Origin of the sequence: Halomonas tibetensis (genome assembly GCF_042643535.1) — a bacterium.
Classification (GTDB): domain Bacteria; phylum Pseudomonadota; class Gammaproteobacteria; order Pseudomonadales; family Halomonadaceae; genus Halomonas; species Halomonas tibetensis.
The window spans coordinates 1-193,534 of sequence record NZ_JBHRSQ010000020.1 but is presented as its reverse complement, the minus strand read 5'-3'; the positions used below and the strand labels follow the sequence as shown (position 1 = coordinate 193,534).

Genomic DNA, 193,534 nt, shown 5'->3' with positions numbered 1-193,534 from the left:
CACGCGGCCGCGCAAGACATTGGACTGGCGCACGCCGCTGGAAGTTTACGCCGAGGTGCTCAAGAAATCGGTTAGTGGCCCGAGCACCCTTCAATAGTGTTGCGCTTGGAACTTGAGACCGCCCTGCTTGATCTGCTGTTCTTTCTGAATGTAGGTGTTGAGAATTGACACGGTGCATCTCTCGTTGGTTGGTATTCGAAGTGATTATGATGACAATGCGCCAGTGATTCAATAAGTGGACTGATATGTTTCAATCAGTCTCGATGATTTCAATTTTCATGAGTAACCCTATTGCTGGGTGCTCGAGCCAATGATCGATTTCGTGACTACCTCGACTCAAACGTTATCCGCTCCGCCGGAACTCCTGGATCACCGTCAGGCCTACCAACTGAGCTGGTGCATTTTTATATCGTCGCGCCCTCTTGCCAAGCAGCTATTCATTCTTGGGACGCCAGCGGGTTAGGCGCAATCGTCCAGCTTCCTTGGCATCACCCTCGGTTTCCGCTGCGTTGGTGTTGTTGTTTGTCATCATGAGGCTCCTATTTCAGTGCGCGATCCTGAAACCGGCTCTGCCGCAATGCCTGGCGAAGTGGCCTGGCGATGGCATACCAGTTCTTGATGGCGTCATCCTGAGTTCTGCCGGCGACTCTGAGGCGAATCACGGCAGGATCAAGGGCAGGGACGCCGTAGCCAATCCGCCGCTCGACATGCTGGTAGAGGCAGCACAAGCGTTGGGCGTCCTCTCCCGCCTTGGCCTGGGGCGGGTTCTGTCCGCGGCGTAGCAGCGGCCAGTCGACCTCGTAGGGCTCCATTGGCACCACGTTCTCGGTAAGCAGCGTGTAAATCAGCAGGATCCCGTCATGGCGGCCCTCTGCCAGGGTGGCCATGATGCTAACCGCGTCGGGTCGTTCGAACTCGAGAAACAGCTCCCGATAAACGCAATGACCCTCTGACAGCCTGAAACGATTATGAAACCTGGACGGGAGCGGATGCCAGCGCTCGGGGGCGCCGGGCAGGAGCGTCTCCACGGTGGGTATCGAGAAGTCGAGCGACTCCAGGGTCGCCTGGATATCGTCAGCCGTGACCCAGAGCTGTTTCCGGCCCTTGCGGAACAGTTCGATCAGGCCATCGGTGATGGCCTGCAGGTTCTTCTCGGGGGGATTCGTCAGCCAGGCGACCAGGTGCTCGGGCCGTGGCCGTCCGATGGCATCATCGGTAGGCACGGCCCACAGCACCCAGAACCCGTGATCGGCGGACCAGCCGAGGAAAAAGTGGTACCTCATGCAGAGGTCGCGGATTTCTGGATTCAACCCCAGCGACAGGCTCGGCAGGACGTTCTGCAGGTCATCGGCCAGCCGCATGATCTCATCACGATCGTCGCCTTTTCTGATGATGTCGGCGTTCAGCATCGAAGGCTCCTTGGGCGAGTTTGTCCCGTCACTGAGTGTGGCGTGCCTGTCATCAGTCGCGGCGATGCTACCGCTCGGCTATCGCATCGGCGTGCCCGCTGCGTCCTGCAGCTGACGGATCCGCGGGGTTTTCTCCCATGGAAAGCTCATGTCCTCGCGTCCGAAGTGGCCGAAGGCGGCGGTATCGTAGTAATTCTGTATTTGCAGGTAGAGTTCGTTCAGGATGCCGGCCACCGAAAGATCGAAGGTCTTGCGCACGGCCTGTTCCAGTGTCTCGTCGGGCACCTTGCCGGTGCCGTGGGTGTCCACCAACAGCGAGACAGGGTCGGGGTGGCCGATGGCATAGGCCAGTTGCACCGTGGCGCGGCGGGCCAGCCCCGCCGCCACCACATGCTTGGCGACCCAGCGCGCGGCATAGGCGCCGGAGCGGTCGACCTTGGTGGCGTCCTTGCCGGAGAAGGCGCCGCCGCCGTGGGGACAGCGCCCGCCGTAGGTATCGACGATGATCTTGCGGCCAGTCAGACCGGCGTCGCCCAGTGGTCCGCCGATCTCGAAGCGGCCGGCTGGGTTGACCAGGTAGCGGATCTCATCGCTGCGCAGTGACTGGGGCACCACCGGCTCGATCAACTCGCGAATCACCGCCTGCACCACGGTGACGTTAGACACGGCCTCATCGTGCTGCGTCGAGAGAACGACGGTCTCGACTGCCACCGGCTCCTCATCCTGATAGCGCACCGTGACCTGAGCCTTGGCATCCGGCCGCAGCCAGGGCAGGGTACCCCTGTCGCGCAACTCGCGGTGGCGATTCATCAGACGATGAGCCAGTTGGATCGGCAGCGGCATCAACGCTGGGGTCTCGTCGCTGGCATAACCGAACATCAGGCCCTGATCGCCAGCCCCAAGCTCATGCTCGCCGCGTAGCACGCCGCCGGCAATCTGGGAGGACTGGTGGTGTAGACGTACCTGCACCTCGCAACTGCCGGGGTCGATGCCCGGGAAGTCATCACGGTAGCCGGTCTCGCTCAGCAACTCGCGCACGATGCCCTCCACGTCATCAAGTACCTTGCGGTGCAGCTCTGGCGAGGAGAGGCCGAGCTCTCCGGCGACCACCACCAGCTCTCGGGTCAGCAAGGTCTCGCAGGCCACTCGAGCCGATGAGTCGAGTGCGAGGCAATGGTCCAGCACGGCATCCGAGATGCGGTCGGCCAGCTTGTCCGGATGGCCGTCGGAGACGGATTCCGAGGTGAACAGGTAATCACGATGCTTCATGCCGTGCCCTCCCTGATGAAGCGGATCGACCATCCCTGTCTGGTAGCGATCTCATTGACTTCTTCAAGCGGCCGTCGCAGTTCGGCAGCAAAGTAGCTGCTACCCGGAAACTCCCCTTCGACGATCACGATTCCGAGTCGACGAAGCAGGTCGACATCCTCCCCGAGGAAGTACTGATAGGCAGCGCCCTGTGCGCTTGCCGATTCATAGAGCACATCACCCTCGAAGATCCAGTTCGGCTCGCTATCCAGCGCTTCATCCAGCTCGACATTCAGGGCTTCTCGCTCAGCCGGTGTACAGTTTCTCGCCCAGTCCATCCATTCCTCTTCAGCCTTGGCGTCGAGGTCGGTCTCATCGTCTTCTTCGTCCTCATCGTCTTCCTCGTCCTCCCAGTCACGCTGGATTGCCTTCATCTCCCGCTGCTCTTCTTCCCAGTCGCGCTGCTCCTCGAGCTTGCGCAGATAGTGCGACTTTGTCACTTCGGCCAGCGCGGGATTGTCCTCGATCTCGTCAATATCGAGAGTCTCGGCCTTGCCAAGGCCATAGGCGTCACGACGAGTGCGGGGTTCCTCAAAGTTGGCGGAGTACACAGTGCCGTGGTCGTCCACGACGAACAGACCCCAGATGTCCTGGAATTCCTCGAAGAGGACATCGATCTCAGCGTCGGAGGCGATGGCAAGGTCGATCGGCATCCTTGAGATGGCACCCACGGCCAGCAAGGACTTCAGAAATGTGCGGCGATCCATAGTCATCCTCCTTATTTTATCGGGCGGTAATTGATCACAAGGCGATGACCGATCCACAGCGCTGTCCATGCAGGGCTTCCAGCTCAGCGGTCCCGCCCTTCACTCGACAGTAGCCACAGCCGAACTCATTGGCGCTGCTGCTGACCATCAGCCGGTGGGATTTCCCGGGGCAGTCGGCGTACCAGGCGGACGGCGATTTACCGGCAGGCTCGGGGCGAAGGCCCAGTCTGCGAGCCATGACAATGATCGGCGCCTGGGACTGCGCCTCGGCCTCTTGACGGTTGCGCTCGATCTCGGCCTCGAGCTCACCCACGATGCGCTGATGGGCAGCCTTCGTGATCAATGGCCCTTCGCGGTAGCCGTCAGGCCACACGTGACCATGTCGGACGGCGGTGAGGGCCCGGAACAACACCTCGGCGCTCTCCGCGGGCGTGCCCTGGTTCGCCGACCAGGCGACCCGTCCCTGGTTATAAGCGCTGGCCAGCTGCTCCTCGCGAGACTTGCCAGGCGCCTTGTGGGTCAGACCGGCAGCCCATAGCTCGTCGCGACCCTCGTGGCGGCGGAAGAACAGCGCCTCAGGAATGACGTCCACTATTCCAAGCGAGATGTCATGCAGGCAGGCGGCTTCGGCATCCTCGGGCACCGGCGCGCGGTTCTCGAACTGCTTGAGCCAGACATCCAGCACGAGGCTGGCAGGATAGAAATCGATGGTAGGCATGTGAACTCCTTCTCCCCCTGGATCGGTCGGCAAGCGCCGACTCGGGGGAAAGGGAGTCACGGCGCCGCTTTAGCTGCACTTGTATCCCGCCCGCAAGTTGGTGCTTAAATCGGCGGTGGCCCGAAGGCCGGACAACAAAAAACCCGCTTTGCATGAGCTAAAGCGGGCCTCTGGGGTCGCTTTAGCTGTATTTGTAGAGCGCCCGCAAGCTGGTGTTCAAATCGGCGCTTAGTTCAAAGTTAAGGGTGTGTCGGTAGGTTGTCAATGAGGACAATGCCAAGGATCCGTTACCCATTGATCTCATTATTGAATTCGACTTCTTCGGCCGTAATTGCGCTATAATATAGGTTCAGCCATCCGAGAGGATCGCCTTATGCCCAATGTATCACTCCCACCTAAGCAGTCCCGTTTTGTCGAGGAGTACCTCCTTGACCTGAATGCCACCCAGGCCGCTATCCGTGCCGGCTACAGTACCAAGACCGCGTATCGCACTGGGGCTGACCTCCTCAAGAAACCTCAGGTCCTCCAGCTTTTAGATCAGCACAAGACGGAGCGTAGTCGCCGCGTACAGATGGATGCCGACCATGTTCTCCAACGACTGGGCGAGATCGACGAAATGGATGTTGTCGATATCCTCGACGACGATGGCCGTGTGCTGCCCATCAAACAGTGGCCCAAGGTCTGGCGGCAAACCATCTCGGGGATCGAGGTGACTGAGATGGCAGACGGGTCCGGAGAAGGCCGGCAGGCCGTTGGCTTGCTGAAAAAAATCCGGTGGCCCGACAAGCAGAAAAATCTGGAAATGGTCGGACGTCACGTTTACGTCCAGGCGTGGAAAGAAAGGCACGAGCTGTCCGGCGGCGTCACGCTCACTCACGAGGAAGCGCTGGAGCTATTGAGCTGAGGCCCTTGCCAGGATGTGCGATCGCCGACCTAAGTTCGTCTGCCGTAGCAACCCTGATCTTATCTCGGGATTGGCCTCGATGCCTTACAGAAGAGAGGGGTTCAGCTTAGTGCCAAGAGCACTGGGCTTGTCCTCGAGTTGCCGTCTTCTGTTCGCCCCCACCCGCGAGAAAGGGGTTCTGTCAGTAGTGTCAGTGACCCACCAGTGCGTTTGGGGATTCCACTTCTGCAGGTCTACCTGCGGTAGTGGGCCGCAAGCGCTAATTGGAACGCCTTCTGGAAAGGGAGAGCGGGTAGCCTGACGTTGCTGCCTGTTCTCGACGCATGGAACCTATTTGGAACCTAGAATCGAACGCAACAAAAAACCGCCACCCGGCATGATCCGTAAGTGGCGGTTTTTATTGATGTTTCTGGTCGGAGCGACAGGATTCGAACCTGCGACCTTTGCAACCCCATTGCAACGCGCTACCAAGCTGCGCCACGCTCCGACACTTTCTTCGAGCTCCTGACGGCTTGGTCAGTCCCCCTAAGACGAGGCGTATACTAGCGTGTTATCTGGCAAATGGAAAGCCCCTTTTGCACTTCGGTTTCAAGCGCTTGGCGTTCGGCTCGCTGGGGTGTGTGCAGGCAATGTTCTATCATGAGCGGCCCGGTGGGCGGCGCGGGTCGCTCACGCTAGGACATCGGTTTGGAGCGAACATGTACGGACAGGCGCATCGCGGGCTGCTCAAGGGAATGAACCCACGCGTTACCCTGGTAACCATCGTGGTGGTGGCGGTGGCATTGATTTACGGGGCCTTTTTCACGGAGCGTCTAGCCACGGGGCTTGCCACCGCCCGAGGGGTTCTCAACCCCTTCCTCGAGTGGTACTACGTGCTGCTGGTGGCCTTCCTGCTGCTGTTCATGGTGTGGCTGGGCACCGGACGCTACAAGAACGTTCGCCTGGGCGGTGACTTTGAGCAGCCAGAGTTCACCTTTTTTTCCTGGGTCTCGATGCTGTTTGCGGCGGGTACCGGAGTGGGCATCCTGTTCTGGGCTGTGGCTCAGCCGATCCTGCAGTTTCAGGGCAACCCCTTTATCGACGAGGGGTTGACGCCGGATGCTGCCAGCGTGGCCATGCGGCTGACGTTCTTTCACTGGGGGCTCAACGGCTGGGCCATCTTCTCCTTCGTGGCGCTGGTACTGGCCTATTTCAGCTATCGCTGGAAGCTACCGTTGACCATACGCTCGGCGCTCCAGCCGATTTATGGCAAGCGGGTAGAAGGGGGGCTTGGTGATGCGGTGGACGTGCTGGCGGTGTTCGGCACGGTATTTGGCATTGCGACCACCTTGGGGCTCGGCGTGCAGCAGATGAACGCCGGCCTCGGGGCACTGTTCGGTCTGGAAAATTCGGTATGGCTGCAGCTGACCGTCACTGCAGTGATCATGTCGGTGGCCACCGTCTCGGTGGTGTCCGGTGTCAAGCGCGGGGTGCGCCTGCTATCCGAGGCGAACTTCTGGCTGAGCATCGCGGTGGTGCTGTGCTTGCTGCTGTTTGGGCCGACCCAGTACCTGATCGCCATCACCATCGAGTCCACCGGCGACTATATCCAGAATCTGATGAGCATGACCTTCCACACCAATGCGACACGGGACGACAACTGGCAGTCGGAGTGGACGGTGTTTTTCTGGGGCTGGTGGCTCGCCTGGTCGCCCTTCGTGGGAATGTTCATCGCCAGGGTCTCCCGCGGTCGCACCTTCCGCGAGTTCGTGATGGGCGTGCTGCTGGTGCCGACGGTGATCACCGTGGTGTGGATAGGGGTGTTTGGCGGCACGGCGCTCTACCATGAGCTTTTCGGGATGGGCGGTATCGTGGAAGCCGTGGATCGGGACGTGGCCACGGCGCTATTCGCTACCGTCGAGGCGATGGGGTTGGGGATGGCAGGGCAGGTTCTGTCCCTGGCGCTGCTGGTGCTGATTGCCACCTATCTGATCACTTCGGCCAATGCGGGCACCCTGGTGATCAATACCATCCTGTCGGGGGGCGATCCCGAGCCGCCGACCTTCCACCGCATCCTCTGGGGAGCGGTGCTGGGTCTGTTGACCGCGGTGCTGCTGATAGCCGGCGGCCTGGAGACTCTGCAAGCGGCGGTGATCATGGCGGCACTGCCGTTCTCGGTGGTGATCATGCTGATGATTGCCGGGCTGCTGAAGGCGCTGCACCGTGAGCGCTATGCGGCGCGGACCGGTGATAGGGCCGAGTCGCCTCGGGAGCCCTGGGCCGATCTGAGCGATGCCGGTGTCCAGCCGGTGCCGGTATCTGATGATGAGTTCCATAAGCCCCACTGAACTACCATCACATGACAACGGGGGCGGCGGAGGTGCTACCTCACTGGATAGGAGATAGGGTGCAATGCCATTGATCATGGGGATGAGCGTGCTGCTGATCTGCCAGTTCCTGGGTGAACTGGTAGCCCGCGGATTGACGCTGCCGGTACCGGGTCCGGTATTCGGCATGGTGATTCTGCTGGTCGGGCTAATGGTGCGTGGCAAGGTGCCAGACAGCCTGCGCATGACCGGCGAAGGCCTGCTGCGCTACCTGACGCTGTTGTTCGTGCCGGCGGGGGTCGGCCTGATGGTTCACTTTCGGCTGATCGGTCAGGATCTGTGGCCCATCCTGATCACCTTGGTGCTCTCTACGGCGGTGACGCTGGGCGTGACCGCTTGGGTATTGGATCGGATGAATCGTCGGCGGGGGAGTCGCCCATGAACCTGGCCGAGTTTGACCAGCTATGGGTCTATCTGTCCGGCAGTCCGCTGCTCTCGCTGCTGGCGACTCTAATGGTGTTCACTCTGGCGGTTCGCATCAACAGTGCATTGGGCGGCACACCGCTGGTCCATCCGGTGACGCTCTCCATTGTGATCTTGATCGGGCTGCTGATGCTGGTCGACATGGACTATGCCACCTACTTCGAAGGCGCACAGTTCATCCACTTCCTGCTGGGTCCGGCCACGGTGGCGTTGGCCATCCCGCTTTACGATCACCGCGAGCGCGTGCGTCGCCTGCTGGTGCCGTTGCTGATCGCCTGCATGACGGGGATCGTCACCGCCGTGGCGTCCACCCTTGGGCTGGCCATGGCGATGGGAGCGCGGCCTGAGACCGTGCTCTCGCTGGCGCCGCGCTCGGTGACCTCGCCGATTGCCATGGGTATTGCCGAGCAGATCGGTGGGATCCCCTCGCTGGCTGCGGGCCTGGTGCTGCTGACGGGCTCCATTGGCTGCGCGCTGTCGCCTTGGGTCTTCCGGCTGATCAGGGTGACGGACCCGGCCGTACAGGGCTTTACACTGGGCCTCGCCGCCCACGGGTTTGGCACCGCCCAGGCCTTTGCTCGCATCGGTGCGGTTGCCGGTGCCTTTTCGGGGTTGGCCATGGGTCTTACCGGCCTGCTCACGGCGTTCCTGTTGCCACTGTTGACTCGGCTGTTTGGCCTTGGGGGGTAGGCAAGCAGGATGGAGGATTTCGCAGGAGCGGCTGTCGGCATGAAAGAAGCGGCGCCTTGTGGCGCCGCTTCTGGTGATGGGGGGCGGCCTTGTCAGATCTCTTCCCAAAGCCGCTTGCGGAAATCAAGGCTGAGCTCGGCAGCCTGTTCCATCCGCTTTTGTTGGGCATCGGTCATCTGCTGGACGAGTTTTTGGTAGCAGTCATGTAGCTCTTGGGGCGTGGTGGGCTCCTTTTTATTCAAGCAGTCCGTCATATGTTGGCCGCTCTCGGCGACTGTCTTCAGGAACTGCGCTTCGAATTTCATTGCCTCTGCCAGGCTCTCCATCCAGGCCGCCTGCATCTGCGCCATGGGATTGGCGCCCTTCATCCACTGCTGCTGCCACCACGTCAACATGGGGCTGGCATTCATCATGGCCGGATCCATGCCGAAGGGATTGTTCTTCATGTTCGCCTCCTGAACGGGCCCCTCTGGGGCGCGCTACGGGGAATAGGAAATCCACATCTAGAGTATAGTTGAGGTGGCCTGGGTCGTGCCTCAGGAGTCATTCTTTCATGATTCCAGACACGCTTAGCCCGGCCATTGGGACAAGCAGACAAGGAGTTGGCCATGTGGAGTGTGATCAAGTCGGTGCTGGCGGCATTCTTCGGTGTGCAGAAGGAGCAGCGTCGCCGCGAAGACTTCGAAGAGGGCAAGCCGTTGGCCTTCATCGTCGTGGGCATGGTGATGGGGCTGCTGTTCGTAGTCGGGGTGGCGGCACTGGCTATCGCCGTCGCGCGCTGAGGCCGGTCGCGTTGAATCTGGCGTTGGTACGCACGGCGACTGAGGCAGTTTGTCACGGCAGGTTCCTCTATACTGCTTCACAGACACAGCTAATGTTGCGTTAATCGCGATCACAACAATAAAGAGGAGGCGCCGATGCGCACGTTGTTCGTGTGGATGGCCGGCTGTCTGATCGGGCTCGCATCAGTGCCCGCAACGCTTGCCAGCGGTTGGAACATGCCGGTAGGGGTGACCGATCTCAGTCGCGAAATTCATTCCCTGCACATGATCATCTTCTGGATTTGCGTGATCATCGGCGTGATCGTATTCGGGGTGATGTTCTATTCCCTGTTCAAGTTTCGCCGCTCCCGCGGCGCCAAGGCGGCTAATTTCCACGAGAACACCACGGTCGAGGTGCTCTGGACAGCCATACCCCTGCTGATCCTGGTCGGGATGGCGGTACCGGCTACCGCGACCCTCAAGAAGATGTACGACGCTTCCGAGGCAGAGCTTGACGTGATGGTCATCGGCCAGCAGTGGCGTTGGCGCTACGAGTATCTGGGCGAAGATGTGGCGTTCAACTCCAGCATGAGCACGCCTCGCGCCCAGATCAGCGGTGACGAGCAGCGCGGAGAACACTATCTGCTAGAGGTAGATAACCCCCTGGTGCTGCCGATCAATCGCAAGGTGCGTTTTCTGATGACCTCCGATGATGTCATTCACTCTTGGTGGATGCCGGACTTCGCCGTCAAGCAGGACACTATTCCGGGTTTCGTCAACGAGAACTGGGTGCGCATCGAGGAGCCGGGTATCTACCGAGGTCAGTGCGCCGAACTGTGTGGTATGGATCACGGTTTCATGCCCATCGTCGTGCATGCCGTGGAGGAAGAGGAGTTCGACGTCTGGCTCACCGAGCGTAGAGAGGAAGCCGAGCAGGAAGCCATGGGCGTCGATCGCGAGTGGGCGCTGGATGAGCTGATGGAGCGGGGGGAGACGGTCTACGCCAGCATCTGTTCATCCTGTCACCAGGCCGAAGGCCAGGGCGCTCCGCCGGCTTTCCCCGCCTTGGCGGGCAACCAGCAGTTGATCGACGATCAGGAATGGCACCTGGATATCATCCTCAACGGCGTGTCGGGTGCGGCGATGCCTGCCTTCCGCAGCACCCTCAACCCGGTCGAGATCGCTGCCGTTGTCACCTGGACGCGAAACGCCTGGGGCAACGATACCGGGGACGCCGTCCAGCCCTCCGCGGTAGTTGAGACGTTGGCGAACCAATAACAGTACAACAACAACGGCACAATGAGAGATCAGGGAGATTCACGATGGCGCCCAAGCTGCCTCCGCATCACCCCGTCGAGCAGAGCACCTCGGCCACCGCAGGCGGTCAGGCATCCGCCCATCATGCGCCGCCGCGTGGCATCCTGCGCTGGCTGCTGACCACCAATCACAAGGAAATCGGCAGCCTATATCTGATTTTCTCGTTGATCATGTTCTTTGTCGGCGGGATCTTCGCCATGGTGGTGCGCGCCGAGCTGTTCCAGCCGGGGCTGCAACTGGTCAATCCTGAATTCTTCAATCAGATGACCACCATGCACGGCCTGATCATGGTCTTTGCGGCGGTCATGCCGGCCTTCACTGGTCTAGCCAACTGGATGATTCCGCTACAGATCGGTGCGCCGGACATGGCACTACCGCGGCTCAACAACTTCAGCTTCTGGCTGCTTCCCGTGGCTTTCCTGCTGTTGCTGTCCACCTTGCTGATGCCAGGTGGCGGTCCCAACTTCGGCTGGACCTTCTACGCGCCGCTCTCCACTACCTATGCACCGCCGTCCACCACCTTCTTCATTCTTTCGCTGCATATTGCCGGTATCAGTTCGATACTGGGCGCTATCAATATTGTTGCTACCATCATCAACATGCGCGCCCCGGGCATGCGTCTGATGGACATGCCGCTGTTCGTTTGGACCTGGCTGATTACCGCCTTCCTGCTGATCGCCGTCATGCCGGTGCTGGCAGGGGTGATTACCATGATGTTGATGGATATCAACTTCGGGACCCACTTCTTCAATGCGGCCGGTGGCGGTGATCCGGTGCTGTTCCAGCACCTGTTCTGGTTCTTCGGGCACCCCGAGGTGTACATCATGATCCTGCCGGCTTTCGGTATCGTCTCGGCGATCATCCCGACCTTTGCCCGCAAGCCACTTTTCGGCTATGCCTCCATGGTGTACGCCACCGCGTCCATCGCCATCCTCTCCTTCATGGTGTGGGCGCACCACATGTTCGTGGTGGGGCTGCCATTGGCCGCCGAGCTGTTCTTCATGTACACCACCATGATCATTGCGGTGCCTACCGGGGTGAAGGTGTTTAACTGGATTACCACCCTGTTCCGCGGTTCCATCACCTTCGAGCCGCCGATGCTGTTCGCTTTGGCCTTCGTGGTGCTGTTCACCATCGGCGGCTTTTCCGGACTGATGCTGGCCATTGCCCCGGCGGATTTCCAGTACCACGACACCTACTTCGTGGTGGCGCACTTCCACTACGTGCTGGTGCCGGGGGCGGTATTCGCGATCATGGCCGGGGTCTACTACTGGCTGCCCAAGTGGACCGGTCACTACCCCAACGTCAAGCTGGCCCAGTGGCACTTCTGGCTGTCGGTGGTCGGCGTCAACCTGACCTTCTTCCCCATGCACTTCGCGGGTCTGGCCGGAATGCCCAGACGCATTCCTGACTACGCCCTGCAGTTTGCCGATTTCAACCTGGTGTCGAGCTTGGGGGCCTTCATGTTCGGGGCCTCTCAGCTGGTCTTCGTGGCGGTCGTGATTATCTGCGTGCGCGGCGGTGAGAAGGCACCTGCCAAGGCTTGGGAAGGGGCCGAGGATCTCGAGTGGACCGTACCAAGCCCGGCCCCGCTGCATACCTTCGAGACACCGCCAACTTTTCAGCGCCAAGAGCACTGAGCGGAATGCGGCCCAGCGCCATAGGAGGTGATGCATGAATGAGTCCGAACGCCGCTCGGCCCAGGCGATTCCCGGCGTACGCCGCACGGTGGTTCGCTTGGTCGCCACTCTGGTGGGCATGTTCGCCTTCGCCTTTGCCCTGGTGCCGCTCTACGACGTGTTCTGCGAGGTCACTGGCATCAACGGCAAGACCAACAGCACGGCCCAGGCGCTCATCCATGAGGAAGTCGACGAGTCACGCTACGTGACGGTGCAGTTCATCACCCGTAACGGGTCAGGTCTGCCCTGGAACCTAGAGGTGGAGACCCGTCAGGTTCGGGTGCATCCAGGACAGAGCACAGAGGTAGGCTTCGCCTTCCAGAACGCCAGCAGCGAAGGCACCTGGGGGCGGGCGGTGCCTAGCGTGTCGCCCTCCAATGCCGCACCACACCTGCGGAAGATGACCTGCTTCTGCTTTGAGGAGCAGCATTTGAAGGCCGGCGAGCGCCTGGAGCTCCCCCTGGTGTTTCAACTGACCCGGGATCTGCCGCCCGATATCAATACCGTAACTCTGGTTTACACCCTGTATCCGGTCACCCGAGACGAGGCGCCGCTTCAGGCTCGGGCGACTGACGGCAAAGGAGATAAGGCATGAGCGGTGGCAGCTATTACGTTCCGGCAACCAGCAAGTGGCCAATTCTCGGCTCGCTATCGCTGGGCCTGATGATGATCGGCACCGGCCAGGTGCTGGTTCACGACCGCGGTACCTCGCTCATGGCGCTCGGTCTTCTTGCCGTGCTGGCGGTGATGGGCCTGTGGTTTCGCGACGTGATCAAGGAGTCTCATCAGGGGCTCTATGATGCCCAGATGGACCGTTCCTTCCGCCAGGGCATGGGCTGGTTCATTTTCTCCGAGGTGATGTTCTTCGCCGCCTTCTTCGGGGCGCTCTTTTACATCCGTACTTTTGCCCTGCCATGGCTCGACGGCGAGGGAGCCAAGGGCGTGGCGGCGCTGCTGTGGCCTGAGTTTACCGCCAGTTGGCCCTTGCTGGAGCCGCCGGGTGACGTGGCCGGCCCCCGCGATACCTTCAGCCCCTGGCAGTTACCGCTGGTTAATACACTGATCCTGGTGGCGTCGAGCATCACCCTGACGGTGGCGCACGAAGGGCTCAAGGAAGGACATCGCGAAACCACTCGTAACTGGCTGTTTGCCACTCTGCTGCTGGCGGTTACGTTTATCGTCATCCAGGGCGTCGAGTACTACGAAGCCTACTCTCACTACGGCATCACCCTGGAGGCGGGCATCTACGGCGCGACCTTCTTCCTGCTGACGGGGTTCCATGGCGCCCACGTGATCATCGGCGCCACGATCCTGGCGGTGATGCTGGTGCGCATACTGCGCGGCCATTTCTCGAGCGATAGCCACTTTGGGTTCGAGGCCGCCTGCTGGTACTGGCACTTCGTGGACGTGGTGTGGATCGGTCTGTTCCTGTTCGTCTATGTCTTCTAGGACGGCTCAGCCGCCCAGGCCTCCTGCGTAGAAGCCGTAGAAGAGCAGGCACAACAGGGTGGCGGTAAGCGCAACGCGCACCTTGAGTGACACCAGCAGCCGGCGCGAGCCGGCGCCATCGCGAAGCAGGAAGCCGGCACCGGCGGCGAGGCTTGCCAGCATGGCCAGGAACACCAGCGCGATCAGGACCTTTAGCAGCATGGAACACTCCTTTGATAACTCTCCCGCTCAGCATGCCCGTCGTGGGCCATGGCGGCAACGGCTGTGGTGGGCGCTGTGGATGCCGCTGGTGCTGCTTGGTCTGGGGCTGGGCCTTTGGCAGTGGGAACGAGCCGACGAGAAGCGCGACTACCTGACGGCGCTGGAAGCGGCGCCGCACCTGGAGGCACCGCGGCAACTCCCCCCGGATGGCAGCCACCTGACCCTCAGCGGGCACTACCTGCCGGACGAAACCCTGTTTCTCGACAATCGTGTTCTCGATGGCCGTCATGGCGTGGCGCCACTGACCCCGCTGCGCACCGATGATGGTCGAGTATGGCTCGTGCAGCGTGGCTTCCTGGCCAGCGGTGCTGGCCGCGAGACACCTGAGGTGGCAACCCCCGAAGGCCCCGTGACGCTGGTGGGACGCTGGCAGGTGGCGGGCAAGGGGACACCGCTGTTCGGTCCCAACCGTGAGGGTCAGCGCCTTCAGCGGATACAGCTTGATGCCTGGGAGATGCGCTTTGCCCATGATGGCTGGCTGCATCTCGAACAGGGTCCAGGGCGCCTGGCACCCTGGTGGACGCCGAGCGTGATGCCGCCCAGCCGGCATCTGGGCTATGCGGTGCAGTGGTGGGGACTGGCATTGGCTGCGCTTGTGGTGATGGTGATTGGTGGCCGGCGGCTAGGGCGCGATCGGCGGTCGACCGGGGCAAAATCGTACCGTAGAGACAAGCAGGAGAGCTTTTGATGAGTCAGACCTCCCGAGCACGCGCTTCCCGCCTCAAGGTGCTGGCGTTGATTTCGCTTTTCGCGCTGCCGCTGCTGGTGGCTTGGGTCATGCTGACCTGGCAGATCGGTATTCCCGAGGAGCGCACCGCCCACGGTAACCTGGCGCCGGACATCCCGGCACTCGCGTCGTGGCCCATGGATAGCGAGCACGCGCCGGCGTTGGCCGGTGTCTGGGTGCTGGCCTTCGACTGCAGCACCCGCTGTGAGGCTCTTTCCGACCAGTGGTGGCGCCTGCATCGGGCCCTGGGTCGCGAGGCTCCCCGTGTCGGTCGCCTGCGCGTGGGAGGAGAGGCGGAGGCGCTGCCCGGCGAGAGAGTGGCACAGTGGGTCGGGCGACCGGCGTGGCACGCCTCAGACCATCTCTGGGTGCTGGACCCGAGAGGAGTCCCGGTACTCGCCTATTCGCCCGAGGTATCGCCGCGGGATGTGCTCGATGATGTGAATCGTCTGCTGCGCATGAATCCCGAGGTGTTGCGTCGGGAAGAACCCAGCCTGGCAGGACGGTAGAGGCGACAGGGATGACGGCAATGATCAACGAAGAGTTTCGAGGTCGCCTGCGGTGGCTCATGACCCTTAGCCTGGCAGGGGTAATGTTTACCGTGGCGGTGATTCTGGTGGGGGTGTTCACGCGGCTGGTGGATGCGGGTCTGGGCTGCCCGGATTGGCCGGGTTGCTACGGGCAACTGGTGGTGCCGGATGCGTCGCGTGCCATGGCCCATACGCCGGAGGCGCCGCTGGAGACTTTCCAGGCGTGGGTCGAGATGGTGCACCGCTACGTGGCGTCGGCCCTGGGGCTGCTCGTGATCGCCCTGGTCGTGCTTGGGTCGCGCTTGAGGCGTCAGGCGGACTACCCCTGGGGAGTGAGCCTCGCGCTGCTGGCGGTGATCCTGCTGCAGGGTGCCTTCGGGGCTTTCACCGTGACCCTCAAGCTGTGGCCTCAGGTGGTGACCCTTCATCTGCTTGGCGGTCTGTCGGTAATGCTGCTGTTCCTGTGGCTGCATCTGAGGCTGCGGCGTTTTGCCAGTGGCCGGCTGACGTTCGGCGGGGTGGCGCCTCCACGTCGCCCACTGACGGTGCTATGGGGGTTGGCCATGCTGTTGCTGGCGGCACAGATAGCTCTGGGGGGTTGGGTCTCCAGCAACTATGCCGGCATCGCCTGCCAGGGCTTTCCGACGTGCAACGGGCAGTGGTGGCCGGATCTCGATTGGAGCGAGGGGTTTCACCTGACCCAGAGCGTGGGGCCCAACTATTTACACGGCCAGTTGCATGCCGAGGCGCGCACGGCGATTCAGATGGGCCATCGTCTGGGGGCTCTGGCGCTGGGGCTGGCGCTGCTGGTCCTGGCCATGCGTCACTGGCATGAGGCCCGGCTGCGTCCCTGGCTGGGCGCCCTGACGGGCCTCTTTGTCGTGCAGGTGGGGCTTGGCATCGCCAATGTGCTGCTTTGGCTGCCGCTTTGGCTGGCCCTACTGCATACGGCGGGGGCGGTGGCGCTGGTCATCGCCCTGGCCATGGCGGTCTGGGCGTGGCGGGAATCTGAAGCGACGTCAGTATTACAACAATCGACCAAGAAGGAGTGGGTCCATGTCTGAGGCCATGATGACGCAAGTTCCGGCGGCGGCGTCTGTGCCGCTGGAGTCGGCCCGCTGGGGCTGGCGGGATCTACTGACGCTTTGCAAGCCGCGGGTGGTGGTAGTGATGCTGGTATGTGCCCTGGTGGGCATGGCACTGGCGCGTCCCATGCTGCCATCGCTTGCCATCGTGTTTTTCGGGCTGGCGGGTATCGGGCTAGCTGCCGGTGGAGCGGCGGCCTTCAACCATGTGGTCGACCGCCGCCTGGACGCCATGATGCTGCGCACGTCGCGCCGCCCGCTGGCGGCACGCCGCATGCCCAGCGCCGTGGCGCTGACCTGGGCCACGCTGCTCTCGGTGGCAGGTGTCGGTTTGTTGGCCTGGCAGGTCAATGCGCTCACCGCCTGGCTGACCTTGGGCTCGCTGATCGGCTACGCGCTGGTCTACACCGCCTTTCTGAAACACGCGACACCCCAGAATATTGTAATCGGCGGGGTCGCCGGGGCGGCGCCTCCGCTGCTGGGTTGGACGGCGGTCACCGGTCAGCTTGGCCCCGAGCCGCTGCTGTTGATGTTGATCATCTTCGCCTGGACGCCGCCGCATTTTTGGGCGCTGGCGTTGCACAAGCGTGAGGAGTACGCCCGGGCTGGGGTGCCGATGCTGCCGGTGACCCACGGCGAAGCCTTTACTCGGCTGCAGGTGTGGCTCTATGGCTGGTTAACCGTCGCAGTCACCCTGATGCCCTTCGCCATCGGCATGAGCGGGGCCGTCTATCTGGTGGGCATGATGGCGCTCAATGCGCGCTTCATGTTCTGGAACTGGAAGGTGTGGCGCGGAGAGGATGCCAGCGCGCCCCTGGCGGCCTTCTGGTTTTCGATTCGCTACATCCTCGGCGTCTTTGGCGTGTTGCTGCTGGACCACTATGCCATGGCCTGGTCGCTGTGGGGATAACCCCGCGTCATAGACTCTGACGCCCGGTCGATCAGACCGGGCGTCGCTGTTTCAAGAGTCGCCATGGTCTACCAGCAGGTCACCAAGCTACCAGAAGGCCACTAACAGGAAATAAGCCATCAGGGTCACCAGCACGGTACTTATCAGATTGAGCGCGAAGCCGGCGCGGATCATCGACTGGATCTTCATGTGCCCCGTGGCAAAGACAATGGCATTGGGTGGCGTGGCCACTGGCATCATGAAGGCGCAGCTGGCGGCGATGGCGGCAGGCACGGTAATCAGCAGCGGCGAGATGTCCAGTGACAGGGCCAATGCTCCCAGAAGTGGCAGGAAGGCTGCGGCGGTGGCGGTGTTGGAGGTAACCTCGGTGAGAAAGATGATCACTAGAACTACCACGCCGATCATGGCCAGCAGAGGGAAGGTGCCGAAAATGGCAAGCTGTTCGGCGATCCAGTTGGCAAGCCCGGTGCGGGTGATGGTTCCTGCGAGGGCCAGGCCGCCGCCGAACAGCAGCAGGATGCCCCAGGGCACTTTCTGGGCCTCCTCCCAGATCATCAACCTACCACCGTCGCCCTGGCCGCTGGGCACCAGGAACAGCACGATGCCAGCGGCGATGGCGACGCCAGTATCGGAGAGCCATGGCAGACCAACGTCATTGAGCAGCGGGCGAAATATCCATGTCATTGCCGCCAGAGCGAAGATGATCGCCACGCGCTTTTCGGCAGGGCTCATTGGGCCGAGTCTCGACAGTTCGTTGCTTACCATGCCGGCGCTGTCTTCGCCGGCATCAAGGCGGAAACCTCCGCGGGTCAGCCACCACCAGGCCGCGGCCATCATGGCGATGCTGATGGGCAGGCCGATAACCATCCACTGTGCGAAGCCGATGTCGATGCCACGATCCTCGGCCAGGTAGCCGGCCAACAGGGCGTTGGGCGGTGTCCCGATCAGGGTGGCGACGCCACCGATGCTGGCGGAATAGGCGATGGCCAGCAGCAGGGCAGTAGCGTAGCGCTTTACCTCGTCGGAATCGCCGTCGCTTAGCAGGCTGATGACCGACAGTCCGATGGGCAGCATCATAATGGCGGTGGCGGTGTTAGAGACCCACATGCTCAGAAAGCCGGTGGCGATCATGAAGCCGCCTATCTGGCGACGGGGCTGGTGGCCCACCAACTTAAGCACCTGCAGTGCCAGGCGGCGGTGAAGATTCCAGCGTTGCATCGCGATACCTAGCAGGAAACCGCCCAGGAAGAGGTAGATGATCGGATTGGCGTAGCTGCTGGTTGCCTCGCTCATGGTGCCCAGCCCGAGGGCGGGAACCAGCACCATGGGCAGCAGCGAGGTGATGGGGATGGGCACGGCTTCGGTGGACCACCAGGTAGCCATCAGTAGCGCTAGCCCCACGCAGGCCCAGGCGGCCTCGCTCATGCCGGCCGGAGGCGGCAGAGCCAGAGTGGCCAACAGCAGGACGGGCCCTAGCCACAGGCCGATGCGGCCGGCGGTAGAGGAACCGTCCCCCTTTTTGTTAGCGTCGGGTCTCTTGTTCATGCATGACTCCATCAGCGTTTGGCACCGAGGGTGGTGCGAAGAGGGGGCAGATAACGCATAGCTTATTACATTAGTTATCGCCGGTTTTCAGGGGCCAGGTATCCGCCTTTTAGCTACTGCTGTGCCGGGGTATCTCGCCATGGCAGCCTGCAAGCGGCTATGTCAGTGTGGTCAACGAACGTATGCCCGCCAAGGAACTCCCCCAATGCCCAACGTCGTCCCATTGCCCGATCTCACCCAATTGATTGGCCTCTGCGAGCAGGCCGGCCGCGCCATCCTGACGGTTCGTGAGGCGGGCTTTCGCGTCGACGCGAAAGCCGATGCGTCGCCCGTGACGGCCGCGGATCTTGCCGCTAACGAAATTCTAGTAGCGGGCCTTGGAGCCTGCTCGACGTTGCCCATTCTCTCCGAAGAGGGGCCTGCGGTTTCCTGGAGGGAGCGTCGGCAATGGCGACGTTTCTGGCTGATCGATCCGCTGGACGGTACCCGCGAGTTTGTTGACGGCTTCAATGACTTTACCGTCAACGTGGCCCTGGTCGAGGAGGGCAGGCCTGCGCTTGGCGTGGTACATGCGCCGGCATCGGGTATCAGCTGGGCCGGAACGGTCGGGAAGGGGGCCTGGCGCTGGCAAGAAGGTGAGCCGCGGGCGATTCGTGTGGCACCGCGCTGGCCGCCAAGGTTACTGGCCAGCCGTGCCCATCTAGATGCTACTACCCGTGACTGGATATCGGCCATTCCTGGGACGCAGCTTGAGCGCTGTGGAAGCTCGGTAAAGTTCTGTCGTATCGCCGAAGGAAAAGCTGACCTCTATCCTCGCTTCTCGCCGACGTGCGAGTGGGATACTGCCGCCGGTCAGGCGGTACTCGAAGCGGCAGGAGGGGCGGTGCTTGCCGCCGAGACGCTTGAGCCGCTTCGCTGCCAACAGGGCGAGAGTCTGCTTAATGGTCACTTTATCGCCTGTGCATCAGGGGCCTGGAGAGATCGCCTGGCGGCCGTGGCACATCGCGCGGTTTGGAATGAACGAAAACCGTCGGTAGAATGAACTTCTACGTCAGTTATACAGACATATTTTAAGAGTTAAATTTTTTCACAATCGCGAGACCCCTGATGACGACAACGACAGCGCTAGTTTTGACCGGCATTGGCCTGGTGATCATCACCGGCCTCGCCGCCTATGCCTACACACTTCGCAAGGAGGTGCTTCGCCGGCAGGCCTTTCGTGAAGACGAGGAGCGTCGCGCCCGCGAAAACTGTCTCGACAACCTGGAGATGGTGGCCTCGTCACTTCTTCAGGAGCAGGTGGAGGTCACCGAGGCTGCCTGGCGCTGCAAGGTGCTGCTGGAGATTCTCGATCCGCGTTTGATGGAGCGGGAATCCTTCCGTCCCTTCGGCGAGGTTCACGAACGCACCCGCCATTTGAGTACCCACCAGGCACGCAGTGAGCTGACGCCCAAGGAACGCTTCAAAGAAGACCGCGAGCGTCTCGCCGTGGAAGAGGAATTGCGAGAGGCTGTCCGCAGCGCTGCCACCGCAGTACTGGAGTTCAGACGAAATTGGCCGGCCAGCCTTCATTAAATGAAAGATATTACTCGGACATTTTCGAACACTGTGCGTATACTGCACCGTTCTGCTAAGTTCATAACATGGCGATTGAAAGACCGGGCGAGCTGCCGCAAGCTGAACCCGTGTCGAGCATTGTCGATGCTGTTTATGTGGCGCGGCAAATCTGGCACGGTCGCAGCGGAGCTGACTCCGCGGCGCCCAATCGTCGGGATCATCTGGGAAGGTGTTGCACCTGCAGCCTGTCCTGGAATCAAGTAAGAAAAAAGCGAAGGAGTTACACAATGAAGAAATCCACGACTGGCTTGCTGCTCGGTTCTGCTTTGGTGGTCGGCCTGGCAGGCTGTGCTACCCCCAACACCAGCCCCTCTTCCGATCGCCCCTGGTACCAGCAGCCGGTAACGTGCGGTATTGCAGGCAGCCTGATCGGCGGCGGCATCGGCTTTGCCACCAGCGGCAGCTCAGATGAAGAAGAAGGTGCTGCTACCGGTGCCGTTGCCGGTGCCGCCATTGGTGCTCTGCTGTGTGCCGATCGCTCTCCGGCCCCGGTAGCCGAGCCCGAGCCGAGGCCTGCGCCCGCTCCTGAGCCCGTGCCTGAGTTCGAGCCGGTGACTCTCTCAAGCGAAGTCAACTTCGCGTTTGACTCATCCGAACTGCGTCCGCAGGCCGAGATGACGCTGGATGAAGTGGCCCGTCGCCTGCGCGAGCACACCGACGTGCGCATCCGCATCGAAGGTCATACCGACTCCAGGGGCTCCGACCAGTACAATCAGAACCTTTCCGAGCGTCGTGCCAACTCCGTGCGCAGCTACCTGGCCAGCCAGGGCGTCGCCGGTAACCGCATGATTGCTGTCGGCTACGGTGAGCAGCGCCCGGTTGCCAGCAACCAGACCGACGAGGGCCGTGCCCTGAACCGTCGTGTCGAGATCGACCGTCAGTAATCGATTGTCGTGAATCGGGCGAGCCATCGCCCTACCAGCAGGGGCGCCTTCGGGCGCCCCTGCTGCGTTGTGGCACGGGCGTTGGTGATGTTGCGCTGGGTGCAAGGCGCTGTGTGGTGGCGTGCCGCGCCTCGACTCTGGTATGGTAGTGCCCGCTTTTCTATCCCTGTTCACCGCGACATGTGGTCTTTCGTATTGGCCACCACTGCGCACAAGGATTCCTTGATGCCAATCGTGACCCTGCCTGACGGCAGTCAGAGAACCTTCGACAAACCGCTCACCGTGATGCAACTGGCTGAGGATATCGGTCCGGGACTTGCCAAGGCCTGCGTCGCCGGCAAGATAGACGGTGTGGCAGTAGATACCGCCGACTTCATCGAGCGTGACGCCGAGGTGGCCATACTCACTGCTCGTGACCCCGAGGGACTGGAGGTGATACGTCACTCCTGTGCTCACCTGGTCGGTCACGCCGTCAAGCAGCTTTATCCCGAGGCCAGGATGGCCATCGGTCCCGTCATTGACGATGGCTTCTACTACGATATCGATTTCGGTCGCTCGGTGACTCCCGAGGACCTCGAGGCCATCGATACCCGCATGCAGAAGTTGATCGAGCGGGACTACGATGTGGTACGCGAATATGTCGATCGCGATAAGGCGATGCTTGCCTTCTTGCATCGCGACGAGCCTTACAAGCAGGAGATCGTCCGCGAGATTCCTGAAGGCGAGGCCATTCGTCTCTATCATCACGAAGAATATGTCGACATGTGTCGGGGGCCCCATGTCCCCAATACACGGCACCTGAAAGCATTCAAGCTGACCAAGCTGGCTGGCGCCTATTGGCGCGGTGATGCCTCAAAGCCGATGCTCACCCGCATCTACGGTACCGCCTGGCCCGACAAGAAGCAGCTCAAGGCCTACCTCAAGCGACTCGAGGAGGCAGAGAAGCGCGATCATCGCAAGCTGGCGAAGAAGATGGACCTCTTCCACCTTCAGGAAGAGGCGCCAGGCATGGTGTTCTGGCACCCTAACGGCTGGACCATGTACCAGGCGCTGGAGCAGTACATGCGCCGCGTACAGATCGAGAACGGCTACCAGGAGATCAAGACGCCCCAGGTGGTCGATCTCTCGCTGTGGAAGAAGTCCGGCCACTGGGGACACTACAGCGACCTGATGTTCACCACGGAGTCCGAGAAGCGCGAGTACGCGGTAAAGCCGATGAACTGCCCCTGCCACGTGCAGGTCTTCAACCAGGGTCTGAAGAGCTATCGTGACCTGCCGCTGCGTCTGGCCGAGTTCGGCAGCTGCCATCGCAACGAACCTTCCGGTTCCCTGCACGGCCTGATGCGAGTGCGCTCCTTCACCCAGGACGATGCGCACATCTTCTGTACCGAGAAGCAGATCCAGACCGAGGCCGAGAATTTCATCGCGCTGACTCTCGAGGTCTACAAGGAATTGGGCTTCGATGACGTGGAGCTGAAGCTCTCGACCCGTCCCGATGATTTCCTCGGTGAGCCAGAGATGTGGGATCGCGCCGAGGCGGGCCTCGAGGCCGCACTCAATGTGACCGGTCTCGAGTGGGACCTGCAGCCAGGGGAGGGTGCTTTCTACGGCCCCAAGATCGAGTTCTCCCTGCGCGACTGCCTCAACCGTGTCTGGCAGTGCGGCACCCTGCAGTTGGACTTCAACCTGCCGGGCCGACTGGGGGCTCAGTTTGTCGACGAGGATGGATCACGAAAGACGCCGGTGATGCTACACCGCGCGATCCTGGGTTCCTTCGAACGCTTTCTCGGCATTCTTATCGAGCACTATGCCGGGGCCATGCCACTGTGGCTGGCGCCCCAGCAGGCGGTGATCCTCAATATCACCGATGCACAGCGTGATTTTGTGCTGAATCTCGAGCAGCGGCTGCAGAAAATTGGCCTTCGCGTCAAGGCGGACTTGAGGAACGAGAAGATCGGCTTTAAAATCCGCGAGCATACGTTGCAGAAGGTTCCCTATCTCCTCGTAGTGGGGGATAAGGAAGTCGAGGCCGACTCGGTGGCCGTGCGAACGCGCACCGGCGAGGATCTAGGCACCATGCGGGTCGATGACCTCATCGAGCGTCTGAACGCCGAAATCGGCTGACGACATCGTCAATCGTCTTAAGGAGACTGAGCGATCAAGCGAAGCAACCCAAGAGGGCGCGTCCAGGATAAGCGCCCCCCGATGAACGAGCGCATTACCGAGGATCAGGTTCGCCTGATCGATAGCGACGGCGAACAGCTGGGCGTCGTGCCCACCAGTGAAGCACTGGAGCGAGCCGAAGCCTCGGGAATGGATCTCGTACAGATATCCAATGCCGATCCAATCGTCTGCAAGATCATGGACTACGGCAAATTCGTCTTCGAGCAGAAGAAGCAGAAGTCCGCTCAGAAGAAGAAGACGAAGCAGATTCAGGTCAAGGAAGTTAAGTTCCGGCCTGGCACCGACGAGGGTGACTATCAGGTCAAGATGAAAAACCTGATTCGTTTCCTTGAAGGTGGCGACAAGGGCAAGGTCACGCTGCGTTTTCGCGGACGTGAGATGGCGCACCAGGACCTCGGCCGCAAGCTGATGGAACGGATCGCCGCCGATCTCGATGAGATCGGGACCGTGGAGGCCTTTCCTAAGATGGAAGGGCGCCAGATGATCATGATCATCGCCCCGAAGAAGAAGTAAGCGAAAAAGAAAGTAAGCGAAAGAGAAAAAGTGATCCGTGGGCCAGTTCAACGGGCAGTGGATGTTATCACCCACCGTCGGCCTCGGGTTTTCTGAAAAAACCTCGTAATGGAGTGTTCTTCCATGCCGAAGATCAAGACCAATCGCGGCGCAGCCAAGCGTTTCAAGAAGACGGCTAACGGCTTCAAGCACAAGCAGTCGTTTCGTAGCCATATTCTGACCAAGAAGTCCACCAAGCGTAAGCGTCAGTTGCGTGGTATGAAGCAGATCCATGACGCCGATAAGGCGCTCATCCAGCGGATGCTGCCTAACCTGTAACCCTTGGTAGACCCTTTTTTCGTCAGGAGTAAGCTATGACTCGTGTCAAACGTGGCGTTGTCGCCCGTCGTCGTCACAAGAAGATTCTCAAGCAGGCCAAGGGTTACTACGGTGCCCGTAGCCGAGTGTTCCGCGTTGCCAAGCAGGCCGTCATCAAGGCTGGCCAGTACGCGTATCGCGACCGCCGTAATCGCAAGCGTCAGTTCAGGGCTCTGTGGATTCAGCGAATCAACGCCGGTGCTCGTCAGCACGGTCTGTCCTACAGCCGCTTCGTGGGTTGTCTGAAGAAGGCGGGTATCGAGATTGACCGCAAGGTCCTTGCGGATCTGGCTGTCAACGAGAAGGCCGCCTTCGCTGCCATCGTCGAGAAGGCCAAGGCTGCCCAGTAAGTGATCGCGTCATATGCGGTGACTCGGCTCTGGCCGATCGACCGTTGACGTTGCAGGGGAAGAGCAGCCGCTCTTCCCCTTTTTCTTGACTACTGATATTCGAATTCGGAGCGCAACGGATGGACCACCTTCCCACTCTGGTCGCCGAGGCCCGGCAGGCGATCCAGGCCGCCGAGACCATTCCGGCCCTGGAAGAACTGCGCGTGCGCTATCTCGGCAAGAAGGGCGAGATCACCGCGCTGCTCAAGGGGCTCGGCAAGTTGTCTGCTGCCGAGCGTCCGGCCGCCGGTGAGCGCATCAACCAGGCCAAGCAGGCTCTTGCCGAGGAACTGGAGGGGCGCCGTGCGGCCCTGGAGAAGGCGGCCCTGGAGCAGCGGCTCTCTGCCGAACGCCTGGACGTGACCTTGCCCGGCCGCGGCCAGATCGACGGCGGCCTGCACCCGGTCACCCGAACCTTGGAGCGCATCGAGGGGCTGTTCACCCGCATTGGCTACGATGTCGCGGTGGGGCCGGAGATCGAGGATGACTATCATAATTTCGAGGCCCTCAACATTCCGGCCCACCACCCGGCCCGCGGCATGGCAGATACCTTCTACTTCGATGCCACTCGCCTGTTGCGCACCCACACCTCGCCGGTTCAGGTGCGCACCATGAAGGAGGGCAAGCTGCCGATTCGTATCGTCTGTCCGGGACGGGTCTATCGTAGCGACTCCGACCTGACCCACACTCCCATGTTTCACCAGGTGGAGGGGTTGCTGGTTGACGAGGATGTCAGCTTTGCCGACCTCAAGGGCACCATCGAGGACTTCCTGCACGCCTTTTTCGAGCGTGACGATCTGTCCGTGCGCTTCCGTCCCTCCTACTTCCCCTTTACCGAGCCCTCCGCCGAGGTCGATATCCAGTGCGTGATGTGCTCGGGCAAAGGGTGCCGGGTCTGCTCCCACAGCGGCTGGCTCGAGGTGATGGGCTGCGGCATGGTCCACCCCGAGGTGTTCCGCCATTCCGGCATCGATACGGATCGCTACACCGGCTTCGCCTTCGGCATGGGCGCCGAGCGCCTGGCCATGCTGCGCTATGGCGTAAACGATCTGCGCATGTTTTTCGACAACGACCTGCGCTTCCTGCGTCAGTTTGCCTGATCTCCCTCGCACCAGCAGAACACAGGATTTGTCATGAAATTTTCCGAACAGTGGCTGCGCGAGTGGGTGTCACCGCAGCTTGACACCCAGGCATTGGCCGATCAGATCACCATGGCAGGCCTCGAGGTGGATGCGGTGGACCCTGTGGCGGCGGCCTTCGATGGCGTGGTGGTGGCGGAGGTGCTGGAGAAGATTCAGCACCCCGATGCCGACAAGCTCAACGTCTGCCGTGTCGAAGACGGTTCCGGTGAGCCGGTTCAGGTGGTCTGCGGCGCCCCCAATGTGGCGGTGGGCCAGAAGGTGCCCTTCGCTCGGGTCGGTGCCGTGTTGCCGGGTGACTTCAAGATTCGCAAGGCAACACTGCGTGGCCAGGAGTCTCGAGGAATGATCTGCTCTGCGTCGGAGCTCGGTCTTGAGGAGGAAACCTCACCCGGGATCCTCGAACTGCCGGCGGACGCCCCAGTGGGTGAGGACTTCCGCGGCTGGATGGGCCTCAGCGATCACACCATCGAGGTGGACCTCACGCCGAACCGCGGGGATTGCCTGAGCCTCAAGGGCATGGCTCGCGAGGTGGGTGTGCTCAATCGCCTGACGGTGACCTGGCCCGACGTCCAGCCGGTGGCCGCGACCCATGACGAGATTTTTCCGGTGCGCGTCGAGGACGCCGAGCACTGTCCCCGCTATATCGGTCGTTTGATCAAGGGGGTGGACGTTACCGCCGAGACCCCGCTGTGGATGGTAGAGCGTCTTCGCCGCAGCGGTATACGCTCCATCGATCCGGTGGTGGATGTCACCAACTACGTGATGCTTGAGCTCGGTCAGCCGCTGCACGCCTTCGATCTTGCCAACCTTCACGGTGCGGTAGTCGTGCGTCTGGCTCGGGTGGGTGAGCAGCTGGTATTGCTGGACGGTCAGAAGGTGGCGCTGACCGATGGCACGCTGGTGATCGCCGACGAGCGTGGCCCCTTGGCTATCGCTGGGGTGATGGGCGGCGAGCACTCCGGTGTGGGCGCCGAGACTCGCGATATCTTTCTTGAGTCTGCTTTCTTCGCTCCCCTGGCGATAGCCGGTCAGGCGCGTGGGTACGGGCTGCACACCGACGCCTCTCACCGCTTCGAGCGCGGCGTGGACGCTGAGCTGGCTCGAGAGGCGGCCGAACGCGCCACGGGGCTGCTGTTGCAGATCACCGGCGGTGAGCCCGGTCCCCTGGTCGAGGTGGCAAGCCACGAATACCTGCCCGCTGAGCAGCGCGTTCATCTGCGTGCGACGCGTCTCGAGCAGGCGCTGGGTAAGGCGTTGCCGGCCGAGGAGGTCACCGAGATACTCCAGCGGCTGGGGATGGCGGTGGATGTCGATGATCAGGGATGGCGGGCCGTGGCGCCGAGTTGGCGTTTCGATATCGTCATCGAGGAGGACCTGATCGAGGAGGTGGCGCGTATCCATGGTTATAACCGTCTGCCGGTTCGTCGCCCCCAGGCTCGCCTTGAGCTGCGCCCGGACCATGAGGCTCATACTCCTCTAGGCCGCCTTCGTCGTCAGATGGTAGCTCGCGGTTTTTACGAGGCAGTGACCTACAGCTTCGTGGCTCCAGAATTACAGGGGGCGCTGCTGCCCGAAGCCGTTTCGCCGGTACTGGCCAATCCCATTTCCGCCGACTTGTCGGTGATGCGGGCAAGCCTCTTCCCCGGTCTGGTGCGGGCGCTTGAACATAACCTTAACCGTCAGCAAACCCGCGTACGCCTGTTCGAGACCGGCTTGGTCTTCCGCGGTGAGCTCGATGACCTGCAGCAGTTGCCCATGCTGGGAGCGCTCGTGTGTGGTTCCCGGGAGCCGGAGGGCTGGTCGGCGAATCGTGAAACGGTGGACTTCTTCGATCTCAAGGGCGACCTGGAGAGCTTGCTCGCCATGGGTGGCGAACCCGATGTCTGGCGCTTCGAACCCGCCGAGCATCCGGCACTGCATCCGGGCCAGTGCGCACGAATCCTGCACCGCGGAGAGGAGGCCGGCTGGATCGGCACTCTGCACCCGGCGGTCCGTGCTCGGCTGGGACTGAAGCTGGATGTCGTGCTGTTCGAGGTGCGTCTGGATACTCTGACCCACGGCCACGTGCCCGCCTTCACCCCGCTGTCTCGTTTCCCGGAAGTGCGTCGCGACCTGGCTTTCCTGGTTGATGAGCACCTGCCGGTGCAGGCGCTGTTGGATACCCTTCGCGGCCAGGCCGGTGAATGGCTTACTGAGAGCCACCTGTTCGATGTGTATCAGGGAAAGGGCGTGCCGGAAGGGCGCAAGAGCGTGGCACTGGGCTTGACCTGGCAGCATCCTTCGCGCACGCTGAATGACGAGGAAATCAATCAGTTGGTCGATGCCATCATCACTGAGTCCCGGCAGCACCTCGGTGCCGAACTTCGCGGATAAGCTTCGCGGATAAGCGGCAAGGATGATCCAGAGAGTCGGGCAGGGGAGTCGGCAACGGCCATGAGGCGGACGCCACACGAGGGAGTGAACATGGGTGCACTGACCAAGGCCGAAATGGCCGAGCATCTGCACGCCGAGCTGGGTCTCTCCAAGCGCGAGGCCAAGTCCATGGTAGAGGCCTTCTTCGAGGAGATCCGCGCCTGTCTGCGCGAGAATGAACAGGTCAAGCTGTCCGGTTTCGGAAATTTCGACCTGCGCGACAAGCGCGAGCGCCCTGGCCGTAATCCCAAAACCGGTGAGGAGATCCCGATCTCCGCTCGGCGCGTCGTGACCTTTCGGCCGGGGCAGAAGCTCAAGAGCCAGGTGGAGGACTACAGCGGCGTTATTCAATGATGGCAGCATGGCTGTCAAACGGCTGTCAAACGGCTGTCAAACGCAGAACGCCACCTCAAGAGGTGGCGTTCTGCGTTATGGCTTGGAGGCACTGTTCGATCATGAATCCGCCGGTCTGAGTTCACGCTTCTGGCATCATACCGAACCGCCGCTCTCCAGAAACCAAGTGATCACCACCTTGAAAATATAACCCATCATGCCGGCGCCCAGCACGATGAATAGCATCAGGGTGCCGAAGCGGCCGGCGTTAGACTTCTTCGCCAGGTCCCAGATGATGAATCCCATGAACAGAATCAAACCGCTGATCATGATCGGGGTGATCCAGGCCTCGAATATCTGCAGCATGTCGCCTCCGTGCAAGGAGTAGGAAAGCCCCAGTATCATACTAGGTCTCTCGGTAGACGGGCAGAATTCTACGTGCGACGAAATGCCCTGGTCATCCCTCGGTCATGCGTCGGTGATGATGCGGGCCGGCAATGAGGCGTGTTAAAATCCGAGTAGAATTCTCAGGTAAATCCAGGATATATCCATGCTCAAGATCTTTGTCGGTACCATGTATGGCGGCGCCTTGGACGTCGCTGAGCAGGTCAAGCCGCTGTTCGAGGAGGCCGGCTATTCTGTCGCCATCTACGACAACCCCACCCTGGAAAATCTCACCGGGTCGCCTACCGATCTGGCGCTGTTCTGTGTCTCCACGACCGGCAGCGGCGACTATCCAGGCAACTTCGTGCCCTTCGCCCGTTCCATCGCCGAGAAGAGCCCTGAACTTGGCTCACTACGCTACGGCCTGATTGCGCTGGGCGACAGTTCCTACGGCGATACTTTCTGTGGCGCCGGACGCCAGCTCGATGAGCTGCTGCAGGGGCAGGGGGCACGTCGCCTGGGTGAGCGGCTGGAGGTCGACGCCATGGAGACCTTCATGGCCGATGACGCTGCGCTGCCCTGGGTTCAGGAGTGGATCGAGTCACAAGCGCTCAAGGTGGCCTGAGATGGGGACAAAGCCTACCCCGGAGCGGATCAGCCTCATGTTGGGCATGGTGGTTCTGATGATGTCGACCATTCCTCGCTTCCTGGTGGGGGGGCATGACAACCGTTTCAATCTGATTCTGATCGCTCTGGTCGTGGTGGCCGGCGTGGCGGTGGCCAGCTGGCGACAGCTGGAAGCCGAGGCGCGCTTGCGGCTTCCGCGCCTGATGGGACGCCTGGGCATCTGCATGGCGGCCGGCCTTGCCGGCATGGGCCTGTTCCATACGTTTTCCACCGACTTCATCGGTTGGGAACTGCTGATCGCCCACGGAGCCACTCTGGGCTTGCTGCTGCATGCCCTGTCGCTCTGGTTGAGAGCGCCCGCCTGATCGAGATCCTAGCCGGAATGACATGGAACAAGACGCTACGACACGGGGGCAGCATGCCGACCTGGCATGCTGCCCCCTGATTACGTATCCCTTACGTCTTACCCCAGCGTGTAGCAGGGCACGTAGTTGTCAGAGAGTTTCATGCGTCCCTGGGCGACGAAGGAGTCGAGGAGCTTGTCGAGGCGAGACATCAGCTCCGCCTCGGCTTTCAAGTGAAAGGGCCCGCGGGCCTGGATGGCACGGATGCCCTGCTCCTTGACGTTGCCGGCGACGATGCCCGAGAAGGCGCGACGCAGATTGGCGGCAAGCTCATGAACCGGCTGGTCGCGGTGAAGTGCCAGCCTGGCCATGGCCTCATGGGTGGGGTCGAAGGTCTCCTGGAAGGGACGGTCGATGGTCAGGCGCCAGTTGTAATAGAAGGCGTCCTGGCGGCTTCGGCGGTATTCAGTGACCGAATCGATGCCCTTGCGCATGGCGCGCGCCACCTCGGTGGGGTCGTCGACGATGATGCGATAGCGCTCCCTTGCCGCCTCGCCCAAGGTGTAGGTCAGGAACTCGTCGATGCGTGCGAAGTAGTCCGCACTGTTGGCCGGCCCGGTGAAGATCACCGGCAGCTCCATGTCGACGTTGTCCGGATGGAGCAGAATGCCGAGCAGGTAGAGGATCTCCTCTGCGGTGCCCACCCCGCCGGGGAACACGATGATCCCGTGGCCCAGGCGCACGAAAGCCTCCAGACGCTTTTCGATATCCGGCATCACCACGAGTTCGTTAACAATGGGGTTGGGCGCCTCGGCGGCGATGATGCCCGGCTCCGAGACGCCTAGATAGCGTCCCTCTCGGCGGCGCTGCTTGGCGTGGGCCACGTTGGCGCCCTTCATGGGGCCCTTCATGGCGCCAGGGCCGCAGCCGGTGCAGATGTCCATCTCGCGCAGGCCCAGGTGATAGCCCACGTCCTTGCTGTACTCGTACTCCTCCCGCGAGATGGAGTGCCCCCCCCAGCACACCACCAGGCTGGGGTCGCGGCCCGGCTTGAGGGTGCCGGCCTTGCGCAGAATATGGAAAACCGCGTTGGTGGTGCCCTCGGCGGTCGTCAGGTCGAAACGCTGGTGGCCCTGTATCTCGTTGTAGACGTAGACGATATCGCGCAGTACCGAGGATAGGTGCTCGCGAATCCCGCGGATCATCTTGCCGTCGACGAAAGCTTCGGCCGGGGCATTGGTCAGTTTGAGCCGGATGCCGCGGTCCTGGGGTATCACTTCGATGTCGAAGTCGTGGTAGGTCTCCATCAGCGCCACGCTGTCATCGGTGGGAGAGCCGCAGTTGAGCACTGCCAGTGAGCAGCGTCTCAGCAGATCATGGAGCCCGGCCTTCGAGGTGTCGTGAAGGCGGCTGATCTCGTGCTGAGAGAGGATCTCGAGGCTTCCTTCCGGAGAGATGATGCTGGAGATGGTATCGGGCATTGAGGCGTCCTTGTCACGGATGTCGTCTCCGCCGATGCTATCACGGCTACTTGTCCGCCGGTGCTACAATGGGGCGTTAAACCGCCATCTGGCCTGTCATGTTCAACGCGCTCTACTTTCGCACCTTCATCACCCTGGTCGAGACCGGCAGCTTCACCCAGACGGCGCGGCGTCTGGAGATGACCCAGCCCGGCGTCAGCCAGCATGTGCGCAAGCTCGAGCAGTATCTGGAGAAGCCGCTCCTGGAGCGCCACGGTCGCAGCTTCACCCTTACCGAGGCGGGGCGGCGGGCTTATGACTATGCACTGAAGCTGTTCGCCGACCACGAGCAGTTCCGTCACTCTCTGGATGCCGATTCGCTGTTCTCGGGTGAGTGCCGCCTGGCCTCGCCGGGTAGCGTCGGGCTGGTGCTCTATCCTTTCCTGCTTGGGCAGCAGCAGATGTTCCCCGGCCTGACTGTCAGCTACAGCTTTGCCTTCAACCACGAGATCGTCCAGGACGTGCTGGCCGGACGCTTTGATCTGGGCATCGTCACTGAAACGTCGCGCCAACCGGACCTGAAGGTGATGCCCTGGCACCGTGAGCCCCTGTGTCTGGTGGTGCCAGCAGATTTCGCGGGCAGTGGACTTGCCGAGCTGATGGGAATCGGCTTCATCAACTACTTCGATGGCCTCAACCACGCCAGCGCGCTGCTGCGCAGCAACTTCCCGCAGGAGTTTCGTTCCATGAGCCACTTCCGGAAACAGGGTTTTACCAATGAGGTGGGGATGGTGCTGGATGCAGTGGCACGAGGGCTCGGGTTTACGGTGGTCTCGCGGCTGGTGCTGGAGACCTCCCCCTGGCAGCGTCAGGTCAAGGAGTTGGATCTGCCGGTGGCGGTTCACGAGACTCTGCACCTGATCACCCGTGCAGGAAGCGAGTTGCCAGCCCGCTATGTTCGCTTGCTAGAAGACTTTCGCGAGCAGCGCCGGCAGGTGCTGTCCGGCTTCGGGGAGCCACCGGCGACGCTCTGAAGGATATTGCTGAGACCAGCAGCCCCGCCATCTGGCGGGGCTGCTGGTCTTTTACTCCCTGTATTCGTCGATGCTCGGGCAGGAGCAGATCAGCTGGCGGTCGCCGAAGACATTGTCGACCCGGTTCACCGTTGGCCAGTACTTCGCGGCCTTGACGGCTGCGGTGGGGAAGGCGGCCAGCTCGCGAGAGTAGGGGCGCGACCAGTGTTCGTCCATCAGGTCGGCCTGGGTGTGCGGGGCGTTTGCCAGGGGGTTCGCGTTTGCTGGCCATTCGCCTACTTCGACCCGGCGGATCTCCTCACGAATGGCGATCATGGCGTCGCAGAAGCGATCTATCTCGTAACGCGACTCCGACTCGGTGGGCTCGATCATCAGGGTGCCTGGCACCGGGAATGACATGGTCGGGGCGTGAAATCCATAGTCCATCAGACGCTTGGCGATATCTTCCTCGCTGACCCCCGATGCCGCCTTGAGAGGGCGAATGTCGATGATGCACTCGTGTGCCACGCTGCCGTTCTCGCCGCGGTAGAGCACCGGATAATGCTCACCGAGCCGGGCCGCGATGTAGTTGGCATTGAGGATGGCGAATTCGGTGGCCTCGCGCAGGCCGCGGGCACCCATCATCTTGATGTAGGCCCAGGAGATTGGCAGGATCGACGCCGAGCCGAAGGCCGCCGCCGACACGGCGCCACAGTCGGCATGAACGCCTGCCAGAGGGGTAACCACGTGATTCGACACGTAGGGCGCCAGGTGGGCCTTGACGCCGATCGGGCCCATCCCGGGGCCGCCGCCGCCATGGGGAATGCAGAAAGTCTTGTGCAGGTTGAGGTGGCTGACATCGCCTCCGAAGTCGCCGGGCCGGGTCAGGCCCACCTGGGCGTTCATGTTGGCACCGTCCACGTAGACCTGACCGCCGTGCTCGTGGACGATTGTGCACACCTCACGCACATTGGCCTCGAACACCCCGTGGGTCGAGGGGTAGGTGATCATGATAGAAGACAGAGCGTCGCCATGCTGTTCGGCCTTGGTACTCAGGTCTCCAACGTCGATGTTGCCCTGGGCATCGCATTCCACGACCACCACCTTTAGGCCGACCATGGCCGCCGAGGCCGGGTTGGTGCCGTGGGCGGAGCTCGGGATCAGGCAGACGTTGCGGTGACCCTCGCCGACGGCTGCCTGGTAGCGGCGGATCGCTACCAGCCCGGCGTACTCGCCCTGTGCGCCGGAATTGGGCTGCATGGAGATATGATCGTAGCCGGTCACCTCCACCAGGAAAGCGGAGAGCTCATCGATCATCTGCTGGTAGCCGGCCACCTGGTCGCGGGGAACGAAGGGGTGCACGTTAGCGAACTCCGGCCAGCTGATCGGGATCATCTCGCTGGTGGCGTTGAGCTTCATGGTGCAGGAGCCCAGCGGAATCATGGCATGAGTCAGCGACAGGTCCTTGTTCTCCAGGCGCTTGAGATAGCGCAGCATCTCGGTCTCGCTGCGATAGCGATGGAAAGTCGGGTGAGTCAGGAAGTCACTCTCGCGCCGGCACGCCGTTGGAATGCCCTGGGCTTCTTCGGCGACGGCGCGCTCGTCCAGGGCGTTGACCGACAGCCCATGTTCCTCGCCCAGCAGCACGTCGAACAGCACCGTCAGGTCGTGGACGGTGGTGGTCTCGTCGAGCGTCACGCCAACGTCGCCGTCTTCGAAATAGCGAAGGTTGATCTCGCGGGTCAGGGCGCGGCCGTGGAGCTTGCTGGCATCCACCCCGGTCAGACGCAAGGTGTCGAACCAGCTGTCATGGCCAAGCGTCACGCCCTTGTCCTTGAGGCCCAGGGCCAGCAGGGTGGTCAGGCGGTGAATACGTGAGGCAATGGTCCGCAACCCCTCTGCGCCGTGGTAGACGGCATAGAAGCTGGCGATGTTGGCCAGCAGGGCCTGGGCGGTGCAGATGTTGGAGGTCGCTTTCTCACGGCGGATATGCTGCTCGCGGGTCTGCATGGCCATACGCAGTGCCTGGCCGCCACGGCTGTCTTGGGAAACGCCGATGATGCGCCCCGGGATCGAGCGCTTGAGCTTGTCGGTGGTGGCGAAGAAGGCAGCGTGGGGCCCGCCGAAGCCCATCGGCACTCCGAAGCGCTGGGTGGTGCCGATGACGATGTCGGCACCCAGCGCACCAGGCTCCTTGAGCACTACCAAGCCCATGATGTCGGCGGCCACGCAGGTCATGATGCCGCGCTCACGTGCGTTTGCCAGCAGCGGCGCCAGGTCATGGACTTGTCCACTCTCGCCCGGATACTGCAGCAGCGCCCCGAAGACCTCCACCTCTGCCAGCTGAGCCACTGGCGCCACGAGCAGTTCGAAGCCGAAGTAGGCCGCCCGAGTGCGTACCACGTCCAGGGTCTGGGGCAGCACGTCATCGGCAACGAAGAACACCTCGCTCTTGGCCTTCTTGTTGGCCCGGTGACACAGCGCCATAGCCTCTGCAGCCGCGGTCGCCTCGTCGAGCAGCGAGGCGTTGGCCAGTTCCATACCGGTAAGGTCCATCACCATCTGCTGGAAGTTGAGCAGCCCCTCGAGACGACCCTGGGAGATCTCCGGCTGGTAGGGGGTATAGGCCGTGTACCAGCCCGGATTTTCCAGCACGTTGCGCTGAATCACCGGCGGCAGGTGCGTGCCGTGATAGCCCTGTCCGATATAGCTCTTGAAGACCCGGTTCTGTCTTGCCAGACGCTGAAGGTAGTCCAACGCCTCTGACTCGCTGCGCGGGGGGTCCAGATTGAGCTCGCGACCCAGGCGAATATCCGCAGGCACCGTGCGTTCGATCAGCGCCGAGAGGCTCTCAACCCCGAGGGTGGCCAGCATGGCTGCCACATCCCCCTCGCGGAGACCGTTGTGGCGTTGCAGGAAGTCATCGTGGGCGGCCAGGTCGGCCAGGTCGGCCAGGCGGCGTGTATCTATCGGCATGGGGGCACCGTAGCAGGGTCTAGGCCGTCCGAGGGACGGACGCGGGGCGATGATATCGACGCCCCCCGACCAGGATGGCCGGGGCAGCAAGAGGTATCGTGGCGAAGTCAGTCGTCTGACTGGGCTACGGCGGCGTAGCCGTCGGCGTCGAGCAGGTCATCGAGCTGGGTGCTGTCGTTCAGACGCACCTTCATGATCCAGCCGCCTTCGTACGGGGTCTCGTTAACGGTCTCTGGGGCGTCCTCGAGGGCGTCGTTGACAGCAATAATCTCGCCGGCGACCGGGGCGTAGAGATCAGACGCGGCCTTCACCGACTCGATCACGCCGAACTCTTCCTTGCGGGTGAGGGTGCGGCCTACCTCGGGCAACTCCACGAACACCACATCGCCCAGCGCTTCCTGGGCATGGTCGCTGATGCCGATGGTCACTGTGCCGTCACCGTTGTCGAGCACCCATTCATGGCTGTCGGCGTAGCGGAGGTTGGCAGGAATTGAGCTCATGGGAATTTCCTATACGAAAAAGGTTTTCAGGATTCGCAAATGCTAACGCCATCCGCGGCATTTGGCGAGCCCCCGGGACCTCTCGCAGGGGCGCCCGACCTCAAGGGGGACGACGTTGGCGATCGCACCGTGAAAAGAACGACGCTGGCGACCAGTCAGACTATTTTGCGAGAGATGTGTATCGCGAACTCTCTGTCATCATTCGTGTTTCTTTCAGGAAACCTGCATTTATTGCATGAGCCAGAGTTGATGCGTTGGCACTCGTCAGGGTGGTGAAGAGGCGGCAAGATCCGCTATCTTAGGGCGGTTCGTTTCATCTTTCCTGTGCATGATGACCGCGAGGGCGGGATGATCGCCTGGTATCATGGGCTGTGAACGACAAATCAAAACAACAACCGCTATGGGAGATTCACGTGGAAACCTTGACCAGTATTTTCGGCTCAATCAACGGCGTGGTGTGGGGCCCGTTGATGCTTATCCTGCTATTGGGGGTAGGCCTCTACCTGCAGATTGGCCTAAAGCTGATGCCGATCCGCAAGCTTGGCATGGGGTTCAGGCTGTTGTGGCAGGGGCGGGATGCCAAGCCGGTGCCCGGGGAAAAGAAAAAAGACGACGACGGCGAGATCTCGCCTTTTAATGCTCTGATGACGGCCCTGTCCGCCACCATCGGCACCGGTAATATCGCTGGCGTGGCCACCGCCATCGCACTGGGTGGGCCAGGCGCGGTGTTCTGGATGTGGATCACGGCGCTGGTGGGTATGGCCACCAAGTTCGCCGAGGCGGTACTGGCGGTTCGCTATCGGGAGACCGACAGCACGGGCTTTCACGTGGGCGGCCCGATGTTCTACATCAAGAATGGCCTGGGGAAGAAATGGCTGTGGCTGGGCGGTGCCTTCGCCTTCTTCGGCGCGGTGGCGGCCTTCGGTATCGGCAACACCGTGCAGTCCAATTCGGTCGCCGATGCCCTGGATTCCACTTTCGGCATACCCCACGGGCTCACCGGCGTGGTGATCATGGTATTGGCCGGCGCAGTCATCCTCGGCGGTATCAAGCGAATCGCCAAGGTAGCCGGCAAGCTCGTGCCGATCATGGGCATCCTCTACGTCATCGCCGGGCTCTTGGTCTTGATCATCAATGCCGGCCAGGTCGGTGAGGCCTTCAGACTCATCTTCTACTACGCCTTCAACCCGATCGCGGCGGCCGGCGGTTTCGCCGGGGCAGCGGTGATGGCGGCCATCCGCTTCGGCGTGGCCCGCGGTATCTTCTCCAACGAAGCGGGCCTGGGCAGCGCGCCCATCGCCCATGCCGCGGCCAGGACGAAGAACCCGGTGCGCCAGGGCATGATCGCAATGCTCGGCACCTTCATCGATACCATCGTGATCTGTACCATCACCGCCCTGGTGATTCTTACCTCCACGGTGTGGGTCGAGGGCGAGGCGGGTGCCTCACTGACGGCGCTCTCCTTCGACGCGGCGCTCCCCGGGTTCGGTAACCAGATCGTCTCAGTGGCGCTGGCGGTCTTTGCCTTCACCACCATCCTGGGCTGGTCCTTCTACGGGGAAAAGTGCTTCCAATTCCTGTTCGGCACCCGGTCGATCATGCTCTACCGGGTGCTGTTTGTGCTGGCGATTCCACTGGGCGCCATGGCCAATCTTGGTTTTATCTGGCTAATGGCCGACACCTTCAACGCCCTGATGGCGATTCCCAACCTGATCGCCCTGGCGCTGCTGTCGCCGGTGGTGTTCAAGCTGACCCGAGACTATTTCGACGGCAAGGACATCCTGCCGGGCGAAGAACTTGATCACGACAAGGGCTGATACCGGCCCGATGACCGCGGGAGGTGCCCAGGGCACCTCCCGCGGTCATTTTGCGACCTATCCGTGAGGGAGAAGCAATGAGCGAACTCAAGCACACCCCGCTGCACACGCTGCATGGGGAACTGGGCGCGAAGCTGGTCCCCTTCGCCGGCTTCGATATGCCAGTGCAGTATCCACTGGGCGTCAAGAAGGAACATGAGCACACCCGCAGCGCCTGTGGCCTGTTCGATGTGTCCCATATGGGACAGCTGCTGCTGCGTGGGCCATCGCCGGCCGAGGCGCTGGAGACGCTGGTGCCGGCGGATATCCTGGGGCTCGAGAAGGGCTGGCAGCGCTATGCCCTGTTCACCAGCGAGGAGGGCGGCATACTTGACGACCTGATGGTGGTCAATGCCGGCGACCATCTCTACTTAGTGGTCAATGCCGCCTGTCGGGAGCAGGACATTGCTCATCTGCGCCGCGGCCTCTCCGAGGGCCACGAAATCGAGGTGCTTGACCGCGGACTGTTGGCGCTGCAGGGGCCCAGGGCCGCAGATGTCATGGCGCGGCTCTGCCCGACGGCCTGCGAGATGGTCTTTATGCAGCATGGACGGTTCAGCCTTAAAGGAATCGATGTCTGGATCAGCCGCAGCGGTTATACCGGCGAAGATGGCTTCGAGATCTCGGTCGCTGCCGAGCAGAGCGAGACCCTGGCCCGTCGCCTCCTCGAGGAGGCCGAGGTGGAGGCGATCGGCCTCGGCGCGCGGGATTCGCTGCGACTTGAGGCGGGGCTCTGCCTCTATGGCCACGACATCGACACAGAGACCACGCCGGTGGAAGCGGGCCTAATCTGGGCCATCGGCAAGCCGCGCCGCCAGGGCGGGGAGCGTCCCGCCGGATTCCCCGGGGCGGATGTGATTCTTCATCAGATAGAAGCAAAGGACCATCGGCGTAAGCGGGTCGGCCTGCTGGGCGAAGGGCGTGCCCCAGTCCGCGAGGGGGCAAAGTTGTTCGATGTCGACGGCAACAGTATCGGTGTCGTGACCTCAGGTGGCTTCGGGCCCAGCGTTGGCCAGCCGGTGGCCATGGGATATGTCACCCTGGCACAGTCGGAGCCCGACACTCAGGTGTTTGCCGACGTTCGCGGCAAGCGTTTGCCGATGACGGTGAGCCGGATGCCCTTCGTGACGCCGGGCTACTATCGCGGGTGAGGGGTGTTGATGCCTCACGTTGGCAAGCGGCCACCTTCGGGTGGCCGCTCTGTTTTGGTATCTGCGACATGTCTTCTTTTTATACCGTTATCTTAGCAAATAACACTTCGCATGCACTTCTTTATATGCCACCGCCACTAGCGTTGACTTAACGCTGGCTTGGCGCCTAGCGTAACCGTGGTGTAATCGTGTATTTTGACAAATATAATTAAAATATAGAACTTGATACCTATAATCTATTTGCTGAATAGGCCTACAGGGTGACTTGCTCTGCGGCCTTCAGTGTTTTACGGAGAACATTCATGAAAAGATCGCTTTCATCCGCTGCACTTTCCGCCTCGCTGCTGGTTCCGGGTCTCGCTTTTGCCGACTGCGGCGATGTCACTATTACCGAAATGGGCTGGGCGTCCAATGAAGTCGTGACAGGCGTGGCAAAGTTTCTCATGGAGCAGGGCTACGGCTGTGAGGTTTCCGTGGTGCCCTCCGATACGGTTCCTGCCGTGACCTCGGTGGCCGAAAATGGCGAACCCGACGTGGTAACCGAGCTCTGGTTGAACTCCGCCGGCGAGGCCTACCTGCGTCTTGAGGAAGAGGGGCGGGTCGAACGCCTGGGCAGAGTGCTCGATCCGGGCGGCGTAGAGGGCTGGTGGATTCCCAGCTACCTGGCCGAGGAGCATCCCGAGCTGACCACCATCGAGGGGATCATGGCGAACCCTGAACTCGTCGATGCGCGTTTCAACAACTGCCCGGATGGCTGGGGTTGTCGGGTAGTCAGTGACAATCTGATTCGCGCGCTGGATCTCGAGGAAGCCGACATCGAGATCTTCAACCACGGATCAGGCGAAACCCTGGCTTCCTCGATGGCATCGGCCGTGCAGAGCAATGAACCTTGGTTCGGCTACTACTGGGGCCCGACCGTGCCGCTGGGAAAATATGAGATGACCCGCGTGGAAATCGGCGATTACGATGCCGCCATCCATACTCGCAACCAGACACAAGATGCCGATAACCCGGGAGTGTCCGATTTTCCGGCCGCGACCGTGCTGACCTCGGTCACAACAGATTTCAAGGAGCGTGAGCCCGAGGTCGCCGAAATGCTGAGCCGGATGACGTTTCGCACATCGGACATGAGCGCCATTCTCGCCTGGATGGACGATAACAACGCATCGGGTCAAGAAGCTACGGTCTACTTTCTGACGGAGTATCCCGACGACTGGTCTGGCTGGGTCAATGACGCCGCTCGTGAGCGGCTGGTGAACCTTCTCAACTGAACCCGTTGATGCCGGTGCCGGCCAGGTTGGTCGGCACATTTAACCCGTTCGTTGATGTCTTTCCGATCCGGGATGACCGTCAAGAGACACTCTCATGACAAGCTATCAAACTCTCTTTTCCACGCTCGGCCTGGAAGAGTGGTGCGCATCTGGCCAGAGTGAAGGCCCCATGTCCATGTCGGATCTTCTTTCCAGGACCAGCGGTGCCCAGGCCAGCGATGCCGCCTGGTGGGAGTTGCCGTTTCCCTCACTGAATGCGCTCCATGAGGCCTGCGGTGCGATCCCGCGCTCCCGCGACCTGACTTTGGGGCTTGAGCAGGGCTTTTTGGCAGTCAAGGATTCGCTCAGCCTGGTGCTTGACCCGTTGACCCAGCCCCTCAGCTGGCTCCTGGACGGTGCGCTTTATGCGATGACAAGCAGCCCCTGGTGGTTGACCATTCTGCTGTTGCTGCTGGTGGTCTTTGCGGTCACCCGTTCACTCAAGCTGGTGGCGCTGGTAGGGCTCAGCGTGTGCCTGCTGGCCTTTATTGACCACTACGAACATGCCATGCAGACGCTGGCGATCATTCTTGTCTGTGCCTTTATCTGTGTGCTTCTGGGTGTTCCCATCGGCATTGCCATGTCCCGCAGCAACACCATGCAGCGCTACACCACGCCGGTGCTGGACATGCTGCAGACGTTGCCGCCCTTCGTTTACCTGATTCCGTTGATCTTCCTGTTCAGCGTGACGGAGTCGAAGCTCTACGGCATCGCCATCATTCTCTATGCCATCGTGCCGGTCATTCGTCTCACCAACCTGGGTATACGGCTTGTCGATCCCGATGTCATCGAGGCGGCCAACGCTTTCGGCATGACGCCTCGCCAGAAGCTTCTCAAGGTCCAGATTCCGCTGGCGCTCCCCAACATCATGGCCGGCGTTAATCAGACCATCATGATGAGCCTCGCCATGGTGGTGATCGCCTCTCTGGTGTCGGCGCCGGGGCTTGGTGTACTGGTGCTCCGAGGCATCCGAAACCTCGAGTTGGGTGTCGGTCTGGTATCCGGGCTGGGCATCGTGATTCTCGCGGTGATTCTCGATCGAGTCACCAAGGCGTCCTTGGCGCGCATCAATTCCGCCGAACGGCAGTAAGGACTGAACGTGACGACTCAGGTCAAGATCACCATCCGGGATCTCTACAAGATTTTTGGCCCGACGCCGCTGGCAGCTCTGGAGCATGTGCGTGCGGGAATGGGCAAGGCCGAACTCCTCGAGCACCACGGCCACGTGCTGGGCCTGCAGGACATCAATGTCGACATTCGCGACGGGGAGATCACCGTCATCATGGGGCTGTCGGGATCGGGAAAGTCGACGCTGATCCGACATATCAATCGTCTGATCGAACCCACGGCTGGCGATATCCTCATTGATGACGACAACATTCTGTCGTACTCGCTGGATCAGATGAGAGAGCTGCGCCGCGAGCGGCTGTCGATGGTCTTCCAGAAGTTTGCGCTGCTGCCGCACCGAACCGTACTCGAGAATGCCGGTATGGCGCTCGACGTGCGCGGCTTCAACGTCTCCGACTATGAGCAGGAAGCCACGCAGTGGCTCAAGCGTGTCGGTCTTGAAGGCAACGAGTCCCAATATCCCCACCAGCTGTCCGGCGGCATGCAGCAGCGTGTGGGCATCGCCCGTGCGCTGGTATCCAACGCACCGATCATGCTGATGGACGAGGCATTCTCGGCACTGGATCCTCTGATTCGCTCCGACATGCAAGATCTGCTGCTGGAACTGCAGCGCGAGCTGCGCAAGACCATCGTCTTCATCACCCACGACCTCGACGAATCGCTGAAGTTGGCCGACCATCTGGTGATTCTCAAGGACGGGCTGGTCGTTCAGCAGGGCGACCCCCAGGAGATCCTGCTAAATCCGGGGGATCCCTACATTGTCGACTTCATCAGCGATATCAATCGAGCGCGGGTGCTGCGAGTCCGTTCGGTGATGGCGCCGCTGAACGGTACCGATCACAAGTGGACGGGGGATATCGACGAGCAATCGAATCTGGAAAACGTGCTGTCCCGCTCCGGAGGCGAAGCCAACGCTATCTTTCGCGTCATGCGCGAGGGTCGGCCGGTGGGTGTGCTGTCCATGCAGGACGTCATGCGCGCGCTGGTCCCCCTTGAGGCCGCTTCTGAGCCACGCATGCGCGGATAGCGGCGTTCCTCGGTCTGACGCCATGTCGTCATCGCAGGTTAGCCCGATGGTCGAGTGTCACGAAACGTCAGGCTGATGCGCAGGCCAGGCAGCCGTCGCGGCAACAGGGCATGTTGCAGGACGCGCTGCGTGCCGGGCCCCATCACCAGCAGGCTGTCGTGGGGTAGCCAGACGTTGAAAGCCTCAGCGCGACGGTCCTTCCAGCGAAAACGCAGCGGGCGCTCACAACCCAGCGATACCGCGGCGATCAGAGGGGCGACGCCAAGCTCCGGCTCGTCATCGCTGTGCCATCCCATCTTTTCGTCGCCATTGGCATAGCGGTTGAGCAGCACGCTGTTGAAGCGTCCCGGGACGCCGGCGGTGGGCAGGGCGTCCACCACCCGATCCCTTAGGTCTGCCACGGCGGGATGCCAGGGCTCTGGGTAAAAGTCACGGCCCGAATAGCGATAGCTGGCTTCGGGGTCGCCCATCCATACCTGGCAGCGTGGAATGGCGTGTTCCCGGCCGTAGAGACGCAGAGTGGGGCGCTGCCAGGGAAGCTCGGCATCGAGGGTAGCGAGCAGCCTGGCGGCATCGGGCTCTCCCATCAGGGGAGCCGCAAGCCACAACGGCGGGTCGGGTAATAGCATTTCGATGTCGATCGGCATCGCTCAAGGATGCCACGCTGGCGCTTATACGACGAGCCTCTCGGGGGCGTCAGCCGATAAAGGCAAGGCTCACCCCGGCAAACAGCAGGCCGAGCAGGGCTCCGGCGAGCACGTCGCTCAGGTAGTGGAGCCCGAGGCCGACACGCGAGAGGGCGATCAGGCCGACCAGCGGTAACAGCCATGGCGCTAGCCACGGCACATGGTTTGCGGTCAGCACCAGGAACATCACGGCATGCATGGTGTGCCCGCTGGGAAAACTGTAGCGATCCCGCGCCGGCTCGTTGCAGTGCACATTGCCTACGAAGGTAATGAAGGGCCGCTCACGACACAGACGAGTCTTTATCAGGCGGTAGACGCCGATAGCGGCCAGCGCCGTGAGCAGATACTGAGCCAGATGCTGCCAGCCACCGGTCTCGTGTAGGAACGGCTGGGCGATTATCAGGGCCACCCAGACGGGCCAATCGCCGAGTTTACTGGCCAGGCGCAGCAGGGATAGCCAGGGTCGATAAAGATTGAGGCGTCCGATGCGTTGACAGAGCCGCCACTCCAGCAGATCGAGGCGGTCAAGCAGGACGGGGGCGCGAGGCTGCATGAGGTGTCTCCCGGGCATGGGCGAGGGTGTCGAGGAAGGTGTCGGTAATCGCCGGCCAGCTGTAGGCCAGGGCGCGCTGGCGGGCACTGCGACCCAGACGGGCGCGCCGTGCCGGCTGCTGACAGAGGGTGACGGCGGCCTCACGAAAGCCGTCGGCGTCATCCACTGCCAGTGCCAGCCCGTTATGGTCGTGATCGATGAGCTCGTCGCCGGCGGCATGGCAGAAGGCCACGGCGGCCAGGCCGCTGGCCATGGCTTCAAGCAGCACATTGCCCCATGTCTCGGAAAGCGACGGAAATAGGAAGAGATCGGCGCTGGCGTAGTGGCGGGCCAGTTCGTCGGCGGGGATGAATCCGGTGAAGTGGGCATTGGGAAGCGCCGCTTCCAGGGCGCGCCGTCCCGGGCCGTCTCCAACGATCACGACGCAGGCGTCAGGGCTGGCGTCGCTGAGGGCCATGCAGCTTTCGCGCAGCAGAGCCAGGTTCTTCTCCGGGGCCAAACGTCCGACGTGGAGAATCACTGGCGTGTGCTCGCCGGCGCCCCACTGCGCGCGCAGCTCGGGGTCGCGGTGAGATGGCGAGAAACGCTCGCCGTCGATGCCGCGAGCCATGACGCGCACCCCCATGAAGCCATCTGCCGTCAGGTCGTCGGCCTGACGGTGCGTCGGCACCAGGGTGGCCTGGCTGCGGTTGTGGAAGGTGCGTAGCCGGCGCCGCACGGGCCCGCTGAGCCAGGGGAGGCCGTAGTCATGGCAGTAGTGGTCGAAGTTGGTATGCCAGCCGGCAACGCTGGGGATGTCCAGGCGCCTGGCGATGCTCTGTGCCGACCAGCCCAGCGGCCCCTGAGTGGCCAGATAGACCACGTCGGGGCGCTGTTTCTGCCAGAACTGCCTGAGGCTTCGCGGGGCGGGCAGACCCAGGCGCACCTCTCGATAGCCGGGTAGCGAGACGCCACGCACCCTCAATTCAGCCTCCACGCCGTTGCTGCAAAGCGGCGCAGGGTCAGTCGGAGTGGGACGCACGAGCTGTAATCGATGGCCCAGGGCGAGGGCCTCTCGGCTCAGGTGGCCAAGGGTGTGGGCGACGCCGTTGATCTCCGGCGCCCAGGTCTCGCTGACCATACAGATACGCATGTGCATCCCCGCTGCGTGGCGGACCCGTCTTGGGCCCTGTCACGAAACAACAATGGACAAACGCGATGACACCCCGGCGACGCCGGAGTGACGATTGCATGACGCGAATCAGCGCAGGACGCGACGGGGGTCGACGGGCTTGCCGCCGTGGCGCAGGTCAAACAGTAGGTCATAGCGCTCGCTTGCGCTGCTGAAGCCGACTTCGCACACCGGGGTGCCGCGGTTGACTCGGTCACCGTTGGCGACCAGTGGCGTCTCGCAGAGCGCGTAGACACTCTGGAGGTTGTCGGCGTGATGGACGATGACCACCTGGCCAAGCTGACGCATGCTGTCGGCGAAGCGTACTTCGCCATCGGCCACGGCGCGTGCCTGAGCCCCGCGATTGGTGGCCAGCAGCATCGGCTGCAGGGTGCCGCGGGCGTCGGTGCCGAAGGCGCGCACGATGCGGTAGTCTTCCAGCGGCCAGGGCCAGTTGCGAGCTGAGCGGGGCAGGTCGCCAGGGTCGGGAAGGCGGGTTCGGGCTGGCGGCGATGTGCTGCTCGCACTCCCGTTGGTTGCGCGACTGGCGATGGCCGCGCCGCCCGCGAGCGGCACCTGAAGCATCTGGCCGACCCTCAGGTCGGTGGGGATGACACCGGGATTGGCGGACTGGATGCGCGAGGCGCGAGTGCCGAAGCGCCGAGCGATGTTCGTAAAGGTGTCGCCGGGGCGCACCTGGTAACGATAGGGCCCGCCGGAAGGGGCGCGCTCTTGCTGGGTTGGCATGAGTAGCCGCTGGCCAACGGCGAGACGCTTCGAGTCAGCATCGGGGTTGAAGCGCTGCAGGCGTTCCAGGGGAACGCCACCGCGTCGGGCGATCTCCCCCAGGGTATCGCCGCGCTGAACCACTACCCAGCCGCCGCTGTCAGCACCGCTGGTGGTTCGAGCACTGGGAGGAGCGTCGGGCTGTGAGGCACAGCCGGCAAGCACCATCAGCGTCACCACCAGCGCGAGAGTGAGTCGTCCTTTTCCTGCCACAGGGCGTTGAGCCATGAATGGAAGCGTTCCTTGTAGTCCGGATCGTCGTAATTGCCCTCGAGCATCCACGCGGGAATCTCGATGCGCCTGGCCACCAGGACGATGCCCTGCTCCTGGCCGCAGAGGAAACCCCAGAAGGTGGGGTCTGGATTCTCGTAATGCAGCGTTACGTCGAGAATACCACCGAGCCGGTCACCGAGCAGGTTCAGTACCTGGGCGATCCCGCCAGCCCTGGGGCGCAACAGGTGTGTGTAGGGAGAACGTTGGGCGGCATGCTTGGCCGGCGTGAAGCGGGTGCCCTCGACAAAGTTGTAGATGGCGATGGGCCGCTCTCGGGCATGGCGGCACATGCGCTCGGTGGCCTCTCGGTCTCGGCGAGCCAGGTGGGGGTGACGCTCCCGCTGCTGGGCGTTGAGGCGGCGCAGCATCGGAAACTCCATGGCCCAGAACGCCAGGCCGACGATGGGGACCCAGATCAGCTGGCGCTTGACGAAGAAGTGCGGCATGGGAATGCGCCGATGCAGGCCAAAGAAGAGGATAAAGATATCGGTCCAGCTGCGATGGTTGGAAAGCACCAGCCACCACTGGTCCTGGGAGAGGCCCTCAGGAAGGTGCATCTTCAGTTGGGGTTGCAGCCAGTGACGCATCCACCAGACATTGCTGCCTGCCCAGTTGAGCGCCACCCGATTGAGTCCCTTGAGCACACGGCGGCGCAGGTTCCGACTGGGAGTGACCAGCTTGAGCAGGGTCAGCAGGATCAGCGGAATGCCCCAGAGAACAGTGGTCAGGAAAAGCAGCAGGATGCTGACGAGCCCCTTGAAGATCGGCATGCGACTCTCCCTATTGCATGGTCTGGGGTGGCGCTGTCACCAGGTGGCGGCAGCAATGCTAAAGGATCGTTGCGCGCCTGCCCAGCGCTTCAGTTCACGCTGGCAGACTCCCCTCGGGTGTCTCGTTGGTCTCTATCAGCACCTGGCGCAGGGCCAGGGCGGCGGCCGACAGCCCCCCGTAGGAGAGCATGCCGACGGCGTGCTCAATGGCCGGGTCATCCAGCGGCAGGCAGCGGGCGCCGAGCTCTTCCATCTGCTTGGCGCACAGCGATGGTACCGCGCTGACCCCCAGACCACTGGCTACCATGCGTCCCACGGTGGCCAGCTGGTGACTCTCAAAGGCGGCTGTCAGGTGAATGCCACGTTTGCCGATCTGTTGCTCGAGTAGCCTGCGCACCATGGAGGGGCGCTGCAGGGCAATGAAGTCATGCGTCAGCAGGATTTCCCAGCTGAGCCTGTCGTGGCGGGCTAGCAGCGAATTGGGCGGCACCACGGCCACGAAGCGGTCGATGAACAGCGCCGTAAAGGTGAGGCTGCCCGACGCCTCTGGCTCGAAGGCGATGCCCAGTTCTACCTGCCGATCGCGTACCATGTCGATGACCTGCTCGTTGATCACGTCGTGAACCGTGACGTTGATCCGTGGATGACGGTTGCGGAAAGCCATCAGCGCCGCGGGCAGCAGGTTGCTGGCAAACGACGGCATGGCGGCAATCGACAGGCGGCCCAGCTGAAGCGTAAAGCGCTGGCGCATCAACTCCTCGGTGTTGTCCCACTCCGCCAACAGGCGCTTAGCGAGGGGCACGAAGGATTCACCCTCCGGGGTGAGGCGAACGCTGCGGGTGGTGCGGATCAGCAGGCGTCCGCCGAGGCTCTCCTCGAGTCCCTTGATGGCCAGGCTCAGTGCCGGCTGGGAGAGATGCAGCCGCTCGCAGGCCTGAGTGAAACTCAGGGTCTGGGCCACGGCGAGAAAGGCGCGGAGCTGCTTGACGGTCATTCCATGCTGCCAAAGTCTAATTTATGAGTGATTTAAATCAATCGATAAAAAAAACAAAATTAACAAATATATAGCCAGGGTCAACACTATTGTTAGTGAGGTCTTGAGAACGTTGACTCTTCACCGCATGGTAGATGCACAGGATTCGCCGTTCATCGACGGCAAAGCTTCACCACCGCAACGTTTTCCCCATCTGTTCACAACAACATGAGGCGCCACCTATTATGGCCGGATTCGACAAGCGCGTTAATTCCTATGAAGAGGCGATGGCAGGCATCGAGAGCGGCATGACCGTTGTTGCCGGTGGCTTTGGCCTGTGCGGCATTCCCGAGAACCTGATCGGCGAGATCAAGCGTCTCGGCGTCAAGGACCTCACCGTCATCTCCAACAACTGCGGTGTGGACGGATTCGGCCTTGGCCTGCTGCTGGAGGACAAGCAGATCTCGCGCTTCTTCGCCTCCTACGTGGGCGAGAATGCCCTGTTCGAGCAACAGATGCTCAATGATGAGATCGAGGTGATCCTGACGCCCCAGGGCACTCTGGCCGAGAAGATGCGCGCCGGCGGCGCGGGCATCCCCGCCTTCTATACGGCCACCGGCTACGGCACACCGATCGGTGACGGCAAGGAAGTCCGCGAGTTCAACGGTCGCCACTATATTCTCGAAGAGGCGTTTCACGCGGACTTCGCCATCGTCAAGGGCTGGAAGGCTGACCGTTACGGCAACGTGGTCTACCGCGATACCGCCCAAAATTTCAATCCGTTGGCCGCCACCTGCGGCAAGATCACCGTGGTGGAAGTGGAGGAGATCGTTGAGCCCGGCGAGTTGAGCCCCGATCAGATCCACACCCCGGGCATCTATGTCGATCGTATCATTCAGGGCAGCTTCGAGAAGCGCATCGAGAAGCGCACCGTCCGCGAGGCCTGAGGTCGCCGCGATTCGATGATTGCCGGCCCGGCCGGCGCTTAACCCTGAGCTTCTCCCCCGAAGCTGTTATATCGAACAATGAGGCAACAAGATGGCACTTACTCGCGAACAGATGGCAATGCGCGTGGCGCGCGAACTCGAGGACGGCTTCTACGTCAACCTGGGCATCGGCATCCCGACCCTGGTGGCGAACTACGTGCCGGACGGCATCGACGTGATGCTGCAGTCAGAGAATGGCCTCCTCGGCATGGGGCGTTTCCCCACCGAGGAGGAAGTCGACGCCGACATGATCAACGCCGGCAAGCAGACGGTCACCGCGCGTCCCGGCGCGGCAATCTTCGACTCCTCGGAGTCCTTCGCCATGATTCGCGGTGGCCATGTGGATTTGACCGTGCTGGGCGCCTTCGAGGTTGATCAAAACGGCAACATCGCCTCCTGGATGGTTCCCGGCAAGCTGATCAAGGGCATGGGCGGCGCCATGGATTTGGTGGCCGGTGCCGAGAACATCATCTGCACCATGACCCACGCTTCCAAGCACGGCGAATCCAAGCTGCTCGAGAGCTGTAACCTGCCGCTGACCGGCGCCGGCTGTATCAACCGGGTGCTCACCGACCTGGCCTACCTGGAGATCAAGGACGGCGCCTTCCATCTCAAGGAACGTGCCCCGGGTGTGTCCGTCGAGGAGATTGTCGAGAAGACGGCCGGCAAGCTGGTCGTGCCCGATCACGTTCCGGAAATGACCTTCGACTGATCACACCTCATGAGAGTCTGACCCAATATGTGAGTCTGACCCAATGTGATCCTCCCCGGCCCGGACGTTCTGCGTCCGGGCCGGCGTCGTTTACAAGGACGGTCAGGCGATCTCGCAACGGGTGTGGTGAGGCAGTAGCAGCTCCACGGCGCGATCCTGGTTGGCGCTTACCGATTTCTGAACCAGCGCCAGTCCCCCGCTGTCGATGCGGTGCTCATCGCCATCGGCAAAGGGTAGGCGCTGGGAGCAGGCAGGATAGAAGCGGTAATCGATCAGTCCTGATACCGGAAAGAGGCCGTGGTGTCGGTCGCTGGTGCCGTCGAACCCGCGCTCAGACAGTCGCAAGTCAAAATGCTCGAGGGAGTCGCCGAGGCGTTGGCAGTCGAAGCCGGCATGGTGCAGGCGCGGGCCATTGACAGCAAGCAGGCCGGCGAGAGGATGAGCTGAATGGAGCAGTTGGTAGGTAGACCAGTCCGGCATCGGCCAGGGTCGACCGCGGCACAGCAGATTCTGGCCGCGGCGGTCGGCCTCAGGGGCCAGGGCCATCAGCGATTCCAGGCGTTGGCGGGGTAGTCGGGACAGAGTGCCAAGCTGCAGCTCGGCCAGCACCAGCCAAGGACCGCCGTCGGGAGGGAAGAGAAGTGTCACCAGCAGGCCGCGGTCGGCCATGGCATGGCGGTTCCCCGTCCGATAGCCAAGGCGAGACAGACTGGGCAGCAGGGCGTCCATGCACCATGGGCCATGATTGAGTGTCAACAGCGCTAGGTACTCCGCCTGGGCGTCGATCGGCCAGAGACGGAGAGCACCCACATCCGGGTGCTGGTGGATATAGTCCAGCCACAGCTGCTGGACAAACTCTTCCCTCTGCATCGTTGGCTTCCCTTGTCATGGATGCTGTCGGGAAGTATAGGCAGATGACCTCTCAGGCCTTTCAACGCGGGATGACGTTTTCACCCGTTCGACCGCGTTGGGGAAGCTGGTGAAATTCTTAAAGAGTCAAATGCTGCGGGCGGGCTCCAGCAGGCCATGCTTTCGCACGTACTGTTCAAATTCGGTGTAGCCACCGATGGGAGTCTCATCGATGAAGACTTGCGGCACGGTATGCACCGGCTTGCCAATGGTTTTTTGAAGGTCGGCCTTGGTGATGCCCTCTGCCTGAATATCTACATAGCGAAACCCTTCGATGGCGCCGGCTCCCTGCAACCGGGTGGCGAGCTCGTTGGCGAACACACAGTAGGGGCAGCCGGGGCGGCCGAAGATGGCAACGAACATACGAGCTCCTGATGAAATAATTGATTAACAAAAAACATTGTGACGGATCGTCGACAGGCTCGCCAATAGCCGAGATCAGAGGGCGTCATTGGTTGACCCTATGAGCGGTTGGCAGGGCCTATACCCGCTCACCGGCATCGGCGCGGCGAAGCAGATCGCCTAGTTCACGGTAGATGCCAGGGCTGGTGACCAGCAGGTTCTCGCCGTAGAGGTCCTCGGGATAGCCCGTTGGGGGTGGGTAGAGATGACCGGTGCGAGCGCCGGCCTCCCGGGCGATCAACCAGCCGGCGGCGAAATCCCAGGGGGAGACGCTCTCGTAGTAGGCATCCAGTCTTCCGCAGGCCACGTCACAGAGATCCAGCGCCGCCGAGCCGTTGCGCCTCACGTCTTGGCAGCGCTGGAGAATGGCCGTCAGACGGCGCATGAGAGGTGGGCGGCTGTCGCGTCGGTAGGGAAAGCCAGTGCCTACCAGGCAGCGCTCGAGGTTGCCGGTGCGGCTGGACCGAATCGATTTCTCGTTGCAGTAGGCGCCCTGACCCGTTATGGCAGTGAAGGTCTCTCCGAGGAAGGGTGCATGGACCACGCCGATGCGCACGCGTCCGGCCACCGCCCAGGCGATGGAGACAGCCACATGGTGCAGGCCATGGGCGAAGTTGACCGTGCCATCGACGGGATCTATTACCCACAGCGGTGCATCGTCGGTCAGCACCTCGCGCTCCGGGGCCAGTTCCTCGCTGAGTCGCGCTTCGCCGGGGAAACTAGCCTCGAGCCGTGCGTTGATGTGGTTGTCTACGGCGACATCCACGTCGGTGACCAACTCCTGGCCTTGCTTGTAGCGGTGGCCAAACGTCTGCTGTTCCCTCGCCTCGCGAATCATCTCGCCGGCCTCCCTGGCGATCTCGACGGCCTGAGCCAGGCGTTCGGCATCGGTCATAAGAAGCTCCATAGGTTGCTGATAAGAGATGTCCAGCATAGCAGGCCGTGCTGTAGTGCAGGGAGAGCGGCGCTATACTTCGGCCCATTTGCCGAGGAGCCGCCCATGCATGCCCTGACCCCTGAGCAGTACGCCCGACTCCGTCGGCTGGCACAGGCCTGGACACGTGCCCATCTGCGCGACGCCAAGGCCTCGCTTTCCTTCAACCCGCGTCTGGCCGCCGATGCCCTTTGTTTTCAGCGATACGATGACTCCGTGCTGGGTGAGCAACTGGTCGGTGCCCTGGTGACGCCGGTGTCACTGTGGCTGGTGATGGTGTCCGCCGACGAGCCCGATTCGCCACAGGAGGCAGGCGCTCGGCACCAGCTGAGGCTGCCATCGGGCGATTACTCCCTGGAGACGGTTCTGCTGGGGGAGGAAGAGTGGTGCAGACGGCTGGTTCTGCTAGAGGATCTCTCTGATATCGCTAACCGTCAGGCGGCCAGTCGACTCGCCCAGCAGCTGATGCAGCGGGTAATGGTCGCCGATGAGGGCGGCGAAGGTGGCGCCTGACGCGGCCCCGCCTTATGCTGATTGCGCTGCATCATTACGAGCCCGAGTTTCCACTACAAGGAGCCCTTTATGTCAGGATCTGCCACTTTTATTCCCCGCGTCGCGCTAGTGACCGGCACCACCAGCGGCATCGGTGAGGCTGTGGTTCGTCATTTCTGCGAGTTGGGCCATCAGGTGTTAGCCGTGGACTTCAATCCGGCAGGCGCCGAGGTGGCCGAGCGCGTCGGCGCGTCCTTCTTCGAGGCAGACCTCACCGACGGCGAGGCCTGCAAGGCCGCAGTGGCGGAGGCCATTCGCCGCTTCGGCCGAGTGGACATCCTGGTCAACAACGCCGGCATTCAGCACGTCGCGCCCATCGAGGAGTTTCCCGAGGCGAAGTGGCGCCAGATCATCGACCTGATGCTCACCGCGCCCTTCCTGCTTACCCAGGCCGCTTGGCCTTCCATGCGTGAGAACGGCTGGGGCAGGGTGATCAACATCGCCTCGGTGCACGCCCAGGTGGCCTCCCCCGGCAAGTCCGCCTACATCAGCGCCAAGCACGGCATGATCGGCCTGACCAAGACCGCGGCCCTCGAGGGCGGATCCCAGGGGATTACCGCCAACGCTATCTGCCCGGCCTACGTGAAAACTCCGCTGGTGGATAACCAGATTGCCGACCAGGCGAAGTTGCACGGGATGGAGGAGCAGGAGGTAATCGAGCAGATCATGCTCAAGAACGCCGCCGTAAAGCGTCTGATCGAACCGGTCGAAGTGGCCGAACTGGTCGCCTATCTGGCGTCAAATTCTGCCGGCGCCGTCACCGGGTCGAGCTGGAACATCGACCTGGGCTGGACAGCGCAGTAACTCCTGCAGTCACTCCCCGAGGGTGACCTTGGGCGGTCAGCGCCGCACCGGCCGCTTCTGCAGCTTGCGCTGCAGGGTGCGCCGGTGCATCCCTAGGGCTCGGGCAGTGGCGGAGATGTTACCGTCATGCTCATGGAGGACCTTCTGGATGTGCTCCCAGGCGATACGATTGATCGACGGTGGTTGCTCGGCCACTCCTGTCTCAGGGTCACCGGCTTCCTTGTCGAAGGCCGCCAGGACTTCATCGGCGTCCGCCGGCTTGCACATGTAGTTCACCGCCCCCAGCTTGATCGCTTCCACGGCGGTGGCGATGCTGGAGTAGCCGGTCAGCACCACGACACGGCATTCCGGCACCACCTCCAGCAGATCCGGCAGCAGCTTGAGGCCTGAGTCATGCTCAAGCTTCAGGTCCAGAGTGGCCAGCGTCGGTTTTTGCTGGTGCGCCAAGGCCAGCGCCTGCTCGGCATCATGGGCCACCAGCACCTCGAAGCCGCGGCGGCGCATGGCGCGGTCCAGCACGTGGCAGAACATCTCGTCATCGTCGATGATCAGCAGCCGTTCGGCTTTGGCATGATCTTGCATGGCGTCCTCTTGTTTCCGGGTGACGGCTCAGCTGGCCGGATCACTTCGCGGCAGCACCACTTCGGTCAGGGTGCCTCCCTCAGGATGATTGTACAGGCTGACGCCGCCGCCGAGTCGGTTGATGGTGGCGTGCGTCAGGAATAGACCAATTCCCAGCCCCTTGCTCTTGGTAGAGACGAAAGTTTCGCCGAGCTGGTCGGCGATGGAAAGAGCGACGCCGGGGCCGTGATCACGAATGTCGACGACCACCTCTTCGGTGTTCCAGTCGAGGCCGATCAGGATGTTGTCGGGGTTGGCGTCCGCCGCGTTGTTGAGCAGGTTGGTCAGCGCCTGTTCCAGGGTGGTATCCACCGAGATCCAGGGTCGTCCTCGCCGCTCGGCCACCTCCATCAGGTGGCTGACGTCGGGGCGCAGCACCAGCCAGCGCTGTACCACGCCGGCCAGCCACATTTCGGCGTCGCGCACCTGGGGCTCTCCCATGCGCCGACGATCGGCGTTCTCGACCAGTTGGCGCAGCCGCGACTTGCAGGTATCCACCTGCTGGCGCAGCAGCTCGATATCCTTGACCAGCATGGGGTTGTCCCTGGCCTCGTCGCGCATCTCGGTCAACAACACAGCCATGGTGGAGAGCGGTGTGCCCAGTTCGTGGGCGGTGCCCGCCGCCTGGGTGGCCACCGCCAACACTTGCTCGTTGCGCAGGGCGGCTTCCCGGGTGCGTGACAGCGCTACCTCTCTGCTGCGCAGCGCATGGGCCATCTTGTAGATGAAGAAGGTCACCAGCCCAGCCGACAGGGCGAAGTTGAGCCACATGCCCAGTACGTGAAGGCTGATGCCCTGTTCGGCATGCCCTCCATGGGCGAGCTGAGGCACCGGGTGGAAATTCACCATCAGCAGCGAGTAGGCCAACAGCGCCGATGTGGCGATGATCCAGGCGTAACGCCAGGGCAGGGTGGCGGCGGCGATGGTGACCGGCACCAGGTAATAGGTGATGAAGGGGTTGCTGGAGCCGCCGGTGAAGTAGAACAGCAGTGTGAGCCCCGCTACGTCGACCAGCAGGTGGGCCAGGTATTCGACGTGGGAGACAACGCGATGACCCCCGAGCCGCCACCAGGTGGCCAGGTTGACCAGCGCCATGGCCAGCACCACCCCGATCACCGCCTTTACCCGCAGATCGAAGCCGAGCAGTTCCACGCCGACGATGACGCCGACCAGGAAACCGGTCCAGGTGATCCCCCTCACGATGGTCAGGCGCACCAGGTTGCGGCTGGGCGTGGAGAGAGGCAGTGGTTGGGTGGTGGTCATGGCGACTCCTTGCTGGCAGATCATCATCATACCCCCTGCGGGGACGGCCTACATTTCATAGGCTGACCGGCGTAGAATGCCGCTATTGCCCAAGCGGTAACCATTCACGCACCCACACGGTGCCACGACGACGAATTCACCATCGATGCCAGACGCTACTTTGGCCCGTGAAGTCGGGCTGCGACGTACCTTCGCAATCATCAGTCACCCCGACGCGGGCAAGACCACTATCACCGAGAAGATGCTGCTGTTCGGAAACGCCATCCAGATGGCGGGATCCGTGAAGAGCAAGCGTGCCGATCGCCACGCTACATCCGACTGGATGAAGATGGAGCAGGAGCGGGGCATCTCGGTGACCACCTCGGTGATGCAGTTCCCCTACGGCGGGCGCATCGTCAACCTGCTCGATACCCCCGGCCACGAGGATTTCTCCGAGGATACCTACCGCACCCTGACCGCGGTGGATTCGGCGCTGATGGTGATCGACGGCGCCAAGGGCGTCGAGGCCCGTACCGTCAAGCTGATGGAAGTCTGTCGCCTGCGCACCACGCCGATACTCACCTTCGTCAACAAGATGGACCGCGACATCCGCGAGCCCATCGAGGTGATGGACGAGGTCGAGGAGGTGCTCAACATCCAGTGCGCGCCGATGACCTGGCCGATCGGCATGGGTCGCCACTTCAAGGGCGTCTACCACCTGTATAACGACGTGTTGCATCTCTACACCCAGGGTCAGGGCAGCCGTATCCCCGACGACAGGCGCATCGAGGGGCTCGACAACCCCGAGGTGGAAGCCGTCCTCGGTGAGGACCTGGCCGAGGAGCTGCGAATGGAGGTAGAGCTGGTTCGCGGTGCCTCCCATGAGTTCGATCACGCGGCCTACCTGCGCGGCGAGCTCACGCCGGTCTACTTCGGTACCGCCATGGGGAACTTCGGCGTGCGCGAGATGATGGACGGCTTCGTGGAGTATGCGCCACCGCCCCAGCCCCGGGAGACAGATACCCGCGTCGTCGAGGCCGAGGATGAACGCTTCACCGGCTTCGTTTTCAAGATCCAGGCCAACATGGACCCCAATCACCGGGATCGCATCGCCTTCCTGCGGGTCTGCTCAGGCAAGTATGAGAAGAACATGAAGATGCGCCACGTGCGCATCGGCAAGGACGTCAAGATTGCCGATGCCTTGACCTTCATGGCCGCGGATCGCACCCAGGTGGAAGAGGCCTGGCCGGGCGACATCATCGGCCTGCATAACCACGGGACCATCCAGATCGGTGACACCTTCACCCTGAACGAGGAGATGCGTTTCACCGGTATCCCGCACTTTGCCCCGGAGCTCTTCAAACGCGTGCGCCTGAAGGACCCGCTGAAGATGAAGGCGCTGCAGAAGGGTCTGCAGCAGCTCTCCGAGGAGGGCGCCACCCAGGTGTTCATGCCGGTGGACAACAACGACCTGATCCTGGGAGCCGTGGGTACCCTGCAGTTCGACGTGGTCGCCCATCGCCTCAAGGAGGAGTACAAGGTGGAGGCGGTCTACGAGGGGGTGAACGTCAATACCGCCCGCTGGATCTACTGCGAGGATGTCAAGAAGCTCGAGGAGTTCAAGCGCAAGGCCAGCGCCAACCTGGCCATCGACGGCGGCGGCTACCTGACCTATATCGCGCCGACCCGGGTCAATCTTCAGATGACCCAGGAGCGCTGGCCGGAGATCCGCTTCCAGCCGACCCGGGAACACTGATCTTAGCGATGTTGATCGACGCCCACTGCCATCTGGATTTCCCCGATTTCGACGCCGACCGCGAGGCGGTAGTCGAACGGGCCACGGCGTTAGGCGCCGCGCATTTTGTGGTGCCGGGAACCACTCGTGAACGCTGGCCTGGGGTGCTGGCGCTGGGCCAGCGGGACGACGTCAGTGTCTGCCTGGGGCTGCATCCCTATTTCGTGGATCAGCACCGCGAGGGAGATCTCGAGGCGCTGGGGCAGGCCCTGGCGAAGCATGCCGAAGAAGCGGGGCCCAGGATCGTCGCCGTAGGCGAGTGCGGTATCGATGCCCGTTTCCCCGAGACTCTCGAGGCCCAGTGGGAGCTCTTCGATGCCCAACTCAGGCTGGCGAAGGAACATGAGCTGCCGGTGGTGATCCACTGTGTGCGCGCCAACGATCAGGTGGCCAAACGGCTGAGCCAGCTGGCGCTTCCCTGCGGCGGTCTGATCCATGCCTTCGCCGGTTCGCCGGAGCAGGCGCAACGGTTCATTGATCTGGGCTTGGTGGTGGGTCTGGGGGGCGCCGTGACCCATGAACGGGCAAAGCGGTTACGGCGTGCAGTGGCCGCGCTGCCCGATGACGGCTACGTGCTGGAGACGGACAGCCCCGATATGCCGCTGGCCGGCCACCGGGGCGAGCGCAACGAGCCGGCACGGGTAGAGGAGGTGTGCCGGATCGTCGCCGAACTTCGCGGCCAGTCGATCGAGCAGGTGGCGGATAACAGTACCTCTACCGCGCAGCGGCTGTTCCGTCTGTGACGTCGGTGTCGCTGGTCATTTACGTTTTGGCGGCCAGACTCTCGGGATCCAGGCGTTCGATGGGGTAGGGGAGCTTCAACTGTTTGAACGCCTGGCCGGCCACGCGCAGGGGGCCCAGTTCCTCCTTGGTGGTCAGCACCGCCAGGATCTCCACCTGTTCATCGGCGTCCAACTCGGCGGCCAGCACCTCACCTACCGACTTGCCGTCGACTGTTTCCACCGGGCTGCCCAGTGGCGGCAGCTCGCTGCCTTCCAGCTGGGCGCGCACCAGGCGGCGCTTTACCTGACCGCGGAAATGGGCGCGGGCCACGACTTCCTGACCGGTATAGCAGCCCTTCTTGAAGCTGATGCCGCCCAGCGCCTCCCAGTTGATCATCTGGGGCAGCAGGGCATCGCGATGGGTTGGCGTCAGCCAGGCCAGGCCGGCCTGGATATCATGCAGGCACCAAACCGCATTGCCCACCGGTGTCGCCTGCTCGGCGAGCCGTGCCCATAGCGGTGAGGCACGCTCGGTGGCCAGACAGATCAGCAGGCGAGGGCGCGGCCCGGGATGGGCCAGCAGCTGGACGTCGGCATCTCCGGCCTGATGCCATATCGCCGGCGGAAGCAGATCCAGCCTGACCTCTGCCAGTGCGGGGGCCTCGCGGCCTATCAGTCCAATCAGCGCGAGGTCGTCGCGCACCTCGAGCCGCGCCTTGTAGAAGGCGGCAAATTTGCCGAGGTGCTCTGCCAGCGGCTGAACCAGGTCGCGCTGCATCAGCAGCCGATAGTGCCCTTCGTCTACGCGGAGCAGTTGGGCATTGGCCAGCATGCGTCCCTTGGGGGTGCAAAACACGGTCAGGGGGGCGAGATCGCCGTCGGCCAGGCCAACCTGAGCGCTGGTCTGGCCCTGCAGGAATCTCTCGGCATCGGGTCCGAACACATCAAGCACGCCCAGGTGGACCAGCGGCGCCACCACGGTGCCATCCAGGGCCCGGCGAGCGGTTGCCAGGGTATCGAAGGCAATCCGGTCCTCGGTATCCTGCCGTCCGCTTGGGGCGGTGATCCAGTCGTGCATGGGGAGCTCCTTTCGTTTGCTGGGTGGCTGGCTCCTCTTATGCGGGTAGCCGTGCGACTTTGCAACCGCTGTGGTCGCCCCGACGCCATGCTAGAATCGCCCGCGTATGCCGTTCAGGGCAGCCTCGATAGCCTCTCTCGACGCACCCTTGCCACAACATCGGAGCCGATATATGGCGCATCAATCGCTGAGCTTCAAGGGCGTCGATAACGCCGACCAGATCAACCGTATCACCACCGCACTGATGATGCTCGACGGCGTTGACAGCGCCGAAGTGGGCCGCCACGGTGCCGAAGTAGAAGGGCGTGCCCGCCGCGAGATGCTGATCAAGGCCATCGAGGCCCTCAAGCTCCCCATCCAGGTCAACTGAACAGGAGGTTCCATGAAGAAGACCATTGAAGTCATCAGCGAACGCAACCATGTCTTCCGTCAGCGAGTCGAACTGAACGGGTTCGAGGATCTCTTCGTCGACGTGCCGGTGGCCTACGGCGGTGAGGGCAGCGCTCCTGATCCCCATGACTATTTTGATCTCTCCCTGGGCGCCTGCAAGGCGATCACCTCGATGATGTACGCCAATCGCAAGAAGTGGCCCCTCGAGGGCATCAGCGTGAAGGTGCACCGGGACGACAGCGAGGAGCGCCACGGTACCTATCGTCTCGACGTGGAGATGACCTTCCATGGCATCGAGGATCCAGAGCAGCGTGTGCGACTGGAGGAGATCAGTCACAAGTGCCCCATCCACCGTCTGATGACCAGCTCCACCGTGGAGGTCACCACCCGGACCAGCGTCGAGGCCTGATACACCCGACGACCCAAAACACGGAGACTCAATGAGCAAGCCCTTCCGCCTCGCTTCAAAGTTCCATCCCGCCGGCGATCAGCCCCGGGCCATTGATAACCTGGTCAAGGGACTGGATTCAGGGCTTGCCCACCAGACGCTGCTGGGGGTCACCGGGTCGGGTAAGACCTTCACCATGGCCAACGTGGTCGAGCGGCTGCAGCGTCCGACCATCGTCATGGCACCTAACAAGACCCTGGCGGCCCAGCTCTACGGTGAGTTCAAGGCGTTTTTCCCCGATAACGCCATCGAATACTTCGTCTCCTATTACGATTACTATCAGCCCGAAGCCTATGTGCCGTCGTCGGACACCTTCATCGAGAAGGATGCCTCCATCAACGAGCATATCGAGCAGATGCGCCTGTCGGCCACCAAGGCGCTGCTTGAGCGCCGCGATGCGCTCATCGTGGTCTCGGTATCGGCCATTTACGGCCTGGGCGACCCCGAGCAGTATCTGAAGATGCGCCTGCACTTCACCCGGGGCGAGCTGATTGATCAGCGCTCCTTTCTGCGCCGACTGGCGGAGCTGCAGTACACCCGTAACGACATGGATTTCAAACGCGGCACCTATCGGGTGCGCGGCGACGTGATCGATATCTTCCCGGCCGATGCCGAGGACGAGGCGGTGCGCGTTGAGCTGTTTGATGACGAGATCGACACCATCAGCCTATTCGATCCGCTTACCGGCGAGGTGCGAGGCAAGATGCCGCGCATGACCATCTATCCCAAGTCTCACTACGTGACGCCCCGGGAGACCATTCTCGGCGCCATTGACGCGATCAAGGCCGAACTGGTGGAGCGCCTCGACTGGCTGCGCAAGCATGACAAGCTGGTGGAAGCACAGCGCCTTGAGCAGCGCACCCTCTACGACATCGAAATGATGCTGGAACTGGGCTACTGCAACGGCATCGAGAACTACTCCCGCTATCTTTCCGGACGCAACCCGGGCGAGCCGCCGCCCACCTTTTTCGACTACCTGCCGACCGACGCCCTACTTTTTATCGACGAGTCTCACGTCAGCGTTCCCCAGGTGGGTGGAATGTACAAGGGCGACCGCTCCCGCAAGGAGACCCTGGTGGAGTACGGGTTCCGGCTGCCCTCTGCGCTGGACAACCGCCCGATGAAATTCGAGGAGTGGGAAGCGATAAGCCCCCAGACGATTTTCGTCTCCGCTACGCCGGGACCCTACGAGGCATCCCATGCCGGCCAGGTGGTGGAACAGGTCGTGCGGCCCACCGGGCTACTCGATCCGGAGATTGAAGTTCGTCCTGCCAGCACTCAGGTGGACGACCTGCTCTCGGAGATTCGCCTGCGCACCGACGTCGGCGAGCGGGTGCTGGTCACGACGCTGACCAAGCGCATGTCCGAGGACCTCACCGAGTACCTGGATGAGCATGGCGTGCGCGTGCGCTACCTGCACTCCGACATCGACACCGTAGAACGGGTGGAGATCATTCGCGACCTGCGTCTGGGCAAGTTCGATGTGCTGGTGGGTATCAATCTGCTGCGGGAGGGGCTCGACATTCCCGAGGTCTCCCTCGTTGCGATCCTCGATGCCGACAAGGAGGGCTTCCTTCGTAATGAGCGTTCGCTGATCCAGACCATGGGCCGCGCCGCGCGTAACGTCCACGGCAAGGCGATCCTCTACGGCGACCGTGTTACCGACTCCATGCGCCGCGCCATGGAGGAAACGGATCGGCGCCGCGCCAAGCAGGTCGCCCACAACGAAGAGCATGGCATCACCCCGACCACCGTGACGCGCTCGGTGGCGGACATTCTGGAGGCTGCCCAGGCTCCGGGTCGCAAGGGAAAGGGCCGGCGTGGCGAGCGCAAGGTGGCGGAGCGGGAGGCGATCTACGACCCTGCCGAGCTGTCGCCGTCGGAGCTGGTGCGGGAGTCGACCCGAGTCGAGGACGCCATGTTCGAGGCGGCCCAAAATCTGCAGTTCGAGGAAGCCGCGCGGCTGCGTGACCAGCTGCACAAACTCAAGGAGCGCCAGCTGGTGCTGGGGACGGTGTAATGCCGGAAGGCCCCGAGATTCGCCGCGCCGCCGACAGAGTGCACAAGCAGCTTGCCGGTCGCAGGCTGGAACATGTCTGGTTCTACTTTCCCGACCTGGCCAAGGAGGCGGCTTCACTGATCGGGCGTGAGGTCTCCGCCGTGGATAGCTGGGGGAAGGCACTGCTGACTCGCTTCGAGGGTGGGCGGGTGCTCTACTCCCACAATCAACTCTATGGCGTCTGGAAGCTGCATGACGCCGAGCGCGAGCCCGATACCGGGCGTTCGCTGCGCGTGCGACTGGTGGCGGAGGGCAGGGCGGCGAGCCTCTATAGCGCCTCGGACGTCTCGCTGTGGGAAGAAAGCAGGCTCGGTGAACATCCCTTCTTGTCACGTCTCGGCCCCGACCTGCTGACTCACGGCGTCACGGTAGAGCAGGCCATATCGCGGCTTCAGACTGCACGTTTCCGCCGGCGCGGCCTCGGTGGCCTGTTGCTTGACCAGGCGTTGTTTGCCGGCATCGGCAACTACCTGCGCTCGGAGATCCTGTTCTTTGCGGGTCTGCACTACAAGACCAAGCCAGGTGATCTGGAGGAGGTTGTCCTGGCGCGGTTGGCTCGAGCGATTCTCGAGGTGACGCGGCAGGCCTACGATCAGGCGGGAGTGACCAATAGGCCGGATTGGGCCGCAGCGGACCGGCGTCTCGGAGCGCCCCGTCGGCGTTGGCGGTTCGCCGTTTTCGAACGCGATGGCCTGCCATGCCATGTCTGTGGGACGCCGATCGAACGGACGTCGGTCGCCTCCCGAAGACTCTACTATTGCTCCCGCTGCCAGCTGCAACCGGGTAGCACACCTTCCACCTAGTTTTATACCGTTATCTTAAATTACCTTTAAAATTTGCTACCTTTGGCGACCTCCATGTCAGCAGGATAGGGGGTGGGGTATAATATTCCTTATTCGACCCCGCTAAATCGGACGCGCGCCCATCCGATAGCGAGCATGCCGACAACGCCAAGGAGCTCCTTGCCCATGACCGTGATCCGCCAGGACGATCTGATCCAGAGCGTCGCCGATGCCCTGCAGTACATCTCTTACTACCATCCCAAGGATTTCATCGATGCCATGGCCCAGGCTTATGAGCGCGAAGAAAACCCGGCGGCCAAAGATGCCATCGCACAGATTCTGATCAACTCGCGGATGTGCGCCATGGGTCACCGTCCCATCTGCCAGGATACCGGTATCGTGACCGTCTTCCTGCATGTCGGCATGAACGTGCGCTGGGACGCCGAGATGAGCCTGGATGATATGGTCAACGAGGGCGTTCGTCGCGCCTATGCGCTGCCCGACAACGTGCTGCGAGCCTCGGTGCTGGCCGACCCGGACGGTGCCCGCAAGAACACCGGTGATAACACTCCCGCGATCATCCACCACAAGATCGTTCCCGGTGACAGTCTCGAGGTTTACGTGGCTGCCAAGGGCGGCGGCAGCGAGGCGAAGTCCAAGTTCGCCATGCTCAATCCCTCCGACAACGTTGTCGACTGGGTGATGGAACAGTTACCCAAGATGGGCGCCGGCTGGTGCCCGCCCGGCATGCTGGGCATCGGTATCGGTGGCACAGCCGAAAAGGCCATGGAGATTGCCAAGGAGGCGCTGCTCGATCCCATCGACATCCAGGAACTTCAGGCCCGCGGTGCCTCAAATCGCGCCGAAGAACTGCGCCTGGAACTGTTCGACAAGGTCAACAGGAGCGGCATCGGTGCCCAAGGTCTGGGCGGCCTGACCACCGTGCTCGACATCAAGGTCAGGGACTTCCCGACCCATGCGGCCAACAAGCCGGTGGCGATCATTCCCAACTGTGCTGCCACCCGCCATGCCCACTTCACCCTGGATGGCTCCGGCCCCGCTGCGCTGCCGGCGCCAAAGCTCGAGGATTGGCCTGAGATCACCCGTGAAGCGGGCGATAACGTCAAGCGCGTGAACCTCGACACCGTGACACCGGCAGAGGTGCTGACCTGGCAGCCTGGCGATACCCTGCTGCTCAACGGGAAGCTGCTCACCGGCCGCGACGCCGCCCACAAGCGCATGGTGGACATGATCGCCAAGGGTGAACCGCTGCCCGTCGACATGAAGGGACGCTTCATCTATTACGTGGGCCCGGTGGACCCGGTGGGCGACGAGGTGGTCGGCCCGGCCGGCCCCACCACGGCCACCCGAATGGACAAGTTCACCCGCACGATGCTGGAAGAAACAGGGCTGCTGGGCATGGTCGGCAAGGCCGAGCGAGGGCCGGCCGCCATCGAGGCGATTCGCGACAACAAGGCGGTCTATCTGATGGCTGTGGGCGGCTCTGCCTATCTGGTGGCCCAGGCGATCAAGAAGTCTCGCGTGGTCGGCTTCGAGGACCTGGGCATGGAGGCTATCTACGAGTTCGAGGTGGAGGACATGCCGGTAACAGTGGCCGTCGACAGCCAGGGCACCTCGGTGCACCAGACCGGCCCTGCCAAGTGGAAGGAAATCATCGCGGAGCGCGTCTGATTCCCGCTGCACAAAAGCGACCCCGCCAGTGGCGGGGTCACTTGCGTTTGGATATCTGTAGACCATTGTGGTTCAGGGAGAACACATGACTGCATGGCTGTTCGGCTGGGCCATCTTCCTTTTCTACGTGCTCGGGATCGTCTCGGCGCTGCTGGCCCTGTTGTCGAGTCGTACCTCCCAGGGGGCCATCGCCTGGATCCTCTCCCTGATCACGCTTCCCTATCTTGCGGTGCCGGCCTACTGGATCTTCGGTCGACCACGCTTCTACGGCTACGTTTCGGCCCGCGGTGAGCGCGATACTGTGCTGCGTCGCGTACTGGCCCGCTATCGCGATCAGGTCGAGCCCTTCCAGGCCGATGCCCGAGACCCCGACGTACGCGCCGTGGAACAACTTGCCCAGATGCCCCTGACCAGGGGTAATCGTGCCGAACTGCTGATCGACGGGGAAGCCACCTTCGAGAGTCTCTTCGATGGCATCGAGCGAGCCGAGGAATACGTTCTGATCCAGTTTTTCATTGTGCGCAACGATACACTGGGCATCGAACTTCAGCGTCGTCTACAACGAGTGGCTGAGCGCGGGGTGCGGGTCTACTTCCTCTATGACGAGATGGGCAGCCACAAACTCAACGAAGGCTACCTGCGCGACCTCGCCAGCAGCGGAGTGGAGGTGAGTGCCTTTCGTTCGTCGCGAGGCTTTCGCCACCGATTCCAGCTCAACTTCCGCAATCATCGCAAGGTGCTGGTGGTGGACGGCCGCGAGGGGTGGGTCGGCGGCTTCAACGTGGGCGTTGAGTATCTGGGGCAGGGGCGTCATGGGCCCTGGCGCGATACCCACCTCAAGCTCACCGGGCCGAGCGCCCTGGGGCTGCAGGAAGCCTTCTGGGAAGACTGGCACTGGGCTACCGGTGAAGTGATCAACCTGACGTGGACTCCCCAGATGACTTGCGAGGAGAATCAACAGGTGGTGATTGTTCCCTCAGGCCCGGCCGACCACCAGGATACCGCCAGCCTCCTGGTGCAGCATGCCATCCACAGTGCCCGGAAGCGGCTGTGGGTGACCAGTCCCTATTTTGTTCCCGATCAGGGCGTTCAGGATGCCTTGCGTTTGGCTTCCATGCGTGGCGTCGACGTCCGCATCATGATCCCGGAGCGTCCCGACCACCTGCTGGTGTTTCTCTCTGCCTTCTCCTTCCTGCCCGATATGCTTCGGGCCGGTGTAAAGGTCTACCGTTACCAGCCGGGCTTTCTGCACCAGAAGGTGATGCTTATCGACGACGCTGCGGCCAGCGTGGGCACGGTGAATCTCGACAACCGTTCCTTTCGGCTCAACTTCGAGATCACTGCCTTCCTACCGGATCGCCATTTTGCTGCCCAGGTACGGCTGATGCTCGAGCAGGACTTCGCGAACTGCCGGTCGATCAGTCTCGACGAGATCACCTCACGGCCGCTTTGGCGCAAGCTGCTCTCGCGGGCCGCCTACCTTCTGGCGCCTATCCAGTGATATATTATGGAATGACGATGGCCGCCAATTCGGCTCCTCTGCCATCCGCGGACCGGGAGTCACGGTGAACCTCGAAACCAAGTGGCTGGAAGATTTCGTCGCTCTGGCTAACACCCGCAGCTTTTCCGCTTCGGCGAGACAGCGCCATGTTACCCAGCCCGCCTTCAGTCGTCGTATTCGCGCACTGGAACAGGCCGTGGGAGCGACGCTGGTGGATCGCTCCACCACTCCCGTTGATCTGACTTCCCAAGGACAGCTGTTCCTGGTCACCGCTCGTAACCTGGTCGAGCAGCTCAACGAAAGTCTGGGGCACCTGCGTGGGCTCGCCATCGCCAACGAGGCGCTGGATATCGTTGCCGCTCACTCGCTGGCACTCAGCTTCTTTCCTCCCTGGATCTCGCGACTCCAGCAGGGGATAGGCGAGCTGCCCACCCGACTGGTCGCCATGAACGTGGGGGAAGCGATCCATGTGCTGCGAGAAGGCAAGTGCGACCTGATGCTGGCCTACTATGACCCCTACGCCAGCATGCAGCTCGATTCGGAAGTGTTTCCCTCGTTCTCGATCGGTCAGGTGACAATGCTCCCCGTCAGCCTGCCCAACGAGGATGGCAAGCCGCGATTCCCGCTGGAGGGTAGCGAGTCGATTCCCTATCTCGCTTACACCCAGGGGGCCTTCCTGGGAAGCAGCGTGCGCATGCTACTCAAGAACGATGCTCTCCGCCTGCGTCTGCGCACCGTCTACGAGACCGCCATGGCTGAAGGCCTGAAGGGGATGGTGGTTCAGGGGTTGGGGCTGGCCTGGATTCCCGATTTCTGTATCCGTGAGGAGCTCAAGAGCGGTCGGCTGGTCCGGGCAGGGGGAAAGGAGTGGGATGTTCCCCTGGAGATTCGCCTCTACCGCTGCTCACTGGTGCACAAGCCCGGCGTGGAGAAACTTTGGCGGCAGATGCAGAAGTTGCCACGAGATTTTCTACAGGCCTGATCGACAGACCTGATCGACTTGCGTGACCTAAAGGCGCAAGGCTTTACGACTAATTCCCACCAAAGTCGGCCGGTAGGCCGAGAAAATTCTGGATAATGAAAAAGTGATCCTCGAAGAGAGCTTCCGGGTCCAGGTCGGCTAGCGCCACCCAGCGGGCGTGATCGCCACCCTTCACTGGCTTGAGCCTGGGTAATTGCTGATCGGGAGTCAGCGCGAAGTAGAAGGCCTCGGCCAGAGTGCGTCCCCGCCAACTGCGATGGGGTTCGTCAAACAGCCGCTGGCCTCGCAGTGATCCCTTGAGCACGGGCTCGGGTACCTTGAGACGGATTCGCTCACGCAACTCCCTGAGGCAGGCATCCAGCAGTCGTTCGTGGGAGTTGATGAAGCCACCGGGCAGGGCGAGCAGCCCCTTGCCGGGCGCCGCGGTGCGGCGCACCAGCAACACATGCCCTGACTGCACCACCACGGCATTAACCGTCACAAAGATGGGCGGGTAGGGCGCCTGGGCCCAGGCGCTGCGGTACTGATCCAGCAGTTTCTGCTCCTCGCTCAGCTGCCGATAGTGTTCACCAATGCAAAAGGTGCGAACGGCACTGACGACGCCCGGCGGCAGGTCGTGGGAGGCTCCGGTTGTGAGGTAATCGTCAGCAGAAGAGGCGGAGCGGAACAGCCGCTCGCGAATCTGGCTTGCCGAAATGCCCTCCACCAGCGGCACACTAACGGACTCCCACTGCGGAAAAAGAGACAGGTAGTAGCTTGATTGGCCACGGCTTGCGCCGATCAGGCCGATGCGTGGCAGTCTGGCCCCCAGTGGGCTGGCGATATCTCGCACCTTGCGCTGTACGTCGCGCACCCAAACATCATTGTTGTAGAGGGCATCGAGTAGCGGTACCACGGCCAGCCGGGCGTTTTCCTCATCGTCGAAGGCGCTGCGCAGCATGTCGCGTCGCTCTTTGAAGTGCCAGGGGTTACGCATGGAGCGCGCCTGCCAGGAGGAGCCCATCAGTACAATGACTTGTCGAGCGCGCTTGAGCGCCTCGTGAATCACCGCCAGGTGGCCCAGGTGGGGCGGTTGGAAGCGTCCGATGAATACCAGGCAGTCAAAGTCGTAGGCGTCGCGGTCGATATCCGGGCAGGCTGACATGTCGGATCCTGAAAAGAGAATGGGCAACAACGATCATCATTATGGTCGGCGCGTTCGGGGCTTGGCAATGCGCTGAGGGGCGGCAGTTGTAGGCCACTTCGCGTATCCTATTTGGCGACACAGGGACGCGGGGAGCCTCATGATCAACCTTCAAACACTGATGCCATCTGCCCTTGGCGCTACGCTGCGCTTCTGGTGGAACGTCACCCATAACGCGATTCGTCTTTGGCTGGAACGCAACGCCTTCAGCTATGCGGGATCGCTGGCTTTCTACACGCTCTTCTCGCTGGCGCCCACGATGATTATCGCGGTCACGGTGATCGGCCTGGTGCTGGGGGAGGATGCCGCTCAGGGGCAGATTGTCGCCCAGCTACAGAACACCATGGGCCATGACGCCGCCGCAGCCATCGAGCAGGCTGTCGCTCAGTCGCGCATCGAGGAATCGGGGCTGCTTCCGACCCTGCTTGGCTTCGGCGCACTGATGGTGGGCGCTACGACGGTATTCGCGCAGATGCAGTTCTCGCTGAACACGATCTGGGGGGTGACCGCTCGACCCAGTGCCAACAGCGCGTTGGTATTCATCAAGAACCGCCTGATGTCGTTGACCGTGGTGCTATCCATCGGCTTTATCCTGCTGGTATCACTGGTGCTGGGGGTGGCGGTTCGCGCCATGCTCCAGGCCGCCGACGACCTGCTGCCCTTCGTGGGGTTTCTGACCACAGGCGTTGAATTCCTCGTTTCGCTGGCGGTGATCGCGGCGCTCTTTGCCACCATCTTCAAGGTCCTGCCGGATGTGGTGTTACGCTGGAGGGACGTCCTGGTGGGAGCCATGGTCACGGCGGTGCTGTTTGCGGTGGGACGCTCCGGCATTGCCATTTATCTCTCCCACACCGCCACTGCCTCCACCTACGGCGCTGCCGGGTCGGTGGTGATGATCCTGCTGTGGGTCTACTACAGTTCGCTGATCCTGCTATTTGGCGCTGCCTTTACCCGCTGCCATCTGGCCGAGCGGGGGCGTGCGGTGGTGCCGCGCAATACCGCGGTGGTGGTCAGACGAGAGTTGATGGACGGCAAACAGGGCTGAGGCCCGGACTGGAATTATCGCGCTATGAGATAGGGAGGCAACCATGGAGACATGCTGCGTCAAGGCCCTGGTGACGGGCAAGGTGCAGGGCGTCTGGTATCGCCGGGCGACCCAGGAACGGGCCCTGCAGTACGGGGTCACCGGCCATGCCAGAAATTTGCCCGATGGTCGGGTCGAGGTGCTGCTGTGCGGCGGGCCCGATGCCGTGAAGGCGGTCAGCGAATGGCTCTGGAAAGGGCCGGAGAAGGCCCGGGTCACCCATGTGGAACTCGAGGTGATCGAAATGCATAACCCGGATGATTTCCGCACGCTTTAACGCAGCGTCACGACAGGGCGTCGGCAATCCAATCGCTGACGGCGTTGCCGTTCACTCCGAGACAGACATCCACCGGTGGCGTCCGCGACCAGCGAGTCGCGATAAACGCGCGCCCCTCCGGTGCAAGAATTGTCTGCCCCTCGGCGTCGCCATCGGTGATGACCGTCAGATGGCCACGGGCGGTGGTAAACAGCTCAGGTTTCAGCAGCCAAGCCAGTGCACAGCTGTCGTGGGGGCAGCAGCCATCAATCCCAAGAAAACTCTGATAGAAATCGCGATAGAAGGCATAGCTGCCGGCCAATACGCGCTCCAGTTCACCCTGGCTAGCATCGACGCGGGCCATGTGTGCCGGCGTCAGCACGCAGCGATGGGTGACGTCGAGTCCCACCAGGGTTAGCGGCCAGCCAGCGGTCAGCACCCGGCTGGCTGCATGGGGGTCGTTGAACATGTTGGCCTCGGCGACCGGGGTGACGTTGCCCCCCTCGCGAATCGAGCCTCCCATGATCACCACCTGCTTGACCCGCTCGATGAGGGTGGGGTCGAGCTGCAGGGCCGCCGCCAGGTTGCCCAGCGGACCCACCGCCACTAGAGTCACCTCGCCGGGGCGGGCGTTCACCGTATCGACGATAAACTGCGCCGCGCTCCTGGGGTCTGCCGTGCCCTGTACCTCGGGCAGCACAATATCGCCGAGACCATTGGTGCCGTGGATATGGGCGGGCGGTGGGAAACGTGTCTTGACCAGTGGCGAGGCGGCTCCCTGGGCGACCGGGACGTCGTCTCGGCCGGCCAGCTGGGCCAGCAGCAAAGCGTTGCGGGTTGCCACTTCCACATCCACGTTGCCATAGGTGGTGGTCAGGCCCAACAGTTCCAGCTCGGGATGACGAAGGGCGATGGCGATGGCCTGGGCGTCGTCCACGCCGGGGTCGGTATCGAAGATGATTGGGTGTTTCATGAAGACTCTCCTTTGATTGCGCGCTCGACCTCATCGCAGTTAGGGATGCTCTCGGCGGCGCCGGGGCGCTGGACGGCGAGAGCGGCGGCAATGGAAGCTCGCTTCAGACACGCGTCGATCGGCAACTGCGCCTGCAGCGCGGCCATGTAATAGCCGATGAAGGTGTCGCCGGCCCCTGTCGTGTCAACTGCCTTGACCGACAGTGCCGGCTGATGAAGCCGACGGTTGCCTTGTTGGTACCAGGCGCCTTCGCCACCCAGGGTCAGCACGACCTCGGTGGCGGGCAGCCGAGTGACAAGAGCATCGAGCAGCGCCTCGCCGCCGGCGTCCGGCGTCAGGCCGGTGATCCCGGCCGCCTCGGTGCGGTTGACGAACACTAGCTGGCAGCGCGTCAGCGGCAGCTTGAGCACGTCCTCGGTCATGGGGGCCGGATTGAAGGCGATCTTCAACCCATGGTCGCCGGCCAGGGGGAACAGCTTGTCGAGCCCGAGACACTCGTTCTGGGTCAGCAGCCAGTCGCCGGGCTGGGTGGCGGCGACCAGCTCGTTCAGGTCGGCGCGACGAAAGCCGTGGTTAGCGCCGGGGAAAAGGATGATAGCGTTCTCGGCCCGATCATCCACCTGGATAATCGCGTGGCCGCTCGGCGCATCCACCAGCGCCACATGGGAGACATCAACGCCGGCTCGGGAGAGAATATCTCGGGCCCAGGCATCCTGGCGGCCAAGCCGACCCCAATGGCAGACGTGGCCGCCTGCCTTTGCCATGGCCAGCGACTGGTTGGCCCCCTTGCCTCCCAGACCGACCCGGTAGTCATGACTGGCCAGGGTCTCGCCGGGCCTGACGAGATGGGGAACACGATAGACGTGGTCGAGATTGATGGAGCCGAAATTGTGCAGCATGAGCCTGTTCCTTTCTCACTCGGCCTGCCAGTCGCGCAGGTTGTCGGCGGTTAGCGCCACGATCTTCTGTCGCGCCTCCGGCGTGATCCAGGCGTTGTGAGGCGTAACGACAAGGTTCAGCGGTTCGGCCAGGGCATCGATCAGCGGATGACCGTCACGGGGCGGCTCCTCCGGCAGCACGTCAACGCCGAGCCCGCCCAGGCCACCACTGCGCAGGGCGGCCAGGGCGGCATTCTCATCGATGATGCCGCCCCGGGCACAGTTGATCAGCAGAGCGCCAGGCCTGAGGCTGGCCAGCAGGTCGGCATTGATCAGATGGCGGGTGGCGTCGCTCAACGGGCAGTGCAGGCTGATGATGTGGGCAACCGGGGCGAGCTCGGCCAGGCTTGGGCGGCTGTCATCGGCCTCGTTGCCCGGACGGGCGGCGAAGGTCACCCGCATGCCGAAAGCCTCGGCCAGCTGAGCGACTCGGCTGCCCAGCACACCCTGGCCGACGATGACCAGGTGCTTGCCCTCCAACTGCAATGTGCCGTGGTTCATCAAGCAAAAGAAGTCACTCTGCCCCCAGCGTCCCTCGGCCACATCCCGCTGGTAGAGTGGCAAGCGATTGGCCAGGGTAAGCATCAGCATCAGGGTGTGCTGGGCCACGCTAGGGGTGCCATAGGCGCTGACGTTCTTCACCACGATGCCGAGGCGCTCAGCAGCGACCATGTCGATGTTGTTGGTCCCCGTCGCGAGCACGCAGATCAGCTTCAGGTCGGGCAGGGCCTCCAGGGTCGGTGCATCGAGCACCACCTTGTTGACGATGGCGACCCGGGCGCCCTGGAGCCTTTCCCCGGCCTCGGGGGTGCTGCTCTGCTGATGCACTGCCAGGGAATCGACCCGTTCGCGGATCGGGGCAAGGTCGATATCGGGGCCAAGGCTGGCGGCGTCGAGGATAACGGCGTTCATCGTGTTGGCTTCCTTGTAGTGCCTCGGGCAGCGCGCCTTGCCCACAAGGGTGCCTGGCACGCTATAATGTTGCGCTTTGGCAGGCTTGGTTTCGCTTCGGGCCGGCCGCATCGTCAATGTCGCCGGACATGTCCGGCTGCGTCCTGATCCAGATAACGTGATTTTCCGGAGTGATCAAACCATGCCCATCTACGAATACGAGTGCAAGGCTTGCGGTCAGCGCCTGGAAAAGCTGCAAAAGCTCAGCGCCGCGCCGCTGACCGATTGCCCGGCCTGCGCCGCCTCTGAGCTTGTACGTCTCGTCTCGGCGGCTGGTTTCCGCCTGGCCGGCGGCGGCTGGTACGAGACCGACTTCAAGTCGGGGGGTAAGAAGAACCTGGCCGGCGATTCGGCCGCCTCCGGTGACGCCCCGTCGTCGAACAAGACATCGTCTACCCCGACATCGCCAGACACGGCATCGCCCAAGAAGAAGGATGCGGCGGCCTGAGTGGCGCCGATCTCGAGACCTCCCATTACACGCTATAAAACAGGATACGACATGCGCAGCCATTATTGCGGCCAGCTAAACGAGACCCTGGTGGACCAGACGGTCACCCTGTGCGGCTGGGTCCATCGCCGCCGTGACCACGGGGGGGTGATCTTCCTCGACATGCGCGATCGCGACGGCATCGCTCAGGTTGTGGTCGACCCCGACACCGTCGAGGCCTTCGCCAACGCAGACCGCGCTCGCAGCGAATATGTGCTGCGCATTCAGGGCCGCGTGCGACTGCGCCCGGAAGGCACCCAGAATCCTGGCATGCCCACCGGCTTGATCGAGGTGCTGGCCAAGGAGGTGGAGGTACTCAACACCGCTGCCACGCCGCCCTTCCAGCTCGACGAGCACGGCAAGGTGGGCGAGGAGGTGCGTCTCAAGCACCGCTATATCGACCTGCGCCGTCCTGAAATGATCGAAAAATTGCGCCTGCGCTCGCGAATTTCTCACACCGTGCGCGCCTTCCTCGAGGGGCAGGGCTTCCTCGATATCGAGACGCCGATCCTGACCCGCGCTACCCCAGAAGGCGCCCGCGACTACCTGGTACCGAGCCGCACCCACCCTGGCAGTTTCTTCGCGCTGCCGCAGTCGCCGCAGCTCTTCAAGCAGCTGCTGATGGTGGCCGGCTTCGACCGCTACTATCAGATCGCCAAGTGCTTCCGCGATGAGGATCTGCGCGCAGACCGCCAGCCGGAGTTCACTCAGATCGACCTCGAGGCCTCCTTCGTCTCCGAGGACGACATCATGGGCATCACCGAGGCGATGATCCGCCAGCTCTTTCAAGAGGTGCTGGCCGTCGAACTGCCCGATTTCCCGCGTATGACCTGGACCGAGGCGATGAACCGCTTCGGGTCCGACAAGCCGGACCTACGCATTCCCCTGGAGCTCACCGACGTCGACGACCTGATGCAGGAGGTGGACTTCAAGGTCTTCTCCGGTCCGGCAAGCGCCGAGGATGGTCGCGTTGCCGCCCTGCGTGTCCCGGGCGGGGCCAAGCTCTCTCGCAAGGAGATCGATGAGTACACCAAGTTCGTCGGCATCTACGGCGCCAAGGGCCTGGCCTGGATCAAGGTCAACGAGCGGGCCAAGGGCATTGAGGGCCTGCAGTCGCCCATCGTGAAGTTTATGGAGAACGTGGTCGAAGCGCTGCTCGACCGTGTTGGCGCCGAGGACGGCGACATCATCTTCTTCGGCGCCGACAAGGCAAACATCGTCAATGAGGCCATCGGCGCACTGCGCGTCAAGCTAGGCGAGACTCTCGACCTCTATACTCACGCCTGGGCGCCGCTGTGGGTGGTGGACTTCCCGATGTTCGAAGCCGACGATGACGGCCGACTTAGCCCCCTTCACCACCCCTTTACTTCTCCCTCGTGCAGCCCTGAGGAGTTCAAGGCCAATCCAGCCGCAGCGCTGTCGCGGGCCTACGACATGGTGCTCAACGGCACAGAGCTGGGCGGCGGATCCATCCGTATTCACGACCAGGCTATGCAGAGCACCGTGTTCGAGATTCTCGGCATCGGAGAGGAAGAGGCCCGCGAGAAGTTTGGTTTTCTGCTCGACGCCTTGCAGTTCGGTGCACCGCCACACGGCGGCCTGGCCTTCGGCCTCGACCGCCTGGTCATGCTGATGGCCGGCGCCCGCACCATCCGCGAGGTGATCGCCTTCCCGAAAACCCAGAGCGCCGGCTGCCTGATGACCGACGCCCCGGGTGAAGTGAGTGGCGATCAGTTGCGCGAGCTCAGCATCCGGCTGCGTCAGAAGGCTAAGCCCGAAGATCAGCAAATCACGCCGGAAGGGCAGGAGTGATCACGATCCTGTTGTGAATCAGTAAGAGTGAAACAGCAAGTGTAAAGCTGCAAGACGCCGGCGCCCCAGGGGCGCCGGTATCGTATGATGGCCACTCGCCATGCCAAGGAGGCCACCCATGTCGATATCGCACCGGCTTGCCACAGGCATACGACCATGCTGATCCTCGGCATCGACCCGGGCTCGCGTATCACCGGCTACGGCGTGCTCGATGTCTCGACCTCGACACCGCGCTATGTGGCCAGCGGCTGCATCCGCATCCAGGCCGATGACCTGGCACAGAAGCTGGCCCAGGTCTATGCGGGCGTCAGCGAGCTGATCGCCGTCCATCGTCCGACAGAGTTCGCCATTGAGCAGGTGTTCATGGCAAAAAATGCCGACTCGGCGCTAAAGCTCGGCCAGGCCCGTGGCACCGCCATCGTTTGTGCCGCCAACCATGGCCTGCCCGTGAGCGAATACGGCCCCCGCCAGATCAAGCAGGCGGTGACCGGTACCGGAAGCGCCGATAAGGCCCAGGTGCAGCATATGGTGACGGCGGTGCTGGGGCTTTCCGCCACGCCCCAGGCCGATGCCGCCGACGCCCTGGCTATCGCCCTGACCCATGCCCATGCGCGCCTCGGCCTGCTGCAGGCGGGCAGCTTCGGCGGCCACAAGAGCCGCAAGAAGGGCGGCTCCTGGCGCGCCTTTAAGCCCTGAGAGCGTCGTCTTTCGACAAGATGTCAAGGCGACTGGCCGGGTTGTCGAACGCTGTTTCAGCACAGGCTGGCCAGCCATGCGGGCGACCAGTATAGTGGCGTCATTGGCGGCGCCTGCCGCCTTGCCTGACGTGAAGGACACGGATTTCCCCATGATTGGACGCCTGCGTGGCACCCTGCTCGAGAAACAGCCCCCCTGGTTGGTGGTCGATGTGGCCGGGGTCGGCTATGAGCTCGAGGCTTCCATGACGACCCTGGTCGCCCTGCCGGTTACCGGCGAGGTCATTTCCCTGCATACCCATCTGATCGTGCGAGACGACGCCCACCTGCTCTACGGCTTCGCCAGGGAGCAGGAAAGAGCGCTGTTCCGTGCGCTGATCAAGGTTAATGGTGTCGGTCCACGCTTGGCCCTGGCGATCCTCTCGGGCATGGACGAGGCGGCCTTCCAGCGGTGCGTACTCGACGATGACGTGAAGTCGCTGATGCGTCTGCCCGGCGTGGGAAAGAAGACCGCCGAGCGGTTGATTATCGAAATGCGCGACCGCTTTCCTCATTGGGAGCCGGTCGACGACGCCCTGGCAGGCCTGGCCGCCACTTCGACACCGGCGCGCCACGATCCGCTGGTCGATGCCGAAGCGGCCCTGGTCAGTCTAGGCTACAAACCCGTCGAAGCCGCCAGGATGCTGGCCGGCCTGGAGGGTGAAGGCAGCACCGCAGCAATGATCAAGGCGGCCCTGAGTCGCCGGATGGCGGGGTAGCGCAATGCTTGAGAACGATCGTCTGATCGCCGCCGACGCCCGGGAGGGCGAAGAGCCCATCGATCGCGCTATCCGCCCCAAGCGGCTGACAGACTATATCGGCCAGCCGCGGGTCCGCGAGCAGCTGGAGATTTTCATCGGCGCCGCCAGGGGACGTGACGAAAGCCTTGACCATACCCTGGTGTTCGGCCCTCCGGGACTCGGCAAGACGACTCTGGCGCACATCATCGCCGCTGAGATGGGCGTGGGGCTCAAGTCCACCTCCGGCCCGGTGCTGGAGCGGGCAGGCGACCTCGCCGCCATGCTGACCAATCTTGACGCAGGCGATGTACTGTTCATCGACGAGATCCACCGCCTCTCGCCGGTGGTGGAGGAAATTCTCTATCCTGCCATGGAGGACTTTCAACTCGACATCATGATCGGTGAGGGACCTGCAGCGCGCTCCATCAAGCTCGACCTGCCGCCCTTTACCCTGGTCGGCGCGACCACCCGGGCGGGACTGCTTACCTCGCCGTTACGGGATCGTTTCGGGATCGTCCAGCGCCTGGAGTTCTACGCCATCGCTGAACTCACCGAGATTGTCACCCGATCGGCACGTCTGATGAGAGTCGAGACCGACATCGAGGGCGCCTTGGAAGTGGCCCGTCGCTCTCGGGGAACGCCGCGCATCGCCAACCGCCTGTTGCGGCGCGTGCGTGACTACGCCGAGGTGCGTGGGAGCGGCCGCATCGATGCTGAGATCGCCGATCGAGCGTTGGATATGCTGCACGTCGACCACCATGGCCTCGACCATATGGATCGCCGCCTGTTGTTGGCGATGATCGAGAAGTTCGACGGCGGCCCCGTGGGCGTCGACTCCCTGGCCGCCGCCATCGGCGAGGAGCGCGACACCATCGAGGATGTCATCGAGCCTTTCCTGATCCAGCAGGGTCTGATGATGCGCACCGCACGGGGCAGGGTGGTGACTCGTCAGGCCTGGCTGCACTTCGGCCTGGCCCCGGATGAGACCGCCGCGGATGCCGCGGGAGAGACAAGGCCATGAGCGACTTACCCCCGATGGTGGAAGTCGACATCGCCTGCATCGAGGCGACGAGCCTCAAGCCCATTGCGTGGCCGCCGGCCCTGGCCGAGTGGCTGTCACAACCCTCTGCCCAACCGCAAGCCTGACGAGGATGCCCGTGAACGACTCCATGTCCATACCCCATCTGATCATGAGCGCCAGTACCGTGGTGCAGCTGGTCATGCTGCTGCTCACGGTGGGCTCGATCCTCTCCTGGATCGTGATCTTCCAGCGCACCTTCGTGATGCGCCGTGCCCGCAAGACCCATCAGGCCTTCGAAGAGCGCTTCTGGTCCGGTATCGATCTCAATGAACTCTATCGAGAAACGCCGTCAGAGCAGGAGACCCAGGGCGCCGAGCATGTTTTCCGCTCCGGCTTTCGCGAATTCAACCGCCTGCTGCCCAAGACTCGCAGCCCCCAGGCGATTCTGGACGGCGTGCAACGCAGCATGCGGGTGGCCTGGTCTCGGGAAGAGGAACGCCTCAGCCTGCACCTTGTGTTTCTGGCCACCGTGGCGTCGGCCAGCCCTTATATCGGGCTGTTTGGAACCGTGTGGGGCATCATGGGCTCCTTTCAGTCCATCTCCATGACCCAGCAGGCGACGCTTGCCACGGTGGCCCCGTGGATCGCCGAGGCGCTGATCGCTACCGCCATGGGGCTTTTCGCCGCGATCCCCGCGGTGATTTTCTACAATCGGCTCTCGGCCGAGTCGAACCGGCTGCTGGGGAAGTACGAGGATTTTGCCGAGGAGTTCCACTCCATTCTGCATCGCAACCTGCAGGGGCGGGCCGATTCCGGCCCCGCGTGAAGGAGTCTGGCCATGCAAGGACCTTTCAATCGCGGCAGTGGGCGCAAGCCCATGGGCGAGATCAATGTCGTGCCCTTCATCGACGTCATGCTGGTACTGCTGGTGATCTTCATGATCACGGCCCCCATGCTGACCCAGGGCGTGCAGGTGGATCTTCCCCAGGTCACCTCCGAACCCATCGAGAAGTCAGACGATAGAGATCCGATCAACGTCTCGGTAGAACGCGACGGCCGGTATTCCATCTGGATGGGGGATGACGAACCTCGCGAGGTTGACCTCGATGAGATCGCCAACCGAGTGATTATTCTGCTGGAACGCAGCCCTGGCACACCGGTCATGGTGCACGGTGATCGCAATGTCCCCTACGGTCAGGTGGTCACCTTGATGAGCACTCTGCAGGTCGCTGGCGTCGCCAACGTCGGTCTGATCTCCGAACCACCCGGCGGGGAAGGCTGAGGAGTCAAGATGCCCAGAAACGACCCACGGGTGGGGTACGGCTTGCCGGTGATCCTGGCGGTGGCATTGCACGTGGCGGTGGTGCTGTTCAGCGTGATCAGCTTGCCGACCAATCAGCCGGAGTCGACCTCTTCCTCTATCGTTCAGGCGACGTTGGTCAGTACCGAGACGGTGACCGACCAGGCCCAACGCGCCGAGGCGGCCAGGGAACGCGCCTTGTCGCAACAAGCGAACGAGCAGCGCGAAGCCGATGAGGCCGCACGCCAGGCCGAGCAAGCCGCCGCTGCCGAACAGTCAGCCCAGGAGGCAGAACGCGAGGCTCAGCGCCAGGTAGAACAGCAGATGAAGGAGGAAGCCTTCCGCGCCGCCGAGGCGGCCGAAGCCGACGCAAGACGCCGTGCCGAGGAGGCCGAGCGCCAGGCCCAGCGTCGCGAAGAGCAACGTGAACAACAGCAGGAAGCCGAACGTCAGCGTGAGGCCGAACAGGAAGCCGAACGCCAGCGCCAGGCCGAAGCCGAGGCCCGTCGCCAGCGCGAGGCCGAACAGGAAGCCGAGCGTCAGCGTCAGGCTGAACAGGAAGCCGAGCGTCAGCGTCAGGCCGAACAGGAAGCCGAGCGCCAGCGTCAGGCCGAACAGGAAGCCGAGCGTCAGCGTCAGGCCGAACAGGAAGCCGAGCGTCAGCGTCAGGCTGAACAGGAAGCCGAACGCCAGCGTGAGGCCGAACAGGAAGCCGAACGTCAGCGCCAGGCCGAAGCCGAGGCGCGTCGCCAGCGTGAAGCCGATGAGGCCGCTCGCCGTGCCGCCCAGGAAGCCGAGGCGGCGCTGCAGCGGGCCATTGAGGGCGAGCGCGAGGCCGCGGCCAATGCTCGCCAAGGGCAGGAGGCGGCCAACAGCTTCATTAACCTGGTACGCCGAGCGGTAGAGCAGGCCTGGGTGATACCGCCCAACATGCCGGGTGGCGCAACCGCCGAAGTGGCGGTGCGCCTGGGACCCTCCGGTGAGCTGTTCGGCGCCTCAATTACCCGTAGCAGTGGCGACAGCGCTTTCGATCGCTCAGCCATCCAGGCGGTGGAGGCCGCAGCACCATTCGCCGAACTGCGACAGTTGCCAGGTAACCTGCAACGGGACTACCGTCAATTCAATCTACGTTTCACACCGGGAGACGTGCGCTGATGAAAGCTCTGATCATTTCCTGGCTGACCGCCATGCTGCTGATGCTCAGCGGCCTGGCCCAGGCCAACCTCACCATCGAGATCACCCGCGGCAGCGACCGGGCTACACCGGTCGCGGTGGTGCCCTTCGCCGGCGGCGATGGCTTCCCCGAAGACGTCGCCCAAGTGATCCACGACAACCTGGAGCGCAGCGGCTACTTCGATCCGCTGCCGCGCCGCCAGATGCTCGATCGCCCCAGCGATAGCGGAGAGGTACGTTACGGCAACTGGCGCAGCCTGGATGTTCGCTATCTGTTAGTGGGGCGCGCCAGCCGCGAGGGCAACGGCTACCGTCTGCGCTTTGAACTGATGGACGTGAGCGGCGAACGCCGCATGCTGGGCGAGGTGGTCACCGCCGATCAGAACGAGCTGCGCGGCGCTGCCCACTACATCAGCGACCAGATCTTCGAGGCAATCACCGGGATCCGCGGGGCCTTCGCCACCCGCATCGCCTACGTGACGGCACAGGGGGTGGGCGACAACATGCAGTTCACCCTCTTTGTTGCTGATGCCGATGGCCGTAACAGCCAGCAGGTGCTGAGCTCACAAGAGCCCATCCTGTCCCCGGCCTGGTCGCCGGACGGACGCCGATTGGCCTATGTCTCCTTCGAGACCGAACGGCCCGCCATCTACATCCAGGATCTGGCCTCGGGCCAACGAGTGCGAGCGACCTCCTTCCAGGGCATCAATGGCGCCCCGGCCTGGTCCCCGGACGGCCGCCGTCTTGCCATGTCGCTCTCCAAGGATGGCCAGCCAGAAATTTACGTCATGGATATCGCCTCGCGCAGCTTTGATCGCATTACCAACAGTTCCGGTATCGACACGGAGCCAGACTGGGCGCCGGACGGTCGCAGCCTTGTGTTCACCTCGGATCGCAGCGGCGGACCGCAGCTCTACCGCCATGACTTTGCCAACGGCCAGCAGCAGCGACTTACCTTTACCGGCAACTACAATGCCCGCGGACGCTTTTCGCCTGACGGTGAGGCGATCTTCCTGATCCACCGCTCCAGCAATGGCTATCAGGTGGCGCGTCAGGACCTGGACAGTGGTCGACTGGTCACACTGAGCGACTCGCGCAGAGATGAATCGCCCAGTGTTTCGCCCAACGGTACCATGGTAATCTTCGCCACCCAGCAGGGTAATAGTGGGATACTGAGTGCAGTTACCGCCGATGGACGCGCGTCCTTCCGGCTACCTTCCGCTTCGGGGGACGTGCGTGAACCCGCATGGTCGCCCTTCCTCAACTGACCACAGTGATGTGGGTGCCCTTCGATCCAGCAAGGAGTAACACGATGCAACTCAAGCCCTACGCCAGGAACCTGGCAGTCGCACTGTCCCTGGCCCTCCTGGCCGGTTGTTCCAGCGGTGGCGGGACACAGGACGGTTCCATGGACGGTACCCGCGGTGGCGCCGGCAGCGGCGTTGCCGGTAGTGGTGTCTCCGGCAGTGGCGTCTCCGGTAGCCAGGTAGGGGGAACTGGCTTTGGCAGCGGCACAGCGGGCCAGCAGGCCGACGGTCGCATCCCCCAGCAGCGCACCATCTATTTTGAATTCGATAGCGATCGCATTCGCAGCGAGTTCGAACCGGTGCTTGCCTCCCACGGCCGCTATCTGCGTGAGAACGGCAATGCGCGCGTTGTCTTGCAGGGCCATACCGACGAGCGTGGTACCCGTGAGTACAATATGGCGCTGGGCGAGCGTCGTGCCCGCTCCGTCGAGCGCTTCCTCTCCGTGCAGGGCGTGTCGCCTTCTCAGGTCGAAGTAGTCAGTTATGGTGAAGAGCGGCCGGCTGTCCGCGGACAAAACGAGGAAACTTTTGCCCAGAATCGTCGGGTTGTCTTCGCCTACTGAGTCGTCCCTGACCTGGCGAATATCGCCCGGCCGAGCGTTAACCGCGTCGATGGAGACACCCATGAAACACGGTCTGAAACGACTGTGCGGTGCGGGAGCCCTGGTGCTCCCGCTGGCCGTATGGCTTCCGGCAGTCGCGCAGCAACCCGTAGTCGAAGACCTCACTGCCCAGCCGCGTTCCTTCTATCAGCAGACGGAAACCCGAGAAGCGGCTGGCGGCACCCTGGTGATCTTCAACCAGGTGCAGCAGCATGAGGAGGAGCTTCGTCAGCTGCGTGGACAGGTCGAGGAGCTGCGCCACCAGCTCGAGCAGCTGCGTCGCCAGACTCGCGACCAGTACCTGGACCTCGAGGATCGCCTCGCTTCGGCGTCGGTCGGAGTGGTAGGAACTGCCGTCGAAGAGGTCGACGAAGATGCCGCACGCCAGGTGGCACAGGCGCCTTCGCCCAGCGGTGCCAGCCCTGAGGCCCAGCAGGCTTATCAGCAGGCGTTTGCCAGGGTCCAGGCCAGGGAGTTCGACGAGGCGATCAGCGCCTTCGAGAGTTTCGTGGTTCAGCATCCTGACAACAGCCTGACGGCCAACGCCTACTACTGGCTAGGTGAGCTGCACGCCGCCGAGGGCAACCTCGATGACGCCGAGCGCGAGTTCCGCGCCGTGCTCAACGACTTCCCGCAAAGCAACAAGGTGCCGGACTCTCTCTACAAGCTGGGCCTGCTCAAGGCACGTCAGGGCGACCCCGAGGCCAGCCGCGAGCTGCTCGAGCGGGTGCGCGACGACTACCCCGAGAGCACCGCGGCCGGCCTGGCCAATGATTTCCTGCGCCAATCAGGCAACTGATGACCAAGGAGACTCGATGACGACCTGCATGATCGACTATCAGGTGCCCGCCAATCTGCTTCAGGGGCGTATTCTCCTGGTGACCGGCGCCGGTGATGGAATCGGTCGGGCCGCGGCTCTGACCTTTGCCCGTCACGGTGCCACTGTGATTCTTCTGGGCCGCACCATCGCCAAACTGGAGAAGGTCTACGACGAGATCGAGTCAGCGGGAGGGCCTCAGCCGGCGATCTTCCCGCTCAACTTCGAGGGCGCCACCCTCAAGGACTACCACGACATGGCCGAGACCCTGGAAAAAGAGTTTGGCCGGCTCGATGGCATCCTCCACAACGCCGGGCTGCTCGGGCGCATCACGCCCTTCGAGCAGTACAACCCGGCGCTGTGGGAGCAGGTGATGCAGGTCAACATCAATGGCCCGATCTGGATGACACAGGCGCTTCTGCCGCTGCTGAAGGCTTCCGAAGACGCTTCATTGGTATTCACTTCCTCGAGCGTTGGACGCCGCGGACGTGCCTACTGGGGGGCCTATGCGGTTTCCAAGTTCGCCACCGAGGGGGTTATGGAAGTGCTGGCTGACGAACTTGATCACCTGGGCAACGTGCGCGCCAATAGTTTGAATCCCGGCGCCACCCGTACCCAGATGCGCAAGCAGGCCTACCCGGGTGAACTACCGGAAAGCCTGCGCACGCCAGAGGAGATCATGCCGACCTATCTGTGGCTGATGGGCCCGGACAGCAAGGGACACAATGGCGAGCAGTTCGACGCTCAGCCGCCGAAGGGCTGAACGTCGGGACACTGCAACCCCCTCTGCTCGTGGCGTCCCCACTGCCGCTCTCGCGACGACAACAGCCACATCTACTTTAGGGCGGCAACCAGCGCCTCGCCGGTCTCGAACCAGAGATCGGCGGGCCAGAGGAGATAGTCGTCGCCGTCCTCCACATACCCCCAGCCCACCGCCACCGCTGCCATACCGGCGGCGCGAGCGGCTTGCATGTCCCGCAGGTGATCGCCCAGGTACCAGCAAGCGTCTGGCGCTACACCCAGACGGCGGGCCGCCTCGAGCAGCGGTGCCGGGTCGGGCTTCTTCACCGGCAGGTCATCGGCGCAGAGCAGCGCCCCTGGCGCGAGGGCCAGGGCCGCCACCAGCGGCTCGGCGTAGGCTCGCGGCTTGTTGGTGACAATGCCCCAGGGCCGATCGTCGGCCTCCCAGGCGTGCAACAACGGCGACAGAGGAGGGAAGACCCGGCTCTCGTTAGCTACTGCCTCCCCATAGGCGGCCAGCAGAAACGTACGTGCCAGGTCGTGACCCTCCGCCTCCTTGGCCAGGCCGAGTGCCAGGGTCACCAGGGCGCTACCGCCATTGGAAACCTGGGCGCGAATCAGCGCATAGGGCAGGGGAGCAAGCCCGTGGTGGGCGCGCAGGGCATTGGTGGCTCGTGCCAGATCCGGCGCGGTATCGACCAGGGTGCCATCCAGGTCGAAAAGCAGAGCCGCGGGCCGCGAGGTGCTGCTCACTCGACCTCCCGCCGGCAATGCATCAGATAGTTCACCGACACGTCCGTGGGATGAAGCCGGTAGCGACGCGTCAGCGGATTGTAGACCAGGCCACTCTGCTCCTGAACCTCCAGGCCGTTAGCGCGGCACCAGCTGGCCAGCTCCGCCGGACGAATGAATTTTTCATAGTCGTGGGTCCCGCGTGGCAGCAGGCCCAGCACGTATTCGGCGCCGAGGATTGCCAGGAGATAAGCCTTGGGATTGCGGTTGAGGGTGGAGAAGAACAGCTGGCCGCCAGGCTTGACCAGGGCGGCGCAGGCGCGCACCACCGAGGCGGGATCCGGTACGTGCTCGATCATCTCCAGGCAGGTCACCACGTCGAATTCGTCGGGCATCTCCTCGGCCAGCGCCTCCACGCTGACACAGCGATAGTCGACCTCGACGCCACTCTCTTCGGCGTGCAGCCTGGCCACCGCCAGGGGCGCCTCGCCCAGATCGATGCCGGTGACCCGGGCACCGCGATGCGCCATGGCCTCGGCAAGCAGGCCGCCGCCGCAGCCTACGTCCACTACCCGCTTGCCGGCCAGGCCGGCACGGGCATCGATAAAGTCCAGGCGCAGCGGGTTGATCTCATGGAGCGGCTTGAACTCGCTCTCCGGATCCCACCAGCGGCTGGCCAGGACCTCGAACTTGGCGATCTCGCCAGGATCCACATTGCCGGCCTGCGTTTGCGTTGCACCCATCTGAGCCTCCTTTCGGCATGGGGTTCGAAGACGGACGCCACCTTGTCGGCACGCCAGGATGGCAGGCCACGGCACGTCCGGTATCATGAGATCATTCTACCCGTTCCCAAGGCAGCATTCCCATGCTCAGCCATTGGATCAACGCTACCGAGACGCACCTGACAAGGACTGCTCCATGATCAAGAAGGCCGTGCTTCCCGTCGCCGGCTTCGGCACCCGCTGCCTGCCGGCCTCCAAGGCGATTCCCAAGGAGATGATCACCATCGTTGATCGCCCGGTGATTCAGTACGTGGTAGCCGAGGCGGTGGCCGCCGGTATCCGCGACATTGTGCTGGTCACCCATGGCAGCAAGTCGGCTATCGAGAACCACTTCGACAAGCATTTCGAGCTGGAAGCGAGCCTGGAAGCCAAGGGCAAACACGAGTTGCTGGCGGAGCTGCGCAGCATCGTACCGGAGGACGTCAATATCATCAGCGTGCGCCAGCCCGAGCCGCTGGGGCTCGGCCACGCTGTGCTCTGCGCCCGGCCGGTGGTCGGTGACAACGAGCCCTTTGCGGTGCTGCTTCCCGACGTACTGGTGGACGCCGAGGGTCTCCAGCGCAACGATCTGGGCTGTATGCTCGACGCCTTCCATGCCAGTGGTCGCGCCCAGCTGATGGTGGAGGAGGTTCCCCGGGAGCTGACCTACAAATACGGCATCGTCGATACAGGCGGTAAGATACCCGCCCCCGGCGAGTCCCGACCGCTGGATGGCCTTGTAGAGAAGCCGCCGGTGGAAGCCGCGCCCTCTCGCCTGGCGGTGATCGGTCGTTACGCGCTGCCAGGCAGCATCTTTGATCTGCTGGCAGAGACGCCCCCCGGTGCCGGTGGTGAGATCCAGCTCACCGATGCCATCGAGACCCTCAGGCAGCGCGAGGGAGTGGATGCCTTCCGCATGCGCGGCAAGACCTACGACTGTGGTCATCAGCTCGGCTACCTGGAGGCGATCCTGGCCTACGGGCGGCGCCATGCCCGCTACGGCGAGGGCTTCCGTGAGCTGCTCACCCGCTACGCCGACAAGGTCTGACGTTATGCGTGTACTGATTCACGGTAGTGAACTGGCCGCGGCCGCCGCTGCCGCGGCGCTCTCCTCGGTGGGTCACCGTGTCACCTGGCTGCCGCATTCCGATACGCCCTGGGGCCAGCTTGAGCATGCCGATTGGCTAAGACGCGAACCACGCCTGCTGTCTCAGCTTGCCGAGGCGCGTGACAGCGGTAGCCTGCGGCTCGTCGATGACCTTGACGCAGCATGTCCCGGTGATCAGGAGGTGGTCTGGTTGGCGGTCTCACCGGGGCAGCGCAGCGACCTGGGACAGCTCCTCGAAGCGCTTTCCGCCAATCCGGGGGAGCTGCTGGTGGTTAACAACTCCACGTTTCCCGTGGGCGAAACCGAGCGCCTGGAGGCCCAGCTAGGCGGTCGGGGCCGAACCGTCTCACTGCCGGACCTGCTGGAAGAGGGGCGTGCCTGGGACACCTTTACCCGGCCGGCGCGCTGGCTTCTCGGCTGTGACGACGTCGCCGCCGAAGCGCGGATGCGTGAGCTGCTGCGGGCTTTCAATCGCCGTAGCGAGGTCATCCAGCGCATGCCGCGTCGCGCCGCCGAACTCACCAAGCTGGCCATCAATGGCATGCTGGCCACCCGCATCAGCTACATGAACGAGATGGCCGGCCTGGCCGACAGCCTGGGGGTCGACGTGGAGTATGTTCGCCAAGGCATGGGCGCCGATTCTCGCATCGGCTACGAATATCTTTACCCGGGCTGCGGTTTCGGCGGTCCGAACTTCTCTCGCGATCTGATGCGCCTGGCCGACGTCCAGTCCGCCAGCGGGCGCCGCTCGGCGCTGCTCGAGCAGGTTCTCGACATCAATGAGCACAAGAAGGAGACGCTGTTCCGCAAGCTATGGGCCCACTTCCATGGACGCCTTGAGGGGAGGACGGTAGCCGTCTGGGGTGCGGCCTTCAAGCCGGGCACTGCGCGTATCGATCATGCCCCCGTGCTGCGCCTGCTGCGTGCCCTCTGGGCCGAGGGAGTGACGGTGCGCCTTCACGATCCCGCGGCGATTCCGGCACTGCTGGACGAGGTCGGCGAGCACCCGCTGCTGGAGGTATTCGATGGCGACCCCCACCTCGCCTGCGAGGGAGCCTGCGCACTGATGCTCGTGACCGAGTGGAAGGTCTACTGGAACCCTGACTGGGAACGGCTGGCCGCCCTGCTGAGCGAAGGCCTGCTACTGGATGGCCGCAACATTTTCGACCCGGACTGGGTCGCCTGTCAGGGGCTGCATTACCGGGGCATCGGGCGCCGCGCAGATCCTTGACGGCACCTGCAATCAGTCGGCGAAGTTCTGGGCGACAAAATCCCAGTTCAGCACGTTCCATACGCTGTTCAGATACTTGAGTCGCTCGTTGCGGTAGTCGATGTAGTAGGCGTGCTCCCATACGTCGATGGTCATCAGCGTTATCTGGTCGTGGGCGATTGGGGTGTCGGCGTTGCGGGTGTTGACGATATCGACGCCTCCGTCCTCGGTCTTGATCAGCCAGGTCCAGCCGGAACCGACGTTGGCCGCGGCATGAGCATTGAATGCCTCCTTGAACGTGTCGAAGGAGCCGAATTTGGCGTTGATGGCATCGGCCAGGGGGCCGGTGGGCTCACCGCCGCCGTTGGGCGCCAGGCAATGCCAGTAGAAGGTGTGGTTCCACACCTGAGCCGCCTGATTGAACAGCGTCCCGGAGGAAGACTTGATGATCTCTTCCAACGACTTGCTGGCATCGACCGTGCCGTCAATCAGCTCGTTGAGCTTATTCACATAGCCCTGATGATGCCTGCCGTAGTGGTATTCGAGGGTCTTGGCGGAAATGTGAGGTTCGAGAGCGCTCGTGCCGTACGGCAAGGCGGGCAGTTCAAATGCCATTCAGGTTCTCCTCGGTCTTGCGATGATTCACAAGGATCGTCCATGGTGAATCTCTTTCCCGGCCGCGAAACGGCCGCTCCGTTTACCGGACTCCGTGCGCCCTGGGCCAAAAAACCCTTACACTACGGCGACGCTGTACAGGATGTTGCGGCATCATAGCATCCGTCGCAGGGAGCTCCAATTTCGCCCCGCGCCCACTGCCAGAGAAGGAGTTGACCATGGCTGAACGCCATGATGACCGCCGCCATGCCGCTGCCATCGTGCCCGACCCCGAGGCCAGCCTGGCGTCCCAGCGTCGGCGTGGGCCGCCCCCCCCACGGGTGTGGCCACTGTGGCTGTTGTTGCTCGGCCTGGTGGCTGCGGGAGGAGGCGCTGGCTACCTGGCCTGGGAGGAGCGCCAGCGGTTCGACGCTGAACTGGCCAGACTCTCGGGGGAACTTTCCAACGTTCACGCGCGCTTCGATACTGCTCTTGGCGAAGGCGACGCGCTTGCCGACATCGAGGATCGCCTCTCGGCACAAGCGCGACGCGATGAAGCCCACGATGGACTGCTGGCGGTACTCGAAGAGGATCTTGCGGCGGGACTGAACGCCCAAGAGGTACGCCAGGATGCCTTGCAGCAGCGTCTGGTGCGAATCGCCGAGGCCGCCGCAACCCGAGAGGCGACGCTGGCTGCGTTCCAGCTATCTCTGGATTCTCTGGAACTTGCCGGTACCGAGGGGCGTGCGGCGCTGGACGATGCCCTGGAAGCACAGCGGGACAGGCTGGACAATCTGCTCGAGTCGCAGGCGAGAGATAGCCGCCACCTCGCGGAGCTCGATGAGCGCCTCGCCGCCTTGGCTGCCGAGACACATCAGGACGAGGCAATGGCGCGTCTCGTGGAAGATCAAGCGGCCCTGGCCGAACGCCTCGCCGAATCCAGGGATGTCGCCGAGCGTGAACGTCGAGTCCTGGAAGAGCGCTTGGCGGCCCAGGGGAGAGAGGTTGAAGCCCTGGCCGAGTCAAGGGATGATGAGCCCGCGGATGACGATGCCATGGCCGCGCGCCTTGCCTCGCTGGAGATGGAGATCGGCGAGCTGCGGCGCGCACAGCTTGCACTCAGCGCGCGCCTTGAGGCACTGCGTCCTTGAGTCAGGTAATTCGGCGGGATATGAAGACGAGTCGCATGGAACGAAGGCGTCAAGAGAGGGAGAGTTGTGTGGGAATACGCCTGGGAACCGCGACGCTGTTGGCCGCTCTTGCCCTGATGCCGGGGTGGGCTCACGCTCTGGATGTTCGCATTGACGGCATCGACGGCATGGATAGCGACGTGGCCGATAACATTCGCCACTACCTGGATGGGCTGGACCCTGAACAACTCAGTCGTGAGCGCGTGGAGAGTGAAACCCAACGCCTTGCTCGAGAGGCGATGCGGGTTTATGGCTACTACGGAACCGACATTCAGCTTCGCCTGGATGACCAGGATCCACCGCGCCACATTGATCTGACGATAGATCCGGGTCCCCGCGTCACCATTGAACGCCTGTCCTTTCTCCTGAACGGAGATGCTCGCGATGATCCGCCTTTTCAGGACGCCATCGATGATTTTCCTCTCGACGTGGGCGACCCTCTGGTCCATGCCCCCTATGATCGGCTTCGGGCGCGGCTAGCCAACCTGGCGCTTGAACGGGGCTACTTCGACTGGCGCTTCACGGACCGTCGTCTCGAGGTGCGCCCCTTCGCCGAGAGTGCAAGGCTCTATCTCGCCCTGGACAGCGGCCCTCGCTATCGTTTTGGCGACGTTACCCTCAGCGGCAGCCATATTGAGCATCAGCGGCTACTTAACATGTTGACCTTCACCCCAGGCGAGCCCTACCTGTCCGGTGAGCTGGCCCGCTACAATCAGCGGCTGGGACAGACAGGCTGGTTCGGTTCTATCAGCGTGCGCCCGCGGCTGATCGAGAGAGAACCGCTGTTCCTCGATGCCGTCCCTGCAGGCGATGCCGATGGCTGGTGGGGGGAACTGGAGGCTATGTCTGTCCAACCCGACACGCCGACTCTACAGATGGCCGCGGTCGAGGCCGCCGCCGCGGTGGTAAGTCGCGGTCTTTCCGAGGTGCCCATCGATGTCGCCCTCACGCCGGCCGATCGCCACCAGTTTGAGGTGGGGGTGGGCTTCGCCACCGATGTGGGTCCGCGACTGCGCTTCTCCTGGGAGCAGCCGTGGATCAATCGCTTTGGCCACAGCCTCGATCACGACGTTTATCTTTCTGCTCCGGAGCAGCGCTTCAGCGGTGTCTATTCACTTCCGCTCGATGACCCGCTGCGGGATATGTATCGCTTCCAGTATGGCCTTCGTCACCTTGACACCCAGGACACGCGCTCCCTGGAAGCCACTCTTGAAGGCGCACGGCGCTGGGAGTTCGAGAATCGCTGGGTACAGGTTCTCTACGTTCGCAGCACCCTGGTGGATTTCACCCAGGCAGGGGAATCCGAGAAAGTGCTGCTGCTTTATCCCGGCATTCGTTGGTCGCGTACCCGCACCCGAAACCCGACATTCCCGAACTGGGGAGACCGTCAGCGCATCGCCTTCGAGGTCTCCGACGGCCTGTGGGGCTCCGAGGCCGATTTTCTGCGCATGACCGGCGAAACCCAGTGGATTCGCATGTTCGGCGATGACATTCGGCTGGTGGCCGGCATGGGCATTGGTGCCATGGAAACCGATGACTTCGACAAGATCCCGCCGTCGCTGCGCTTCTTCGCGGGCGGCGACCGAAGCGTAAGGGGCTACTCCTACGAGAGCCTCTCGCCACGCAACGAGGAAGGAAAGCTGACCGGGGGCCAGCAGTTGTTCACCGCCAGTGCCGAACTGCAGCGCCGCGTGACCGGCGACTGGTGGGGCGCTGCCTTCATCGACACCGGCGATGCCTTCGACGCCTGGGGGCCCGATGACCTCAATACCGGTGCGGGTCTCGGCGTGCGCTGGATCTCCCCGGTAGGTCCTATCCGTTTCGACATCGCCCACCCCTTCGACGACGAGGACAATGCGTGGCGCATCCACTTCGCCATCGGTCCAGAGTTCTGAGCCTGCTCTGGTCCCTGTTTCGACTGCTGGTCGTGCTCCCGCTCACGCTGATGGGGCTTGTGATTCTGGCCCTGGGCTTGGCTCTTTCCCCCTGGGGCACAGGGCTTCTGCTCGACGCCGGTGTCCGGCAGGGCATGTATACCCTGGAGGCCTATGAGGGGGCACCATTGGATCGTCTGGTGCTGCACAACCTGGCGCTGGAGGCGGGCCCGGCCAAGGTGGTACTGAACCGCCTCGAGATCGCCTGGGGCGACGACTGCCTGCTGAAGGGGCGTCTATGTCTCGATAGCCTGGCCGTGGAAGGCGCTCGGGTCAGGATTGGCAACGCAGAGGAGAGCGACGACGAACCCGACGCTCCGGGCGTGGCACCGGAAGAGATTCGCCTGCCGTTCCCCATCGAGCTGCGCGCCCTGGTGCTAAACGACGTGGAGGTGGTGCTGGCCGACGGCACCCGTCTGCGCTGGGACAGCTTCACCAGCGGGGCGCTGGCCGAAGAAGACAGCGTCACCCTGCTGCCCACACGGCTTACCGGCACCCGGCTGCTGCTGCCCCTCTCGGCAGGGGCCCAGCTCGCTCTGAGTGAGACCGAGCATGATGGCCCGAGGATGGCCTCCGCGGCCATCGATGCCGCCATCGCCGTGCAGTCAGCGCTGCCCGCCGAGGTGGCCGCCGAGCTTGAGGGGCTAGCCGCCGCGCCATTGACCGATCAGCCTCGCCGTCTGCTCCCCGAGATCCGCCTGCCGCTGCGCCTGTCGGTACCGGAACTGCTGGTCGAGGACACGGCCCTGGAGGGCGCCGTGGAGTACGGCATCGAGCGCCTGGCGCTGACTCTCTCTGCCCAAGGCCATGACGTGGAAATCCATCCTCTGGAGGTGATCAGCCGCGATGCCGACGCCCGACTTCAGGCACGGGTATCGTTGCGCGACGACTATCCGCTGCAGGCGCGGCTACAGACCGCCCTTTGGCTACCGGACCAGTTTCCCGAACTCGCTGGCCAGCGTGTCGACCTGGCGCTGGATGGCAGCCTGGCCGAACTGCTGGTCAGGCTTGAGCTCGACGGACCGATCAACGCCGCCCTCGACGCCCGTCTGGATGCCCTCGAGCCCACACTGCCCTTCAACGCCACCCTGACCAGCGACCTGCTGCAGTGGCCGCTGCCGGGCGCCATACCCGACGAGGAAGCGACGCCGCCCGACCCCTGGCTGGTGGAAGAGCTTACCCTGCGCGCCGAGGGTCGCTTGACTGACTATCGGCTGGCCGTGTCGCTGATGGTGGAGGGGCCCGAGGTGCCCTTCACCCGCTTGGCGCTGGCCGGCAGCGGCGATCTTGAGCACTTCGCCTGGACGCCTCTCTCGGTGAGCCTGGCCGGCGGCTCCCTGGTCACCCGCGGTCGCGTGGACTGGGCCGAGGCCCTATCGGTGGAGGCGGTAGCCCGTCTGGACCGGTTCGAGCCCGGGCGCTTCGTCGAGGGCCTCGACGGACGACTGGACGGCGATATCGAGGCCAGCTTCACCCAGACGGATGAAGGTTGGAATCTGGCCATACCGACCCTGGCCATCGCTGGTGTCCTGCAGGACCTGCCGCTCTCCCTGAACGCCCGCCTTACCGGCAACAGCGAGATGCGCTGGGAGATCGAGACCCTGGATTTCCGCCAGGGAGATAATCGTCTGAACGCCGCGGGGCGGGTCAGCGAGGCCATCATTGATCTCGCCGGTGAGCTGGAGATGCCGGCTCTGGCAAGCCTTCACGACGAGCTCAGCGGCACGCTGTCTGGACGCTTCGCCGCCGGCGGCAGTCTGGGTGCGCCGCAGCTCGACCTGACGCTTAGCGGCGAGGACTTGACCTTCGCTGAAAACCGGGTGGCATCGCTGCGACTGAACGCTGACATCAGCGGCATCGAGGACCCGGCCCTTGACGTGAGCCTCGAGCTAGAGCGCCTCAGCGCCGCTGGCCAGCGCTTCAGCGAGATCACCCTGGGACTCGACGGCTTGCTCTCGGACCACCGCCTGACTCTCTCGGCCCAGGCCGGCAGCGGTATGCCGCTCTCGCGGGCGGCACTGACCCTGAAAGGGGGCCTGGATGGCGCACGCGAACGCTACCGCGGTGAGCTGTTGCCGCTGGAGGTCGACACTGAGTTCGGCGATATCCGACTGGCCCAGGCGCTGATCTTCGAGGCCAACCTGCCCGCCGGCAGCGCCGCCGTGCAGCCCTTCTGTCTGCGCCGCGAGCAGGGTGGCGCGCTGTGCTTGAGCGAGCCGCTTCAGGCTTCCGCCGACCGCGGTCGTGCTGCACTGACCCTTCGCGAGCTACCCATGTCGCTTCTCGAGGAGTGGGTGCCGGAAGCGTGGGCCCTAGAGGGCGAAAACGAGCTCGACCTGGTGGCCGACTGGCGCCAGGGCGGTAGCGACTGGCAGGCCGACCTGCGCCTGGTCAGCGACCTGGCCCTGCAGGGGCTCGACGCCTACGGTCAGCCCTGGTCGCTGCCGGCCTCTCGCCTATCCGCCCAAGTTTCCGCCACCCCGGCCCGAGCCGAGGTCGACCTCGATCTGACTCTGGCGGAGGCGGGACGCATCGGTCTGGTGCTGTCTATTGATGACCCGGTGGGCGTTGGCCGTCTTGAGGGTCGATTGAACCTGGACGGCTTGCGCCTGGACAACTATCGCACCCTGGTCGCGGGCATGGAGACCATGGAGGGCCGCCTCGACGGCCAGGTCGCGATTACCGGCACTACTCAGATGCCCGCGCTGGATGGCCGCATCGGTCTGGCAGGATTGCGCCTGCGCGGCGCGAATATTCCCGTCGAGATCCGCGACGGTGAGATAGGCATCGAGCTTGCCGGCGACCGCGGTAGCATCGACGGTTTCATTGCCGCCGAGGAGGGACGCCTGGCCATTCGCGGCGATGCCGCCTGGCCGAGCGCCGACGACTGGCGGATCAACATCGCGCTTGATGGCCGCGAACAGCCGCTGCTGGCGGTGCTTCCTGGCTTCGGTCGCTTGCGCCTGGCGCCAGACATGGATGTGCTGGTAACGCCGACGCTGCTGCAGGTACGCGGTGAGGTTCAGGTGCCTTGGGCGCGGCTGGAGGTAGGCGAATTGCCACCTTCCGCGGTGGGGCCAAGCCCGGACGAGGTCATCATTACGCGCCGCGATGATGAGCGCGCCCAGCGCCGGGTCGAGCGTGGCGCCGATGTGGCCGATGGCGAAGCCGGCGAGGATGCCGCCCAAGCCCTGGCCAAGGCCGGCATGGCGGTGGATGTGCAGATGGAGCTGCGTCTGGGGCCCGATATGCAACTGGCGGCCTACGGCCTGGAATCAGGTCTGTCCGGCACGGTGGAGGTGCGCCAACGAAGCGGTCCGGTTCAGCTTTTCGGCGATGTCAGCCTGATGGACGGACGCTTTCGAGCCTACGGCCAGGATCTGCTGATTCGCGAGGGCCAATTGCTGTTCAGCGGCCCGCCGGATCAGCCGCTGTTGAACTTCGAGGCCGTGCGCAATCCCAACGTCACCCAGGACGGCGTGATCGCCGGCCTGCGCGTCACCGGCTCCGCTGCGGATCCCCAGCTGCGCGTCTTCTCCGAGCCGGCCATGAATGAGGCGCGGGCGCTTTCCTATCTGCTACGGGGCCGCGCGCCGGGCGATAGCGATAGCAGCGGTGCCCTTACCCAGGCGCTGATCGGCCTGACGCTGGGACAGACAGGTGGGGCCGTGGGGGCCATCGGGGAAGCGTTTGGGGTCTCCGACCTGGCCCTGGAGACCGCAGGTGCCGGTGAGGAGAGCCAGGTCGTGGTGAGTGGTCAGCTCACCGATGACCTGCGCATCAGCTATGGCGTCGGCGTCTTCTCACCGATTGCCGAGCTGACGCTGCGCTATACCCTGTGGCGCAACCTCTATCTGCAGGCCGTCTCCGGGGCGGCCCAGGCAGTGGATCTGGTCTACGCCTTCAGTCTTCCCGGCAAGCCGCCCAAGATGACCGAGTGAGCGAGCTTAACAATGAACATCCATCGACAATCCTTGGAGGGAACACAATATGGCAACGGAAACCTGTGTGCTGGGCGGCGGATGCTTCTGGTGCCTGGACGCCAGCTACCGCCTGGTAGCTGGCGTGGAGCAGGTGGTGTGCGGTTACGCGGGGGGACATGATCCGGCACCCCGCTACGAGGCGGTGTGCCGCGGCACTACTGGCCATGCCGAGGTGGTCGAGCTGACCTACGATCCTTCAGTGGTCGGGTTTCGGGACCTGCTGACGATCTTCTTTGCCCTGCACGACCCCACCACGCTCAACCGCCAGGGCAACGACGTAGGTACCCAGTATCGCTCGGTCATCTTCACCCTGAATGAGGCCCAGGCTGAGCAGGCGCAGGAAATGATCGCTCAAATGGAGGGCGACTATTCGGCACCCATTGTTACCGAGGTGACGCCTCTGGAGGCGTTCCATCCCGCCGAGGAGTACCACCAGGACTACTTCACGAAAAATCCCGGCAACGCCTACTGCCAGTTCCTGATTCCCCCCAAGCGTCACAAGCTGGCCCAGCGCTTCGCCGACCGGCTGAAGGAGTGAACTCGCGGTGCCAGCTTCCCGCCAATAGCTGAGCCTCTCACCGCCGTCAGCGGAACGGCGGTTCGCTCTCGGCAGGCAGACGACGAGGCCGGCCAGATAATGTCGGTGTCCAGTCTTCGAGCTGGCGAGTCACTCGGCGCGCCAACCACGAGCGCCATCGCCCGTCGCGCCATTCCATGAACCCTACATGGCCCCCGCAACGGGCCAGTTCGACCCGTACCGATTCGCCCGGAGCCGGTAGTCGGTCGAACAGATCCGGCGGCATAAAAGGGTCATCCTCGGCGTGAAGGACCAGGGTGGGCAGTTCCAACTGACCCAGCCAGCGGCCCGCGGAGGCGCGGCGGTAGTAGTCTGCGGCATCGCGAAAACCGTGAAGCGGGGCGGTGACGACATCGTCGTAGTCGCGCAGGGTGCGCAGCCCCCTGAGCCGCTCGGTGCTGAGATCCAGCGGGAGGTCTGCTAGCCGACGGGCCGTCTTGGCCTTCAGCGAGGCAAGCAGATGGCGCTGGTAGACTCGGGAGAAGCCCTGCTGCAGGCAGTCGGCGCTGGCCGACAGATCCAGCGGGGCGCTGATGGCGATGGCACCGGCCAGGTCCAGGCCGTCGCCTCCCTGTTCGGCCACCAGCTTGACCAGCATGTTGGCGCCCAGGGATACCCCCGCGGCAACCTTGAGTGCGCGCGGGTAGCGATGGGCCAGTTGGCCAATCAGCCAGTAGGCGTCGGCGGTATCGCCGCTGTGGTAGGCACGGGGCAGACGGTTGGGCAGGCGCCCGCAGCCGCGGAAGTGCATCAGCACTGCCCGCCATCCCAAGGCGTCGGCCGCGGCCAGCAGTTCCCGGGCATAGGGGGAATCGAAGGAGCCCTCGAGGCCGTGGAAGAGAATGAACAGCGGCGCGGCGGTATCCTCGGGGCCTGGCGTCACCCAGGTAAGCTCCACGATGTCGCCGTCTGGCAGCGTCAGCGTTTCCCAGCGATGGGGCAAGCGACGGCGTGGCAGCAATCGAGGCAGCAGTGTCTGGACGTGGCGGTTGGCCAGCCCGGCGGGGGGCACAAAGTCGGCACGATGCAGCTGACCGATCATGGCGGGCTCATGGCTCCTGGGGAGTGAGATTGTCGGGGCCGGCTGCGGTCACCAGGACGTTGTCCTCGATGCGGATGCCGCCATGGTCGGCCAGTTGGTCCACTCGGTCCCAGTTAACCTCGGGACGATGGCGATGTGTCTCAAGCAGCATGGGGATGATATAAAGCCCCGGCTCCACGGTAACTACCATGCCGACCTCCAGTTCCCGGGTCAGGCGCAGCGCCGGGTGCTCGGCAGGAGGCGGCCGCCGCTGGCCGGTGGCGTCGACGAGGCCGGCCACATCGTGGACCTGCGCGCCGAGCAGGTGGCCGAGCCCGTGGGGGCAAAAGGCCTGGGTGAGGCCGCTTTCCAGCACCGACTCGATGGAAGCGTTCACCAGTCGCTGTTCCACCAACAGCGCGGCGAGCCCCTCATGCATGCGCCGGTGCAGATCCACATAGCTGACCCCGGGGGCGAGCTGGGCGATCAGGTCGTGCTGAAGCGAGGTGACGCCATCGATCAGCGGCGTGAACTCGGCGACTGAGTCATGTCCCGGCCAGGTGCGAGTGATATCGGCGCAGTATCCCCGATAGCGGACGCCGGCATCCAGCAGAAGGCTACGTCGTTTCTCGGGGGCCACCGTGTCGTAATGCTGGTAGTGAAGCACGCCGCCGTGGGCGTTGAGCCCAACGATATTCGGGTAGGGCAACTCGCTCTCGCGTTGGCGAACGCCGCCCAGATAGGCCAGTTGGATGTCGAACTCCGCACCGCCAGCATCAAACGCCTCCCGTGCGGACAGGTGGCCCGCCATGGCCTGGTGGTTAGCATTGCGCAAACAGCTTACCTCGTAGGCGCTCTTGCGCACCCTCAGCTCGTTCAGGGCTGCGACCAGGCCGGAAGGATTGGCCTCGGCGCCCATGACCTGCGCCATACCATCGGAGATCTCGCCGAGAACGGCGAAGCGCCCCGGTGGCAGGGCAGGGGGCTCATGAGTCTTGCGCGGCTCGACCCGGAACCGCTCGACCCAGGGCTCCTCTGGCAGGTAGGCAGGAAGGTGCCAGATGTCTGCCGGAGAATGCAGGTAGAGCGTCGATGGCTCGCCGAGGCGCACCATCACCCAGCTGTGAGCCAGATGTGCCTGGCCGGTCAAGTGCACGAAATGGCCGTAGGCGGTGAAGGTGGCGTGTTGGTCATCGCCAAAATGGCGAGCGGGCTGGCCGCTGAAGACCAGTACGCCATCGAACTTATGGACCGCCAATGCCTCATGGTAGGCCTGCAGCAGGGCATCCAGATGAGCATGCTGCTGGCGTTCACATTCGGTCATAGCATCGAACTCCATGCGCGTTGGGTGCCGAGACATTCGCCTGATGCATTGTAGCCTTCCTTTCACTGGCCGGGCAGGGCAGACAGGGCTCGGTTCGACTGGCATGATGCGCAGCGACGATTCACAGAAGAGGATTTCATATTGATGATGCGGACATCGCTGATTGCTGTCTTTGCCCTGGGGCTGGCCGGCCCGCTGCAGGCCGAGACACCCGATGACGAGGGCCCGCAATTCGACGATCCTCGCCATGCCGTGAGCTGGCGGCGCGAAGAGCTCAAGGGCATAGAGCGGCTGGTTCGACAGCTGCGTTTTGATCTGGTCAACAACCGTGACGCCCGGGGTGCCGAGCCCCGACTGGACGAACTGGCCAAGCTTGCCACCGGTAAGCATCTGCTGCCCGCCTTCATAGAAGGTAGCCATGGGCAGGGGTCAGAGGCGCGTGCACGCATCTGGGAAGAGTGGGAGGAGTTCGAGGCAGGTTTCTCGGCCCTGGAGGAGCGGGTCGCTGCCTTGCGCGAGGCCGCCGAGGCAGAGGATTACCGCCTGGCGACCCGCGAGCTTTCCGATCTCAGCCTGACATGCCGCAGCTGCCACCGGCGTTACCGCTACTAGCCTATCCGGCCGGAGAGAGGCCCTCAATGAGATAGAGGGCCTCGATCTGGTCAAGCCCCGAGATGCTGCAGTTCAGGTCCTTGACCCGGCCATCCGCCAGTCCATAGACCCAACCGTGCACCGACACCTCTTGGCCGCGCTGCCAGGCATGCTGAACGATCTTGGTCCGAGACAGGTTCATCACCTGGGCCTCGACGTTGAGCTCGCAGATGCGATTTATCTGCTCACTGAGGGGAAGAGATTTGATCGAGGCGCGATGACGGCTGTAGAGCTCGCGCACCGAATGCAGCCAGATGTCCACCATGCCATTGTCGCCTCCGACAACTGCGGCCCGAACTCCCCCGCAGCCGTAATGCCCCACCACCATGATGTGGCGCACGCCTAGTACCTCGATGGCATACTGAAGCACCGAGAGAGCATTCAGATCGTTGTGGTGGACCAGATTGGCCACATTGCGGTGCACGAAGACCTCGCCTGGCGGCAGCGAGATGATCTGGTTGGCCGGCACGCGACTATCGGAACAGCCGATCCACAGATAGTCAGGGTTCTGCTGCCGAGAGAGGCGTTCGAAGAACTCCGGGTCGTCGCGGCAGACCTTCTCGGCCCAGACGCGGTTGTTTTCCAGCAGGCCTTCGATGTCCTTCTTCATTTTGTGACGCTCGTATCAGGGGTGGGGCGCGGGTTCTGCGATCACTGGCGAAGCTTTTTACCCGGTTAATACACGCCGGGTCAAATCGCCACCTGCCGAGGAACAGAGGCGACTGCTATCATGGCGCTAAGGCTCATCATGCCTCTGGCCTCAGCAACAGGAGAATTTCGTGTCCGACAATACTGGCTCCCACTATGATTGGGATCTCTTCGTGATCGGCGCCGGCTCCGGCGGCGTACGCGCGGCTCGCACCGCGGCGGCGATGGGCGCACGGGTTGCCGTGGCCGAGGACCGCTACCTCGGCGGCACCTGTGTGAATGTGGGTTGCGTGCCCAAGAAGCTTTACTCCTATGCCGCTCATTTCCATGACGCCTTCGAAGACGCCGGCGGCTTCGGCTGGCAGCTGTCCGAGGAGCCAACGTTCGACTGGGCAACCCTGCGCGACAACAAGGTGGGGGAGATCAAGCGCCTTAACGGCATATATGGTCGCCTGCTGGAGGGCGCCGGGGTGCGCCTGATTCAGGGCCGAGCCCGCGTCCTCGACCCTCACACCGTCGAGGTGGCCGGTGAGACATATAGCGCTGAGCGAATCCTGGTGGCCGTGGGCGGCTGGCCCTGGGTGCCCGAATTCCCAGGCAGTGAGCTGACCCTGACCTCCAACGAGGTGTTTGACCTGGACACCTTCCCTGAGCGTTTCCTGGTGCTGGGCGGTGGTTACATCGCCGTGGAGTTTGCCAGCATCTTCAATGGACTGGGTAGCCAGGCCCACCTGATCTATCGCGGTGAACTCTTCCTGCGCGGTTTCGACCAGCAGGTACGCGAGTTTACCCGAGACCAGATGGCCGCCAAGGGCGTCAACCTGCATTTCGATACCAACATTGAGCGCATCGATCAGCGTGAGAGCGGGTTGGCGGTCACTCTGACCAGCGGTGAGGTGCTTGAGGTGGATGCGGTGTTGGCCGCCACGGGGCGCCGGCCGCATCTGGAGAGTCTCGGTCTTGACGCTCTGGGGATCGCGCTCGCCGACAGCGGCCACGTGAAGGTCAACGATCGCTTCGAGACCTCGCTGCCCTCGATTCTGGCGCTGGGCGATGTGACCGGTGGCCCCGAACTGACACCGGTAGCCCTGGCCGAGGCAATGCACCTGGTGGCTCATCACTTTGGCGACACCCCGCCGGCTGCACCTCTGGACTACCGCAATATTGCCACCGCGGTGTTCTGCCACCCCAACATCGGCACCGTGGGACTTTCAGAGGAGGAGGCCCGCTCGCAATGTGGTGACATCCGTGTGTATGTCACCGATTTCCGTCCCATGAAGCATACTCTGTCGGGAAGCCAGGAGCGCTGCCTGATGAAGCTGGTCGTGGACGATGCCAGCGACGTGGTGGTGGGTGCCCACATGGTGGGCGAGGAGGCAGGGGAGGTGATCCAGGGCATCGCCATCGCCGTTCGTGCGGGTCTTACCAAGGCCGATTTCGACGCTACCGTGGGCATTCATCCCACCGGGGCCGAGGAGTTTGTCACCCTGCGCACGCCGTCGCGGCGTTAAGCTGACTCTTTCATGCTGCACATAATATTTTATTATGGATGACGCCTTGGAAAATAACGCCAAATTTGAAAAAAAGCTCATCGTTGGTATGATATTTCACAAATTCGCACAGCGAACCTGACCATGACGACAACTTCCGAGCCCTTTACTCCGTCCTCCGACCTTGCCCGCCCTAGCGTGGCAGACGCCGTCGTCGGTGCTGACAGTTCTTCGCTGTTCATTCGCAAGCCCAACCCGGACGACGGTTGGGGTATCTATGAGTTGGTCAAGTCCTGCCCCCCGCTGGACGTTAACTCGGCCTATGCCTACCTGCTGTTGGCGACCCAGTTCCGCGACAGCTGTGCGGTGGCGACCAATGAAGAGGGTGAGATTGTTGGCTTCGTTTCCGGCTATGTGAAGAGCAATGCACCGGACACTTATTTTCTCTGGCAGGTAGCAGTAGGAGAGAAGGCCCGAGGCACCGGCCTGGCCCGGCGCCTGGTTGAGGCCGTCATGTCGCGACCCGAGATGGTCGAGGTGCATCACCTCGAGACCACCATCACCCCCGATAATCAGGCCTCTTGGGGGCTGTTTCGTCGCTTGGCCGGCCGCTGGCAGGCGCCGCTCAACAGTCGTGAGTACTTCTCCACCGACCAGCTGGGGGGAGAACACGACCCGGAGAACCTGGTACGCATTGGTCCATTCCAGACCGACCGAATCTGAGCCCTCTGGAGATCTGCCGTTACCTTTTCCGTAACGCTAACCATCAGAGCCTGGACATTCGGGAAGAGAGCGCCAGGCAGGTGCTTAAGTGATAATCTGAACCGACTGCCCTTGCGGGCTGTGCCATGGGCGGGTCTGGCGACCCCCCGTTACGACTACAACTACCGGAGTTGATCCATGATCGTTCGCAATCTCGAGGAGTGCCGTACTACAGACCGTCTGGTCAAGGCCGAAAACGGCAACTGGGATAGCACCCGCTTGAGCCTGGCCGATGACGGCGGCAACTGTTCTTTCCATATCACGCGGATCTATGAAGGCACGGAGACCCATATCCACTACAAGCACCACTTCGAGGCGGTATTCTGCATCGAAGGGGAAGGGGAAGTGGAGACCCTGGCCGACGGCAAGATCTGGCCTATCAAGCCGGGCGACATCTACATTCTCGACCAGCATGATGAGCATTTGCTGCGTGCCAGCAAGACCATGCATCTGGCCTGTGTCTTCACGCCGGGCCTGACCGGTAAAGAAGTCCACCGTGAGGATGGGTCCTACGCACCCTCCGACGAAGGCTGAGCCTGATAGGCTGATCCGAAGAGTGACACGAAAGCGCCCCCGACACCTCAGGTGTCGGGGGCGCCTGCATTCAGGAACTTAATTAATCGCCGTCGTCTGAACGGGTGCCGAGTCGTTCGAAGACAATCGTGATCTCAGCCAGGGTCAAGCCAAACTTCTTCATTGATGTGCGGTTGATCAGTCGTCCGTCAGGCTGGAGATACATCCAGTCGTCCATGGTAAAGGTGATCTCACGTCCTGAGACCTCCACGGGAAGCCGGTAGGTCATGTTGAAGGCATGTCCGGCCTGGCGGGCTTGCACGGGCCCCTCGACGTCGTTGGCGCTACCCATCCAGAGGCCATCATCCTGGCGCTGAAAGGTCCAGACGCGGCGATCGGTCTCGCCATCGTCATAGACGAAATGCTCATCGAGCACCAGAGTGGTGCCGTCGTGTTCGCCGTCGATGTCGACCACGAAGCGGCGCTGCACTTCTCCGCGGTAGTCCTGGACCATGCCCCAGGCGCGAGTTTTGCCCTCGAAGTACTCGCCAATATCAAGCACCGGCGTGGTGTCCGCGTAGCGGTCAACGTCGACGCTGCTGCAACCGGTCAAGAGTAGGGCAAGCAAAGTGACCAGCAGAGGGTATAGCCGCAATTTTCGATACATTGATCGTTCCTCGTAAAGGATGTGTGAAAATTTCTCCCATCCTAGCCTTGGATAAGGCCAAGAACCAGAGGAAACCTCCAGGCAAGATGTGGGCATCCTTGAGTTCGCATAATGTATATTATGTTAAATTGACGTGATGGCGACGCGTTACCTGCCGTGCACCATTGTGGTTTTTCCGCGATTTCCTCTGCGCCGGTTGGACAAGCCAACCAAGGACTCCTTATGATCACGCGATACGCGACCGACCCCAAGGAACCTCCCTGCCCCATGTCACGACGTTTGCTCTCCATCGGTGCTGTCTTACTCGGTCTGCTGCTGATCTCCGGTTGCGCCATGCCCATCGAGCCAAGCGAGCCAGAACCCGTCCTGGGTCCGGACGAATTCGCGATGCGCATCGATCGTCTGGAATCTGATCTGGCGGCCCGCTGTGACCTGCCGCTGTCGAGTCTCGCCGAGAATGCCCGTCTTCAACAGACCCTGGTGGCCGACGTGCGCGAGGTCGGGAGCCTGCTGCGCCACCTGCGTGCCGACGTCGAGCGGCTGGAACTCGCCGAGACCGCGCCGCCAGTGATCACCCAGGAGTGCACCGCCGACGACCTGGGCCTGGCCAACAAGGCCGTGGTTGGCCGCAGCGAATGGATCGGGCTGCAGGACGTGGGCACCTACCTCAAAGCGCGCATCGACTCCGGCGCTAACACCTCATCGCTGTCGGCTAGCGAGATCACCCGCTTCGAGCGCGATGGCGCTAACTGGGTCCGCTTCAAGCTGGGCGTCACCGCAGATGACGTGATAGTCGAAGACGTTCGCGACGAATGGATTGAGGCGCCGGTAGAACGTCGGGTGCGCATCGTTCAGGCCGTTGGCGAAGCGTCCCGCCCGGTGGTTAGCCTGATGATGACCCTGGGGCCAATCCGTGAACTCGTTGAATTCACCCTGAACGACCGTACCCATCTCAACTACCCCGTCCTGCTCGGACGACGTTTCCTGATGGATATCGCGGTGATCGATGTAGCCGAGATCTATCTCCATGAGCGGCCCGAGTTCCCAGGCGGACGCCCGGCCGACGAGGCCGAAGTCGACGAGAATGATCGCGACGACGAAGAACGCTAAGAAGCCCCTGCGCTAGCGTTCTGTCTGCTGCTTTCCCAAGGAAGCCCCATGTCACGACTGCCCTTCTATCTGCTTGTCGGCCTGCTGATGGTGGCCGGCATTGGCCTCAGCGTGCATCGTCACATCACCCTCGAGGTGCCCTGGACGCCGGGCGAACAGCGCGAGGTATGGGAGATCGAGGCGCTGATCAACTTCACTGCTCAGGATGGCCCGGTGCTGGTCAACATGGCGCTGCCTACCCGTCAGCAGTCCTTCCGGCTGCTGACCGAGCATACCGCCTCGCCGGGCTATGGCCTGGCCTTTCTGGAAGAGGCTGGCGGTCGCCGCGCTCAGTGGTCCATTCGCGAGGCTTCCGGCAGCCAGCAGCTCTACTACACCACTCAGATGCTGGTGACCCCGGACGCCAGCCCTCCCCAGATCGAACCACCGGAACTGCGCAACGACATCATCTGGGAACGCCCTTACGACACCGCGGCGGCCCAGATGATCGAACGCGCCTGGAACCGCAGCGCCGACGGCGCCACCTTCGCCCGCGAGTTGATCCGCGACTTCGGCGACGAACGCCAGGGCGAAAATTCTCGCCTGCTGCTGACCCAGTTCGAACGCGGCCCGCTGCTGGTCCGCTTGCTCAATCAGGCCGGTGTGCCGGCCCGAGAGGTCAGCGGACTGGTGTTGGAAGACGCCCGCCGGCGACAGACCCTCAGCCAGTGGGTGCAGGTATTCGACGGCGAACGCTGGGCCCTGTTCGATCCGGCCACTGGCGAACAGGGGCATCCCGACAATCTGCTGCTCTGGGAAGCGTCCGGCCAGGCGGTGCTCGAAGTCCAGGGAGGAACCAACTCACGAGTCACCTTCTCGATGCTTAGCCGCAACCAGCCAGCGGCCGCCGCGGTGCGCAGCCAGCTGGCCGAGGAAACCCTGCTCACCTTCTCCATTCATAGCCTGCCCCTCGAGGAGCAAGCGCTGTTCCAGACGATCCTGCTGATCCCCATTGGCGCCCTGGTCGTGGTGCTGCTGCGGATTCTGGTGGGTATCAGCACTTCCGGCACCTTCATGCCGGTGCTGATTGCACTGGCCTTTATTCAGACCACCTTGGTCACCGGCCTGGTCGGCTTCCTGCTGGTGGTGGCGGTAGGCCTGGTGATCCGAAACTACCTTTCCTATCTCAACCTGCTGTTGGTGGCGAGAGTGTCGGCGGTGATCATCACGGTGATCGCCATTATCTCGCTGTTCTCTGTGCTCTCCTTCCGCTTCGGTCTCAATGCGGGGCTGACGATTACCTTCTTCCCGATGATCATCCTCGCCTGGACCATCGAGCGTATGTCGATCCTCTGGGAGGAAGAAGGCCCCAGGGAAGTCCTGATCCAGGGCGGCGGTAGTCTTCTCACTGCAGTGATCGCCTTTCTGGCCATGACCAATCCCTGGGTGCGCCATATCACCTTCAACTTCCTGGGCGTGCAGATGATTCTGATGGCGCTGATCCTGCTACTCGGCAACTATACCGGCTACCGGCTGCTCGAGCTGCGCCGCTTCAAACCGGTCACCGAGGATTGAACGCCATGTGGCACTGGACGATGCGAACCTGGACGTCACCGGCGAAGCTGCGCGCCAAGGGCATCATCGGCATGAACCGTCGCAATATCCGCTATATCGGTCGCTACAATAAGCGACGTCTCTATCCGCTGGTGGACGACAAGCTCAAGACCAAACTGCTGGCTCAGCAGTACGGCATCACCACGCCGGCTCTGATCGGCACCGTAGCTACCCAGTTTGGCGTCAAGCAACTGCGCGAGATGCTGAGCGGCCACGATGGGTTCGTGATCAAGCCGGCCAAGGGCAGCGGCGGCAAGGGAATCCTCGTGATTGAACACGTCGAGGAAGGCGTCTTCGTCAAGCCCAGTGGTGCCCGGCTGACTCTCCAGGATGTCGAGCGCCACGCCTCCAATATTCTTTCGGGCCTTTACTCCCTGGGGGGCTCCCCCGATGTGGCGGTGGTCGAGGCGCTCATCAACTTCGACGAGAGACTGGCGGAGTACACCTATGAGGGTGTGCCCGATATCCGCGTCATCATCTTCCTCGGCTACCCGGTGATGGCGATGATGCGTCTCTCCACCGCGGCCTCGGACGGCAAGGCCAACCTGCATCAGGGTGCCGTGGGGGTAGGGCTGGATATCGCTACCGGCACCGCCATCCGCGGCGTACAGTTCGACCGCACCCGACTTGACCACCCGGACACCGGCCACGAACTGGCCAGCCTGCATATCCCCGACTGGCAGACCCTGCTGCTGCTGGCCGCCGGCTGCTATGAAATGACCGGGCTGGGCTACCTGGGCACCGATGTGGTGCTGGACCGCGACCACGGTCCCATGCTGCTGGAGCTCAATGCGCGTCCTGGCCTGGCCATCCAGATGGCCAACGGCGAAGGGCTGCGCCGACGGCTGGATTTGATCGAGCAGCAGCCGCGCGGAGTGCCCCCCGAGGAGCGTGTGGCTTTCGCCCAGCACCACTTCGCCCGCCGCAGCGAACTCGAAGGCAGCCCCGGCTCGACCGCCGAGGCCTGCTGACACCCGCTGGCCCGGTTGGGGTCCGGCGCGTAGAATAGCCACTTCATTTCGTCAGTTGATGGTCGTCATGCCAGACTCCCGTGCCCTGCTGGACCAGGCAGCGCAGCAGTGCCAGCAGCGCGGCGCGCGCTTCACACCGATTCGGCGGCGCGTGCTGGAGATGATCGCCGAGACGCCAGGCAGCCTGAAGGCCTATGATCTGCTGGACCGCCTGGCCGAGGAGCATGCCGCGGCCCGGCCGCCCACCGTCTATCGTGCACTGGAGTTCCTGATCGACCAGGGCCTGGTGCACCGCATTGAGTCCCTCAATGCCTACGTGGCGTGTCCCTGCCCGGAGCATGTGCATGGGTTTCAGCTGCTGATCTGCCGCCACTGTGGCCGGGTCGAGGAGCTGCATCTGGATGAAATCAACGACCACCTGGCGCGCCGCGCCAGAGAGCTGGGCTTCGAGATCCAGCGTCAGACCATAGAGCTGCTGGGCCAGTGTGACGCCTGCCGACAGGCCTCCGAGCGCCCTGCCGCCCCTGCGGAGCTTCCATGATCGATACCTTCAAGACCCTGGAACGGGCCGACTTCGATAGCCGCCATCCCCTGACCCAGGTGCTCGACGCCGCACGCTTCAATGCCGACGGCCTGATGCCCGCTATCGCCCAGCAACATGACACGGGGGAGGTGCTGATGATGGCCTGGATGAATCGCGAAGCGCTGATGGAAACCCTGCGCACCGGCCGAGTCTGCTACTGGTCTCGTTCGCGGGGCAAGCTGTGGCGCAAGGGGGAAAGCTCCGGCCAACAGCAGCACCTCCGGGCCGCCGCGCTGGACTGCGACGGCGACACCCTGCTGCTGCAGGTGGATCAAACCGGTCCCGCCTGTCATTCCGGTCGGCGTAGCTGTTTTTATGTGGCCCTGGAGGGCAACGAGGCAAGGATTGCCTCGGCCCCGCTGATCGACCCCGACACCCTTTACGGCAAGGCCTGAGATGCCCTGTCTCGCCGCCTGGCTGGCCCGGCTATTGCGTGCCCTGCGCTACGGCGTTGGCTGGATGATGATTGGCCTGGTCAAGGTCTACCAGATGACGCTGAGCCCGCTGCTCGGGCCTCGTTGCCGCTACTGGCCGAGCTGCTCGCACTATACGGTGGAGGCGATTCAGGTGCATGGCCCGCTCAGGGGCGGGCTGATGGCCGCGCGGCGCATTGCCGTCTGCCATCCCGGCTGCGAGGGAGGCATCGACCCGGTGCCCGGCGGGCCCAGCGAGCAGCTTTGCCGCGAGGACCCGGAGCTGGACGAGAACTTTCGCCCGCGTGAACGCGAATGTGAGCGAGATAACGCCTAGGGATCAGGCGGCTTCCTGCTCGGCTACCTCGTAGATGCGCTTGAGCATGGCCTCCAGGCCATTGCTGCGCGTCGGCGAGAGATGCTTGTCGAGTCCCAGATCCGCCAGAAAATGCGGGCTGGTGCCTCGAATCTCGTCGGCGGTCCGGTCGCTATAGATGCGCATCAGCACGGCGATCAGCCCGGATACGATGGCCGCGTCGGACACGGCATCGAAGTGAATTCGATCGCCCTCGCAGCGGTGGTTCATCCAGACATTGGACTGGCAGCCCTGGATCTTGAACTCATGGCTTTTCCACTCTTCGGGGAAGTCCGGCAGCGCCTTGCCCATGTCGATGATGTACTGATAGCGGTCCATCCAGTTGTCGAACATCTCGAACTCGTCGCGTAGCGCCTGCTGCGCCTGCTCGGCAGTGGCTTCGGTCGTCATGGGATCTCCTTCCTGGTCGGTGCTGTGATTATACCGGCTCGCTGCGGTGCGCGTCCGCTACGGGTGCCAGACGATGTATCGACTGCTGGCGATGCCAGGCCTCATCCTCGGCATGCAGGTATCGGGAGGTAGTGTCCAGGCGCGAATGGCGGGCAGTGGCGGCCAGGTAGCGCAGTTCCACGCCGGCCTGAGCCTGGTGGGTCAGCGCCGTATGTCGTAGCCAGTGGGGCGTAGCGGCCCGCAGGCGCGTGGCCCAAAGATAGCCACCCTCCCCTTGTTCCGCCTCCAGCGCATCGGCGGCCTCACGAAAAGTATCTCGGATCAGCCGATAGAGGCGGTTATCGCCCAGGCCGCGCCGGCCATCCAGGGCGCGCAATAGAGGTGTGGCGTCGTCCGGCAGCGGCTCGGTGGCAAGCCCCAGGGCCAGACGCCACTCCGTCAGCAGCGCAACCATATCCGGCGGCACCGGAATCACCGCCAGCTTGTCGCCCTTCCCGGTCACCCGCCACCACCAGCGCCCCTCGCGGCGATGGAAATCCCCCATGCGCGCCTCAGTCATCTCGCCGATGCGCGGAGCCAGCAGGTAGGCGAAGCCAAACGCCAGCCGACGGCGATGCTGCTCGAAGCACTGGCGCGGCGACGCTTTCTCTTCCCTCGGCCGGTCGAGCCCGCGGTTCAGCCAGGACCAGAACCACTCCCAGAGTGGACGCTCCAGGTAGCGCTCGATGCCGCCCTGGCGGTTGTCCAGGCGCCGCCGTTTGTCGCGCATCAGCCTGAACGGGTTGTGCGCGACCCACCCTGCCTCGACCAGCCACGCGAACATGCCCTGCAGGATGACCAGGCTCTGGCGACGGCTAGCGGGTGCGAGCGGCCCGCGAAAGGGCCGCCAGTCGGCGGCGTGACGAGGCTTGGGCGGTCCGATCCAGCGCTCCCGAGGCTGCGGGTTGGCCAGGAAAGCCTCGAAGGCGTCGAGATGGTCGCGCCTCACCTCGCCCAGGCTCAGGTCCTGCTCTGCCAGCCAGAGCAGCAGGCGCTCGGCCTCGCGTCGGTAGGCACGCTGGGTCTGGAAGCTTGCCCGGTACTCGGCGAGCCACTGCCCTACCGCCTCCACGTCGCTGCTGGCAGGGATATGGCTGCCCTGCCCTGCCTTGTTGGCCTGCGGCGGCTCTCCTGACAGCGGTTCTACTGACAGCCTCTCTACAGGCAGCCCCTCTACGGGAAAAGGCTCCAGCGCCTGGTGCGTCACGTGCTTCTGCGGCTTATCCATGATGTCTCTGGTTTATCTCTCTGCAGGTCTCCTGACGAGGAGTATCGCGCTGCGCGTTCTATAAAATCAAGATAAGCCGGGTAATCTTGATTTTATAGGCATCATCATAGTGTAAATTACATATTACGTAATATGTAATAATCTTTCTTTTCGCCTTCTGTCGCGCTATGCTGCGCGTCTCAGGGCAGCGACGTGGGGCTCAGCCTCTCGTGAGCCTGTATCGACAAGGAGAGGTGTGATGGCGCGCAGCGGTGTGCAGTTCGAGGACGTGCAGCGAGCGATCGATGACCTGATGGCGCGCGGCGAGTCGCCCAGCGTGCAGAAGGTGCGGGAAGTGCTGGGCACCGGCAGCTTCACCACCATCAGCGACCACCTTCGGGAATGGCGCACCCGGCGCGAGGAGAACCGTGATGTGCCCCCGCCACGCGGCATGCCAGGCGTTCTTCAGGAGTTGGCCGAGGGGCTGTGGCACAAGGCCCAGGAGAGTGCCAACGAGACGCTGGCCCATTATCGCGAGGAAGCCGATCGCCGCGTTGAAGAGGCCGAGGCGCGAGTCGCCGAGGCGCGACGCCTAGCCGAGGACGCCCAGCAACGGGAGTCCGCCCTGGCGACTCACCTGGCGTCAACCGAACAGCGTCTGGAAGCGCGTGGCACGGCCCTGGCCCGCGCCGAGACGCAGCGAGAGCAGCTCGACGAGACGTTCCGCCGTTTGGAGACTCGATACGCCGAACAGGAGGGACTGCTGGCACGCATCCGCGGCGAGATGGCCCAACAGGCCGTCGACCATCAGCAAGCCGTTGACGTCATGGAGGCGCGCCAACGAGAACGTCTTGTCAGGGAAGAGCAGCGCCATGAGAGCGCCGAGGCCCGGCTGATGGGGCTACTGGACGAGGCTAGACAAGAGCGTCAGGCTGCTGAAAAATCCGCTGCGGAACGGGAGAAGCAATCCGGCGTGCGTCTGGAACGCCTGGAGCGGCAATTCATTGAGGCGCGAGGGAAGCTGGCCGAAGAAGAGAAGCGCCACCGTGAGGTCGACTGGGCGCGTCGCCAGGCGGAAACCCTGGCCGACACCCGTCAGCACGAGCAGGCCCTGCTTCAGGCGCGCATCGACGAGCAGAAGCACCTGCTGGAGGAACAGGCCCGCCGCCTGCGAGATCTGGAGCAGCAGCTCCACCGCTGCCTGTGGCAGACCCCGCCCGCGCGTGAAAAAGCGGAAGAAAAAGGCGGTGACGTCGATGACGACAACCAAAAAGGCCCCGCCGCAGCGGAGCCTTCAGAAACATCGTGATATCGACTTATCGGTAGAACTTATCGGTAGTAGGCGTTGGTGGTATCCGTATGGTCGGTGACATCGCGGATGCCGGCCAGCTCTGGAATGCGCTCCATCAGCGTTTTCTCGACGCCGTCCTTAAGCGTCAGGTCCACCGCCGCACAGCCCTGGCAGCCGCCTCCGAAGGCCAGTACTGCGACCTGCTCCTCGGTAAGCTGCACCAGCTTGATCTCTCCACCGTGAGCGGCAAGGCCGGGATTGATCTCGCTGTAGAGGATGTAGTTGATGCGGTCCTCCATGGGGCTGTCGGCGTTCACCTTGGGCATCTTGGCGTTGGGCGCCTTGATGGTCAGCTGACCCCCCATGCGATCCTTGTTGAAGTCGACCACCGCCTCATCGAGAAACGGCAAGCTGTTCTTGTCCAGGTGGACCGAGAGCTTGGGCAGCTCGAGATGCTCGTCGGTAGGCTCCTCTTCACCCGGCCGGCAGTAGGCCAGGCAGGTCTCGGCATAGGGCGTGCCGGGCTGGGTGATAAAGATGCGCACGGCAATACCCTCGACGTTCTGCTTCTCAAGCAGCTCGGCGAGGTAGTCCTGGGCGCTGTCGGTGATCTGAATGGGTTGGCTCATGGCGTTCTCGCTGGTCGGGCTGCGGCCTGGGAAACTCCTCCGACAGGCCGCGCGTCAGGGATTGTCTACCCACCATGGTAAGGCAGCGAGCCAGAACTGACAATCCCGAGTGAATTGGTTGGTCTTTGTGCCACGACCTGCCCCTGGACAGCGCCTTTTGGTAACATGACCGCATTTATGGTCGCCCACTGATTGCAGGAACCGCTGCAACAGACAGAAAACGCCTTGAGGCGTTCGTGCGGCTCTGCCCCTGGATGCGAATTTCGCTGGAGACAAGACCTGCCCATGGCCGCCCTTCCCACCGCCCAGACCGCTACCCTGATCGACAGTCTCAATGAACGGATTCTCATGCTTGATGGGGGCATGGGCACCATGCTTCAGAATGCCGGGCTGTCGGAAGCTGATTTCCGCGGCGACCGCTTTGTCGACTGGCCCTCGGACCTCAAGGGTAATAACGACCTGCTGGTGCTTACCTGCCCCGATCTGGTCGCGCGCATTCACCGCGAGTATCTCGAGGCCGGCGCCGATATCGTCGAGACCAATACCTTCAACAGCACCCGCCTTTCCCAGGCCGACTACGGCATGGAAGCGCTGGTGATCGAGCTCAACCGCGAGGCTACACGCCTGGCCCGCCAGGTGTGTGACGCCGTCGCCGCGGAAACCGGCGTCCCGCGCTACGTGGCCGGGGTGCTGGGTCCTACCTCGCGCACCGCTTCGCTATCACCGGATGTCAACGACCCGTCAAAACGCAACGTTACCTTCGATGCGCTGCGCGAGAACTACTTTGAGGCCGCCGAAGCGCTGATCGAGGGTGGCAGCGACCTGATCCTGATCGAGACCATCTTCGATACCCTCAACGCCAAGGCGGCGATCTATGCCCTGGAGGAGCTGTTCGAGGACCGGGGTGAAAGGCTCCCGGTGATGATCTCCGGCACCATTACCGACGCCTCCGGCCGCACCCTTTCCGGTCAGACCACCGAGGCGTTCTGGAATTCGGTCCGTCATGCCCGTCCTCTCAGCGTCGGCCTCAACTGTGCCCTGGGGGCCGAGGAGCTACGACCCTACGTGGTGGAGCTGTCCACCAAAGCGGACACCTTTGTTTCCGCCCACCCCAACGCCGGCCTGCCCAACGAGTTCGGCGAATACGACCAGACCCCCGAAGAGATGGCGGCCATCGTCGGCGAGTTCGCCGAGAGCGGCCTGGTCAACATCATCGGCGGATGCTGCGGCAGCACACCGGAACACATCGCAGCCATCCACGGAGCGATTCAGGGATTGGCGCCGCGCCGGGTCCCGGAGATTTCGAGAGCCTGTCGCCTGTCGGGCCTGGAGCCCTTCAACATGGGGGTCGACTCGCTGTTCGTCAACGTTGGCGAGCGCACCAACGTTACCGGCTCGGCCCGCTTCAAGCGCCTGATCGTGGAGGAGGATTACACCACTGCCCTTGAAGTGGCGCTTGAGCAGGTGGAGAACGGCGCTCAGGTCATCGACATCAACATGGATGAAGGCATGCTGGAGTCCCAGGAGGCCATGGTGCGCTTCCTGAACCTGATCGCCGGCGAGCCTGATATCGCCCGGGTGCCGATCATGATCGACTCCTCCAAATGGGAGATCATCGAGGCGGGGCTGAAGTGCGTACAGGGCAAGGCGGTGGTCAACTCGATCTCAATGAAGGAGGGAGAAGAGGCCTTCCGCGAGCAGGCGACTATCTGCCGTCGCCACGGCGCCGCCGTGGTGGTCATGGCCTTCGACGAGGCTGGCCAGGCCGACACCTTCGCGCGCAAGACCGAGATCTGCCAGAGAGCCTACCGGCTGCTGGTGGACGAGATCGGCTTTCCGGCGGAAGACATCATCTTCGATCCCAATATCTTCGCCATTGCCACCGGCATCGAGGAGCACGACAACTACGCGGTGGATTTCATCGATGCCACACGCTGGATCCGTGAGCATCTTCCCTACGCACTGGTCTCGGGGGGCGTGTCCAACGTCTCCTTTTCCTTCCGCGGCAACAACCCGGTGCGCGAAGCGATCCATTCGGTATTTCTCTACCACGCGATCCGCGCGGGCCTGAGCATGGGCATCGTCAACGCCGGCCAGCTGGCGGTCTACGACGACCTGCCGGAGGAGCTGCGAGAGGCGGTCGAGGATGTGGTGCTCAATCGCCGCAGCGACAGTACCGAGCGGCTGGTGGACCTCGCCGACAAGTACAAGGGCGATGGCTCGGGGCCGGCCAAGAAGGAGGACCTCGAATGGCGCTCCTGGCCGGTCAACAAGCGCATCCAGCATGCCCTGGTCAAGGGGGTGACGGTCTATATCGAGGAGGACACCGAGGCGGCGCGCGCCGCTGCGACCCGTCCCATCGAGGTGATCGAAGGACCGCTGATGGACGGCATGAACGTAGTGGGCGATCTGTTCGGCGCCGGCAAGATGTTCCTGCCTCAGGTGGTCAAGTCGGCCCGGGTCATGAAGCAGGCAGTGGCCTACCTGATTCCCTATATCGAAGCGGAGAAGAGCGAGCTCGCGTCAGAAGATCAGCAGGCCAAGGGCAAGATCGTCATGGCCACGGTGAAGGGCGACGTTCACGATATCGGCAAGAACATCGTCGGGGTGGTCCTGCAGTGCAACAACTACGAGGTGATCGATCTCGGCGTGATGGTACCGGCCGAGAAGATTCTGCAGACCGCCCGCGAGGTCAACGCCGACATCATCGGCCTCTCCGGCCTGATCACCCCGTCACTTGACGAAATGGTTCACGTGGCCAAGGAGATGCAGCGTCAGGGCTTTCATCTGCCGCTGCTGATCGGCGGTGCCACCACCTCCAAGGCGCATACCGCGGTAAAGATCGAGCCCGGTTACGAACATCCGGTGATCTATGTCACCGATGCGTCCCGTGCCGTGGGCGTGGCCGGCAAACTGCTCTCACCCGGTCTCAAGGAGGCCTATGTGGCGGAGATTCGCGGCGAGTACGAGCAGGTCAGAGAGCGTAACGCCAAGCGTCGCCCCAAGGCCGCCGATCTCACTTATGCCGAGGCCCGCGCGCGCAAGTTCGTCATCGATTGGACGAGTTATACCCCGCCGCGGCCGGCCTTTACCGGCCTCCAGGTGTTCGAGGACTACGACCTCGCCGAGCTGGTGGAGCGTATCGACTGGACACCCTTCTTCATGAGCTGGCAGCTGGCGGGCAAGTATCCGAAGATCCTCGATGACAAAGTGGTCGGCGAAGCGGCACGCCACCTGTTCGATGATGCCCAGGCGATGCTGCGCAAGCTGATCGTCGAGAAGCGGGTGCAGGCGCGCGGTGTGATCGGCCTGTGGCCGGCCAACAGCGTCGACGACGACGTCATCGAGGTCTATGCCGACGAATCACGACAGGAAGTGGTTGAACGACTGCACCACATTCGTCAGCAGTCGACGAAGAATCGCGACGGGGTCTGCTACAGCCTGGCCGATTTCATCGCGCCCAAGGAGAGCGGCAAGCCCGACTGGATCGGCGGCTTTGCGGTCACCGCGGGCCACGGCGTCGAGGAACTGGCCGAGCACTACAAGGCCGCCGGCGACGACTATAACGCTATTCTCGTTCAGGCCCTGACCGATCGCCTCGCCGAGGCCTTCGCCGAACGCATGCACGAGCGGATACGCAAGGAGTCCTGGGGCTATGTGCCAGAGGAATCGCTGGACAATGACGCGCTGATCGCCGAGAAATATCAGGGCATCCGGCCTGCTCCCGGCTACCCGGCCTGCCCGGACCATACCGAGAAGGCCACCCTGTTCCGCCTGCTAGACGCCGAAGCCAACAGCGGCCTGACCCTCACCGAGAGCTTCGCCATGTGGCCGGCGGCGGCGGTGGCCGGATGGTACTTCTCGCATCCGCAGTCGAAGTACTTCTCCACCGGCAAGATCACCCGGGATCAGGTCGAAGCGCTGGCAGAGCGCAAGGGCATGACGCTGAAGGAGATGGAGCGCTGGCTCTCGCCGGTGCTCTCCTACGACCCGGCCTGATCGGCCTCGCCAGCCGCTAGAGGGCCCGCCAGGCGGGCCCCGACCCGACGGAACCTCATGCTGTTGCCCGAGCCCACTCGACGCCAGACGATCCTGCGTCTCGCCCTGCCGATCATCGCCGGCATGCTCTCCCAGAGCCTGATCAATCTGATCGATGCCGCCATGGTGGGGTCGCTGGGCGAGGTGCCGCTGGCCGGCGTCGGCATCGGCGGCTATGCGATGTTCCTGATCACCTCTCTGGTGTTCGGGCTCTCTTCCGGGGTGCAAGCCCAGACCGCCCGTCGCCACGGCGAGGAAGCCTGGGAAAGTCGCGCCATACCACTGAATGCGGGCCTGGTGATCGCCGTCATCTTGTCACTTCCTATCACGGTGCTTTGCCTGTGGCAGGCGCCGCGTCTGCTGGCGCTGATCAACCAGGATCCCGCGGTGAACACGGTAGCCGTGGAGTACTTCCGCTGGCGGGTGCTGTCCCTCGTTGCCGTAGCGATGATCTTCTGTTTCCGGGGCTTCTGGAACGGCATCCAGCAGACTGGTATCTACCTGCGCATCATCCTGATGATGCACGTCATCAACGTGGCAACCAGCCTGGCGCTGATCTTCGGCTACCTGGGTTTGCCCACCATGGGAGCGGCCGGTGCCGGCGCCGGCACCAGCCTGTCGCTATTTGCCGGCCTTGTTATCTGGGTGGTGCTGAGCGCTCGTCATGCCGCTGGCAGCGGCTTTCTCGGCAGCTTCCCGGGGCGACTTACTTTCGCGACCACCCTTCGTCTGGCAGCGCCTCACTCCTTCCAGCAGCTGTGGTTCGCCGCCGGCTACGCCGTGCTGTTCTGGATCCTGGGCCAGATCGACACCTCGAGCGTCGCCGTGGGCCACGTACTGGTCAACCTCTCGCTGCTGCTGATTCTGCCGGGCGTGGGGCTGGGCATGGCCGCCATGAGCCTGGTGGGTCAGGCGCTGGGCCGTGAGGCCCACGGCGATGCCCACCGCTGGGGCTGGGAAGTGGTTCACCTGGCCTGGCTTTGCCTGACCAGTTTGGCGCTGCCCATTGTGCTCTTTCCCGAGGCGGTGCTCGGGCTGTTCCTTCACGACCCCGCGCTGATCAACCTGGGCCGGGTGCCACTGCAGCTCACCGCGCTGATGATCGTGATGGATGCCGCCGCCCTGGTGCTGGCCCAGGCACTGCTCGGCGCAGGCGCCAATCGCATCGTGATGACCACGACCCTGAGCCTGCAGTGGCTGGTGTTCCTGCCGCTGGCCTGGTGGATCGGGGTGAGCCTGGAGCAAGGCCTGCTCGGGATCTGGTGGGCGCAGCTTGGTTATCGCTGTCTCAACTCCGCCTGGTTCGCCATTATCTGGCAGCGACGCCGTTGGCTGCGTATCCAGGTATGACTCGCCGCCTCCATCAGATGGGTAATTACTTTTTACATAAAAACTATAAGTATTTATTCTTTCCAAGAATAAAGCCGGCCGCGTATGGTGCCCCTACAGGCACTGCCACCCTTCACTGCAGCAGGAACGGCTGAATGTACCGCTACGATAGCTACGACCAGACGCTTGTGGATGAGCGCGTCGCCCAGTTCCGCGATCAGATGGATCGCTATCAGGACGGCCGACTCGGAGAGGAAGAATTCCGTCCGCTGCGTCTGCAGAATGGTCTCTATATCCAGAAATATGCGCCCATGCTGCGCATCGCCATTCCCTACGGCATGCTATCAAGCACTCAGCTCAGACGCCTGGCGTCGATCACCCGCCGCTATGACCGCGGTTACGGCCACTTCACCACGCGCCAGAACCTGCAGCTCAACTGGCCGGCACTGGAGGACGTTCCCGATATCCTCGGAGAACTCGCCGAGGTGCAGATGCATGCCATCCAGACCAGTGGCAACTGCATCCGCAACACCACCAGCGACCAGTTCGCGGGCATCGCCGCCGACGAGGTGGAAGACCCGCGTCCCTGGTGTGAACTGATCCGTCAGTGGTCGACCCTGCATCCTGAATTTGCCTTCCTGCCGCGCAAGTTCAAGATCGCCGTGACCGGAGCCGCCGCCGACCGCGCCGCCATTCAGGTCCACGACATCGGGCTACGCCTGTGGCACGACGCCAGTGGCGACGTGCGGGTCAAGGTTCTGGCCGGCGGCGGTCTGGGCCGCACGCCGATGATTGGGGAAGTCGTCCGCGGGGACCTGCCCTGGCAGCACCTCCTCACCTACCTCGAAGCGATAGTCCGGGTCTATAATCAGTTCGGCCGCCGCGACAACAAGTTCAAGGCGCGCATCAAGATCTTGGTCAAGGCGCTGGGTGTGGAGGAGTTTGCCCGCCGCGTCGAGGAAGAGTGGGTCCACCTCAAGGATGGGCCTCAGACCCTCACCCGGGCCACCGTGGAGGCCGCCGGAGCCCACTTCGAGGAGCCGCAGCGCCGACCGGTGAGCGAGGCCGCCATCGCCGAGTTCGAGCGCCTGCGCGGCGATAATCGGGCCTTCGCACGCTTTGTCACCAACAACGTCACCGATCACAAGGTGCCGGGCTACAAGGCCGTGACCCTGTCGCTCAAGCGCCGCGAGCACGCTCCGGGCGACGTCACCGCCGATCAGCTTGACGCCGTCGCCGATCTGGCCGAACGGTACAGCTTCGGCGAGACCCGGGTGACCCACGAACAGAATCTGGTGCTCTCCGACGTGGCGGTAGATGAGTTGGAGGACCTGTGGAAGGCGCTCGATGAACATGGCATGGCCAACCCCACCGTAGGTACCCTCAACGACATCATCTGTTGCCCCGGGGGAGACTTCTGCGGCCTGGCCAATGCTGTGTCGATCCCCATTGCCCAGGCACTTCAGGAGCGTTTCGAGGATCTCGACTTCCTCTACGACCTGGGGCCTCTGGATCTCAATATTTCTGGCTGCATGAACGCCTGCGGCCACCACCATGTGGGCCACATCGGCATCCTCGGCGTCGACAAGAAGGGCGAGGAGTACTATCAGATCTCGCTGGGCGGCAACGCCACCGACGATGCCTCCCTGGGCAAGATCCTCGGTCCCTCCTTCTTCCGCGAAGATGTTCCCGAGGTGATCGACAAGATCCTAAAGGTGTATGTCGAGCAGCGTCATGACGATGAACACTTCCTCGACACCTATCGCCGAATCGGCCACAAGTCCTTCAAGGAGCGGGTCTATGCCTGATCGCCATCTGGAACCGACACGCACCCTGATCAAGCTGGGCCAGCCGGAACAGGACGAGTGGGCGCTGTCGCGCGTGGAAGAGGGACTGCCGAGTCGCCGCCCCGTGATCGTGCCCCTGGCGCTGTGGCGCGAGCATGGCGAAGAGCCCGGCCTCGCCCCCTGGCTGACCAGCGACACCGAAATCGACGCCCCCCTGGCCGCTGAACTGTCACGGGCACCGCTGGTGGCTATCGACTTTCCGGCCTTCACCGATGGTCGTGGCTATACCCTCGCTCGCTTGCTGCGCGAACGGCACGCCTACCGCGGTGAGATTCGGGCGATCGGCGACGTTCTGGTCGACCAGCTCTACTACATGACCCGCTGCGGCTTCGATGCCCTGGCGCTGCGCGAGGACCAGCACCTGGAGGATGCCCTGCGGGCGCTGGGCGCATTCAGCGTCAGCTATCAACCGGCGGTGGACCAGTCGGAGGCACTCTTCGAGCGCCGCCTGCGCGAGAACGACCAGGCCTGAAGCCGACCGGCGTATCCTCTGGGCGGCCCCGACAATCTTCGGGGCCGCTGAAGGACGCCTGCGCCTGCGTGACTGAGCGATTTCCGCTCCTCTTTCCAGGCCCCCTATCCCCGCCGTTTCTGCTGCCTCTCACGGTTGGCGGACTTCGCCCGTTCGCTCTTGCGCAGCATCACCCAGGTGGCGCCGAGGCCGCCATCGGAGGGTTGGGCCGAAACGAAGGCCTGCACCTCGGGAAACTGGGTCAGCCACTTGGCCAGGTAGGAGCGCAGCACATTGGGCGGACGATCGATGGCCTGGCCGCGACCGTGGATGATCAGCACAGAGCGCAGGTCGTGAGCGAAGGCTTCATGGATGAAGGGCGGCAGCGCCCGACGACACTCCTCCAGCGGGCGGCGCAGCAGGTGAAGCCGCGCCTGATCCGCATAGCCGCCGTGGCGCAGACGGTCCACCACCGCCTGTTGGATACCGTCTCGACGAAACTCTAGGGGATCAAAGGGCGGCACCAGGTCAACGAAGTCGTCGGAAAGAAAACCGTGGCCTTCTAGTTGCGCGGCGGCACTCTCGCGGCGGGCCAGCTGCGCCTCGCTGGGTGAACGCCGGCTGTGGCCGGGATCGGCTCGATTGCCGGTCCGGGGGAGCGGACGCACATCCCCCATGAGAGCCTGGAAATCGAGGTCGTAGCACGCCTGCCGGGTCATGGGGCACCTCACGATCGTCGGGTGAATGCTTATCCTAGCAGAGGGTTCGCCCTGGCTTAAGTCGTCGAACGCCGAGGCCGGACAAGGGCCCCCTGGCGTGGCAGGATGGGACTCCCCCATGCCGGAAGGAGCCCCATGCGACGCCTTCACCTGTTGTTCGCCGCCCTGCTGGGCCTGCCGCTTGCCGTGGCCGGTTGGCTGTGGCTTACCATGCTCAGCCCTTTCACCTATGATCGACCCGACCATCTGGCACCTATCGAAGCAGGGCCTCACGAGGTCTTTGTCTACGGTACCCTGCGCTCGGGGCTGGTGCGCTGGGTGGTCACCGGCCGCGCCGGCGAATCTCGTGCGGCAACGCTGGAAGACTTTCGACGAACCGCTCTCGACCTGGAGGATGCCCCGGGCGAACGCGTGATCGGCGAGGTAATCACCGTCAGCGCCGAGGAACTGGCCCGGCTCGATCGCTACGAACGGCTGGGCATTCGCTATGAAAGGGTACGCCTCACGCTTGCCGACGGCAGCGCGGCCTGGGTCTATCGGCGCCTGCCGGAGGAAGCCCTCGAGGGAGCTCGGTTGTGAGCGGACCGCGCGCCCTTCTACAATAGCCCCCACAAGCCGACAGTTCGGTCTGAAGCCAACCGCCGTTGAACAGGAGTGCTGATGAGCGCCATCAATGTTTATCGCCGTTTGCGCCTCTTCGTGTCCGGTCGGGTTCTTGCCCTGTTCGAATACCCTCTTTCCACTCCTCCCTGCCCCAGGAGCCCCAATGAGCGCTTCTCTGCCCTACGTGCTAATCCTCTACTACTCACGCCAGGGCGCCACCCGCGCCATGGCTGAACGGCTTGCGGCCGGCGTTGAATCCCTGCGTGGCATCGAGGCGCGCCTGCGAACCGTTCCCCCCGTCTCTCCCACCTGCGAGGCGGTGGATCCTGAGATTCCCGACGAGGGCGCCATTTACGCCTCCCTGGACGACCTGCGCCACTGTGCAGGGTTGGCCATCGGCAGCCCCACTCGCTTCGGCAACATGGCCGCACCGCTCAAGCACTTCCTGGACGGCACCAGTGAACTGTGGCTCGGCGGGGCGCTGATCGACAAGCCCGCCACGGCCTTCACGTCCACCTCCAGCCTGCACGGCGGGCAGGAGAGCACCCTGCTGACCATGTTGGTGCCCCTGCTGCACCACGGCATGGTCTATGCGGGTCTGCCCTACAGCGAAATCGAACTGATGGAGACCTCAAGCGGTGGTACTCCCTACGGGGCCACCCACCTGGCCGGCAAGCGCAGCGACCGCCCGCTTGATGAGCATGAACGCCTCCTCACTCAGGCCCAGGGCCGTCGGTTGGCCAGACTCGCCCTGGCGCTCTCGGCGATGCCCCGGGGAGATCGCTCATGAGACGCTGGCTCGAATCCCTGGAGGCCGAAAAAGGGGTGGATCACCTGACCACACGGTCGCGGCGATGGGTGTTGGTCAGCTACGGCATTTTGATCCTGGCCCTGGCAACCTGGGGTCTGCTGTTGGCCCGAGATGGCGGTAACCTGCGGCCAATGCTCGCCTTTTTGCTGCCACTGTTGCTGTTTCTCCCGTCGCTGCTGGGAAAACGACCGAGAGGGCACGCCTGGCTGGCCTTTGTCAGCCTGCTCTACTTCATGATTGGGGTGAACGTGGCGATCCTGCCCGGCCTCGGCTGGCTGGGCTGGCTGATTGCCCTGACGGCATTGGCCCTGTTCGGCGGCTGTACCTTCTACTCTCGTTTTCGTAGCCGCCAACTTCACGCCCAGGCCAACGGCAGCTGACCGGATGGCGTGCTAGGCTTGAGATGGCTTGAGCTATCCCTGCATCAAGTCTTGCGATCAATAAGCTAACGAAAGGAGTTCGTGATGACCGTGACCCTGCGTTCCCTGCTGACACTAGGGCTGTCCGCCGCGTTGATCCTTCCCCTCACGGCCCAGGCCGTCGATCCCGAAGATGCCATCGAGTATCGCCAGTCGGCCCTTCGCATACTGGCCTGGCAGCTGGGGCCCATGGGCGACATGGCCCAGGGTGACATTGACTACGATGAAGAGCACTTTGCCACTCGAGCCGCCAATCTAGCCGCAGCCGCCAACCTGCCCTGGGAAGGGTTCATGGAAGGCACCCTTCAGGGCGACGACCATGTTACTGAGACCGATGCTCTGGCAAAGATCGGCGATGAATGGGATGGTTTCAGGGAGAGTCAGGAGACCTTCCAGCAGGAAGCCGCCACGCTGGCGCAGATGGTGAACGACGGCGAAAAGTTCAACGTTCTGCGTCGCCAGGTCGGCGCCGTGGCCAACAGCTGCAAGGGGTGCCACGACGACTACCGCGCTGACTAAGGCAACGCCGGTCGGCGCCGAAAAGGAACGCGGCCACTCGGCCGCCTTCCTGTTGTTGGTTGGCGCCGTTCACGCGTTCCATAGCCACAGCACGGGCAGCGCCGCAACAACGATCACCAGCACTGCAAGCCAGGTACTCGCAATGCGTCGGACCTGGCCTTCAGTGATCGGTTCGTCTTCGGGCTCCCCAGCCAGCGCCTTGCGGCCGGTAACCATGGCGCCGACCAAACGTTCGCCTTTCAGTCGATGCACCACCAGAGCCAGCAGGTGTCCGGCGATCAGCAGCACCAGGAAGTTGGCATTAAGGTGGTGCAGCCCAGCCAGGGTGCTGGCCGTACTTCGATCCACCAGGTCATGCAGGGGAGCACTGAAGAAGATGTCGTCGGTCAAGAAGAGACCGCTGACGGCCTGAAAGGTGAGCGACAGCAGCATCACTACCACCATGATACCGCCCAGCGGATTGTGGCCAGCAAAAACGGGGGGGTGACCGCGCAGCATCCGCCTGGCGTAGTCGAACATGCTGGCCGGCGAATAGAGAAAACTTCTGAAGCGGGCGTGTTGGCTGCCTACCAGGCCCCACAACCACCGAAACAGCAGCAGACCCAGCAGCACGTAGCCGGTCCTTGCGTGGATATCGACAGGGAAAATGAAGGGCGCACCGTCGGTCTTCATGGTGTAGAAAGACAGTCCAACCGCCCCAACCAGGCCCCAGTGAAAGAGCCGAACCGGGATATCCCAGACGTTGCGTCGTCTCATCTCGCCTCCTTGCATGTTGCAGTTGTATCATCGTCTTCATAGGGGCCGTCGCGTCGGATGACTTGGCCCCGGTTAATTCTTCAGGCGGCATCCCTCGGCAACTGCCCATGGCCTCTGGCGAACGCCTGTGGAGTGTACCTCTTGTCATCGTCCAACGCCTTTCTCTCCACGATTGGCGCCATCGCTGCCTTCATCGCCATGGTGTCGATGAGGAAGTCGCCGCGAAAGTCAACCGACAACTGCTTAAGGTCACAAATCCCGCTGGTACTGATAAAGGAGTGTTGAGCTGCCGGCGCGGAGAGGCGACCATGCTATAAACTTCGAGGAGATTTCCATGACACGCAACATCGCCGATATCCGCCGCGACTACGAGGGTGGGCAACTCGACGAGTCTCAGTCCACCGACAACCCCATGGAGCTGTTCGATGAGTGGTTGACCCTGGCCCTGGAGAGCGAGGGAGATGATGGTAACGCCATGACCCTGGCTACCGTGGACAGTCAGGGGCTGCCTCATGCGCGCGTCGTCCTGCTGAAAGGGGTCGACGAACAGGGCCTGGTTTTCTACACCAACTATCACAGCCACAAGGGCAGTGAGCTGACCAATGTTCCCTATGCCGCCCTGGTCTTCTGGTGGCCGTCACTGGCGCGTCAGGTGCGCATCGAAGGAAGCGTCGAGCAGGTCAGTACTGACGAGTCCAACGCTTACTTTGCCAGCCGTCCGCGAGCCAGCCAACTGGGGGCCTGGATCGCTACCCAGAGCGTCGTAATTCCCGGCCGTGACTGGATAGAGGAGCGTCAGAGCCGTTTCGAACAGGCCTACGAGGGTCAGGAGATTCCCCGACCGGTGCACTGGGGCGGCTACCGTGTCGTTCCCACCATGATCGAGTTCTGGCAGGGACAGCCCAGCCGTCTCCACGACCGGATCCGTTACGAATCTCGCGACGGCCAGTGGCAGCACTTCCGCATGGCGCCTTGATCGGCATGGTCGCCTGACCCGAGTCAGCGCTCTGACACGTCTGACCCCCGCTGCGGCGGGGGTCAGACGTTGAAGGGGCGCTATGGCACTTGCAATCTGCTCAGTCCGGCATGCTCTCCAGACGATGCCGCTGCCACTCGCTCTCGGGCTCATTGAGCCGGAGTACAGCATCCACCACCTGCTCCTCCATGTTGTAGCGCTGCTTGAAGCCGAGATGCTTCATCAAGGCACGCATCGGATGGTTGTCGATCATGATCTTTCCGATCATCTCCAGGGTGCCGACGCTGCGGCAGTAGTCGATCAACTTGTGCATCAGCATGCTTCCGAGACCAAGCCCCGTGAGATCATCGCGAATGATCACCGAGAACTCCGTTCGGATATTGTCAGGATCGTTCCAGACTCGAGCAACGCCAAGCATTTCCTTGGTGCCGTCGTCGTGAAGGTGTTCGGCGATGAAGGCCATCTGGCGGTCGTAGTTGATCTGCGACAGCGTCGACAGGTCCCGTTGAGTCAGATCGGCCTTGTTGTGGAAGTAGCGAAAGCGAATGCTCTCCTCGGACAGTTGACGGTGGAAATTGGTCAGCAGCGGTGCATCCTCGGCCCGAATCGGACGCACTTCCACCTCCCAGCCGTTTTTCAGGGTCACCCACTCACGCAGCTCTTCCGGGTAAGGCATGATGGCGAAGCGTGCCGGCGTGCCAAGGTCCATGGCAAAATCCACCGCCACCATGTCGTCGCGGTTGAGCAGCAGCGGATTGATCTCTATACCGCGTAGCTCAAGCAGATCGCTGGCCATCTGCGACAGCTTCACCAGCAGCTGGCAGAGCCGTTCGATGTCACGATCGGGGTCGCTGGAGTGCTCATGAATCAATCGCGCCACATGGGTGCGGTCCACCATGTCCTCGGCCAGCGTCATGTTGAGCGGCGGCAGTGCCACCTGGCGGTCAGCCAGGATATTGACCTTGTAGCCGCCGATGCCAAACACGATCACCGGGCCGAACACCGGATCTCGAGTGATCCCGGCACACGTCTGCAGCGAATGCTTTCCGCGCTGCATGGGCTGCAGGCAGTACTCACGGACCTTGAAGGCGGGATACTTTTCGCTCACCTGTTCACCGAGCAGTGTGACCCCTTCTGCCACCTGGTCGGGCGTCTTGAGATCCTGCAGGAGTCCCGCCGAGACTCGATGGGGATGCTTTCGATAGCGGAACGGACGGCAATTTCCCTCATGCACCACCTTCAGCGCGATAGCGCCATCGAACGCTGCCGCCGCGGCGGCGCCCTCCTCGGGGGTTGTCACATAGCGGCTCTCTGCCACTGGAATACCGTAGGCCTGAAGCACCTGGGCGGTCTCCGAGTGGGATAGCGATTCGCGGCCCTCGGCCTTGGCCTCCTTGATCAGGGTGCGGCAGCGAGCACGGATATCCGGCGTTGTCGTGAACGGCAAGCTCGGTGGGGTTTCCTGAAGCAGCGCCTGTACCCGCTGGTAGTCGACCATGTGCATAAAGGCGTTGATGGCTTTCTCGGGTGACACATAGGTGGGTATCGCCGCCAGGCTGCATTCGTGACGAGCAGAAAGCGCCTCCTCCAGCCCCATGAAACTGGTCAACAAATTGCGGCGGAAGCGCTTGCGGTTGGCCACCACCGCCTGGGCGGTGGTCTTGGAGGGCGCCATGCGAGTCGGCGCGTGCACCACGAGCACGGCGTCGACGCCGGGATCGGCGGCGATGATCTCGATGACCTCCACGAATTTTTCCGGAGTGGCATTGCCGCCCATGTCTACCGGGTTCTCCCCGGGTTTGCTCATGTCGAAGTCGCCGCGATGGAGCGCCTTCCGCGTCTCCTCGGTGAACTCGGCCAGCTTGCCGCCGGCATGGATCAGCTTGTCGATGGCCAGCATGGCCGGCCCCAAGCCGTTGGAGACAATGGCCAGGCGGTCTCCCCGCAGCGGTTTCATGAGCGACAGAGTCATCAGCGCATCGAACAGATCATCGGAGTCGTGGACCCGCACCACCCCCGCCCGTGAAAATGCCGCGTCGAAGATCTGGTCGCGGTTGGCAATTCCCGGCGTTGGCGGCAGGCCCGTAAGATCCGACTGGGGCGTTCGCCCACTCTTGATGGCCAGCACCAGGCGGTTGCGCGAAGCGTCGCGCAGCGCGGTCATGAAGTGCTGGGCGTCGAAGATCTTTTCCAGGTGGAGCAGGATCGCCTGGGTGGGCGAAAACTGATTGATATAGTCAAGCAGGTCGGGAAGCATAACGTCGACGCTGTCGCCGAGCGTGATCAGGTGCGAGAAGCCCACCCCGCGCCCCGCCGCCCAGTCGATCATCGCCGTGCCGAGCATGCCGGACTGGCCCAGATAGGCGACTTTGCCGGCCTTGATCGGCCGATTGGCGTAGGAGGCGTTGAGCTTGCGCCCTGGCACGATGAGACCCATGCATTCCGGCCCCAGCACGCGAATTCCCGACTGGCGGGCGGCATCGAGCATGCGTTGGCGGATCGAGGCCTTGCCGTCGCGAGCTTCGTCCAGGTGAGAGCCGCCGGAGAGGACCAGGGCGGCACGCACTCCGATGCTGCCCAGCCTCGCGATGCGTCCGGGCACCGTGGCTACCGGTGAACAGATGACCGCCAGGTCGGGCGCCTCGGGGAGCTGACCAATGCGCGAGAAGGCAGGCTGACCGAAGACGCTATCGTACCCCTTGGGATTGACGGCCCAGAGGGTGCCCGGAAAACCGGCCTCCTGCAGATTGCGGATCACAAGCCCGCCCAGAGAATCGGATTTCTCCGAAGCGCCGATGACGGCGATGGTCTTGGGTTCGAAGAAGTGACGCAGAAAACGGGTACTCAAGAGGCTCTCCCGACAGCTGATGGCTGAAATGGCTGTCTACTGTGTACGACCTATTGACACTGTCTGGCAAGGGATTAGGCAAAGTAAAGTGACCTCAGTCAGCCTGGAGGCACCCATGATCACCGGTTACATCACCCATCCCCATTGCATGCTCCATCACATGGGTCCTGAGCACCCCGAGAGCCCGCTGCGGCTGGAGGCGATTCGTGCCCGGCTCTCTCTTTCGGGGCTGCTGCAACAGACCATGCAGTCCGAGGCCCGCGAAGCCACCGAGGAGCAACTGGCCCGGGTGCACCCTCTGCGTCATCTGCGCGCCCTGGACAAGTGCATCCCCAGCGAAGGGATTGTCACTCTGGACAGTGACACCATGATGAATCCGGATAGCCTCAGTGCTGCCCGGGTGGCCGCGGGGGCCGTCATTCGAGGCGTCGATCAGGTCTTTCGTCACCAGGCCGATAACGTGTTCTGTGCCGTGCGTCCGCCCGGACACCACGCCGAGGCCACCGACGCCATGGGCTTCTGCTTCTATAACAATGTAGCAGTCGGCGCCGCCCACGCCCGGGCGAAGTATGGCGCAAGGCGCATCGCGATCCTCGATTTCGACGTCCACCAGTGCAACGGCACCATCGATATCTTCAAGGATGACCCCGATGTGCTGGTGTGCACCAGCTTCCAGTATCCCTTTTATCCCTGGCGCTACCTGCGCAGCGAGTGGCAGAACGTGGTCAACACGCCGCTGGAAGCGGGAACCGACAGCGCCGCCTTCCGCCGCGCCATCGAGGACGACTGGCTCCCCGCCTTGCACCGCTTCAAGCCGGAACTGGTGCTGCTCTCCTCGGGGTTCGATGCCCACCGCGAAGACGATATGGCCGAGCTCAGTCTGGAGGAAGAGGACTTCTACTGGATCACCCACATGGCCCTGGAGATCGCCGCTCTTTACGCAGACAATCGCCTGGTCTCGGTACTGGAAGGAGGTTACCACCTCGAGTCTCTTGGCCGCTGCGTCGAGGCCCACCTCAAGGCGCTGCTGGGCCAACCCTTCAGCGACGCCCCCGCCCCTTCGGCCTAGAAGGCTTTGGCCAGGGAGCTGTTGCCCAGGCATCTCTTAGAGCCGCTGCGTCTCGACCAGGGTGACAGCAGCTACTTCGACAGCATCTACTTCGACAGCGACATGGGCCATGCTCTAATCTCGATGCGCCAAGAAGGCGCTGTGGTGCTGTCGGTCTGCACTCGGGTCGAGGCCGCCTGACTCAGCGCCGGCCACCGGCGGTGCGATCGCCGGGACGGCGCGGCGGTACCGCGTCCAGCGTCAGTCGCTGGGCAGCATTGATCGCCTGAAAATGGCGTCCCTTGGCTCTCGCAATCAGCATCACGCCGAAACGGCTGGCCAGCTCGACACCCTTCTGGGTTACCCCGGAGCGCGACACCAGCACCCCGATACCCATCTGCGCCACCTTGAGCACCATCTCCGATGTCAGGCGCCCGGTGGTGTAGAAGATATCGGCATGCCCCGACTCCGCCTCCGCCAGCCACTGGCGTCCCGCCAAGGTATCCACGGCGTTGTGGCGCCCCACATCCTCGACGAAGTCCAGCACCCTGGCTTGGTGGCACAGCGCACAGCCGTGCACCGCCCCGGCGCTGCGATAGGTCTCGTTATGCTCGCCCAGATTCTCCAGCATCCCGTAGAGTACTGACTGGCGCAACGGTGTCTCGGGCAGGGTCTGGCGTGGAATGGCGTCCAACAGCCGCCCGAACACCGTGCCCTGACCGCAGCCGGTGGTCACCGTACGATGCCCGAGCCGCTCCTCCAGATCATCTGGCTCGTGACGCGTTATTACGGCCGCCGCCTCCACGTCCCAGTCCACGTGCACCGCCAACAGGTCGTCCCGCACGGCGATCAGCCCCTGGTTGCGCAAGTACCCCACCACCAGCGACTCGGGGTCCGCGCCCAGGGTCATCAGGGTGACGATCTCGCGCTTGTTGAGATAAAGGGTAAGAGCGCGCTCTGCGGCGATGGCCTGAAGGCGCGCCTCGCCGAACTCGTCGAAGACCTCGATCTCCAGGGTGGCAGGCAAGCGGGCCTGGCTCAGGCTGATGTCGTGCATCGACGGCTCCTCGTCAAAGCGTTGATAGTGATGATGGCATCCCTCGGCCTCAGTGTCTTTAATGGATAAGAACAGACGATAACAACTCCTCTCCGAGCACGCCGCCCATGCCCGCGCCCAGCCGTCAGACCACCCTGAGCCTCGACCTCGAGGGCACATCACGACACGTCAAGGGGTTCACCTCAACCCAGTGGCGCATCATCGACCTGACGCCCGGTGATACCGGCCCTTGGGTACTCACTCTTCAGCTCTTCCTGACCGAACGCGCCGCTTATCGATTCAACCTCGAGGCAGGGACACCGCGTCTGTTCGTCCACTGTGGTGAGAGCAGCGCTACCCCCGATCCATTGGCGATCACCGCCAGCCAGGATGTCGCCGCCGCCTGGCTTGACGGCGAGCAGCAGGTGCTCGAGGTGGAGATGCCGCTCGCCGTACAGGCCTGGATCGAAGCCTATCTCGTTCGTCACGGAGAGGCTCCCGATGAGGGCCGCAAGAAGAAGCGCCAGGGAGCCGGCCGGGCTCGGGAGCACTCCGCATGAGCCGATTGAGCCGCTGGTCACGCCGCAAGCTCGGCGTTGACGCCAATGAAGAGGTGCTGGAAGAGCCGCCAGTCGCCCGCCATGACCAGGTCGATCAGGCGTCCGCTCCAGCACCCGAGCCGGGCAGTCTTGATGCCACGCTTCCCGATCCCGATACCCTCCCTTCTGGCAGCGACTTCAAGGCGTTCCTGCAAGAGGGCGTCAGCGATGCCCTGCGTCGTCGTGCCCTGCGCCGGATGTTCTCGGGCGACCATTACGGGATACGCGACGGCCTGGACGACTACGACGACGATTATCGGCAGCAGCTCAAGCCGCTGGCCAACGAAATGGCCCAGCGCCTCAGGCAGTGGACCCACCGAGTCGAGGAGGGCGAGCCCGAGGTGCAAGCCGGTGAATCGATTGAGCCTTCGGTCGTGGACACGGCCGAGGAAACCGATATCACGGCACCGGAAGCCGAGGACGAGAGCATTGCCCGCCAGGAAACGCCCGCCTCGAGGACGACCTAGACCCAGGGTGAGCTGGCAGGATCCAGAAATTCGACCAAACTAAGAAATTAGCATCACATTAGAATAACGATATATCACTGACCGTGAGGTGGCATGAATCAGCATATCAACACGATTGCCGTGGACGACAACGGCAACCGTCAGGCCAGACAGGCGGCGTATCAGCGTGCCTCCTGGCCACTCAACCTCACCCCGGCAAGCGTCGGGTATATCAGCCAGGGCCATGGCCTGATACTCGGCAACGAACGTGATGTGCGTCTCGCCGCCCAAACGCTGCTGAAGCAGGGAATGGCGTCACTGACACTTCTCTTCAACGAACCCATCTCCCCCTCGGCCATCGCCGAGAATGATCTCGATGATGAGACGTTGATGAGCGAGACGTCCGGGCTGGCGCATCATCGTCTGTCACGCGAGCAGGCCGCGAGCCTTCGCCTGGAAGGCTACCTGGGGCGTTTTCGCGTCACCCTCCACCGCGAAGAGGGTCCGCTCGACCTGGCCCGCGCCCTTGCCGACCGTGACCACTTCGACCAGATCCTCGACCTGGGTGAGACCCCGTCACTGGCGTTGGAACTGCCCCCCCCTGGGTATGTTGCTACCCGTTGGATCGACCCGGAGACTCCCTCAAGACTCGAGGGTTTTGCTGCGCTGGTCGGCGAGTTCGATAAGCCCCGCTACTTCCAGATCCATCAGGCACTATGCGCACATTCGGCCAGCGGCAACGTCGGCTGCACCCGATGTCTGGACGTCTGTCCTGCCGATGCGATTCAGAGTCAGCGAAGCCGGGTCGAGTCGCGTATCGAGATCGATCCCTACCGCTGTCACGGCGTGGGCAGTTGCAGCAGCGCCTGCCCCACCGGCGCCATCGAGTTCCGGATGCCCGAGTCCCATCGTCAGCAGGAGACCCTGCTGGCCTGGCTGGCGGCCTATCGCGAAGCGGGCGGCGGCCAGCCGGTGGTGCGCTTCGTGGCGAGCGAACACGTGCCGTCCGATGAATCCCCGGCCGGCCACGTCCTTGATGTGCCTCTCGAGGAACTCGGTGCAGCCGGTCATGACCAGTGGCTGACGGCACTGGCGGGGGGCGCCGCCGAAGTTCGCCTGCAGCATCACCCTGACATGCCGGAGCGTCTGGTCGCCTTCCTCGACGATCAGCTCATCCAGACACGGACCTTGCTTCACGCGCTAGGGCATCCAGCCGAGCGTATTTCGGTGCTTGGTGTCGACGACGCGACAGCCAGGGATGCCCTGCCCGGCCACCCGCCACTCCCCGTGGACGATTTCATACTCGATGTCACAGGCAAGCGGGACCGGCTCAACCTTGTGCTTGACCGCCTTGCCGAGCAGGGTCGGCCGGACGGTGCGCGACACTTCATTCCCCATAATGCCGCCTATGGCGGACTCGTCGTTGATACCCAGCGCTGCACACTCTGCATGGCCTGTGTCGCCAGCTGTCCTACGCCCGCACTGGCAGCCGGTGAAGAGAGCCCGGAGCTCAGCTTCCGAGAAGCCGACTGCGTACAGTGTGGCCTCTGCGCAGACGCCTGCCCCGAGGATGCCATCGCCCTCCTCCCTGGCTTTCTGGCCGATCCCGCGCGCAACCAGCGGCATGTCTGTCATGCGGAGGCAGCCTTCGACTGTGTTCGCTGCGGCAAGCCCTTCGCCACGGCCAGCACCATCGCCACCATCAAGGCGAAGCTGATCGATCATCCCTATTTCGCCGGCGAAGCGATCTCCCGGATCGAGATGTGCGAGGACTGCCGGGTGCGCGATGTTTGGCGGGACATGGCACGGGACCCCGAATCGCAACTGAAGGTATGAACCGATGAGCGAAAAGGTATGAAACGATGAGCGAAAGTGTCATGCATCAGGCGGCGCCCGACCTGGACGAGCTCCAGGCTCTCAGAGCCGACGTCTACCGTTTGCTGGCGCGCCTGCTCCGCGAGCCGCCGGACGAAGATCTACTGGCATGGCTGGCCGATCTCGAGGTAGAGGATGACGCCAGCCCGCTGGCAGCTCCCTGGCGCCAACTGGTCGAAGCGGCGCGACACTCCCGTCCTCAGACGCTCGCCAAGGAGCATTTCCGCCACCTCGTTGGCGTCATCCAGGGCGACGTGACCCCTTACGCCTCCTGGTATCGTAACGGCGAGCTGATGGACCAGGCCCTGGTGGCGTTGCGCCATGACCTGAAAGCGCTGGGCATTGAACGCGATGAACGGGTGAGAGACCCCGAGGACCATCTCGCGGCGCTGTGCGAGACGATGGCCCTGCTCATCGAATCCGGCTCTCCCGCCGAGGCTCGCTTCTTCATGACCCATCTGAGTCCCTGGGCCGCCATCTGCCTGGCCGACCTTACCAGGGTAGAAAGTGTTTTTTATTCCGGGCTCGGCCGACTCGGCCGAGCCTTTATCGACAGGGAAGAGGCGCTGCTCGCCGGCGAGGCAGCGCAGGATCCGATCAGGCTCGTGGAGCCCTGACACGCCAGCTCACGGCCACGGTATTAACGAGGAAAACTCCATGAACAAGACCAATAATCCGCACCGCCGCCGCTTCCTCAAGACCCTGGGGGTCGGCACCGCCGCCGCCGGGGCGGCAGTCGCCGTCGGCAACGTCACCCTGGTGCAGGCCGAAACGCCCCGCGCCGAGTCCCTGGCCGACAAGGCCCAGGGCTACCGGGAGACCGACCATATCCGCACCTTCTACGCCACCCTGCGGGACTGACGGCTCGACAGCCAGGAGATCACACCATGCGTCTGACTCGTAAAAGCGATGCCCCCAAGGGCCCAGGGCTGGGCATTTCCCGCCGTCAGTTCCTTCAGCGCAGCGGTGCCGCCACGGGCGGCCTCGCCGCGGCCGGCTTCATGGGCGCCCCGATGATGCGTCGCAGCGACGCCTCGGAGAAGACCCCGGTTCTCGACTCGCCGGTGGAGACCAAGCGAACGGTCTGTTCCCACTGCTCGGTGGGCTGTGGCGTCTATGCCGAGGTGCAGGAAGGTATCTGGACCCGGCAGGAGCCCGCTTTCGACCATCCCATCAACCGCGGCGCCCACTGTGCCAAGGGTGCCTCGCTGCGTCAGCACGGCCATTCCAGCCGGCGCCTCAAGTACCCCATGAAGCTGGTCGGCGGCGAGTGGCAGCGTCTCAGCTGGGAGGACGCCATCGAGGAGATCGGTGAGAAGGTGCTTCAGCTCACCGAGGCGCATGGTCCAGACAGTATCTACTGGCTGGGGTCGGCCAAGTTCAACAACGAACAGGCCTATCTGATGCGCAAGTTTGCCGCCCTGGCCGGCACCAACAATACCGATCATCAGGCGCGCATCTGTCACTCCACCACCGTGGCCGGGGTGGCCAACACCTGGGGCTACGGAGCGATGACCAACTCGCTCAACGACATGCAGAACAGCAAGTCGATCATGTTCATCGGCTCCAACCCGAGCGAAGCACACCCGGTGGCCATGCAGCATATCCTGCTGGCCAAGGAGCGCAGCAACGCCCAGATCATCGTCGTCGATCCGCGTTTCACTCGCACCGCCGCCAAGGCGGACAGCTTCGTGCGCATCCGCCCCGGCTCGGACGTGGCCTTTATCTGGGGCCTGCTGTGGCACATCTTCGAAAACGGCTGGGAAGACCGGGAGTACATCAACCAGCGTGTCTATGCCATGGACGAGGTGCGCGCGGAGGTTGCCAACTTCCCACCCAGTGAGGTGGAACGGGTCAGCGGCGTCCCGGAAGCGCAGATGTATGACACGGCCCGTCGATTGTCGGAGAACCGTCCCGGCTGCATCGTCTGGTGTATGGGCGGCACCCAGCACACCACAGGCAACAACAATACCCGCGCTTACTGCATCCTCGAGCTCGCGCTGGGCAATATCGGCAAGTCCGGCGGTGGCGCCAATATCTTCCGCGGCCACGATAACGTCCAGGGGGCGACGGATCTGGGGCTGATGTCTCACTCCCTCCCCGGCTACTACGGTCTCGCCGAAGGCGCCTGGGCCCACTGGGCGAGGGTCTGGGACCTCGATCTCGACTGGCTGAAGAGCCGCTTCGACCAGACCGAGTACGCCGACGGGAAGCCCATGTACAGCAACGGCATTACGGTGTCGCGCTGGGTCGACGGTGTGCTTGAGGAAGAAGATGCGATCTCCCAGCGCAGCCAGCTAAAGGCGATGTTCTACTGGGGCCATGCGGTTAACTCCCAGACCCGCGGCCCCGAGATGCAGAAGGCGATGCAGCAGCTCGAGATGATGGTCATCGTCGACCCCTATCCCACCGTTGCCGGCGTCATGCACGGCCGCCAGGACGGCGTGTACCTGCTGCCGGCGGCGACCCAGTTCGAGACCACTGGCAGCGTCACCGCCACCAACCGCTCTATCCAATGGCGCGACAAGGTGATCGAGCCGCTGTTCGAGGCCAAGCCCGACCACGAGATCATGTATCTGCTGGCCAGAAAGCTGGGCTTCGGCGACGAACTCGTCAAGAACTTCCAGATGAATGGCAACGAGCCGCTGATCGAAGACATCACTCGCGAGTTCAACGCCGGCATGTGGACGGTCGGCTACACCGGCCAGAGCCCTGAACGGCTAAAGGCTCACCAGAAAAACTGGCACACCTTCAGCTTTCGCACCCTGCAGGCCGAAGGTGGTCCCGCCGACGGCGACTACTACGGTCTGCCCTGGCCCTGCTGGGGCACCGCCGAGATGGGCCATCCCGGCACCCCGATCCTCTACGACACCAGCAAGCGAGTCTCCGAGGGCGGCCTGACCTTCCGGGCGCGCTTCGGTATCGAGCGCAACGGCGAGAATATTCTGGCCGACGGCGTCTTCAGCGAGGGCTCCGAACTCGACGACGGCTATCCCGAATTCACCGATGCCATGCTCAAGGACCTGGGCTGGTGGGACGACCTCACTCCGGCAGAGCAGGCCGAGGCGGAGGGCAAGAACTGGAAGACCGACCTGTCGGGCGGCATCCAGCGGGTCGCCATCGCCCACGAGTGTGCCCCCTTCGGCAATGCCAAGGCGCGCTGCAACGTCTGGACCTTTCCCGACCCGATTCCCAAGCATCGCGAACCGCTCTACACCAGCCGCCGCGATCTGGTGGCCGATTACCCGACCTGGGACGACGTGGCGTCACACTATCGTCTGCCCACGCTCTACAAGACCATTCAGGACAATGACAATTCGGACCGCTATCCGATCATCCTCACCTCCGGGCGTCTGGTGGAGTACGAGGGCGGCGGCGAGGAGACTCGCTCCATGTCCTGGCTGGCGGAGCTGCAGCAGCAGATGTTCGTCGAGATCAACCCGGCGCTGGCCAACGACCTGGCCGTGGCCGACGGCGACATGGTCTGGGTCGAGGGGGCCGAGGGCGGGCGTGTCCGTGTTCAGGCCCTGGTAACACCTCGCGTGTCGCGTGACGTGGTGTTCATGCCGTTCCATTTCGGCGGCATGTTCCAGGGCGAGAGCCTGCATGACGTCTACCCGGAAGGGTCGGCACCCTACGTACTCGGCGAGGCGGCCAACACCGCCACGACCTACGGCTACGACAGCGTGACGCAGATGCAGGAAACCAAGTGCACCCTGTGTCGCATCGAGAAAGCCAGCTGATTGCGCTCGCCTACCAGGAGATTCCCATGGCCCAGATGAAATTCATGTGCGACGCGGAACGCTGCATCGAGTGCAACGGATGCGTCACTGCCTGCAAGAACGCCAACGACGTCGAGTGGGGTATCCAGCGCCGCCGCGTGGTGACCCTCGACGACGGTGAACCCAGCGAGGTGTCGATCTCGGTGGCCTGCATGCACTGCGACGATGCGCCCTGCATGGCGGTCTGCCCTACCGACTGCTTCTACAAGACCGACGACGGTATCGTGCTCCACGACAAGGACCTGTGCATCGGCTGCGGCTACTGCCTCTACGCCTGCCCCTTCGGCGCCCCGCAGTTCCCGAAGCAGAACGCCTTTGGCGAGCGCGGCAAGATGGACAAGTGCACCTTCTGTGCCGGCGGTCCGGCGGAGAGCAAGGAGGAAGAATACGAGAAGTATGGCGCCAATCGTATTGCCGAAGGCAAGCTGCCGCTATGTGCCGAAATGTGCTCTACCAAAGCGCTGCTTGCCGGCGATGCCCAGACGGTAGCGGACATCTTCCGTCAGCGCGTGGTGCAGCGCGGCCATGCAGACGGCGGCTGGTCGGGCAACCAGCGCCGCGAGCGGGAACGCACCCGCGCCGGCGCCGACCTCAACCAGGCTGATTCACTGGCCTATGACGCGACCCGCCAGGGCTAGGAGGTGATCTCATGAGCCTGTGTCGAAATGGGCCCAACGTCGGGGCGAGCATTGCGCTTGCGCTGTTGCTCCTCCTGACCGCTCTGTTCGCTTCCCCTGCCCTGGCCCAAGCGGAGGTCGAAAGGGAGGCCGCTGCGGCCGTAGGAGCCGTCACGCCGGACACCTGGCGCCAGGTACGCAGTGGCGAGGTCGGCCCCAACTTCCGCGACACCCGAGCCGACTCCACCTACAACCTGATCAACGCCAGCGGTGAGAGCTGGCGTCAGCTGCGCAACCGCTGGGTCTCGCCCTTCGGCCTGATCGCCGTCGGCGGCATGGCCGGTGTCATCCTGCTTTTCTACCTGATTATCGGTCGCAAGGACCTCAGCGAACCTCGCACCGGCCGCAAGCTATTGCGCTGGCCGCTGGTAGTCCGCTCGATCCACTGGACCGTGGCCTCGCTGTTCATCGTCCTCGCGCTCACCGGGCTTAACCTGCTCTATGGCAAGTTCGTGTTCCGTTCGCTGTTCGGCGATGCGTTCTGGGCATCGATGATCTCGGGCTCCAAGCTACTGCACAACTACCTGGGGCCGCTGTTCGGCATCCTGCTTGTGGTGCTGCTGGTGCGGGTGCTGAAGCACAACTGGCTGGATCGCACGGATCTGGCCTGGTTCAAACAGGGGGGCGGCCTGGTGGGCAAGGGCCACCCCGATGCCGGCTTCGCCAATGGCGGTGAGAAACTGTGGTTCTGGCTTCTTGCCACTGCAGGACTGTTGGTGGTGGCGAGCGGTCTGGTGATGGACTTCCCCAACTACGGCCAGAGTCGCGACACCATGCAGTGGGCCAACATCATTCACGCTGTGGGTGCCCTGGGTCTGACGGCAGTGGCACTGGGCCACATCTACATCGGCACCATCGGGTCGGAGGGCTCGCTGGAAGGAATGACCACCGGCTATGTGGATGAGACCTGGGCGAAGGAGCACCACAACCTCTGGTACGAGGAGGTCAAGGACCAGGCTGTGCCCGAGGACCAACTCACCGGCGACAAGACCGTCCCTGGCGACAGCAGCGAAACGGCGTCTCGCCCCGGGTAAGTCTCGTTGTTTCCTCCATACGACACCGCCTTCGGGCGGTGTCTTTTGTTATCCTGATATAAAGCTTCACATTCACGCATGACCCACGCCTTACCCACGCGAAAGAGAGAAAGCCTGCCATGCAGCACCTGGATGACGCCACCCGAACCGAATTGGAAGCCGCCGCCTTCCGCCGCCTCGTCAAGCATCTCGACGAGCACAAGGAGGTCCAGAACATCGATCTGATGATACTGGCCGATTTCTGCCGCAACTGTCTCTCCAAGTGGCTGGTCAGTGCCGCCGATGAGCGGGGTGACGAGCTCGATTATGAGGCCGCCCGCGAGTACGTCTATGGCATGCCCTACGCCGAGTGGAAGAAAAACCATCAGCAGGACGCCACGCCCGAGCAGCTGGCTGCCTTCGAGGCCCGCCAGGCGCAGAAGCAGGAGAAAGCGTGATGAGCGAGCCGATGCTGCCTCTCGCCATTGCCGTGCTGACCATCTCCGATACCCGTACCGAGGCCACCGATCGCAGCGGCCAGTCCCTGGTGGAACGCCTTACCGCCGCCGGTCACCGCCTGGCGGACAGGAAGATCGTCCCGGATGACATCTACCGCATTCGCGCCGTGGTGTCGGGCTGGATCGCCGACCCCGACATCCAGGTGGTGCTGACTACCGGAGGCACGGGCTTTACCGGCCGTGATTCCACCCCCGAGGCGGTGAAGGTGCTGCTGGATAAGGAGATCGAGGGGTTCGGTGAGCTGTTCCGCCACCTCAGCTGGCAGGAGATCGCCAGCTCCACGGTGCAAAGCCGCTGTCTGGGGGGGCTGGCCAACGCTACCGTGGTGTTCTGCCTGCCCGGTTCCACCGGTGCCTGCCGAACAGGCTGGGACGGCATACTCGCCGAGCAGCTCGATAGCCGGCATAAACCCTGTAATTTCGCTAATCTCGTCATTCCCGAGCGAGGCCAGCATGGTTAACGTCATGAATCTTCATCATAAACCCTGCTGCTCTTTATACATTCAGGCCAACCTCGTCATTCCCGAGCGAGGCCAGCATGGCTGAACTGCAAAGCGTCGAGCAGGCGCTGGCGGCTCTGCTTGAAGGGGTTGAGCCCCTATCCACCGAACGCTTGCCCTGCGAGCTTGCTGCGGGTCGTATCCTTGCCGAAGCGGTGTCGGCTCGCCTGGATGTTCCCCCCTTCGATAACAGCGCCATGGACGGCTACGCACTGCATCATGACGATGCCGGGGGCTGGCTCGAAGTGAGCCAGCGAATCGCTGCCGGTGCCGCCGGAGAGCCCCTTGCGCGCGGCACCTGCGCCCGTATCTTCACCGGTGGTGCTATCCCAGAAGGTGCAGATTGCGTGGTCATGCAGGAGCGCTGCGACGTTGAAGTCCAAGGCGTCACGCTCCCCCGTGAGATCCCGCCCGGGGACAATATCCGCCGCCGCGGTCGCGACGTCAGCGCCGGTGATGAGCTGTTATCGGCCGGCGTACCGCTTGAGGCAGCGGCGCTCGGCCACCTGGCCGGCCAGGGCATCACCGAGGTAACGGTGCGTCGCAGACCCCGGGTCGCCCTGCTCAGCACGGGTGACGAGATCGTCGACCCCGGCAAGCCGCTGGGCCCGGGGCAGATCTACAACTCCAACCGCCCCATGTTGAAGCGGCTACTGGAACATTTCGGCGCCGACGTCGTGAGAATCGCGTCGATTCCCGACGATGCCGTGGGAACACGACAAGCACTGTCCACCGCAGCCTGGGAAGCCGATGTCGTCGTCACGACCGGTGGCGTCAGCGTAGGCGAGGAAGATCATGTAAAAGCCTCGGTGGAAGCGCTGGGGCAGCTGGATCTATGGCGCCTGGCCATCCGGCCCGGCAAACCGTTGGCACTGGGGCGACTTGCTGCGGGGACCAAAGAGGTCCGATTCGTAGGCCTTCCCGGCAATCCCGTCTCGAGTTTCGTGGGAGCCTGGCTGTTTTTGCGGCCGCTGATGGGCGCCCTGCTTGGCGCTCCATGTCTGGCGACACTGCCACGGCTCGTCGCACGGGCCGACTTCACTACGACGACCGGCCCGCGCCAACATTATATGCGAGTCGCACTGACATTCACGCATGAGGGGATCATCGCAAGGGCTTTTCGCGATCAGAATTCCGGCGTACTCAGCTCATGCATCAGCGCCGACGCCCTCGCGGTAATCGCGCCAGAGTCCCGCATCGAGGTGGGCGACACCATCGATTGCCTCTGGCTCAACGGCGTTTAAGGCCGTTACGCCATGCTAGCCCTTACCGCGTTCGCTATCGCGCCTCTCCGTGCGATCCTCTCACCTCCAACGCTTGGCGCACCTCCGGCCACAGGCGCAGGAAGTCGTCTGCAAGTCGCGGACGCTCCTTCTCGAGCCAGGGCACCAGTTCGGCAAGGTGGTTGTGACCGGCAAGACGCTGCCCGATACCGGCAATGGCACGGCAGGTGAAGCCGAAATCGACATAGCGATGCAGCCAGTCCTGCTCGACGAGCACCGGCATCAGCGTCGCCAGACGTGCGGGAGCCGGCTGGGCCTTGAGTAGCCGATAGGTGCGTGCGATCAGCGGCGAGCGTTGCGCCTGCAAGTCCAACTCACGCGCCACAAAGTGATCCCACACCAGATCCAGAGCGATGCCGGCATATCGGCGCTGGCGGCTCGGTGCTCGACGGCGTATCTCGGCGACCACGTCATGGGCATCCACGAAGGCATCAACCCGGCGGTGGTGGCGAATTCCCTCCGCCACCGCAGTAGGCCAGGCCGACAGATCACTTCCCTTGACCCCATCGGCGATCAGGTTGCCCCACAGGAATTCATCGCTGCCGCCACGGGCGAGCCAAGCATGGGCCAGGAAGTTCATCGGGCGCTCATAGGCAATGGGTAGGCTTGGGCAGCCCGGCAATACGTGCAGCGAGCTTGGCGGGGCTGCCGGGGAACAGGCGCATCAGATGGATAGAACGCCCCTTTTCTTCGCCCAGCGCCTTGCCAACGGCCTTGACCAGCGGCCGCATTGCCGGTGCCTGTTCGAAACGACAGTAGAAGTCGCGTAGAACGTTGATGACCTCCCAGTGTTCAGCGGTGAGTTCGATGCTTTCCTCTGTGGCTATCGCTTCAGCCACTTCTGCTGACCAATTCTCGAGCTCAACAAGGTAGCCTTCGGGGTCCAATGCCACCTGTGCTTTAGACAGATGAAGACAACGGTATATTTTTGTCGATGCCATCAGAACCAGCTCACGGTTTTGTGAGCCTCCTCGGTAAGGGTAACGAACCCTTCGACGTCGATCCGCACCACCGCAGGTGCGCAGAGCGGCGCCAGGCCGCGAGCGACAAGATCCTCTTCCTGGGCATAGAGACGCCCCTCGATTCCAGCGAAGCGGTCGAACAGCGCACCTACGGCGCCTTGAACGCCGTCTTCGATCAGCAGCAGTCTATCGTCCGGTCCCATGGCCGAAAGCGCCTGCCGATAGACTTCGCTGGTAGCCGGCGAGCGGTTGAGAATATGCAGCAGCATCGTCGTGTCTCCGTGCGGTATCGCCGCCCTCAGAAGGTCAGTACCAGTGAATGGGTGGTGGCCAACACGGAAAGCTCCGAGGCCTCCACTGCCGTGGCCGAAAGCATGAGGTCCTCGGCTTGGAGTCCAAACCTGGCCAGTGCATCAGCCTCAACCAGCAGGGTATCGATATCATACATCTCGAGCATCTCTAGCGTGGGCGAGGTGCCCTTCTGCCCCAAGGGCCCGCTCTTCTGGCCCGGCACCAGGGCTGTCACCCCCTCCCCCATGAACAACAGCGTCACCCTGCGCCCGAAGGCCGCGGCGACAAGAGCCGCATCCAGGCCCTCGCGTAGCCAGCTGGTGCCGTGGGGCCCGTGCCGCAGGACCACCAGCAGGTCACCCTTGACACCTTGTCCCTTCGCATTTGCCATGACGCCTCCTCAGGGTCCGAAAGTCACCAGCCGATCACAGCGCAGACCGAGATCCACCAGCTGGCCAAGCCCGGTCAACTCGAAGGGAGGCTCGACGCTACAGCCCTGCTTGCCATGGCGGGCCGCCTCGCGCTCATCTAGCAGGCCGCGGCGCAACGCAGCGGCAATACACACCTGAAGCGGCACGCCATGGTCACCGGCCAATGCCGCCCAGCCGTCCACAAGGTGAGGTTCGTCCTGGGGCGGTGCCGCAAGACGCGCGGCATTGTGAACGCCATCATGGTAGAAGAACACTCCCTCAAGGCGGTGTCCTCTTACCGCCACCGCCCTGGCAAAGCGCAGCGCGGAATGGGCGGCCTGGCTGCTGTAGGGCGCCCCCATCAGTAGAATCGCATAGCGCATCATGGAAATCGTCACTCCACAAACGGACTGGCCCCGCCGAAGCGGGGCCAGTCAAGGGCTTCGTGACCGGCAAGGGTCAGTCGCTGCTCATGATGCCGAGCAGGGAAAGCAGGCTGATAAAGAGATTGTAGATCGACACGTAGAGCGTGATGGTGGCGATAATGTAGTTGGTCTCACCGGCCCGGTGAATGATCTCACTGGTCTGATAAAGGATCGCCGCCGAGGCAAACAGCACGAAACCGGCGGAAACCATCAGCATCAGGGTTGGAATCTGGAAGACCAGACCCGCCACCATGGCCAGGATCAGCACAATGGCGCCTGCCATCAGGAAATTACCCAGGAAGCTGAAATCCTTTTTGGATATCAGCGCCACGGCGGAGAGACCGACAAAGGTGAGGCCGGTCATGGCCAAAGCGTTCATGACCAGAGCGGCACCATTGGGCAGCGCCAGATAGGCGTTGAGAATCGGCCCGAGGGTGAAGCCCATGAAGCCGGTAAAGGCGAAGGTTGCCAACAGGCCGGCAGCCGAGTTGGCGGTCTTATGAACCAGAAACATCAAGCCGTAGGCACCGATGAAGAACACGAAGATGTTCATGCGCTCGACGCCCATCGACATGGCCGCGCCGGCCGTGACCGCCGAGAACAGCAGCGTCATGGCGAGCAGCCCATAGGTATTGCGAAGCACCTTGTTGGTGCCGATCGCCTGACTCTGCGGGCGAGTTACCTGCGTATCTTGGTATGCCATGGATTCAAGGCTCCTGTTTATGGGTGTAACGTTGTAATAGACCTAGAATGCCGACTCGAGGTTCCCTGCGCAAGCCCTTGACCGGGCTTGGCTCAACGCTGATTCCCTGCACCGAGAAGATGCATTGCCACCTTCGCCGTCGTGACGCAGACATCTCCGGCGGCGTCCGCAATAGCTTCGAGGTCCATCCAGCAGGCGTGTGATGCATCATCGCCGGCAACTGGTTCACCGGCTTTCCATTCCATGCGCATGACGACGACCACGTAGTGGAAGCGCAGCCCACCTGCCTCGTCACGCTCAATGATATCAACGGCAGTGAACGGTTCGCGTGCCTTGGCTATGACGCCAGTCTCCTCGCGTAGTTCGCGTTCCGCAGCATCGGCAAGGCACTCGGCATGCTCTATCTTGCCCCCCGGCAGGGCGAGCCGTCCGGCATTGGGCGGGTTCAGCCGCCGGATCATCAGCAGTTGCCCCTCCCTCACTACTGCACAGGAGACGGCGGCTGTCGGCAACGAAGGCGCACGGTTCATCTGGATCATGGAAGGCTCCTGCATCTCAGAGTCCAGTGTGCCACCTGGTCGGGGACCTAGCTAACGCCTTGATCCGATAGCCCTCGCCCCGACGTGCCTCTTGACCCAGCTCGGAAAGCTGGTAGTATTCATCGCCGTAAGCAGGAGGGGTGGCAGAGTGGTCGATTGCACCGGTCTTGAAAACCGGCGAGGGGTCAAACCCTCCCAGGGTTCGAATCCCTGCCCCTCCGCCAATAATTACAGATAAGCCGCTGATTCCAGCGGCTTTTTTTATTTTTAAAATGCTTTGGCCCATACTCCAGCCCATACTTTGTTTCTGGCTTTTAACGGTTCAGGCTGGAAGGACTTGGACAGTCTCCGGACTTTTCTCTTCATCGCCATTACCTCTAGAAGTATCGATACAACCCTGCCCCCTCCCCTTTCGGATCAAGGCGGACGCCAATTTGGTGAGGACCTTGGCCCAATGTGCAGTCGATGATTCAAGCATCGTACTCAGGTTCTGCAGGTGGCTCGGTATCGACGACCCGACAGCAGTACCGCTCGAATGCCTGCCATGCCCCCATGTCCTGCCCAAGCACTTCAGTCTGCCCGCAGGGACAGGTCATGATCCGGGTGCCATTTCAGGCCGGCATCATCTCGATCTCGCCAAAGATCATACTTTTGCCACCTCATGCCAGTTGAGCGAGCTGTAGCGGAACCGAATGGGCTAATACCGCGTCGTGCCGGCATCAGGGATGCGGGTCTCAGCCTCTTGGTGGTGCGAACAGGACACCTCAGCCAGGTCTATTGCTGTCGCTTTCTGTGGCACCCTCGGGACCAGGTCTACCTCCTCCCTCATAGGCCCACTCGAGGAGCGTATGTTGTTTCGAAGGTCGGTCAGGGTCTGGCTCCGCTTCGGACTATTCAGTTTTCTGGGCACGTTGCTGGGCGTCCTGAAGCTGCTTCTGCAGTTCCTCCTTGGCCAGTTCGAGGGCCCTGGGCAAGGATTCGTCATGGAGCGGCGACTGGCACCACCGCCAGCAGCACCAGAGCGTACGACGCCGTAGCGAGACCGATTATTCAACTTCTGCCGATAAGCTAACCCGGTCCCAGGAATCCCCGCATGTCTATGCACGCCGCTCGGCCCCACGCTGAGGCTCGCACCGCGCGGACCGACCGAGAGACCGAGGCCTCGCTTGCTGAGGTTGAGCCGAATGCCCGGAGCGTGGATGATACGACGTTGGAAGCGAAAGCCCACGGCGACCTCTCTTGTCGGTAGATGCAGACAGCCCAGCAGTGTAGCCGCTCAGGCGGCGTTCCCCGAGTTTCTCTCGGACCGCAGCCTCACGTCGTCGGAGGTGCGATTCATAGAGACGATAATCGATCAGTTGACGTCCGGCGGAGTAATGGACGCCCGGGCACTATATGGGCCACCATTCAGCCACCTGCATGCTGGCGGACCCGATGCGCTGTTCGCGGGGAAGAAAACGTCATTGATAGGATCTTTGGGGCGCTGGAGGCAAAGCAGCCTAAGATCTAAAAAACAGGATAATAAGAGTACTACCGATATGGACTGGATAAATCCCAATATTGCTGTCGGAAACTTCCATGATGCGCGAAACGCCACCAAAGAGGAATTGGATGCCGTTCTCTGTCTGGCAACTGATTGCTGTTCGGAGGACAATGATGAGTTGAATATCCTCTGCGTTCCATTGGTGGATGGTGCGGGGAACGAACAGCGATTTATCGAAGATGCCATCGATTTCATTCACGATATAGTCTCGAATGGCGAGCGAATCCTTGTTCACTGCCATGCAGGCCGGTCTCGGAGTGTGTGCATGGTTGCTCGCTATTTCATGATAAAGCAAGGAAACACCAGCCATCAGGCATTGGCGCGCATAAGTGCAAAGCGAAATATATTCTTGTCGCCAGGCATCGAAGAGCTTCTAAAAATATAATAGAGAAGTCTAGTTTCCATCTATCTGATTAGAATTTTTAACCAGCATGGATTTTTTGTTGATTATTTAATATTATTGTTCCGAGTATTCGAGCTCACCCGCACCAAGCCGTTCACCTACCGCATGGCCAGCAATCAGGAATGCTTCTACCACCAGAGCGACGGCGTCATCCTCTCTCTGCGCACCTGTCGGCCGCCTGAGACGGCGTGTCACTGTCTCAGAGATTGTCTCCTGATCAAAGAAACGAACAGCCATTACTGTGGCGCGGGCCGTTGTAAGTACATATTTCAGAGCGTCGTCTGACAATGCGCCCGAAGCGCCGAACTCTTGGAGTATCCGCGCTTGAGCGGAATTATCGACTGTTTGCGTATCCACCGAATGATCGAAAACGATCTTGATGTCATGGTAAGCATTGATCGGCACCTCAGGTACGATACTCAAATTTTCATAGGATCCGAGAGCGTCCGCAAGCTTGTAGCGTAGCTCAGGTGCCTCTGTACCCAGACCATTTCCTGGCTCTTCAAGTGCCACAACCAATGGGTGATCAATATCAGCTCCGGTACAAATTTCCGCTCGAACAACGACATCGATAAACCCATCCTCGTCGGAATCAATGGAAATTTCCTCCGAGAGCATCTCCCAGGCAACCACGCGTCCGTCGCTGCGTAGAACGAGGTGTTCCTGAGTCTCGCGCTCGAGACTGGATCTAGTGGAGGTGGTCGATGTCTGCGTGCTGCGGGCAATATTGGCTCCTGAGACATTCTGTAAAGCATCAATGAGAGCAAGGCGAATGGCGTCCTGACGTGCAGGCTCCAGCCCCTGAAGAGTCACGAAACTCGCACGTCTCTGCATTTCGACGGCCATACTGTCATCACAAGCCGGCTTATTGGTCTGCGCTGGCCAATTTTTTTGTTCGGCGCTGATACCTGTTTCCGCTTCATCGGCTACGCTGGTGGCTGATAAAAGGAAGCCGACAAACGTTATGCTCAAACAAGCTAGGCGGTGTTGTGATGACAGCCAGGCTTTCATTTTTTCCATCGGATGCTCCATGAAACACGCGCAGACGTGAAGCTCGGTCTTTCTAAGATCAAATAACCACACCGCGCGCCGTTTCTTTTGATTCGCTCGTAACGGCAAGGGCAATGACCGATCATGTCATTGCCCATACCAGATCAGAGAATGCTCGGATCGACTGGCTTGCTTTCAAAAGTCATTGACGATTTATCCTCAGCATTTTCATCATTTTGGTCACCCTGCGTCTGCGTGCCCGCCTCAGGCCCTGCGGCGCGCGCAGCATCAATTGCCTCGCCCATACGCCTCCCCATGGCTTGTCCGCTCGGCGACCAAACCACCGCGACAACAGCAATATCCTGTTGTGTCTCAGGATGCTCTACGACTTGACGCCAAATCGTGTTTGCACCAGAGATATTTACACGACCTGTCGCAGATCGGATGGTCTGAACTTGCTCGGTGTCGATCTCTACGCCACGCTGCACCAGATCTGCATAAACCTGGGTGAGTTGACGAGCTGAGACAGAGCTCTCCATAGCAACATTCTCGCCAACGAACGCTGCTATTTGGCCAAGAGCAAGATCTTCTGCCACTGAAAGTGCCGCCCGACGAGCCATATCCCGGTCGTTGGGATTTACCTGCGCAGGTTCAGCCTGTGCGTAGGAGATGATAGCGCGATCACCGTTGTCGTCTATAAACATCCGTGTTCCCATTGCAGTGACTGCATCTCCCACTGCTTTTGGAACCATGTCCTCGGCCGAGGTACGCGTACCGTCAGCCTTCACAGAGGTGCGGCCATCTTGTATTGCGGCGGCCAGGCCAGAAAGCCTTGGCGACCATACCATTCCCACTAGTATTTCATGATTCGAACCGTCGGAGGTCTGCCCCTCAATGACATGGAATGTTTTGGCACCTGAAATCACACGCGCCGCACTACGATAGGCACTCTGTTCAAAGAGGTTTTCCAAGACAACCTGGCGTTCCGGCATGCTCATGGTTTCATATTTCGATTGATCATAATTTGGATCAATATCACGCAATGCCGCATCAAGGGTTGCCTCGGTCAACTCTCCAACCTTATCAATGATCCGAGCCGTGCGATCTACCGTTTCTATCTCTTGGATCTGACCCTGTCCGAAGCTGGCATTTGTAGTGAACTGGGCAGTGCCTGACTGCTGGATCTTTTGGCCGATGGTGCTAACAAGCTCAGCTTTCGCGCGAGCCATGGCAACGTCATACGCAATGCGACGTGATTCGATCCATCCCGGCACCCCTTTTTCCATGGCGACGGTCGCGATACCGGAAGAAATAAAGATGTTTCTCTCGTTCTCTCCCTCGTGGAGGCCACTGTCAGCTAGAATTGTTCTCCAACGCTGTTCCACGTCGGAGCCGTACTCGCCATCTAATGGCTGGAGCGCACGCGCTTCAGCATCTGACAGCTCATCACTATCTTCATCCTGACCATCTCCATCCTGAACTTCGACGGAGGATTCATCAGCAGTAACTTCCTGAGAAAATGCTAATTGAGAGAAACCTACAGAAAATACCAGACTTAGAATCATCAAAAGACCATACTTGCAACGTAACTTATTGATTAATCTTTGCATTTTTTTCTCCTGAACGTTTTTTCATTCCCTATACCCATACTGCTTAATCGGGCACCGAAAACTTGCACTACCCTTTTTCTCGACCCATATTACTTAACGTAGTCAAAAAAAATGACATATACACGCTGAATCGGGAGGGTGGGATGTACCACACGCTACGAGGCATGGCTGTTCTAATGACTCTGTCCATGGCGCTACCAGGGGCCGCCCAAGCACAGTCAGGGATAGAGGGCGGCATCGATGATCTTGCACGTCAGATCGTGGCGCGCTCCAGTTCATCTGACCAGACGACCATCGCTATTTCGTCATTCCCGCATGTTGATGATACCTGCAGCGAGTTGAGCAATTTCCTTGTCGACGAGCTAGTGCTCAGCCTGTTCAGTGTGCCGGATGGAAATCTGCACATCATCGAGCGTTCGCAGCTTAGCAGGATTTTTGCCGAGCTTGAGCTGTCGATGTCTGGAGCCGTGGATGCCAATACCACCCAGGAGCTAGGGAGGCTCCACGGTGTTGATACCCTGCTCGTTGGCTCCCTGACTACTCTTGGTGACGACCTCCGTGTGAACTCTCGGCTGATCAACACTGAGACCGGTCAGGTGTTCTCCGCCGCCGCGGTCAACATCCCCAAGACATCGACGATTGAAACTCTGATGCAGCGCCCATCCGCGAGCGGATGCACCATGACACCGCGAGCAGCCCAGAGTGGTGGTAGCGGTGGCAATCAGGCACAGGCATCGGGTGGCACGAGTGTGTCACTCAGTGCGGGCACGCTTGAAAGCTTCGACCAACTACTCGGGGAATGGTACGGAATGCTGGAATGTGAAGGAAAAACGCAACAGATATGGTTTCTAGCCAATCGTACTCTTTCTAACGGAGTGTCGGGAGCCTTTCGTCTTTCCCATTTCCGCGGCTGGCAGAATAATGACAAACTTCAGCGTCGTGGTAACACCGACGGACCGGGTTCGGCAAGCTTGACATTGCAGCCTACGAACGAGGACGGCGAAGTTAAATTTAATCTGTCGGCACAACACAATCCAAACCGTAATCAAAATTACAGCGATACGTACGAGTTAGCTCTGGCTGGTCCTAATTCACTCTACGGAACGGCGCGTTCAGAAAATTGCGAAGCGGTAAATCTCGGTCAAGTACAACCGAGCGACTCCGAATAAAGGTGTAGAGCACGAATTACATAACCGACTTAATAGACCAACTGAGATAGTTATGATACGAGCCCCCATGCCGTATACGACTTGGTAATTTGATCTCTTCGAGGTGAGATCGTATAACTTATAATGAATCCGCACAGTAAGTATCTCCCGGCTTTTCCGGGAGATACTTACTTATCCCAGCAAATACGATTCGATGTCCACCGGAACGCCAACCAGGCCCCCATCGTAGTGCTGTTGCAAATAGTCATCGACCAACGGCTGGGATTCCTGTCGATACTCGTCTGAATTGGTGAAGCCAAGCACCATATTACCAGGATCAATCTCTCCTGAACCCAAGGCATCTAGCCAGTAGTCGTAGCCATTATCGTCAGGCTCTCGGTCGAGCACATTGCGATACAGTTTATCAATTAAAACTTCTGGCGTGACTGACTGTTCACCATCGAGAAATTCTGCACTGTTGATAAAACTATTAGACAGTGTGTCAAGCTCGCTAGGCTCATTCGTCCGCGCTAACCAGTAGTCGAACCCTTCGATATCAGGCTCTCGGTCAAGCACGCCGGTGTAGAGACGCACCAGCGATTCAGCGACATGCTGCTCCTCGGCAAAGGCTAGCATATCAAAACCCAGAGCCTCGGGTGACAGTTCTTCCATGTTAACTCCCCACAGCAGTATCTTGGCGCCTTGAACAAGGGAATAGGAGGTATCAATATATTCGGCGGAGTTGGTAAACGAAAGTGCTATATCGGCTAAGTCTACGCGTCCACTATTCCACTCATTAATCCAGTAGGTCCGTCCTTCCTCGTCAGCGTTTCGTCCGAGCACGTTCTGGTAAAGTGCTTCTATGCTACCCTCAATACCACCACCCATTTGGTTGATCAGGCCAGTAAACTCTTCGGATTGTAGGAAACCGTTAGCCAAGTCACGCAGACTCTTACCAGCGTTGATTTGCGTAACCCAGTACTCTGCACCATCTTTATCGGGTGCTCGTCCCAGCATGCCGGTGTAGAGCCGAATCACCGGATCAAGGACACTATCAAGATCGGGGTAATTAAGAAATGGCTCGGTAGACTTCAAGCTATCGTCAAGCTCACCCGGCCATGACCATCCTGCTGCGTCCAGCACTGCTGTGAATTCATCGATCACCGTAGGTTCAGAAACCGTCTCATTGGCTTGCACTGAAATTTCTACCTTAGCAGTACCGGAACCGCCCTGGCCGTCGGTAACTATGTAGACGAATTCCTCGAGTCCCTCGAAATTTGTGTCTGGAATATAGGTAAACCTTCCGTCGGCGAGAACAGTAAGCGTCCCGTCGCCGGCGTAGCTAAAGGAGACGACCCTCAGCTCGGCATCGTCCGGATCAAAGTCGTTTGTCAGCACATTGCCAGTGACCTCGACACCCGGCCGCGTTGTGAAGGCGTCGTCGACCACAACAGGCGGACTATTTGGAACCAAATCGTCATTCAAGCCGAAGTCGCCTGGGACTGTGAGGTCGATGTAAACATCTGGCATGTGTTCGAATGTCAACAGCTCAACTTGCGCTGAATCGGGGCTGGCGAACTGCCCGGATATCAGAATGGTGTCACTTTCATTTATGCTCGATATCAATAGATTTGCATCACTATCTATTTCGAATTCGAGATCGTCAGGATCTACTCCTTCCCGGAAGATTATCTTGTCGATATCGGCCATTGAGTGGGTTATCCCATCTCTTTCAATAATAATGTCATAGCCCCATCCGGCATCGAAGTAGTAATGCGTTGGACCAAAAAATCCGATCAGGACATCATCCCCGGATCCGCCATCTAGAATATTCAAACCTGCGGAACGCGCCTCGAGAACATCATTACCCGGACCTCCTCGCATGACATTACTTCCGGAGGTGACTATTAGGTGATTGTTGCCGTCACCTCCTACGAGGGTGTCATTCCCCGTGCCGCCGAAAATTACATCATCCCCCCCACCTCCCAAAAGAACATTATTTCCACCGACGCCGCGGATGATATCCGGACCATCTGTTCCAATGATCTCTTCATCGGCGTTACTGCCCATCAGAACGCTGTCTCCCATGGGCAGGGGGTCGCCATAGCTGATACGCAATCCGATGTCCGTCATCTCGAACTGCAGAAGGCTCAGGTCATGATCGCCTTGAATGGTAATGCGTGAGTCAATCTCGCCACTGTTGTCCTCATCAACATAAATGACCAGAGACCCCTCCACAGCGCCGACGCCTACATCCCGAACTCCGCCAATGTAGATGCTCTGACCTGACTCTATATCGTCCAACTCCACGTCCCTGGAAAAAACATCCTGCTCACTCATTGCGGAAGGCTCAATTGTGGTGATTTCGCCATAAGATACAGAGGGAATACTGAAATTTGAGTTTAAGGGCCGAGTAGCATCCCCAACAGCATTTGAAAGGTAAAGGGAGGATGATAAGACACCGATGCCGTAATCCAGCGACCCCCTGAGTGGAACATTGGAATAATAGGCACTCATGACAAGGAAATCAGGAGTTGGGCTGTCGGGATTATCCAGTAGCGGAAGAGAGCTGTTACCTTTGAGAAGCGCATCCTCAATATCACGGAAGCTGTCAGACCCGTCTGCGCCAAACTTTGAAATATACCTCTCCATGGAAGGTATATATTTCTCGTCCATGCTATGATTCGCTGTTGAGAGACTCAGCGGATTCGCTGTTGTGACAAGATTTACAGTCACTCCATCTCGGTTCCAGAGAATGTTATCTGTCCGGGGTACAGGGTCATCTACGCGGACGAAGTTGATCAGATTATCTGAATGATCGCCAGTGACTTCCGCTTCGGATCCGGGAGATGCAAATGTCACAAAATACGCGTCATCAGGAATCCCTTCAATGTCCAGGGATGCAGCGGTTGCCTCTGTCAAAATCCCGCCCAAGCTGTGGCCGGTTACCAGCAACTGATAATCGCTCTCTTGGGCGAAGTTCGCTACAGCTCGAATAAAAGGTTCATGTGCGTCGAAATAATTTTTCCACCGGCCTGCCTGAGAAAATAGTTCAGCCGCCCCGAGAAAATTAGAAGATTCGTGTGTGCCGGAAAACGCAAGAACTATGGTCGGCCTTCCTTCCACTTCCCCCACATATGCGTGGGCACGTGTCGTAAACAGTAAAGAATCTGTTACATGGATATGCTGAACGCCGTTGCCATCGAAGCCCGGTATAACTTCCGTTACTCCCACTTGTTGAAGCATTTCGGTTGTCAGCGGAGTCCAGTCACCGACGCCTGCGGATTGCTGGTAGGCAGCGTCAGCGATGTAAGCCAACTCTAATAGAATATTCCCCGTGATCCGTGGCAAGACGAAAGTATCGCTGGGCTCCTCTAACAAGGAGGCAGGTATTTTTGTCGCTCCAGCGAGCTCCATAAAACCGAGATCCGCAATATCAGTAACTTGGGTTACCACGTCTGGTTCGAAGGAAAATCGATATATTTTTGAACCTGCGAAGCCGTAAAAATCTTCTCCAGTTCCAGCAGGCGCAAGCGCCCAGAGATCTGCAACGCCATGGCTAGTTGTGTCGGCACGAAGATACTCGATATCTTCACCTACCACTTCATAAACGTAACGTACGAACTCATAACTTTTGCCCAGTAGCCCACCCCCTGTCTCAGCCGAAACAACCCATTCAGCGGTACCATCACCACGTTCGTACCAAAAGATATCTCCAGAGGCGGAATATCCATCTGGAAGGCTGCCTTCAGTCAAGATTTCTCCGTTATCCACTCTAATGCTGTGAAACATCCCATCGGTCCCAGCCACTACAGCATATGGGTTTTCATAGGTTGCATGTAAACGCGGACTGAAACCGAAGCTATTGGCAAATTGAGTTGGGAGCTCCATTTTGAATTCGAGAATTTCAGAGTTGATATCAACGCTGTACATCGTAGAAAAATCGATCGCCAACAAACCGTGAGCGTCAGCGTAAGTTATATCCGTCAAGAGGAGACCGAAGTCGCCTAGGACTTCGATATCTCCATTGTTCGGGTCGAACACACCATAGCGACCGTCAAGGTCATGGAAAAGGATGAGATCGTTATAAGCGTTCAAAATTGCCATGCCACCTCCTGTTTTTCCCTCACAAATATATTGGTATCCGAGGCTTCATACCCATTATCAGCAATATTTTGCAGTATCAGCCGTGGGCGAAAGTCGGCCCAAGGTCTGTTCACAAAGCATCACTTACGCCTTGCTCTGACGAGCGGCATGGGCGAAGAAAATCTGATTTGTTATAGCTTACATCACAGGTTAGTCCGCTTTCACAGAATTTCCACGCTCTTCGGAAACGCTGCTTAAATCCCGCCACAGCTGCCTTGCAGCCATCGGCGGGGTAGAATAACGCCATACTGCCACCGTCAGTCAGAGCACACCGATGAAGCAGATCTCGTTCGCCCAGGCCGAGCACCAGAACAAGAAGAAGGTTACACGCCGGGAGCGATTCCTGGCCCAGATGAATGTCCTGGTGCCATGGCCACGATTGATCGATGCACTGTCGCCGTCCTACTTTCCCAACGCTGCGGGCAAGCGAGGTAGGCCGCCCATTGGCCTGGAGCGCATGCTGCGGATCTACTGCCTGCAACAGTGGTACGCCCTCGCCGATGGGGCGTTGGAGGATGCCATCTACGACAGCCAGGCCATGCGCGACTTCATCGGTATCAACCTGGCCATCGAGGGCGTACCGGACGCCACGACACTGCTGCGTTTCCGCCATCTGCTGGAGAAGTATGCCCTGACCCAATGGATCTTCGAGGAGATCAACTCCAGCCTGTCCGAGCAGGGCCTGTTCATGCGCGAGGGCACCATCGTGGCGGCCACGCCCTCTACCAAGAACAAGGCCAAGCAACGCGACCCTGAAATGAAACAGACCAAGAAGGGCAACCAGTGGTATTTCGGCCTGAAGGCTCATATCGGCGTCGATGCCGTGACGGGGCTGACCCACCGTGTCGTCGCCACCTCGGCCAACGTCGCCGATGTCACCATGGCAGATCATCTGGTCCGGCAGGATGACAAGCGGGTATACGGCGATGCGGGCTACCTCAGTGTGTGGAAGTACCTGGACGATGTGAAAGACGACCCGGATTCCCGATGCTGTATTGCAGCGAAGCGCGGCGCCATCAAGAAGCTGGAAGACAGCCCCATGAAAACGCTACTGCTGGCACTCGAGAAGACCAAGGCCAGCATCCGTGCCAAGGTCGAGCATACGCTTCATGTCATCAAGAACCTCTTCGGCTACCGGAAGGTGCGCTACAAGGGGCTGGCCAAGAATCAGGCGCAACTCTTCAGCCTGTTCGGGCTTGCCAACCTGGTGCTGGCGATACGATGCAAGGGCCGAGTTAACGAGGCCAGTGCGCCTTGAATCTTGCCTGGCAGCCGGTTACCCCGGCTGCCAGGGAAAACAGACCACCTGAGGTGGTCTGAAAATGATCGCTGACGTGGTGGCTGTGCCTCTCTGAGGCTTCAGCCGCTCAGTGACGAATTGATCAGCGTTTCCCTAAGGGGAATCCCCCCAAATTATTTTCTCAGTCCCGTCACCGATCTCATGAGCAAATTACGGAGCACGTTGCCATGAGACTGATCAAGCTGGGAGAGGTACTGGAGAGCACCGGTCTGGGTCGTTCGACAGTATACAAGTACATTTCCGAGGGAACATTTCCGAGGCCGGTGTCGCTGGGGAAACGAAATAGGGCCTGCGTGGAGAGCGAGGTGCAGGACTGGATTCTGGACAAGATTACTCGAAGGGATGAAGGAGATGAGTGAGAAATCGAGGTCCGGGACCACCGGCAGACTGCCATCCTCGAGCCGGTTTCGGGTCGGTTGCTGAAAAAAAGAAACGCCAGCTCTGCCTGCCACCACAGCGCCCTCGCGGGAAGCGCCGTGGTGGCTATTATGCCGTTAGCTTACAGATAGCCGCGTTCAGCGAAGGACACGCAGCCTTCGCTGCCGACGACGATGTGATCGATCACCCGGATCTCCACCAGGCCTAGCGCTTCCTTCAAGCGCTGGGTGATGCGCCGGTCGGCGTCGCTGGGCTCGGGATCTCCGCCGGGGTGGTTGTGGACCAGTATGACAGCGGCGCTGTTATAGGCTAACGCCTTCTTCACCACCTCGCGGGGGTAGACGCTGGCCGAGTCGATGGTGCCGCGGAACAGATCCTCGAAGTGGATCAGCCGGTGCTGGGTGTCAAGGAACAGGGCACTGAAGACCTCGTGCTCGTAGCCCTGGAAGAGTACCTGCAGGTACTCGAAGACCAGCGCTGGCTGGGTGAGCTTGCGCCCCCGGGCCAGCTTGCGTCGGGCAAAGGCCTGGGCGATGCCCAGCAGTTCGGCTTCGGTCACCGGGGCGGTGATGTGGTAAGTGCCGGCGACTTCGCCGGCGGTCAGTTTGCGATGGTTCATGGTCTATTTCCTCAGGCGGCCATGACGTGCGCCATGCGGCGCTCCAGTTCTGCGTAGAAGGCCTCTACCCGCTCGGCGATGGTGCGGATCATCTCCTCGTCCCGGTAGGCTCGCTTGACGAACAGCGGCATCCCCGGCCAGTAGCTGACGAAGTCGATCCACTCCCGCCCGCTGACCCACAGGCCACCCTGGCACTGGGCCAGATGCTCCTGGGGGATCTCGCCGTCCAACAGCACCTCGATCTGGTACTTGGGCAGCTTGGTCTTGATCTCCACCAGGCCGCGGCTGTCCACCAGGCAGTCGGGTGAATAGCCCACGCCGTGGTTGAGCAGGATGCCGACCTGCTCCAGACGGGGCAGACCGGTGGCCTCCTGGTAGAGCTCGCGGGCCACGGGTTCCAGTTCATGGCCGCGCTGGGTATGGCCATTGCCCGTGAAGGCATCCGAGGGTTCGCCGGTGATGCGCTCACCGATCAGTTGGTGCATGTAACTCAGGGCACCGGCACCGAAGCCGGCGGGTCCCTTGCCCTTGACCAGCAGGGCCTTGAGCTCGGACATGGTGACGATGCCCAGACGCGCGGCATGCCACTCGGGCGTGCCCTGTTCCAGGGTCAGGATCTGCATGACGCTCTCCTTGGTGATGGGGAATCGTGCTCTTGTGGTTGCGGACTAATGCGGTAGAGGTAGTGCGGTCGGGGGAATGCGACATAAGCGGCGAGGGCTCTCCCCTCGCCTGCCGGTCGCTGTGGTTTCAGCGGTTCAGTGGGGTGATGGATCCGTGGCGATCCACGGGATCAGTGGGATTGATGGTCGGGCTGGGCCCGCTTGTGCAGCGAGGCACGCAGCCGGTCGAAATCGCTGCGCGGGACCTGCTCGGCCTCGCCGTACTTACCGACGAACCATTCCTGGGTGGCCGCGGGACAGGCGGCGATCAGCTGTCGGATCTGGCCCGCCTGGAAGGGCGTGACGAGCTTCACCGGGGCGGCAGCCTGGCCATTGTCGTCCTGGCCGCGAGTGGTGATGTTGAGCAAGGCGCACAGCACGTAGCGCTTGCCGTAGCTGGTAGAGGAGCCAAACGCCTGCACGGCGTTCTTGTTGCCGCTGGTATCCGCCGGCAGCAGCATGCTGGTCTCCTCGCGGTGGCCCTCCTGGTGCATCAGTACGCCGGTGATCTGAATGCCACGTTCCTGGGTCTGGATACGGAAACTCACCGCGAAGCCGTGCTTCTGCATGATCGGGCGCACGGTGTCGACGATGTCCTCCAGGGTGGCGTAGGCCCCGTTATTGCCCTGGCCACGCTCGGCAATGCTCGGCAGCTCCGTCTGCATGGCCGCCATGGCGGCGCTGTAGGCCATCAGCGCCTGGCGGTCGAGGACGCGCTCCTGCATCTGCAGCAGGCGCTCCATCTTGTCGATGTCGACCTCGGGGTTGAGGGCGGCACGCTCGATCACCTGGATGATCGCCGTGCTTTCCTGCAGCGGCTGGGCCGCCGGTTGAAGGGAACGCTGGCCATTGGCCTGGGACTGGGAGGGTTGAGGTTGAATACGGCTTGCCATGGGGATTTCTCCTTACCGATAGCGGTTGATGATGTCCTGCAGTTGGTCGACAGGGACCGGCTCCAGGGACACGTCCACGCGGTAGACGCGGCCCTGGGCCAGCACGTGGGTCCCGGCGTGTTGCTCGCCGGCCACCAGCAGCTCGCGAGCCAACTGGGTGAGGGCGCGGCAGATCTCGAAGGTCATGTGGGATTGCATGGAGTCCTCCAGAAACGACAACGCCCGGCCGTGGTGGGCCGGGCGCTATGCCGTGATGAGGGCATCAGGATGCCCAGCGTGTAGAACGCAAATAAAGAAATACAGAAAAGTTGAACGACGTGAATGCAGTACGGAGCGCAGCGAACCGCGGCGGCCGGTCGTCGGACTGTCCATCAGCGTGTCTCTGCAACAGCAAGGTGGCTTCCTTGCCACCCTGAAGACACCGCCAGACTGGACACGGTCTCAGGCCACCAGGGCCATTGCCGACACCAGCGCCTTGTCCTTGAGACCGGCCCCCTGGCCGAACCAGGCGGAGTCCATGCGGTAGTCGTTGCTGCGGGCACGCTTCTCGTGGTCCACGTACTCGGTGACAGCATTGAGCAATCCCCAGGCGGTACCTTGGGCAGTACACAGCTGCGAGCCCCGCCCTTCCCCGTGATAGAGCTTCTGCACCCGGTTGAGCGCCCGCACGTTGGGGAGTCGGGAGGGATCCTCCAGGGGTTCCTCGGCATTGCAGATCACCGACTGGAAGTAGCGCTTGGCTTCCGACTGGCTGACCTTGCGCTCGGCCAGCGCCTTCATGCGCTGCATGAAGTCGTCCCACTGGGCAACCGAGATACCCAGCTGCTGCTTGACCCGCTGCGCGTCGAACTCGGTGCTGTGGGGCACCTTCACCCCCTGGCTCATGCCATCCACGGCGATGGTCAGGGTGTTGTTGCAGACCACCCGTACCGAGGTGGGCGTGGCCACGGTGGCCAGTGACCCGTCACAGGACGTGGCCAGCAGCAGGTAGGCGTTGACCTGGTCCTGGCCTTTCAAAGCGGTACCCAGACCGCTGCGGGCCAGGGCCCAGAACTTGCGGCCGCCCTTGAGCACCCCGGCGGTCTCGAGCTCATAGCCCGCGTACTCGGTGAGGTCGCGGTAGAACTCCAGCACCTCCTCGGGCTGGACCACCTTGTAGCGTTGCGAGACCACTGACAAAGGGGATCGGGTATCGGAGCGGTAGAGCACCTTCTGCTCGGGGAAGGAATGGATGCTGCCCAGGTGGCCGGCACCGTCGGCGATGAAGCGCACCGGCGCCTCCTCGATGTGCCAGTCCATGCCGGCCTGTTGCCGCCAGACCTCCAGCGGTTGATGACGGGACAGCTGCTGCCCCAGGCCATGCCAGGGGGTATCGCCGACGTACGCCATCTGTTCGATGAGATGTGCCATGAGAATGTCTCCTTTGGAAAAGGCCCACCACGGCATAACCGCCCGCGCCAAAAGGCAGCGGGCAGCACCGTGAGGGAGGGTCAGATAGTGGGGTTGCGTGATTGAACGGTTGCGAAGTATCGGGTGAAGCAGAATCAGCGGGGTGAAACGGGGGAATGCTGCCAGGCTCGGTCAGTCTTGCGGCGGGTAGCTCGGGTAGTCGGGCATGGGCAGACGGAAGGTGTGGCCGCAGGCCCGGCACTCGAGGTTGTCGAGCACCTTGGTATCGAGTTCGTTGCCCAGATGGCCACCGGCGACGCCACCGGCAGTACCTCCGACCAGGGCACCGAACAGCGCCCCGGCCAGACTGCCAATGGAGGCACCCACCGGGCCGGCGACGAAACCAACCGTGGCACCCGCCTTGGCACCGCTGAGCGCACCCGCGGCACCGCTGGCACTTCCAGCAAGGATGCCGGTAGCGCAGCCAACATGACGGCCCACCTGGCGAGGGATCAGCTGCGTCGAGCTGCAGCGGGGACAACAGGGGTATGTCGACATACAGACGCTCCTGAGGGAGATGAGGGAAGCTCACACGAAACCCTTCTCCAGGGCTTCACTCAGGTAATACGGGGCTGAAATCGACTTGAATTGAGTCGCTAAGGTCGCCAGACTCAGCTCACTCTCTGTCGAAACCCTACCGCCTACGATTCGTCCAAAAAGCGAGGACACAGTTTGTTACAAAAAAAATCCTGATGTCCAGATTCGTCTATATACAGATTAACAAATCCTAATCCGTCCAGAGAATAAGAGTTGTGCTCAGAGACCGCGCTTGCGGACAGAGCCTGATGTAGTACGCTTCATCACACAGCGCCTACCTACAAGTCCAAGCGCTGAACTGAGCAGGTACTTACACTCACTGAAGTTTCAGGAGGAAGAACGATGGACAACGACGAAGAACTCGCCGAAGCAGTATATGCCGAAGAACAGGATTTTCAAGATCGAGAAGAGTCAGCGTGGAAGGACTTAGAGTATGATGAAGATTGGGTTCGTATATTTGGCTCTCCCCCTGATGAATCCATGCGCCAAGAGCGTCACGAAGCAGACGTTGAAGCCGGACTTGTAGATCCTCCGTCCGACCCATTGACTTCAATGGTACAAGAAGTGATGGAGCGATACGATGCGGCAGAACTCGAGGACACGACGAAGAAGCCGGACTAGCCTCGGCAACCTACGTTAGGTGATTGCCAGCAAGGCGCCGGCAGCAATGCCGGCGCCTTCTGCTGTAGTCTTGGTGACTCCACCCATATTTCGTCCGCATGACACGTAAGATATTCCGACTCTCGGCGCTATGGTCTCTCTTAGCGTGGAGAACTGACCGGAAACTGCGGCTTTGCCGAGTCCTTGGAGAGCGACTCCGTTGCTGACGTATAATTTTATAGTGGGAAGAGTGATGCCATGACGACCTTGGCCTTGGCATTCCTCGGTACAGGACTGACCATTCGTGAACCCATTGGACAGTTAAAATGTGTGTTAACACATCACGCTTACTCTTTCGAAAATCCCATTTCCAAGGGAAAAGCAGGACAGGGAATTCCATTGCAAGGGTGAGATTCAGAGCATGCGACTTTCCTGTTTTTAGTAATATGTCTGTCGTCTCAATTCTCTCTTTCCATAAATAACCACACTGACCAGCCACTCGACTTCCCATCCAATCCACCCATCAACAGAGTCTGAACGCTGCTCTTGCGAGGCCTTGGCGATGCACGTCATTTCCCGAGTAATCGCGTCTTCCTTTTCTTCCCAACGCGTCTACTCGATAGTCTCTTTCCTGACCCTGCGCCTCTTTAAAGGCGCAATGGGTCATGTGCTTTGAGAGGATGCCCCCCCATTGACTGGAGTCTTTCTCATGGTGATCCCTGAAAGTAACCAGCCGCCTGCCGAGCAAAGGCGGCTGCGTAAACGTAATGCTCGACAGCCCTCTCAAAGGAACTACTGGGACCCGGTGTATCGAGGGTATGAGATTTACCAGGACATCGATAAAGCGGCCCAGGTACTCGACAACCTGGATCGTACCTTCGAGTTCCTTCGCTCCCTGCAGCATCGTCACAGTCAGGTCTTCGCCTTTCGCGTCGACCTGCGCTTCCCGATCGACTTCGAGACCCCGGAGCGCTATGCGGATAACCAGACAGTCATAGACTTCCAGACATACCTGCGCTCAGACATCAAGGCGCTGACCGGTAAGGCTGAGCCCGAGGTCTACGTACTCTGGGCACGCGAGCTCAATGACCAGTCTCTACGCCGTAACGCCACCGACGCCGACCTGCGGGACGGCGAGGCGGACCTGACCCGTCCCCACTACCACCTGCTGGTCGTCGTGAACCGCGATGACTTTCGCAAGCTAGGGGCACTGGAGCGCTCGGAGGATGGCCATTACAGCGATCTAACGCTGGCTCACATGGTGATTCGTTCCTGGCAGAGGGTACTGCAGCGGCCGAGCCACCGTATGAGAGGAATAGCCCACTTCGCCGAGCACCCCAAGAGCGATACGATCCGAACCTTCACTATCCGCCGTCTCGACGGCCCGGAAGGGCTCATCGACGTCCTTAAGGCAGCGAGCTACCTGTGCAAGGCCTACTCCAAGGATACCGGCAAGCGGCTGCGGACCTTCCAGGCGGGGCGAATCCCTGCTGGTATCCGGGAGGCGATCTGGCGACAAGAGCGTCATCGACAAGAACCGGTACGCGCGGCCGAGTGCTATCGGGTGGAGAATGCCGGCTGTACGACCCGGTTTGCGCTGGAAGACGTGGACGTGGTGCGTTACTGGCTGCTGCAGCCCGCGTTGCAGTACCTGACGAGTGACATGGCTCAATGGCAGCGCTTCCCGACGGAGGAGCTCTTCGACCTTCATCACACCTGGGAGGCCGAGTGCCAGGTCAAGCGCATCGTGCGTTGCGAAAGTGCCGCCGCGCTGGAGCGCCACCTGGTCAGGGGCGTTCAGCGAGGGACACCGACCGGCCAGGCGGCCTTGCTTCTGAAGCTCCTCGAGCCGGCGCGACGCTTTCTGGAGGTCAGCTCGCGCGAGACCGCCCTTCACCAGCAAGACGGTACCCGGCGGGTCTATGACCGCAGCGTGACCCACTATCGGCAAGCCTTCGAGGCCCTGGCCCGTCAGTTGCAGGAACGCTATGAGCTGTCCCTCGGTGCCCTGAAGCACAGAACCGACCTGCCAGAGCTCTACGAGGACGTGATCGACCGCTTCTATCGTCTGCGCGGGGAACTGGCGCGTACCGATGTCCGCGAACTGGCGGGACGGGAGCGGCGTGCCTTCGAGGCCTTGGCGGCCCACTACACTACCGAGATCGAGCGGCTGCTGACTGACGTCGAGGGCGTGCAGGTCGTCATGCTGCAGCTAGGCCATGACCCCCGACAGTTTCCTCTCCTGGGAGATCTGTCGCTGGCCGATAGCCAGCAAGCGTTCTCGGCACTCCTGGAGGACCATGAGGACTCGCCTCTATTCACGGACCTCGAGGGTCTGGTCTGGAAGCGGGACCATACCCTGGTCCGCCAGCACGGCATCCACCTCATCGCCCTGTATGGTAACCAGGACCTCAGCGTCGACCAGCGTCGCGACGGCATTGCAGGCCACTGGCTGCGCATCACCCGCGGTCAAGGCGCGGCCTATCGTGTCTTCCCCAATACCCACAACACCGAACACCTGCTGACGCCGGATCTCGGCTGGATCACCGGCAACGACACGGCCCTACGCCAGGCGCTGGCTCGTCAGCTGCGGGGACTCTTCGGGATGGATCAACTGACTGCACTGCAACTCCCACCGGAAACCGCGGGACATGGGTGCCTGCGACTCCACCCCCAGGCTGAGCACTCCTCAGGGCGATAAGCTCTGCAGTGCCCGCCTCCTGCGGACAAGGCCTGGTCTCCCCTACTACCTGCACCTCCCTCTTACCGAGGCGAGTGGCAGTGCTGCGTACGGCAACGCCCCAGTTCACGGCACACTCCATTACCGCCCGTCTATCGACAAGGAGCCCTTGATGATGCACTCCCCCGACAACGCCGGCTTCTTGGCACAGCTGCTCGCTGATTATCCCGGGCAAGCCGAGACTATTCAGCAGTTTGCCAGCCTCCACGGGCTGCCGATCACCCCCGAGGGTCCGCCAACTTCCCGTCCAGGGCCCGGGATCACTCCGCCTAGTTCACGTCCAGCAGACCCACCTTCACCACACTCTCCGCCCAATCAGTGTCCAGCGAGGTCAACCTCGTCCGTTACGCCGCCAACTTCTCGTCCTTGTCAGGCCTGGAGTCAGGCTGCTCTCCCCACACTGCAGGGCGAAAGCGTCGAACACCGGATCCAGGGCTCTCCCCGGGTGACCACACCCGGCAGTGCCCCGACCCACACGACTCCCCCGTCGGAAGCTCTCAGCGGAGCAGCACTGGTGGCGAAGGTCGTCTCGCTGCGCCACCAGAGAGGGCTGACCCAGGCCGCCCTGGCGGCAAGGCTGGGGATCAGCCTGCGGACTTGGCAGGAATGGGAGCAGGGAAGGCGCTGCCCGAGCGGTCCTGCAGAAGCGGCCCTGAGGGGCTGGTTGCTCGGTATTTACCATCTTCCCCCCGCGTACTAAGCACTTCAACGGCACCAAAATCTCGGCAACTGAGGGTTTATTGTAAGTTTGTGTAATCTTTTGTATTTATTTTAGATATCTGATTTTAATGAGATATCCAAAGATCTGTCCGGTGATGCGCGTCGCAACCTTGTCCGGCATGAATCCGAGATTTTGGGTCGCTGCCGGAGGATCCTGATGGCTCGGTGTAGCGCCGTCCGCCCCTTCACCACCTCCAAAGCAGATCGAATGTTCTCAGTTGCCCTGCTCCATCCCGTTACACGTAGCAATGTAGCGAGGGTTTCAGGAGTCAGATCAGAAAAACCCTTACATTGTTAGCCCACCCACATTTTTGTAAGCCTGTCAAAAAAAATCATCTGGAAAAAAATCTCGGCTCACAGCCTGATGGTATTTCAGCCGAGATTTAAGCACGTGCAAATCGCCTTGCGAGGAACGAAATTGAGGCCACTCCGCATGTCGCGGAGCGGCCCTCCACGAGGTCCGTGGAGGCAAGCCATTACCAACCGGTAGGTGAACAATATGGTTGCAGGAAACGACAGGGTCATCCTGAGGATGAAGCAGCTTGTGGTATTTATCGGGCTCTCCAGATCCAAGATCTACGAGATGCTCAATGAGCGGTCTAAGAGGTACGACCCGCACTTCCCCAAGCCGATCCCACTGAGCGCTGGTGCAGTGGGCTGGTATCAGCACGAAGTACTCGAGTGGCTTGAGTTCCGAAGGGAATAATAAGTTTAGGTTAGGTAAGTCCGCGGTTCTCACCGCGCACGCTCTTTAACAATGAATCCTTGCAAGTAGGCGTTTCGCTGGGACGTAGCCTAAAACGGCTGCGCCCCAGCGGCGCCCCTACCGCACGGGCGTCACTCGCCTAGTGCGGTGCATGCTTGTGTCTCATTGTTACCTTACACGTTCCGAAGAGGGTAACATCATGTACAACACGCTAAACGTGCTCCCACCTATTGGGGTCAGCATTCCGTACCTCGGCAACACAGGAGTTCTGCAAGAGAGGATCTCCCAGGTAATCGAAGCCACCAAGGCACCGGTCCCCATGATCGTGCAGGGAGGGCTTGCGGCGATGTCGTTTTTGCTGCAAGACCTGGTCGATGTGGAAAAACCCAACGGGCAGGTGGTACCACCGAGCCAGTTCTTCGTGATCGTCGCTAAGTCAGGTGAAAGAAAGACGACGGTCGACGGTTTGTTTTTCGGATACTTGAACGATCTGGAGACGGAGTACGAAGCACAATACGATAAGGAGATGGCCGAACACGAACTTAAAATGTCTTTATGGGTCATGATGAAGAAGAAGCTTCTGAAAGACATCACTTATAATGGTGAGGAGGATATTCACGCACTCTACGAGCACGAGAAAAATAAGCCAGTTCACCCTGCACGAGCAGGCATCAGAACACTGACGGATACCACGACAGAGGCAGCACTCGACTTATTTTACCGTGAGTCCGTCAGGTCAGCCATTCTACACTCAAATGAAGGAGAGGAGGTGTTATCCGGGCCTGCCGCCCGCAAATTGTCAATGTGGAATTCGTTGTGGAGTGCGGAGCCAATCAGGGTTGATCGCAAAACATCTAATAGCTTCGTAGTGAATCCGCGAATGACACTCTATATTCAGGCGCAGCCAAGTGTCATGCAGCGCTTCGTTACTAAAGGAGGAGGAAACGCACGCGGGATAGGCTTCTGTTCGAGGACGCAGATATCCTATCCCCTTACTACCCAAGGAACACGCATAGTAGAGCCGATCGAAAAAATCCCTCATGCGGGCTACGACCAGTTGATCAAGGAGTTATTCGACCGCAACATCCAAGCCAGCAGAGATCCTGATTTCCAGCGGACTAAAATCAGCTTCTCCTTGCTGGCTCAAGAACGTTGGTTTGTCATCGCCAACGCCATCGAGTGGGAAATCTGTCAGAATGGCCGCTTCGCAGACTTCGGCGATCATGCCTCGAAACTAGCGGATAATATTGCGCGAGTGGCAGTACTGCTTCACTGTGCCGGAAACGGAATCCAGGGCGAAGTATCGCTGGAAACGTTAGAAGATGCCATCCAGCTCTGCTTCTGGTTCTCCAATGAGTTTCTGCGCCTGTTTCAGTCGCCGTCTGAAGAGTTGCGAGATTACTATTCGCTCTTAAATTGGTTAAACCAAAAACGTCAGGAGGGGTTTCGATATTTGAAAAAGAACCATGTGCGAAAGTACTGCCCCAATTCGCTGCGTGATTCGGGCAAGCTCAACATTATTCTGAACATCCTGCTGAATAATGGGGAGATCAGGATGGGGGTCATTGACAAGAAGTCCATCATCGATCTCTATCCAAACTATCTGGATGATATGCCTTTATTGGCATCTGTACTGCAGTCATAACCCCTTTCGCCCGAGCCTGGATAGGCTCGGGCTTTTGCAGTTAAGGCCAAAGTGAAATTCTCTGGTTTTTAATTCAGGCAGTGAGTGAAATTTTCGGGGTATTATTTTTCCCCTGAGAAGATAGTTAGAGTCCCTAGCGAACTTGTAATCCATCAGTGAAAGTCCGACCATAGCGCTCTTTCAATCTATCACCATGAGCAGTCCGTCAATGTCTCCACCCTCCCCCGCCTTCCACTATCACTCCGACCTCATCGGCGGCTCGCTGATGGTGCGCGAGAGCCGCATCGTGTCGGAGCTGCTGCTGGCCGATGTGGACGACGCGACCTGGAAGGCGGCCATCCTCGACGAGAACCGCCTCCAAAAGGCACGGCCGGCCACGGCCAAGCGCATGGCCCAGGCGATCCGCAAGCGCCTTGAGCGGCTGCCGCCGCCGTTCTGGAAGGCGCTGCGCGATGGCGACGACCAGCTGGCTACCCAGGTGGCGTTCTGTGCGGCCCTGGCGCGCAACCTCCTGCTGGTGGAGTTTCTGGAAACGGTGGTGGGCGATGCTTTCGTCACCCACGCGGAAACGCTGGAGCCCTACCAGTGGGATGACTTCCTTGCCGACCGTGCTCATCGTGACCCGGCCATTACCGGCTGGACTGCCTCGTCTAGACGAAAGATGGGCCAGGTAGTCTTTCGCATGCTATGCGAAGTAGGCTTAATGACGGATAGCCGTAAACGAATATTACGGCCGCTGATGCTTCGGCCGGAGGTGGATGAGCTGCTGGACCGCCACCACCTGATCCGGCTGCGGGAGTGCCTTAACGCTCTGCGCCTGCGGTAAGCCGCATGGGTCGCGGTGTGGCGGTAGCGTGCATGAACGCCCCATATCGCCCCCACAGGCCGCGGCACGTAGTATGGTCATAACGAGAAGAACGACACCGGACGCAAGGATGAGAGCCGTATGTCACCGCTCACGCAGGGGCCTTCCCACCGCGAAGATCCTCATTTGAAGGATCGCCTCAACCAGGTAGCCGAGAAGATCACCAGCCCGGCCTTCCTCTCCGGCCAGGGGCTGGGCAACGAGATCGGCTTCTGGATCTTCGACTATCCCCCCGAGCACGAGCTGCAGGTACGCGAGTACCTCACCTTCCTGAAAGGCGTCCTGTCGCGTCAGCACAGCGAGCTGACGGTCGACCACGTCAACCTGCTGCTCGTGATGCGCAACTATCTCCAAGAGCGTGGCTTTCTCGACAAGGCCATCGCCCTGCAGCAGACCAAGGGCGACGCGGCGCTACTCAAGGCGCTGCGCGGCCCGCTGCATATGGACAAGTTCGCGCCCTTCCTGATCCGACACGCCCTGTCGGACGACCCCGATATCGTGCTGCTGTCAGGCGTGGGTAGCGTCTGGCCGGTGATGCGTGCCCACAGTCTGCTCAATGCGCTGCACGGCCGGCTCGGCCACAAGCCGCTGGTGCTCTTCTATCCCGGCCGCTACGACGGCCAGAGCCTGACGCTGTTCAACCGGATCGCCGGCAATCACTACTATCGCGCCTTCTCACTCGTGCCTTGAGAGCCTTCCATGAAAATCCAGGACCTCTTCCAGAAACCCCTGCACCGCTCAATCAACGGGGTGGTGAAGGCCGACCAGAAGGACCGTGAGACGGTCTACCAGGAGCTCGACGAGTACGTGGTGACCAATGAGTTGGAGACGCACTTCCGCGCCTTCTTCGAGTCCTACGCCACACCGCTCAGTGACCCCTCCATCGCCAACCGGGTCGGGGTGTGGGTCTCGGGCTTCTTCGGCTCGGGCAAGTCGCACTTCCTCAAGGCGCTCTCGTACCTGCTGGCCAACATCGAGGCCAAGGACGCCGCCGGCAACGCCCACCGCGCCGCCGAGTTCTTCGATGCGCAGAAGCTTCGCGATCCGACGATCCGCGCCGATATCGCCAAGGCGGTACAGGAGCCGGCGGACGTCATCCTGTTCAACATCGACAGCAAGGCCAGCTCCAACGACGGCGGCAACCCGATCCTCAACGTCTTCCTGCGCGTGTTCAATGAATACCAGGGTTTCAGTGGGGACCACCCGCATATCGCCCACATGGAACGCCACCTGGCGCAGCGCGGTGTCTATGACCGCTTTCGCGAGGCCTTCCACGCCGCCAGCGGCATGGCGTGGGAAGAGGAGCGCGACGGCTTCCAGTTCTATCAGGACGATATCGAGCAGGCGATCAGCCAGGTGCTGGACCTCTCGCCGGATGCCGCCCATAAGTGGTTCGAGGAGTCCGAGGAGACCTTCAGCGTCTCGGTGGAGAACTTCTGCCACTGGGTGAAGGAGTACCTGGACGCGAAGTCCCCCACCCAGCGCATCGTCTTCATGGTCGATGAAGTCGGCCAGTTCATCGGCAGCGATACACGATTGATGCTGACCCTGCAGACGCTGACCGAGAACCTCGGCACTATCTGCGGTGGCCGCGCCTGGATCGTGGTGACCTCCCAGGCCGACATGGACGCCGTACTCGGCGAGATGACGGCCGCCAAGGCCAACGACTTCTCCAAGATCGCCGGGCGCTTCAAGACCCGCCTGTCGCTCTCCAGCTCCAACTCAGACGAGGTGATCCGCAAGCGCCTGCTGGCCAAGACCCCGGAGGCCAGTGACGAGTTGGCCGGCGTGTTCGAGGCCAAGGGCTCGATCCTGCGCAACCAGCTCACCTTCGACCGCTCCGGCCCCACGCTCAGGAACGTCGACGGTGCGGAGAGCTTTGTCGCCAACTACCCCTTCGTGCCGTACCACTTCCAGCTGGTCCAGAAGGTCTTCGAAGAGATCCGCAAGGTCGGCGCCACCGGGGCCCACCTGGCCTACGGCGAGCGCTCCATGCTCGACGCCTTCCAGATGGCCGCCATGGCGGTGGCCGAGCAGGAGGTCGGCGCCCTGGTGCCGATGCACAGCTTCTACCGCGCCGTGGAGGGCTTTCTCGATACCGCGGTGAAACGCACCATCGACCAGGCCGGCGAGAACGTGGCCCTGGACACCTTCGACGTCGAGATCCTGCGCACCTTGTTCATGATTCGCTACGTCGATCTGGTCAAGGGCACCCTCGATAACCTGGTGACGCTCGCCATCACCCGCATCGACGATGACCGCCTGGCGATCCGCGAGCGCCTGGAGGGCACCCTGTTGCGCCTGGAGAAGGAGAGCCTGGTCACCCGCAACGGCGAGGAGTACCTGTTCCTCACCAACGAGGAGCGCGACATCACGCGCAAGATCAAGGCCACCGAGATCACCAGCAGCGACGAGAACAAACTGCTGGCCGAGATGATCTACAAGGACCGTTTGCGCGACCGAAACAAGTACCGTTACCCGCTCAACAAGACCGACTACACCATCGGCCGCTACCTGGACGGCCACACCATCGACGGCCGCTTCCAGAGCCAGCTGCGCGTCGAGATAGTCTCGCCGCTGGATATCGATTATACCCAGAGCTACGCCGCCCAGAACGGCGAGGCCGGCTGCATCCACCGCAGCAACGAGAACCAGGGCCAGGTCCTGATCCGCCTCGGCGACAACAAGGCCTTCTTCGACGACCTGCGCACCTACCTCAAGACCGAGAAGTTCATGCGGTTGAACGCCGCCTCCGGTGACAGCAGCGTGGAGCGCATCCTCGCCGACCGCGGCCGCGAGAACCAGGTGCGCCGCAAGCACCTGCTGGTGCGCCTGGAGGAGATGTTGCTCGACGCCGACGTCTACGCCCTGGGCCAGAAGCTCGACCTCAATCGCAGCCAGCTCGGCACGCGCCTCGACGAGGCCTGCCAGTACCTGTTGAAGAACACCTACAGCAAGCTCGGCTACCTGCAGGTGCTCACCCCTGACCCCATACGCGAGCTGCTCGCCGTGATGACGGCCGATGACGTCGGCCAGCAGGCCATCGAGCTCGACGGCGAGGAAGGCAACCCCCAGGCGGTGCGTGAAGTGGAAACGTACATCGGCTTGCACGGTGGCGAGCCGGTGCCGCTCAATCCGCTGTTGGAGCGTTTCAGCAACCGCCCCTTCGGCTGGCCGGAAGACGAGACGCTGCTGATCCTCGGTCGCCTGTATGCCGCTGGAAGGCTCACCTTCCACACCGCCGGCCCGGCACTGCCCGGCAAGGAGGCCTTCGAGCTGCTCAATAACAGCCGGCGGCGCAGCGAGGTACGGATTCAGAAGAAGCGCCAGACCGACGATGCCGTGCTGCGCCAGGTGCGCAACCTCACCAAGGATCTGTTCACCAAGCTCGGCCCGTCCAGCGAGACCGAGCTCTACACCTTCTATGTCGACCAGTTCAGCAAGTGGAAAAAGGATCTGGAGGCCTACCGCAGCAAGACTGAAGTGGGCCGCTTCCCCGGCCGTGCCGCCATCGAAAGCACCCTCAAGGAAGTCGAACGCCTGCTGCGCATCGACGACAGCTTCGACTTCTTCAAGGCGGTGGCCGAGCAGCAGGAGCATCTGCTCGATCTCGAAGAGCAGTACCGCGACCTCCACGAGTTCTTCACCAAGCAGCTCAACACCTGGAAGCAGCTGGACCAGGCGTTGACCCGCTTCGCCCCCAACCGCCCGGCGCTGGAGAAGGAGCCCGAGGCCAAGACGGCCCTGGCTGAGCTGGATCGCATCTACGCGTCTGAAGCGCCCTACGGGATGCTGCAGAAGGTCGCCGGGCTGATCCACACCGTCGATGAGGTCAACCGCAAGCTATTGGAACAAAAGCGCGAGCGTGCCATCGGCCTGATCGACAAGCGCATCGCCCGGGTCAGTGCCGAGATACACAAGAGCGGTATTGGCACGCCGGAGCTCAGCAACCGCCTGCTGCGCCCGCTGCAGCTGCTCAAGCAGGATATCGACGCAGCGCCCAGCATCGCGCAGATCTACCTGCTGCAGGGCGATACCGCCAATGACCGCGAGCAGGAGAGCCTCGACGAACTCCACCGCGAACAGCAGGCTGAAGCCGAACGCCAGCGCGCCGCCCGTAAAGCGGCGGACAACGCCGGCACCCGAGGCGAGGACGCCAAGCCCGCGGGTGATACCTCTCCTTCAGCCTCTGGCACGTCCGATACCGACAAGCCCGCCGGCGAAGTGCGCGAGCGCGGCCCGGTGGCCGCCCCCAAGGCGGTGGTCGACGTCAGCGTCAGCCAGGTGCTCAGCCGTACCCATGAAGGGGTTTACCTGGAAAGCCAGCAGGAGGTCGATGTCTTCCTCGAAGCCCTCAAGCGCGAGCTCGACGACGCCATCAAGGCCAACAAGCGCATTCGCCTGCGCTGATCCGCCTATCTGTTCCCTGTCCTTTAGAACAAGACAGGACACGGGACAACCGAGAACACCTTGCCCGCCAACGGCAACCCGCACGATCAGGAATCCAGCATGAACACAGGGAACATCAAAAAGTACGCCCCCAAGGCGCGGTCCCGCTTCATCGAAACCATGACTCGCCAGGCCGCCCGCTACGGCATCAGCGCTGGCCACAAGGGCGAGGGCCACGTGGCGCCCGCCGAGGTGCGCGGCGACGTGATGCTGATCAGCGCCCTGGACGGCCAGACCCACAGTTTTCCCAAGGCGCTGCGCGGCCCCCGCGAGGCGCTGGCCAAGTGGGTGACCCAACTGGGCTTCGAGCAGGCCATGGAGCAGGCCGCCTACAGCTGGTTCAACCGCCTGTGCGCGATCCGCTTCATGGAGCTCAAGGGCTATCTGGAGCATGGCCGGCGGGTGCTCTCCCACCCGGATCACGAAGGCGGCTTCCAGATCCTCGATGACTGCCTGGAGATCGATCTTGCTGCCCTGGACAAGAGCCTGGACACGGCCCGGGTGCGCGAGCTCAAGCTCGACGGCACCCAGGACGAGGCGCTCTACCGCGAGCTGCTGCTGGCCCAGTGCCATGCACTGCATGAGGCCATGCCGTTCTTGTTCGAGCCGCTGGACGACGCCAGCGAGCTGCTGCTGCCCGACAACCTGACCAAGACCGACTCGCTGATCCGTGAGCTGGTCGAGGCGATTCCTGAGGAGGACTGGCAGGATGTGGAGGTGATCGGCTGGCTCTATCAGTTCTATATTACAGAAAAAAAAGATAAAGTTTTTGAAAGCCTAAAGAGAAAGAAAAAAATAACGGCAGAAAATATACCGCCTGCAACACAGCTTTTCACACCTAGTTGGGTTGTAAAGTATATTATAGAAAACACATTAGGCCGCCTTTGGTTAAAAAACAACCCGAAGTCTAGGCTTGCTGATGTGATGCATTACTATATACCAAATGATGAGTACGAAGATTTCGTTAGAATAAGCAGCCCCGAAGAAATAAGGTTATGCGATCCTGCTTGTGGTTCAGGGCACATGTTGGTTTATGCATTTGATCTACTTTTTTATATATATGAAGAGTCTGGCTATCGCTCTCGTGACATACCGCGATTAATACTTGAAAATAATTTGTATGGTATTGAAATAGATAAGAGAGCTGGTGAGCTCGCTGCATTCTCGCTATCAATGAAAGCTAGAGAAAAAAGTCGCCGTTTCTTTAGAGGTCGGGTCCAGCCCAAAATATGTATTATTGAAGATATAGAAATAGATGAAAGAGAGCTTTGTGATTATAATAAGTTTTTGGATGAGGCAGCCATTCCCGATAGAGTGTTATCGCACATAAAAGGATTTGCCAGCGCCAAAAATTTTGGTTCTTTGATTAAGATAGAAGATGTAGAAGAAGAATTCCCAAAGAATTTAGAGGCTGTTCTTGGAAAAGATTTATCTGGAGAGATATTTTATCTGGCAACACATAATAAAGTGGTTTTAGCTCTTGAGCAGATAGATTTCCTAAGAAAAAAATACCACGTCCTGGTTACCAATCCTCCTTATGCTAGTAGTAATGGACTTAATAAAGATTTGTCCGAATGGGCTAAGAGGGAGTATCCACTAGGAAGGTACGATCTTTTTTCAATGTTCATGGAGAGAGGCCCAGAATTTGTTTTAGATAATGGTTTTGTTGGAATGATCACTTTACCATCTTGGATGTTTTTGAGTTCTTATGCTGGGCTGAGAGAAAAATTAATTAAAAATTATAAATTTGATTCATTGCTACATATGGGAAGAGGGATTTTTGGTATTGACTGGGGGTCATGTGCTTTTGTTTTGCAAAAAGCACATCCAAAAGGAATGACAACCAAGTTTTACAGATTGCATCAAAGAACTTTCCAGTATATCGATAAAAACCATATTGGAGAGCTGTTTGTCGTAGCAAAAAGCAATCGAAATTCCGCTTACAATTTTGATGCTTATGATTCGAGAAGTTTCTCGATAAATGATATAAGGAGCACCAGTGGCGAGCCAGCTAATCTTCGCAATATATTTTATGAGTTCAATATTGAAAGGCTAATGGACATTCCAGGTTGCCCGTTTGCTTACTGGATTTCAGATGAAGTTCTGGAGGCTTTTAAGGAAAGCAAGAGCTTCGGTGACGAGTTTGAAACAAAGCAGGGAATAGCTACGGGTGATAATGAAAATTTCTTGCGCTATTGGTATGAGGTTTCGCACTCCTATATCGACTTAGAGCAAAGTTCCTATGAAGATTTTTGTTCCTTAAAAAAATGGTTTCCATATAGCAAAGGAGGAAGCCCTAGGAGATGGTACGGTAATTCTGAGCTAATAGTAAACTGGGAGGGGAATGGTGAAAATCTAAAGAGTGATAAAGGGAAGGATGGAAAAAGAGTCGCCACCTTAAAAAACCTCAGTTACATGTTCCGAGAGGCGGTCACATGGAGCTTAACATCTAGCTCTGAAATGGTTTTGTGTGTTAGGTATAGACCGCCTGGGTTTGTTTTTGACACTAACGGGATGTCCGCTTTTCCTAAGGCGGCTGATCCTGGACGAATAAAGTACGGTGTTGGACTCCTTAATTCATCAGTTAGCCAGTATATTCTCCCATTAATCAATCCTACCTTGGCGTATCAAAGTGGCGATATAGCCAAAGTGCCTGTGCCTGTTTTTGGCATGGAGCAGTTTTGCAATTCAACAGTAGATGATCTTATAAGGCTTTCTAAGCTTGACTGGGATTCGTTTGAGACATCTTGGGACTTTCAAGAGCCTATATGCGTAAACAAACAAGGCAAGGAAAGAAGAGTATCGGAAGATTATTTTGATGCTGAAAGGTTTTGGGGGCAGATCGTTGAGAAAATGAAAAATCTTGAAGAAGATAACAATAAAAACTTTATAGAACTTTATGCCCTTGAAGGTAAAATTTCTCATGCTGTATCAAAAGAGGAGATTACCATAGGAAACAACCCTTACTATCGATACAGAAGCAAGGAGGATTTGGATTATAAAAGTATACGAAGACATGAGTTTTCAAAAAATATGATTTCGTATGCTATTGGATGTATGTTTGGCCGCTACTCATTAGACAAGCCAGGGTTGATTTTGGCTAATCAAGGCGAGTCCGTTGTTGATTATCTTCATAAAATTCCCCTCCCACGGTTCTCGCCTGATAAAAATGGTATCATTCCAATTACAGGCCAAGAGTGGTTTGCCGACGATGCTACCAACCGATTCCGCGACTTTGTCTGTACTGTTTGGGGGGAGAGTCATCTTCAGGAGAATTTGGACTTCATTGCCGAAAGTCTTTGTTTGGATACTCTTAATTACAAGAGGTCTGAGTCCTCACTGGAAACTATACGTCGATATCTTAGCGCCAAATTCTATAAGGATCACTTGAGTCTTTATAATAAGCGCCCAATATATTGGCTTTTCAGTTCCGGAAAGCAGAAAGCCTTCGAGTGCTTGATCTACCTGCACCGTTACAATGAAAGCACCCTGGCCGAGATGCGCACCGACTACGTCATCCCGCTCACCACCAAGATCGCCAGCTACGTCGAAAAGCTGGAGCAGGACAAGGAAGCCAGTGCCTCCGCCGCCGAAGCCAAGCGCATCGAAAAGGATCTCAGCAAGCTCTACAAGCAGCAAGCCGAGCTCAACGCCTTCGATGAGAAGCTCCGCCACTACGCCGACCAGCGGATCTCGCTGGACCTGGATGACGGAGTGAAGGTGAACTACGGGAAGTTTGGGGATTTGTTGGCGGAAGTGAAGGCAGTGACGGGGGAGAAGGCGTAATGAACCCACAATGCCAGTCCGTAAAAGGAGATCTTTATGCCCTCTCAAGCAAGGGAGAATCTGAATATTCGACTGGGCGACGTTGATCAAATATTAAACGCGCACAGTGCTATTACGAAGTTCAAAAATGCAGAAGCAGCGGCACAAAGGCTGTCAGGCGATCTCAACCAAGCAGTAAACGTATTTAACGCACTTGTAACGGACCCAGGCCGTGGTAAGCCTAAAGAAGTAGATGCGCTCAACCGCGCAGCATACGTACTTCTTACGTCTCACCTTCAAGGCTTTGTAGACGACTTGCACAAAGAGATAGGACTTTTGATTATTGGTAACAATGCTTCTAGTCCGGGTGATGTTATCAAGATGCTCGGGAATAATCGGGCTAATCCACACGTTGAAGTGATAAGTAGAATTTTTTCTTCTCTAGGCTTATACGATGTAATGGACCAATTGAGCTGGCGTAATTGTAATAACAAAAGCGTAAAGAGACGTCTTACCACTGCACTGCAAACACGCAATAAAATAGCTCATGGTGCCCGTGAAGGTATAACTAAAGCAAACGTGACGCAGTTGAAGGATTTCGTAATCCTCTTCGCAGATGGTTTAGATGCCGAAGTACGAAGAAAGGCCCAAATAATCCTCGGTCGCCATCCTTGGTAGGGCCTAACAATCGGCTGCATAGCGACCGATTTTCCGCCGCTTCGCGGCTCCAAGCCGGCGCGTGGGCCGGAAGTTAAAAGGGCTATCAATGGATATTGAGTCAGCAAAAGAAGTTGTGCAAATTTTATTCTGGGTTGGAGCTCTCATCCTTGCTTTTCTTACCTACAAAAATGCCAGAAAGACTCTACTCAGCCCGGTCAATACCGAGTATCAGAAAAGAATTTTTGATAGCTTAAATAAAATAAGTAACAGATTGTTCTCTGAGTTAAAAATGGGAGAAGACCACCATTGGATTAAGCAACGCCCAATGGAAGATGCACTAGGTGAAATTTGCAAAGAATGGGAAGGTAATAAGGCTTCCGTAGAGGAATTTGGTCTGGAGTTAACGGATTGGCCAGCGGCCAAAGACTGGTATGACTTCCATAGCTTTGCTGATGAAGTACGTTACGAGCTATTTTTGCCAGATAGCCTACGAAAAAAGATTATCAGTTACATGGAGGAAAGAGCAGAGTCTGCGCAGTATGCACATAACCATGCGGTTCAAAAATTTATTAATCAAGTTAATGAAAATAGATCTTATCACGACCTCCACGTCAATAATTTTATTGATATAGAGAATTTTTATATTGACGGTATGGACGAGATGAATATGAGTATTGATAAAATATACCAACGCAACGAAGAACTAATGGGCGAAATTGTGAAGTACGTCCAGTCTTTTGACCCGATGGCACACTTTTAACCATGTGGTAATGAATTATCCTTAGCAGGCCCTCAGTTCCCCTTTCCTCTGCAAACAAATCTGGCGATCATGTTCGCCTACTGAAATACCTAAATTTCACCGGCAAGGAGGCTAGATGCAGCTCGACCAACTCCAGCAAGGGCTCCAAAACGCCTTCTTCACTGAAGGCCACCGCCTAATATTCTGGTACGACGCCCCCGGTCACTTTTCCGATGCGTTGGGTGAGCTCGCTCTGGATGGTGTGCAGATCCTTAACATGGCCGGGCAGTCCACCTTTGGCGTGAAGCTGCGCCTGGAGCTGGACGAACCGCAGACGCCGATGCTGCTCTACTTTCCCTCCGCCGAGCCGGCGCCGGAGGACGACTGGCTGCTGGACATCAAGCTCTACTCCGGGCGCTTCTACGCCGATCAGCTGTCGATGATCTTCAACGAGCTGGGCCTCACCCGGCATGCGCTGCGCGAGCACCTGGCGAAGCGCCAGGCGTTTCTGGGTAGCCGCAAGCGGATCGAGGCGCTAAAGCGTCTGGTCACTCCGGAAATGGTCGAAGATGGCCTGGATCTGGCCATGTGCGCCGCCGTGGTAGGCGCGCCGGCGTCGGATATCTCCACGCTGCTGTTCCACCTGGCCGATGAGGCGGTAGTCGAGGAGACGGGGCTGGAGGGCAATCCCTCGTCGCTTGAGGAGATGGCCAAGTACGCCCTGGTGCCTAGCCTGGTGCGGGCCCTGCAGCTTGAGGTGGGCTATCCCGCCACTCAGGGCGAATTGAGTGGTGAATCTCAATTGGCTTTCGGCCAGCTGATGCTGCGCCTGCTGACCACCGGCTACTGCGAGAGTATCTCCGAGATCCCCGACTGGGCGCAGAACCATGCCATCGCCTCGGTGAATGCCCGGGCCACTTCGCGGGCGCTGCTCTCCCGCTGGCGGGACAGCTCGCGCTTCTACCCGGCCTTCGATGTGATCTCCGGCTGGGTGGCCGAGGCGCTGCGCATCGAGGACAAGATCCGCGATGTGCCGCTGGAGCGGCTGGCCAACGTGGCCACCTTCGAGGTCGTCGAGAAGCAGATCATCGTCGACCTTTGCCAGGCGATCCCCGAGGCCGACGTGCGCGATCTGGAGATGTTCCGCGGCATCATCGCCGAGCGATTGGACGGCTACTGGGCCTCGCGGCACAAGAACGACGAGCGACGCGCCTTCTACCGCCAGCTCTACGCCGCGCTAAACGCCGCCATCGACCTGTTCGCCCTGCGGCAGCAGCACCTCAACGGCTTTCATTACGAGAGCGTCGAGGCGCTCTACCACGCCTATTGCACCGAGCTCTACCGCTTCGATACCGCCTATCGCCACTATGCGGTAGCCTCCGACAGCACGAGCGTGGAGCTGCTCAAGAAGCTCGATGAGGCGGTGGAGCGCTGCTATGACGAGTGGTTCCTGGGCCAGTTCACCCGCAACTGGAGCGAGCGCGTCGACGCCGAGGAGCGCCTGCACGACTGGAAGCTGCCGCGCATCCCCAACCAGCAGCACTTCTTCCGCGACGTGGTGCGCCCGCACCTGAATGCCCACAACAACAAGCGCCTGGTGGTGATCATCAGCGACGCCTTCCGCTATGAGGCTGCCGAGGAGCTGCGCGAGCGCATCAACGCCAAGCGTTACAGCGAGGCCACCTTGGGCAGCCAGCTCGGCGTGGTGCCCAGCTACACCACCCTGGGCATGGCCTCGCTACTGCCCCAACGTGAGCTAAGCTACCAGCCGGGCAATGACACTGTGCTGATCAACGGCCAGTCCAGCCAGGGCACCGCCAACCGCAGCAAGCTGCTCAGCGATGCGCTGGGCGGGCAGGCCATGGCGGTCACCGCCGAGGAGGTCAAGGGCTGGTCCCGTGAGCAGGGCCGCGAGGCGATCAAGGGCATGCAGCTGGTCTACGTCTACCACAACGTGGTGGATGCCCGGGGAGACACCGCCAGCACCGAGAGCGAGACCTTCGCCGCGGTGGAGGACGCCATCGAGGAGCTCGATACGCTCACCCGGAAGATCCTCATGCACCTCAACACCAGCACGGTTCTGCTCACCGCCGATCACGGCTTCCTGTTCCAGCGCAGCAAGCTGGACGCCACCGACCGCACCAGCCTGACCGAGAAACCGGACGGCGCCTTCAAGAGCAAGAAGCGCTACGTGCTGGGGACAAGCCTGCCCGACAACCCCAGCGTGTGGCACGGCCATACCCGTGAGACCGCCGGCACCACTTGCGATACCGAGTTCTGGATACCCAAGGGTGCGCACCGCTTCCACTTCGTCGGCGGCGCCCGTTTCGTGCACGGCGGCATCATGCCCCAGGAGATCGTCGTGCCGGTGCTCACCGTCAAGCAGCTGCGGGGCGACAAGGTCGAGAAGCGCACCCGTCGCAAGGTCGATGTGATCTCGCCCAAGGCCTCGCTGAAGATGGTCAACAACATCCAGCGCTTCGAGCTGATGCAGACCGAGGCGGTCAGCGAGCAGCTCAAGCCCATCACCTTGGCCGTGGCCATCTACGAAGGCAGCGAGCCCGTCTCAAGCGAAGAGACGGTGACCTTCGACAGCACGAGCGACAACATGAACGAGCGCATGAAGTCCGTGCGCCTGTCGCTGTCGGGTACCGACTTCGACCGCAAGCGCGACTACTTCCTGGTGCTTCGCGACAAGGACCTGGGCACCGAGCTTGAGCGTTACCGGGTGGTCATCGACCTGGCTTTCACCGATGATTTCTTCTAAGACACGGCGAGGGAGCTGTCATGCCGGTTATCTCGATGTTCTATGGCATCATTATCCGCATGTATTTTCTGGACAATCAGCACCATGGAGAACCCCACCTCCATGCGCGCTATGCTGAGTTCGAAGCGTCGATCAGCCTTGCCGAGGGTGAGGTGCTGGCAGGCGAGCTGCCGCGCAAGCAGCTTCGTTTGGTGCAGGCGTGGGTTGAGCTGCACCGCGATGAGCTGATGACCGATTGGGCATTGGCGATTGCGGGTGAGAGCCTCTACAAGATCGATCCGCTGTAAGAGATGAGGAGATATGCCGCTATGTATTGGGATGTGAAGGTCGTCAGGCCGGAACCTGACTATGTGCTCTACGTGGAGCTGGAAAATGGCCAGAAGGGCCTATTCGACATGAAACCCTATCTGGACCACGGCATTTTCCGCGAGCTGCGCGAAACGGCCTATTTCGACCAGGTGGGTATTCTGTTCGGCGCGGTCACCTGGCCCAACGGTCAGGATATCGCGCCGGAAACGCTGTTGGCTGAATTGAAGCAGCCGGCCTGATGGGCAACCCTCACGGAGCCGCTACGTGACCACACGTCTGGAAACCGGCAGCACTGAAGTGGATGCCGTCGATACTGCTGACCTCGACACCCTGCTCAACACCCATTTCGCCGGACGGGTGGTGCGCAAGGACCTGACCCAGCGGGTGAAGGAAGGCGCCAACGTGCCAGTCTACGTGCTGGAGTACCTGCTCGGCATGTACTGCGCCACCGACGACCAGGAGGTGATCGACCAGGGCCTGCAGAACGTCAAGACGATCCTCACCGACAACTATGTGCGCCCCGACGAGGCAGAGAAGGTCAAGTCGCTGGTTCGCGAGCGCGGCAGCTTCAAGGTCATCGACCGGGTGACGGTGCGCCTCAACGAGAAGCAGGACTGCTACGAGGCGGCGTTCAGCAACCTGGGCATCAAGGATGCCGAGATCTCAGCGGAGATCGTCAAGCAGCACGAGAAGCTGCTGGTGGGCGGGATCTGGGTCATCGCCACCCTGAGCTACTACCACGAGGAGGGTCAGCGAGGCTCACCGTTCGGCGTCAGCCAGCTCAAGCCGATCCAGATGCCACACATGGACATGGAGGCGCTGTTCGAAGGGCGGCGCGGCTTTACCACTGATCAGTGGCGCGAGGTGCTGGTGCGCTCTATCGGCATGGAGCCCGCCGAGCTAGATGCCGAGGTGCAGTGGCATCTTTTGGCCCGCATGATTCCCTTCGTCGAGAACAACTATAACGTCTGCGAGCTGGGCCCCCGCGGTACCGGCAAGAGCCATATCTACAAGGAGTGCTCGCCCAACAGCATTCTGGTCTCCGGCGGCCAGACCACGGTAGCCAACCTGTTCTACAACATGAGCTCTCGGCGTATCGGCCTGGTTGGCATGTGGGACCTGGTGGCCTTCGACGAAGTGGCCGGCATCTCGTTCAAGGACAAGGACGGCGTGCAGATCATGAAGGACTACATGGCCTCCGGCTCCTTCGCCCGCGGGCGGGAGCAGATGGAGGCCTCCGCCTCCATGGTGTTCATCGGCAACATCAACCAGAGCGTCGAATCGATGGTGAAGACCAGCCACCTGCTGACACCGTTCCCCGACGCCATGATCGACGCCGCCTTCTTCGACCGCTTCCATGCCTATATCCCGGGCTGGGAGATCCCCAAGATGCGGCCGTCGTTCTTCACCCAGCGCTACGGCTTCATCGTCGACTACCTGGCCGAGTTCTTCCGCGAGATGCGCAAGCGCAGCTTCGCCGACGCTATCGACCAGCACTTCCGCCTGGGTGACAACCTCAACCAGCGCGACGTGATCGCCGTGCGCAAGACCGTCTCCGGCCTGCTCAAGTTGCTCTATCCCCACGGGGAGTATCAGAAGGAAGACGTACGCCAGTGCCTGGAGTACGCCCTGCAGGTGCGCCGTCGGGTGAAGGAGCAGCTCAAGAAGATCGGCGGCATGGAGTTCTACGATGTCCACTTCAGCTACATCGACAAGGAGACCCTGGAGGAGCACTTCGTCTCGGTCAAGGAGCAAGGCGGCGGCGGGCTGATCCCCGAAGGGCTCGGCAAGCCAGGCGTGGTGCACACCATCGGCCTCAGCGACAAGGGCATGCCGGGGGTCTACCGCATCGAGCTCCAGGTCACCGCCGGCACCGGCAAGCTCGCCACCTCGGGGCTATGGAACTCCACCGCCGCCAAGGAGCAGGTCAAGATCGCATTCGACTACTTCAAGGCCAACGCCAGCCGCATCAGCGCCTCAGGCAAGGTGCTCGACCACGACTTCCACCTTCACGTGGTGGAACTGCAGAATACCGGGGTGCTCCGCGATCTCGCCCTGGCCAGCCTGGTGGCCTTCTCGTCCGGGCTGCTCGGTAGGCCTACTCAGGGGCAGATGGTGGTGCTGGGCGACATGAGCCTGGGCGGCAGCCTCAAGCGCGTGGAGAGCCTCGCTGAATGCCTGCAGGTGGCCTTCGACGCCGGTGGTAAGCGCGTCACCCTGCCCATGAGCAGCGCCATGGACATCCCCACCATCCCCGCCGAGCTGTTCACCAAGTTCCAGACGAGTTTCTACGCCGAGCCGGTGGATGCGGTGGTCAAGGCGCTGGGGGTGGAGTAAAAAAAAGCTCACTGTTTTATATCAGTGGTTCTAAGAAGGTGTTTACAAAAACTTCAGGCTGTATGAGTTAATCGGTTGGGTAATTGGCGGCCAGTCGCCAGCCATACCTAGGCTTCAACACGTCGGTCATGGTGCATCACGAGCCGACGTGCCTTTTCGACCAGGCATCGCGAGGAAAGGGCATGAATGATTATCAAACCTCCACCCACGATATCTCCCTGTCACCCACCGACACCCTGGCCGGGCTCGGCGGCGCCAATCGCGAGCTGCTCGCAACCTGTCTGGCCCTCTTCGATGACGGCCAATGGCATCGCCGTCTCGAAAAGATCAATGAGCAGGCAACAGCAAAGGTGGAGCAGCTCGTTGATAGGTTCAGCGACTGGCTCGATAGTCGCAGAGAAGAGCCACTGCCGCGGCTCCCCGCGCCACAGGTAGACGAAGGAGCGCAGGAGCTCAGCGACCGCCAGCGCTACTGGCGTGAATCCAGCTACAGCGATGATCAGCTCCGGCTGCTGCTTTGGATACGGCTGAGGTCCGCCCTTGGCCTGCCGGCGCGGCTCACTACCACCGTCCGTGGCTGCGGTTTTCTAGCAGACGACATGGCAGCTCGGCTGATACACGTGCTGGACCCGCCAGGCCTGGTCAATTCCGGGCGCCGTAGGCTTCATCAGCGTGGCTGGCTCAGGAAGGGGCAACATGCCACCAGTCTCGATGAAGTGGTACTGCCGGTATTGGACGAACTTCTCGAGCAGGCCTTCAAGGATGAAGATGAGCCGCCCAGCAAGGAGGAGCGGCACGAAATTCTGAATCAGGCCATCGCAACACTTAACGAGCTGGATGCGGAGAACCATAGCCGTCTGCTGGACGAGACCCAGGCCAATCGCCTCAATGATGCAGCCATTCGAAATGTCCTGCTGCTGGTTGGGTCGCTAAGCACTATGGGTATTAGTGTCAGCTTAGCGGGATTCTCCGCTTACATTGCGGCCGCTCAGGCGTCTGCCTTCATCCCTTTTGTCAGCGGCCCCGGGCTGGTGTCCTTCGTGTCGGTCATGTCCAACCCCATCACTATCCTGGGAGTGGCCGGCGGTGGAGGCTGGTGGTTCATTCACTCAGCCCGAGAGAAGGTCAATGTCGCGATAGCGGCAAGAGTGGTAGCCATGCTCACTCTTCAAGGCAAGTTGTACGGCAGTTCTGGCCTCGAGGGCACCAGGCGTTGCTTTTCGGAAGTACCACGCCTCCCGCGAGGAGAAGGCATCGGCGCCACCGAACTGCGGGATTATCAAACCGAGTGGCAGTGGCTCTCTATACTACCTGCACGCTCCGGTGCTGTGCCGCCCGCTAAAGTGCTCAATGCCATGGCCCAGCCGATGGCCCAGCGCTCAAATGAAGCCTCGTCGGCTGATTCCCGCCTTTCGGGCGAAAGCCTGCAAAGCGGCGAAAAGCAAGCCGCCGCCGCCATGGCAACACTCACCGTGGGCGATGTCCTCTACTCCGTTGCAGCGGTCGATCCTACCGTCATTGCCGCCGCCGACTTTTCCAGGGTTGAAGACATTGGTGCCGGCCTGAGTTTCGCCGAACTGGCCGAGCAGATTCGGGCTGGCAGCGACAGTACGGTGCTCGGAGGCATCAGCCAGCTTAAGGGTTATGTAGCTGAGAAGGCCGTCGCCGCTCAGCTAGCGGCGGCAGGCCACACCGTCAGCTTTCCCGAAGTCTCAAACGAACCCGGCTGGGACCTGCTGGTCGATGGGCAAGAGTTCCAGGTCAAGTTTCATGCCACCCTGTCGGGACTCCGCGAGCACTTCGAGCGTTACGATTACCCGGTCATTGCCAATACTGAGCTGGTCGACCAGATCCCCGAGGAGTGGGCCGACAGGGTCTTCTTTGTTGATGGGCTGAGCAATGAACTGGTGGAACAAGTAACCCATGAATCCCTGGGTGCAGGCGCAGAGATCCTCAATCCCAGTGTCATCAGCATTGCTGGGGCCGTGAGCGCCGCGCGGGGCTTGCTGGCCTATCGCCGCGGTCAGCTGACCGGCAAACAGGCGCTTGAGCAGGTTCTGCTGGATGGCATGGTCCGCATGGGCTTGGCAGGCAGTGGCGGTGTGGTGGGAGCCAGTGTGGGTCTGATGATGTTTGGTCCCGCCGGCGCCTGGGTGTTTGGCGCTGGTGCCCCGGTGCTATCGCAGATGCTGACTACCAGGGTGACCGAACAGCTACGCGATAAGGTCAAGGGAGACGCCCACAAAGACTGGGAGGCCCAGGCACACCTTGAACTTACTGCCCTGCAGGCGAAGGTCCTGCAGGCGTTGACACGCAAGCAGGACCAGCTGGATAAAAAGCTGGCAAAGATCCTCGACAACCTGGCCGGGGACTACCTGCGCTGGCGGCTGCAAGACGACTACGATTTCTCTCAGGAGTGTCATCAGCGTCTACTGCGCCTCGACTCTGATGCTCGCCCTCACCCCGAACAACGCCTTGCCGATACGCTACGCGTAATGTCCGTCTGCAGCGTTCACCCGGCGATATACCAGCCCGAATTGCGCGCGGTCACTGCCAAGCTCAATGAGCGCCCCGGTCTGCTTGATGATCCGCGTGTGAAGGATTTCACTGGCCAGGCGGGCAATCTAGCGGGTCAGACTTGGCAGACATTCAGCGAGAAGGTTCAAGAGAAAGGCTGGATGGACAAGGCGGAAGCAATGGCCCAGCGTTGGAAAAAGCGAAAATGAAGGCCGATGGTGCGGGGTGAACATTTTGAGTGATGTTTTGTCGGTGATCATCGAGATCATGCTCGACCACGCGGGTGAGCGGAGAAAGCGGACCTTCGGCCGTGAGTGACAGTGTGTCGATCAGCGCCGTAGGCGGATGGCGCTGCACAAGGGCCAGGTTGCCTGTGGTCTTATCACGGGAGCGCATGCGGGGTTCTTGAAGGCCGGCGATCTACCCCGTCGGTCTGAGGCGACGACCGGACGCTATGTTGCACTGCACAAAAGTCCCTATTAGTGTAATCAACATCAGCGCGGGGATCTCCCGTTCCATATCATCCAGAACCAGGAGGTTCCATCATGACCAACGCATTCGCTTTTGATACCAAGCAGTCTGAAACCGCTCAGCTCGAGTCCATATTCTTCGCTCCGGCACGCGCTTTCGCTGCCCTCTCCGTCGACTTCACCGAGAAGCTGGTCAACGCTCAGCTTGACGCCGCCAAGGCCTATACCGACACCAACCTGGCGCAGCTGCGCAGCCTGATGGAAGTCAAGGATGCCGAAGGCCTCAAGAGCTACATGGAAGGCCAGCAGCAGGTCGCCACGGAACTGACCGAGCGCCTGAAGGCAGACACCGATAAGGTTGTCGCCCTGCAGCAGGACTTCGCCAAGGACAGCCAGAAGCTGACCGAAGAGAACGTCCAGTAGGCCCAGGAAGGCATCAAGGAAGCCACCGAGACTGCCACGCAGGCCGTCAAGGAAGCGGCGCCCAAGGCTGCCAAGTCCGCCTAATAAGGCACCCGCTGGCCCACGCCGGCAGGACGCGATACCCGAGGCCACCGATCCATAATCGGTGGCCTTTTTCGTGGACGGATTGTTGTGAGAGTGTGCAGTGATCAGCGCACCAGAGGCAGGTCCTCCCAACGTGTCGTCCAGCGCGGGGTTCGGTTGGCACAATGTAGATGCCAGGCGGCGCCGGGAGTGGGTCGCCCGAAGGTCACCGTGCCTCGGCCCATCTTGCGGTTGAGGTCGTCCAGCGTCGTCATCAGCTTTTCGTCTCGCTCCCTGTCGGCCCGGTTCTGCGGCGTATCCAGAAGAGAGAGCTGTTCCCGGTTGGCATCCACCAGATCGACCAGCATCACCCCCGCCTTCATGAACAGATAACCAGGACGATAGATCGCGTCGAAAGCCTGACTGGCGGCGTGAAGGATGTCGCGGCTGTCATCACTGGGATGGGGGAGCTCCACGATGGCGCCGGGTGAGTATTGAGGTAGATCCGGGCGATGGCGGTTGGTCTTGAGGAACATATGGACGGCACGGGCCAGGCTTTCTTGGCTTCGGAGTTTCTCGGCGCTGCGCTGGGCATAGTGTCGTATGGCTTGGTGTATCTCCTGCCGGTTATCGGTCAGGCGACCAAAGGAACGTGACGTCATGATCCGCTGGCGAGCCTGGCCCGGGTTGTTCATCTCGATGCAGGGGATGCCGCGCAGCTACAGCGCGATGCATCCGAGCATGGTGCTGAAACGTCGCTTGGCGTTCTTGAAGCCCTTCCGAAGTGCATCCCCTCAAGGTCGAGATGTAGGTGGTGATCCTCCAGATCAGCCTGGGGAGAGCAATGCAACTTGGATCTCGATCGCTGAGGGAAAGAGAAGCATTCTCTTAGTTGTAAGCCATCGCCGACAATTATGTAAGTGATCTGCTACAAATTATAATTGGCTGGAATTTATTAAACGCCCTTTCTACGCTTTTTTAGACCGTCTTAGGAATGAGGCGGCGAAGGGGTAACGGATCACCTCTGGGAGAATCAGTGCGCCACGAAAACTTAAGAAATGACACTCATCGCCACCCAAAGGCTTTACTCGACACCGGCGAGTGAAGACTATACCAAGTAGCGAAGCGCCCGATAAAAGGTTGCAAAAACAATGACATGTCCAACATCACTCCGTCGAGCTATTTCCATTGTCCTGACGAGCCTATTGCTTTGCCCCCTTCTCTTCAGCGCTTCTGCCCAGGCAGCCACTCTCGAGCAAATTCGGGAGCGCGGTGTCATCCGCATCGCCGTCGCGGACGAGCCACCCTATGGGTACCTCAACAAGGATGGCAAGGCCCTAGGCGTAGGACCGGAAGTCGCCACCCGCATACTTGAGGGACTTGGGCTGGTGCGCATCGAATGGGTCCAGACGGACTTCAAGAACCTCATCCCCGGACTGGAAGGAGGGCGCTTCGACATGGCCGCAGCGGAAATGGCCATCCTGCCCGAGCGCTGCACGCGCGTGCTCTTCTCTGACCCCAACACCTCCTATGGCGAAGGTCTGTTGGTGTTGGCCTCGAACCCCAACCGTATTCTGGCTTACGAGGACTTCATCGAACGCTCGGATACCATCCGAGTTGCGGTTCAGGAAGGCACGGTCACCCAGGACATGTTCATTGCCATGGGTATTAATCCGGACCGGATTGTCACTGTGGAGCATCTTCCTGAGGCCGTCGACGCCATAGTTGGCGGTCTCGCCGATGCCTTCGCCGCTACCGGGATGACAGTCGCGTTGATGGAGAACATGAGCCCGAAGGTAGAGGCGGAATTCGATTTCAAAGACCCAGTGATTGACGGTCGCGAAATTCGCTATTTCGGCGGCTTCACCTTTCCACTGGATGCCGAGGACCTCCGAGACGCTGTTAATGAGGCACTGAAGGAAGAGAAAAGCAATGGAGACTGGCATCAGACGCTGTCTCGCTACGGATTTCTGACAAAGGATATAATTTACTCTTATCGCTTCGACAACGAGCAGCTATGCCAGGGACAGGGGTGAGTTTCTACCATCCGAGCACCTGCTTGACGAAGGGGATCGGCAGGCGTCGTTGAGCGGAGGGCGAGGCCCTGTCGAGAGTCTCGAGGACGAAGAAGAGTTAATCGAGGCGGCGTGGCCCGCGATGCAGGATGTTGAGAGCCACACTTAGTCGAGAGCTGGAGACCGTACCCCCCGGACGCAAGCTGCAAGTGCTGATAAGCGATTAGAGTTTCCGAGCGGTTGAAAGGCCCTGTGTGTCAACCTGAATCCATACACCGGCTTAGCGAGTTAAACTCGATTTCAGAGCCCGAGGTTCAGGAGCCCCGATCATGCCTAAACCACCATCAGAGCTGCCCGACCATCAGGTTACGCCCAACCCGAAGCTGGAGAAGCGCACGCGGCGTCATTTCTCAACAGAGTACAAGCTGCGCATCCTGGCGGAAGCCGATGCTTGCCGACATGGCGAGCTCGGTGAGCTCCTGCGACGAGAAAAACTCTACAGCAGCCAGCTGACCACCTGGCGTAAGGAGCTCGCTCAAGACGGCGTGGAGAAGCTCCACAAGACCGCGCCCGGACCTAAAGCGAGCAAGACGCCGGAGCAGAAGCGCATCGAGGCCTTGGAGCAGGAGAATTCCAAGCTGCAGCAGAAATTGTCGGCCGCCGAAGACTGCCTGTCGCTCCAAAAAAAACTGCTGTCGATGCTCGATCACGTGAGCAATGGGAACGAGCGGTGATGGCGGTGCTGGACGAGCGACCATCGCATGTCTCGATGGCCCAGGCCTGCCGTGCCATGGGTGTTAATCGCAGCACCGTATATGCCTGGCGGCAGCGGCGCGATAAGCGCCTCACCGAGTCGTCGACGTCACGACGGCACAGCCCGCAACCCAGGGCGCTATCGGCCAAGGAGCGCGCGCAGATGCTCGAGATTGCCCACAGCGAACCCTATCGGGATCAGCCCGTGTATGAGATCTACCACGATCTCCTGCAGCAAGGGATCTATCTCGGCTCACTCAGCTCATGGTATCGACAGTTGCGTGAGGCGAAGGAGAGCGGGGCGCCACAGCACCACGCTATGCCACGTATCACGGCCAGGGCCGCCAATGAGGCCTGGACGTGGGACATCAGCAAATTGCCCACCATGCGGCGTGGCCACTATCTCAATCTCTACGTGGTGCTGGACCTGTACAGTCGCTTCATCGTGGCCTGGATGGTCTCTCACAAGGAAAATGCGGCACTGGCCCAGCAGCTCTTCCAGGAGGCGGTCGATCGCTACGGCATCCCGCAAGGGGCGCTGACGCTTCATCAGGACCGGGGCTCGCCGATGATCGCGCGCAGCTATCTGGATCTGATGGGAGAGCTGGGGGTGACGTGCAGCCACAGTCGGCCGCGGGTCAGTAACGACAACCCCTTCAGCGAAAGCCAGTTCAAGACCAGCAAGTACCAGCCAGACTACCCAGGGCGATTCGAGAGCATCGCTCATGCCCGGCAGTGGTACAGCACCTATGTCGACTGGTACAACCTGCAGCACCATCACAGCGGACTGGCCGGCTTCACGCCAGAGCAGGTCTACACCGGGCGTTATCAGGCTATCGCGCAGGTACGCCAGCGTGCCCTGGATGAGAGCTTCGAGGCGCACCCCGAGCGATTTATCCAAGGGCGCCCAACGGTGGCGATGCCGCCAGACAGTGTCTCGATCAACCCGGTACAACCCGATGACGACGACCCGGCACCCTACAGCGTGGTGAACTTCCCGACGCTGTCGGCGGCGAGCAATACCGCCGCAAAATCGACGTTAATTTTTAAAGATCTGTCTGAATCAGGTTGACAGGTTCCGGGACCTCCAACATGTCCTGTTTTAGGGCATGGACGCAGAAGGACGCCTCGAGGGGCGTTTCACCCACCTCCAGCCCGACGGATGACTTGAACCACTGTCGATCCTCATCGACCAGGGAAACCATGGCCATGGGCACCCTGAAGATCTCTGTGGCGAGACGTGTGTAGCGATCGAAGGCCTCCTCCGGTGGAGTGTCCAGGATGTCGAGAGAGCGGAGTTCGGCAAGTCGCTCCTTCTCGACGAAGGGCTGGGTCGCGCAGATATTGTTTTTGACCATGGTGAGCCATCCGGATGTCGTAACGCCCTATTAATTTAGTAAGATATTATGATGAGTATGTTCTCATCTTTTGTTGGACGAATATAGAACTGCCAAGAAGGAATTTTTGATGGCTATCCGCTGAGAGGCCCATCACTGATCTGGAGTGTGTATTGGGGCGCTCTCAGGCAAACCGAGCTGAGCGTCCGTTCCGTGAGCAGTCGTGACTGGTGGTGACGCCTTTCGGCAACAGGCACAAATCTTCCGGGCTCACGTGGCCCAGCTCCAGATTTTGCTTGAGCCCTCGTACCCCGAAACCCACGATGCGGCTGATGCCGGCGGGCACCAGGGGTTGGTAGTGCTGAATCAACCTCTATTCCAGTAGTGATCTTACCCAGCGTTGGTGGACACCGGTCTAAGCGATCATTCGGGCCTCGAAGGCCTCTGGGCTGATCATCCCGATTGCACTGTGCCGGCGCTGCCGGTTGTAGTCCAACTCAATGTACTCGAATACCTGTCGCCGCATCGCGTTCCGCGTCTCGAATCGCTCGCCATGTATGGCCTCGACCTTGAGGCTGTGGAAGAAGCTCTCGGCGCACGCATTGTCGTAGCAATTGCCCTTCGCGCTCATGCTGCACTGGAGTTCGTGCCGGGTCAGCAGCGACTGGTACAGCGTCGAGCAATACTGGCTCCCGCGGTCGGAGTGGACGATCACGCCCTTGGGCATCTTGCGGCCCCACAGGGCCATCTGCAGGGCATCGCCGACCAGGTCAGCGGTCATGCGCTCGCTCATCGCCCAGCCGATGACCTTGCGTGAGTACAAGTCGATCAGCACCCCCCAGTGTCAGGATGACTGTCGTGCCCTCTGATACCCTGTTCTTATAAACCGACCAGGGGGCGACAGGAGACACTCATGCCTCGTTACTCAGAGGAGCGCCGGCAAGCCGTGGTAACCAAGCTGCTGCCTCCCCACAATCTCTCCCCGCAGGTGATCGCGGAACAGGAAGGGATTTCGCTGGGCACCGTCTACACGTGGCGCAAGGAGGCTCGGGCCGAAGGACGTTGCTTGCCGGATGCTCTGGGCAAGGGCGCCGATGGCTGGTCGTCCAAGGACAAGTTCAACGCCGTGCTTGAGACCGCCTCGATGAATGCTCAGGAGGCCGCGGAATACTGTCGTCGCCGGGGGATCTACCCCGAGCAGCTGGAGCGGTGGCGCCATGACTGCGAACAGGCCGCCAGCCTCTCGCACTCGGAACGCCAGCGCGAGGCCGACGAGGCCAAGCAGCAGCGCAAGCGCATCAAGGCACTGGAGAAGGAGCTTGCGCGCAAGAATGAGGCCCTGGCGGAAACCGCGGCGTTACTGGCCCTCAGAAAAAAGGCGAGGGCGATCTGGGGGGACGAGGACGCATGATCAGCATCCCAGATCGCCAACGCGCCATCGCGCTGATCGAAGACGCCCGGGCCCAGGGGGCCCGCCTGGAAGCCGCCTGCCGCGAACTCGGGATCACCGCCAGAACGTACCAGCGCTGGACGCGCGGCGGAGAACTACGCGAGGACCAGCGCCCTTTGGTCGACCGGCCGGTGCCGGCTAACGCGCTGACGCCGGCCGAAGAGCAGGAGATTCTCGACGTGTGCCACCGCCCCGAGTACGCGAGCCTGCCGCCAGAGCAGATCGTGGCACGCCTGTTCGACGAGGAGCAGCGCTACGTGGCGTCCCCCTCGTCGTTCTATCGCGTCCTGCACAAGCACCGGGAAGTGGTGCATCGTGGCCGTGCCAAGCCACCTCAGCGCCGCGCCAAGCCCACGACCTACCAGGCCGCCGCACCGAACCAAGTGTGGTCGTGGGACGCAACCTGGCTGGGTGGCCCGATCAAGGGGCAGTACTACTACCTGGTGATGATGGTCGACATCTTCAGCCGCAAGATCACGGGCTGGGAGGTGTTTCTGGCCGAGTCGGCCCACAACTCCCGCAGCGTGCTGGAGCGGGCAGTGCTGGCCGAGCAGATCATTGACCAGCCGCTGGTGTTGCACGCGGACAACGGCAGCCCCTTCAAGGGGGCCACGCTGTTGGAAAAGCTGCATCACCTGGTCACGGCGATCCACGCCGTGGACGTGAAAAACTGACTTTTCGATATCGACGCCGACCCGACTAATGTTCATGGGGAGTTCTCCTCACTCTCAAGCTGGTCAGTGATGCACTCACCCACCAGTGTGGCGCAACGACGCAGGGGTAGGGTGGGGAGGACTCCATCCCATTGCTTACGGAATGAACAGACGAAGAAGTCAGCGTTCTGAGCCAGGGGTCATGGATGGAGATGTCGTCAGCCTGTCGCGCCAGCACTCTCATTCGCTCGGTAAGCTCCCGGGAGAGATGATTCGCCACTAGCTGCGTCTACTATTCCAGGTGTATACGGTTCTCTTCGTGCGCCAAGTTTCCGACGCTCAAGTGGCTATATTCGAGCAGCGCTGCCACAAGCCCAAACCAGCCAAAGCCAATGACCAGCAGCAGGTTCAGCGACAAATCACCCAGCGGGCCAACCGACCTTCCGGATAAACAAGGCTGAGAGGAATACGACAGGGGCAATAATCATCATCGGCAGGCGATCATCCGGCGGTCATCGGGACTGCCGATCAGCCCTGAGCCCTCCTCTCCCAGCGCCTCAAGACTCTCAAGAGAACGAATGGTGAGCTCACGTCCCGACACATTCACCAGGCCCTGTCGCTGAAAGCGGCCCATCACTCGGCTGACCGTCTCCAGGGCTAACCCAAGATGGCTGCCGATGTCGGCGCGGGACATAGTGAGCTGGAAGCGATAGCGCGAGTAGCCCCGGGCATGTAAGCGCCGGGAGAGGCCCAAGAGGAAACTCGCTAGGCGCTGTTCGGCGGTGCTGCGCCCGGATAGCAGACAGACCTGACGCTGGTCACCGCGCAGCTCACGGCTCATGCAACGCATCAACTCTGTACGCAGGGCGTTATATTGCTCCGCAAAGGATACTAGCTGCTCAAAGGGCAGCTCGCAAATGAATGTAGTCTCCAGTGCCACTACCGAAGCGGGATAGTACGCCTCCCCAATCGCCTCCAGCCCCACAGTCTCGCTGGGCAGGTAGAAACGAATTACCTGCTCGTCATGGCGGCCCGGCAGGCGCATTACCTTCTTGAGGCTACCGGCGCGCACCAGATAAAGGCTGTGAAAAGACTGCCCCTGCCGGACCAGCTCTTGACCGCGCTTGAGCGGCTGGGGCTGCACCATAATGTCATCGAAGGCTTCGAGGTCGGCCTTGGATAGGCCGCGCGTCAGGCATGTCGAGTGCAGCGAACAACCCGCGCATTGCCTATCGCCCTGGCGTGAATACGTCTGGCTGACAGTGATCACTCGCGCATCCTCAACGTTGTTAGCTGGCGTAGTTGGCTTGGTCAGGGTAGACCTTCCCAGGGTGACAAGTGCAAGTGAAGCTAACAAAAGAGTCAGATTCACGATGCTGCTTTGTCAGCGCTATAGAAGCACCAAAATCGCTATGAGAGTGAGCGAGATGTCTCAATGATTTTGACATCTTCTTGTTCAGCACCACCACATTGGCCGGGGAAGCCAATGACGAATGGCTCAACGTCCTGACGTTCCCAGGCAGAGAGACCGAAGGCTTTCGCTTCCTCGTGAAGCAGCAAGAGGAACGACGGTAGTAGGCTCTTCTCATCGAAGCGTGGCCAACTACAGCCGAGAACGAAGTGGGCTAAACAGAAGGCTAGGCTTTCTCGAACCTCGCAGTCACTTACGCTGTGGTAGGCCGCTAAGCGAATACGAGTCCTAGGATAGAGTGTGAGAAGCGATCGTAGCCAATCAGGATGAATGAGCAGACCTGAGATCTTCGTCAGGAATTCCGCAGCGTCATCATTCTCCTCGTCCGTGGGCTCCATGTCGCGGAGCTCGAAGCAGAACAGATGCTGCTCGCGATGGAGCTTTAGCCTTATAGCGGCATCATTACCGCCGGCAAAGCGAGACAACCGGGAAAGCCTTAGGACGAAGTCCGGCGTAACGATATTCATCATGATAATACTCTTTGACTGTCCAGAGGGTGTTGGATTGGTGCACGAGTAACATGGAATAACCAGTGCCATTCCTGGCGGTAGACTAATGATCCGGGATATTCGGTGGGAGTCGATGTCGGACAACGAAGGTTCGCCAATGAAGTGGCGTGCTAGCTCTGGAGGGGTTGGTTGTCCGAAAGATATTTATTGGCGTGTCTACAAAGAGCATGTGCAATGATCCTAACTGCCGGTGATTGTTTCATACCGGCGGTTCGCTGCCGGGTGCCAGATAAAACCTAGCGTAGACGTCAACTTTGAGTCGTGACCAGTCGTCGTCGTTAGACAATGGTCGAGGCTCCGGGATTTGTCCGGGTTTACGGCCCCGCCTGCTGAATCCCAAAATATCGGCTCTTCGACGCTGGGTGTGGAATTCGCCCCCTGAGCTGGGCCAGGATATGACCTCCACGACGACAGGAGGCATGGCATGGACGGCACCCAGATTCTGACCCTCGGCCTCGGCCTGGAAGCGCCCTGGGTCCTCAAGGTCCAGCACCTGGATACCGCCGTGTCGCCTCACCGCCTCGATCTCTATGTCGAGGCCGAGCGAGGCAGCCTTTACCCCTGTCCGGAGTGCGGCAAGGCCTGCCCGGCGCACGACTTCGCCGATAAGACTTGTGGCGCATCGTGCACCACTACGTGGGCCGGAGCTGGATCTGAGCAACGTAGCCACTGTCAGCGTCGACGAAACCGCGTCCCGGCGTGGCCAGCGCTACGTGACGGTGTTCCTCGACATGCAGCTCAAGCAGGTGCCGGTGATCTTCGCCGACCCAGGCCATGACAAGGACGCCATCGAGGCCTTCAGTGCTTTCCTGGCGGCCCATGGCGGCGATCCGAACAACGTGGTCGAGGTCGTTTGCGACATGTCACAAGCCTTCCTCAGCGGCGTGGCTGTGCATCTTCCCAAGGCCGAGGTAACGGTCGACTGGTTCCATATCGTGCAGACCTTCACCAAGCGACTGGACGAAGTGCGCAAGAAGGAGCGCCGGGAGCAGGGGCACCCCAAGTCGCTGCGCTGGGCACTGCTGAAAAGCCTGGAAAACGAGAACCTGACGCCCAAGCAGCTGGCGGCGCTCCAGGAACTGGTGGCCGACCAGAGCGCTACGTCCGATGCCTGGGTGATCAAGGAGAAGCTGCGCTGGATCCAGAAGGCCCCGACGCCCCGCCCGGCTCGGTGGCGTATCACGAACTACCTCAAGGTCATGAAGGCGGCGGTCTCGGAGAAGCCTCTCCTGAAGCCGATGGGAAAGGCCCTGGCGACGCTGGAGCGCCATGCCGACGCGGTGGTCAGGCGCTGGATCTCGGGACTGACCAACGCACGACTGGAAGGCATGAACGGCCTGTTCCAGGCGGCTCGGTCACGCGCACGCGGCTACCGGAACGAGGCCAACTTCATCGCCATGATCTACCAGATTGGCAGCCCGGTGGGTCGCCTGTTCGATCAGGCCAAATTCACATGAAGTGACAAAGAACCAAACAAAGGGGCCGCGACGCCGACTTCTCAGTCAGATTGACGCGCTATAGATGGATAAGTATTTTTTGTTAAAAATAGTAATTTTTGTAACACTAGGCTACATTGAGCGTTTTCAATAGCCGCCTGGTCTTGGGTCAGTAGCCTAATAGCAAGTTCAGCTTCTGTCTTGATGGCAACGTGCTGTCATCGTTAATTGCCGATCGTTTAGCCCAGGCTTCTGTAACGATAAGGGTAGCTCAACATGAACACAGCCGATGACAACCACGAGTTGAGCCTGCTTTGCGAGCAGGTTCGACTGTCACCTGAGCCCATTGCGATTCTCTACGAGCATGGTGAAGTGGCCTTCATCAACTCGGCAATGCAGCAATCCCTACCAGGTGGCAATCTCCCCGGACAGGTATTGAGCACACTGACCGAAAGCGAAGCCCATCTACTGATCACTCTGTATCCGACTGATGAAGAGAGTAGTGCCGGGCGACAATTGTTAGCCATCAGGCTTGGGCATTACTGGCTTGTCACATTCCTGGAGCGAGAAGTCGACCCACAGGTCGAACGGCTGAGTAAGTTGTTAGAGGAAGCTCAAAAATCCAGTATCACGGACCCGCTGACAGGTCTGTGGAACCGCAAACAGTTCGACGAATTCCTGCGGATCGAGATCCCTCGGGCCGAACGCTATGGCCAGCCAATCTGCCTGATTGTGCTTGATATTGATCATTTCAAGCTGGTCAACGATGAGCAAGGCCATGCCGTCGGCGACCGTGTTCTCCAGCAGCTCAGTCATTTGATGAGGGTTCTTCGTCGTTTCATGTGGATTTGGCCTGATCAAGCAGGCGGCCCACAGGGCTGCCAATCAGGTAGATCATGGCGATGAAGTTGGCCTCGTTTCGGTAGCCGCGTGCGCGTGACCTGGCAGCT

The 193,534-nt window shown here is 61.4% G+C and carries 187 protein-coding genes, 2 tRNA genes and 3 pseudogenes; 127 read left to right on the top strand and 65 right to left on the bottom strand.

Going from position 1 to position 193,534, the window contains the following annotated elements; translation table 11 throughout:
• Positions 1–539: 539 nt before the first annotated feature.
• The 4 genes from ACFODV_RS15170 to ACFODV_RS15155 form a co-directional block, all read right to left on the bottom strand.
• Positions 540–1,409, bottom strand: a complete 870-nt coding sequence (locus tag ACFODV_RS15170; RefSeq protein ID WP_379760908.1) for a hypothetical protein — start codon at positions 1,407–1,409, stop codon at positions 540–542.
• 78 nt (positions 1,410–1,487) lie between these two features.
• A complete protein-coding gene (gene metK / locus ACFODV_RS15165; protein WP_379760906.1) occupies positions 1,488–2,678 on the bottom strand; it encodes a methionine adenosyltransferase in 1,191 nt (396 codons plus the stop codon).
• Positions 2,675–3,424, bottom strand: a complete 750-nt coding sequence (locus tag ACFODV_RS15160) for a hypothetical protein (protein ID WP_379760904.1) — start codon at positions 3,422–3,424, stop codon at positions 2,675–2,677. The genes metK and ACFODV_RS15160 overlap by 4 nt, the downstream gene beginning before the upstream one ends.
• Positions 3,425–3,458: 34 nt before the next feature.
• The gene (locus tag ACFODV_RS15155) at positions 3,459–4,142 is read right to left on the bottom strand and encodes a hypothetical protein (RefSeq protein WP_379760902.1); all 684 of its coding nucleotides are present in this window, start codon (positions 4,140–4,142) and stop codon (positions 3,459–3,461) included.
• A gap of 373 nt (positions 4,143–4,515) precedes the next feature.
• Between ACFODV_RS15155 and ACFODV_RS15150 the strand changes: the two genes are divergently transcribed.
• Positions 4,516–5,046: a terminase small subunit gene (locus tag ACFODV_RS15150; protein ID WP_379760900.1), complete on the top strand. Its 531-nt coding sequence runs from the start codon at positions 4,516–4,518 to the stop codon at positions 5,044–5,046.
• A 410-nt stretch (positions 5,047–5,456) separates the two neighbouring features.
• Here ACFODV_RS15150 and ACFODV_RS15145 read toward each other — a convergent pair.
• Positions 5,457–5,533 (bottom strand) — tRNA-Pro (locus ACFODV_RS15145).
• 211 nt (positions 5,534–5,744) lie between these two features.
• Here ACFODV_RS15145 and ACFODV_RS15140 point away from each other — a divergent pair.
• The 3 genes from ACFODV_RS15140 to ACFODV_RS15130 all read left to right on the top strand — a co-directional run bounded on the left by ACFODV_RS15140 (position 5,745) and on the right by ACFODV_RS15130 (position 8,525).
• Positions 5,745–7,373, top strand: coding sequence for a BCCT family transporter (locus ACFODV_RS15140; RefSeq protein ID WP_379760898.1), 1,629 nt, complete (start codon positions 5,745–5,747; stop codon positions 7,371–7,373).
• A 64-nt stretch (positions 7,374–7,437) separates the two neighbouring features.
• Positions 7,438–7,794, top strand: coding sequence for a CidA/LrgA family protein (locus ACFODV_RS15135; protein WP_379760896.1), 357 nt, complete (start codon positions 7,438–7,440; stop codon positions 7,792–7,794).
• A complete protein-coding gene (locus ACFODV_RS15130) occupies positions 7,791–8,525 on the top strand; it encodes an LrgB family protein (protein WP_379760894.1) in 735 nt (244 codons plus the stop codon). Before ACFODV_RS15135 ends, ACFODV_RS15130 begins: the two co-directional genes overlap by 4 nt.
• A 92-nt stretch (positions 8,526–8,617) precedes the next feature.
• On the opposite strand, the gene ACFODV_RS15125 is transcribed toward ACFODV_RS15130, so the two are convergent.
• Positions 8,618–8,971 (bottom strand): hypothetical protein, encoded by a 354-nt coding sequence (locus ACFODV_RS15125; RefSeq protein WP_379760892.1) that lies wholly within the window; start codon positions 8,969–8,971, stop codon positions 8,618–8,620.
• Positions 8,972–9,133: 162 nt separating this feature from the next.
• Here ACFODV_RS15125 and ACFODV_RS15120 point away from each other — a divergent pair, with 162 nt between their 5' ends.
• The 5 genes from ACFODV_RS15120 to ACFODV_RS15100 all read left to right on the top strand — a co-directional run bounded on the left by ACFODV_RS15120 (position 9,134) and on the right by ACFODV_RS15100 (position 13,731).
• A complete protein-coding gene (locus tag ACFODV_RS15120) occupies positions 9,134–9,307 on the top strand; it encodes a DUF2970 domain-containing protein (protein WP_379760890.1) in 174 nt (57 codons plus the stop codon).
• 135 nt (positions 9,308–9,442) lie between these two features.
• Positions 9,443–10,564, top strand: a complete 1,122-nt coding sequence (coxB, locus tag ACFODV_RS15115; RefSeq protein WP_379760888.1) for a cytochrome c oxidase subunit II — start codon at positions 9,443–9,445, stop codon at positions 10,562–10,564.
• Between the two features lie 44 nt (positions 10,565–10,608).
• A complete protein-coding gene (gene ctaD / locus ACFODV_RS15110; RefSeq protein ID WP_379760886.1) occupies positions 10,609–12,243 on the top strand; it encodes a cytochrome c oxidase subunit I in 1,635 nt (544 codons plus the stop codon).
• A 34-nt stretch (positions 12,244–12,277) separates the two neighbouring features.
• Complete coding sequence (locus ACFODV_RS15105; protein WP_379760884.1) at positions 12,278–12,877, top strand: cytochrome c oxidase assembly protein; 600 nt, start codon at positions 12,278–12,280, stop codon at positions 12,875–12,877.
• Positions 12,874–13,731 carry a cytochrome c oxidase subunit 3 gene (locus ACFODV_RS15100; RefSeq protein ID WP_379760882.1) on the top strand — a complete coding sequence of 286 codons (858 nt, stop codon included), beginning with the start codon at positions 12,874–12,876 and terminating at the stop codon, positions 13,729–13,731. Before ACFODV_RS15105 ends, ACFODV_RS15100 begins: the two co-directional genes overlap by 4 nt.
• A 6-nt stretch (positions 13,732–13,737) precedes the next feature.
• Here ACFODV_RS15100 and ACFODV_RS15095 read toward each other — a convergent pair whose 3' ends face one another.
• Positions 13,738–13,932 (bottom strand): DUF2909 family protein, encoded by a 195-nt coding sequence (locus ACFODV_RS15095; RefSeq protein WP_379760880.1) that lies wholly within the window; start codon positions 13,930–13,932, stop codon positions 13,738–13,740.
• Here ACFODV_RS15095 and ACFODV_RS15090 point away from each other — a divergent pair.
• The 4 genes from ACFODV_RS15090 to cyoE are packed head-to-tail and all read left to right on the top strand — an operon-like array spanning position 13,931 to position 17,244.
• Complete coding sequence (locus tag ACFODV_RS15090) at positions 13,931–14,680, top strand: SURF1 family protein (RefSeq protein ID WP_379760878.1); 750 nt, start codon at positions 13,931–13,933, stop codon at positions 14,678–14,680. The genes ACFODV_RS15095 and ACFODV_RS15090 overlap by 2 nt on opposite strands.
• Positions 14,680–15,228, top strand: coding sequence for a hypothetical protein (locus ACFODV_RS15085; RefSeq protein WP_379760876.1), 549 nt, complete (start codon positions 14,680–14,682; stop codon positions 15,226–15,228). The genes ACFODV_RS15090 and ACFODV_RS15085 overlap by 1 nt, the downstream gene beginning before the upstream one ends.
• A 20-nt stretch (positions 15,229–15,248) precedes the next feature.
• Positions 15,249–16,313 (top strand): COX15/CtaA family protein, encoded by a 1,065-nt coding sequence (locus ACFODV_RS15080; protein ID WP_379760922.1) that lies wholly within the window; start codon positions 15,249–15,251, stop codon positions 16,311–16,313.
• A 7-nt stretch (positions 16,314–16,320) separates the two neighbouring features.
• The gene (cyoE, locus tag ACFODV_RS15075; protein ID WP_379760920.1) at positions 16,321–17,244 is read left to right on the top strand and encodes a heme o synthase; all 924 of its coding nucleotides are present in this window, start codon (positions 16,321–16,323) and stop codon (positions 17,242–17,244) included.
• Between the two features lie 87 nt (positions 17,245–17,331).
• Here cyoE and ACFODV_RS15070 read toward each other — a convergent pair whose 3' ends face one another.
• Positions 17,332–18,789 (bottom strand): SLC13 family permease, encoded by a 1,458-nt coding sequence (locus ACFODV_RS15070; RefSeq protein ID WP_379760874.1) that lies wholly within the window; start codon positions 18,787–18,789, stop codon positions 17,332–17,334.
• 205 nt (positions 18,790–18,994) lie between these two features.
• Here ACFODV_RS15070 and cysQ point away from each other — a divergent pair, with 205 nt between their 5' ends.
• The 10 genes from cysQ (at position 18,995) to ihfA (ending at position 28,641) form a co-directional block, all read left to right on the top strand.
• A complete protein-coding gene (cysQ, locus tag ACFODV_RS15065; RefSeq protein ID WP_379760872.1) occupies positions 18,995–19,831 on the top strand; it encodes a 3'(2'),5'-bisphosphate nucleotidase CysQ in 837 nt (278 codons plus the stop codon).
• Positions 19,832–19,896: 65 nt separating this feature from the next.
• Positions 19,897–20,364 (top strand): DUF2489 domain-containing protein, encoded by a 468-nt coding sequence (locus ACFODV_RS15060; RefSeq protein ID WP_379760870.1) that lies wholly within the window; start codon positions 19,897–19,899, stop codon positions 20,362–20,364.
• 269 nt (positions 20,365–20,633) lie between these two features.
• The gene (locus ACFODV_RS15055; RefSeq protein ID WP_379760868.1) at positions 20,634–21,290 is read left to right on the top strand and encodes an OmpA family protein; all 657 of its coding nucleotides are present in this window, start codon (positions 20,634–20,636) and stop codon (positions 21,288–21,290) included.
• 225 nt (positions 21,291–21,515) lie between these two features.
• Positions 21,516–23,414: a threonine--tRNA ligase gene (thrS, locus tag ACFODV_RS15050; RefSeq protein WP_379760866.1), complete on the top strand. Its 1,899-nt coding sequence runs from the start codon at positions 21,516–21,518 to the stop codon at positions 23,412–23,414.
• Between the two features lie 33 nt (positions 23,415–23,447).
• The gene (gene infC, locus ACFODV_RS15045; protein ID WP_290785864.1) at positions 23,448–23,987 is read left to right on the top strand and encodes a translation initiation factor IF-3; all 540 of its coding nucleotides are present in this window, start codon (positions 23,448–23,450) and stop codon (positions 23,985–23,987) included.
• Positions 23,988–24,110: 123 nt separating this feature from the next.
• Positions 24,111–24,305 carry a 50S ribosomal protein L35 gene (gene rpmI, locus ACFODV_RS15040; RefSeq protein ID WP_290785855.1) on the top strand — a complete coding sequence of 65 codons (195 nt, stop codon included), beginning with the start codon at positions 24,111–24,113 and terminating at the stop codon, positions 24,303–24,305.
• A 35-nt stretch (positions 24,306–24,340) separates the two neighbouring features.
• Positions 24,341–24,694 carry a 50S ribosomal protein L20 gene (gene rplT / locus ACFODV_RS15035; protein ID WP_379760864.1) on the top strand — a complete coding sequence of 118 codons (354 nt, stop codon included), beginning with the start codon at positions 24,341–24,343 and terminating at the stop codon, positions 24,692–24,694.
• A gap of 119 nt (positions 24,695–24,813) precedes the next feature.
• The gene (gene pheS / locus ACFODV_RS15030) at positions 24,814–25,833 is read left to right on the top strand and encodes a phenylalanine--tRNA ligase subunit alpha (RefSeq protein WP_379760862.1); all 1,020 of its coding nucleotides are present in this window, start codon (positions 24,814–24,816) and stop codon (positions 25,831–25,833) included.
• Between the two features lie 33 nt (positions 25,834–25,866).
• A complete protein-coding gene (gene pheT / locus ACFODV_RS15025) occupies positions 25,867–28,248 on the top strand; it encodes a phenylalanine--tRNA ligase subunit beta (RefSeq protein WP_379760860.1) in 2,382 nt (793 codons plus the stop codon).
• Between the two features lie 90 nt (positions 28,249–28,338).
• Positions 28,339–28,641, top strand: coding sequence for an integration host factor subunit alpha (gene ihfA, locus ACFODV_RS15020; protein ID WP_379760858.1), 303 nt, complete (start codon positions 28,339–28,341; stop codon positions 28,639–28,641).
• A 135-nt stretch (positions 28,642–28,776) separates the two neighbouring features.
• On the opposite strand, the gene ACFODV_RS15015 is transcribed toward ihfA, so the two are convergent.
• On the bottom strand, positions 28,777–28,986 hold the full coding sequence (locus ACFODV_RS15015; RefSeq protein ID WP_379760856.1) for a DUF2788 domain-containing protein: 210 nt from the start codon (positions 28,984–28,986) through the stop codon (positions 28,777–28,779).
• A 178-nt stretch (positions 28,987–29,164) separates the two neighbouring features.
• Here ACFODV_RS15015 and ACFODV_RS15010 point away from each other — a divergent pair, with 178 nt between their 5' ends.
• On the top strand, positions 29,165–29,629 hold the full coding sequence (locus ACFODV_RS15010; RefSeq protein WP_379760918.1) for a flavodoxin domain-containing protein: 465 nt from the start codon (positions 29,165–29,167) through the stop codon (positions 29,627–29,629).
• Position 29,630: 1 nt separating this feature from the next.
• Positions 29,631–29,996, top strand: a complete 366-nt coding sequence (locus ACFODV_RS15005) for a hypothetical protein (RefSeq protein WP_379760854.1) — start codon at positions 29,631–29,633, stop codon at positions 29,994–29,996.
• 98 nt (positions 29,997–30,094) lie between these two features.
• Here the strand turns inward: ACFODV_RS15005 and ppnN are convergent, their stop codons facing one another.
• Positions 30,095–31,456, bottom strand: coding sequence for a nucleotide 5'-monophosphate nucleosidase PpnN (gene ppnN / locus ACFODV_RS15000; RefSeq protein ID WP_379760852.1), 1,362 nt, complete (start codon positions 31,454–31,456; stop codon positions 30,095–30,097).
• Positions 31,457–31,554: 98 nt separating this feature from the next.
• Between ppnN and ACFODV_RS14995 the strand changes: the two genes are divergently transcribed.
• A complete protein-coding gene (locus ACFODV_RS14995; protein WP_379760850.1) occupies positions 31,555–32,469 on the top strand; it encodes a LysR family transcriptional regulator in 915 nt (304 codons plus the stop codon).
• A 51-nt stretch (positions 32,470–32,520) separates the two neighbouring features.
• Here the strand turns inward: ACFODV_RS14995 and gcvP are convergent, their stop codons facing one another.
• Entirely contained in the window at positions 32,521–35,424 is a 2,904-nt protein-coding gene (gene gcvP, locus ACFODV_RS14990) for an aminomethyl-transferring glycine dehydrogenase (protein ID WP_379760848.1), read from the bottom strand.
• Positions 35,425–35,531: 107 nt separating this feature from the next.
• Positions 35,532–35,924 (bottom strand): glycine cleavage system protein GcvH, encoded by a 393-nt coding sequence (gene gcvH / locus ACFODV_RS14985; protein ID WP_379760846.1) that lies wholly within the window; start codon positions 35,922–35,924, stop codon positions 35,532–35,534.
• Between the two features lie 413 nt (positions 35,925–36,337).
• On the opposite strand from gcvH, the gene ACFODV_RS14980 reads away from it, so the two are divergent.
• The 5 genes from ACFODV_RS14980 (at position 36,338) to ACFODV_RS14960 (ending at position 42,396) form a co-directional block, all read left to right on the top strand.
• Positions 36,338–37,741, top strand: coding sequence for an alanine/glycine:cation symporter family protein (locus ACFODV_RS14980; protein WP_379760844.1), 1,404 nt, complete (start codon positions 36,338–36,340; stop codon positions 37,739–37,741).
• A 77-nt stretch (positions 37,742–37,818) separates the two neighbouring features.
• On the top strand, positions 37,819–38,931 hold the full coding sequence (gcvT, locus tag ACFODV_RS14975) for a glycine cleavage system aminomethyltransferase GcvT (protein WP_379760842.1): 1,113 nt from the start codon (positions 37,819–37,821) through the stop codon (positions 38,929–38,931).
• 302 nt (positions 38,932–39,233) lie between these two features.
• Positions 39,234–40,202, top strand: coding sequence for an ABC transporter substrate-binding protein (locus ACFODV_RS14970; RefSeq protein WP_379760840.1), 969 nt, complete (start codon positions 39,234–39,236; stop codon positions 40,200–40,202).
• Positions 40,203–40,296: 94 nt separating this feature from the next.
• Positions 40,297–41,331: an ABC transporter permease gene (locus ACFODV_RS14965; RefSeq protein ID WP_379760838.1), complete on the top strand. Its 1,035-nt coding sequence runs from the start codon at positions 40,297–40,299 to the stop codon at positions 41,329–41,331.
• 9 nt (positions 41,332–41,340) lie between these two features.
• Positions 41,341–42,396 (top strand): quaternary amine ABC transporter ATP-binding protein, encoded by a 1,056-nt coding sequence (locus tag ACFODV_RS14960; RefSeq protein WP_379760836.1) that lies wholly within the window; start codon positions 41,341–41,343, stop codon positions 42,394–42,396.
• Positions 42,397–42,434: 38 nt separating this feature from the next.
• Here the strand turns inward: ACFODV_RS14960 and ACFODV_RS14955 are convergent, their stop codons facing one another.
• The 6 genes from ACFODV_RS14955 to ACFODV_RS14930 all read right to left on the bottom strand — a co-directional run bounded on the left by ACFODV_RS14955 (position 42,435) and on the right by ACFODV_RS14930 (position 47,608).
• Positions 42,435–43,043: an alpha-ketoglutarate-dependent dioxygenase AlkB family protein gene (locus ACFODV_RS14955; RefSeq protein WP_379760834.1), complete on the bottom strand. Its 609-nt coding sequence runs from the start codon at positions 43,041–43,043 to the stop codon at positions 42,435–42,437.
• A gap of 49 nt (positions 43,044–43,092) precedes the next feature.
• Positions 43,093–43,635 (bottom strand): phosphatase PAP2 family protein, encoded by a 543-nt coding sequence (locus ACFODV_RS14950; RefSeq protein WP_379760832.1) that lies wholly within the window; start codon positions 43,633–43,635, stop codon positions 43,093–43,095.
• Positions 43,607–44,767, bottom strand: a complete 1,161-nt coding sequence (locus tag ACFODV_RS14945; protein ID WP_379760830.1) for a glycosyltransferase family 4 protein — start codon at positions 44,765–44,767, stop codon at positions 43,607–43,609. Before ACFODV_RS14945 ends, ACFODV_RS14950 begins: the two co-directional genes overlap by 29 nt.
• Positions 44,768–44,875: 108 nt before the next feature.
• Positions 44,876–45,799, bottom strand: coding sequence for a LysM peptidoglycan-binding domain-containing protein (locus tag ACFODV_RS14940; protein ID WP_379760828.1), 924 nt, complete (start codon positions 45,797–45,799; stop codon positions 44,876–44,878).
• Positions 45,745–46,614, bottom strand: a complete 870-nt coding sequence (locus ACFODV_RS14935) for an acetyltransferase (RefSeq protein WP_379760826.1) — start codon at positions 46,612–46,614, stop codon at positions 45,745–45,747. Before ACFODV_RS14935 ends, ACFODV_RS14940 begins: the two co-directional genes overlap by 55 nt.
• A gap of 94 nt (positions 46,615–46,708) precedes the next feature.
• The gene (locus ACFODV_RS14930) at positions 46,709–47,608 is read right to left on the bottom strand and encodes a LysR family transcriptional regulator (RefSeq protein WP_379760824.1); all 900 of its coding nucleotides are present in this window, start codon (positions 47,606–47,608) and stop codon (positions 46,709–46,711) included.
• Between the two features lie 224 nt (positions 47,609–47,832).
• Here ACFODV_RS14930 and ACFODV_RS14925 point away from each other — a divergent pair, with 224 nt between their 5' ends.
• Complete coding sequence (locus ACFODV_RS14925; protein ID WP_290784628.1) at positions 47,833–48,534, top strand: CoA transferase subunit A; 702 nt, start codon at positions 47,833–47,835, stop codon at positions 48,532–48,534.
• Positions 48,535–48,625: 91 nt separating this feature from the next.
• Positions 48,626–49,285 (top strand): CoA transferase subunit B, encoded by a 660-nt coding sequence (locus tag ACFODV_RS14920; RefSeq protein ID WP_379760822.1) that lies wholly within the window; start codon positions 48,626–48,628, stop codon positions 49,283–49,285.
• Positions 49,286–49,387: 102 nt separating this feature from the next.
• Here ACFODV_RS14920 and ACFODV_RS14915 read toward each other — a convergent pair whose 3' ends face one another.
• The 3 genes from ACFODV_RS14915 to ACFODV_RS14905 form a co-directional block, all read right to left on the bottom strand.
• Complete coding sequence (locus tag ACFODV_RS14915) at positions 49,388–50,155, bottom strand: DUF1338 domain-containing protein (protein ID WP_379760819.1); 768 nt, start codon at positions 50,153–50,155, stop codon at positions 49,388–49,390.
• 126 nt (positions 50,156–50,281) lie between these two features.
• Positions 50,282–50,557, bottom strand: a complete 276-nt coding sequence (locus ACFODV_RS14910; protein WP_379760817.1) for a GrxA family glutaredoxin — start codon at positions 50,555–50,557, stop codon at positions 50,282–50,284.
• A 118-nt stretch (positions 50,558–50,675) separates the two neighbouring features.
• Positions 50,676–51,491, bottom strand: coding sequence for an inositol monophosphatase family protein (locus tag ACFODV_RS14905; RefSeq protein ID WP_379760815.1), 816 nt, complete (start codon positions 51,489–51,491; stop codon positions 50,676–50,678).
• A 105-nt stretch (positions 51,492–51,596) separates the two neighbouring features.
• Between ACFODV_RS14905 and hybE the strand changes: the two genes are divergently transcribed.
• Entirely contained in the window at positions 51,597–52,043 is a 447-nt protein-coding gene (gene hybE, locus ACFODV_RS14900; protein ID WP_379760813.1) for a [NiFe]-hydrogenase assembly chaperone HybE, read from the top strand.
• A 69-nt stretch (positions 52,044–52,112) separates the two neighbouring features.
• Complete coding sequence (locus ACFODV_RS14895) at positions 52,113–52,886, top strand: 3-hydroxybutyrate dehydrogenase (protein WP_379760811.1); 774 nt, start codon at positions 52,113–52,115, stop codon at positions 52,884–52,886.
• A 36-nt stretch (positions 52,887–52,922) separates the two neighbouring features.
• Here ACFODV_RS14895 and ACFODV_RS14890 read toward each other — a convergent pair whose 3' ends face one another.
• The gene (locus ACFODV_RS14890; RefSeq protein WP_379760809.1) at positions 52,923–53,468 is read right to left on the bottom strand and encodes a response regulator transcription factor; all 546 of its coding nucleotides are present in this window, start codon (positions 53,466–53,468) and stop codon (positions 52,923–52,925) included.
• A gap of 27 nt (positions 53,469–53,495) precedes the next feature.
• Positions 53,496–54,770 (bottom strand): ATP-binding protein, encoded by a 1,275-nt coding sequence (locus tag ACFODV_RS14885; RefSeq protein ID WP_379760807.1) that lies wholly within the window; start codon positions 54,768–54,770, stop codon positions 53,496–53,498.
• 145 nt (positions 54,771–54,915) lie between these two features.
• Between ACFODV_RS14885 and prfC the strand changes: the two genes are divergently transcribed.
• Both prfC and ACFODV_RS14875 read left to right on the top strand, forming a co-directional pair.
• Positions 54,916–56,505 carry a peptide chain release factor 3 gene (gene prfC, locus ACFODV_RS14880; protein ID WP_379760805.1) on the top strand — a complete coding sequence of 530 codons (1,590 nt, stop codon included), beginning with the start codon at positions 54,916–54,918 and terminating at the stop codon, positions 56,503–56,505.
• 8 nt (positions 56,506–56,513) lie between these two features.
• Entirely contained in the window at positions 56,514–57,287 is a 774-nt protein-coding gene (locus tag ACFODV_RS14875; protein ID WP_379760803.1) for a TatD family hydrolase, read from the top strand.
• A 19-nt stretch (positions 57,288–57,306) separates the two neighbouring features.
• Here ACFODV_RS14875 and ygfZ read toward each other — a convergent pair whose 3' ends face one another.
• Positions 57,307–58,344, bottom strand: coding sequence for a CAF17-like 4Fe-4S cluster assembly/insertion protein YgfZ (gene ygfZ / locus ACFODV_RS14870; RefSeq protein WP_379760801.1), 1,038 nt, complete (start codon positions 58,342–58,344; stop codon positions 57,307–57,309).
• 172 nt (positions 58,345–58,516) lie between these two features.
• Between ygfZ and ACFODV_RS14865 the strand changes: the two genes are divergently transcribed.
• From ACFODV_RS14865 to ACFODV_RS14835, 7 genes are all read left to right on the top strand, one after another.
• Positions 58,517–58,714: a hypothetical protein gene (locus ACFODV_RS14865; RefSeq protein WP_379760799.1), complete on the top strand. Its 198-nt coding sequence runs from the start codon at positions 58,517–58,519 to the stop codon at positions 58,712–58,714.
• Between the two features lie 12 nt (positions 58,715–58,726).
• Positions 58,727–59,143, top strand: a complete 417-nt coding sequence (locus ACFODV_RS14860) for an OsmC family protein (RefSeq protein WP_379760797.1) — start codon at positions 58,727–58,729, stop codon at positions 59,141–59,143.
• A gap of 31 nt (positions 59,144–59,174) precedes the next feature.
• The gene (gene uvrB, locus ACFODV_RS14855) at positions 59,175–61,202 is read left to right on the top strand and encodes an excinuclease ABC subunit UvrB (RefSeq protein ID WP_379760795.1); all 2,028 of its coding nucleotides are present in this window, start codon (positions 59,175–59,177) and stop codon (positions 61,200–61,202) included.
• Positions 61,202–62,044 carry an endonuclease VIII gene (nei, locus tag ACFODV_RS14850; RefSeq protein WP_379760793.1) on the top strand — a complete coding sequence of 281 codons (843 nt, stop codon included), beginning with the start codon at positions 61,202–61,204 and terminating at the stop codon, positions 62,042–62,044. Before uvrB ends, nei begins: the two co-directional genes overlap by 1 nt.
• A 165-nt stretch (positions 62,045–62,209) precedes the next feature.
• On the top strand, positions 62,210–63,715 hold the full coding sequence (locus tag ACFODV_RS14845) for a fumarate hydratase (RefSeq protein WP_379760791.1): 1,506 nt from the start codon (positions 62,210–62,212) through the stop codon (positions 63,713–63,715).
• Between the two features lie 85 nt (positions 63,716–63,800).
• Positions 63,801–65,216 (top strand): cardiolipin synthase, encoded by a 1,416-nt coding sequence (cls, locus tag ACFODV_RS14840; RefSeq protein WP_379760789.1) that lies wholly within the window; start codon positions 63,801–63,803, stop codon positions 65,214–65,216.
• A gap of 64 nt (positions 65,217–65,280) precedes the next feature.
• Positions 65,281–66,198, top strand: coding sequence for a LysR substrate-binding domain-containing protein (locus ACFODV_RS14835; protein WP_379760787.1), 918 nt, complete (start codon positions 65,281–65,283; stop codon positions 66,196–66,198).
• Between the two features lie 49 nt (positions 66,199–66,247).
• Here ACFODV_RS14835 and ACFODV_RS14830 read toward each other — a convergent pair whose 3' ends face one another.
• Positions 66,248–67,342 (bottom strand): bifunctional nicotinamide-nucleotide adenylyltransferase/Nudix hydroxylase, encoded by a 1,095-nt coding sequence (locus ACFODV_RS14830; RefSeq protein ID WP_379760785.1) that lies wholly within the window; start codon positions 67,340–67,342, stop codon positions 66,248–66,250.
• Between the two features lie 139 nt (positions 67,343–67,481).
• Between ACFODV_RS14830 and ACFODV_RS14825 the strand changes: the two genes are divergently transcribed.
• The gene (locus ACFODV_RS14825) at positions 67,482–68,426 is read left to right on the top strand and encodes a YihY/virulence factor BrkB family protein (protein WP_379760783.1); all 945 of its coding nucleotides are present in this window, start codon (positions 67,482–67,484) and stop codon (positions 68,424–68,426) included.
• 43 nt (positions 68,427–68,469) lie between these two features.
• Positions 68,470–68,742, top strand: a complete 273-nt coding sequence (locus tag ACFODV_RS14820) for an acylphosphatase (protein WP_379760781.1) — start codon at positions 68,470–68,472, stop codon at positions 68,740–68,742.
• 7 nt (positions 68,743–68,749) lie between these two features.
• On the opposite strand, the gene ACFODV_RS14815 is transcribed toward ACFODV_RS14820, so the two are convergent.
• Genes ACFODV_RS14815 through ACFODV_RS14805 form a run of 3 tightly spaced genes read right to left on the bottom strand, consistent with a single transcriptional unit; the run spans position 68,750 to position 71,544 of the window.
• Positions 68,750–69,694, bottom strand: coding sequence for a nucleoside hydrolase (locus ACFODV_RS14815; RefSeq protein ID WP_379760779.1), 945 nt, complete (start codon positions 69,692–69,694; stop codon positions 68,750–68,752).
• A complete protein-coding gene (locus tag ACFODV_RS14810) occupies positions 69,691–70,593 on the bottom strand; it encodes a ribokinase (protein WP_379760777.1) in 903 nt (300 codons plus the stop codon). Before ACFODV_RS14810 ends, ACFODV_RS14815 begins: the two co-directional genes overlap by 4 nt.
• Positions 70,594–70,608: 15 nt before the next feature.
• A complete protein-coding gene (locus tag ACFODV_RS14805) occupies positions 70,609–71,544 on the bottom strand; it encodes a D-2-hydroxyacid dehydrogenase (RefSeq protein ID WP_379760775.1) in 936 nt (311 codons plus the stop codon).
• A 181-nt stretch (positions 71,545–71,725) separates the two neighbouring features.
• Between ACFODV_RS14805 and ACFODV_RS14800 the strand changes: the two genes are divergently transcribed.
• From ACFODV_RS14800 to ACFODV_RS14740, 13 genes are all read left to right on the top strand, one after another.
• Entirely contained in the window at positions 71,726–72,031 is a 306-nt protein-coding gene (locus ACFODV_RS14800) for an FmdB family zinc ribbon protein (protein ID WP_379760773.1), read from the top strand.
• 51 nt (positions 72,032–72,082) lie between these two features.
• A complete protein-coding gene (gene aspS, locus ACFODV_RS14795; protein ID WP_379760771.1) occupies positions 72,083–73,882 on the top strand; it encodes an aspartate--tRNA ligase in 1,800 nt (599 codons plus the stop codon).
• A gap of 156 nt (positions 73,883–74,038) precedes the next feature.
• Positions 74,039–74,578 carry a crossover junction endodeoxyribonuclease RuvC gene (ruvC, locus tag ACFODV_RS14790; RefSeq protein ID WP_379760916.1) on the top strand — a complete coding sequence of 180 codons (540 nt, stop codon included), beginning with the start codon at positions 74,039–74,041 and terminating at the stop codon, positions 74,576–74,578.
• Positions 74,579–74,729: 151 nt separating this feature from the next.
• The gene (gene ruvA, locus ACFODV_RS14785) at positions 74,730–75,335 is read left to right on the top strand and encodes a Holliday junction branch migration protein RuvA (protein WP_379760769.1); all 606 of its coding nucleotides are present in this window, start codon (positions 74,730–74,732) and stop codon (positions 75,333–75,335) included.
• 4 nt (positions 75,336–75,339) lie between these two features.
• A complete protein-coding gene (gene ruvB, locus ACFODV_RS14780) occupies positions 75,340–76,377 on the top strand; it encodes a Holliday junction branch migration DNA helicase RuvB (protein WP_379760767.1) in 1,038 nt (345 codons plus the stop codon).
• Positions 76,374–76,502, top strand: coding sequence for a hypothetical protein (locus ACFODV_RS14775; protein ID WP_379760765.1), 129 nt, complete (start codon positions 76,374–76,376; stop codon positions 76,500–76,502). Before ruvB ends, ACFODV_RS14775 begins: the two co-directional genes overlap by 4 nt.
• A gap of 11 nt (positions 76,503–76,513) precedes the next feature.
• Complete coding sequence (gene tolQ / locus ACFODV_RS14770; RefSeq protein WP_379760763.1) at positions 76,514–77,203, top strand: protein TolQ; 690 nt, start codon at positions 76,514–76,516, stop codon at positions 77,201–77,203.
• A 12-nt stretch (positions 77,204–77,215) separates the two neighbouring features.
• The gene (tolR, locus tag ACFODV_RS14765; protein ID WP_379760761.1) at positions 77,216–77,659 is read left to right on the top strand and encodes a protein TolR; all 444 of its coding nucleotides are present in this window, start codon (positions 77,216–77,218) and stop codon (positions 77,657–77,659) included.
• A 9-nt stretch (positions 77,660–77,668) separates the two neighbouring features.
• Positions 77,669–78,832, top strand: coding sequence for a cell envelope integrity protein TolA (gene tolA / locus ACFODV_RS14760; protein ID WP_379760759.1), 1,164 nt, complete (start codon positions 77,669–77,671; stop codon positions 78,830–78,832).
• A complete protein-coding gene (gene tolB, locus ACFODV_RS14755) occupies positions 78,832–80,118 on the top strand; it encodes a Tol-Pal system beta propeller repeat protein TolB (RefSeq protein ID WP_379760757.1) in 1,287 nt (428 codons plus the stop codon). Before tolA ends, tolB begins: the two co-directional genes overlap by 1 nt.
• A 44-nt stretch (positions 80,119–80,162) precedes the next feature.
• Positions 80,163–80,720, top strand: coding sequence for a peptidoglycan-associated lipoprotein Pal (gene pal / locus ACFODV_RS14750; protein WP_379760755.1), 558 nt, complete (start codon positions 80,163–80,165; stop codon positions 80,718–80,720).
• Between the two features lie 61 nt (positions 80,721–80,781).
• The gene (gene ybgF, locus ACFODV_RS14745) at positions 80,782–81,558 is read left to right on the top strand and encodes a tol-pal system protein YbgF (RefSeq protein ID WP_379760753.1); all 777 of its coding nucleotides are present in this window, start codon (positions 80,782–80,784) and stop codon (positions 81,556–81,558) included.
• Positions 81,559–81,574: 16 nt separating this feature from the next.
• The gene (locus ACFODV_RS14740) at positions 81,575–82,339 is read left to right on the top strand and encodes a YciK family oxidoreductase (protein ID WP_379760751.1); all 765 of its coding nucleotides are present in this window, start codon (positions 81,575–81,577) and stop codon (positions 82,337–82,339) included.
• A gap of 71 nt (positions 82,340–82,410) precedes the next feature.
• Here ACFODV_RS14740 and ACFODV_RS14735 read toward each other — a convergent pair whose 3' ends face one another.
• Positions 82,411–83,070 (bottom strand): HAD-IA family hydrolase, encoded by a 660-nt coding sequence (locus ACFODV_RS14735; protein WP_379760749.1) that lies wholly within the window; start codon positions 83,068–83,070, stop codon positions 82,411–82,413.
• Positions 83,067–83,792 carry a bifunctional 2-polyprenyl-6-hydroxyphenol methylase/3-demethylubiquinol 3-O-methyltransferase UbiG gene (gene ubiG / locus ACFODV_RS14730; RefSeq protein WP_379760747.1) on the bottom strand — a complete coding sequence of 242 codons (726 nt, stop codon included), beginning with the start codon at positions 83,790–83,792 and terminating at the stop codon, positions 83,067–83,069. Before ubiG ends, ACFODV_RS14735 begins: the two co-directional genes overlap by 4 nt.
• Before the next feature lie 175 nt (positions 83,793–83,967).
• On the opposite strand from ubiG, the gene ACFODV_RS14725 reads away from it, so the two are divergent.
• Together ACFODV_RS14725 and ACFODV_RS14720 are read left to right on the top strand one after the other, a co-directional pair.
• Positions 83,968–84,858 carry a UTP--glucose-1-phosphate uridylyltransferase gene (locus ACFODV_RS14725; RefSeq protein WP_379760745.1) on the top strand — a complete coding sequence of 297 codons (891 nt, stop codon included), beginning with the start codon at positions 83,968–83,970 and terminating at the stop codon, positions 84,856–84,858.
• Positions 84,859–84,862: 4 nt separating this feature from the next.
• Complete coding sequence (locus ACFODV_RS14720; protein WP_379760743.1) at positions 84,863–86,149, top strand: UDP binding domain-containing protein; 1,287 nt, start codon at positions 84,863–84,865, stop codon at positions 86,147–86,149.
• A 12-nt stretch (positions 86,150–86,161) separates the two neighbouring features.
• Here the strand turns inward: ACFODV_RS14720 and ACFODV_RS14715 are convergent, their stop codons facing one another.
• Complete coding sequence (locus tag ACFODV_RS14715) at positions 86,162–86,743, bottom strand: superoxide dismutase (RefSeq protein WP_379760741.1); 582 nt, start codon at positions 86,741–86,743, stop codon at positions 86,162–86,164.
• Positions 86,744–86,961: 218 nt separating this feature from the next.
• Here ACFODV_RS14715 and ACFODV_RS14710 point away from each other — a divergent pair, with 218 nt between their 5' ends.
• From ACFODV_RS14710 to msrA, 4 genes are all read left to right on the top strand, one after another.
• Complete coding sequence (locus ACFODV_RS14710) at positions 86,962–87,873, top strand: hypothetical protein (protein ID WP_379760740.1); 912 nt, start codon at positions 86,962–86,964, stop codon at positions 87,871–87,873.
• A 116-nt stretch (positions 87,874–87,989) separates the two neighbouring features.
• A complete protein-coding gene (gene tamA / locus ACFODV_RS14705; RefSeq protein ID WP_379760914.1) occupies positions 87,990–89,807 on the top strand; it encodes an autotransporter assembly complex protein TamA in 1,818 nt (605 codons plus the stop codon).
• Positions 89,771–93,787, top strand: a complete 4,017-nt coding sequence (gene tamB / locus ACFODV_RS14700; RefSeq protein ID WP_379760738.1) for an autotransporter assembly complex protein TamB — start codon at positions 89,771–89,773, stop codon at positions 93,785–93,787. The genes tamA and tamB overlap by 37 nt, the downstream gene beginning before the upstream one ends.
• Before the next feature lie 49 nt (positions 93,788–93,836).
• Positions 93,837–94,367 (top strand): peptide-methionine (S)-S-oxide reductase MsrA, encoded by a 531-nt coding sequence (gene msrA / locus ACFODV_RS14695; RefSeq protein ID WP_379760736.1) that lies wholly within the window; start codon positions 93,837–93,839, stop codon positions 94,365–94,367.
• A 46-nt stretch (positions 94,368–94,413) separates the two neighbouring features.
• On the opposite strand, the gene ACFODV_RS14690 is transcribed toward msrA, so the two are convergent.
• Both ACFODV_RS14690 and pepQ read right to left on the bottom strand, forming a co-directional pair.
• Positions 94,414–95,448 (bottom strand): hydrolase, encoded by a 1,035-nt coding sequence (locus tag ACFODV_RS14690; protein WP_379760734.1) that lies wholly within the window; start codon positions 95,446–95,448, stop codon positions 94,414–94,416.
• 7 nt (positions 95,449–95,455) lie between these two features.
• Positions 95,456–96,751 carry a Xaa-Pro dipeptidase gene (pepQ, locus tag ACFODV_RS14685; protein ID WP_379760732.1) on the bottom strand — a complete coding sequence of 432 codons (1,296 nt, stop codon included), beginning with the start codon at positions 96,749–96,751 and terminating at the stop codon, positions 95,456–95,458.
• Positions 96,752–96,895: 144 nt separating this feature from the next.
• Between pepQ and ACFODV_RS14680 the strand changes: the two genes are divergently transcribed.
• A complete protein-coding gene (locus ACFODV_RS14680) occupies positions 96,896–97,363 on the top strand; it encodes a cytochrome c (RefSeq protein ID WP_379760730.1) in 468 nt (155 codons plus the stop codon).
• Position 97,364: 1 nt separating this feature from the next.
• On the opposite strand, the gene can is transcribed toward ACFODV_RS14680, so the two are convergent.
• A complete protein-coding gene (gene can / locus ACFODV_RS14675) occupies positions 97,365–98,012 on the bottom strand; it encodes a carbonate dehydratase (RefSeq protein ID WP_379760728.1) in 648 nt (215 codons plus the stop codon).
• A 169-nt stretch (positions 98,013–98,181) separates the two neighbouring features.
• Here can and gorA point away from each other — a divergent pair, with 169 nt between their 5' ends.
• The 3 genes from gorA (at position 98,182) to ACFODV_RS14660 (ending at position 100,836) form a co-directional block, all read left to right on the top strand.
• Positions 98,182–99,561, top strand: a complete 1,380-nt coding sequence (gorA, locus tag ACFODV_RS14670) for a glutathione-disulfide reductase (RefSeq protein WP_379760726.1) — start codon at positions 98,182–98,184, stop codon at positions 99,559–99,561.
• 123 nt (positions 99,562–99,684) lie between these two features.
• Positions 99,685–100,263, top strand: coding sequence for a diaminobutyrate acetyltransferase (gene ectA / locus ACFODV_RS14665; protein WP_379760724.1), 579 nt, complete (start codon positions 99,685–99,687; stop codon positions 100,261–100,263).
• 177 nt (positions 100,264–100,440) lie between these two features.
• Entirely contained in the window at positions 100,441–100,836 is a 396-nt protein-coding gene (locus ACFODV_RS14660) for an ectoine synthase (RefSeq protein ID WP_379760722.1), read from the top strand.
• Between the two features lie 82 nt (positions 100,837–100,918).
• Here the strand turns inward: ACFODV_RS14660 and ACFODV_RS14655 are convergent, their stop codons facing one another.
• The gene (locus ACFODV_RS14655; protein ID WP_379760720.1) at positions 100,919–101,482 is read right to left on the bottom strand and encodes a DUF3833 domain-containing protein; all 564 of its coding nucleotides are present in this window, start codon (positions 101,480–101,482) and stop codon (positions 100,919–100,921) included.
• A gap of 267 nt (positions 101,483–101,749) precedes the next feature.
• On the opposite strand from ACFODV_RS14655, the gene ACFODV_RS14650 reads away from it, so the two are divergent.
• The 6 genes from ACFODV_RS14650 to yidD all read left to right on the top strand — a co-directional run bounded on the left by ACFODV_RS14650 (position 101,750) and on the right by yidD (position 106,489).
• Positions 101,750–102,592 carry an ATP-dependent zinc protease family protein gene (locus ACFODV_RS14650; protein ID WP_379760718.1) on the top strand — a complete coding sequence of 281 codons (843 nt, stop codon included), beginning with the start codon at positions 101,750–101,752 and terminating at the stop codon, positions 102,590–102,592.
• A gap of 48 nt (positions 102,593–102,640) precedes the next feature.
• Positions 102,641–104,146, top strand: a complete 1,506-nt coding sequence (locus ACFODV_RS14645) for a UUP1 family membrane protein (RefSeq protein WP_379760716.1) — start codon at positions 102,641–102,643, stop codon at positions 104,144–104,146.
• Positions 104,147–104,151: 5 nt separating this feature from the next.
• Positions 104,152–105,156, top strand: coding sequence for an alpha-L-glutamate ligase-like protein (locus tag ACFODV_RS14640; protein ID WP_379760714.1), 1,005 nt, complete (start codon positions 104,152–104,154; stop codon positions 105,154–105,156).
• A 67-nt stretch (positions 105,157–105,223) separates the two neighbouring features.
• A complete protein-coding gene (locus ACFODV_RS14635; RefSeq protein WP_379760712.1) occupies positions 105,224–105,697 on the top strand; it encodes a Fur family transcriptional regulator in 474 nt (157 codons plus the stop codon).
• Entirely contained in the window at positions 105,694–106,134 is a 441-nt protein-coding gene (hisI, locus tag ACFODV_RS14630; RefSeq protein WP_379760710.1) for a phosphoribosyl-AMP cyclohydrolase, read from the top strand. Before ACFODV_RS14635 ends, hisI begins: the two co-directional genes overlap by 4 nt.
• 64 nt (positions 106,135–106,198) lie before the next feature.
• Positions 106,199–106,489 (top strand): membrane protein insertion efficiency factor YidD, encoded by a 291-nt coding sequence (yidD, locus tag ACFODV_RS14625; RefSeq protein ID WP_379760912.1) that lies wholly within the window; start codon positions 106,199–106,201, stop codon positions 106,487–106,489.
• A 3-nt stretch (positions 106,490–106,492) separates the two neighbouring features.
• Here the strand turns inward: yidD and ACFODV_RS14620 are convergent, their stop codons facing one another.
• Together ACFODV_RS14620 and ACFODV_RS14615 are read right to left on the bottom strand one after the other, a co-directional pair.
• Complete coding sequence (locus ACFODV_RS14620) at positions 106,493–106,918, bottom strand: SufE family protein (protein WP_379760708.1); 426 nt, start codon at positions 106,916–106,918, stop codon at positions 106,493–106,495.
• A 28-nt stretch (positions 106,919–106,946) separates the two neighbouring features.
• The gene (locus ACFODV_RS14615) at positions 106,947–108,185 is read right to left on the bottom strand and encodes a tyrosine-type recombinase/integrase (RefSeq protein ID WP_379760706.1); all 1,239 of its coding nucleotides are present in this window, start codon (positions 108,183–108,185) and stop codon (positions 106,947–106,949) included.
• A 238-nt stretch (positions 108,186–108,423) separates the two neighbouring features.
• Here ACFODV_RS14615 and ACFODV_RS14610 point away from each other — a divergent pair, with 238 nt between their 5' ends.
• The gene (locus ACFODV_RS14610) at positions 108,424–109,473 is read left to right on the top strand and encodes a DNA-binding protein (protein ID WP_379760704.1); all 1,050 of its coding nucleotides are present in this window, start codon (positions 108,424–108,426) and stop codon (positions 109,471–109,473) included.
• 20 nt (positions 109,474–109,493) lie between these two features.
• Here ACFODV_RS14610 and nfuA read toward each other — a convergent pair whose 3' ends face one another.
• Entirely contained in the window at positions 109,494–110,084 is a 591-nt protein-coding gene (gene nfuA / locus ACFODV_RS14605; protein ID WP_379760702.1) for a Fe-S biogenesis protein NfuA, read from the bottom strand.
• A gap of 285 nt (positions 110,085–110,369) precedes the next feature.
• On the opposite strand from nfuA, the gene metH reads away from it, so the two are divergent.
• From metH to ACFODV_RS14585, 4 genes are all read left to right on the top strand, one after another.
• Complete coding sequence (gene metH / locus ACFODV_RS14600) at positions 110,370–114,083, top strand: methionine synthase (RefSeq protein ID WP_379760700.1); 3,714 nt, start codon at positions 110,370–110,372, stop codon at positions 114,081–114,083.
• A gap of 57 nt (positions 114,084–114,140) precedes the next feature.
• The gene (locus tag ACFODV_RS14595) at positions 114,141–115,472 is read left to right on the top strand and encodes an MATE family efflux transporter (protein ID WP_379760698.1); all 1,332 of its coding nucleotides are present in this window, start codon (positions 114,141–114,143) and stop codon (positions 115,470–115,472) included.
• Positions 115,473–115,606: 134 nt separating this feature from the next.
• Complete coding sequence (locus tag ACFODV_RS14590; protein WP_379760696.1) at positions 115,607–117,259, top strand: nitrite/sulfite reductase; 1,653 nt, start codon at positions 115,607–115,609, stop codon at positions 117,257–117,259.
• On the top strand, positions 117,252–117,770 hold the full coding sequence (locus tag ACFODV_RS14585; RefSeq protein WP_379760694.1) for a DUF934 domain-containing protein: 519 nt from the start codon (positions 117,252–117,254) through the stop codon (positions 117,768–117,770). Before ACFODV_RS14590 ends, ACFODV_RS14585 begins: the two co-directional genes overlap by 8 nt.
• Positions 117,771–117,874: 104 nt before the next feature.
• Here the strand turns inward: ACFODV_RS14585 and smrA are convergent, their stop codons facing one another.
• Positions 117,875–118,468 carry a DNA endonuclease SmrA gene (smrA, locus tag ACFODV_RS14580; RefSeq protein ID WP_379760692.1) on the bottom strand — a complete coding sequence of 198 codons (594 nt, stop codon included), beginning with the start codon at positions 118,466–118,468 and terminating at the stop codon, positions 117,875–117,877.
• 135 nt (positions 118,469–118,603) lie between these two features.
• Between smrA and ACFODV_RS14575 the strand changes: the two genes are divergently transcribed.
• The 4 genes from ACFODV_RS14575 to ACFODV_RS14560 all read left to right on the top strand — a co-directional run bounded on the left by ACFODV_RS14575 (position 118,604) and on the right by ACFODV_RS14560 (position 120,820).
• A complete protein-coding gene (locus ACFODV_RS14575; RefSeq protein WP_379760690.1) occupies positions 118,604–119,047 on the top strand; it encodes a gamma-glutamylcyclotransferase family protein in 444 nt (147 codons plus the stop codon).
• Positions 119,048–119,234: 187 nt separating this feature from the next.
• On the top strand, positions 119,235–119,861 hold the full coding sequence (gene wrbA / locus ACFODV_RS14570; RefSeq protein ID WP_379760688.1) for an NAD(P)H:quinone oxidoreductase: 627 nt from the start codon (positions 119,235–119,237) through the stop codon (positions 119,859–119,861).
• Positions 119,858–120,262, top strand: a complete 405-nt coding sequence (locus tag ACFODV_RS14565; RefSeq protein WP_379760686.1) for a DUF2069 domain-containing protein — start codon at positions 119,858–119,860, stop codon at positions 120,260–120,262. Before wrbA ends, ACFODV_RS14565 begins: the two co-directional genes overlap by 4 nt.
• Positions 120,263–120,346: 84 nt before the next feature.
• Positions 120,347–120,820 carry a c-type cytochrome gene (locus ACFODV_RS14560; protein ID WP_379760684.1) on the top strand — a complete coding sequence of 158 codons (474 nt, stop codon included), beginning with the start codon at positions 120,347–120,349 and terminating at the stop codon, positions 120,818–120,820.
• A 69-nt stretch (positions 120,821–120,889) separates the two neighbouring features.
• Here ACFODV_RS14560 and ACFODV_RS14555 read toward each other — a convergent pair whose 3' ends face one another.
• Entirely contained in the window at positions 120,890–121,576 is a 687-nt protein-coding gene (locus ACFODV_RS14555) for a cytochrome b/b6 domain-containing protein (protein WP_379760682.1), read from the bottom strand.
• A 334-nt stretch (positions 121,577–121,910) separates the two neighbouring features.
• Here ACFODV_RS14555 and pdxH point away from each other — a divergent pair, with 334 nt between their 5' ends.
• Positions 121,911–122,552 carry a pyridoxamine 5'-phosphate oxidase gene (pdxH, locus tag ACFODV_RS14550; protein WP_379760680.1) on the top strand — a complete coding sequence of 214 codons (642 nt, stop codon included), beginning with the start codon at positions 121,911–121,913 and terminating at the stop codon, positions 122,550–122,552.
• Between the two features lie 100 nt (positions 122,553–122,652).
• Here pdxH and ACFODV_RS14545 read toward each other — a convergent pair whose 3' ends face one another.
• Positions 122,653–125,400 (bottom strand): bifunctional acetate--CoA ligase family protein/GNAT family N-acetyltransferase, encoded by a 2,748-nt coding sequence (locus ACFODV_RS14545; protein ID WP_379760678.1) that lies wholly within the window; start codon positions 125,398–125,400, stop codon positions 122,653–122,655.
• A 115-nt stretch (positions 125,401–125,515) separates the two neighbouring features.
• Here ACFODV_RS14545 and ACFODV_RS14540 point away from each other — a divergent pair, with 115 nt between their 5' ends.
• Positions 125,516–126,469, top strand: coding sequence for a histone deacetylase family protein (locus ACFODV_RS14540; RefSeq protein ID WP_379760676.1), 954 nt, complete (start codon positions 125,516–125,518; stop codon positions 126,467–126,469).
• Between the two features lie 21 nt (positions 126,470–126,490).
• Positions 126,491–126,649, top strand: coding sequence for a hypothetical protein (locus ACFODV_RS14535; RefSeq protein WP_379760924.1), 159 nt, complete (start codon positions 126,491–126,493; stop codon positions 126,647–126,649).
• 1 nt (position 126,650) lies between these two features.
• Here ACFODV_RS14535 and ACFODV_RS14530 read toward each other — a convergent pair whose 3' ends face one another.
• Positions 126,651–127,505 (bottom strand): formate dehydrogenase accessory sulfurtransferase FdhD, encoded by an 855-nt coding sequence (locus ACFODV_RS14530; protein WP_379760674.1) that lies wholly within the window; start codon positions 127,503–127,505, stop codon positions 126,651–126,653.
• A 107-nt stretch (positions 127,506–127,612) separates the two neighbouring features.
• Here ACFODV_RS14530 and ACFODV_RS14525 point away from each other — a divergent pair, with 107 nt between their 5' ends.
• The 11 genes from ACFODV_RS14525 to ACFODV_RS14475 all read left to right on the top strand — a co-directional run bounded on the left by ACFODV_RS14525 (position 127,613) and on the right by ACFODV_RS14475 (position 138,138).
• Positions 127,613–128,044: a DUF3305 domain-containing protein gene (locus ACFODV_RS14525; protein WP_379760672.1), complete on the top strand. Its 432-nt coding sequence runs from the start codon at positions 127,613–127,615 to the stop codon at positions 128,042–128,044.
• Positions 128,041–128,550 (top strand): DUF3306 domain-containing protein, encoded by a 510-nt coding sequence (locus ACFODV_RS14520; RefSeq protein ID WP_379760671.1) that lies wholly within the window; start codon positions 128,041–128,043, stop codon positions 128,548–128,550. The genes ACFODV_RS14525 and ACFODV_RS14520 overlap by 4 nt, the downstream gene beginning before the upstream one ends.
• A gap of 93 nt (positions 128,551–128,643) precedes the next feature.
• On the top strand, positions 128,644–130,365 hold the full coding sequence (locus ACFODV_RS14515) for a 4Fe-4S binding protein (RefSeq protein WP_379760669.1): 1,722 nt from the start codon (positions 128,644–128,646) through the stop codon (positions 130,363–130,365).
• Positions 130,366–130,391: 26 nt separating this feature from the next.
• The gene (locus ACFODV_RS14510) at positions 130,392–131,021 is read left to right on the top strand and encodes a TorD/DmsD family molecular chaperone (RefSeq protein ID WP_379760667.1); all 630 of its coding nucleotides are present in this window, start codon (positions 130,392–130,394) and stop codon (positions 131,019–131,021) included.
• A 40-nt stretch (positions 131,022–131,061) separates the two neighbouring features.
• Positions 131,062–131,265 (top strand): twin-arginine translocation signal domain-containing protein, encoded by a 204-nt coding sequence (locus ACFODV_RS14505; RefSeq protein WP_379760665.1) that lies wholly within the window; start codon positions 131,062–131,064, stop codon positions 131,263–131,265.
• 26 nt (positions 131,266–131,291) lie between these two features.
• Positions 131,292–134,147, top strand: a complete 2,856-nt coding sequence (locus tag ACFODV_RS14500; RefSeq protein ID WP_379760663.1) for a formate dehydrogenase subunit alpha — start codon at positions 131,292–131,294, stop codon at positions 134,145–134,147.
• Positions 134,148–134,173: 26 nt separating this feature from the next.
• Positions 134,174–134,824: a formate dehydrogenase FDH3 subunit beta gene (fdh3B, locus tag ACFODV_RS14495; RefSeq protein ID WP_379760661.1), complete on the top strand. Its 651-nt coding sequence runs from the start codon at positions 134,174–134,176 to the stop codon at positions 134,822–134,824.
• 11 nt (positions 134,825–134,835) lie between these two features.
• Positions 134,836–135,897 carry a formate dehydrogenase subunit gamma gene (locus tag ACFODV_RS14490; RefSeq protein ID WP_379760660.1) on the top strand — a complete coding sequence of 354 codons (1,062 nt, stop codon included), beginning with the start codon at positions 134,836–134,838 and terminating at the stop codon, positions 135,895–135,897.
• 119 nt (positions 135,898–136,016) lie between these two features.
• On the top strand, positions 136,017–136,334 hold the full coding sequence (locus ACFODV_RS14485) for a DUF1244 domain-containing protein (protein WP_379760658.1): 318 nt from the start codon (positions 136,017–136,019) through the stop codon (positions 136,332–136,334).
• The gene (gene moaB, locus ACFODV_RS14480) at positions 136,334–136,855 is read left to right on the top strand and encodes a molybdenum cofactor biosynthesis protein B (RefSeq protein ID WP_379760656.1); all 522 of its coding nucleotides are present in this window, start codon (positions 136,334–136,336) and stop codon (positions 136,853–136,855) included. Before ACFODV_RS14485 ends, moaB begins: the two co-directional genes overlap by 1 nt.
• Positions 136,856–136,932: 77 nt before the next feature.
• Positions 136,933–138,138, top strand: a complete 1,206-nt coding sequence (locus ACFODV_RS14475; protein ID WP_379760654.1) for a molybdopterin molybdotransferase MoeA — start codon at positions 136,933–136,935, stop codon at positions 138,136–138,138.
• A gap of 34 nt (positions 138,139–138,172) precedes the next feature.
• On the opposite strand, the gene ACFODV_RS14470 is transcribed toward ACFODV_RS14475, so the two are convergent.
• The 7 genes from ACFODV_RS14470 to ACFODV_RS14440 all read right to left on the bottom strand — a co-directional run bounded on the left by ACFODV_RS14470 (position 138,173) and on the right by ACFODV_RS14440 (position 141,507).
• Positions 138,173–138,757 (bottom strand): acyl carrier protein phosphodiesterase, encoded by a 585-nt coding sequence (locus ACFODV_RS14470; RefSeq protein ID WP_379760652.1) that lies wholly within the window; start codon positions 138,755–138,757, stop codon positions 138,173–138,175.
• 7 nt (positions 138,758–138,764) lie between these two features.
• The gene (locus ACFODV_RS14465) at positions 138,765–139,118 is read right to left on the bottom strand and encodes a TusE/DsrC/DsvC family sulfur relay protein (RefSeq protein WP_379760650.1); all 354 of its coding nucleotides are present in this window, start codon (positions 139,116–139,118) and stop codon (positions 138,765–138,767) included.
• Positions 139,118–139,408, bottom strand: a complete 291-nt coding sequence (gene tusB / locus ACFODV_RS14460) for a sulfurtransferase complex subunit TusB (RefSeq protein WP_379760648.1) — start codon at positions 139,406–139,408, stop codon at positions 139,118–139,120. The genes ACFODV_RS14465 and tusB overlap by 1 nt, the downstream gene beginning before the upstream one ends.
• Positions 139,409–139,437: 29 nt before the next feature.
• Positions 139,438–139,821 carry a sulfurtransferase complex subunit TusC gene (gene tusC, locus ACFODV_RS14455; protein ID WP_379760646.1) on the bottom strand — a complete coding sequence of 128 codons (384 nt, stop codon included), beginning with the start codon at positions 139,819–139,821 and terminating at the stop codon, positions 139,438–139,440.
• Between the two features lie 9 nt (positions 139,822–139,830).
• Positions 139,831–140,223 (bottom strand): sulfurtransferase complex subunit TusD, encoded by a 393-nt coding sequence (tusD, locus tag ACFODV_RS14450; RefSeq protein WP_379760910.1) that lies wholly within the window; start codon positions 140,221–140,223, stop codon positions 139,831–139,833.
• A 76-nt stretch (positions 140,224–140,299) separates the two neighbouring features.
• Positions 140,300–140,968, bottom strand: coding sequence for a Bax inhibitor-1/YccA family protein (locus ACFODV_RS14445; RefSeq protein ID WP_379760644.1), 669 nt, complete (start codon positions 140,966–140,968; stop codon positions 140,300–140,302).
• Between the two features lie 92 nt (positions 140,969–141,060).
• Positions 141,061–141,507, bottom strand: a complete 447-nt coding sequence (locus ACFODV_RS14440; RefSeq protein WP_379760642.1) for an NUDIX hydrolase — start codon at positions 141,505–141,507, stop codon at positions 141,061–141,063.
• A 134-nt stretch (positions 141,508–141,641) separates the two neighbouring features.
• Here ACFODV_RS14440 and ACFODV_RS14435 point away from each other — a divergent pair.
• Positions 141,642–141,731, top strand: a tRNA-Ser gene (locus ACFODV_RS14435).
• 473 nt (positions 141,732–142,204) lie between these two features.
• Here ACFODV_RS14435 and ACFODV_RS14430 read toward each other — a convergent pair.
• Positions 142,205–142,735, bottom strand: a complete 531-nt coding sequence (locus ACFODV_RS14430) for a DUF4236 domain-containing protein (protein WP_379760640.1) — start codon at positions 142,733–142,735, stop codon at positions 142,205–142,207.
• Between ACFODV_RS14430 and ACFODV_RS14425 the strand changes: the two genes are divergently transcribed.
• Entirely contained in the window at positions 142,692–143,435 is a 744-nt protein-coding gene (locus ACFODV_RS14425) for a dual specificity protein phosphatase family protein (RefSeq protein WP_379760638.1), read from the top strand. The genes ACFODV_RS14430 and ACFODV_RS14425 overlap by 44 nt on opposite strands.
• Before the next feature lie 72 nt (positions 143,436–143,507).
• Here ACFODV_RS14425 and ACFODV_RS14420 read toward each other — a convergent pair whose 3' ends face one another.
• Together ACFODV_RS14420 and ACFODV_RS14415 are read right to left on the bottom strand one after the other, a co-directional pair.
• Positions 143,508–144,473 (bottom strand): hypothetical protein, encoded by a 966-nt coding sequence (locus ACFODV_RS14420; protein ID WP_379760636.1) that lies wholly within the window; start codon positions 144,471–144,473, stop codon positions 143,508–143,510.
• Positions 144,474–144,607: 134 nt separating this feature from the next.
• Positions 144,608–146,053, bottom strand: a complete 1,446-nt coding sequence (locus ACFODV_RS14415; RefSeq protein ID WP_379760634.1) for a hypothetical protein — start codon at positions 146,051–146,053, stop codon at positions 144,608–144,610.
• 143 nt (positions 146,054–146,196) lie between these two features.
• Here ACFODV_RS14415 and ACFODV_RS14410 point away from each other — a divergent pair, with 143 nt between their 5' ends.
• Entirely contained in the window at positions 146,197–147,222 is a 1,026-nt protein-coding gene (locus ACFODV_RS14410) for a FlgO family outer membrane protein (RefSeq protein WP_379760632.1), read from the top strand.
• 171 nt (positions 147,223–147,393) lie between these two features.
• Here ACFODV_RS14410 and ACFODV_RS14405 read toward each other — a convergent pair whose 3' ends face one another.
• Complete coding sequence (locus ACFODV_RS14405; protein ID WP_379760630.1) at positions 147,394–151,308, bottom strand: DUF4214 domain-containing protein; 3,915 nt, start codon at positions 151,306–151,308, stop codon at positions 147,394–147,396.
• A 313-nt stretch (positions 151,309–151,621) separates the two neighbouring features.
• On the opposite strand from ACFODV_RS14405, the gene ACFODV_RS14400 reads away from it, so the two are divergent.
• The gene (locus tag ACFODV_RS14400; RefSeq protein WP_379760628.1) at positions 151,622–152,605 is read left to right on the top strand and encodes an IS5 family transposase; all 984 of its coding nucleotides are present in this window, start codon (positions 151,622–151,624) and stop codon (positions 152,603–152,605) included.
• Positions 152,606–152,814: 209 nt separating this feature from the next.
• On the top strand, positions 152,815–153,006 hold the full coding sequence (locus ACFODV_RS14395) for a helix-turn-helix transcriptional regulator (RefSeq protein ID WP_379760626.1): 192 nt from the start codon (positions 152,815–152,817) through the stop codon (positions 153,004–153,006).
• Positions 153,007–153,146: 140 nt separating this feature from the next.
• Here the strand turns inward: ACFODV_RS14395 and radC are convergent, their stop codons facing one another.
• From radC to ACFODV_RS14365, 6 genes are all read right to left on the bottom strand, one after another.
• Positions 153,147–153,644 carry a RadC family protein gene (gene radC / locus ACFODV_RS14390; protein WP_379760624.1) on the bottom strand — a complete coding sequence of 166 codons (498 nt, stop codon included), beginning with the start codon at positions 153,642–153,644 and terminating at the stop codon, positions 153,147–153,149.
• Positions 153,645–153,655: 11 nt separating this feature from the next.
• Positions 153,656–154,267 carry a lambda exonuclease family protein gene (locus ACFODV_RS14385; RefSeq protein WP_379760622.1) on the bottom strand — a complete coding sequence of 204 codons (612 nt, stop codon included), beginning with the start codon at positions 154,265–154,267 and terminating at the stop codon, positions 153,656–153,658.
• Positions 154,268–154,437: 170 nt separating this feature from the next.
• Complete coding sequence (locus ACFODV_RS14380) at positions 154,438–155,199, bottom strand: ERF family protein (RefSeq protein WP_379760620.1); 762 nt, start codon at positions 155,197–155,199, stop codon at positions 154,438–154,440.
• 12 nt (positions 155,200–155,211) lie between these two features.
• Positions 155,212–155,397 (bottom strand): hypothetical protein, encoded by a 186-nt coding sequence (locus ACFODV_RS14375; protein ID WP_379760618.1) that lies wholly within the window; start codon positions 155,395–155,397, stop codon positions 155,212–155,214.
• A 243-nt stretch (positions 155,398–155,640) separates the two neighbouring features.
• The gene (locus tag ACFODV_RS14370; protein ID WP_379760617.1) at positions 155,641–156,609 is read right to left on the bottom strand and encodes a DUF932 domain-containing protein; all 969 of its coding nucleotides are present in this window, start codon (positions 156,607–156,609) and stop codon (positions 155,641–155,643) included.
• Positions 156,610–156,780: 171 nt separating this feature from the next.
• Positions 156,781–157,146 carry a hypothetical protein gene (locus ACFODV_RS14365; RefSeq protein WP_379760615.1) on the bottom strand — a complete coding sequence of 122 codons (366 nt, stop codon included), beginning with the start codon at positions 157,144–157,146 and terminating at the stop codon, positions 156,781–156,783.
• A gap of 381 nt (positions 157,147–157,527) precedes the next feature.
• Here ACFODV_RS14365 and ACFODV_RS14360 point away from each other — a divergent pair, with 381 nt between their 5' ends.
• From ACFODV_RS14360 to ACFODV_RS14280, 17 genes are all read left to right on the top strand, one after another.
• Positions 157,528–157,806 (top strand): hypothetical protein, encoded by a 279-nt coding sequence (locus ACFODV_RS14360; protein ID WP_379760613.1) that lies wholly within the window; start codon positions 157,528–157,530, stop codon positions 157,804–157,806.
• Between the two features lie 784 nt (positions 157,807–158,590).
• Entirely contained in the window at positions 158,591–160,486 is a 1,896-nt protein-coding gene (locus ACFODV_RS14355) for a YagK/YfjJ domain-containing protein (protein WP_379760611.1), read from the top strand.
• The gene (locus tag ACFODV_RS16815; RefSeq protein WP_449271902.1) at positions 160,437–161,225 is read left to right on the top strand and encodes a helix-turn-helix domain-containing protein; all 789 of its coding nucleotides are present in this window, start codon (positions 160,437–160,439) and stop codon (positions 161,223–161,225) included. The genes ACFODV_RS14355 and ACFODV_RS16815 overlap by 50 nt, the downstream gene beginning before the upstream one ends.
• Positions 161,226–161,744: 519 nt before the next feature.
• On the top strand, positions 161,745–161,951 hold the full coding sequence (locus ACFODV_RS14345) for a helix-turn-helix transcriptional regulator (RefSeq protein ID WP_379760609.1): 207 nt from the start codon (positions 161,745–161,747) through the stop codon (positions 161,949–161,951).
• Positions 161,952–162,150: 199 nt separating this feature from the next.
• Entirely contained in the window at positions 162,151–163,596 is a 1,446-nt protein-coding gene (locus tag ACFODV_RS14340) for a YfjI family protein (RefSeq protein ID WP_379760607.1), read from the top strand.
• A gap of 208 nt (positions 163,597–163,804) precedes the next feature.
• The gene (locus tag ACFODV_RS14335) at positions 163,805–164,422 is read left to right on the top strand and encodes a DUF1819 family protein (RefSeq protein WP_379760605.1); all 618 of its coding nucleotides are present in this window, start codon (positions 163,805–163,807) and stop codon (positions 164,420–164,422) included.
• A 120-nt stretch (positions 164,423–164,542) separates the two neighbouring features.
• Complete coding sequence (locus tag ACFODV_RS14330) at positions 164,543–165,151, top strand: DUF1788 domain-containing protein (protein ID WP_379760603.1); 609 nt, start codon at positions 164,543–164,545, stop codon at positions 165,149–165,151.
• 9 nt (positions 165,152–165,160) lie between these two features.
• Entirely contained in the window at positions 165,161–168,871 is a 3,711-nt protein-coding gene (brxC, locus tag ACFODV_RS14325) for a BREX system P-loop protein BrxC (protein ID WP_379760601.1), read from the top strand.
• A gap of 99 nt (positions 168,872–168,970) precedes the next feature.
• Positions 168,971–172,696, top strand: a complete 3,726-nt coding sequence (gene pglX, locus ACFODV_RS14320; RefSeq protein ID WP_379760599.1) for a BREX-1 system adenine-specific DNA-methyltransferase PglX — start codon at positions 168,971–168,973, stop codon at positions 172,694–172,696.
• Between the two features lie 36 nt (positions 172,697–172,732).
• Positions 172,733–173,353, top strand: a complete 621-nt coding sequence (locus ACFODV_RS14315; protein ID WP_379760597.1) for a HEPN domain-containing protein — start codon at positions 172,733–172,735, stop codon at positions 173,351–173,353.
• 88 nt (positions 173,354–173,441) lie between these two features.
• Positions 173,442–174,095, top strand: a complete 654-nt coding sequence (locus ACFODV_RS14310; RefSeq protein WP_379760595.1) for a hypothetical protein — start codon at positions 173,442–173,444, stop codon at positions 174,093–174,095.
• A 115-nt stretch (positions 174,096–174,210) separates the two neighbouring features.
• A complete protein-coding gene (pglZ, locus tag ACFODV_RS14305; protein ID WP_379760593.1) occupies positions 174,211–176,841 on the top strand; it encodes a BREX-1 system phosphatase PglZ type A in 2,631 nt (876 codons plus the stop codon).
• A gap of 20 nt (positions 176,842–176,861) precedes the next feature.
• Positions 176,862–177,128: a DUF4160 domain-containing protein gene (locus ACFODV_RS14300; RefSeq protein ID WP_379760591.1), complete on the top strand. Its 267-nt coding sequence runs from the start codon at positions 176,862–176,864 to the stop codon at positions 177,126–177,128.
• A 21-nt stretch (positions 177,129–177,149) separates the two neighbouring features.
• A complete protein-coding gene (locus ACFODV_RS14295; protein WP_379760589.1) occupies positions 177,150–177,389 on the top strand; it encodes a DUF2442 domain-containing protein in 240 nt (79 codons plus the stop codon).
• A 25-nt stretch (positions 177,390–177,414) separates the two neighbouring features.
• Positions 177,415–179,487 (top strand): protease Lon-related BREX system protein BrxL, encoded by a 2,073-nt coding sequence (brxL, locus tag ACFODV_RS14290; protein WP_379760587.1) that lies wholly within the window; start codon positions 177,415–177,417, stop codon positions 179,485–179,487.
• 83 nt (positions 179,488–179,570) lie between these two features.
• Positions 179,571–182,213 (top strand): hypothetical protein, encoded by a 2,643-nt coding sequence (locus tag ACFODV_RS14285; protein ID WP_379760585.1) that lies wholly within the window; start codon positions 179,571–179,573, stop codon positions 182,211–182,213.
• A gap of 336 nt (positions 182,214–182,549) precedes the next feature.
• Positions 182,550–182,897 carry a phasin family protein gene (locus ACFODV_RS14280; protein ID WP_379760583.1) on the top strand — a complete coding sequence of 116 codons (348 nt, stop codon included), beginning with the start codon at positions 182,550–182,552 and terminating at the stop codon, positions 182,895–182,897.
• 188 nt (positions 182,898–183,085) lie between these two features.
• Here ACFODV_RS14280 and ACFODV_RS14275 read toward each other — a convergent pair whose 3' ends face one another.
• Positions 183,086–183,622, bottom strand: coding sequence for a DinB/UmuC family translesion DNA polymerase (locus ACFODV_RS14275; RefSeq protein WP_379760581.1), 537 nt, complete (start codon positions 183,620–183,622; stop codon positions 183,086–183,088).
• Between the two features lie 543 nt (positions 183,623–184,165).
• Between ACFODV_RS14275 and ehuB the strand changes: the two genes are divergently transcribed.
• Positions 184,166–184,996: an ectoine/hydroxyectoine ABC transporter substrate-binding protein EhuB gene (ehuB, locus tag ACFODV_RS14270; RefSeq protein WP_379760579.1), complete on the top strand. Its 831-nt coding sequence runs from the start codon at positions 184,166–184,168 to the stop codon at positions 184,994–184,996.
• A 4-nt stretch (positions 184,997–185,000) separates the two neighbouring features.
• Here ehuB and ACFODV_RS14265 read toward each other — a convergent pair.
• Positions 185,001–185,054, bottom strand: a pseudogene (locus ACFODV_RS14265) (hypothetical protein); the annotation flags it as partial.
• A 250-nt stretch (positions 185,055–185,304) separates the two neighbouring features.
• On the opposite strand from ACFODV_RS14265, the gene ACFODV_RS14260 reads away from it, so the two are divergent.
• On the top strand, positions 185,305–185,709 hold the full coding sequence (locus ACFODV_RS14260) for a transposase (RefSeq protein ID WP_379760577.1): 405 nt from the start codon (positions 185,305–185,307) through the stop codon (positions 185,707–185,709).
• Positions 185,709–186,800, top strand: a complete 1,092-nt coding sequence (locus tag ACFODV_RS14255; protein ID WP_379760575.1) for an IS3 family transposase — start codon at positions 185,709–185,711, stop codon at positions 186,798–186,800. The genes ACFODV_RS14260 and ACFODV_RS14255 overlap by 1 nt, the downstream gene beginning before the upstream one ends.
• Here ACFODV_RS14255 and ACFODV_RS14250 read toward each other — a convergent pair.
• Both ACFODV_RS14250 and ACFODV_RS14245 read right to left on the bottom strand, forming a co-directional pair.
• A complete protein-coding gene (locus tag ACFODV_RS14250) occupies positions 186,775–187,086 on the bottom strand; it encodes a hypothetical protein (protein WP_379760573.1) in 312 nt (103 codons plus the stop codon). The genes ACFODV_RS14255 and ACFODV_RS14250 overlap by 26 nt on opposite strands.
• Before the next feature lie 394 nt (positions 187,087–187,480).
• A pseudogene (locus ACFODV_RS14245) lies at positions 187,481–187,900 on the bottom strand (IS3 family transposase); the annotation flags it as partial.
• A 78-nt stretch (positions 187,901–187,978) separates the two neighbouring features.
• On the opposite strand from ACFODV_RS14245, the gene ACFODV_RS14240 reads away from it, so the two are divergent.
• Together ACFODV_RS14240 and ACFODV_RS14235 are read left to right on the top strand one after the other, a co-directional pair.
• Positions 187,979–188,476 carry a hypothetical protein gene (locus ACFODV_RS14240; protein ID WP_379760571.1) on the top strand — a complete coding sequence of 166 codons (498 nt, stop codon included), beginning with the start codon at positions 187,979–187,981 and terminating at the stop codon, positions 188,474–188,476.
• Positions 188,473–189,189: a DDE-type integrase/transposase/recombinase gene (locus ACFODV_RS14235; protein ID WP_379760569.1), complete on the top strand. Its 717-nt coding sequence runs from the start codon at positions 188,473–188,475 to the stop codon at positions 189,187–189,189. The genes ACFODV_RS14240 and ACFODV_RS14235 overlap by 4 nt, the downstream gene beginning before the upstream one ends.
• 466 nt (positions 189,190–189,655) lie before the next feature.
• Here the strand turns inward: ACFODV_RS14235 and ACFODV_RS14230 are convergent, their stop codons facing one another.
• Together ACFODV_RS14230 and ACFODV_RS14225 are read right to left on the bottom strand one after the other, a co-directional pair.
• Positions 189,656–190,438, bottom strand: coding sequence for a helix-turn-helix domain-containing protein (locus ACFODV_RS14230; RefSeq protein WP_379760567.1), 783 nt, complete (start codon positions 190,436–190,438; stop codon positions 189,656–189,658).
• Between the two features lie 140 nt (positions 190,439–190,578).
• Complete coding sequence (locus tag ACFODV_RS14225) at positions 190,579–191,109, bottom strand: hypothetical protein (protein ID WP_379760565.1); 531 nt, start codon at positions 191,107–191,109, stop codon at positions 190,579–190,581.
• A 653-nt stretch (positions 191,110–191,762) separates the two neighbouring features.
• Between ACFODV_RS14225 and ACFODV_RS14220 the strand changes: the two genes are divergently transcribed.
• On the top strand, positions 191,763–192,605 hold the full coding sequence (locus ACFODV_RS14220) for an ISL3 family transposase (RefSeq protein WP_379760563.1): 843 nt from the start codon (positions 191,763–191,765) through the stop codon (positions 192,603–192,605).
• Positions 192,606–192,860: 255 nt separating this feature from the next.
• Positions 192,861–193,397, top strand: a pseudogene (locus ACFODV_RS14215) (GGDEF domain-containing protein); the annotation flags it as partial.
• Positions 193,398–193,534 lie beyond the last annotated feature (137 nt).

Coding starts and splice junctions, on each gene's coding strand:
- cysQ (WP_379760872.1), top strand. CDS start 18,995: ATGCCCAACGTCGTCCCATTGCCCGATCTCACCCAATTGATTGGCCTC.
- ACFODV_RS14415 (WP_379760634.1), bottom strand. CDS start 146,053: ATGCAAAGATTAATCAATAAGTTACGTTGCAAGTATGGTCTTTTGATG.
- ACFODV_RS14565 (WP_379760686.1), top strand. CDS start 119,858: ATGAGACGCTGGCTCGAATCCCTGGAGGCCGAAAAAGGGGTGGATCAC.
- ACFODV_RS14710 (WP_379760740.1), top strand. CDS start 86,962: ATGGCTGAACGCCATGATGACCGCCGCCATGCCGCTGCCATCGTGCCC.
- ACFODV_RS14400 (WP_379760628.1), top strand. CDS start 151,622: ATGAAGCAGATCTCGTTCGCCCAGGCCGAGCACCAGAACAAGAAGAAG.
- ACFODV_RS14380 (WP_379760620.1), bottom strand. CDS start 155,199: ATGGCAAGCCGTATTCAACCTCAACCCTCCCAGTCCCAGGCCAATGGC.
- ACFODV_RS15085 (WP_379760876.1), top strand. CDS start 14,680: ATGAGTCAGACCTCCCGAGCACGCGCTTCCCGCCTCAAGGTGCTGGCG.
- coxB (WP_379760888.1), top strand. CDS start 9,443: ATGCGCACGTTGTTCGTGTGGATGGCCGGCTGTCTGATCGGGCTCGCA.
- aspS (WP_379760771.1), top strand. CDS start 72,083: ATGCGCAGCCATTATTGCGGCCAGCTAAACGAGACCCTGGTGGACCAG.
- ACFODV_RS14800 (WP_379760773.1), top strand. CDS start 71,726: ATGCCCATCTACGAATACGAGTGCAAGGCTTGCGGTCAGCGCCTGGAA.
- pepQ (WP_379760732.1), bottom strand. CDS start 96,751: ATGACCGAATGTGAACGCCAGCAGCATGCTCATCTGGATGCCCTGCTG.
- ACFODV_RS14295 (WP_379760589.1), top strand. CDS start 177,150: ATGTATTGGGATGTGAAGGTCGTCAGGCCGGAACCTGACTATGTGCTC.
- tolA (WP_379760759.1), top strand. CDS start 77,669: ATGCCCAGAAACGACCCACGGGTGGGGTACGGCTTGCCGGTGATCCTG.
- ACFODV_RS14590 (WP_379760696.1), top strand. CDS start 115,607: ATGTACCGCTACGATAGCTACGACCAGACGCTTGTGGATGAGCGCGTC.
- ACFODV_RS14680 (WP_379760730.1), top strand. CDS start 96,896: ATGATGCGGACATCGCTGATTGCTGTCTTTGCCCTGGGGCTGGCCGGC.
- ACFODV_RS15095 (WP_379760880.1), bottom strand. CDS start 13,932: ATGCTGCTAAAGGTCCTGATCGCGCTGGTGTTCCTGGCCATGCTGGCA.
- ACFODV_RS14815 (WP_379760779.1), bottom strand. CDS start 69,694: ATGAAACACCCAATCATCTTCGATACCGACCCCGGCGTGGACGACGCC.
- ACFODV_RS14385 (WP_379760622.1), bottom strand. CDS start 154,267: ATGCAGATCCTGACCCTGGAACAGGGCACGCCCGAGTGGCATGCCGCG.
- ACFODV_RS14225 (WP_379760565.1), bottom strand. CDS start 191,109: ATGATGAATATCGTTACGCCGGACTTCGTCCTAAGGCTTTCCCGGTTG.
- ACFODV_RS14910 (WP_379760817.1), bottom strand. CDS start 50,557: ATGTTCGTTGCCATCTTCGGCCGCCCCGGCTGCCCCTACTGTGTGTTC.
- ACFODV_RS14690 (WP_379760734.1), bottom strand. CDS start 95,448: ATGATCGGTCAGCTGCATCGTGCCGACTTTGTGCCCCCCGCCGGGCTG.
- ACFODV_RS14775 (WP_379760765.1), top strand. CDS start 76,374: ATGAGCGACTTACCCCCGATGGTGGAAGTCGACATCGCCTGCATCGAG.
- ACFODV_RS14875 (WP_379760803.1), top strand. CDS start 56,514: ATGTTGATCGACGCCCACTGCCATCTGGATTTCCCCGATTTCGACGCC.
- ACFODV_RS15005 (WP_379760854.1), top strand. CDS start 29,631: ATGGGGACAAAGCCTACCCCGGAGCGGATCAGCCTCATGTTGGGCATG.
- ACFODV_RS14260 (WP_379760577.1), top strand. CDS start 185,305: ATGCCTAAACCACCATCAGAGCTGCCCGACCATCAGGTTACGCCCAAC.
- ACFODV_RS14405 (WP_379760630.1), bottom strand. CDS start 151,308: ATGGCAATTTTGAACGCTTATAACGATCTCATCCTTTTCCATGACCTT.
- ACFODV_RS15130 (WP_379760894.1), top strand. CDS start 7,791: ATGAACCTGGCCGAGTTTGACCAGCTATGGGTCTATCTGTCCGGCAGT.
- pheT (WP_379760860.1), top strand. CDS start 25,867: ATGAAATTTTCCGAACAGTGGCTGCGCGAGTGGGTGTCACCGCAGCTT.
- ACFODV_RS14635 (WP_379760712.1), top strand. CDS start 105,224: ATGCCAGACTCCCGTGCCCTGCTGGACCAGGCAGCGCAGCAGTGCCAG.
- tolR (WP_379760761.1), top strand. CDS start 77,216: ATGCAAGGACCTTTCAATCGCGGCAGTGGGCGCAAGCCCATGGGCGAG.
- ACFODV_RS14890 (WP_379760809.1), bottom strand. CDS start 53,468: ATGCAAGATCATGCCAAAGCCGAACGGCTGCTGATCATCGACGATGAC.
- ACFODV_RS15135 (WP_379760896.1), top strand. CDS start 7,438: ATGCCATTGATCATGGGGATGAGCGTGCTGCTGATCTGCCAGTTCCTG.
- ruvA (WP_379760769.1), top strand. CDS start 74,730: ATGATTGGACGCCTGCGTGGCACCCTGCTCGAGAAACAGCCCCCCTGG.
- nfuA (WP_379760702.1), bottom strand. CDS start 110,084: ATGAGCCAACCCATTCAGATCACCGACAGCGCCCAGGACTACCTCGCC.
- ACFODV_RS14330 (WP_379760603.1), top strand. CDS start 164,543: ATGTCACCGCTCACGCAGGGGCCTTCCCACCGCGAAGATCCTCATTTG.
- ACFODV_RS14250 (WP_379760573.1), bottom strand. CDS start 187,086: ATGGTCAAAAACAATATCTGCGCGACCCAGCCCTTCGTCGAGAAGGAG.
- ACFODV_RS14610 (WP_379760704.1), top strand. CDS start 108,424: ATGGCGCGCAGCGGTGTGCAGTTCGAGGACGTGCAGCGAGCGATCGAT.
- cls (WP_379760789.1), top strand. CDS start 63,801: ATGACTGCATGGCTGTTCGGCTGGGCCATCTTCCTTTTCTACGTGCTC.
- metH (WP_379760700.1), top strand. CDS start 110,370: ATGGCCGCCCTTCCCACCGCCCAGACCGCTACCCTGATCGACAGTCTC.
- ACFODV_RS14465 (WP_379760650.1), bottom strand. CDS start 139,118: ATGGCATCGACAAAAATATACCGTTGTCTTCATCTGTCTAAAGCACAG.
- ACFODV_RS14470 (WP_379760652.1), bottom strand. CDS start 138,757: ATGAACTTCCTGGCCCATGCTTGGCTCGCCCGTGGCGGCAGCGATGAA.
- tusB (WP_379760648.1), bottom strand. CDS start 139,408: ATGCTGCTGCATATTCTCAACCGCTCGCCGGCTACCAGCGAAGTCTAT.
- ACFODV_RS15100 (WP_379760882.1), top strand. CDS start 12,874: ATGAGCGGTGGCAGCTATTACGTTCCGGCAACCAGCAAGTGGCCAATT.
- ybgF (WP_379760753.1), top strand. CDS start 80,782: ATGAAACACGGTCTGAAACGACTGTGCGGTGCGGGAGCCCTGGTGCTC.
- ACFODV_RS14945 (WP_379760830.1), bottom strand. CDS start 44,767: ATGCGTATCTGTATGGTCAGCGAGACCTGGGCGCCGGAGATCAACGGC.
- ACFODV_RS15070 (WP_379760874.1), bottom strand. CDS start 18,789: ATGAACAAGAGACCCGACGCTAACAAAAAGGGGGACGGTTCCTCTACC.
- ACFODV_RS14335 (WP_379760605.1), top strand. CDS start 163,805: ATGTCTCCACCCTCCCCCGCCTTCCACTATCACTCCGACCTCATCGGC.
- ACFODV_RS15155 (WP_379760902.1), bottom strand. CDS start 4,142: ATGCCTACCATCGATTTCTATCCTGCCAGCCTCGTGCTGGATGTCTGG.
- ACFODV_RS15150 (WP_379760900.1), top strand. CDS start 4,516: ATGCCCAATGTATCACTCCCACCTAAGCAGTCCCGTTTTGTCGAGGAG.
- ACFODV_RS14820 (WP_379760781.1), top strand. CDS start 68,470: ATGGAGACATGCTGCGTCAAGGCCCTGGTGACGGGCAAGGTGCAGGGC.
- tolB (WP_379760757.1), top strand. CDS start 78,832: ATGAAAGCTCTGATCATTTCCTGGCTGACCGCCATGCTGCTGATGCTC.
- ACFODV_RS14950 (WP_379760832.1), bottom strand. CDS start 43,635: ATGCAGCCTCGCGCCCCCGTCCTGCTTGACCGCCTCGATCTGCTGGAG.
- ACFODV_RS14965 (WP_379760838.1), top strand. CDS start 40,297: ATGACAAGCTATCAAACTCTCTTTTCCACGCTCGGCCTGGAAGAGTGG.
- ACFODV_RS14525 (WP_379760672.1), top strand. CDS start 127,613: ATGCCCGCGCCCAGCCGTCAGACCACCCTGAGCCTCGACCTCGAGGGC.
- ACFODV_RS14510 (WP_379760667.1), top strand. CDS start 130,392: ATGAGCGAAAGTGTCATGCATCAGGCGGCGCCCGACCTGGACGAGCTC.
- ACFODV_RS15105 (WP_379760884.1), top strand. CDS start 12,278: ATGAATGAGTCCGAACGCCGCTCGGCCCAGGCGATTCCCGGCGTACGC.
- ACFODV_RS14995 (WP_379760850.1), top strand. CDS start 31,555: ATGTTCAACGCGCTCTACTTTCGCACCTTCATCACCCTGGTCGAGACC.
- ACFODV_RS14970 (WP_379760840.1), top strand. CDS start 39,234: ATGAAAAGATCGCTTTCATCCGCTGCACTTTCCGCCTCGCTGCTGGTT.
- ygfZ (WP_379760801.1), bottom strand. CDS start 58,344: ATGCACGACTGGATCACCGCCCCAAGCGGACGGCAGGATACCGAGGAC.
- ACFODV_RS14505 (WP_379760665.1), top strand. CDS start 131,062: ATGAACAAGACCAATAATCCGCACCGCCGCCGCTTCCTCAAGACCCTG.
- ACFODV_RS15120 (WP_379760890.1), top strand. CDS start 9,134: ATGTGGAGTGTGATCAAGTCGGTGCTGGCGGCATTCTTCGGTGTGCAG.
- ppnN (WP_379760852.1), bottom strand. CDS start 31,456: ATGCCCGATACCATCTCCAGCATCATCTCTCCGGAAGGAAGCCTCGAG.
- ACFODV_RS14650 (WP_379760718.1), top strand. CDS start 101,750: ATGTCACGACGTTTGCTCTCCATCGGTGCTGTCTTACTCGGTCTGCTG.
- ACFODV_RS14810 (WP_379760777.1), bottom strand. CDS start 70,593: ATGCTGCACAATTTCGGCTCCATCAATCTCGACCACGTCTATCGTGTT.
- ACFODV_RS14375 (WP_379760618.1), bottom strand. CDS start 155,397: ATGCAATCCCACATGACCTTCGAGATCTGCCGCGCCCTCACCCAGTTG.
- ACFODV_RS15015 (WP_379760856.1), bottom strand. CDS start 28,986: ATGCTGCAGATATTCGAGGCCTGGATCACCCCGATCATGATCAGCGGT.
- ACFODV_RS15060 (WP_379760870.1), top strand. CDS start 19,897: ATGACGACAACGACAGCGCTAGTTTTGACCGGCATTGGCCTGGTGATC.
- ACFODV_RS14340 (WP_379760607.1), top strand. CDS start 162,151: ATGTACAACACGCTAAACGTGCTCCCACCTATTGGGGTCAGCATTCCG.
- ACFODV_RS14720 (WP_379760743.1), top strand. CDS start 84,863: ATGCGTGTACTGATTCACGGTAGTGAACTGGCCGCGGCCGCCGCTGCC.
- ACFODV_RS14255 (WP_379760575.1), top strand. CDS start 185,709: ATGGCGGTGCTGGACGAGCGACCATCGCATGTCTCGATGGCCCAGGCC.
- ihfA (WP_379760858.1), top strand. CDS start 28,339: ATGGGTGCACTGACCAAGGCCGAAATGGCCGAGCATCTGCACGCCGAG.
- ACFODV_RS14920 (WP_379760822.1), top strand. CDS start 48,626: ATGGCACTTACTCGCGAACAGATGGCAATGCGCGTGGCGCGCGAACTC.
- ACFODV_RS14530 (WP_379760674.1), bottom strand. CDS start 127,505: ATGCACGACATCAGCCTGAGCCAGGCCCGCTTGCCTGCCACCCTGGAG.
- ACFODV_RS14615 (WP_379760706.1), bottom strand. CDS start 108,185: ATGGATAAGCCGCAGAAGCACGTGACGCACCAGGCGCTGGAGCCTTTT.
- ACFODV_RS14805 (WP_379760775.1), bottom strand. CDS start 71,544: ATGAACGCCGTTATCCTCGACGCCGCCAGCCTTGGCCCCGATATCGAC.
- ACFODV_RS14955 (WP_379760834.1), bottom strand. CDS start 43,043: ATGCCGATCGACATCGAAATGCTATTACCCGACCCGCCGTTGTGGCTT.
- brxC (WP_379760601.1), top strand. CDS start 165,161: ATGAAAATCCAGGACCTCTTCCAGAAACCCCTGCACCGCTCAATCAAC.
- pdxH (WP_379760680.1), top strand. CDS start 121,911: ATGACACGCAACATCGCCGATATCCGCCGCGACTACGAGGGTGGGCAA.
- fdh3B (WP_379760661.1), top strand. CDS start 134,174: ATGGCCCAGATGAAATTCATGTGCGACGCGGAACGCTGCATCGAGTGC.
- ACFODV_RS14905 (WP_379760815.1), bottom strand. CDS start 51,491: ATGACCGATGCCGAACGCCTGGCTCAGGCCGTCGAGATCGCCAGGGAG.
- metK (WP_379760906.1), bottom strand. CDS start 2,678: ATGAAGCATCGTGATTACCTGTTCACCTCGGAATCCGTCTCCGACGGC.
- ACFODV_RS14595 (WP_379760698.1), top strand. CDS start 114,141: ATGCTGTTGCCCGAGCCCACTCGACGCCAGACGATCCTGCGTCTCGCC.
- ACFODV_RS14360 (WP_379760613.1), top strand. CDS start 157,528: ATGGACAACGACGAAGAACTCGCCGAAGCAGTATATGCCGAAGAACAG.
- ACFODV_RS15160 (WP_379760904.1), bottom strand. CDS start 3,424: ATGGATCGCCGCACATTTCTGAAGTCCTTGCTGGCCGTGGGTGCCATC.
- ACFODV_RS14865 (WP_379760799.1), top strand. CDS start 58,517: ATGGCGCATCAATCGCTGAGCTTCAAGGGCGTCGATAACGCCGACCAG.
- ACFODV_RS14620 (WP_379760708.1), bottom strand. CDS start 106,918: ATGACGACCGAAGCCACTGCCGAGCAGGCGCAGCAGGCGCTACGCGAC.
- ACFODV_RS14345 (WP_379760609.1), top strand. CDS start 161,745: ATGGTTGCAGGAAACGACAGGGTCATCCTGAGGATGAAGCAGCTTGTG.
- tusC (WP_379760646.1), bottom strand. CDS start 139,821: ATGGCAAATGCGAAGGGACAAGGTGTCAAGGGTGACCTGCTGGTGGTC.
- ACFODV_RS16815 (WP_449271902.1), top strand. CDS start 160,437: ATGGGTGCCTGCGACTCCACCCCCAGGCTGAGCACTCCTCAGGGCGAT.
- ACFODV_RS14915 (WP_379760819.1), bottom strand. CDS start 50,155: ATGCAGAGGGAAGAGTTTGTCCAGCAGCTGTGGCTGGACTATATCCAC.
- ACFODV_RS14395 (WP_379760626.1), top strand. CDS start 152,815: ATGAGACTGATCAAGCTGGGAGAGGTACTGGAGAGCACCGGTCTGGGT.
- ACFODV_RS15055 (WP_379760868.1), top strand. CDS start 20,634: ATGAAGAAATCCACGACTGGCTTGCTGCTCGGTTCTGCTTTGGTGGTC.
- ubiG (WP_379760747.1), bottom strand. CDS start 83,792: ATGGGTGCAACGCAAACGCAGGCCGGCAATGTGGATCCTGGCGAGATC.
- hybE (WP_379760813.1), top strand. CDS start 51,597: ATGCATGCCCTGACCCCTGAGCAGTACGCCCGACTCCGTCGGCTGGCA.
- ACFODV_RS15170 (WP_379760908.1), bottom strand. CDS start 1,409: ATGCTGAACGCCGACATCATCAGAAAAGGCGACGATCGTGATGAGATC.
- thrS (WP_379760866.1), top strand. CDS start 21,516: ATGCCAATCGTGACCCTGCCTGACGGCAGTCAGAGAACCTTCGACAAA.
- ACFODV_RS14365 (WP_379760615.1), bottom strand. CDS start 157,146: ATGTCGACATACCCCTGTTGTCCCCGCTGCAGCTCGACGCAGCTGATC.
- gcvT (WP_379760842.1), top strand. CDS start 37,819: ATGAGCGAACTCAAGCACACCCCGCTGCACACGCTGCATGGGGAACTG.
- ACFODV_RS14860 (WP_379760797.1), top strand. CDS start 58,727: ATGAAGAAGACCATTGAAGTCATCAGCGAACGCAACCATGTCTTCCGT.
- ACFODV_RS14555 (WP_379760682.1), bottom strand. CDS start 121,576: ATGAGACGACGCAACGTCTGGGATATCCCGGTTCGGCTCTTTCACTGG.
- ACFODV_RS14520 (WP_379760671.1), top strand. CDS start 128,041: ATGAGCCGATTGAGCCGCTGGTCACGCCGCAAGCTCGGCGTTGACGCC.
- ACFODV_RS14475 (WP_379760654.1), top strand. CDS start 136,933: ATGGCTGAACTGCAAAGCGTCGAGCAGGCGCTGGCGGCTCTGCTTGAA.
- ACFODV_RS14845 (WP_379760791.1), top strand. CDS start 62,210: ATGACCGTGATCCGCCAGGACGATCTGATCCAGAGCGTCGCCGATGCC.
- radC (WP_379760624.1), bottom strand. CDS start 153,644: ATGAACCATCGCAAACTGACCGCCGGCGAAGTCGCCGGCACTTACCAC.
- ACFODV_RS14895 (WP_379760811.1), top strand. CDS start 52,113: ATGTCAGGATCTGCCACTTTTATTCCCCGCGTCGCGCTAGTGACCGGC.
- ACFODV_RS14275 (WP_379760581.1), bottom strand. CDS start 183,622: ATGACGTCACGTTCCTTTGGTCGCCTGACCGATAACCGGCAGGAGATA.
- rpmI (WP_290785855.1), top strand. CDS start 24,111: ATGCCGAAGATCAAGACCAATCGCGGCGCAGCCAAGCGTTTCAAGAAG.
- nei (WP_379760793.1), top strand. CDS start 61,202: ATGCCGGAAGGCCCCGAGATTCGCCGCGCCGCCGACAGAGTGCACAAG.
- ACFODV_RS14425 (WP_379760638.1), top strand. CDS start 142,692: ATGCCCGGAGCGTGGATGATACGACGTTGGAAGCGAAAGCCCACGGCG.
- ACFODV_RS14300 (WP_379760591.1), top strand. CDS start 176,862: ATGCCGGTTATCTCGATGTTCTATGGCATCATTATCCGCATGTATTTT.
- ACFODV_RS15125 (WP_379760892.1), bottom strand. CDS start 8,971: ATGAAGAACAATCCCTTCGGCATGGATCCGGCCATGATGAATGCCAGC.
- ACFODV_RS14725 (WP_379760745.1), top strand. CDS start 83,968: ATGATCAAGAAGGCCGTGCTTCCCGTCGCCGGCTTCGGCACCCGCTGC.
- pheS (WP_379760862.1), top strand. CDS start 24,814: ATGGACCACCTTCCCACTCTGGTCGCCGAGGCCCGGCAGGCGATCCAG.
- uvrB (WP_379760795.1), top strand. CDS start 59,175: ATGAGCAAGCCCTTCCGCCTCGCTTCAAAGTTCCATCCCGCCGGCGAT.
- ACFODV_RS14280 (WP_379760583.1), top strand. CDS start 182,550: ATGACCAACGCATTCGCTTTTGATACCAAGCAGTCTGAAACCGCTCAG.
- cyoE (WP_379760920.1), top strand. CDS start 16,321: ATGACGCAAGTTCCGGCGGCGGCGTCTGTGCCGCTGGAGTCGGCCCGC.
- ACFODV_RS14740 (WP_379760751.1), top strand. CDS start 81,575: ATGACGACCTGCATGATCGACTATCAGGTGCCCGCCAATCTGCTTCAG.
- ACFODV_RS15140 (WP_379760898.1), top strand. CDS start 5,745: ATGTACGGACAGGCGCATCGCGGGCTGCTCAAGGGAATGAACCCACGC.
- hisI (WP_379760710.1), top strand. CDS start 105,694: ATGATCGATACCTTCAAGACCCTGGAACGGGCCGACTTCGATAGCCGC.
- ACFODV_RS14645 (WP_379760716.1), top strand. CDS start 102,641: ATGTCACGACTGCCCTTCTATCTGCTTGTCGGCCTGCTGATGGTGGCC.
- pglZ (WP_379760593.1), top strand. CDS start 174,211: ATGCAGCTCGACCAACTCCAGCAAGGGCTCCAAAACGCCTTCTTCACT.
- ACFODV_RS14410 (WP_379760632.1), top strand. CDS start 146,197: ATGTACCACACGCTACGAGGCATGGCTGTTCTAATGACTCTGTCCATG.
- ACFODV_RS14655 (WP_379760720.1), bottom strand. CDS start 101,482: ATGTATCGAAAATTGCGGCTATACCCTCTGCTGGTCACTTTGCTTGCC.
- ACFODV_RS14515 (WP_379760669.1), top strand. CDS start 128,644: ATGAATCAGCATATCAACACGATTGCCGTGGACGACAACGGCAACCGT.
- ACFODV_RS14885 (WP_379760807.1), bottom strand. CDS start 54,770: ATGACCACCACCCAACCACTGCCTCTCTCCACGCCCAGCCGCAACCTG.
- ACFODV_RS14310 (WP_379760595.1), top strand. CDS start 173,442: ATGGATATTGAGTCAGCAAAAGAAGTTGTGCAAATTTTATTCTGGGTT.
- rplT (WP_379760864.1), top strand. CDS start 24,341: ATGACTCGTGTCAAACGTGGCGTTGTCGCCCGTCGTCGTCACAAGAAG.
- ACFODV_RS14660 (WP_379760722.1), top strand. CDS start 100,441: ATGATCGTTCGCAATCTCGAGGAGTGCCGTACTACAGACCGTCTGGTC.
- pglX (WP_379760599.1), top strand. CDS start 168,971: ATGAACACAGGGAACATCAAAAAGTACGCCCCCAAGGCGCGGTCCCGC.
- ruvC (WP_379760916.1), top strand. CDS start 74,039: ATGCTGATCCTCGGCATCGACCCGGGCTCGCGTATCACCGGCTACGGC.
- ACFODV_RS14235 (WP_379760569.1), top strand. CDS start 188,473: ATGATCAGCATCCCAGATCGCCAACGCGCCATCGCGCTGATCGAAGAC.
- ACFODV_RS14825 (WP_379760783.1), top strand. CDS start 67,482: ATGATCAACCTTCAAACACTGATGCCATCTGCCCTTGGCGCTACGCTG.
- ACFODV_RS14930 (WP_379760824.1), bottom strand. CDS start 47,608: ATGACCGTCAAGCAGCTCCGCGCCTTTCTCGCCGTGGCCCAGACCCTG.
- can (WP_379760728.1), bottom strand. CDS start 98,012: ATGAAGAAGGACATCGAAGGCCTGCTGGAAAACAACCGCGTCTGGGCC.
- ACFODV_RS14715 (WP_379760741.1), bottom strand. CDS start 86,743: ATGGCATTTGAACTGCCCGCCTTGCCGTACGGCACGAGCGCTCTCGAA.
- moaB (WP_379760656.1), top strand. CDS start 136,334: ATGAGCGAGCCGATGCTGCCTCTCGCCATTGCCGTGCTGACCATCTCC.
- smrA (WP_379760692.1), bottom strand. CDS start 118,468: ATGACCCGGCAGGCGTGCTACGACCTCGATTTCCAGGCTCTCATGGGG.
- wrbA (WP_379760688.1), top strand. CDS start 119,235: ATGAGCGCTTCTCTGCCCTACGTGCTAATCCTCTACTACTCACGCCAG.
- pal (WP_379760755.1), top strand. CDS start 80,163: ATGCAACTCAAGCCCTACGCCAGGAACCTGGCAGTCGCACTGTCCCTG.
- ectA (WP_379760724.1), top strand. CDS start 99,685: ATGACGACAACTTCCGAGCCCTTTACTCCGTCCTCCGACCTTGCCCGC.
- ACFODV_RS14560 (WP_379760684.1), top strand. CDS start 120,347: ATGACCGTGACCCTGCGTTCCCTGCTGACACTAGGGCTGTCCGCCGCG.
- ACFODV_RS14445 (WP_379760644.1), bottom strand. CDS start 140,968: ATGGCATACCAAGATACGCAGGTAACTCGCCCGCAGAGTCAGGCGATC.
- ACFODV_RS14240 (WP_379760571.1), top strand. CDS start 187,979: ATGCCTCGTTACTCAGAGGAGCGCCGGCAAGCCGTGGTAACCAAGCTG.
- ACFODV_RS14575 (WP_379760690.1), top strand. CDS start 118,604: ATGCGACGCCTTCACCTGTTGTTCGCCGCCCTGCTGGGCCTGCCGCTT.
- ACFODV_RS14935 (WP_379760826.1), bottom strand. CDS start 46,614: ATGCCGATCTTCAAGGGGCTCGTCAGCATCCTGCTGCTTTTCCTGACC.
- ACFODV_RS14585 (WP_379760694.1), top strand. CDS start 117,252: ATGCCTGATCGCCATCTGGAACCGACACGCACCCTGATCAAGCTGGGC.
- ACFODV_RS14315 (WP_379760597.1), top strand. CDS start 172,733: ATGCCCTCTCAAGCAAGGGAGAATCTGAATATTCGACTGGGCGACGTT.
- gcvH (WP_379760846.1), bottom strand. CDS start 35,924: ATGAGCTCAATTCCTGCCAACCTCCGCTACGCCGACAGCCATGAATGG.
- ACFODV_RS14940 (WP_379760828.1), bottom strand. CDS start 45,799: ATGGCTCAACGCCCTGTGGCAGGAAAAGGACGACTCACTCTCGCGCTG.
- ACFODV_RS14490 (WP_379760660.1), top strand. CDS start 134,836: ATGAGCCTGTGTCGAAATGGGCCCAACGTCGGGGCGAGCATTGCGCTT.
- yidD (WP_379760912.1), top strand. CDS start 106,199: ATGATGATTGGCCTGGTCAAGGTCTACCAGATGACGCTGAGCCCGCTG.
- tusD (WP_379760910.1), bottom strand. CDS start 140,223: ATGCGCTATGCGATTCTACTGATGGGGGCGCCCTACAGCAGCCAGGCC.
- prfC (WP_379760805.1), top strand. CDS start 54,916: ATGCCAGACGCTACTTTGGCCCGTGAAGTCGGGCTGCGACGTACCTTC.
- ACFODV_RS14925 (WP_290784628.1), top strand. CDS start 47,833: ATGGCCGGATTCGACAAGCGCGTTAATTCCTATGAAGAGGCGATGGCA.
- ACFODV_RS14540 (WP_379760676.1), top strand. CDS start 125,516: ATGATCACCGGTTACATCACCCATCCCCATTGCATGCTCCATCACATG.
- ctaD (WP_379760886.1), top strand. CDS start 10,609: ATGGCGCCCAAGCTGCCTCCGCATCACCCCGTCGAGCAGAGCACCTCG.
- msrA (WP_379760736.1), top strand. CDS start 93,837: ATGGCAACGGAAACCTGTGTGCTGGGCGGCGGATGCTTCTGGTGCCTG.
- ACFODV_RS14640 (WP_379760714.1), top strand. CDS start 104,152: ATGTGGCACTGGACGATGCGAACCTGGACGTCACCGGCGAAGCTGCGC.
- ACFODV_RS14500 (WP_379760663.1), top strand. CDS start 131,292: ATGCGTCTGACTCGTAAAAGCGATGCCCCCAAGGGCCCAGGGCTGGGC.
- ACFODV_RS14485 (WP_379760658.1), top strand. CDS start 136,017: ATGCAGCACCTGGATGACGCCACCCGAACCGAATTGGAAGCCGCCGCC.
- gcvP (WP_379760848.1), bottom strand. CDS start 35,424: ATGCCGATAGATACACGCCGCCTGGCCGACCTGGCCGACCTGGCCGCC.
- ACFODV_RS14830 (WP_379760785.1), bottom strand. CDS start 67,342: ATGTCAGCCTGCCCGGATATCGACCGCGACGCCTACGACTTTGACTGC.
- tamA (WP_379760914.1), top strand. CDS start 87,990: ATGCCGGGGTGGGCTCACGCTCTGGATGTTCGCATTGACGGCATCGAC.
- ACFODV_RS14370 (WP_379760617.1), bottom strand. CDS start 156,609: ATGGCACATCTCATCGAACAGATGGCGTACGTCGGCGATACCCCCTGG.
- ACFODV_RS14420 (WP_379760636.1), bottom strand. CDS start 144,473: ATGGAAAAAATGAAAGCCTGGCTGTCATCACAACACCGCCTAGCTTGT.
- ACFODV_RS14440 (WP_379760642.1), bottom strand. CDS start 141,507: ATGATCCAGATGAACCGTGCGCCTTCGTTGCCGACAGCCGCCGTCTCC.
- ruvB (WP_379760767.1), top strand. CDS start 75,340: ATGCTTGAGAACGATCGTCTGATCGCCGCCGACGCCCGGGAGGGCGAA.
- ACFODV_RS15090 (WP_379760878.1), top strand. CDS start 13,931: ATGGAACACTCCTTTGATAACTCTCCCGCTCAGCATGCCCGTCGTGGG.
- ACFODV_RS15080 (WP_379760922.1), top strand. CDS start 15,249: ATGATCAACGAAGAGTTTCGAGGTCGCCTGCGGTGGCTCATGACCCTT.